Origin of the sequence: Sphingomonas abietis, from assembly GCF_027625475.1 — a bacterium.
Classification (GTDB): domain Bacteria; phylum Pseudomonadota; class Alphaproteobacteria; order Sphingomonadales; family Sphingomonadaceae; genus Solisphingomonas; species Solisphingomonas abietis.
Genome location: NZ_CP115174.1, coordinates 3,442,501 through 3,673,186 on the forward strand (window position 1 = coordinate 3,442,501; position 230,686 = coordinate 3,673,186).

Consider the following 230,686-nt stretch of genomic DNA (forward strand, 5'->3'; position numbering starts at 1 on the left):
ATCCCGCGATCAACCGACGGACGCCGATCGACGCGACGGCGATCGACAGGACAGGAAGGATGGCCATGCGCTTCACCGGCACCGACAGCTATGTCGCGACCGACGACCTCAAGGTGGCGGTCAACGCCGCCGTCGCGCTCCGCCGGCCGTTGCTGGTCAAGGGCGAACCGGGGACCGGCAAGACCGTGCTCGCCCACGAGATCGCCGCCGCCGCCAACGCCCCGCTGATCGAATGGCACGTCAAATCCACCACCAAGGCCCATCAGGGGCTCTATGAATATGATGCGGTGGCGCGGCTGCGCGACGGCCAGCTTGGCGATCCGCGCGTCCACGACATCGCCCATTATATCCGCAAGGGAAAGCTGTGGGAGGCGTTCACCGCCCCCACCCTGCCGGTGCTGCTGATCGACGAGATCGACAAGGCCGACATCGAATTCCCCAACGATCTCCTCCAGGAGCTCGATCGGATGAGTTTCGACGTCTACGAGACCGGCGAGACGGTGGCCGCCAGGGAGCGGCCGATCGTCGTCATCACCTCCAACAACGAGAAGGAGCTGCCCGACGCCTTCCTGCGCCGCTGCTTCTTCCACTATATCCGCTTCCCCGATCGCGCGACGATGCAGGCGATCGTCGACGTCCACTTCCCCGCGATCGAGAAGCGCCTGGTCGCCCGCGCGCTCGACATCTTCTACGAGGTGCGCGAGGTGCCGGGGCTCAAGAAGAAGCCCTCGACCAGCGAGCTGATCGACTGGCTGAAGCTGCTGCTCCACGAGGACATGCCGCTGGAGGTGCTCGCCGGCAAGGATGTCCGCCAGGCGATCCCGCCGCTCCACGGCGCGCTGCTCAAGAACGAAGCCGACGTGATGCTGTTCGAGCGGCTGGCCTTCCTGTCGCGGCGGCCGGGCGGATGAGACCGCACATCGCGAGGCGGCGCGGAGCGGCGGCGGATCGATCGTGCCGGTCGGCAGTGCCGGCCATGATCCGCGCTTCCGCTGCCGGCTGCTTGCACGCCATCCGATCCGCCCTTCGCCGCGCCGGATGACGGCAGCCTGATCCTGCCGCTTCGGCCCGTTGCGCTCGCGAGTTTGGAGGGGATGCCGGAGTGACTGGGTCACTAACGGGGGGCGGTAGAAGCCTGCCACTCTTCGGTCGTCATCCACAGACCTGACCCGGGATCCAGAGCTGTCATCACTACACCCGAGGCTCTGGATCCTGACTTTCGTCAGGATGACGGGGATTAGTGGGAAGCGGTACGGCTGCTTTTCAAGGTTGTTTAGTAGCGGCGCCGTCAAGTCTAAAATCGACCCTTGCGGTCTGTACCGTTTGAACCGCCTCACCTGCAACGGTTGCAGCTGTTGTCGGTTTCCATTGAGATTTTAGCTGTTCACACGCAAGTTGAGTAATATCGGCTGGAGCTGAAGAGTTTTTGGCTTGGCACTCGCCAATCACGCCTGATGCATCTACGGTGATAATCAGGTCAATTGGATCAGGCAGCTTTGCCGCTCGTACAAAAAGCGTGAGATCAACGTTCGAAGGCGGTGGATACAATTTCATCAATCGATCCATTGCGACACTGTCCGCCGCCACCATCCAAGATGCCCAACTACGAAAAAGCCCATATGCGGGCTGCCCATTGCTCCCAATCGCAGGCGTAAAGCGAACACGACGCATTGCAAGCGAGCAGGAGAGATCGTTCAGGTCACGGAAGGCCGATGGCGCAATAACGTCGCATTTCTCAGATTTGCCATCTGGATCGATCAGAATCGAAAAACCGACATAACCGAATTCATTTTTCTGAAGCGCTGACGGTGGATAGTCATCCGACGTAAACCAAGCGCCATGCCCCCTTGTTCCCACTGGCTGCATAGCAGTTAGCATCGCGAGCAAAGTAAACAAGACATGTCCCCCGTTTGCGATGATGATATCGCTTGGGGGAAATGTCCGCAACTGGGGCGGGAGCAGTCATTCCATTTTTCCCGTCATCCCGGACCTGATCCGGGATCCCGCTTCTTGCGTGTCCACCCAAAATCCAAGGAGCTGGACCCCGGATCAGGTCCGGGGTGACGAGATAGGGCGAAGGGGCGCCTTCCGGGGCGACAGCGGTCATGTAGGATTTGCAGGCACAGCTCTCCCGCAAAGTCAGGACAGGGGAAGGTCACGGCCGGCGCGTCCTGCGCCAATGGCACCCGGTGCTGGACGGCTTGGGGTACGCCAAGTGCGGTTGGTAACCAGAACAGCCGCGTCCAGACTTGTATTTGCGGACCTGAAGCTCCTGCCCACGGTTGGCATGGCAGGATGTCACGACGGTCCACGGGTTACGTTCTTTCGCGAAGCTTCGGCTTGATACCGGATGACTCCGCGCCGGCCGCCCGATCGACACGGCGGCCACGGCCACCCGATCGGTTCCCATCCTCCGCCCCCTTGCGCTTCGGGTTGGAAGGACGTCATATAGATAACCTAAATGGTTATTAATGTCAAGGGTGCAATGCTGCGGTGGGCAAGCGCCGGCTCCCCCCTTCCCTCCAGAAAGCGCTACGGGCGGCATCGCTTTTCCTCGCCATGCTCGCGCGCGCCTTGATCGGCGGTGCGTCGGTCTCCGCCACGCCGCTGAATCGACATCATTTCCCACATGTCCTATCCTCCTTCGGCGGCCGGTCGCGTGCCGCGATCATCGGGGCGCCCGCTGGATGTTCCTCTCCTTTCTCGACGAGCTGCGCCGCGCCGGCATCCCGGCCAGCCCCAAGGAGCATCTGACGCTGCTCGAGGCGCTCGATGCCGAGGTGATCCACCCCAATCCGGAAGAATTTTATTATCTCGCCCGCGCCATCTACGTGAAGGACGAGGGGCTGATCGATCGCTTCGACCAGGTGTTCGCCAAGGTCTTCAAGGGCGTGCTCGGCGAGACGACGCCGCAGGGCGAGATCCCCGAGGAATGGCTGAAGGCGATCGGCGAGAAGTTCCTCACCCCCGAGGAGATGGCGGCAATCCGGTCGCTCGGCTCGTGGGACGAGATCATGGCGACGCTCAGGCAGCGGCTCGAGGAGCAGCAGGGGCGCCACCAGGGCGGCAGCAAGTGGATCGGCACCGGCGGCACCTCGCCGTTCGGTCATGGCGGCTATAATCCGGAAGGCGTGCGGATCGGCGGGACGGGCCAGCACCAGCGCGCGATCAAGGTGTGGGAGAAGCGCGAGTTCCGCAATCTCGACAATTCGATCGAACTCGGCACGCGCAACATCAAGCTGGCGTTGCGCCGCCTGCGCCGCTTCGCCCGCAACGGCGCCGCCGAGGAGCTGGATATCGACGCCACCGTCTCGGCCACCGCGCGCAAGGGCTATCTCGACATCGCGATGCGGCCCGAGCGGCGCAACGCGGTCAAGCTGCTGCTCTTCCTCGATGTCGGCGGATCGATGGACCCGTTCGTCCGGCTCTGCGAGGAGCTGTTCTCGGCCGCCACCGCCGAGTTCAAGCATCTGGAGTTCTTCTATTTCCACAATTGCGTCTACGAGGGCGTGTGGAAGGATAACCGCCGCCGCTTCCAGCAGCGCACGCCGACCTGGGACGTGCTCCACAAGTTCGGCAGCGACTATAAGCTGCTGTTCGTCGGCGATGCGCAGATGAGCCCCTATGAGATCAGCCATCCCGGAGGATCGGTGGAGCATGACAATCCCGAGGCCGGCGCGCTCTGGCTGCAACGGATGACCGGCATCTATGCGTCCGCGGCCTGGCTCAATCCGGTGTCGCAGGCACAATGGGGCTATTCGCCATCGACCGCGATGATCCGCCAGCTGATGGCGGATCGCATGTACCCGCTGACGCTGGCCGGGCTGGACGAGGCGGCGCGCGCCCTCGCCCGCAAGCGCTGACCCTCCGAGACGCCCGACGACAGCATATGGTTGACGGCGGGTGGTTGACGGCGGGGGTCTTCTCCCGCCATCGGGCGGCGGGACCAAGACAGGTGGGAGTAAGTGATGCGAAATCGGCGACAGACGGGGCGCATCCTGCTCGCAAGCCTGGTCGGCACGTCGGTGGAATTCTACGACTTCTATATCTATGCGACCGCGGCGAGCCTGGTGTTCGGGCCGCTCTTCTTCCCGAAGAGCTCGGATTCGGCGCAATTGCTGTCGTCCTACGCCACCTTCGGCCTCGCCTTCCTCGCCCGGCCGCTCGGCGGCGCGCTGTTCGGGCATTTCGGCGATCGCATCGGCCGCAAGTCGACCCTCGTCGCCTCGCTGCTGCTGATGGGGCTGTCGACCGCCGCGATCGCCTTCCTGCCGACCTATGCGATGGTCGGCTGGCTCGCCCCGGCCCTGCTGTGCCTGCTGCGCGTCGGCCAGGGCATCGGGCTCGGCGGCGAATGGAGCGGCGCGGCGCTGCTCGCGGTGGAGAATGCGCCGCCGGGCTGGCGGGCGCGCTACGGCATGGCGCCGCAGCTCGGCGCGCCGGTCGGCTTCCTCGCCGCCAACGGCTTCTTCCTGCTGCTCGGCACGCTGCTGACCCCGGACCAGTTCCGCGACTGGGGCTGGCGCATCCCGTTCCTGGCCAGCGCGCTGCTCGTCGGGCTCGGCCTGTGGGTGCGGCTCAAGCTGACCGAGACCGCCGCCTTCTCCGCCGCGATGGAGGCCGCCCCGCCGCCGCGCGTGCCGATCGCGGCGGTGCTGCGCGGCCATCTCGGCCGGGTCGTCGCCGGCACGCTCGGCGTCGTCGCCTGCTTCGCGGTCTATTATATCGCGACCGCCTTCGCGCTCGGCTACGGCACCCAGACGCTCGGCTATCCGCGCCAGTCCTTCCTCCAGATCCAGCTGGTCGCGATCCTGTTCATGGCGGTCGGGATCGTGCTGGCCGGCTGGCTGTCGGACAAACTCGATCCGCGGCGCGTGCTGATCGGGGGATGCCTGGGCGCGATCGTCACCGGCCTGCTGCTGTCGCCGCTGCTCGGCAGCGGATCGCTGGGCGCCGCCTTCGGCTTCCTGGCGCTGGCGCTGCTGACGATGGGCTTCGTCTATGGGCCGCTCGGCGCCTGGCTGCCCGGCCTGTTCCCGCCGCATGTCCGCTACACCGGCACCTCGCTCGCCTTCAACATCGGCGGGATCATCGGCGGCGGCCTGACCCCGGCGCTCGCCCAGATGATGGCGGACCATGCCGGGCTGCGCGCGGTCGGCCTCTATGTGGCGGGTGCCGCCCTCGTCAGCATCGCCGGCCTGCTCGCCGCCGGCCGGGGCGAGCCCGACGCTCCGGTCATGGCCGCCCCCGAAATCTGAGAGATCGCGTCAGGCCCCGCTCGCCATGCGCCATCACCGGCCGCGCTATTTCTGCGCGGGAATGTCGCGCACCGAGAAGGATTTGATCTTGGTGCCGAAGACGCAGCGGAACGAGCGGCGGACCTGATCCTTCTCGGTCGTGCCCCAGACGATGATCTGGCTCGGGGTGCGCTGCTGGGTGTCGATGACATGCACCGCGCCGTAATTCTGCGCGCGCGCCGCGCAGGCGCTGGTCGCGAAGGGGGCAGCATGTTCGTTGTTCTCCGGCGTGCCGACCGCCACCTTGACCGCAGTATCGGCGACGCCGGCTGCCATCATCGGCAGGCATCCCGCGAGCGACACGGCGCTGCCGGTCACCATCAACGCGCTCCATCCCCGCATCATGCCTTCAGCCCCACCCCGCGACCGGCCATGTCTGGGCGGGAGCGATGCACCGCGTCAAGCAAAGCCTGAATTCCGCCCGGCGCGCCGACGTCGCCATCATTCACCTTCTGGATCAGTGCGCCGGCGCATGACGGGAATCGATCTTGGCAGCCTGGAGACCGACTATGCGCCCCTTCCTCCTCGCAGCAATGCTGCTGCTCGCGCCGGCGACCGCCGAGGCGCAATCGACCGCGAGCACCGCACCCGCCGCACCTCAGTCATCGGCCGACAGCAGCTACGGGCCGCCCGCCCCGGTTGCCGCGCCCCCTCCCTCGCGCCCGGAGGCCCTGAACGCCGGGTCGACACAGACAAAGACAGCCCATGCCGAGTCGAGGCCGGCCCGCCATCGGCGCCGCGGTGCCTATCTCGGCATGGACGGCGGCGTATCGGGATAGGGCGATCGGGAGCGGCCCCGACGGGATGGCGCAGGCCCGCGGTGCCGCGCCCGGCGGCGATGGCAAATGGCTGTGATGAAAGTGGCTGCAAGGAACGCGGCGGCGGGGTCGGCGATCGCGCCGGTCACCCCGTCCTGCGGGTCTGGATCATGCAGCTAAGGAAAATGGTGGAGCCGAGGGGGATCGTATCCCCTTCAGAAATGGCATGATTTGCATCAATTTTTCTTCCAATAACTTACTGTTATTGCTATACTAAAGTAAAGGCCGTAGTTTATTCGCGTTTACTGATGTTTACCGACATCCACACATATCCGCGCAGAAATTAGGCCCCAAATTAGGCCCCAATTTCGCCCGTCGGGCGCGCTGGATAAGGTGATTGAAGCGATGAGCCGGACGATCCAGAAACTGAACCCTCGGAAGCTCGATGGGCTGAGCGAGCCCGGCTGGCATGGCGATGGCGAAGGGCTGTGGCTTCGGATTAAGCCGAACGGATCCAAGAGTTGGAAATTCGTTTGGGTACGGGATGGCAAGCGCAGGGAAATGGGCCTTGGCTCCTATCGAGCGTACACACTCGCAGAAGCGCGCGAGATGGCGGTAGCAGCCCGCAACCTCCTCAAGGAGGGGCAAGACCCGCTCGAATTTCGGAAGGCCGTCCACGAGCTTGAGGAGAAGGAACGGGCCGAGAGCGTCGAGAAAACCAAACCGACCGCCGTCGCGCCAACCTTCCTCACCTACGCGAAAGAATATATCGCTGCGCATGAGGAAGGCTGGTCCAACGAGAAGCACATTTGGCAGTGGACGAACTCGCTTACCAAGCATGCCAAAGCGATCCTGACCAAGCGCGTCGACATGATTACGCCGGACGATCTGGTCGCGATCCTCAAGCCGATCTGGGTGAAAATCCCAGATACTGCCGGGCGCGTGCGCGGCCGCATCGAGAACATCCTCGATGCGGCAAAAGCGCAGGGCCACATCAAGAGCCCCTGGGAAAACCCGGCGCGCTGGAAAGGCAATCTGGTCCACCGGCTTCCTAAGCGAAAACGGCTGGCGACGGGCCATTATTCGGCGGTGCCCTACGAGGCGATGCCAGACTTCTTTCAAGCTGTCAGGCATCGACCTGCGCCAGCCGCGCGCGCACTGGAACTCACCGTGCTTTGCGCGACCCGCACCAGCGAGACTCTGAAGGCGCGTTGGCGCGAGATCGATCTGAAACGCGGGACTTGGACCATTCCAGCCGAACGAATGAAAATGCGTGTCGAGCACAGCATCCCGCTCTCGGTCACCGCGGTCGAGCTGCTCAAGATGATCGCGCAGGGCCGCAGCCCAAAGCCGGACGATTTCGTTTTCCCCGGCCAGAAGGTCGGAAAGCCGCTCTCCCAGATGTCGATGACGATGGTGATGCGGCGGATGGATCTTGGTCATTACACCGTTCACGGTATGCGCAGCGCGTTTCGCGACTACATGGGCGACATGACAGGCCACGCGGAGAACATCATCGAACACGCCCTCGCACATCAGGTCGGCGACTCCACAGCTCGGGCGTATCGGCGGAAGAACGCCTTCGACAAGCGGAGGCTCGTGATGGCTGACTGGGCCGAATTCCTGATTGGTACGGTGGTCGAGTTCAATCTCGATGGTGAGGTTCAGGCTGAAGCCGCATGACCCGCTTCGCTCTACGCGCGCACACCTCACCGCCTCTCACTTCGGGCGGAAGGTGGCATGCCGGGAGACGAAGGCTTCGAGACTTCGCGTCGTGATAAGCACCGCATCGCCGAGCTTGATCGTTTCCAACTCGCCGCCGTTGATCAGATGATACACCTTTGACCGACCGATACCGAGCATCTGCGCCGCGACGGGAATTCTGACGCAGAGAGGCTGGATCACCGGCCTTGAAACGATAGGCCCGTCATCTGCCGAGCTTGTCGGCATGACCTTCGGCTCGGGAGGATTCGGCGGTTTGCGCGGCGGCGCGCGACGGCGAAGAAGCATGTTGAGACCACGGTCGTCGTTACCGCCATCACCGTCAGCCTTATCGACCATTGGACGCCTTCGGCGCAAACGCCGAACCTCCAAAGCGCCGCGTCAGCTTGCCTACAACCAGTGAGATGTAACGTCTCTGCCGCCAATCCGTCGGACTATGATATACGCCGATGGCCCGCCAATAATCTCCAGTGGTCTTGAGCGCGCTCAGAAATATCCACCGGGCCGCCTGCACATTGAAGCAAGGATCACTGATCAGCCACAGGCGGACGTCTCCAGGAGATCGACCGATCATGCCGGCGAGCTTCGGCACCCAGAAGCTGTTCACCTGAAGCGGCCCGAGATCGTATGTGCCGTTGCTATTTGGGACTGCGGCGCCCACCCAGCCCGCTTCCTGATCGCGAAGCGCCCAAAGGGTCTTCTCAAGCCATCCTCGACCTCTTGAAGCTTGTCGAATGCAGACAGCCACGCGCCCTTCGTCATTGAGAGAAGACTGTGGGGCTCCTTCTGCTGGGCTGCTGACGATGATTGCAGCCATACCGATCAAGGCAGCCACGGGCAGGCGCGAACTAGCGATCATGACCACCTCCGGGTTCCTGGCCAGGCACCTGCGCAAGTTCATGCACGGACTGAGACGAGGGTGCTGGGCCCTGCTCTGGGTTCCGACCCGTTGAAGAAGCCTCGTCGCTTCGGACGCGGTCGAGCAACGTCGATATCCACCGATCCAGCGACCGGGCTGCTGACTGCGCCCGATTGGCGAGGAAGGCTCCGAGGCTGTCGTGCTCGGGTCTGGCCCGCCTCTCCTCCTCCGCCCGGAGTCGCGCTTTCCGTTCCTCGCGATCGACCCGCTGTTGATCGCGAAGCTTGTCCCATCGCTCACCATGCAGGGCAGACCTCCCCTTCACGCTGTCACGTTCAACGCGCCCCAGCCCCTCCAGGGATGAGGTCTTTTCTCCGGACCTTTGCTGAAGCCGCTGCACGAGGCGTCCGCGGTCCTCGGTCCAAAGCCGCGCGCCAAAGCGCGCGCGGGTGATGGCGGTGTAATAGTTCTGACCGGTTACCAGAGGCGAGTTCACCGGGGCCAGGACGTAAACCCGATCGTAGGTCTTCGATTGGGCCGAGTAGACCGTCTCGCCGTAGCCATGATCCCAAGTCTTGTATTTCCCGAGATCAACCTCCTGCACCCTGTCGCCGCGATCCCAGCGAATGGTCGCGGTCAAGCCCTCGATCCGCTCGACGGTGCCGCGCTCGGCATTCTTCAGGCCGAGTTCGCGGTTCACCAACCGCCATTGAATGCGATCCTCTGCGGCGAGATCGCGCTTCTCCTCGCGGAAAACATTGATCTGGGACGCGCGCCCCAGCCGGGGATCCCACCCGATGGTCCGGCCGTGCTCGTCGACGAGGTTCACGACCTGTCGGCCCCGGCTGTCCCGGCCGACGCCGAGCACCCTGTATTCCGCGTCCCGGGCGATCCCGAGACCGGCATTGTCCCGCGAGAAAGTCACGACCTGCCCACGGGAATAGAAGCGGGCGAAGTGCTTCTCCTGATCGGTCATGCCGGAAGGGGCGAGGATCGACAGACGCGCGTCCTCCGCTGCGATCGCCCCCTCCGTCTTCAGCGCCTCGCGGACCTTCGTGTTGACGATCAGGCGGGTCGCGTTTTCCAGGACCAGAATGTTGGTCTTGGCGCGGTCCTCCGGCTTGAGGCGGGTCCAGTCGCCGACCAGAAGCTCGGCGAGCCTCTCGCTGTTCTCACCCGCAGTGACCTTGTCGAGCGCGCCAATTGAACCATCATAGTTTTGGAGCCGGGCCAGCCGCACCGCCTGCGCGATCCGGTCTGTCTCCTGACGGATCTGCTCTCGGAGTTCGGCCTTCGGCATCCCGAGTCGCATCATCAGCCAGAAGGGTTTGCCCTGTTCGATCGCACCCGTCTGCCGGGTGTCACCCAGAAGGATCAGCCGCGCGCCCGTGGCGCGACTGATCTCCAGCAGCCGCATCGCCTGGCGGTTGCCGAGCTGGCCGGCTTCGTCGACCACGAGGACATGGCTGTCGTCGAGCTTCGCGCCTCCGGAGGCCAGAAGGCTGGCGACCGTGCGGGACTCGATACCTGCCTTGATGCCGAGTTCGGATGCGGCCGACGACGTCGGCGCGAGCGCGATCAACGACGCGCTATCCCCTACCGCCTCTCGCAGCGCCCCGACGATCGTCGACTTGCCGGCACCCGCGACGCCGTGGACCGCCACGACACGATCCGAGGACAATCCGAGATGCAACAGTGCCGTCCGCTGATCCGGGGTCAGTGTGTGAGCGACGCCGGCGTCACGCAACGTCTCGACCGTCGCAAGCTGCTTGGCGTCGTCGATCGCGAGCGCGAGATGGTCCGACAAGGCCATCTCGAGGCGGGCGGTACGCCGGGTCGTTCGGCCACGAGTGTGGGTTTCGTCGCCGGTACGATGCCGCGTCTCCAGAAGCTTGGCCCGCTCGTGATGCTCCTCGATATGCGGCCTGACGTCGGACAGCCGGACCTCCCCGACATGGGAGGCGAGCGCAACGCGCATCAACTGGCCGAGATTGTTGACCGCCTCCTTCCCTTCCGATTGGCGGAGACCGAACAGCATCGCCCGTGCCGAGACGGCGGATGGCACCTCGATCTGGCGCTCGCCTGTCTGTTCGGCCTCCGCCCTGGTGGCATGCACTGCCTCGGCATGCTGGCCGAGCCGGCTTTCCCACCGCCCGTGGAGTTCCTCGAGCGACACCTTCTCCTTGGCGCCGCGCGTTTCGTAGAACGAGATCCGGCGGGCGGCCTGCCCCGTCAGCCCATGCTCTCTGGCATGAGCCTCGATCTGTTCGGCGCGCTGGGACATCTCCTGGATGAGAGGCTTCGGCACGCCCCGTATTTCGAACAAGCCCTTGCGGGGATCGAAGTCGATGTCATAGCCTCGCTCGCGGAGCAGGTGGGCAAGCTCGCTCCGGTACACCTGCCCGGCGACCATCTGCTCGGCGTACATCGCACGGGTCTCCAGGCTGACGAAGCCGGCGCCCTCCCGCTCGTTGCTGATGTTCATCACGACGACATGGGTATGTAGGTGCGGGTCGAGCTCGCGCGACGCATGCTCCGTGAAGCGCGCGAAGATGAGCCGGCCGGTCGTCTTTTCGGTCACCTCGCCATCGACGCGGTGCCGCATCAGCGCGTGCTCTTCGAGGTACGAGAGCGCCACGCCGACCGCCTTCTCATGCGCCTCGGCGATTCGATCATCGCCGGCAACCAGCGCCACGATCGACACCGATTTGGGTGCGTTGACGGCGAAGTCCCATCCCGGATGATGCTGAATCTCGCCACTAGCCCGGCGGCGGCCGAGCTGCTGATCGCCGACACGGCCTTCCAGAAGATCCCTGAAGACGGCCGGATCGACCTTGCCTTCAAGGCCGAGCTCGGCGGCAATCTTCCCGCCCCATTCGGAGTGCTCGTCGGTGCCCTTCGTGTAATAGTCGCCAACCGTAAAGTAGCGAGCGATGTTGGCTGCGGAGCCCTTGAGGCGGCGCGGGTGGATCATGCCGGCCTCGCAGTGTTGCGGTCACCGTCTTGGCGACCATGCTGGCGTAACCGGAACCCGGCAGCCTTTCCGAACAGCTCGAGCGGCGGCGTCTCCGACGCTGGCGGATCGCTCCTGTTTGGCGCCGGTGACGCAGGCGGATCCGGCTCGGGACGGGGTGCCGAAGCTTGAGGCTGTTCTACTCCGGCGATTTCCAGCGGCAGCTCATCAACATCGACCTGAGGCTTTATCCGCTTGGCACGACTCGGAGCTGTTCTGGTCCGTTTCGGCGGCTGATCGGCCTCTGGATCGGGTGCCAGGATCTGCCCAACGGGCGTGAGCCGGATAGGGAGTGCGGGTCGTTCCTCGAAAGCGTCTGCGATGGATGCGACCTTGTTGTAGCTATCCTCGAATCGGACCACCGGCAGGCTGCGCCCGAACCGGAGGAAGCCCATGAGGTTCGGGAGGTTGGTCACCTCGGTGTGCATGACCAGCGGTCGGGTGACCTGCATGCGCGAGAGGTTCACGCCGTCGCGCATATCGTTCACGCCGTAGGACATGCCCTCATTGGCTTCGACCTGCTCCACCTGCCCCAGGTTCTCACTGACGTGCTTGGCGGTGGGGGTATCGTTGGCGCGCAGCGCCACCCAGGTTGAGCAATAGCCGGTGATCGCAGCGGCATCCTGGATGCCATAGGTCGCCTCGAGCTGGGGATAGCTCTGGAAGCCGAGAATGCCGCATCCACCATACTTCCGGGCGCGGGCCAGGAAGTCGGATAGCGACGGCAACTTCTGGAGCGTCGGCAGCTCGTCGATGACGCAGTAGAGACGGCGGTTGCGATCGGGCGCCATGCTCATAATCGCGCTGATGGCGATGTCGAGCCACACCGTGATCAGTGGACGAAGCGACGGAAGCTGATCCGCCTTCACGGTGATGAACAGCCAGCTGTCGTCCTTCTCGTTCCCGACCCAGTCGCGGATCGACAGGCCGTCCACCGTGTCGTCTAAGTACGAGAAGCTACGCATCACCGAGGCGAGCTCGGCCTGGATGCCGGCGCTGGTTCGCTCGCCCTCGGTGGAGATGAACGCCGCTGCGTCGGTGCCGGCGGCGAAGGCGGCAAGGTCTTTCAACTTTGAGCGCAGGAGAGTGTCGAGCAGGATCGAAATGAGCGTCCGCTCCTGCCGCGCGAGCTTGCGCATGACCGCGACCAGGGTGCCGCGCGCGGCCTTCGCCCAGAACGGATCGCCGGCTTTGTCCGGGATCGTCGACTCCGCGATCTGGTCGTAATGGTAGTCGCGTGGCACATCGACCCATGGCGACCAAGAGTCGGCGCGCGCGTCGAGCGGGTTCAGCAGCACGTCGATGCCGGGCCGGTAAAACTTCTCGACGAAGGTGCCGGCGGTATCATAGACGATGGCGCGCCGCTTCCGCTTGCGGATGCCGTCGAGCATCTTGACGATGATGTTGGTCTTGCCCGTGCCGGGAGCGCCGCAGATTAAAATGTGCTCAGGCTCGAACGCATCGGGCACGTTCACACCGCCGATCGAGCAGGAGCCCTTGGCGCTCCGCCACAGCGCACGCCGGACCTGCCGGACCGTGCCGAACCGAGCACCGCGGAGGAACTGGTTCGAGCCGAGACCACGCCCGGTCCGGGTGAAATAGAACCATGCCCAGAGCAGCATCGCGAGCGCGAACGCCCCGGCGATCGCGGCGCCGTGGAGCATGTAGGTCTCAAACGAAGCGAGCGTCTTGTGGGCGACGCCCGAGCCGATGAGGTCCTTCGGCGAGGTCCAATATTGGTGACCCGCGGGCGTCTTGAACAGGATCGGCGTCGCGTTGCCCGGAATCGTATCGCCCATCGAATAGGCCTGGGCGATCTTGAGCATGACGAAGCGTTCGTATGCCGACGACTGCTCGAGCGCGTACCAGATCGTGCCACCGATCCAGATCACGAACGCGGCAAGGCAGGTCTGGTAGAAGACCTGCGTCGTCATGCGGACGTTGTGGACGATGGCTTGGCCACCGCGCGTCCAGGAGCCCAGCGTATCGTGCCGGAAGATGCTCATGCGCGGTTCTGCTCGGGATCAAGCAGCCCCCTTTCACGGAGCAGACGGCGCGCTTCGCCGAGCCCCTTCTGCAGGGTGTCCGGCGAACGCTCCCCAACCGATGTCGCCAGGATTGCGAAGGCTTGGATGACGGTCGCGTGGAGCTCATCAAAGCGAGCGTGATAGCCCGAAGGATCACTGCCTTCGAAGCGATCGAGGATGTCGCGACAATAGGTCGCGGCGCCAAGCCCAGAGCTGCGTGCCTGAACCAGAAGGCGCGCATAGAGGTCGTCGTCTATGCGGATAGTGATGCGTGCCAAGCGGCGGACTCCTTGTCCGACACGCCAGGAACGTGGTGAAGCGAGGCTTCTATAGCGAAAATACTGCGCGATCTCAAGATTTTATCGAAACCGCCACTGGCAGCCAGGAAGTGCCAAGCGAGATCAGCCGGTTAGCTCTAGGTCGTCGATCAGGTGGCAGCCGCCGGCAGCCGATCAGTGCCGAAGCGGCCGCCACGCTGTGCCGGCTGAAAGCCGCAGAAATCCGGGAGATTCGCACCCGCAGCACCCGTGCGTACGGTGCATTACATCGCCCTCGGGCGTGCGTCCTCCCTGCCGCAGCGCGCCCGGCGCTGCGCCCGCATCCCGACCGGTGCGGGTCTCCCCGGCTGGGGGAGCCGTGCCTTGGCAGTTCGTGGTTCCGGCGTGGTGTTGAGCATTGCGTCGGGCAAGTCCCTCATGGATAGTGTCGGGCGGCGGGCTGACCTCCTTTCACACGAAGGAGTCGAGAATGCCCAAGATGACGGATCGCGAGCGGCTGGCGAAGATTGAGGCCGACCAAGAGGTGCTTGCGAACGAGGCCGAGACGGTGCGCCGATCGCTGCGCGCGCATTATGGGACAATCGTTGCCGACCTCCCGGCGGAGCGGTTGAGCGAGCGGGATTTCCGCGATGTGCTGATGCAGGCGGTGCGGGTTGGCGGTCCTGCTGCCATTACCGCGCTGAAGGCGTTGCCCGGCCAGTCGGACAGCCAAGGGTCGGGAAGTGGCTCGCCCGCCCGCGAAGCCCCTGCCCGCCGAAAGCCTGTCCAGGCTGTTGCCGGTGACGGTGGGCAATCGGTGACGCAGCCATAGCGGAAAGGGGAGCGACGTTGGCGGGCCGCAGGCTCGCCAAAAGGAGCGGCGCGGGGGAAACCGATCGGGTTTCCCCCGCTCGTGCCAAAGGCACGACAAGGGGCCGGGCGCTGTTCCCCGTCCCGGTCCCCAGTCTCAAAGTATCGCGCCCCCGATCAGGCGGCGATGTAACTGCGTTTCCGCTTCACCGGCACGTCCGCGCTCTGGTCCGCCTTCATGAAAACATGGGTGGGGACGCGGTGGCCGTGCTGCGGGTTGAACAGGTCGTAAAGCCCGGCTTGGATGCCTGAGCCTTCGCAGATGATGGCTTCCACCGGCATCAGGTCGGCGATCTGGCGATTGCGCTTGAAGGCTTTTCCGTCGCCGCGTCCATAGAGGCCGAAGCCAATGCAGGGGACGCCACGCTGCGATGCCCAGCTTGCCGCCGATGCGTCGAAGCCCAGTCGCTGGCCGGTCGTGACAAGCACCAAGTTGGGGATGCGGGCCTTGATCTGGTCGAGCCGGTTCCAAAGGATTTGCCAGTCGTGCCATTCCGAAGGGCCGGAGACGACGACGATCGGGCCTTTGGGGTCGTAGCGTTCCTGTCTCCGCTCGTAGCGTGCGCGCAGGAAGTCGAGTGCCGAAATCTGGCTGGCGCTCGTCACCTGCGATGCCCGCGAACCGCGCGCCGGGGACCACGGCTTACCGGTATAGGTGCGATACATAAGCCCGGCATAATCGCGCATGGCTTCCACGGCTGCCCGCTGTTCGGCGGTCGACTGGCATTCAAGCTGGGTGTCCTCCAGTTCCTTCGTGAACACCTCGCCCGGCTCCAGCCGCCGCGCCATGTCGCGGATGCGGTCGGCCAGATCGTCCTCGCGCCGCTCCAGCTTGCCCGCCACGAAATGGAAGCTGTTGACGAACCCCCATGCGATTTCAGGCGCAAGTGGTTCCATTCGCGTATCGTTGAACAGGTCGAAGATAGAGGCGACGACGCCAGCGCATTCGGCCTGCGCCGCGATCGGTTCCGGCATCAGATGTTCGGCGGGCTCGTCGTGCGGTTCGGCGATGCTCAAGGGGATAGGATCGCCGAACGACGCTTCAAAGGGGGTGGTGGCGGTGAGTTCTGCATAGAGTTCCGGCAGGTCGGCAAAGCTGCTAACGCTGCCCGAAGCCGTTGGCTTGGTCATGGGATGCGTCCTTATGTCGGGGTGACGGTTCAGGGCCGGAGAAGCGTTGCACCGCCTCCCCGGCCCGCCTTGGCCCGGCTCTAGAAGGGCACTTCGTCGTCAAGGCTGCGGGTGTTGCCGCCGGTATATTCGCCGCCCGGCCCGGCGGTGCTGCCACCCGAGAAGCCGCCCGAGCGCCCGCCGCCGCCCGAACGCTGGCCGCGTCCGCCATAGTTCATGGGCTGGGCGTCGCGCTCGCGTTCGCGCCGCCACTGGACGTCGAAGCCGTTCGTCTCGTCCCCGAAAAGGGCGATGGGGAGCGGTTCGCGAAAGCTCGGATCGTCGATCATGCCGGACAGGAACACCTCGGCATTGCGCTGCATCTTGCGTTCCCAGACGACACCGATCTGAATGTCATCGCCCGCTTGGCTGGTCTCGTAAATCTCATAGACGGGGGCGGCGTCCGACTGCCGATCCTCGACGCGGCGCATGATGAGATAGGGAAAGCGCATGGTGCGGGTCGCGATCTTGCCGATAATGTCGCCCGCGCGCTCGTCAAATTTGAAAGTGCCGATCTTCATGACTTGGTCCTTTCTTCCGGTTCTGCGGCCCGGAACCTTTCCCGGCCGCATCTGGACCCTACCCCCTCCCCTCATTTGCTTCCATCTTATTGATTTCTTGACAGATTTTCATCGCACTTGGTGAGCCCGAGCACTTCTGCGCCGCGGAGCGGCACACGAACACAAAGACGCACCGGCCGCGCGAGCGGACGGTTCCGCTTCAAAGGAAAAGGGAGCGTGGGCCAGCCCGATCGTCATCGCACCCGGAGCCGCCCTCGCAGGTCCGAAGGCGCAGGGCCGGGGCGGGGCTGCAACAGGCACGGGAGCCTAGCGGAGCTTGCTGAAATGGGGTCGGCGCTTCTTCAGAATCAGACAAACTCGCCGACCCCATTTCAGCTAGCGCAGCTTGGCGACGCAACTCGTTGCAGCCCCGCCCCGGCTCTGCAACGCGCGGATCCTGCGAGGCGGCGAAGGGGGCGATGACGATCGCCTGGCTCCACGATCCACATCGCGCGGCACGCGCGATTCCTTAGGCGAAGCCTGCCTGCGACGACCGTGCCGCGGGCATGACGCCGGTTGCAGAAGCGCACCGTCCGGTCCCGCCACCACGCCTGCGGAAGGGATCGTCACTGCGCAGCAGCCAAGACCCGCAGGGGCTTGGTCGGAGCGAAGCGGAGATAGAGCCCGGTGCCCGCTTGCGGGCATCCGCCCACCGAAGCTGCGACCCACCGATGTTCCTTTCCGATGGTCATCGACCGGCGTACCGTTGACCGACAGGCACGCCGAACGCTGAGGATCAAGGATCGGGCGCCCGCATCCACGCCTCTTCGAACACGGCGTCACTCGTATAAGTCAGCGGGCCGCCCGCGCGGATCGCAGCGGAAAGATCTGCCTGGGATACCGCGCCAAGAGATTTGGACCCAACTCCTTGGAGGAGCCGCAACAGATAGGCTTTCTTGCCGATGTCGGTCGCGAAATCGATCACTGGCTCCGGCCAGATGCATTCACGCGCCGCGTGGATTGCGGCCTCCGCAGGATACACACGTCGGCCCAATTTAGGGTCGTCAGGGTCAGGAACGACATAGCTTGGACGCGACAGCAGCCAGTCGCCAGCCTGACCATCTCTGAGCGCGCCCTCGGTGATACCGGGACCGCCGGACGCTCCATATCGGGTCATGACCCTGTCGAACGTGCGGACTTCACCATCGGCAAAATGGACGTTGAAGCGTCGATCGGCTCGTGCCTCCACCTTATCGATACGGCCCTGACGATAATCGACAGCCTGGAAGCTCTCCAGGAGGCACATCATCCAGACGTTGAAGGGAGAGAGCGCCCGCGCGTACGGGGTCGGCGTCTCCCCGTTCATCGTTATGCGAACGCCGGGCCGGGCCCTCGCATGCAGTTCTTCGGATTCAGGTGGCAGCACGAAATCCTGCATCATTTCGTGAACGCGCAAGCTGATCCACGCGTCGATCAACGGCTGGACGTCCGATCTGGCGCGAAGCTGGTCCGCCATCGGCATTGCTTGGGCGAACGTCTCGCGCTCCTCCCAGCTCAGGCTGTCGTGCGATCGCCCGGGGAAGGCCGCATCGAGATAGGGCGCAAGGGCGGCCTTCAATGCTTCAAGGATCGGGCGAGCGTGGGGTGCCGAATCGATAAGCTGCCGGCCCATCGGATGGTGATGCTCGTAACCGGAGCGACCGCACCACCAGGCGATCTCCGAGATGACCGGGCTCTCGAAATGTTCTGGTTCGTAGCTTTTCAGGACCTCGTCGAGCCGCGCCCCTTCGAGCTTCTGATCGAGCAGCAGCCCCAATTCATCATATGCGGGCCAGAGCTTTTCCACGTCTTCATGGCGGAAGCCGGAGATGGCGTAATGCAGGCCCTCGATCACGCCGCTGTCCCCGCACCCCGAGATGAGGATTTCGGCGGGAGGCGTCAGATGGTCGTAGATCAGGCGGTGGCCCGACTCCCAGTAGCTGTGGTCCACCAGATTGTGGGGGTTCTGCTCCTCGCCGAAGCCGGTCGCATCGATCAGCAGATCGACGCCGATCGGAAACATAACCAGTTTCCTGAAATCGGGTTTGATCTCCAGGCGCTCTCCCACCGTGTCGATGTCCTCACGGCGAATTTCGCACCGGTCGATCACGAAGATCGGCAGCGCGCGCGCGTAGCTCTCGAACTCATGCAGCCATTGCGAGGCGACGTCGCTCGCCCTGCCCTTTTTCCAAGGGAAGATCGGAGACCGGAAGGTCGGCTCGCTGAAATCGGGATCGAAACCGCTCCCGAGGTCTCGGGAATTGAGGAGCGGCGACAGGTGTCGATTGCCCTTGTCGCGAAAGCGCGGAAGGAGCCGATCCTCTTTTTCGAAGATGTAGACGATAGCTTTGCTGGTGAGCGCGAGCGACACCGCTAGCATGAGACCGGAGAATGATCCGCCGACGACGGCGACCACGTCACCGGCGCCGACGCGCTTCCGCCAGTTGAGCGCCCAAGCGAGGTTCACGCACCGATTCTGCTGGTGGACGATCGAGATATTTTGCTTCGCGAAACCCGTCGCGGAGAAGATCCGCGCGTCTGTCTCGGATACGGCTTCCGCGAGCATCCGATCAGCAAGTTCATCGAGCGCTGAGACGTCGTCGGGGCCGGGCGGCGGCGGGGGTGTTTTGACCATGCAGTCTTCTAGCCAGAAAGGACTAGACCAAGAAACAGAAGCGGCACAGCAACGACGGGGATTTTTGATAGTTGCCAGTCCGCGCTGCGGTCGCCGTGAACACAGCCCGGCAGCGCAGGCGACGCGGTTCGGGTGAATCCGGCAGAGATTGGCGTGGCGGCCGGCGCGGACATCCGCGATACTCCCGGCAGTGCTGTGGCGGGGGTGAGAATGACTGACGATTCAGGGGAAATGTCCGCGCGGGAAGCCGCCGAGGATTATCGTCGTCAGCGGCAACGTAGCGACCACGGGCAAGACGAATTTGGTGCTGAGGTCCGCGCCGCATTCGAGACGTGGCGCGCGACCGGGCGTGGCCAGATAGCCGAGATGGCCCGAGCATATGCACCGTCGGACCAGGATGCCGATGCCTTGGCGGACGCCGTATTGGCCGATGCGACGACGGAAGGCCTGTCCGAGATCGACGAACCATTCGGCCACCGGATCATCAGCGGCCTTGTCGAGCGCGTGCGCGCGATCTGTGCGGACGGCGGCATCCCTGTTCGGGAGGGCGTGGTCGTCGGCGTTTCGCCCACCACGGGCCTCCATGCATATCAGAACGAGGTCATGCTGACGGATGTCAGCATCATCGACTTCGCGCTGCCGTTCGTGATGTTCTGCAACCAGTTCGCGATATTGCTGGCGCGAACGCTGCCGCACGTGGTGACAGATGACCAGGTGGTCGTGAGTTTCGACCCCGAGCAGTTGAGCCAGTCGCTCGAGGACAATCCCGAGCGCTTTCAGGAGTGGGGCCTGTTCTTGGCGAAATACGCCATAGAGGGATGGCCGCTTGATCTTCCGCGCATCGACATCGACGCGGAGCGGCTCCGCACGCGGCTCCAGATTCTCTTCGCGATGGAGTTCTTCGCGGTGGCACACGAATATGGCCACCACGTCCTCATGCACGGCGTGACCACCTCGTCTGACGATCACGGCGACCCGCTCGCCATGGAGCATGACGCCGACGGGTTCGCGAGGATGGTATCGATGGTGGCGGGCACGAATGCGGATCCGGCCAATCCCTTCGCTGCGTCAGGCAGCGGCGCCGTCCTGATGCTGGGCGCCCTCGATCTGGTTCGCAGAACCACGCATGTGCTGACCACCGGCAACACGCAGTTCCCGGCCCGTGAAACCCACCCGCCAACGGCTGAACGGATCAAACATGTGGGGACGTTCGACAGGTTCGTGCCGGATGACGTCCGTCCGCAATTCGCAGGCATGCGGCGAGATCTCGAGGCTGTCGTCGAAGCTGTCTGGGCAGCGTTGGAATCCATGTTTCTCGGCATGCATCACGAAGGCGGCGTGAAGCTCCCCGCCGCCCAAAAAGGCCCGCTGGATTGGATGTCGCTCTGCTAGATCGGCGAAGTGGCGGATAATCCACACACCCAGCGCCGCGCAGATCGATCATCGGCGGCGTCCATTCCGCGCCAAAATGTTACACCTGCCTGGAGATAGCCGATGGCGAAAGCCGCCCCCCTGCCCGACCTGACCGTGAACGAGCAGGAGCTGATGGGTACCTATTCCGAGTTCATGCCGATCGTGATGGACATGCTCCAGAGCTTCCACCCTGAGACGCCCATCACCGGCGACGATCTCTACAGCTTCTTCGGCCTGTGCGTCGGCGCGCTCATCGACAATGACAGCCACATCAAGACCCCGCGCGACATCCGGCTGGGCGCCGAGACCTCGGCGGTTCATGCGATCGGCTGGGCGAAGCGGTTCCGGGAAATGCGCGGCGACGACGGTCCGTCTTTCCTCGCCTACGTCATGGAGGAAGCGGGAAAGGCCCCCCTTCCGCACGTCCATGGCCCCGACTGCAAGCACGAGCACTGAGCCCGCGATGACTGACTGGAAAGCCGCGATCGACGATGCCTGGGAAGCTCTCGAGCTCGAAGATGCCGAGGTAGCGGCAGCACTGGTCCGCACGGTCTTGGCAAAGCAGCCAGACGCTATCGATGCCTATGTCGTGCTCGCGCAGACGCGAGCCGTGCCCGCCGAAGCGATCGCACTCCTCACCGAGGCGGTTCGGGTCGGCGACCGAACTGGAAAAACGCGCGACGACGGGACGTACGACCCGGACGCCTTCTACGACCGTAGCGCCCATGTTCGGGCATTGAACAACCTCGCCCGGTTGCTCTGGGCCGATGGCCGTCCGCACCAGCGCATCCAGGCGCTGCGCCACGCCCGCCGCGCGCTCCGGCTGGATTCCTACGACCGGGCGGGCACCCGCCTGCTGCTGATGGCTTGGGAGGCGTCGTCTGGAAACTGGCCCGCAGCGCGGCGCCTCGTGATGCGATGCCGCAGCGAGTTTCGAACCGACATACGCTACTGGCTCGCGCTCCATGCGTTTCGGGATCGTTCGGAGGATGCCGATGCCCTGCTTCAGCGCGCCATCGCGACCAATCCGCAGGTCGTCCCGGCGCTCCAGGGACGGTTGCGGGCGCTCCACCTGCCCGAGCATTCCTACGCGAGCGGGTCTCCCGAGGAGGCCACGCTCTATGCCGCTGAGGCACGAGACGGATGGAAAGCCACGCGCGGCGCCCTGGCTTGGCTCACAAAGACCCAAGGCTGACAGTCCCTGCTCTCCGCCGCTATTCGAGATGCGGCAGGATGGCCTTGAACCGCTTGGAGAAATCAAACTTCCCATATTGGCCAAGCTGCTCGACCGCCTCGCGGATCGCCTTCGGGATTTGTTTGATCACCGTGATCTCGCCCGTCTTGTCGATCAGATATCCGAAGGTTCGGTGGACCATGCGATCGTCGGGCTTTTTTCGATCGTCGCGGCGGTGCATCCGCGCCTGAAGGAAACCCGCCAGGACGAGGTCGGTCTTTTTCAGCAGATCTATGAGAAAGGCGCTATCCGCTCGCAGCCAGTCCCCGCCGCCGCTGCGCTCGTCAGATCGATATTCCGGGCCACCCCAGGCTTCTGCGACAAAGGCAAGGCGCGTCCCGTCGAGCCAGCGCCGGCCGGCATCATCCGCCTGAGTGAGCCCATGCTTTTCTCGCAACCATGCCCCGGGCGAGGACCGTCCCTGCGCACTCCAGGAGCCAAATGGATCGTATCGATCGAGTGACCTGTCCGAGTGGTCGCGGGTGTTGATCCAGCATTGGACCGAGGCGGCGTGACCGGGGAAGTCGTGACGGTTATCGCCAAAATCATCCGGGGTCGGCAGGCCGCGATGAAACGGCTCGACGAGCATGCCGGCCAGTAGAGCAGCCTTGGCAATCCTTACCGGCGCCAGCAGACTGCTCGCCTGCATGGTGTGGCCGTCAGAGCTTTCCCAATGCCCCGCGACGACGAGACCACGGTTCCCAATCTGCCCATTTGAAATCCCGACCAAAGGGCTCAACAGGCGTTCGTCCTCGACATCATAGACCGCGGCGCGTTCGGCATCCGGCATGGGAATGGAGCGGCCGATGTCGAGAGGCGTGAGGTCGGTCCATTCTGCGAGCCAAGCATGGTCACTGCGCGACGGCCCGATCGATCTGAGAAAACCGCCCCAATCGTCGTCGCGATACTCGCTGCGGCTGACGGGGCGCGTTGCGAGCATTTCGCCTGCGGCGATATGGAGCGCGTGCAAGGCGAGGTATCCGCCATATCGCTCCTTTTCGGGTGGATAGCCGCCCGACCAGGTACTCGACCGGTCATCTTCATAATGCGGCCTCGGGCAGGATGACATGCTACGGATCGCGGGGTCGTGCTCACGCACGATCTCGAGGATGCGCCGGCGGATTTTCCAGGGTTCCTCGCGAAACAGTCTTGCCACCGGCGCGACCTGATACTTCTGGAAGTCATAGTCGAAGTGAGAATAGTCGTCGGGATCGCGCTCGCCTTCCGGCGGCATGTCATGCGAGTCGAAGTAGAAGCGCTTTCCCTTGAAGGGCGGGAATGGCGAGCGATTTGCTTTGTGGATCGCCCGCTCTTCGCGGGCACGTTCCGCCTTCGAGACCGCCTGAAGCGTGTGGCGCAGCGCGTTGAGGGCCGCCTCGCGGATTGCGGGGTGCGGAAAGTCGGCGCTGAGCGCCACTCCCTTCAGAAACGCTCGGTGCTTCGCCACCTGATCTGGGTAATCGCGTGCGATCCGTCCCAGACCGAGCAACAGCCACAGCTTGGAATTCAGGACGAAGAGAGGAAGCCCAGGTTCGGAACAGGCGCCGCCATCACCGTCAAATCTGGCCACGACGGCATCGATCACATCGAACCGGTCGAACCGCGCCAGCTCATACAATGCGTGCGTCGCTCGCCACCGCATGGCTGCATGGGGATGCCCAAGCCGCATCCAGAGCAGGGCGGCAACGCTCTCCGCCTCGCCCGACGACCCGTTGTAGGCGTCGCGCCAGGGGCCATCGCCGATCTCGTCTGGGATCGTGTCAGCGACACGGTTGAGAACATGTTCAAGGCCCGCGCCAAGGGCCTCCTGGCTGACCGCCGGGGCTACCTCCGCGGACAGCGAAAGCCAGTCCTCGCCCGAGAAATCGACTGCATCCGGCCCTAGCCGCTTGACGACCAGCGCTGCGATTTCACCGCGATCGAGACCGAACAGCGCAGTGATCCGGCGCCAGGATCGGACCACTTCCCAGCCCGTGCCGGCAAGCTCGTTGGCGTGATGCGAGATGAGATCACGTCCGACCGCCGGCGACAGCTCCGCGATCGCCGGCGACTGCCCCGACCAGTCGGAAAGAACCGGCTCAAGCGCTACGAGCTTATCGGCAAGATCCGCCCCCGCGACAGACGCGACGACCTTCAGCAAGGCCACCCGATCTCTTGGACGATCGGCACGGGAGACCAGGGCCTCTAGGACACGCCGGGGCCAGTGATATCCCTTGCCATCCGCATCGAGGATTGCCGCATTGATCGCATCAAGATCGTGGAGCGCGACTTCTGGTGGCTCCGCGTCCTCCGGCCGACGGCTACGCACGGGCGGTGCATCATCAGCCCCCGGCTCTGCTCGCAGCCCCTCAAGGCGGACACGCATGGCGCTGTCGGCTGGAAGATACTGGCAGGCCAGACGACGCAAGCCGGCCACGACGCGGGAATCCGCCAGAAGGGCGCTCTCGCAGTCGATTTCGCGCAGCAGGATTTCGAACAGGCGCTCGTGATGGCGAGGCGCCAGACCGGGAAGGATCGCTGCTGCCAGCTTGTCGAGCCGCGCGCCCTTGGTCTTCTTGTTGGGGGCAAGGCAGATGAGCGCTGCGGCAATATCCGCAGAGAGCTTCCCGGAGCTGGTGAGCGAGCGGATGATTGGCGCGAGTGTGAACGAGAGGGCTGCCGTATCACGATCATCGAGACGGGACGCGGTAGCGAACATGCCGAGGCCGAGGACGCCGTGCAGCGCCTCCGACCATTCGAACCAGGGGTAACGATCTGCATCGGAGAACTGCAATTCGAAGATGCGCGGAAGCGTGTGTGAAGCTTTCCGGGAGAGCGGCGGACCATGAAAATGCGGCGCCAGTTGAAGCAGCGAATTTGCCCGCTCGAAATCGTCGGCACCGAGGGCTTCGGCAAGATCGAGGCCACGCCTGAAATATACCGCCGCGTCCTCCGGAGACGTCCGCCAGACCGCGCGTGCGAGGCGCCCATATTCGTTGAGACGCGCCGAGGTCTCCGTCAGCTTCAAGATGACGCCCTCCGTCCGGCCGGCCAGCGTCATGACGGCGCGGTGGAGATCGGGATTTCGCGACAGACGCTCGATCGACCAGATCAGCGGATCGATCGGCATATCGCGCGCATCGCCGAGCAATGTCGCAAGGCGCAGGGCCGACGTCGCGTCGAATGCCTCGACAACGGTCCCGGTGAGCAACAGCGAAAGACCAGCGAGCCGTGCAATGAACATTGCTCCGTCCCGAAAGGGATATTGGCCGGCCGTGGCGACATCTTTTTCGAGGACATCCAGCCATTCGCCGATAACCGCCCCGCGCTCAGCGGGTGGTGCCGCAATCAACGCACGCACGCGGTCGGCATAGGCCAGTGCAGGTCTGACCCTGTGTTTCAGCAGGCGCTTCTCGCGCTCGTAACGGTCTCGTTGGTTCGAGCTGTAGCTGAGCGTCTTAGTCGATTTCGCCCGCCCGGCTGGTGCGCGGCGCGTCCTACCCTCGAGACGCTGAATAAGCTCGCGCTCGAAGACGGCAGGCCCCTTTGCGCGCAAACTCTTCGGCACCAGCTGGAACAGCTCGGAGGGGGCAATGTCGATGAGGGCGGTCTGACGGCGTCTCAGAGCTGCCTCAAGGCCTGCAGCCACGACTGCATGGACCGGTGCCATCTCGTTGGCGCGATACTCCTCGAATGCAAAGACCGTATTGGTCCGCGCCTCAAGAGACGCGGCGATCGCGAGAGCTTCGGCTCGGCAACCAAGGTCGAAGGCGCGCAGACCAGCGACCAACAAAGCCTCCAGCGGCAAAATATAATGCCCAGTGCTCGGCGCTGATGCCAGGCGGCGGACAAGAGAGCGGTCACGGGTCCGATCGCCGTCAGACTGCATGAGCGCGGCAGCAAAGGCACCGCGGATCGCGACCGGACAGCGCGACAGTTTGCGTCGGGCGAGCGCCATATCTGGGCCGTCCCGCCCGCCGGCAGCATGTCGATCGCCTAGCTCCAGCGCTTGGCGGACTACGTCATAGGCAAAAGCATCGCCGTTGGCCGCGAGCCAGGAGAAGATTCGGCGGTCGTCGCCGATCAGCAATTCGACATAGCTGAACCCGGACCGATCCAGGTCCAATCCCCGACCGTCGATGTCTTCCTCGCGATGGGTCGCGCGATGACGATGCCAGTCGATCGCGCGTGTCGCGTGACGGTCTGCCTCGTCGAACTCCCCGGCAAAGGCATAGGCAACGGCAAGGGCGGAATGTCGTCCGCCTGGCCAGCCGCTTCTGGTCGCGAAGAGCCGGCGTTGGGCCTCCTGATCACCCGATATCGCGACAAGATCGGGATGTTCGTACAGGAACCGATCGGCGCGTTCGTGACCCGATGCCACGAGGGAGGCTTCCAGAGAAAGCTTGAAGAGATCGTCGGTTCGGCCAGCCCCGGCGCCAGCCTGCAGCGCGGCTGTGATCCGGGCGAGACGAATCTCCTGCTTCCCGATCTCGCTGGATCCGGCCGGAAGGTCAGGATCGAAGGCGAGCGCTACGAGTTCGTCCACCTGCCCTGTCGAAGTCAGCACCTGCGGTAGGGCACGCGCGGCGTAATCCGAGAGTGATTGTCGAGCAGACAGCCGCGAGATCACGAGCCCGCGCGCGATCGGATCCTCGTCGGACATCTTGCGGATCAGCGTCTCTGTCGGCTCGTCGCGAAACATCAGTCCGTAGCGCGTTCGCTCCAGCAATGGCGCGAGGTCCGTCGCGAAGCTCTCGACATCGCCGACGGTCAGACCCTGCGCCGCTGCCAGTTCTTCCAAAGGGACAGGTGGCGGGAGCATCGCAAGGCCGGCGAGAAGAGCCGCTACCTCGGCCTGCGTCGCACCGCGCCGAACCGCCTCGCGCCGCGCGTCCGCGATACGCTCGCGCAGGATCGATTCGAGAATGTCTCCTGGGTCCCCGACCTTCGGCGCTTGCAAATCATAAGGCCGCCCGGCTGCCAGAAAGGCCGCGAGGCAACGGGGATTACGACCGGATCGTGTCGTCAGCGCCGCGATATCGGCAGATGTGGCCGAGGGATCGTGGGCCAGGATCAGCGCCCGCGTTTCCGCCGGGGTAAAGAGCGGGACGGGAAAGTCCTCCGTCTCGATATCCTTGCGCGTAAGCTCGAGGCGGCTGGTCCGACATGACGCTATCGCGCGGACACCGTCGATCGGAACGACGCTGAGACTTTTGAGGAGCAGATAGGCAAACGAGTTTGCGCCGGTATCGCGCGCTGCGATCGCTGCATGGTCGATAGCGTCGAGGACGAGGGCCACGCCTGCGTTGGGGTCGGTCTGACGTACTGCGGTAACCGCATCCTGGAGGCGAAGCCGGAACCCGCGAAGGAGCGCCTCCTCCTGAGACGATGGAAGCAGGAGGTCGCACAGGCCGCGCGCGGCAAGCATGTTCGCAAGGTGGACGATCGTGCGGCTTGCCAAGTGGCGTGGATGTGCCGGCTCACGCCATCTGCCGGCGCCGAAGCCGTCGAAGAGCACGACGGCATGCGTGTCGCTCAGCCGCTCAGCCAGCGCCTGCATCAGCACCGTCTTGCCGAAGCCGCCCTCGGCATGAAGAATGAGGGGCAGCGTCGAGGCTGTTGCCTTGCCGACGAGTTCGGCCAACACCGGGCGATCAATGATCGCCCCGACCTCGGGAAACGCATCGGCTGTGGGATAGAGATCGTCTTCGTGATCGATATCGAGTTCACCGAGGACGGTGACGCGCTCGATCATATTATCGTGCTGGCCGGCGGACCCCGCCTTTTCGCGCACGAGATGTTCGAGACCGCGCAATCGAATGCGGGTCTGCGGGTCGCCTGGCGCGCTCCAATTGGCGATCTCCCGGCGCAATCCCCGACGTGCTTCCTTGAGACTGCCCAGTCGACCGAGGGCAACGAAGCGCTGGAAAAAGCCGCAGGCATCGACGCCCGCCTCCGCGAGGGTTTCCTGCAGTTGCGTGGCCTGCGAGCCGGCGTCTCCGGTGACGACCCCGCCGGACGCCAACGCAGCAAGGGCAACGGTCAGGTTCGCGTGAATGGGCCGATTGGTCGCGAACTCATAATGCGCACGCCTGGCGACCTCTTCGCCGAAGCCCTCGATTCGCTCGGCCTCGCCCTTTGCGAATTTGGCGATGGTTGCCCGCAGATCGCTGGCGCGCACTGCCGTGTCGGCGCTGGCGATCGAATATTTGAACTGGACGATTTCGATCCGGTCGGCTTCCGCGACCGTGGATCCGCCATAATAGCGCACCAGGTCCGCGACCTCTGTTGCGGTCTGACTGTGCGCGTCTTCATCCTCGCGACTGAAGCCTTCTATCGCAATGGCAACGAGATTGGTGTCGGGTGGCAATAGCGCGAGGGCACTTCGCGCAGCCCATGCTTCATGGAATTGATGGCCATCTCGGGACGCCCGAACGGTGTCGATCCGAGGAGCGCCGCGCGCGCCGGAGCCCGTCCGTTCCGTCCGATCCTGCAAACCTTACCTCACTGCCCCGTTCTGACGCCCGACGATATCAATCCGGACTCGGCCGTTCAATCTTTGTTCTCAGCCGAAGCCCTGCTTCTTCTTTTGAGTCTCGAAGCCGCTCCCCCGCGTGACCCAATCTCTAGGCGATACGCCGCTCACGAGGCACATCCGTTCATGCCGCGCCTGCAGCGGCCTGCTCCGCCGATCGGGCGGCGAAATGGGCTTCCATGTCGATCAGCGGCCTGCCGACCACGACGAGATGTGGCGGGGAACCGAGTTCGGCCCAGAACTGCATGAAGACAACGATCAGACCACCGGCATCGCCCAGCTCGGGCGGTGTCTGCCCCAGAGTGATCTTGAAGCTATGACCCGACGGGCCTTCGAGGCTGGCGACCCCCGGCATGTCGCCGACGAAGCGGCCGACCTCGTCGGACCGGTTGAGAATAATGTCCGTCAGGAACGGCTCGAAGGCATCGACCCCCAGTTCGGCGGCAGCATATGCGTGGGCGGTCTTGGCCAATGAGCGGACATAGTCGAGGCGGTTTACAGGTGGCAGAACAATGGCCGCGCCCGCGACATCTTCCTCTTTGGCAACCTTGTGCAAAATGGGGTCCGCGCGCGAGGACTCGATGAACCGCCAGGAGACCCCCTCGGCGTTGGCCGGATCGCTCTTCTCGCCAAGGATCGCAGGCGGCGGCGATTGCCACAGGTTGAGGATAAGCGGACCATCGACGATCGGAATCTCGCGCGAGCCCAGGTCGCGCCCGACTGTGCCGTCGGGTCTGATCTCGACCAACGGAAGCCGGATAACTTTCGGCCGATCCTTCTTCTTGCGGGTCGGGGCCTCCACCATCGCGCGGAACACGCCAAGCTGGTGCCGGAGGACGCGCTGCTCATAGGGCTGGATGGTCTTCTGGCAATCGTCGCAACTGGCGCCTTCGAGGATCGTCGCGTTCTTTCCGATCGCAAACGGGATGACGTGTTCCTCGGTCAGCGGCACATCGGCCGCACCGCAATAGATGCACTTTCCCGGAGACGGCAGACGGCGCGCCGGGCTCTCATCGACATCATATTCGAGCAGGATCATCAGCTACCTTGATCTGGCGGGCGGAGCATATCGACAAGTGGCGCGCCTTACAGAAGCATGCACCACGCGACGCTTTCCGTGTCGACCCAACACGCGTCGAAGGTAAAATGCGCTCGGAAGTACATCTAACGATGTTTGCCCCGTGCCCATGCACGGTTAAGGAGCGCGGTTCATTCCAACAAGAGGTATCAGAATGAACAACGCCGATATTGCCGAGACGCTGGCGACCGATCACGGCCTGACCAAGGCCGATGCGAAGAAGGTCGTCGACGCCGTGTTCGCGGCAATCGCCGACGCCGCCGCCAAGGGCGAAGAGGTTTCCCTGAACGGCTTCGGCAAGTTCAAGGTCAAGGACCAGCCCGAGCGCGCCGGCCGCAATCCCGCCACGGGCGAGGCGATCACGATCGCGGCCTCCAAGAAACTTGGCTTCACTCCCGCCAAGGCGGTCAAGGACCGCATCAACGCCTGACACGAAAAGCCGCCGGTGATTGCCGCAAGGGGATCGCCGGTGGTGCCAATCCCGACGTTCGCCGGTTCCCTGGCGGCCCTCGCCTCCCCATATCACGGGCAGACAGGAGTGCGGCCATGGCAAGGATTTTCATCACCGGCAGTTCGACCGGCCTCGGGCTCGCCGCCGCGCTGTCCTTGTTGACGGATGGCCATGAGGTGATCCTGCACGCCCGCAATCCCGAGCGCGCAAGCGCTCTGCGACGCGAAGGTACCACCGCCACCGCGATCGTGACGGGCGACCTGAGCCTCCTCGCCGATGCCCGGTCCATTGCCGAGCAGGTCAACGCGCTCGGCCGGGTCGACGCCGTCATCCACAACGCCGGCCTCTATGGCGAGACTGGCAAGGGGCGTACCACCGAGGGCCATAGCGTGATGACGGCGGTCAACATCCTCGCGCCCTATGTCCTGACGGCGCTGATCGAGCGCCCAAAGCGGCTGGTCTATATGAGCAGCGGCCTCCACCGCGGCGGCAGCCCCGCGCTCGACGACATCGACTGGACGAAGCGCCGCTGGCAGCCGGGACAAGCCTATGGCGACACCAAGCTCCAGATCGTGGCGCTGGCGTTCGCGGTGGCACGGGCGTGGCCCGACACCTTCAGCAACGCGGTCGATCCAGGCTGGGTGCGCACCCGCATGGGCGGTTCCTCGGCGCCGGTCGACATAGCCACGGGCCAGGCAACGCAGAGCTGGCTCGCTTCCAGCGAAGACGCTGCGGCGCGCACCAGCGGAGGTTATTGGCACGCCATGCGCCGCGAGGCGCCGGCTGCGCCTGCCTCCGACACGGTCTATCAGGACCGCCTCCTCGCGGAACTGGCTCGGCTGACCGGTGTCTATCTCGGCGACTGAACACGCGAGCTGCGTTACTGCGTCCCCCACCGTACGTGATTGGCAATGGCGCGCCAGTCATTAGATTGAGGCCATGCAGTTCAAGGCGCGCAATCTACGACCGATCGCCGAGATGGTGGTGGGGAATAACGACCACAAATGGTTCCACTATCGGAGCAGCTTCTTCATCACGCGTTTCTTTGAGGAATGCGAGCTGGAGTTCGCGCACGACGGCTCTTCGCGCGTGCCGTGGACCGAGGGGGTGCTGGCCGAACTTTTGAACGATCCGCAGCCAGCCGCCAACCAATTGCCGGAGCGGTTCGCGACCGTGCTGCGCACCCTCATGGACAAGCGCGAGGCTCAGGACGGCGATAACGACCGGGCACTGGCGCTCGCGGCGCTCAACGTGCCGCTGGGGCGCGAAGGCTATGAGGGCTATTATGGCGAGGACGGGCTGTTCTACGTCCGCCACGTCGAGACCCGGACGGTATCGTCGCCGGTCAATCTCTATCGCCCGCTCACCCCGGCTGAGGCCGAGAAGCGCGATCTTCTGATCGCCTATCTCGACCACTGTTCGGAGGACGAGCTGATCGAGGAGGTGCTGCTGCCGATGTTCCGGCACCTGGGCTATCAGCGCATCACAAGCGTCGGCCACAAGGACAAAGCGCTCGAATACGGCAAGGACGTCTGGATGCGGTACAAGCTGCCGACCGAGCACGTCATCTATTTCGGGATCCAAGCCAAGAAGGGGAAGCTCGATTCAGCCGGCGCAAGCAAGGGCACGAACGCCAATGTGTCGGAGATCTATCAGCAGGTGCTGATGATGCTTGGACATGAGGTGTTCGACAGCGACACCAACAAGAAGGCGCTGGTCGATCACGCCTTCATCCTCGCCGGCGGGGAGATCACCAAGGCCGCACGCAACTGGCTTGGCGGCAAGCTCGATGCATCGCAGCGCAGCCAGATCATGTTCATGGACCGCGATCACATCCTGAACCTCTACACCGCGCACCGGTTCGAGCTGCCGGCCAAGGCGCAGCCGCCAAAGGTGTCGGCGTGGAACGAGATTGACGAAGACGTGCCCTTCTAGACCAGCCGCTTGCGACGGGCGTCAATGCACAGCGGTCAGAAGGTCGGCGACGCTTTCGGCGAATCCCTGGGCGAGTACCGCTTCCTCACGCGAGAGCGTGATCTCGCGGGCCATGCTCTGGTCCAGTAGGTCCTTCAGTCGGGCTGCCAGCGCGCGGGCGGCATCCCGGATCATCGCCTCGTCCATGTCGCGATCCGATCATCTGGTGATGGTCGCAGATTAGCCGATTCGCGCATGCGAACCCAGAGGCGATGATCCGATACTGCGTTCGCGTCAGCCCGCGCTGTCGACCCCGTCGATGATATAGAAGCGGTAATGCCCACCGCGCAGCCGATGCTGGCGCGCATCCTGATAGCCAGGGCTCTCATACCAGTCGCGCGCCGCGGCTGCGTCTGGGAACTGGAGGATCACCGCACCCTTGGCGGGGGCGCCTTCGAGGGTTTCGATCGGGCCATAATAGGCCAGCGGCGTCGCGGTGCGGCCTTCGAGGCTCGCGCCGGCTTTCTCGCTATAGGTCTGGAGCTCGGCGGGGTCGGTCACCTGATCCTGGATTGCGACGAGATAGGCAGTCATGCGGGAGTTCTCCTCGATGGCAGGCATGGTCTGCCACATATCGGAACGGAGGCGCCGCGATGCGAGGGCGATGCGGCGCCTTGATGGCACGAACTGCGGCGCGTGGCGCTGCGTCAGGCGGGAACGGCGTCGAAGAACAGATAGACCGCCGCGATCCGTCCATCGCGCGCCACAACGATGTCGGTGCCGGCATATTCCGGTGCCCCACCCGGCGGACCCGAGACCCACTGGACACGCCCGGCATCCTCGCCGAGCACTTCGGGCTCGCGCAGCACGGTATAGACATAGTCCGGATGGGTGGCGCGGATCGCGCCAGCGATTCGGTCGATGGCGTCCCACCCGCGCTGGACGCCGTTTGGCTCGTGAAAGGCCGCGTCTTCGTGAAAGATATCCTCGACGGCGGCGCGCCGGCGAGAGGGGGCCCCCTCGCCGAACACGTCGTGGAGGTTGCGCAGCAGCAGATTGGCGATGCTGGTCATGGCAAAAGTCTCCAGTTCAGAAATGGACGGCGATCAGATCTGCGCCTGGCCGCCATCGACGAACAGTTCGATGCCGTTGACATAGGAGGCATCGTCCGAGGCGAGAAACATCACTGCCTTGGCGATCTCCTCGGGCTGGCCGATCCTGCCCGCCGGGATCAGGCCCACCAGATAGTCCTTGGTGCTTGCGGCCTGATCGCCGCCGCCGAACAGCTCGTTGAGGCCGGCGGTCTCGGTGAGCCCGGGGCTCACTGCATTGACGCGGATATGACGGTCCTTGAGGTCGAGGATCCAGCTGCGCGCGAAGTTGCGCACGGCAGCCTTGGTCGCCGAGTAGACGCTGAACGCGCCAGTGCCCTTGATGCTGGTAGTCGAGGCGGTCAGGATGATCGAGGCCCCGTCGCGCAGGAGCGGCAGCGCCTTCTGTACGGTGAAGACCACGCCCTTCACATTGCTGTCGAACGTCTGCTGGAAATGCTCCTCGGTGATCGCACCGAGAGGCGCCAGTTCGCCGCCGCCGGCATTGGCAAACAGCACGTCGATCTGGGCGTGGCGCTGCTGGACCGCGTCGTAGAGCCGATCGATATCGGCGAGCACCGCCATATCGCCACGCACGCCGGTCACGTTGCCACCGATCGCCTTCACCGCCGCATCGAGCGCGTCCTGTCGGCGGCCGGTAATGAACACGGAGGCGCCGGCCTCCACGAAAGCCTTGGCGGTCGCGAGGCCGATGCCGCTCGTGCCGCCGGTCACCACCACAACCTTGTTGTCGAAACGCTGGGTCATTGTCTGTCTCCTTGTTCGGCCGGCGGATCGCCCGCCGTCGAAAAAAGAGATGCCCGTAGAACGTTCGTGCCAGTAGCCGGCAAATGTGGCACTCAGCGTTCCGCAGGAGGAACGATGGCGCGCACCGATCTCAATGACTACGTCTATTTCGCGGAAGTCGTCGCGCATGGCGGCTTCGCCGCCGCCGGCCGGGCACTGCGAGAACCCAAGTCGAAACTGAGCCGCCGCATCGCCGGGCTCGAAGCGATGCTGGGCGTGCGGCTCATCGAGCGATCGAGCCGGCGGTTCCGGGTCACCGAGATCGGCCAGACCTTCTACGAGCGGTGCCGGGCGATGATTGCCGAGGCCGAACAGGCGGCCGCCCTGGTCGCAGAGGCGCAGGCCGAGCCGCACGGCAGGGTCCGGTTCGCGTGCCCGACCGGGCTTGTCGAGGTGGTCAACGCCACCCTCCCCGCCTTTCTCGCGCGCTATCCCAGGGTGCGGCTTCAACTGATCGCGATCGACCGCGCGGTCGATCTGATCGAAGAGCGGATCGATCTGGCGCTTAGGGTCCGCACCGCGCTGACGAGCGACGCTGCACTGACGATGCGCACGCTCGGGCGATCGGCGCGAATTCTTGTCGCGTCTCCGCAGATGGCGAACCGAATCGGCGGCACGATCGCGAACCTCGCGCACCATCCGACGCTCGGAACCAGCGACGATATCGGTGAGATCGAATGGTGGCTCGAGCAGGAAGACGGCACGACCCATCGCCTTCGGCATGAGCCGCGCATGACCTGCGGCGACTTCGCGGCGGTACGTCAGGCGGCGATCGCCGACCTCGGCATCGCACTGCTTCCCGATCACGTGTGTGCCGACGCGCTGAGAAGTGGTCAGCTCGTCCGTCTGCTACCCGATTGGCGGGCGCAGCCAGGCATCGTCCATCTGGTGTTCACGACGAGGCGCGGCCTGCCGCCGGCGGTCCGCGCGCTCATCGATCACCTTGCCGCGTATTTCCCGAAGGAGGTGAAGGTCGCTAGCGCCGGTTCATCCAAACCGGGGGAATGAGGATCAGCGCTACCGCAGAGCGGGCGATATGATGCTATCGGCCGGGCAAAGACGAAGGGAATGATATGGAAGTCGTGATGGTGCAGCACCCGGTCGGCCAAGGCGGGATGACCAGCGGCGAACTTCGCTACAACGGCCAGACGCTGCGCTGGGTCTATGATTGCGGGTCCAACCAAACCGGGGAGCTGACCCGTGAAGTCGTCCGTGTTGCCGCAGGCGGCGAGATCGACCTCCTGTTCCTCTCGCATCTCGACAGCGACCATGTGCGCGGTGTCGACCAGCTTCTGCTGGCGACCAAGGTCCGCCAGGTGGTGCTCCCCTATCTCGACGAGACGGCGGTACTGGTCGCTATCGCCCGTGACGCGGCGCGCGGTACGCTGACGGGCACGTTCCTCGAAGCCACGACCGATCCGGCTGCCTGGTTCGGCAGCCGCGGCGTCGAGACGGTGACCTTCGTCAATGGCGCAGATGACGACGGCGAAGGCGGCGGTGGACCTATCCTGCCAGGCGAGCCCCGCGGCGGCGGTGAGGGTCGGGTTTTCGCCAAATGGTCGCGCGATCCGGTTCCGCTCGATGCACGCACGACAGCGGATCAGGATCAAACCGCGCAGTCTGAAAACGCACGTGCAAATCTGGGTCAGGTCCAGCCGGGCGCTGCGCTGATGATGGCAATGCCGGGCGGCTCCCTGAACTGGGTGCTGATTCCTTATGTCCATGTCCCGTCGGCAAAGCGGCTGCGTGCATTCGATCAGGCGCTGGAGGCGGAGTTCGGTAAGCCGCTCGACAAGAAGGCGATCGCGCAATCAGGCAAGGATCGGACGGTCCGGGACAAGCTCCGTGACTGCTACGACGCACTGTGGGGCGACCACAATCTGATCTCCATGACGCTCTATGCGGGACCGTGGACGCCAGAAAATTTCCACGTCTCGATAGGCCGGGTTACGCCGAACCACAGCTGGTTCGAAGGAGCGGAACCGGGCGGCTGGATCCTGACCGGCGACGCGCATCTCGATCAACTGCGACGGCGTCAGCGCTTCCTGCATTTCTATCGCGACCAGCTCCCGCTGACGAACATCTACATGGTGCCGCACCATGGCTCGATCCATAATCACAGCGACGAAGTGCTCGAGGCGATGCCCAATTTGCGTCTCGGCTTCGCCGCTGCCGGCGCGAACATCTATGACCATCCTCATGATGCTGTGCGCGATGCGGTCAGCGCGCAGCCGACAGCCGGCTTCCTCCAGGTCAGCGAATCGCTCGCCACGCGCCTAGTCATGGATCTGGTCGACTGAACCGCACCGCGTCAAAAGGACGTCGCGACCCCCAATCGCAGGGTGCGCGGGCGGAGCGGCGTGCTCTGGTGCCCAGTGGCGAGCGTGAACGGCGTGCCGAGCGCGAACAGGTTGCCGCGCGCGTCGAGCAAATTGGTGGCGTCGAGCGTGACGGTGGCGCGCCGGATCGTAAGCGAGGCCGACGCTGCCAGCGTGCCGTAATCGCCTTGCGGCAGGGATAGCTCGGGGCCGATGCCGAGCATGGACGGCCCGACGATCTTGCCGCGAACGCCGAGACCAATTTCGGACTGCGCCGCGATGCGGTGGCGATATTCGACCGCCATCACGGCACCGTAACGCGCGACATTCGGAAGCGGCCCCATCAGCGGACCTTCGACTGAGGGGCCGACCGTGGTCAGCTTGCTCCAGCTCCGAAAGCCGCTCGCGGTGAGGTCGATCCCGGGAAACGGCGTTGCGCCGACATCGAAGCTCAGGCTCTGCACCCGGCCATACCCGATATTGGCGACATGCGGGATGGCGAGCCCATCGAGCGAATCAGCCTGAATGTCGCGCCACCGGCTTGCGGCCGCAGTCGCCGAGAGATGGAACTTCGCGCGGCCGAGATCGCGGGCGCGGAACCCAAGCTCGACAGTGCGTATCGTGTCGGGATCGAAGGCTTCGGCCACCCCGTTCACGGTGAGGCCTCCAGGTCGATAGCCGCCCGCATAACGCGCGAAGACCGTGATCTTGCGCGCCGCCTCCCAGGAGATGCCGACCATCGGCGTCGCGAGCCACTGGTAGCGCCGCGCCGCCTTCGGCCCTGCCGTTCCGACGACGGGCTTGGCCAGCGTTCCGCTCGCGGCACCATCAGCGGCGATATAGGAGACGCGTCCGCCACCGGTCACGATGATGCCTGAGGTGGGATGCAGTGCCAGTTCGCCGAATGCGGTCGCCTCGGTCATGCCGAGCCGAACCTCGCCGAGGCTCGCAAGCGCGTCGGGCGCCCCAAGCGCCCGGCGCTCGGTCGAGCGCGCATGGAGCACGGCGATGCCCGCGAGCCAGTCCAGCCGGTCGCCGGCCTTCCCGTTCAGCCGCGTCTCGTTGGAGACCATGCTGATGCGGTCACGCTGCTCGTAGAGCAGGATGTCGTTGTCGGGCTGGGTCGCATCGAAGGCTTGGCCGAGCCGCTGCGCCACATAGCCGGTGGTCGACCTTAGCGTTGCGCCTCCCACCCTTCCCTCGATCGCGAGATCGACGGCGCGGTAGCTGTGAAAGGACGGCTGCGCGACGGCGCTTGCCCGCACCAATGATCCCAGATCTTCATCGGCATATTGCGAGTCGCGGTTGCGGACGTCCTGCGCGATGCCGCCGAGCGTGGCCGTCCATCCACTGCCGAAGCCGACACGAAGCGCCGCGCGGCCGCCGGCGACGCGGCTGCGGTTCACGTCCTTCAGGCCCCGGCCGATGTCGTCGATATAGCCGCCATCCTGCTCGCCATAGCCCACCACACGGAGCGCCACGCGCGGTGCGAGCGGCAAGTTCAGGACCATACCGCCATCGGCGCCGGGTTGACCGTGAGCGCTTATCGATCCGCCGGCCCAGACGTCGCCATGCGTCGCGCCCGGATCGGGAGACCGTGGAACCGCGCGCAGGATTCCGCCGAGCGAGCCCGCGCCGTAGAGCGTGCCCTGTGGTCCTTCGAGAATCTCGACCCGGTCGACATCGTAGAGCCGCAGATCGGGGTCCGGCGACGCATAGGTCAGCCGCAGGTCGCCCAGATACTGGCCGACCAGCGCCGGGCTGGTGCCGTTGAAGCTGCTGTCGGCGATCCCGCGCAGGAACAGCTTGTTCCGGCCCGGCCCGAGTCGGGTCGAGAGCAGGTTCGCCTGAATCTCCGCGACTGCGAGCGTACCGCGCTCGCGCCCCGGATGGTCGAGCGCGGTCCCGTCGATGATCGTCACACTGCCGGGATAGTCCTGCAGCGGCGTGTCGAGCTTGCTGCCGGTGACGACGATATCCTGTGCCGGCTCCACCGGAACCGGCCGACGCCTGGGGGGTGAAGGCGGCACGTGCCTGGCCTCCCGCAGGATTCGCCAGCTCGCTGGCCCCGTTCGCACCAGACGCAGGTCCGTTCGCGCGAGCGCCAGGCGCAGCGCCTGGTCGACCGCGCCATCGATCCGAAGCGCCGAAATCGGCGTCCGCAGCAGCGCCGGATCGTCCGTGCCGATGCTGGCGCCGGACTGCGCCGCGATTTCGTTGATCGCTTGTGAAAGCGGGCCTGGACGCAGGTCGAGATGGACGGTCGTACGTGTCTGTGCCGACGCGCTGCTGATCGAGAATACGCTGGCGGCGATCAGCGAGCCGCAGGCGCCTTGGGCAAGACTGTAGGGATAGCGTGCGTTCAGCGGCGGCCACCCTGTCGTGAGACGAGCAGCCACCCAGCGCCGTCCTTCTGGGCTGAGACGGCGAGCACCTCTTCCAATCGCGCGATGACGGTCTCGGGCGGCCCCGCGACGTTGAGCGAGCCTGCGAACCGGCGATGTTCGAGCGCCGGTGCCAGTCGGATCGCGAGGCCCGTTCGCCGACGCACATCGGCGATGATGCGGTCGAGCGTCGCATCGTCATAGATGAGCTGGCCAGTTTGCCAGCCCGTCACCGTGCTCGGCGCCACCGCTTGCGGCGCGGAAGGGGCTTCGTTAGCCGCGACGACCGTCCGCTCGCCGGCGCGGACGGGAACCTTGGCGCCGCCGGACGCGACCTCGACCGAGCCTTCGGCGACGGCGACCGTGATGCCCTGCTCGTCGCGCAGAACGTCGAAGCGCGTGCCGATGTCGCGCACCACGGCGTCACCGACGCGAACCGCGAAAGGCCGCTCGGCATCATGCACCACATCGAAGCTCGCCTCGCCGCGCGCCAGCACAACCTCGCGCGGCGAACCCGCAGGCGCCCGGAGCGCGCTGTCGCCGTTGAGCGTGACCGTCACACCGTCGAGCACGACGACGCGGACCTCGCCCGGCCGCGTGGCGATCTCCTGCATGGCGGGCGTGTGCGTCCCCTGCCCCAACCAGACGGTGAGCCCGACGGCCGCGACCAGACTGGCCGCTATGCCGGCCGGCCACCAGCGCGGCGACGCCCGGTCTTGCCGGCGGACCAGCGGCTCGGGATTGTCGGCGACGAGGGTCAGGCGCTCGCGCGGCGCGGCACTGACTGCGGACGCGGCTTCCTCCACGGCGATCGTCGCACGATCAAAGAGCACCGGATGGTCAGGATCGGCCGCGAGCCAGGCCTTGAGCGCCGGCCAGTCCGTGAAGGTCGGATCATCGGCCAGGATCGCCCAGTCGAGCGCCTGGAGATCGGCGGATTTGCGCGAGTCGGTCATAGGCGGCACGTCCATGCGCCCCTGACGCCGCCGAAGCGTTCAAGCCTCATTGCGTTCGTCTTTCAGGCCGGAGATCGCCGCGTAGCTTCTGCGCAGATCCTTTTCCACGGTGCTGAGGCTGACGCCCATCTCGGCGGCGATCCTGCGCTGCTCGATGCCGTCGACGCGGTAGCGGGTGAAGATCCGGGTCGCGCGCGAGCCGACCGATGCGAGCGCCTCCTCGACGCGGCGGAGCTGCTCGGCGGCAAGGAGACGGCGTTCGGCGATCGGTGTCTCGGCTCCTTCGAACTGTCCGCTTGCGAGGCTCCAGGCCTGTTCGCGATCGCGCGAACGCGACGCGCCCCGACGCGTATCGAGAACCAGGCGGTGCGCCGCGCGATAGAGATAGGCGAGCGGCTGGTCGACGGACGCATCGACCTGCTGGATCTTGATCCACAATTCCTGGACGAGATCGTCGGCATTATCGCTGCCACACCGCAAGGCGATGAAACGGGCGAGCGCTGCACGGTGGACCATGAAGGTCTCGATCAGCACTGAGTTCGCTTCGGTCACCTTCTGCTCGTGAACGCCTGTCTGCCCGCGCACAGGCTCAACAACGCCTGGAGCAGCGGACCAGAGACGATGGACAGACCATCGTCAAGGTCATGGCGGCCCGCCCTGCTCCCGTCCTTGCGCTCATGCGGCCGTGGCGAGCCCGTAGAGCGGCCGAACTTCGGGGGCGAAGGTGATTGTACTGCGCATCTCGGGCGTGTCCGGCCCGATCGACATGGGACAGGCGACGCCCGGTATGACCGCCACGTCGAACAATTCGGTGATGTGTCCATCGAGCCGGACCCACTCGACCAGATCGCCGCTCGCAAGATTGACGATGAGCACGCCGCACCAGGGCTCGGCGTCACGCGACTGGAGTTCGGCATCGAGCGAGAGGTGCTTGAACGTGCCGTCGCGCGGCTTGGATACCGTGACGATGGCATCGCCGTTGTGGATCGACATGCCGCGCAGGAAGCCTGGGCAGAAAGCGATGTCGCGCTTCTCGCCGGTCTTGGGATCGACCTCGATGATCTGGCCGCGTCCGCTGTCGAGCGCATAGAGCCGACCACCCATGACGCGCGGCGAATGCGGCATCGAGAGCTGGTCGGTGACGATCCTGCCGGTTGCGACCTCGATGATGACGCCGCCCTGATGCCGACGCTCGCGCCAGCCGGTGACGACATCGGACCGGCTGACGGCGGTCACGAACGCCGGCCGGCCGCCGGCCATCGCCATGCCGTTCAGGTGGCAGCGGTCTTCCGGCGCAAGCTTGGAGATGAAAGGCGGCTTCCAGATCGGGCGAAAGCTGTCGGTCAGATCGAGCGTGCAAAGGCAACTATATTTGGTGTTGACGAAGATCACACGCCCCTCGGCATCGATGCCCACCTCATGCACATCGACATCGCCGGTGGTCTGGGCGTTGCGCGGCACCAGGACCGCATCGAAGACCTCGTTGCCGACTTCGCCGGGCTTGAGCATGTTTTCGAGCCGCCAGACCTGGGAGAGAGCGCCGAGATAGAGCCGCGATCCTGACCAGGAGAGGCCCATCGCCCGGTTGAAATTCTGCTGGTTGAACGAGACGGTCCCGTTGGGGTGGCGCCCGACCAGGAAGAGCTGGCCGGTCTGGTAGGACGAGAAAGCGAGGCTGGTGCGGTTGGCGGCGAGCCAGGCGTTGAAGCCGCGCGAGACGGTGATCTGCGAGGTGCCGGGTGCGGGCGCTGGCGGTTCCGCGCCGGGCGCGGTCGCAGCGCCGCGTTGCGGTGGCGCCGGCGTCTCCGCCTGTCCCGCTGATCCCTTGGTCGATGCCGCGTTCGATTTCGCCATGCCTGCCCCGAATGCGGCGCACGAAGGGCTACCCCCGCGCGCCTGAGAATGGATTTTCTCGTTAAGACGCCGCCGACGTAGCGCAGCCTTGCAAAAAAACGCAGCGCACCGAAAATTTCTTAAACCCCGGCTTTTGCACGGAAAAAGTTGCACTCTCGTTACGGGTGACGATCGATCCCGGCGTCACAGGCAGCATCTGGCGCCGAAATGCGGCGTCACCTCAGCCGGAGATGCCTTGCGATGACACCTGCCGACACTTTCGCGACCCATATGCGCGCCGAACCGGTCGGGCGAGCAGCAGCCCAGCGGCTGCGGCTCGGCGCCAGTATGGGCGCACTCGCGGCTTTGCTGTGTGCGGCCCCGACGTTTGCGCAGACGAGCCAGGCGTGTGGCGCTCCCGTCGATGGCGTCGTCACCTGCGCGCCGGATGCCGGCAACTTCCCCGATGGGATCAGCTACGAGGTTGCCGCCCCTGCCCCGCAGGACCTCACCGTCGTCGTGCCGGCGGAGACTGTGATCACGCCGACCAGCGATGACCGAGCCGGGATCAGCGTCACCAGCAGTGGCGGTGCGATCACCGTGTCGGCGGCGGACTCGTCGATCCAGGCTAGCGGCGTCGGCGGACGCGGCATCGACACCCGGACCGCAGGCGGTAATGTCTCGATCGACGCAGGCTCGGTCTATACCAGCGGCTACCGCGCGGACGGCATCGCCGCCGATGCCGGCATGGGCGGCGACATCCATATCTCAGCCCAGACGGTCACCACCGCCGGCGAGGCCTCGACCGGCGTTCGCGCCAACACGGCTGTGGGCAATATCGATATTCATACCGGCGGCGTGGTGACTTCGGGTCTCGGCTCTGACGGAATCTATGCCGCGACCACCGCCGGCGATACAACCATCGACACGACCTATGCCTATGCCTTTGGCGGCTCCGGGCGTGGCATTGTTGCCTATTCCTCGGGCACGACCACCGTGCGCGCAGAAACGGTCGGCACCCAGGGTGGCGGCATGGGCACCGAGGCCGACGCAACCGGCATCACCGCTGTCGGTACGGCGGTCAATGTGGAGGTCACCGGGTCTGTCCGGACCACTGGGGACTATGCCGCCGGAGTGATCGCGCGGACCAATCACGTCTATAGCGATCCGACGATCGTCCCCAGCATCTCGGTGACGGCTGATACGGTCGCGACCAACGGCCTCTATTCTGACGGCATCGACGCGCTCAATTATGCCGATGGCGGAGCGACGAAGGTGACCGCAGGCACGGTGAGCACCCATGGCGACATGTCTCACGGCATCTACGCGGGCGGCCAAAGCGACGTCTTGGTCGATGCAGGCGCGGTATCGACGACCGGTACCGGTTCGCAAGCCATCCGTGCGGTTTCGTTCGGTGGCAATATCATCGTCGATGCCGGGTCGGTTTCGACCAGCGGAGCAGGCTCCCACGGCATCTACGCGATCAACTATGGCGAAGGCGCCGTCACCGTGAATGCCGGGTCCGTGAAAACGCGGCGCGATTATTCGATCGGCATCGGCGCGCTTTCGCTCGGCGATGTCAAAGTGGATGCCGGCAAGGTCGAAACGAGTGGCTTCGGCAGCCAGGGCATCGTCGCCTATAGCGTGTTCGGCACGGTCGACGTGAACGCAGGTTCCGTCTCGACCACCGGCGGCAATGCGACCGGGATCGGCGGCTATGCGTTCGCTGCGGGCAAGGCGGTCCATCTGACCGGTGGTTCGGTCGACACACGCGGCGACTATGCGGTGGGCATGCTGGCGTTAGCGGCAAACGGCACTGCCATCGTCGATGCGACCGGCACGATCTCGACCTCGGGCGCGCACAGCGAGGGCATTGCGGCCTCGGGCATCTCGCTCGACGGCGGCGATGCCGTGATCATCAAGGCGGGCTCGGTCAGCACGACGGGCGGCGGCGCGCGGGGCATTTCTGCGCAAGGGTCGTCGGGCAACGTCACCATTGAGGTCGACAGTGTGAAGACCAGCGGGGGTCTCGGCGGCGGCCGCCATTCCACCTGGGCCGAGGGGATCCTCGCCAGCTCTTATGACGGTCTGCTCTCCATCAAGGCCGGGTCAGTCGATACGACCGGGAACGGTGCGGTCGGCATCGACACAACCGTAAGCCACGGCGAGCAGGTCATCGACGTCGACAGCGTCACGACCACGGGCGGCCATGCACCGGGCGTCTTCACGGCGGCCGAAGAGGGCAAGACCACAATCCGCGCCGGATCAATCACGACGACGGGTGACTATTCTCAAGGTATTCTCGCCCAGTCCTTCTTGCGCGATCCCTATACCCAGACCGACCGCAGCATCACGATTTCGGCCGGAGCCATCGCCACCAGCGGCGCAAGCTCGGACGGCATCTACGCGTTTGGCGCCGACAATGTGTCGATCGATGCCGGGACGATCACCACCAGCGGTGCCAATGCGGTCGGCGTCTACGCGGTCGGCGTGTACGGCGATGTCGGGATCAAGGTGGACAGTGTGAGCACGGCGGGCGACTATGCCCCGGCGGTCTTCGCGCTTGCGCCTTATGGAAACGTCTCGGTCGAGGCGGGCTCGGTTTCGACGAGCGGCCAGATGTCGGACGGCATCCGCGCGGGCGGTCTCAACGCTGCCGTCAAGGCCGGCTCGGTCGATGTGAGCGGCTATGGATCGCGCGCCATCGATGTGCTGGCAGCCAACGGCGCTGCAAACGTCGAAGCAGGCACGATCACGGGTTCGGGCACGAACAATATCGGCGTGCTCCTGACCGGGATCGGTGGCGCGTCGACGGTCAAGGTCGATACGATCAAGCTCTCCGGCTATGGCAGCACGGGCATCGTTGCTTTCACCGAGGGCGGTGGCAGTGTGGACGTGAGCGCCGGCAAGATTGAGGTCGGGCAAGCGGGAGCAGCGATCAGCGCCGGCGCCTATGGTGGCAACGCCACCGTCACGGTCGGGTCTGTCGTATCGGGTGGCTCGGGCATTTCAGCGACGGCTGGAAACGGTGACGTCACGGTGACGTCCGGCGCGATCTCGACGACCGGCAGCTTCGGCAAGGGCATCTACACGAATGCTAACGGCGGTCAGTCGACCATAACCCTGTCGGGTAACCTCACAACGACCGGCGAGAAGGGTTTTGGTATCCAGGCGACGACAGTCGGCGGCGACAATCTCATCGATAACCAGAAGATCATCTCGACCGCGGGCACCTATGCCTATGGTATTATCGGCAACTCACTCGTCGGCAACGTCCGTATCAATGGCGGTACGGTCACGACGTCGGGCTATCATGCCAGCGCGATCAACGCGACGGCGGTCGGGCCTTACAGCACCGTGACGGTGGTGGCCGACAAAGTTACGACCAGCGGCGCCAAGGCGGACGGCATTTTCGCCCAGTCACCGCTCGACGTCTCGATCCCGTTCCGGGTCCACCTCTCGGCAAACGCGGTGCCCTTGGCGCCGGCCGACGGCACGCCCGATCACACGGTTTCGGTGACGAGCGGCACCGTCAAGGTGACGGGCGCCGGCTCGGTGGGCATCCGGGTGCGCGCGGCGGGTGACGCGCATATCGATGCGACCAACACCAGCGCGGCTGACGGCAATGCGATCCTGGCAAGCGCTTACGGCACGACCGCGATCACGATCCGGGGCGTCACGAGTTCGCAAGGCGACGCGATCTCGGCCAAGGGCGACAATGTCACGATCGATGTCGGCAGCGCGGGCACGATCACCGGCGGCGGCGACGCGATCGTCGCGAGCGCGGTCGGATCCTATGTTCCGCCGCCCACCCAAGGCGGTGGCGGTGGTGATGGCGGCGGCGGCGGGATCGGCGTTCGCACACAGGCCGTTGCGGCGGACACCGTCCCCACCGTACGGATCACCAATGCCGGCACGATCACGGGCGGCAGCGGCTATGCGATCCGGGTCGCCTCCGGTGCGGCGAACGTCTCCAACAGCGGCACGATCGCCGGGCGCATCCTGTTTGGCGCAGGCGACGACGTCCTGACCAACAGCGGCACGTTCGCGGCAAGCGGCAACAGCGACTTCGGCGATGGAAACGACCGGTTCGTGAATTCGGGCACGCTGAGGATCCTGCCCGGGACCACGACTGCCGGCACGGTCTCGTTCCTCAATCTGGAGCGGTTCGAGAACACCGGCACGATCGATCTCGCGAACGGCCATGCCGGCGACACGTTCGTCCTGAGCGGCAATTATGTGGGCTCGCAAAATGCCCGGCTGCTGCTCGAGATGGGTAACGGCACCACGGATCACTTCACCGTGACAGGCGCCGCGACGGGATCGACGAAAATCTCACTCGTCGATCTCGGCAACGCGAATGCCGTACTGACGGGCAATGCGCCGATTTCGCTGGTCAAGGTCGGTGCTGGCTCCTCCTCCGATGCCTTCAGCCTTGCGACGCAGGACTTCGGTTTCGTCCATTATGGACTGACCTTCGACGCAGCGAACGGGCGCTTCATGCTGGCCTCGTCGGCCGGCGCGCCGGTGTTCCGCTATGCCAAGCTCAACGAGACGGTGGCGAACGTCACCAACGCCAATGGCGATGCGCTGACAGCGCACCTGCAGAGCCTTCGCGACAGCGGTGCCGGATCGAAGGCGCTGTGGGGTGATTTCGGCGGCCGTACCGATCGGGTCCGGGCGACGCGCGGTGGCTTCGATACTGGCTATCGGCAGAACAACACCGGCGGACGCCTCGGCTATGACTTCAGCGCGGGCACGGACAAGCGGCCCGGCTTTGGTCTGACGGCGGGCTATGACAGCGCGACGGTAAGCTTTTCGAGTTCCGCATCGCGCGTGTCGATCGATAGCTTCGATGTGGGTGGCTATGGCGGCTATCGCAGCGGTGCCTTCTTCCTGAACGGGCTCGCTAGCGTCGCCTTCCACAGCCTCAAGGCGACAGATCGAGAGCTCGCGATCAGCGACACCTTCTCCGGACATACGGTCGGAGCCCAACTCGAGGCGGGCGGCCGGTTCACGATAACGCGCTTCTTCCTGGAGCCGTCGGCGAAGCTCGCCTGGTCGCACACCAATCTTGGCGATCTGAAGGCGCTCAACCAGACGGTCGCATTCGAAAATGCGACCAGTCTGAGGGGCACATTCGGCGCGCGTTTCGGCGGCAAGCTCGGCGGCGGCGATGGCCCAGGCGTCACCTTCTATGGCGGGGTGCATTATGTCCACGAGTTCGCCGGCACGAAGGGTGCGATCCTCTTCAGCGGCGGCGCGAGCGAGGAGGTCGGAAATGACCGGATCGGCGATCAGGTCCGCGGCAGCATCGGCCTGAACCTCGTCACCAAATCGGCGCTCTCGGGGTTCGTCGAGGCGAACGGTTCGACCGGCGACGGGCGCAGCGGCGGCGGTGGCCGCGTCGGCATCCGCCTCGGTTTCTGATCCACCCAGGCGGGAGCGGCGAACCGTCGCTCCCGCCTGCCCATTGCCTATCGATCAATCGTCGTGCGACTTTCGATAGTTACGCACACAATTCCGATTATGACATTTGTGCGTCGGGCCAGCGAATATATTGAGAGTGGTTCGAGTTCAGACTCCAAGTAATCGTGCTCCCATGCTAATCTCCATTTGAAGCAATGCTTGCTCCGGGGGGATCATGCGGACGCGTAAGAAGAACGGCGACTTGACCGTGAACGCCGTGGCCGGCGCCTATGTGGTGCTGCTCGGCTGGACTATCTCCGATAGCAAACGCGCTGGCCTCAGGGGGTTCGCGGTCAGGCGCACCGATCCGACCGAGCAGGAAAGCTACTGGATGAAGGGCACCAAGACCTTCAAGGCGGTCGAGCCCTATCCGGCGCCCGGTGAGCAGTTTTCGAGCTTGCTCCACCCCTTCCAGTCGTTTCAATGGGCCGACTATTCGGCAAAGCCCGACCGGCCCTACAGCTACGAGATCGTGCCGATGTATGGCGAGCCGGGCGCGCTGACCAAGGGCGCGTCGGTGACGGTCGAGGTCCATACCGAAGGGGCGACCGGCGCCGACCATAGCGTGTTCTTCAATCGCGGCTCGCCCGCGACCCAGGAATATGCGCGGCGTTTCCAGAACAAGAAGCCGTCCGTAGCTGGTCCCGGCGCCTATCAATGGCTTTCGCGCGGTCTGCTCGAAAGCATCCTGGGCTTCATCGCGCGCGCCGAGGGGCCAGGCTGGAGCCTGAAGGGCGCCTTCTACGAATTCCAGTGGAAGGCGGTGCTCGACGCGCTTGGCGCGGCACATGGGCGGGGCGCCGACGTCAGCATCGTGTTCGACGCGATCCCGAAGGAGGGTGGTCCCAAGGATGCGAACGTCACCGCAATCAATGCATCGCACATCGGCGCGATCACGATCCCGCGCACCCACGGGACGCTCATGCACAACAAGTTCCTGGTGCTGAGCGACGAGAACGGGCCGGCGGCTCTGTTGTTCGGATCGACCAACCTCACCGAGAACGGCATCTTCGGCCACGCCAATTGCGTCCACATCATCGAGGGCAAGGATCCGGCCGAGGATTACCTTACCTATTTCGAGGCGCTGACCGGCGACCCGCTGACGACGCGCGCAAGCACCTACAAGGCCGACAATGTCGTGCGATCGCCGGCACCCAAGGTGCTGAGCGAACACGCCCTCGCCCCGGTCTTCTCGCCCCGCCCCGATCTCCATGCGCTCGAATGGTATGCCGACATGGCGGGCAAGGCCGACAAGGGCCTGTTCATGACCTTCGCCTTCGGCATGCACAAACTCTTCGCGGACATCTATGCGCGCACTGACGGTCAGCTGCGCATGGCGCTGATGGAGAAGGAGTGGAACGGCGCCAACAAGGAGCCGCAGATCGCCAAGATCCGCGCGCTTCAGGCGCTGCCCAATGTCGTCATCGCGGTCGGTAATCACATCCCGCTGACCGGCTTCGACCAGTGGCTGGGCGAACTCGACCGGGTGACGAGCAAGGTCAATGTCCACTGGGTTCATACCAAGTTCGCGCTGATCGATCCGCTGTCGGACGATCCAATCGTGATCACCGGCTCGGCCAATTTCAGCGAGGCGAGCACCGACACCAATGACGAGAATATGGTGGTGATCCGCGGCAGCACGCGGGTTGCCGATATCTATGTCGGCGAGTTCTTCCGCCTGCACTCGCACTACGCCTTCCGTCAGGCGGTCGGCATCTTCATGGAGAAGCACCCCGGCGCCTCTCCCGAGGATTTTGAGGTCCGCTTCCTCATCGATGACCGCGACTGGACGCAGGACTATTACACGCCCGGCGACCGCAACGCCCGGACCGCGCGGCGCCTCTATTTCTCGCAGTCATGAACGCGACGCCGGCGACAGAAAGCACGCAGCCAGCGGCCGCGAAGCCCGAGCGCAAGCACGACGATCTCAAAGCCGAATATCTGCTGATCCAGGGGCAATATGAGGCATTCGACCAGCGCGCGCTCGGCATGAAAGCGCTGGCGACGCCGCTGCTCGGCGCCGGGCTCGCGGCGGGCACCAAGGAAGGAAGCCCCGCGATCTTGTGGGCAACCATCCTGGTCGCAGTGTCCTTGTGGCTCCTCGAAGGCATATGGAAAGGCTTCCAGAAAAACCTGGCTGGACGGATCGAGGCTTTGGAGGCGTGGTACCGGGGCGAAGGCGAAGATGATCTCGCGCCGTTCCAGATCTACAGCTGGTGGAATGCGGTGCCCTGGAAAGACCGCTTCTGGTACGTGACGACACGGCTCATAGCGCCGTTCATCGCCCTGCCCTACGCAGCAGTGATCGTCGTCTGCTTCATAGGCCTGTTCGCCAACCTGTACGTGCCGAAATAGCCGAGGCGAATGGAGCCCAACGGCAGCGCTCCAAGCCCCCGCACGCTTGACATATCGTTCACTTTACGTTCCAAAGAGCGCGAGGTGTTCCATGACCATCGGCCGCTATCTCCAGGGCTATGATGCCAACCTGCCGCTCAACGACGCGGCGGTCGACCCCGAGGTACCGTTCGTCCGTCGCCGCCTCGCCAGTCTCGCCGCGGGCGAAGGTCTCGACGGCGGCTACTACGAGGCGCAGGAGCTGGCCGAGGCCTTTCTCGACGCGGCGCGCGAGGCCAATGCCGGGATCGTCGACGACGACAGCCCTGCGTGTGTGCGCCTGCGTGACCTCCTCTCGCGCGACCTCGACTATCAGCGCGAGCTGTTCGACGAGGTCTGCGAACTGCCGCTCGCGGACGCCGCCGCGCATCTCACGTGGTTGACCGGTCTCATGCGGACGCGCGCCGATATGGCGGTGACGGCCGATCAGGCGAAGCGGAGCTGAGGCGCCTCAGGCCGTGCCCTCATAGGGCGCGGTCAGTCGGATCTTACGGACCTCGGTCGGATCGAGCGTGGCCAGCATCTTCTGCTCGGCGGCGACCACCTCGTTGAACGCACCATAGACGTCGATCGTATATCTCCGGTTGGAAGACGCCGGCAGCAGCGGCACGAGACGGCGCCGCTGCCGGGCTCGGATCAGCGCGCGACGGCGCGGCGGGTCAGATCGGGGATGCGCGCATTGTCATAGACGCTGCTCACCGACCGCTCGAGTGCGTCGCGCTGGGCGCGGTACCAGTCGGTCGCCTCGATGACATAGGTCTCGGTGGCATAATGCTCGTCGCCGCTCAGGAATTCGACGTCGACGGTGAAGGTCGCAAAGGCGATCTGGGAAGTGGCGTGCATCGGGCTGTCCTTTCGATATGAAAAGAGCGGCTCCGACCGGGATCGGAACCGCCTGCGCTGGGGTTGATGATGGGTGGATCGGCCCTGGGCGGGCGTCAGTTCGCCTTGGCGAGGAGCTTGCGCGCCTTGCCCTCGATCTCGAGGCGGGTGTCCTGATTGGACTTGGCGCGGGCGTGCGCCGTGATACCCTGGACGAAGTCGAACAGGCTGGCGGGCGGATGGCCCTCCTCGGCGAGCACCGACTGGATGATCTTCGCCGTGTCGCCCTTCGAGAAACCGCTCTTGCGCAGGAAGGCCTCGCGATCTTCTTCGGTGCGCGCGACGATCCTGCTGCGCGCGGTCTTGATGCCGTCAATGAAGGTCGCAGCAGAGGAGTCCGCGAAGGTTGCGAGGGCGGGTGCTGCCTCGTGCGCGAAGCGGTTGGCAGCGAATTTGGAATGCCGGATCGAGATCTCCTCGAAATTCTCGACGCCCCAGAGATTACGGTTCATGCAGACGGCGCGCAGGTAGAAGGTCGCGATGCCCAGCGACTTCGATCCCACCTCCGAATTCCAGCAGTAGAAGCCGCGGAAAAAGAGGTCGGGGTCGCCGTTGGGGAGTTTGCCCGCCTCGATCGGATGGGTGTCATCGACGAGGAAGATGAAGACGTCGCGATCAGAGACGTAAAGCGTCGTCGTGTCGGTGGTGACATCGACATAGGGGTTATAGTGCATCGAGCGCCAGTCGAGCACGCCCGGCACTTTCCAGCGCGTGTCGCTCACCCCGTTTCCGGCGATGCGCATGACGGCGGCGACCAGTTCGTGGTCCCAGATGCGGCCATAATCCGGCCCGGTCACGGCGCGCAGTTCCGTTCGTCCCTCGCTCGTCCGCAAGAGCTTCACCTGCTCGCCCCGGTGGTGAAGCAAGCCGTGCTGGAGATTGATGCCGGCAAGCGCCGCCGGGAGGGTGCGCAGGTAGGAGGCAGGAGCGCCGACTAGGCTGGAGAGCTGGCCGAACGACCAGTTGGTGGGGCTGAGCGGCTCGGCCTCGCCCGGTACGATCAGGCTCAGGCGCTCGGCACTGTTCATGCTCGCCTCGACCCGCACCTGGTTGCTCTCGACGATGCGAGTGCGCGCATCCTGAGCCCGCGCGCGCACGCTGTCGTAAAGCGCGTCGAGCGAAAGGAACTTCTCATCGTCGGGGCGCGAGAACCATTCGGACGAGACGCGGCCGATATTGCGGCCCCGCGAGATGTCGACGCGGTACGCGCCCTGGACGGGCGGACGCGACTGCGCCTGGGGAATGTCGATCTGTCGGGCAAGAGTGGCCATCGGAGGTCTCCTTGGATCGCACAGCCCGAACATCCGGACCGGCCACCCCTTCCCCACCCACTCCCCTCCAGGGGGCAGGCGGCGGGCGGCGGTGATCACTCGAGGAGCGGCAGGCCGGGCTGGCGCGGACGATGCGCGGCACCGCAGCGACCAAGCCGACAGGCCCCGTATTTGCCGAGCGCATCGGCAAGCAGATCGCGCTCGGCATGGAGTTCAACGAAAGGGCGCCATGGCCGCTCGGTCGCCTGCTCCCGACGCCCACGCCCGCGCCGCAGGTCGGACAGGCGACCTCCAGCACGGGATCACGCGGCCAGGTCCGATCGCATCCGTCGCGGTTGCAGCGCGCCGTGCCCTTGACGATGTGTGCCACGGCTCAGGCTGCCTGGGCTTGTGGGAGCCAGCGGTAGAGAAGATGCGCCTGCGGCTCATGTTCGGAGCCGATCGAGATCCGCACCATCGTGCCGTCGCAGGCGAAATCGGCGGCGCGCGGGAAGTCCATATAGGTACGCCCGTCGAAGATGAGATCCTTGGAGCGCACCGCCGTCACGGTGCGGGTCGTGCCGACCGCCCGGTGCCAGGCGGGCGCCGCGACCAGCTCCATCTGGTCCCCGACCTTCAGGCGCTTGCGGAAGGCCGCAAGCGGCACGCGCGCTTCGACGGGATTGGCCGGGCCGGTGCGACGCGCGAGCGCGGACCAATAGGCCCGGCCGATCGTCACCTCGGCGTAGAAGGAGCAGGAGTGGAAGTCCTGCAGCAGGTTGGAGCGGGTGAAGCCAAACCGTTCGACCTGATCGCGGATGGTGACGATGAAGGTGTTCTGCGCGTCCCTGCCGGTCAGATCCTCCGGTGTATCGAGGATCTCGGCGGTCACCTTTCGCCCACCAGCGAACTTCAGCGTGCGGATCGAGAAGCTCGTCTCCGGGAAGGTCGCGCGCAGATGCTGCTCGATCCGGTGGGCGAGCTGGTCGAGCGGCTCGCCCGGGCGATAGGCATCGCCGGCATAATGGAAGTTGCCCCGCTCATCATGCGAGGTCTGGCTATACAGGCGCACGGAGGCGCCCGGCGCGGAGGCGTCGGTCATCGTAATATCCTTTGGGTGGGGCCGCGCGGGCGGCGGACCGGGTGGTGCGCCTAGCGGCGGCGCATCAGAGGGACGTGGAGAGCGTCAGCGATCGTCGGCTGCTTGCCCGTCATTCTGGCGGCGACCTGCAATCCAGCCATGATAGCCGAGGCGGGTATCGCCGTTTGCGACTTCATACTGCCAGTCGGCGACCGGATGATCGGGATCCTCATCCCAGACCGAAGTCGTATCATTTGCGACTTCATGCGCTGGATTGATTAGAGCATCGATCGCGTCGGCGGTCGTGCCCGAGCGGATACGGTCGGCAAAGACAACGCACCAGCCACCGCCGAAGCCGTCGAGCCGGGCCTGGTTGCAGCTATATCCCCATTCGAAGGTGACCGGGGCTGCCGCGAGCGACGTCTTGCAACAACGCTGGATCAGCGCGGCGATCGCATCGAACTGGAAATCGCGCCGCCCGGAAATGGTCACACGTCGAGAGCGTAGCGCCTCGGGACAATCGGCGACGCTGATGTCCGCACCGAATTCCGGAAAGCGCGGATCGTCGAAGAGTTCGAGGAACCCGCTCTTCCAGTCGCCCTCGATCGTGGCTGGAAAGACGGCGCCGAATGCTTCGCTGCGGGGAGCGGGATCGAAGCCGACGAAGAGATCGGTCGCGACCTGCCGTGCCTCTGCGAGGAGCGCGGCTTCATCGTTCGAGCAATCGAAAGCGAAGCAGGTCTGGACGAAATAGTCAGCCATGATCCGCCTCCTTGCCGGTCGCTGCTTCCGGGCGGGGAAGCCGAAAGAGCGGCGGCGGCGTGTAGCTGGCTTCTTCGAACCAGGCTTCTACTGCCTCGACGGTGCCGAGGCCCCGGAACGTCTCGCGATCGAGCACGACTTGGGCGCTTTCCGAGAGCTCATAGTGCCGCGGTTCGCCGTCTCCGGTGAAGACTTTGCTCTCGCAACCATAGATGCCCGATACACTGCCGGACGAACGGACAAACGGGATCCGGTTGCGGATGCAGAAGTCTTCGACATGCTCCGCTCTGCCGCCGGTCGCCTCGGCGATATAGGCTTTGAGCACTTCCCCGTCTTTGAGGTCTTCCCCGTCGATCGGTGCATCGTCGAAATGGGTGCGCGCATTGTCGAGCGCGAGCATTTGTAACAGCTCAGGGATGATCGCGACCGGTATCTGACCGCCGATCGAGAGGACTGCGGGAGATCGTTCCGCCATTGTTGGGCTCCTTGTTGAACCGCACGGCCAAATCACCGCGCTGAACAATGCCCACCCCCTTCCCTCCTTTGACTTCGCCCTATTGAGAGTGCAGTCATCGGTATCCCGCACATCAGGCTTTGTGCGGGCGTGTTTCCCAGTGATGAGAGGTGCTGCATGGCCGACAACGAACAGCCGAACGTCATGTCTTTGACGGTGACCCTGCTCAGCGCCTATTTTGCCAACAACACGGTTCCGAGCAGCGAACTTCCCACACTGGTCGACGGGACGCGCAAGGCGTTGCTCGGCGACCTGACAGCACCGGCCCCAGAACCCGCCGCCGTCGAAGCGCCGGCGGAACCAGCAGCCCAGGAAGCGCCTGTCGTCGAAGCGGCGCCTGCAGCTCCGCCACCGCCCGAATATGTGCCGGCCGTCTCGATCGAGGAGAGTATCGCTTCGCCCGATCATCTTATCAGTCTGGTCGACGGCAAGCCCTACAAGACGCTGAAGCGGCATCTTGCGACCCACGGCCTAACGCCGGCGGATTATCGCGCGCGCTATGGTCTCGCCAAAGACTATCCGATGACCGCCGCAAGCTATTCGGAAGCGCGCCGTGCCGTCGCCAAAGCCCTCGGCCTAGGCAGCCGGCGTACGGCGACAGCAGAAGCCGCGCCGGCCACAGATCCGGCACCCGCTCCTGAGCTCGAGACGGCGGCCGTCGAGGACAAGCCAGTAAAGGCTAAGGCCGCGCCGAAAGCGCGCGGCGCTGCCAAGGCAAAGCCTGCCGCGCCCGCCAAGAAGCCGGCTGCAAAGGCTGCCAAGAAGCCGCGGACGCCCAAGGCTGCGCCGGCCACGGCCGAAGCGCCGGCCACGGCCGAAGCGCCGGCACCGGCAGTCGAGGCGGCTCCGGCGCCCAAGCGCCGCCGCGCGAAAGCCAACGGCGCGGCCACCGAGACGTCCGCTGAGGTCACGCCCGAATCCTGATGCCGTGACGTGATAGCGGCGCGTTGCGGGCGCGCTGCCGGGTCAAGGCGGAACGGTCGGCATCATTGCGCGAGATTGTCATCGCGGTCGGCCAGACAGCACATGTTCGTTTTCAATCATGGATCACTTGCCGGCCATGCGCGCCCAGCCCTTCACCCGCCCGACCCTGCTGGCAGCCGTCGAACTCCTTGAACGGCACAACCAGGCCGCATTCGACCAGATGACGCTGCGCCTCGGCCTTGAGGAGGAGGTCAGCGAAGGGTCGGGTATCAGCGTCGCAAAGAAGGTCGGACAGGTCGGGAGGATCCTGGTCAAGAGATCAGGCGACGTTCTCCAGACGGTCGAGGGCAGCATGACGCTGGCGGAGGCTGTGGTCCGCGAGGCGGTGCTGCTCGTTAACATTCGCTTCGAGAATCCGAAGCAAACCGCGTTTCTCCGAGGGCTCGCACGCGATGGCTATGTCGTAGAGATCGACGACGACGGGAGAACGCCGCGACTTCGCGCCGCTCTGCCGGAGGAGATCGATCTGCCGGCGAGCGACAACGAGGTCCACGAACTGCTCAAGCAATATCAGTTCGTGACGCCCAAGGGACATCTCGACCAGGCGATCGAGGCGCACACGCGGGGCGACTGGGCGGCCTGCAATGCCCAGCTTCGGACCTTCCTCGAAAGCCTGTTCGACGAACTGGCGCATCGCATCGCTCCGGCTGAGGCTTCGGCGTTGCCAAGTTCGGAGAACCGTCGGGCGCTCTTGGCCAGCAAGTGCTTCCTTGCGATCGACCGCAATGAGTGGACGCAGGACGGGAAGAATTACATCAACGGCCTCTTCAAGATGCTCTATACGGACGGTTCGCATCCGGGCCTGTCCGACGAGGATCACGCGACCTTCCGCCTGCACATCGTGCTGGTAACCGCGCGAACTTTCCTGCGCCGCTTTCACAACGGCAGCTAGGCCGGCAGCGGCGGGAGAGAGGCATGAAGCTCGAATTTCACTGCTGGAAATGCGCCAAGGGCACTCCCGGCCGCCGGGTGACCGCTCCGTTTAACGACAGCAGCGTCTACCGGTTCGAATGCGCGCAGGGCCATGTTTATGAGATCGTACTCGCCCAGTTACGGTTCGAGGTTTTGGCCGAAACCGGCATGCAGGCGCTGGTCGATGGCTATTACCGGGATGCGGTCGCATCCTTCGCCGCCGCGCTGGAGCGCGTCTATCAACTCTATTGCGAGATCGTCGCGTTGAGCAGAGACATCGACGAGACTGTATTCAAATCGACCTGGAAGCTCGTCGCCAGTCAATCCGAGCGCCAACTCGGCATGTTCATCGGCCTGTACATGCTCGAGAATGGTGACGTGCCACCTCAGCTGCCGAAGAAGTTCGTCGAGTTCCGCAACAAGGTCATTCACCAGGGACTATTCCCCGCTGAGAATGACGCGGTGGATTTCGGCCAAGCCGTGGTCAATCTCGTCCAGCCGCTACTCAACAGCATGATGCCGCGCTACACGCAGGAGATCGAGGCATTCATGATCCGCCATTTCGAAAATGCGGAAGGCGCCGGACGGTCAGACCGAAACAAGCATCGCGTCTTCTTCGATTTCATCCTGCAGTTCGACACCGAAGCCGACGATTGGGACCCGGCGCCGGCCGACCTGAGCGCGGAACTCGTCGCACGCAGGTCGCGGGAGATCGCCGACTAGAACTCCAAACGGCCACTATGAGACCTTGCGCCTCATGATGGCGTCGAGCACCTCGTCGGCGCGGTCGAGCGGCACGAAGAGCCTAGTGCGATACTGGATCACCTCGCTGAATGCCCCGAGAGCTTTCAGATGCTCGCGATCCTCGGGCCGGTAGTCCCGGATTTCGAGGCGGCGCGTGCCGTTGACCAGCGCGCTCGTGAGCTTCGCCCCGTCCAGACCGGGGATTGCGATCTGCGACCCCGATTGCGCAGACCCGCGCAGCTCCGCCGGGGTCAGTTCGATCGAGCCATCGAGCCCGAATGCGCTTTCCAGTTCGACGACGCCGGCAGGCGGGATGATCCGGCCGAGCACCGAGAAGCCTTCGCCATCGTCGATCCGCCAGACGCGGACATCGTCTTCGGGAAGCTTGTGCCACACCGGCAGCAGGAGGCCGGTCGCGACATTGACGATTTCGGTATCGACCTGAGCCTCGGCTTCCGCCGTCTCGACTTCCCACCGTGCCTGGAAAGCGTCGCGATCGATTTCCTTCCAGAGGCTCGCCCACATCGCAATCTCCTGCATGCGGGTGGCGCCAGTCGGCCGCACGAGCTGGCACATCGGTACAATCCGTCCTTCCTCGTCGGTGATCGACCAGGACGGCACCTTGAGCGCGATCCGCTTCGAGCGGCTATTGTACAGGTAGGAGATCTCGCGCGTCCCCTCCCAGATCTGCATCAGGCGCTTCCAACTGGTGACACGGGGCTTGAGATGGAGCTCCAGTCGCAGCAGCCGGGTTTCGGCGCCCGTCACCGGATCAGCGCGAAGCGTTCGCTCCGACAAGGCGATCACCGTCTCGGCCCGGATGGTCTCGACGCCGACATCAAGTGTGCCGGCCTCTCTCGCTGCGTCCACGCGAGCCTGGATGAGGCCCATATACTCGTCGAAGATCGCGTTCTGGGTGGCGATACGAAGCGCCAGGATTCGGTTGAGCCAGCGCTGGATCGGCGGGAGCTTGTCGAGCAGCACGCCATTGTCGTCGGTCAGCTTGAGCCCGGTCATGCCAACGAAGGCGTCTAGCTTCACGCTGGCGAGCTTGCCGCCGTGGAGCAGGTGATACCACTGCGTCAGGGCCTCTCGCGCATAATCGCTTTCGAGGTTGTCGGCGGGATTGAAGAGGTTCTGCCCACCCGTCTGGCGCTGTCCCCGGGTAAGCGCGCCGAGACTGTCGAGGCGGCGCGCGATGGTCGAGATGAACCGGCGCTCGCCTTTGCAATCGGTCGTGACCGGTCGAAAGACGGGCGGCACGCTCTGGTTGGTACGGTGGGTGCGCCCCAGGCCCTGGATCGCGACGTCGGCGCGCCAGCCCGGTTCGAGCAGGAAGTGGATGCGCCGCTTGGCCGCGGTGCCCGAGTTCAGGTCGGCATGGTAGGAACGCCCCGTGCCGCCGGCGTCGCTGAAGACCAGGATTGGCTTTCGCCCGTCCATGAACGCCTGGGTCTCGCTAAGATTGGCACGACCGCCGCGACGTTCGAGCTTCTGGTTGCCATCGGCGCCGATGACGATGCGGCGCGAGCGGCCGGTCACTTCTGCAACCTGGTCGGTGCCGAAATGCGCAAGTAGCGCGTCGAGCGCGGCCGGGACCGGCGGCATCGCACATAGGTCCTCGATCAGCGCATCGCGCGCTGCGATCGCTTCCTGGCATTGAACGAGCTGGCCGTCTGCATCGCGCATCGGCTCGGAGCGAAGCGAGCCGTCCGAGCTTGCGAACACCTGCATCTGCTGGGTCGGGAACGCCGTCTTGATATAGTCGATCATCGTCGCGCGCGGCGACAGCTCGAGATCGAGATTCGCGCGTTCTTCGGCCGAGAGTTCGGCCAGCCGGCGGTCGAGAATGGCTTCGGCGGTGCTGACGAGCTGGACGACGGCGACATTGCCACCGGCGATTTCGGTTTCGATCGCCTCGAATACGCTCGGCATCTTCATCGAGATGAGCAGCGCGGACCAGAAGCGCTGCTTGGAGCTTTCGAACCGGCTGAGCGCGGAGCCCTTGGCCATCGCGTTGAGCGTCTGGCCCGAGGCGCGATCGACGATATTAGCGGCCTTGAGCGCCGCATCGAGATTGCGATGGATTATGGCCCAGGCATCGGCATAGGCGTCGTATATCTCGATCTGACCAGGCGTGAGCTTGTGTTCGAGCGGATCATATTCGACGCCCGCGAAGCTGAGCGCGCGCGCCGTATAGAGGCCCATCGCCTTGGTATCGCGCGCGACGATCTCCATCGCCGCGATCCCGCCTTCTTCCATCGCGCCGAGAAAGGCGTCGCGGTCGCGAAAGGCGGTGCCCAGCCCCCACAAACCCAGACGCGCGGCGTAGCTCAGATTCTCCGGTTTGGTGGCGCCGGTGGCCGACACATAGATGACGCGGGCACGAGGCAGCGCGATCTGCAGGCGGACGCCGGCAAGCCCCTGCTCCGACCCTTTGGCCGCGCCATAGTCGGTCTCGGTGCCGGCAGCGTTGCCGAGCGCATGGGACTCGTCGAGCAGGATGACGCCCTCGAAATCGGGGCCAGCCCAGTCGAGGATTTGCTGGAGGCGAGAGGCGCGGTCGTGACGCTGCGACCGGAGCGTTGCATAGGTCAGGAACAGGATGCCGCTGTCCATCGCGATCGCGTCGCCCAGCGGGAACGCATCGAGCGGCTGGACGTCGATCGGAAGACCGCCGAGCGCGCTCCAGTCGCGGCGGGCATCTTCGAGAAGTGCTGCGCTGCGCGAGATCCAGATGGCGCGGCGGCGACCGCGATTCCAGTTGTCGAGGATGATGCCGGCGCCTTCCCGGCCTTTCCCGACCCCGGTGCCGTCGGCGATGAAGTAGCCGGTGCGATAGGTCGCACCCTCGGGATCGGGTTGAAGCTGGTCGCCAGCCTGGTTGGGCGAAAAGGTGCCCGGTAGATCACGTTCGCACGCTTCGCCTGCATGAATGATCGTCTCGAGCTGCGCGTCGGACAGGGCCGCGAAGGCATGCGCCTGCAGCAGGGGCTGGTAGTCCGGCGCCGGCGGCAGCACGGAGGCCATGGCGAGCGATTCGACGAGCTGGTCGGGATGCGGGCGCGCGCCCTCGATTGCGATGCGAGCCGGACGCCAGGGTGCGTAATGGCCGACAGGATCGCCCGATGCGCGCGGCGTATCACGGACGGCGTAGACCAGCGGCTTGGGGCGCGTGTCCGCTGCAACCCGCACAGGCGCCGCCAGGGTGCGCCGGGCAAGCCCTCCGAACAGCGATGCAGGCGACGGCGAGATCGAGCGCCTTGGCCGCAACGGCACAATGGCCGGCGACGGCGGTCCCGCATCCGGAGGCGAGAGGCGCTGTGGGAGCATGGCGACGATGCCGGCCGCTTCGTCGATCGTAGCGGCGGTGTGGCGCTCGGTCTGGCCGGCCCAGCCCTTGTCGAAGACGAGAAGGCGGACCGCGATGCTGGTGCCATGCTTTGCATATGGGTTGCCGAGTATGGTGATCTCGACGCGCGGCGGCACGGTCTCGGCGACCATCGCATACCCGCTCGCGGCCGTGCCGTCGGACGCGAAATTTGGCGGCATGATTGCCACGCAGCGGCCGCCCGGTGCTAGCCGCACCAATGCTGCGCGGAGATGGCGGGCGCCTGCGAAGCGGTCCCTGCCACGCCCTTCGCTGTGGCTGAAGGGCGGGTTGATCAGCACGACATTGGGCACCACGCCGGTGGGCAGGAGGTCGTGAATGAACTCGCCGTCGTGGTCGGACACCATGACGTCCAGTAGCTGGGCGAGCAGCGTGGCACGGTCCGGATCCCGCTCGTTGAGCAGCAAGCTGGCGCCGGCCCGGACCGCATGGACGGCGAGCATGCCCGTGCCGGCCGAGGGTTCGAGCACCGTATCGTCCGATGACATCCGGGCGGCCTGACCGACGAGCCATGCAAGCGCGATCGGCGTGCTGAACTGCTGGAACGCGACCTGATGCTCGCTCCTGAACGTCTGGGTCGGAAGCGTGCCTTCGAGCCATTTGAGCGTCGCGAAGGCGTCCTCGCCCGAGAGGTCGAGGCCACCGGCCATCGGCGCGCGACGCAGCATCAGCACCTGGGCGGCTTCGAGCGCGTCATAGGCGTCGCGCAGGGTCCAGGCGCCGGTCGCGTCGGTGACGCCGAACGCCTCCTCCATCGCGCGGGTGAGATCCTGGCGTCGGATCGTGGCGCCGCGGTCGAGGCGCGATGCAAGGCAGGTAGCGACGCCGAGGAGCTTGGTGGCCTTGCCGTTCGCCGGCGGCACGACAGCAGCGAGAAGCGGGAGGGACATATGCGGTCTCCAGATAAGGTTCGGACCATCCTGATCCGCCCACTCCCACCCCCTTCCCTGTCGGGCAGGCGCGAGCCGCGGAGAAGAAAAAGGGGCCGCAGCGCGAGACTGCGACCCCAGATGGTCAATTGGTGGTGGTCAGGCGGCTTCGGCGAGCGCGTCGGGCTCCTCGTCACCCGAGGCGACATCGACGGCCGCCAGCTCGACCTGCGCCGCAACACCATCGACCCCGTCGTCGTTGGCGGCGCCGGACTCCTCGTCGATGCGCGTGGTGAAACGCATCACGTCGGGCAGCCAACCAAGGGCGGCCTCGCGGAGTTCGGCCTCGATCGGCACCTGGCCGGAGTAGATCTTCTCGGCCGACACCGCGAGATCGTGTTTCTTGGACGCGCTGTAGCGGCTGGCAAGCTCGGCGCCCCCCAAACCTTCGAGATGCGCCAGGATGGCCCCCTTGGAGATGCGGTCGAAATAGTTGTTCGCCGTGGGGCGCCACCAATCCGCCACGTCGATCGCGAGCTTCAGCCCGAGATGGTCGAGGAAGGTGCTGCCGGTCTTGCCCGCGGGCACCGCATTGAGCGTGCGCGCCACGGTCCAGCCCAGCCAGGCCGCACGCGCCTCCTGCGAGAGTGCGCAGAAAGCGTCGTAGCGCGCATTGACCTCAGCGAGCCCCGTCCAGCTCCGATCGAGCCCTTCACCCAGTTTCGCCCATTCGTCCGCTGCAAGCGTGCCGCTCTCATAGCCAGTGAGTGGGGAATAAGGCGCGTCGGCCCGCAACTCGGTCGCAAGGTCGAAGCTCCCATATTTCCGGGTCGCCCGATCGGCCATCCAGAAGGTCGCGAGATCGAGCGCGAAGGTCGGATCGCTGGCGATATGCGCGCGCAGCAATTCGGCCTTCATCTCGGCAAGCTCGTGCGAGAGGCGCTGGCTATAGGCCGGCTTCTCCGGCGCGGCCTCGGCCGCGGCCTCGATGGCCTCGTCATCGTCGCCATCACCGTCTTCGTCCTCGTCCGGCTCGTCGGTCGGCGCGACATAGAGCTGCTCGTGGACGCGCGGCTGGCCATCGTCGCCGATGACCAGATAGGCGAGCGCGCTGGCACGCTGTTCGTCGTTCAGGACCAGGTCGCGGTCGTTGATCGACCGGTATTCAGCCTCGAGCGCCTCGCCCCGGGCGCGAACCTCGTCCGTCTCCTCGCCGTCGAGCGCCTCGATCTCGGCGTTGTGCGCCTCGATCTCGGCTTCGAGTTCCTCGAGCCGTGCTTCCTCTTCGTCCGAGAGCGGCGGCCGATCCGCCTTGACCGGCTGTAGGTCCCAGGTGTCGTTGTAGCTGACGAACGTCTTCGGTAGCACCCGGACCTCCTGGAAGCCGTCCCGCTCGCGGATCGCTTCGGCAGCGGCAGCAAGCTTCTCTGCGGCCAGGCTGTCCAGCAGGCCTCCGTCGATCCAGCGTTCGGTCGACTGGTCGGTGAACAGGTCGCCATGAAAGCGCCCGCCCGCCGCGATATAGGCGTCGCGGCCGACGAGCAGCGCCTTGGGATCGCCGCCGACATAGGTGCCCTGGGCGAGATGCCGCCGGATCTCGTCGGCGTTGGTGCGCTGGTAGGAGCCTCGCAGCAGTTCGAAAACCTCGGCCTGGCGTTCGCGGTCGCTGCTGCCGCTGGCATAGGCGGTCGCGACGGTGAGCGAGATCTCGCCATTGCGCAGCGCGTCGAAGACGTTCTCGGCGAGATCGGCGAGGGCGAGCCGGCTGGCCGAGGCGTTCGGCCAGGGTTATCGCCGCGCCCGCAAATATCGCGGCTCGTTCGGCATCGTCCTGCAGTCGATGAACGACCTGACGCTTTTCGGCGGCACTGGCCAGGTGATCCTCGAAAACGCCGCGACCCGCTTCCTGCTGCAGGGCTCGACCTATGACCGCGCGGTCGACAACAAGATTCTCGACTATTCGGGGTTCGTGCTCGACCTCCTGAAGTCGGTCCGCAATTCCAAGCCGCATTATAGCGAGGTCTTCATAGACTCGCCCCTGGGTCTGGGCATCGCGCGCCTCGTCGTCGATCCCTTCAGCTACTGGATCAATACCTCGGCACCGGACGAGGTCGCGGCGTTCGAAGCGCTGATGCGCCAAGGCTTGTCGCCGCTCGAGGCGGTCTGCCGGCTCGCCGGCGTCGACCCGGCCGAGGTTGCCGGCGGTGACGCGCGATGACCCGCGGCCAGACAAAGGCGCATCCCGATCAACTCCAGCTCGGCTGGTCGGACGAAGATGCCCGAATCGAGAGCCTGGTCGAAGAACGCCTGGCGGCGCGCTTCGAGGCCGAAAGCTTCATCTGGCGCTTCCGGCTTGTGGCGATCGAGACGGTGATGATGGGCATGCTCGTGCTGGTCGCCGGCCTTCTCCTGAAGCAGCCGACGTTGATGGTGCTGCGCGCGACCTTGCTCGTCGCGGCCTCCTGCTTTGCGACCGGGCTGCTGCTGCTTTCGCTCTCGGCTGGAACGGCGAAGCTGCTCTCGCGCCTCAAGGCATGGAGGCGGCGGTGAACGGGCTCGTCTCCTCGAACCCTTCGCAGCATTCGGTGCGGCTGGCGCTGGGCGGCTCTCTGCTGCTCCTCATCCAGAGCGTGCTGCTGATGATGGGTCCCGGCCTCGACGGCAACGCCCGCGCGCTTCTCTGGGTGCTCACCCCGATCGCGGCCATGGCGCTCCTCGCGGCCCTGATCGGACTGCCCGACCCGGTGCCTGGTGACTGGAGGCAGCGTCATGGTCGCTAAACTTCGCTGGCCCCCGATGCCGATGACCGGCTGTGCAGTCCTTCTCGCGGGCACGGCCTCCATCGCGCTGGCGCAGACCGGCGCGCCTGCAACCGTGAGCGCCGCCGGCAGCGGGCCCGGCCGCGCCACCATCGGCCGGACCTACCCGATTGCCGAACCCGATGCGCTGAGCGAGATCGAGGCCAAGGTCGCGACCCTGCCCAAGGACATGAGCGCCAATTACGGTCCACGCAGCAAATGGAGCGCGCTTAAGGCGGCGGCGCTCCCGTCGGCCTCGGCCGACCGGACGCGAACCGTCGTCCCCTTCTACACCCTCGATTTCGACCTGAAGCTTCCCGACGGCCGCGTGCTGTATCCCAAGGGCTTCACCTTCAATCCACTGACCTATGTGAAGCTGCCGCAGCGGATCGTCGTCGTGCATCCACGCGATCTTGCCTGGGCGCTGCGCACCGCGCGCCAGAGCGATTTCATCCTGCTGGCAGCGCTCGGTGCCGACAATGGCGATGCGATCGAGGCGAGCGAGAAGACGGGCCGCGCGATTTACATCCTGGAGGAGCGCGTGAAGGAGCGCCTCGGCATCCAGGCGGCGCCCGTGATCGTCGCCCAGTCGGGCACCAGCCTCGTGCTCACCGAATATGGCCCGAAGAGCCGCGCTGCGGTGCCGGGAGGTCCGCGATGATGCGCCGGCTCCCGATATTCCTGATCGGTCTCCTCATCGGTCTCGCCGCAACCATCGCGTGGCCGAGCCAGGCGCATGCCTCCAAATGCGAGAGCAGCGTGTTCAATCCGATCACCAAGGTGCGCTGGACCTGTATCTTCCCGATCACGGTCGGCGGCATTCGGGTCGGAAGCTACGATAAGCTCGACAAGGCGCTCGATGCCCAATCGGCATCGAAGCCGCTGTGCGCCTGCCGCAAGGGCGTGCAGTTCTGGTTCGGCGTGAAGGTCTCCTACTGGTCGCCCAATCGGATGATCGACGTGGTGACCGAGCCCGGCTGCATGATGGCGCTGGGCGCCGATCTTATGCCGACCGGCGGTAAGCTCCAGGGCAGCCAGTCGAGCCAGGCCGACGGCACCAACACGCGCAAGATGTTCGCGCAGATGCACTACTACATCTCGCCGGTCTGGGCGATGCTCGACATGTTCACCGACCTGCCCTGCATGGAAAATGACGGGTTCGACGTCGCGATGATCACCGAGGTGCTGCCGACCTGGCAGTCGGCGACGCTCGGCAGCATCATCCAGCCCGAGGCCATTCTGTTTGGCAATCCGGCGGCGGGCCTTGCGTGTATGGGCGACAGCGCTGCGGCCGCGGCCGGCAAGGTCATCGATCCCTTGTTCTGGTGCATGGGAAGCTGGGGCGCGACCTATCCGGTCGCCGGCGACATCCATTTCGACGACAGCGTCGAAGCCTGGGCCGGACTTGCCGCACGCGGCACTTTCATGATGGGCCGGCTCGGCGCGCTCACGATCAGTTCGTCGGACGGCTGCTCGTTCCTCCCCCAGCCGATCTGGACCAAGAGCCGCTACAAGCTCCAGCTGATGGAGCCCGTGAAGGGCGGCAAGTGCGTCAATATCGGTCGGCCAGGCTCGCTCTGGTCGTCCGCCAAGCATGCCCCGGGCAAGGACAATGCCCAGTTCATGCTCTTCGAAAAGGTCATCTGCTGCGCCGGGATCGCGGTCCCATGAGCAGATGGCTTCCCCCATGTTCCGTTGCTGCCCCCGGTCCTGTTCGGAGGTCCGCCCGCCAAGGCCTGAACGGCCGCTGGTGGCAGCGCGGGACAGGAGCGGCGTCGGGGCCTGCCCCCGGCTCCGGCGTCGCTCCACTCATGGTCAGCGCGGCTGCGACCCTCCCGCGATTGTTCCGGCATTTGCCCCACTGCCGAGCGATCGTAGCAGCCGCGCTGGCCACCACGGCATTCACCGCAGCAGCGCTGCCGGCCCAGGCCCAGACGATGGAGGAGCGCGCACGCAGCGCCGCTGAGGCGTCCCGCGCCAAGACGAGCGACAGCGACTCGATCCAGCAGAATTATCTGAGCCCGGGGCTCTCGGGCCAGCCAGTGCGGACCGTCGACAACAGCAGGACTTTCACGCCCAACATCGCGTGTCAGAAGACCGCGACCATGCTCGAGGTGCTCGTACAGCCCTCGGGCACCGGCGACCTTGGGACGGTGCGCGTGTCGCGCGATACCGACCTCGACGGCTCGGTGGACAGCACATCGAACCTGCCCGTGCCTGTTTCGGGGATCTGCGCCAACGGCGTCGTGTCTTGCACGCCGGGCACCTGGGATCAGTGCGCCTATTTCCGGTGGGACGTCGACACTGCGCGCAACCTGAAACTCGTCCAGACCGACATGCCGAAGCTCGCCGGCTGCTACTGCATCAACAACAGCTGCGGCTCGAACCTCGCCTGGGGCAACATGCCCTCGGTGCTGCGCGATCTAGGCGGCGGAATGATTGGTGCGCTCACCACCGCCGATCCGCGCTACGGGGTCGTACAGGCGGTGGTCGACGGCCCGGCGATCCGCTATGTCGGCGCGCAGTCGACAGCCTGCACCTCCAACCCCGCGCTCCCGCAGACCCAGTACCGCGCCAAACCGACGGCGATCGCCGCGGACGCTTATGCCAGCTCGACGGCAAACCCCGTCTTCCAGGCGCTCAAGGGCTCGGCGATCGGCACCGGGACCGCGCTCCAGTACCGGCAATGTACGGTTGAGCGGCAGGTCGTCGTCACCAAGGCCGGTGTGGATGACGTCCTGTCGCGCGTGTCAGGCGGCTATTCGACGGTTCGGAACGGCAATTCGGTCGACTGGCTGATGGGGTCGCCCAGCGACAACACGCTCGTCGGCGGCAACTGCAGCCTGTTCGATTACAAGATGGTGCTGCGGGTCGGCGATCCCTCGCGCATCGTCGACGCGCGGCTTACCAACATCTTCTTCGACGACTGGATTCAGGTTCGCATCGACGGCAAGCTCGTGCTCTCGGACCCGGCCTCCTGGACATCGAACGGGTATCCACCGGGGGCGTGCGAACGCAAGCAAACCTGGTACGCCTTCCCCAATCTCGACCTGAAGCCCTATCTCACGCCCGGCGATCACGAGATCGCGGTGCGCGTGGCGGTTGGTGATCATGGCGAGGTGTTCGCGCAGATCCACGCCGAGATCGACGATAGCTGCAAGGCGTTCGAGCAGGTGGTCGATCAATGCGGCACGGCGGAAGGCGATCCGCAATGTCGTCTCGACAGCGAGCTCGTCGATGGCGTTCAGACCTGGATCGGCGGCGCACAGACGGGCCTCAGGCCCCTAACCCAGACGCGGATCATGGGCTCGTCGACCTGCCCGGTCGAACTCACCCGCGACTTCTTCCTCAAGAGCCGCACCTATCGGTGCAAGGTGGACACGATGCCCCAGCCCGACACCAGTCGCGGGACCTATATCATCGACCATTCGACCGAGACGATCCTCGCGGATCGCGCCCGTCAGGCCGACGGCAGCTTCTCGACCAGCACCCGTCCCTTCGCCCTGCCCGATCGCGGCTCGGTCCCGGCCTGCGAGGCGATCTGCAAGACGCGCGCGCCGAAGAGGAACACCGAGGCCGCGGTGAGCGGCGTGGTGGGCGCCAAGCAGAACAACCCGACCGGTAACGACACCTTCTACCACGCCTGCGACAGCGCGAACCAATGTCCGGCCGGGCCCGGCGAGGAGATCGTATCGGCCTGTGGGTGTCTCGACGATTTCCCCGAGGCGGTCGTGATGATGCAGACCGTGCGGCTCGCCGGCGCGGATCTCGTCTGCACGGGCAGCGTACAATGATGGGCACGAGCCTCCTGGCACCCCGGCCGCTGAAGCTCGCGTTCGCTGCGACGTTGATGATCGGCGTGGCGCTTCCGGCCGCGGCCCAGGTCGCGACGGCGCCGAAAGCGACCGCCAGAATCCCGCTCGAACCCATCGAGCCAATCGAGCCGACCGACCCCCAGCCCGAACCCGATCCGGGTCCGGGTCCAGGCCCGTTCCCCGATCCCGGCCAGTATATGTGCGCGGCCGATCTCAACAATAACGGCGATGCGGCCGATGAAGGCGAGACCGCTTATTGCGCGGCGACCACGGATGGCGGGCATCTCTGCCCTCTGCAGGAGGTGGCCTGCGTCGCGGATGCGACCGGCCAGTATAGCTGTCCGGTCGGCACCCAGTTTGCGTGTCAGACCAAGGTCGCCGGCGGACCGCCGAGCTGCTCGCCGAACCAATGTGCGAACCTTGCAACGACGCCGATCATCACCGAGCCGCCGATCGAGGATCCTGGCACTTCGCCCGATGGGTCGGTCGATGCGGACGGAAACTGCCTCGGTACGATCGAGATCTTTTCCGGTCGCGGGATGCGCTGCCGGCCGCCCGGCCTCAACACCACTCTCGCCAATTGCTGCAAGGACAAGGGCAAGATCGTCAAGGACGGCATGGGGTCGTCGATCGGGTCGCTCGGCACCAAGATCGCGGTGGTGAAAGGCGTGTTCCAAGGCATGAGTGCTGCCTTCACGGCGCTGCGCGCCGGCGCCACCGCCGGCCAGGCGGCGAATGCCGGCGCCAATGCGCTCATCATCGGCCTCGACCCGACCTCGATCGCGATCAGCCTCGCGATCAATTTCATGATCGAGTTCCTGTTCTCCGGCTGTGACCAGCAGGACATGGAGACGGCGATGCTGCGCTCCTCGGGCATGTGCCACGAGCTCGGCAGCTATTGCACGTCGAGCTTTCTCGGCATCTGCCTGCAGAAGGCGCGCGGCCATTGCTGCTTCAACACCAAGCTCGGTCGCATCATCCAGGAGCAGGGACGTCCCCAGCTCACGGCGTTCAACGGCAACCTGTGGGGCACGGCCAAGAAGCCGATGTGCCGAGGCTTTACGCCCGAGGAGTTCCAGGCGCTCGATTTCAGCAAGATGGATCTCTCGGAATATTATGCGGACATCGAGAGCCGCGCTCAGACCGACATCCAAGTCGACATGAAAGACCGGGTCGATGCTTATCTCAATGCCGTCAAGAACTAGCGCTGCGCTCGCATTCCTGCTGCTGGCCGGCAGCGCCGCGCTCGCGCAGGATACGGCCAAAAGCCGAATGCAGGCCGAAGGCGACGCCTCCCTTGCCCGCGTGAAGCGCGCGGTTACGAAGACGCAGGACCAGGCAGAAAGAGCGCGCGATCCTCGTATCCCGGTCGACGGCAATGAGGCTTCGAAGCGCCAGGCCTTTGAAGGCCTCCGGCACCGGGCGCCACGACCTGACATGGAGGCCCGGGCGCGCGCAGCCGCAAAAGCGGGTGAGGCGAGCCTTGCGGCCGAGCGGGAGGCTCAGGCCAAGCGGTTGCGTCAGGCATTCGGGCTCGAGCCGCTCGAAACCGAGGCGCTGGCGCGCGGCGCGGCGCCGACACGGGCCATGGGCTTCGTGCCGTTGCTGTTCGTGTCCTCCTCGATGCCGATCGCGACATTGCTGGAAGAATATGGGCGGCTCGGCGGCCGCGACGAGGTGCGTGATGCTCAGGCTCTTCTGGCTGCTCGTTAGCGCGCTGCGTGCGCTTTGGTGGGCGCTCCGTCGCCTGCCGGCGGAGCTGGCCGTCGCGCTCGGCGCGGGCAGTGTCGACTCCCCGCCCCGGCCCCACCGGGTATGGATCGCGATCGGCGTCAGCTTGCCGACGGCCCTTCTCGCCGCGTGGTTCGTGCCTCAGGTCACGTTGGTGATGAGCCCGTCGATCGAGGCCTGGGCGGTGCGCAAGGATCCCGGACCGATCGCGCGCGGCGACTATGTCATGTACACGCTCTTCCACCCGATCGCCGGCCCCAAGCCCGTCAATGTCACCAAGCACGCGCTGTGCATGCCCGGCGACCGGCTCACTTGGCGCGAGATGCCTTCGCTATCCGGCCCCAAGGTCCGCGACACGCAATTCTTCTGCAATGGGACGCTGCTCGGGACGGCCCTGCCCTTCACGCGGGACGGGCGCCATCTCACCCACGAAATGTGGACCGGCGTCATCCCGGCCGGCCAGATGTATATCGGCTCACATCACCCGCAGGGGTTCGATAGCCGCTATTTTGGGCTGGTTCGGCTGGACAGGCTCACCAGGATGGAGCGCATTCTTTAGGCGGATGTGATCCAGGCCTGACAGCACCCTTCAGGGCACGCAATCATTGCCTGTATTGCTCCAGCCGGTCGCTTCGCACACCCAGCTTTTCCCCTGAACGCAGACTTCCTGACCACCATAATATATGCGACCGCGATAGAGGCACTTGATCTGAGTGTCGGCGAGATCTTCCGCAGTTAGGGCGTTCGGAACCGTATTAGGATCCGCCTCATTGATGCGTGGCTTCCGAGCCATTCCTTCCTCCCAAGAGAATCAGGGCAAGACTTGCACGGGAACGGTGCCGGGCTTGTCAGCAGCCTCCTTCTGGAGGTTGATGAGCTGCTCGATGAGCGCGACGACCCCCATGTTTCGCTCAAGATTGTTGTCCTGGGAAATCGCGTATCGGGTTCTCAGAAGCGACGTCGCGACTACAGCCCGGTCACTGACAGCGCCTAGCGAGAACAGCGGCGCTCCAGACACTGGCACCGGTTTCGAACTCCTGAGGTACTGGCCGACGTAGCGGATCACGCCCTCGGTAGATCTGAATGTCACCCGAGGTGCTACTTTGAAGACGAGGTCGTTCCCCTTGCTGTCGGCACCGAGCATTTCGCCGTTGCCGAGGTAAATTGCGTTGGGCTGAGCGTTAGGATCGGAGTTAGCCTTCGCCGCAGCTTTGAGGCCCTTTACGCAGCTGTCGTCAGCTTCGAACCGCACAGCGACCTTGGACGAGGCCGGCCGGACGAGATACGCCTTGGAATCGTCTGCCGGGTCCGCCGTGATCGAGCCTTCGACGTCGAGCTTATCTCCGTCCAAGAGCGCAAGGTCGCTGATCGACAACGGGTTCGGCTGCCCTGGCTTTCCCAACAGTCGAGACACCGGTGCGAGTTTTGCGGCAGCCTTGTCCTTCTTGCCGGTCGCCAGCTTGTAGCATTTGACCTGCTCCTCAAATGCTGCGCTATTCGGGAAGGTATTGTCGAAAGACATCGGCTTGGGAGGCGTGTTTGCGTCCTCGTAGTATTGCACGAGATCTCCCTTTTCGCCGTAGCCATCGACCTTTTCGGTCAACGCGAACTCGATCCTGACGACGAGCAAATGGAGCGCGACACCTCCATCAAGACCTTGGTCCAGAAAGTTGGCGACGGTATCGGCTGGGATCGGGCTCAATATGCCCTGGTAGAATTTCTGCGTGTCGAAGACCGCCACGTCAAAGCTGGGACCGGTGCTGAGCGTGCCTCCCACCGAAGGCGTGAACGTGTCGCCGCCAGTCACCGCCGTGTCTTTGATGGTCTGCGTCAGGGCGCCAGCAGCAGTCTGATTGTCCACTTCATGCGTGCTGGTTTTGTCTTTCAGCGCTGAATTGAAGCCCGCGCTCGCGCCAACCGTTATCGACCCCGAAAGCCGACTCGCCGCCGTATAGTGCAGCGGCATGCCGACCTTGGCTCGCGCGATGTTCAGAAGCACCAGTTCGTCGGCCATGGTCGCGACAGCAGTATTATATTCGACGGCCATCCGATGAACGCGATTAGGGAAAGCGCATCCGCTCAGCACACTCACCATGCCGATTACCGCAAGATATCGCTTCATCGAGATCCCCCAACCCCGTGCGACCCGATCATAGCACATTTCAAATCAATCTATAGATGATTCCTCCAGTCTGGCGATTTTTAGTAAGTCGAGACTTTTGCCTCATCTACCATGCATTTAGTCGAAAAGCCGGCTCCAGAGTCCGCGCTGCCGTCCTGAAAGACGAAATTTTGCACAAACGGCACTGAAGTGCCCGCTGCCTTGAAGCGACCGCAACGGAACAGCACCGTCCGCGCATGGTACAACGATTGCGATCCCATATGGCGACTGGCGGGTCTTTTGGCCCCAGCGCCCTCATATCCCTCGCGCTGTTCGCTGCGCCGGCAACGGCCCAGTCCGCGCCCGATCGCAGTGGCGCCGACAAGCACGGCTATTGGTGGTATCAGTCGCCGCCTCCCCCGGCGAGCAAGCAGGACGATGCCGACGCGCTGGAGAAGCCTGCGATCCCGCCGATGGCGGAACTCGCAACCTGGACACCACCCAAAATCCGCAAGCTGATAGAACAGCAGCGCGATTATGCGGCAACCGTTCTGACCGTCGATGCGGTCGCCGATTTCTGGCGACTGCAGGACTTCGCACGACGCAAGGCACGCGCCTTCGCAGGCGTCACCCAGATCGCCATGCTCCAGCACCCGGAGCTGAACTCGAAGTCGGCCAATCCGATGGTCGGTGATGCCCGTTCCGAGATGACCGCCGAGAAGGACGCCATCCGGCGCTCCTACCTGCGATCCCAGGCGGGCGAGTTTGCACTCGTGATGTTTGGTCGGGCGACCTGCGGATATTGCCGCGTCCAGTGGCCCATCATCCAACGCTTCCAGGAGGAGATGGGCTGGCAGGTGACGCTGGTCGACCTCGATCGCCGCCCCGACGTCGCCCAGCGCTTCGGCGTCGAGATCACGCCCACGACAATGGTGATCCGGCGCGCGAGCCAGCAGCGTATGGTCATCGCCTCAGGCGTAGAGGCGTATCCGAACCTCTCGCAGATGGCCTATCAGGCAGTCCGGCTGCTGCGCGGCGATATTCGACCCGAGCAGTTCATGACCGGCCCCGGTGAGGATGCCGGCTTCTTCGACGCGCTCGGCAACGGTCCGGTCTCCGCGACCGATCCGCAAGTGCTCGGCGGCGATCTCGTCGTCGCCAATGCGGAGCGCCGGCCATGACTCGCTTCGTCTTTCTGCTCGGCATCCCCGGCCTCGTGATCGCGACGGGGACCTGCGCGACCGCGCAGACCATCACGCGCGAACAGGCAATGCGGGCGGCAATCCACCCCGTGCCCGATCAGGCGACGATGCAGGCCTGGCTCTCTCGCGTACCCGTCACGCGCGAGTTTCCCGATGATTTCGCCGCCACCCTCACCGGCCAGGGGCCGGCCTTCGTCATCGAGATGTCGACCGCAGCGCGCTGCATCCCCTGCGGCGACCTATGGACAAAGCTGACAACGCTCGCCCGGCGCTACGGCTGGAGGGTCCAGACGATCAATCCCAACGAGGCGATGATACGCTCGGGCAGGCTGGGCTTGCCCTGGGTCGGCCATCCCGTCGCCTGGGTGCGCCCGATCGCCGACGAGAACCGTGTGGTGCCGGTGGCGATCGGCACCGACCACGGCCCCAACCTCGCGCGCAACCTCTACCTCGCGGCCAAGATGCTGACCGGCGTACGGCCGGCCGTCGGCGTGCGCGCCATGTCGAAATTCACCGGCATCGTCGAGATGCCCACCGCAACCAGGGAGCGGCGCTGAGCATGGCGGGCTCGGCGCCGTCCCTCCCCTTCTATTCCCATTGGAGTCCGTCATGCTCTGCTTCCTCGCCCGCGTCGCCGGGTTGCTCGCGGCCGCCCTCTTCGCCTCGCTGTTGACGGCAGCGCCGGCCTCCGCCCAGAGCTGGGCGGAGAGCTGGTTCGACAATGTCACTTATACGTCGCCTGGCAGCTTCGAGGATCAGACGCGCGGCTATCTGACCGCAGGCGGGATGTCGGGGCGGGTCGACGTCCATAACGACTATCTGATGTCGGTGAGCTTGCCCAAGGTGAAGGCGGGCTGCGGTGGCATCGACATGTTCCTTGGCGGCATGTCGTTCCTCGATCCCGACTATCTGGTCCAGAAGCTTGAAAGCATCCTGCAGGCCGCCCCTGCGGTCGCGTTCCAGTATCTGCTCGAAACGCTTGACGAGAAGATGGGGAACATCATCTCGAAGATGGAGGCGGCGACCAACTTTCTGAATTCGATTCAGGTCAACGACTGCCGTCTCGCGAACCGTATGGTCCAGATCGCCAAGGGCGACGACAATATGAGCGGCATCATCGAGGAGATGACCGGCTACCGCTCGGTCAAGCAGGGCTTCGCCAAAAAAGCTATCAGCAGAGCCGCGAGAAGATTGAGGCGAACAACAACAACCCGACCGAAGACCTGAAGGACTCACTCGCGAACTGCCCGGCCGAGGTGACCGAGATCTTCCGATCCGGCTCGCTGCTCTCCCATGCCGCATCACGCGTCGGTGCCGGCGACTGGGCGGCCGTGATGCGCGCCCGGGTGGGCGACGTCTACATGCGCTGGGATCCGACCGACAAGGTGCCGTTGTTCACGGCGATCCCGCAATGCCCTGGGCAGGACACCGAGAGCGCACAGGATTTCCTGACCGGGCGCGTCCAGAAGCGGTCGCTCAGCATCCCACCGACCGCGACCGACTGCGCGCAGGATGGTACCGGCAAAGGCGCCCTCATCCTCGCCCGCGACCGGATGGAATCGATCGCGACCAAGATCCGAACCCGCGCGGCGCTGAGCCCCGAGGAGAAGCAGTTCGTGGCGAACGTGCGCACCCTCCCCGTCTATCGCATGCTGGAATGGGGCGTCCGCCAGGGCGTGGTCGACTCGGTGATCGCCGATACCGACGAGCTGGTGGCGCTCACCCTTGCCTACCAGATGCTCAACGATCTCACGCGCACCATCGATTATACGGTGACCAACGCGGAGCGCGGCACCACCACCGCAGGCGCCGCCGACGTCAACAATACCAACGTCTGCCAGACCAAGATCCTCTCCAAGGGGATCGAGCAACTCCGCGACCTGCGCGATGAGGTGCTCCGGCAGCGCGCGCAGATGCGCCAGAGCTATATGGCGGCGTTGTCGGCGGCCAATCTGTCCGCGAGCTATTCGGGTCTGATCCGGGCGCGCGACCGTGACGCCAGGGATGCCGCCGGCGCTGCCGCGGCGCGTAACCAGTGAGCGCAAGGATCGCCATGCGCCGCCTGACCAAGCTCCTCACCGGTGCGATCCTCGCCTTCGCCACCTCCCCGGCCTGGGCGGTGGAGGCCAGCTTCCACACCTATGACGGCTTCGCCGAAACCGTGGACGCTTTCCGGCTCGTGTCGATGATCTTCGCCGATCCGCGATACGAGACGCTGGTGCTGATCGTCGCGACCGTCGGCATCGGGCTCGGTGCGATCATCGCCAGCGTGCGGGGTACCGGCATGGGCCTGGTAGCCTTCGGCTTCCAGATGCTGATCGGCATAGGCCTGTTCGTCGGTCTGATCGCGACGACCGGCACGGTCCATGTCTATGACCGCGTCCGCAATGCCTATCAGCCGGTCGGCGGCGTACCCAATCTGCTGGTGCTGGTGGCGGGCGCCACCAACATGATCGAACGCGCGCTCGTCGAGACAATCGACGACAACACGCTCGACCCCAATGCCAAGATCGAATTCGGCGCGGGCGGGCACAGCTTCGACCTGTTCCTGAACGCGGTCTCCCCGCGCGGACCGATGACCGACACCTTCCTTGATGCGACGATCAAGGACTATGTCCGCCAATGCTATCCGGTCGCGCGCGTCTCGGCCGCATACGGCGTCGATGACGACAAGCTGTTCCGCAGCACGACCGATCTGCCCGCAGCCTTCGCTGCCATGGCCGGTCCCTCGACCTTCTCGACGGTCTATACCGATGCCGACAAGGGCGGCACGACGATGAGCTGCTCGGACGCCTGGGCTTATATCTCGGACCGGCTTTCCGACCCCAATCTCTTTGACGCCTATACCCGGCAGATCTGCGCGAGGACCGGCTTCGACGTGGACAATGCGCAGCAACTGACGCGCTGCCGATCACAGCTCGGCGACATGGGCGACATGATGCTAAAGCGCCCCCTCACCGCTCAGGCGTTGATGACGCACATCCTTTTGGGGAACGCCGTGGGCGACGTGCTGTTCGAGGACTCGCCTGCCAGCGCTGCGCGAGTGATGGCGAACCGTGCGGTGATGTCGAGTGGTCTCGCGTCCATGTCGGTCGCGAACGAATGGATGCCGACTATCCGGGCGACGGTGTTCGGGATCATGCTCTTCATGGTCCCAATCGCGCTGCTGTTCATCCTCACGCCGATCAACATGCGTGTCGCGAGCTTCGCGTTCGGCCTGTTCGTTTTTGTCGCCCTGTGGGGCGTGATTGACGCCGGCATCTACCAACTGACCCTCGGTCGCGCGATGGCGACGCTCGAGGAGATGCGCTCCAACGCGCTCGCTGCGAACGCCTGGCTGCTGGCGCCGTCCGCTGCAATGAAGGCGCTGGCGGTGTTCGGGTCGTTTCGTACCGCTGCCGCCGGCCTTGCGGGCGCCTTCGTGTTCACGGTCTTCCGCTTCAGCGGTAATGTCTTCACCTCCTTCACCTCCGGGTCGCTCAGCGTCGCTGGTCAGGCGTCGTCGGCGGCGGCACCGATGGCGACCCCCGAGGGACAGGCGTCCGCGTTGGAGGCGCAAGCTTCCGCGTTCGGCACCCGGACCCGGGCGGCGGCAACGTCGAGCTTCGGCGACTTCGGCGAGCGCTCGACCTTCGGCGCCAACCGCGCTTTTGGCGAGGCCAACCGCATCCTCGGCGACAGCCCAGGCGCAGCAGGCAGTACACCCTTCGCCCTCGGCGGAATCGAGGGTTCGCGACAGCTGGGCAGCCTTGCACCAGCGCTTGCTGGCAAGGACATCTCGGACCCGGACGTTTCACGAGCGGTCAGGGCCAATGCGACAACCACGGCGATCCAGCAATTTGCCGAAAAAGACGCGCTGCGGGCGCTCGGCAACACCTATTTCGGCGATGGAGAGGCCGGTGAGCGCAGCTTCGCCGCGTTCACCCAAAACCTCGTCCAGTGGAAGGCCTTCGGCGATCAGCGCGCCTACGGGATGATGATGCAGGCTGCGACCCGCAATTTTGAGCGCGCAGGCTATTCACCCGAGGACGCGAGCTTGAAAGCGTCGGGCGTGATCGCCGACGCCCAGTCGGACCCGACCTTCGCGAAGCTCATCGCAAACGCTTACGATCAGGAGCAGATGCTCACCAACGATCTCACCAGCGCGCAGGTCCAGGCGGGTGCAATGGCGGGCCGGCGCGATTTTTCGGGCGGCAACGTGGCAGAAATAGAGCGGTCGAACGTCGCTGCCGAGCAAGCGTGGCGCACCGGATCGAACACCGGCCAGCGGGATGCCTCCGAAATGCTCGGCCTGCCTCTCGCCGAGACGTCGCGCCGGATCTCCTTCATCAGTGCGCTCTCGGGCGAGGCACGCAGCACGGCGATTTCCCAGCTCGCCAAGTCGACCGGTCGATCGGAAGCCCAGGTCGAGCACGCTCTTGAGCGGTACAACGCCGCTGTTTCGGTCGGGACCGCCGACGGTGCGACGGCCGAGGCCGGCCGTGAAGGCACGAGCGTTTATGGCCGCACCCGCGACGCCGCCGGTTATGATTTCGCCGAACGTTCCGGCAAGCTCGACGCTCAAAAGGAGGTTGGGCTCGACGGCACACGTTCTGCGGCACGGATCGGCGAGCAGCGCAAACAGTCCGACGATTTCGGATTCGCAGAGGGCGCCGCCGCCGCCGGCGTCTCGACGCGGGAGGCGGCGCGGCTCGACAGCTTCATCCAGGCGCTCACTCGCACATCGGGCAACCAGATCGACATGGAGGAAGGTGGCGCTACCGGCGCGGCCGATCGCGCGCGCAACGACCGGCTCACCAGCATCGTCGATAAGGAGCGGCTAACTCGGATTCAGGGACTGCTCGCCGACCGCGGCATCAAGATGAGCAAACGCCAGATCGCCATGGACCAGAATGGCGATTTCAGCCTCAATCTCACGCCTGATGCTGCCGCCGGCATGTGGCGCGCGGGCCTCATCAACCAGAGCCAGCTGGGCGCGATCGCCAACGGCGGGCGGGCGAGGTTCAGCCTTGCAGACAATGACCTGCTCGTCTCCAGCAGCACCGATTTCAGCCGCACGGCGCGCTCCGACACCAGCACCCGGTTCGAGGCTGGCAAGCAGGCCGGGCCGGATACCATCGAGCATTTCCTCGGAGGGGGGAAGGAAGGCCAGGTCGAGCTCAGCAACTGGCTGCGCGGTGGATTCGAAATGGATCGCAAGGGTCAATGGCGCCTGAAGCCCCAAGTGGCTGATACGCTTCAGCGCGACGTTCAGGCAGTCATGGCGCAGACCGGTTGGACGCGTTCCCTGGACCGCAGCGCAGACAAGCAAACCACGATGGGCACGTCGTGGCATATCGGAGGCACTTTAAGTGCTGGCGGTGGTGCATCCGGATCCGACGGCAAGGGGGCAGCTTCGGGTATCAAGGCTTCGACCCAAGGAGAGGCACAAGCTAGTGTCGACAGCAACGAAACCGGCAGCACACGATCGGTCGCTTCTGGGTCGATGGATATTGTGAACTACGATGTCCGAACTGCTATCGCCGAAGCAGAGCGAGCCGCGGGGAGGTCGAACGCACCTGAACGAGCGTTTGGAGAAGAACTATCTCGGCGAATTCTTGGGCCCGACGGTCTGCGAAACAAATATCTGGCTGAATCCGCATCTGGTCGATCGACCTGGGATTGGGCAGCTCCAATTACTTCAATCGAACAGAAGTCCGTGCTTTCGACTGGTAGATTCCGCTCTGATCGAGATCAGAGTTCGGACGATGGCGATCCGACCTTCAGGAACCGCAAGGATTAGCGCTTCTTACTTCGTTTGACCGCTTCATCCATCGCACGGCTCCCAATCCACATAGGTCCCGAGCGAGGGTCAAATTGGTCAACACTCCAATTCGGCCCGCCCTCGCACCGCCGAATGTGCTCGCCAGAACTATAATCCACGCCGCGCTGGAGATGAGCGAACCACCGCCCACCGAGCACGACCAACGCCGTCATCGGGAGAAACACGAGGTTTAAGATCATCGAGTATCCGCTCTCGGCAAACGGATCTAGAAAGGTCGGCCGCGTGGGATCGCCCATCGCTAGCCAGTAAGCCGGAATCGATGCCCACCAGACTTTCGCTATCAGAGGTCGCCATAGGAAATCGACGAGCTTAGGAGCCGGTGATGCATCCGGCGTTTCGACAGGCTCATTGGTTCTAAGTTTTTGCATGACCGTTCTCGGTTCGTACCATAACAGAACCAAACTACGAGATCGAAGTCTTTTTTCCCGCAAAGTTTGCGGAGCTTGATGCGGCGCGACAGCAAGCGACTTGCTCACACGCGCCGTTCGCACTATAGCTGACCAGCTAGTCAGGTGGAGGCCAACATGGCGATTGCTGTGCGCAAAGGCGGCCGTGAAACGGCCTCCCACGGAGGCACATGGAAGCTTGAAGACGCAAAGGCGCGCTTCAGCGAACTCGTGCGCCTGGCCGAGAGCGAAGGACCGCAGCGGGTAACGGTGCGAGGGCGCGAAGCAGTCGTGGTCATGAGCGTAGCCGAGTTGAATAGGCTCCTCCCAGAAGCACAGGAGCGGCCGGGTTTGGTTTCCTTTCTAGAGGGTCTCGGCCTCGACGGTCTGCCGATCGAACGCGAAATCGACCGTGGCCGGAACGTTGCCTTGTGAATGGATGGCTGCTCGATACCCACGTCATTTCCGCGCTTGCGAGCCCGAACGGCGCTCCGAGCGTCAAGGCGTGGGCGGCTAATCAGCCGGAGTACCGCATGTATCTGAGCGTTCTCACGCTGGCGGAATATGAAAAGGGCATCCACAATCTGGAGCCGGACCATCCCGATCGCTCTCGCTACATGGCGGTCAGAGACGCTCTCATCGACCGATTCAGCGATCGCATCCTCTCAGTCGACGATGCGATCATATATCGATGGGGCGCAATCTCGGGCGACGTGAAACGGCAGACGCGACAAGCACCGCCAGTCATCGACACGATGCTGGCTGCGACCTCCATCGAGCACGACCTGTTCCTTGTCACGCGGAACGTGAAGGACACGCAGCATAGCGGTGCAGCCATATTCAACCCATGGGAAGATGATCCCGAGCGCTTCCCCCTCACCTGATTGACCGAAAACAGCATGAAGACCGATCTCGACCACCTCCCAGCTAACAAGCGGCGCGAGCTCGAGCGTGTCGTCCAGATCCTGTTCGAGGAGTTCAACGACGCCAAGGGCAACCCTACCGGCGAGAAGAAGCTGGGCCGCATCCTCAAGGTGATCCTCTACGGGTCCTACGCCCGGGGCGGCTGGGTCGATGAACCACATACCTCGAAGGGGTACCAATCGGACTTCGACCTGCTGGTGATCGTAAATCAGAAGGAACTCACCGATCGCGTCGCATACTGGGCGCGCGCGGAAGCGCGGCTCATTCAAGAGTTGTCGATTACGCACGCCCTTCGTACGCCAGTGAATTTTATCGTTCATTCGCTACAAGAGGTGAATGACGGCCTCGCTCACGGACGATACTTCTTTATCGATGTCGCGCGCGACGGCATTGCGCTGTATCAAACCGACGACAGCGAGCTACTTCAGCCCAAGCCAAAGACTCCTGTGCAAGCGCTATCCTTGGCGCAAGAATACTATGACGAATGGTTTCCGAGTGCAGGTGAGTTTTTCGAGAATTATGCTTTCAATCTAGAAAAAGGGCGATTGAAGAATGCTGCCTTTCAGCTTCATCAAGCCGCAGAACGTCTCTACCACTGCGTTCTTCTGACGGTCAGCTTCTACACGCCTCACGTCCATAATCTCGCTTTCCTTCGTACCCAAGCGGAACGCTTGGATGGAAGGCTCAGGACGGCTTGGCCGATGGATACCCGCTCCGACCGCGCCCGCTTCGAGAAGCTCAAAGACGCCTACGTGAAAGCTCGCTTTTCAAAGCACTACCGGATCACGGCAGAAGAGCTGACCTGGCTGGGTCAGCAAGTCGAGGAGCTCGGGCGGCTCGTGGATAACATTTGCAGAGCCCGCATCGCCGCGCTTTCAGAGGAGGTTACCGCGAAAGCGGACTGACGCAGCACGTCACCGTCGAGGTTTATTTATCGACGAGACGAATGCACATGCTCGAGAGCGCGGCTGCAAAATGCGTCTCGACCGACGATGAATCCATGCCGAGCCGAAAGCCGATTTCCCGATAGGATAGGCCATCCGTGCTTGCCAAAATGAAGGTCGCTCGCTCTATCACCGGCAGTTCCTCTAACGCAGAGAGGTACGATGTCCGATCGATCGATCCCATCCACATTCGCGGGCTCCGTCTCTGCAAAGGCAGGAGACTTTCCCTAAATTTCGGCGCCAATGCGAAATCTTTCTCCGCAATTATTGCGGGATCTCCGCAAGAGTTTGGCATCGATGGGGAACGCGTCGGATTGGCGCGCTAGTTTTGACGACTGCCCGCACACGGGCGCGGGCAGTCGATTGTTCAGTTCCCGGCAGGCAGCGGCGCCGCCGGATCCACGAGACCCGCTGCCCGCAGTTCGCTCCAGAAGTTGGTCGGAACGCTCTCTTCCAAGGCCGCGCGATCCTCCACGATACGCCCCGGCCGGCTAGCGCCAGGGATCACCGCCGCCACTGACGGGTTGGCAAGCGAGAACTGCAGGCCGGCCGCCTTCATGCTCACACCGTGACGATCGGCGATGGCTTTGATCCGTGCGACCTTGTCGAGAATCTCCGGCGTCGCCGGCGCATATTCGAAGTTCGGCCCGCCGACGAGCGCACCTGAACTATACGGACCGCCCACCACGATGCCGGCACCGCTCGCGGCTGCCATCGGCATCACGCGCTGAAGCGCGCTGCTGTGATCGAGCAGCGTGTAGCGGCCCGCCAAAAGGAAAGCGTCCGGGCGCGGTTCGTCTAGGCCCAGGACCAGTTCAATCGGCTCGACCTTGTTCACGCCAAGGCCCCAGGCCTTGATCGTGCCCTCGTCGCGCAGTCGGTCCAGCGCCCGGAATGCACCGGTGCGAGCCTCTTCGAATTTCGCCAGCCACTCGTCGCCCCAGAAATCTTGGGCGAGGTCATGGACGAACGCGATCTCGATATGATCAGTGCGAAGCCGCTCGAGGCTTCCCTCGATCGAGCGCAGCGTCGCGTCATAGCTGTAGTCGTTGACGATCCGATTGGCGCGGCCATGGGCGAACACACCGGCCTTCTCGCCCTGCTCGCGCGCGCTGACGTCTTCGAGCTCGTCAAGGATGACACGACCGACCTTGCTGCTGATCACATATTCGTCGCGCGGCTTGCCGGCCAGCGCCTCACCCATGCGCAACTCCGCAAGCCCTGCCCCGTAGAACGGCGCGTTGTCGAAATAGCGGATGCCGTCGTTCCACGCAGCCTGAACCGTCGCCAGCGCTTCGTCCTCGGGGATGTCGCGAAACATGTTGCCGAGCGGCGCGGCGCCGAAGCCGAGTTTGCCGGGGAGAATGTCTTTGAGTGCCATATTCATTCCTCAGGATCTGATACACCAGCTGCCGGCCCCGCCGAAACGCCTTCCGGCTGACCACACTGGGGTCGCTCCATCAGATGCGTCGTCCCTTCTCGCTTGATAACCGCGCCGCAACGATCAAGAGTTCGGAACTCAATTCCCGAATGATGGAGCGAGCGTGGATAATCGGGCGAGCGAGATGCGGGTTTTCACCCGCATCGTCGAAACAGGCAGCTTCTCGGAAGCTGGCCGCCGCTTACACATGACGGCATCAGCAGTGGGGAAGATGGTGGGGCGGATCGAGACACGGCTCGGCGTGCGGCTGATCGAGCGCTCAACGCGGCGACTTTCCCTCACGGACGCCGGCCAGCTCTATCATGACCGGTGCTTCGAGATTCTGCAAGAGATGGACGACCTCGACAACGTCATTGCCAGCGGCGGAGCCGAGATTTCCGGCACAATCCGCATCAGCGCCTCCGTCGGATACGGCATCTACGAGCTTGAACCGTTGCTCCCGGAATTCTGGGCACAGCACCCCAAGGTCACGATCGACCTCTCGCTGTCGGACGAGGTCGTCGATCTCTACCTTGAGCGCACCGATCTGGCGTTCCGGGTCGGCACCCTCTCCGTATCCAACCTCGTGGCGACCAAACTTGGGCGCTCCCCCCGCATTATCGTTGGCTCCCCGGACTACCTCGCTCGACATGGAGTCCCGCGTACCATAGCGGAATTAGACGCGCATAATTGTCTGGGCTTCAACTTCCGCCGGTCGGTCGCGAGTTGGCCGCTCGAGGAGAATGGCAGGGCCATCGACCGAGCTGTCAGCGGCAATTTCCTCGCGAATAGTGGTGAAGGCGTGCGCCGCATGGCGGTACACGGCGTCGGCCTCGCGCGGATCGGTCAGTTCCATGCCGCTGAGGACATCAAGGCCGGGAGATTGGTACGCGTGCTCGAAGGGGCCGCTCCACGGCAGTTCGAAGAGGTGTTCGCCGTTCATACCGGCGGGCCCTCTATGTCCCCGCGCCTGCGCACCTTTCTCGACTTCGTCACACCGAGGCTGCGGGCAAGCCTGGCCTGCGACTGAGTGCATCCCGCAGCGTCAAACCCGCCCGGGCGGCGCATTCCTCAGTCGCCATCATCGCCGAACTCGATTCGGCGCAAGGCGACCGATCGATCGGCGCGACGACGCTCCATAGCGAGTTGATTATCCGCAGCCTTCACGAAGGTCGCAGCGAATGCCCGGACAGCTTCGCTTTCATCGGTTTCCCATTCGGCGACGAGCGCCCGCCGCGCTTCCTGGGCCTCGACACTGCCATAATCGCCTACAAGCACGCCGCTGGAGTCGATGACAATGTCGACGATCCGAAGCAGTTCATCGTCGGGGGGAAGAATGCCCACAATCGCACGCAGCAGCGGATGCAAGAATGTCTGCCCCTCATAGGCGCGGAGCACCGAGAGCACGAACTCAATGCCATCACGGCTTTCTTCAATATGGTTGAGGAGGAGCGGATAAAGCGGATGTTCCAGATTCGGGAAAAGCTCAGCGATCAACCGTCCGCCCCGGAACTCCGACAGGCTGCGATTACGATCGAACCATGCCCGGGCAGCGGCGACAATCTCCACGGGCGCTGCGGCAAGCGGGTCTTTCAGATAGTAAAGACCATGCGGCAGATTCTCATAGCTGACCTCGAACCCATCGTGCTCATGTTGGAATCGTTGGCCGATGAAGTCGATGACCGCTTGTATGTTTTCCTCGGCAAGAACCGCGAGCATGGCCTCGCCATTGCTGCCAAGTCTGGGAAGATCGAGAAGCAACCCAAGCAACGCTTCCGTCTGGGCAGTCGAGAGCCCTCGCAGCAGACTCACCTGGTTCCAATTGAACATGCCACCGGCCCAGCCAAACAGTTTGCGCGCTGAAAGCACCCGAACCGCAGGCAAAAAGACTTCGTCGAACATGGGCTCGTTATGTTTGGCGGACTGGCGCGCTGCCGCTATCGCGACGTTGTGCAGGACAAGCTCCTCGCCGCTGGCAAGTCCTTTGCCGGTGATGGCCAAGAGCAGGTCGAGGCGAAATGCCGCTGCGAATTGGAGATAATATGCAATCGACGACAGGTGACGATCTTCGCTAACCCATGTCTCGATGAGCGGGTCGATCGCGGCACCTTGGCCTGCCTCCGACAGGTCGTGGAGCATCCCCGGCAACCAGGTCGCAAGGCGATCGCTTAGCTTCGGCACCCAGTCCAGCAGGATTTCCGGATTAGCATGCGCCAGCTTTTTGATGAACTCCTGCAGCCCAAAGAAGAAGGCGCCATCGTTGCTCTCGGTCACAACAAAACGCTCGAGGCGCGCCAGCCATTCGTCGGCGGTCTTCGCAGTCACGCTCGCGACCATCTCCTCGATGGCGGACGATCGATCCTTCGTCGACGCCTCGTAATCGAAGCCCGGCTTCTCCCACATGCTGCGGGTCACGCTGTCGTGTCCGACCAGCATTCGATACCGATCGAAATCGAGGTCGCCTTCGAGCGCAGCCCGGCAGGCGGCAAACGCCTCTAGCAAGCGCGCATGGGCCGCGGCCAATTGCGCGTTATCGGCCATTCCGGGCGGAAGCACATGATAGGCGTAGAACTTGCGATGGAGCTCTGTTTCGAGCTGCCGGCGCGCCTCCAAGCCGAAGCCTGGAATCATCTTGGTAAAGAACCCGAAAACGTGCGTCAGGTCATTCATGATGACCTCGCCGAGCAGGTCGGAGTAGCCGGAGTTGTTCGGCGTGTTGCCGGCTGCAAGCATGGCGTGGCGCACGTCTTTGCGGGCAGCATCATCGTCGAGCAGTACGTGCAGACGCTCGAGCTCGTGGAGGGCCTGTCTGCGGACAGCCTTGAGGTCGTCGGTGACCGAGACCGATCCGGAGTGCAGAAGCATGGCATCTGCCTTCCAGCTCGTGCCGGTCACCGTGCTAGACAATGCTTCCCGAAGCATGATCGTGACACTCGGAGCCCGCGCAAGGAATTCGGCGTCGTCCAGTGCCGCAATTTTGTCGACCAGAAGCCTCTGGAGCCCCGGTCCGACCTGCTTCCAGGCGCGCAAATCGTGCTGGGCAAACCGTCGGATGAGATCGTCGATAGGCTTGCGCTCATCGTCGGTTACTGCCGCGCTCCGCATCGCGATTAGCGCGTCGAACATACGCTCGGGCGCTGCGTAAAGGAGATACCCGCTCTCCAGGATGCGACAGATCTTCGCGATGATGGCCTGACTCTTCGTGCCCGGATATTCGTGGCCGTAGGCCTTGTGCGGAATATCGAGCATCCGAGGTGCCCGGATCACCGCATTCGAGAGGACCTCAATGATCTCGGGCGCGGCAGCGATGTAATCATCATAGTTTGGAAGCACGTAGTTCGAGAACCGTTCGACGGCATCATCGAGCGCATTTCGGTCAGCGCAGCCTGCGATCACGCCGAGCGCATCGCTGTCGAACATTTCTATCCCGTCACGAAGTTGGGCGTAATCGCTAGCGATTTTGTCGAAGGCGTAGCCCGCAGGCTGCAGGAATTCCTGCATGACCTTGCGTAATCGCTTGCGCATCCCCTCTATCTTCGCCGCGCCGAACCCTACGTCCGACATCGGCTTGTAGATAGTATCGTGGGCCATCTCGGCCCAGGCATGGTCGAGGATCGTCTGTACCTGGATTTCGCAGCGCAGTCCGGCAAAGCGACGATATTCAGACAGAGCGCATCGGGCCTCGCTGAGCGTTACCACCCAATTTTCGGAAATGAAGAACTCCGCGCCCTCTTCCTTATTGTCGGGATAGTGGATCTTCGAGCGTTCGTAATCGATCGTGAAATTCTCGCGTAAGATGCCGCTCTGCCCGAAGCGATAGACGTCGCCATTGGTGTAGAAGATGAGTCGGCACCCAGAGACATCCTTCGCGAAATCCGCGATCTGAGCATTGTTCGCGGCACCCGCCTTGGTCAGCTTTACCCGAAGCGATGCTGGCTCCTTCGCTCGGCGCTGGATGTTCTGCAACCGCAGCCCGCTATGCTCGGCGATTGAGGCTTGGAGGATCGCTGCCACCGCCTCGGCAAATTCGGAGTAGAGCGTGCGGCCACCATTCTCATATTCGTCGAGGGTCATCTGCTTCTCCAAAGGGCCGCAGGCGACCTCATCTTAGCCCCTCGCAACGTCGCCTTCGCAGGTGCAGCATAACGACGCCTTTCAGGCATCCTCTCCTAACACTTCAAGGCCGCCCCCGTGCGGCCATTTTTTTGATCACACAGGATAGCGCTCACGAGGATTTGCAATCAGTGACCCGCTGCGCTGCGCAATGACGGTAATTGAAGCAGCCATTCTTCCGCAGCGGAAGCATCCACGAATACGCCGATCCGATCGTCGCTACTGGGCTGAAAAATTCTTATGGCTTGGATGCGATTGACGCCACCGGGGATCACGAACGCAATCCGTCGGGCACCGCTCGAGCGGATGTCCACAGCGATGCTCTCGAAATTGGTGGCGACGTCGCTGGCGAGCGGGAGCCCGGCGGAATTGTCGATAAGAATGTCGAAGGCGGCTCCCGTCCGTGTCACCTCGGCGATGCCGCCACAAATGGCTGTGTGGAAGCGGCGCGGTTCCTCCAATTCGAGGAAGCCGCTCCGCTCTACAAGCAGGCGACCTTGTCGATTAACGAACCGAACCGAAAACATCTCGCTACCTTATCATTGGAAGCTTGTGCCGCGCTTAACCGACGCGCCCGGAGATCGCGAAGTGCGCTGACCGATTACATGCAGGCATAAGTCCTCTAGAGATCTCCCAGAAGTTATCTTGCGATATCGGGGAGAAGCGCACTGCGCCCCTCCCCCATCAGCTCATTTCAGCAGATCGAAGCGATCCGCATTCATGACCTTGGTCCAGGCAGCAACGAAGTCGGTCACGAACTTCCCGCCCGCATCGGCACCGGCATAGACCTCGCAGACCGCCCGGAGTTGCGAATTCGATCCGAAGACGAGATCGACGCGCGAGGCGGTCCAGCGCTCGGCGCCGGTTACCCGGTCGGTGCCGACGAAGGTCTCGGTGTTGCCCTCGGCAGCCGCCTTCCAGCCGATCGCCATGTCGAGCAGGTTGACGAGGAAGTCGTTGGTGAGCTGGCCTGCGCGATCGGTGAGGACGCCACGCGTCGAGCCACCATGATTGACGCCCAGGACCCGCAACCCCGCGACCAGCACCGTCATCTCGGGCACGCTGAGGCCGAGCAACTGGGCCCGGTCGATCAGCAGCTCTTCGGTCGTGACGTCAAACGGCGTCTCCAGATAGTTGCGGAAGCCGTCAGCGCGCGGTTCGAGAAAGGCGAAGCTATCTGCATCGGTCTCCTCCTGCAGCGCATCGGTGCGGCCCGCGAGAAACGGCACCTCGACCTGCAGGCCGGCGGCCTCGGCGGCGCGCTCGATACCGACCGATCCCGCGAGCACGATCAGGTCGGCGACCGACACCTTCTTGCCGTCCTTCGAGCTGGAGTCGAAGTCGGCCTTAAGCTTTTCGAGGATGGCCAGAACCCGATCGAGCTGCTCTGGCTGGTTGACCGCCCAGGTCCGCTGCGGCGCAAGCCGGATCCGCGCGCCGTTGGCGCCGCCGCGACGATCGGAACCCCGATAGGTCGACGCCGACGCCCAGGCGGTTCCGACCAGCTCCGCGACCGATAGCCCCGAGTTGATGATCGCCTCCTTGAGGCAGGCGATGTCATCGGCGGCGATCGCCGCATAGTCGGCGGCTGGGATCGAGTCCTGCCAGATCAGATCCTCGGCGGGCACATCCGGGCCGAGATAGCGCGCCTTGGGGCCCATGTCGCGATGCGTGAGCTTGAACCAGGCACGGGCGAAAGCGTCCGCGAAGTGCGCGGGATCGGCGCGGTAGCGATCGAGGATCGCCCGGTAAGCCGGGTCAACTTTCAGCGCCATGTCGGCGGTGGTCATCATCGTCGGGACCATGGTGCCCGGCGTGTGCGCCTTGGGCGCCAGCGTCTCGGCCGGATTTCCGACGGGCTGCCACTGATGGGCACCGGCCGGGCTGCGGACCAGTTCGTAGTTGTGGTCGAGCAGCATCTCGAAATAGGTCATATCCCATGTCGTCGGCGTGGGTGTCCACGAGCCCTCGATGCCCGAGGTGATGGCATCGTCGCCCATGCCGGTGCCGTTGGTCGAAATCCAACCGAGCCCCATTTGCGCGATGTCCGCGCCTTCCGGCGCGAGGCCGACGGTCGCGGCGTCGCCGCCGCCGTGCGACTTGCCGAAGGTATGGCCGCCGGCGGTCAGCGCCACGGTCTCCTCGTCATTCATGCCCATCCGGCCGAAGGTCTCGCGGATGTCGCGCGCCGAGCCAACCGGGTCGGGCACGCTCCCCGGACCTTCCGGGTTCACATAGATCAGGCCCATCTGGATGGCAGCGAGCGGCTTTTCGAGTGAGCGACCGTCGGTCTCGTCGATGCGGGTGAGGTTTTCCGGGTTGCCGACCCAGTTCGCTTCCTCACCCCAGAAGACGTCTAGGTTAGGCTCGTACACGTCTTCGCGACCGCCACCGAAGCCGAAGATCGGACCGCCCATCGACTCGATCGCGACGTTGCCGGTCAGGATGAGAAGGTCGGCCCAGCTGAGGCTCGCGCCATATTTCTGCTTGATCGGCCAGAGCAGGCGGCGCGCCTTGTCGAGATTGCCGTTGTCGGGCCAAGAGTTCAGCGGCGCGAAGCGCTGCGAGCCCGAGGACGAACCGCCGCGCCCGTCGCCGCTGCGATAGCTGCCCGCCGAGTGCCAGGCCATGCGGATGAAGAACGGCCCGTAATGCCCATAGTCGGCCGGCCACCAGGGCTGGCTGTCGGTCATCAAGGCGCGCAGGTCGGCCTTGACCGCCTGATAGTCGAGGGCTGTGAACGCGGCGCGATAATCGAAGTCTACAGGATACGGACTCGGCGACACGCCGTGTTGGCTGAGGATCGTCAGCGGCAGCGCCTTGGGCCACCAGTCGCGGTTGGTTCGCCCCAGAAGAGAACGCATCGTTCGCGGCGCTTTCGGCGCGCCGCCCATCGGGCATTTGGTGGTCACTGCATCCATGTCTGATCTCCGTCGCTTCGACAAAGAGCCTGACGTCGGCGACCCATGAAGGATTGTAGGATCTTCACACGAAAGCACATGCGAACAGTGTCGTGTCACATGGCCAACCTGGACTTTGCCGAGGAAAATTCGCGGACCAGGGCCGCTATCGCCGCACGCATGCGACCACCCTTTCGGGTTGCTCGTCCGTGCCCCTTCCACGTGTTAATGCCGTTCTCTCGTCCGTACCGAATGACTTCAGAGATTCATGTTTTCCGCTTTTCGCCTCTTGATCCTGATTCTGATCTCAACGCTGAGCTTCGCGGCTCTGGCGCAGGACAGCGACGAGACGGCCGAACAGTTCACTCACACGAGCTGGACCAGCAAGGACGGCGTTCCCGGCATGGTCCAGGCGCTCGCGCAGACACCTGACGGTTTCCTCTGGCTTGGCACCTACGAAGGGCTGTTCCGCTTCGACGGCGCGAGCTTTGATCACATTCCCGTCGCCAAGGATCACCCGCCGGGCTCGATCCCCGTCAGTGCGCTGCTGGTCACGCGCGCCGGGCAGCTCTGGGTAGGCTATGCCGGAGGCGCCGGCGTTGAGGTAATGCGACGCGGTCGGCTCGAGCGTGCGGGCATGCCCGGTGCGCCTGGTGAGGTCACCATGATTGTCGAAGACAAGGATGGTGCGATCTGGGTTGTCGGCGGCCGCGGACGAAAAGCGCTCAAGCGCTTCGCCGATGGCAAGTGGAAGAGCATCAATGAACGCTGGGGCGTTCCCGAAGACGAGGCTGTTTCGGCTGTCCTCGCGGCGCGCGACGGAACCGTCTGGCTCGCGACCCAGACCCAGGTTTTCTTCCTTCGCCACGGATCGACGCGCTTCGAAGCTACCGGTCTCATGATCTCGAACGGCGCTGGCCTCGCGCAGGATCGCACCGGCCGCATCTGGCTCTCGGATGCGCAAGGCACCAAAGCCCTCCCCGACTTCCTCGCCGGTGCGAAGGCGCCGCTCAGCGTCCCCGCCAAAGGAACCGATCGGACCGCGCGCCGGATAAGCCTGTTGTTCGACCGGCATGGCGATCTCTGGGGATCGACTTACACAGACGGCGTCTTCCGCATCGACCGGCCAGGCGGCGCTTATGCCGGCCCGCCCTCTTACTTCCGAAGCCCAGATGGCCTCAGTTCGAACGAGGCGGTGGCGCTTCTGGAAGATCGCGAGGGCAGCATCTGGGTGGCAACCGAGATGGGTCTCGACCAGTTCCGGCGATCCAATATCGAGCGCATCCCTCTGCTGACCAGCGGTTCGGCGGAAGGCTTCATGCTCGCAGCCGACGACCGCGGCGACATGTACCTGACCAACGGCTCCCGCCTGTGGCGATCCGTGCCGAACGGGGATCCTAAATTTCTCCTGGACCTCCATGACGACATCCAGGCGCTCTGTCGCGTACGTGGCGGCATCTGGGTCGCCCAGAAGGGCAAAGCCTCCAAGATCGAGGACGGTCGCATCACCGCGACGGTCTCCTGGCCCGATGGAAAGTCAGTCTCGAGCTGCGGTGAGGACCGCGATGGAAAGCTCTGGTTCGCACGCCCGGCAGGGAACATGCTCTACCGGGAAGGCGCAGGCTGGCGTCAGGCCAATCTTCCGTCACGCCGCACGCCGCTCGACATCTTCTTCGACTGGCGCGGCGCAATCGTCGGGTCGCTCAGCCGGAAATCCGTGATCGTCCTTGATGGCCCACGCACGATCAACCTGCCCGAGTCCAGCCTCGGCGTGGCAGGGCTCACCACCGTGTTCGGAAATGCCAAAGGGCTGCTTATCGGCGGCGGCACCGGGCTCGCCCGCTGGGACGGGCATCGCATCCAGCGTATTTCGATCGCCGATCAACCGTGGCTGCGTGGCGTGCGCGGCATCGTTCAAAATGAGACAGGCGACACTTGGCTGATCACCAACAAGGGCATCGCGCGCCTCACCACGACCGATCTTGATCGGGCGTTCGATAATCCCGCGGCGCCGATCCCCCACGACATCTTCGACGAACAAGACGGCTTCACCAGCCGTACGCAAAATTCGCAGGGCCTGCAGGTCGCGATCGGCGGCGACGATCGGCTGTGGTTCCTGACCCGTCAGGGCGTGCTGCGCATCGACCCGAGCCGCCTCGAGCGCAATCGGATCGCCCCATCCCTCGCGATCAGGTCAGTTGCTGCGGACGGAAAGCTCTACCCCTTTTCGGACGAGATTCGCCTCCCCGCAGGTGCGCGGAACATCTCGATCCAGTATACCGCGCTTAGCCTCGCGATCCCAAGCCGCGTGCGCTTCCGCTATCGTCTTCAAGGCTTCGACGGAGCCTGGATCGACCCGGGCCAGCGTCGGCAAGCCTTTTACACCAACCTCGCGCCGGGCACCTATACGTTCGACGTGATCGCGGCGAACAACGACGGGGTCTGGAACCAGAAGGGTCTCTCCTTCCGCATCACTATTCCGCCGACCTTTGTTCAGTCGCGGGCGTTCATCGCGCTCTGCATCGCGATCGCCCTGCTGTCGCTCTGGCTGCTCTACAGGCTGCGCCTGCACACCATCGCACAGCGCCTGCGGGTCCGGCTGAGCGAGCGGCTCGCCGAGCGCGAGCGGGTCGCGCGGGAGGTGCATGATACGCTCCTGCAAAGCATTCAGGCCCTCATCCTCAAATTTCAGCTCGCGGTGGACGAGATCCCCGCCGAGCTTCCCGTCCACGGCACGCTGGAGAGCACGATCGATCTCGCCGAGGAGGTCCTTGCACAAGGCCGGGGACGGGTTCGCGATCTTCGGATCACCGAGAGCGGCGACGATCTTGAACGGATGATCAACGACATCGTCCAGCGCCTTGTCTTCCCATCGGGAACGTCGGTCCGGATCACGACGGTGGGTGAGCCAGCGTCCCTCAATCTGATCGCCGCTGACGAAATTGCGCGGATCGCCAACGAGGCGATCTTCAACATCTGGCGCCATGCCCAAGCGACTCAGGTGGGAGTCCGCATTGCCTTCTCCCAGACCAAGCTAACCGTCAGCTTCAAGGATGACGGCGTCGGCATTCCGGAAGAGATCCTGAAGGCCGGCTACCGCGCCGGCCACTATGGCCTTCGCGGAATGCGCGAGCGGGCCGGGCGCCTGGACGCTGAACTCAGTCTATCCTCGTCAATTGGTACAGGGACGGAACTAACGCTCACCATTCCCGCAAAGGTGGCGTATGCTCGGCCACCGAGGCGCTTGTTCCTATTCAGAGGGCGTCAGGGGGAAAGCGTTGATTGAGCCGAGGCCCGTCGTTGAAGCGCCCATCCGGGTGTTAGTGGTGGATGACCATCCGCTTCTTCGCGAGGGTTTGACAGCGACGCTGCGCAAGCAGCCGGACCTAGAGGTGGTGGGAGAAGCGGTCGACGGCGTAGCGGCAGTCGAGCAGTTCAACACGCTCTCCCCCGACGTCACGCTGATGGACATCCAGATGCCGCAAATGGGCGGCATCGAAGCGATCGAGAGGATTCGGGAACTCGATCCGACCGCCGCCATCGTCGTGCTCACAACCTACCCCGGCGACAGTCAGGCCATGCGGGCGCTGAAGGCCGGCGCGTCCGGCTATCTCCTCAAGAGCTGCATTCGCAAGGATCTGCTCCAGACGATCCGGGCGGTTCATGCCGGTGAGCGCGCCATTTCGGCCGAGGTCGCGCAAGCGATCGCGATGCACGCGATGGAAGAGCGGCTGAGCGAGCGCGAGGCAAGCATCCTCAGGCTCATCGCGGAAGGGCACCCGAACAAGCAGATCGCCTGGCAGCTCAATCTCGCTCAGGACACCATCAAGGGCCATCTGAAGAACATTTTCGCCAAGCTCGACGTGACCGACCGCACCCATGCCGTCGTGGTGGCAGTTCGCAGAGGGTTCATCGACCTTTGATGAGCCGGGATCTGGCTTCCGCCCCGCAGTCCATCAGAAGCCGTGATCTTCCCAGTCGCTGAAGTCGGCTTGGATGGGGTGCGTGACGTAGCGGATGCCCTCAACACGCATCCGCCATACGTCACTGTCGCCGAGCCGAAGCGCGGGGCCTGGATCGGGGACCGCCGCGACCGGTTCCCATAACCCTGCGAGCCAGTTGTCATCATCACCAGGATTTTGGGCCTGTGCGTTCTCAGCCTCGGCAGGCGGTGGCTCGAAACTGATCATGTCGCGGTCGAGCCTATCGTCTTCGTCGGCATCATCGTCGGTGCGGGCCTGGCGGTGATGAAAATAGCGTATCGCGCGCGCGCTCTCATCGTCAGCTCCCTCGACGGAAGCGGCTTGCGGGAAGAGCACCACGTTGTTCGCGGAGTCGGTAATTTGCGCCGATCCGAACACAATACCGTCCAAACCGGGGTTGGGGCGCGACCAGAGATATTCGCCGATGACCTGAGTGGGCAGATAGTCGAGCGTTTCGCGGCCGGGAATGACCGCGCGCCTTATCTCGGCATGGAAGCCCCGCATGAACGCCGAATAGGCCATGCGCTCGCTATAGTGCGGGTGAAAATAGCTGAGCGGCTCGGGGTCGGCCTCAAGCAAGGTGAGGTCGAGCACCCGCAAGGGGCGCAAGATCTCGAACCGGCCGACGATCGCATAGCCACCGACCGGGGTGCGCAATTCGGCGACACAGGTGTCGCGGTCGAACGAGCCGTAGAACACGCTGATCCCAGCCGCGTTCATGCGCCCTGAGCCCGCGATCCCGGGCGGCGGCGCACCGAGTTGGCGGCGACGTTGTCGATAGATCTTTTCCTGCTCAGCACGGTCGTTGGCGGGCCGGGCGCGAAAGATGTGTGTTTGGCCCGTGTTCGGCCCGATCGTCCGGACCGCGCCTCCTGGCGGCCATTCTTCGCGCAAAATTGGACCAAATATCTCGTCGAGGACGTGCGCGCTTAGATCGAGGAAGAAACGGCGTTGATGTTTCAGTTCATCGCAGAAGCTCTGCCACCCACGCCCGAACCAATCGTCCTCGGAATCGAGGATCGCATAGCAGTCTGATGTGTCGTCATAGAAATCAAAGCCGCCGTCATTGACCTCGACACGGTAATGGTCTGCGAGCACGGATACGAGGTCACGACCAATCTCGTCGGTGTCCGCCTCGAGGATTTCGGTCATGATGTTGCTGGGAAGATCTCCGTCGGGCGCCCAGTCAGGGTTACCGTCGCGCATCACGAAGCCGGCCTCCGCCTCGCCGACGATGTTCTGGAACACCGGATCCACCCTGCGTGCGAGATCCTCGACACGGATGGCCGCTCGGCGTGAGCCACAATAGCTACACGTCCGGCGCGGTTGCTCCGCCTTTATTTCGGCGCTGACGAGGTCCTCGCCAATGCACTGCCAACATACATTCTTGGTCACGCCTGGGTCGACGCACTGGAGCTGAGCATATCGGCATTCTCCTCGCGAGGGTCCTGGGTGGCAAGAAAAACTGTCACAAATTGAGGGTTGATAGTGCCCTCGCGTACAGGCCAATCTCCGTGCGAAGGCCCGGTCGTCCTGACCAAGGGCCAACAGCCATCCGAGTCGCCGCGTTCTCCGGGGGGAGCAGTTGCTTGACGTCTTTTGGTTTCACGTTTCTGTCGCGGAAGGCCCTTGGGCAAGCAGAGCAGATGATGTTCGGCAACAATGCCGGAGTCCGCGATGAGGTCGGTTTCCTGATCGTCCACCAGCGTTATGCAGACCACCTCTTCCCAGGCACCTCGGTCCTGCACACACGGCTCCGTTACACGCTCCTCATCCCATGGATCTATCAGACCTTGCGGGCAAAGCGTCCGGTTCCAAAGGACTTCGCCCAAGCCTTCGTCGATCTAGAACATGCACTGACCGGCCGCCTCCAATTCAAGGACGGCGAAGGCGAGCCTGACGGCGTGATCGGCGGCGAGGTGTATCCTCGCGCCATCAGCCAGCCGCCCGCCTACGTCTATTGGACGGCGCTCGCAAAATGGGGGCTGATCGCCACGCGTCCCGATGGCCGCCCTTGGAGCCGCCCTGACATGGCCAGGCTGCTTTCGGCCGGCAGCAAACGGACGACGCACGATGACGACGGCAAGCCCCTGGAGACGAGTGCCTGGCCGATTACGGACTTGATCCCGGCGCCAATCGAATGGGACGATGGCGGCAAGCTGACATTGGAACTCTCTGGCCGAGAACGACAGTTCCTGGCGCGCAAGCTTCGCGCCGTGCGCTCGCCGCGCGATCCCAGCGAACCCTCCCTGCTGTCGAAGCTCGTCGGGCGCCCGCTGGACGAAGCCGTGCATTGCTGGAGCGCAGAGATCCTCGAGCTGGCGGGCAAAGATGCTGCTCGGTTGAGGCGGGCTGGACAAGCAGCAGCGCTCTCGGCCGTCGGCCGAGCTACCTACGCGGCTCTCGTCGAGGATTTGAAGGAGACGCGCGACAAGCGTCCCCAGGACAATCTGCATCGCTCCGCGCTCGGAGAGGTCGTCGACGAATGGGGCGCGGACGCCGCCGCGCTCGACTTCGACCAATTCCTCGATGATGTTGGCCACCTCCCCGCCCCTGTCGAAGCGGTTCTTCGCGAGACGTTGGCCTGGGTGCGCTCCAAAGCGAAGAGCCCGGCCTCGTTGCTCGGGGCCTACGAGCGGGCGGAGTATAGTCGCAAGAGCGACCGCGCGCGGCTGGCCAATAATCAATTTGGTGTCGATCGCCGCATGGAGTGGCAGGCGGGGAAGCATGGTTCCGCGGAACCGCTCCACTACCGCTGGGGAAACGTGAAGCGCCTTCTCCGGGATCTCGAGGGCGTCGCATGAAAGAGCGCCCACCCGCATGGCCGGGCCAGCCCTATCTCGACGAGCTTCGTCCAAAATCAGGCGAAAGCGTCCGTCTCGCGCTGTTCGCGACCTACTCGGTCGACCTTTCGGCGATCGCAGCGACGCTGCTCGCCCTTATTGGCCGCAATAACGAGAAAGGATCGGGCGCCGCGATCGACTTCGCGGAGGCGATAGACCAATTGCGCGACCGGGTCCGGATCATCATCCAGCGCGGGCGGATCGCGCGGCCGGTCGCACTCCCGAAGGTCGCAGGCATCCTCGATCAGTTCGTAGTCGAGCAGACTCATGATGAGCGGACCCGCAGCTGGCATCCCAAGATCGCGCTCGTCGCCTATGACGGTCCGAAAGGTCCTGCCGGCTGGAAGCTCTGGATCGGCAGCCGCAATCTCACCCGCTCCCAGGATCTCGAGGTGGGCGTGCTTCTCGAAGGTCATGCCAAGCGCGGTAAAGGTCGAGCGCGCCTTCAGGGCATCGGTTCGCTCGGCGTCAGCCTAGCCAATACGGCGCGACGGGGGGATGCCGTCGATATCGGCGAGACATTGGAGACCATTTGGTGGGATGCGCCGGACGGCTTCAAACTGTCCGCGCTGCTCGACGGGCTTGAGGAAGGCGTAGCACTCGACGCCCATCCGCCGGCGGGCAAGATCGACGGGCTGACGATCGTCAGCCCGTTTCTATCAGCGGATTTCCTGAAAATGGCGAGCCGCTGGGGAGCGGCGGATGAGCGGACGCTCGTCTCGTCGATGCCGGCGCTGGTAGACATGGCGAACCGGTCCGGTGCGCCGCTGGCCGGCTTCTCGCGCATCCTAGCGTATGCCGCGCCGGATGAGATGATCGAAGAGAAGGAGGCGGCAGTGCCCGATCAGTCAGCGGCGCAAGACGATGACACCGAGCCGCAGGCGCTGGCGCTCCACGCGAAGCTGGTGGTTTTTCACCAAGGCAATAAGTCGATCGTACGGATCGGCAGTGCCAATGCCACCCACCGTGCCTGGGGCGGCCAGAATTCCGAAGTGATGCTCGAACTCGAAGCCAGCGAGGCGTTCAATCCGGGCCTCGGCTTTCTGATCGGAAAGGCGACGCCGGTCACAATCGACGAGCTGATGCAGGCGCAACCGGTCGCCATCAGCGAGCGCGATGCGCTTGAGGAATCGCGTAAGGCGCTGATGGCATCCTGGGATCCGATCCTGCGGCGCAACGGTGATCACTTCGTGCTTGATGCTCAAACACCGCCGCAGCTCGCTGACCCGTGTCACCGACTGTCTGCGGGCCATGCCAATGGCGATCTTCTTCCCTGGCCGCAGACCGGGCTTCGGCTCGACCTTGGCGAAATCCCGTTGTCGGTCCAATCCGCGTTCATCCAGGTCCGCCTATCCCTTGCGGAGACCTCTGTGCGGTGGATGCAGCGGGTGCCTGTCGACCCCCCACTCGACGCGAAGCGCGACCTTGCGGCGCTGGCGAGCCATATGGGCCTTCGCGCCTTCCACGACTGGATGCGCGCAATGCTCGGCGGAGAGACCGTGCCGATCGGCGATGTCGCCTGGGATGAGGACGTGGGAGGGACGTCGAATGGACGCGAAGCGCTGGGCTACGCCCGGTTGACGCTCGAGGACATTCTCGCGGCATGGGCGCGCGACGACAAAGCATTCGCGCGGGCCGATAAACACTTCGCGCCCTATGTCGATGCGTTGCTTGCCCATGACGGGGCTCTCACCGCTGACGAAAAGCAAAGCCTGAAAGAACTTGCGCAGATCTGGGCGATGGCCCGGACGCAGCTTGCATCATGAGCGCTCTTCCCAAGCCCTTTCAGCAAGCGACGGTCGCGGCCGCGACAGCGGCGCTGACCGGCGCAAATCCGCTCCGACGCTTTCTCGTGGCGGACGAGGTCGGCCTTGGCAAAACCGTCGTCGCTCGCGACACGCTCGCGGCGCTCGCTCGCAAGGCACGTAAGTTCACGGTCTACTATATCTCGAGTGGCCATAAGGTCGCCGATCAGAACAAGGTCGAGCTGCTGCGATCCCTGGACGAGGATGCTGCCAAGAAGGCGCTTTCACAGGTCGATCGCGTAGGCCTCATACCGTTTGAAAAGAGGCGTGAGGGCAAGCTTCGGCTGTACGCTTTCACCCCTCAAACCTCCTTCTCCGGCACGAAGCGTCTCTACGGCGGCAAGGCGGTCGAGCGTGCCTTCATCAAGATGCTGCTGGACGAACTCTATCCCGGCCTGACGAGGGCGTTCTCTCCGGAGTTCATCGAGCACGGGGCTACGTCGGGCTGGGCCGGCGCGGTCGCTGAAGCCAGGGAGAATTTCGCGCACGCATCTGCAGCGTTCAAAGCGGCATATGGCCGAGCGCTGCGGCAGGAATTCGGGAAAGCCGCACGCGACGCAATCTTGCAGGCTGCGAACGATTCCAAGATCGCTGACGGGCACACGATCGGGCGGATGCGCAAGGCGCTGGCTCAGGCGTCGCTCGACGCAGCGACACCTGACCTTGTCATCCTCGATGAATTCCAATGCTACCGCGAATTGCTCGACGCGGGTGCAGACAATCCACTCGCCCGCCAGTTGCTCGAAGGGAAGGACGGCGCTTCTCCGCCCCCCATCCTGCTGCTTTCGGCGACGCCATATCGCTTCTACGCGGAACGATGGGAAACCGGCGCGGGGACTGCCCCCCATGTCGAGCTGTTCGACCTCATCGCATTCCTCGGAGGTGCCGATGTCCGTTCCAAAGCGGAAGCGCATTTTCGCCGCTTCGGCGACCTGCTGCATGTGATCGGGCGCCTCCCCGTCGACGGCCGTCAGCCTGCGATCGACGAGGCCCAGGGCATAAAGCAACAGCTGGAAGTTCTCCTCACGCCGCTGATGTCGCGGACCGAGCGCCCTGCGGCGCGTGAAACCACTGAACCTCCGCCCAAGCCCGTGCGGATCGAACCGCACGACCTGGACATCTATCGCCACTTCGCAGCGGCGGTGCCGAAGAATCTGAGAACCACCGCCATCGCATATTGGCTGTCGGTACCCTTGCCGGCCCAGGCACTGGGTGATCGTTATCAGATCACCCGCGGCCGGGAATTTCCTGCGACGCGCAGCGTCCCGCGCCTCGGTGTCAGCACCTGGTTCAAACCGCCCAAGGATGCCTGGGGCAGCGCCAAGCTGCGGGCGCTGGCCGATATCGTATCGACCGAAGCGCTCGCTCTGCCGTGGATGCGCCCTTCGCTTCCATGGTGGGATCCCGCCGGCCCCTGGGCGAGAATAGCGGAACCGCAGAAGATCCTGCTCTTCAGCCGATTCAAGGCAACGCCCCAAAGCGTAGCAGCGCTGGTGAGCCTCGAGGTCGAGCGAAGCTTGGTCGGCAAGAGCACCCTGCCCTACAAGAACGCCTGGAAGAAGCGTCACCTCAATCCCAAACCCAATCAGGGTCCGACGCTCGCACTGTTTCACCCAAGCCCGTTCCTGATCCGCGCCGTCGATCCGCTCGATGTGCGCGACGGGGCTTCGATCAGGCAGGTTCGGGCCCGCGCGAGGCAGCAGATCATCCGGTCGCTTCCATCTTCCATCGTCCCCGAGGCTCCCAATAAGCGCGATGCTCGTCGTCGGAAGCCGGCCTGGGCCGTGCTCGCTGCGATCGAACGCGCGCAACGGCAGCCTCATGCGCGCGAATTTGCCATGGTACAGAAGGACTGGAGATGGGTCGCGCCCAAGGAAGCGGCGCTCCAATCCCTCCTCACCCTTCGCGACGAGGCGGAGCCGATTACCTGGATCAGCAAGTGGGAACTCGATGCGCTGGTCGACATGGCGCTCGGCGCTCCGGGTAACGTCGCCGGCCGCGCGCTCTACCGCCATTTGCCGGAACTCTTCGATTATAGCGGCCGGCATTATCGCAAGCTGGCGCGCTTCTGCTGGACGAAGCTGCGCACCTACCTCGATCGTCCGGTCTTCTGGGCGGTGCTGCCGGGAGGCGACGCCACCGCGAAATATCAGCGCGCCTGCATCGAAGGCTGCCTCGAGGCGGTACTCGACGAGCATTTCTGGCTGCGCAAATCCAAGGTCGGGAGCACGGGCCTCATCGACGATCTTTCCGGAGCGCTGTCAGCCAACGTGGGTACGTTTGGCTTCAAAGGGCCGGCCACGAAGGACAAGGTTCGGATCCGCTGCCATGCCGCGGTGCCGTTCGGCGGCACCGAAAGCGAGACACAGCGTCAGGATCAAGGTGACGACAAACTGTCGCCTGCGCGCTCGGAAGAGATCCGCAGCGCCTTCAACACGCCCTTCTGGCCCTATGTCCTTGCAACCACCTCGGTCGGACAGGAGGGGCTCGATTTCCACAGCTGGTGCGATCAATTGGGCCATTGGGATCTTTGTTCGAGTCCGGTCGATCTGGAACAGCGCGAGGGCCGAGTGCAGCGCTTCGGTGGTCTCACCGTCCGACGCCCGCTGGCCGCCAAGCTCGGAGAAGGCGCCTTGGCGCAAGCACGGCGTGATCTGACCTCCCCCTGGGACGCGATCGCAGCAAGTGCCAATCTAGCGTTCAAGGACGACGAAACCGGCCTCACGCCCTGGTGGACCTTGCCCGGCGCTGAGCTCAAGCGTCACCTGTTCGCTCTCCCGCAAAGCCGTGACATCGACCGATTTGCCAGGCTGAAGACCCAACGCCTGCTCTACCGGGTGGCGCTTGGGCAGCCCGACCAGGAGGATCTGGTCGAACTTCTGACGGACAACGATCCCGAAGCGGTCCGGCTGCTGCAAGGCTTGAGCCTGAACCTTTCGGCCTTTGCGCATCGCAAGCCTACCAGCCAACCGACCTGACGGACGCCAGCCTCTTACCCGCTCGCGCTGGACCTTGCCTTCAGGAAATATCGCAACTCGGCCTCCGGAGACGCCACATAGCGTGAGCCCCAGGCATCGCGGGCCCGCCGCGATAATTCCTCGAGCTCGTCGGTACGGGACGCGGTCCCGTTATAGGGCCAGGGCTGCTGGCTTCGTCCCGCTTCGATCAGGAAGTTTGTCGTCCGCCGAAGGCTGCGACCATCGACGCGCTTGTTCCAGAGCCTGACGCCCACGCATCGTCCGAGATCGGCGACGTCATAGGCGGCCTGAAGCGCGAAGATCGAATAGTGGAACGGCTGCTCGCGGCTGAGCTCTTTCGGAAGCCCTCCCCAGCGCGTGAACTGCGCAAGCATCCGGCGCTTCGGGAAGGCGGCCGCGATCCGCCTCGCACGGTCCGGTTGGCGCGCGAACAGAGCGAATTGCATGACCTGGGCATCGTACCAGAGCGCGTGGTTGTTATCCTTCGCGCCTTCGCGCTTGCCGCGCGGGCTGGTCTGCAGCCAATCGACATAGGCGCCGAACCAGCGTTCGAGATCGGCCTGCATGCCGGCATCGATCTCGCCCGATGGCCCGAGAAGACCGATCGCCTCGACCACAGGCATCAGCCGTGTGGTCTCGATGATGCCTTCCGGCCGCCCGTTGGCTCGACCAAGGACCGCCTGTCCGAACTCGACATTGGGCTTCATCCGGGTTTCCGGATCGACGAACCAGGTCCTCAGCAGCGACGCGGCGTGCCGCGCATACCGGCTGTCCTCGGAGAAGTAATAGGCCAGCGCCAGCGTCTCGACATCGGCGCTCATCCGCGAAAGCGAGGAGAGGTCATAGTCCGCCGTCGCCCGCTCAGGGTTCACGCTGCCGTCCTTGCGAACATAGGGCCTGCCACCGGGCACAGCGGGATTTGGCCACCAGTAAGGCGCGATGCTCATATAGTCGTGGAGGTCGCCTGAAGGCGGCACACTGCCCTTCTCCACTACGCTTGGCGGCGGACGATCGAGTGCGGCATCCGCGCGCGCAAGCAGTCCGCGATAGGCGGTGCCGGCATCGCCATCGCGGAAAGCCGCCTCCTTCATTCGAGCCATCGCCTCTGGCCTGAGCAGGAAGGTTCGACGGTCGCCGAAGCCGCCAGCATAGCCCTGAGCGGCTTCGCATACGGCTGCCCCTGACGCGTGCGCGAGCGGCGCCCCCGACACCAGCAGCAGAAAAGAAGCAGCGAAGCCTGTGCCGGCTCGCCTAGAAGCGAAACTGCACGCCGGCATAATATTGCGGTCCGCTGTCGCTAACCTCCGCGATGCTATCGCTGCCTCCTTTGACAAAGACATCCTTAGTCCCGGTCACATTCATTGCCTGCAGCTTCAGCCGCACATTTTGTGAGAGCTGATATTGCGCGGATAGGTTCAGATAGCCCGCGCCCTGAACGCTGCGGTTCGTACCACCATTCGGCTTCGGATAGGCCGAACGGTACCGGTAGTTGGCACGCAGCGATAGCCCTGCCCGCTCCCAATAAACGGTGCCGCTTGCGACATAGCGCGAGAGGCCAGGAAGATTAGCGGGATCGAGATAGGCGGCAAGCGCCGAGGTGTCGGGATATTGAAAATTCGCCTCGGCAATGTTGAGCGATCCGATCACGCCAAGTCCACTCAGTAGGCCGGGCGCCCAGGTCAGCGCGTGCGAGCCCGACAGCTCTATCCCGTAGAGGTGCCGCAGCTCCTGATCGTTGGCGGGCGCGATCAGATTGACCGAATAATCACGCAGCCCCGCCGAGCGGCCATCGACGATCGTGTTCACGCTGATCACGGTCGGGATCGGGGCCACGCCGGAAATGACGGTGCCGCGCAGCCATTTTCCGTAGATCGCAGCGGAGAACACCGTGTCGCGCGCCAGATAGAATTCGAGGCTCGCATCCGCGTTCCACCCGCGCAGCGGCTTCAGCGACGGATTGCCGCTGGTCGCGTTGAACGTCACGCTGTCCGCACCGCCCGGCCCAGCGGTCGGATTGAGGTTGATCCCTGCGCCGAAGGACTCGATTCCAGTCCTTGCAAGCGCGCGGTAGAGCGCGAGCCGCAACTTCGTCTTGAATGAGAGATCGAGCGCGATGTTCGCGCTAGGCAGCCAGTAGCGATAGGAGCCGCCCAGATGCTCCGTCGCGATCGAGCCCGTCGGATCAGCCGAGACGGTATAATTGTCGGCAGCGCTGTCGATGGTGACGACGAACGGCAGCCGGTAGCCGATCGAGGAGATCGAGGTCTGCACGTAGCGGACCCCGATATTGCCGCTGAACGGTGTCGAGCCGACCGAACCGGCGAAGTTCGCCATCGCATAGAAGGCCGTGATCCGTTCACGCACATTAATGTCGCTTGGGTCGCGGCGATCGCTGGGGAACGGCAACGCCGTGTCGCTGCCGGCGAAAGACCTGAAGAGGCAGGCATCGTCGAACGTCGCCCAACTCATGAGCGTGCCGGTCGAGGGGAAAAAGCTCGAGGACGGGAATGACGTCCGGCAGGCCAGATTGGCGCCGTTGATGATGTCGGCGACCGATTTGCCGCCGGATGGGACGAGCGTGTTGAGATCGTTATTGGCGTTCTGCGCCAGCGTGCGATGCTGCTCCGAATAGCGGCCGCCGATCTTGATCGACGTCACGAAACCATCGAGCGCATATTCGACGTCGAGCCTGCCGGCATAGATATCGTCATGGCGGTCGGTCACGAGCCGGTTGCGCGCATAAACGGCGGTCGCTGCCGTGTTGTCGAAATTGGCGGGATCGGTCACGTCGAAAGTGTTGAACGTGACCGCCGGCACGAGCGGGCTGTTTCGATAGTCGAGCGTGTATCCGACGCGGGTGTTCGAGCGCATCCGGGTCTGCCGCTGGCTCTCGGTGCGATGCGACTGCGACAGGCTTGCGTCGCCCTCGATCGTCCAGCGGCCGGGCGTCCAGCGAACGGTGGTCCCGACGCCGAGATAGGTCTCGTCCCGCTCTCGCAGTTCGAGCTGATCCTCAAGGAAGGAATTGCCCGAAAAGGCGATCAATGCACCCTTCGACCACCCATTGGTGCCGTCGCCGATGAGAATGGGCGAGATGCCCCGCAACCCTTCGGTGATCTGGAGGACGTTCCGGTTCTCGGTGGAATTGCGGCGGGAATATTGCGCGTCGACATCGATATCGAGGTTCGCGGCCGGCTTCCATTCGAGCGTGCCGAAGGCGGCGTTCCGCAGTTCGTGCGTCTGTTGCTCGCGGAAACTCCGCGATTGCGTGGCGTAATAGGTCTGGCCGACCTTCTCTCCCACCCCAGCTCGCGGCACTGTCGCGTTGGCGCAGTTAGTACCGGCGCCCGCAGCCGCGAGCTGCGGCGGTGTTCCGCTCACCAACGTCCCGTTGGAGGCCGCCGTGGTGCAGGGCACGAAGTTCGCGTTGCCGTTGTAATAGTCTTCGGGTGCCGCACTGTCCTGCCGTCGGAGACCGATCGAGATGCCGATATCACCAAGCCCGGTATGGAATTGGTCGAGATAGGTGATGTCCGCCCGGTAGCCGAGGCCATTGCGCCCGCGGATTGCCGCGTCCTTCGGGAAGTAGGAACCGAGGATCTCGCCGGTCAGGCGGGAGCCCTTGGCCTCAAGCGGCCGCGCGGTGCGCAGGTCGATGACGCCGCCGATGCCGCCTTCGAGGAAATCAGCCCGCTGCGTCTTGTAGACCATGACCCCGCTGATCAGCTCCGACGGGAACTGCTGGAAGCTCACTGACCGATCGATGCCCGCTGCCGAGGCCTCTCGGCCGTTGATCGTCATGAAATTAAGCGTCGGCCCAAGGCCCCGGACCGTTGGATCGTTGGCATTGCCCTTGAAGCGATCGCCGGTCACGCCGGGGATGCGCTCCAGCGTGTCCGCCACGGAATTGTCGGGCAGTGCGCCGATCTCGTCATCAACAATGCCATCGGCGATCACGGTCGCCCGCCGCTTGACCTCGATCGAGCTGCGCTGCTCTTGCCGCGCGCCGGTGACCACGATGTCATCGGAGGAGTTCGTTTGATTCTCGGTGCGTGTCGATTGGTCGAGCGCCTGCGCCTTCGCAGGGTCGGTTACCAGACTAGCGAAGAGCAGACAGCACAGGCTGCAAGAACGAAGTGGCGCGGCAGCGACCACTGGAATCCTTCCCCCAAAACACGTTCTACCCCTGTAACGGGTTTAGCGCGAATGGGGTGTGCTGGCAGCACCCTTTCGGGGGGTAGCCAAATATTGTCTCTGACACGCCACGTACGACGCCCAAAACCTTGGTTTGGGGCGGATCCTACCAACGGTTGGTCGAAGGCGACCAGGTGTTGGAATGGTGAATCCTGGTGTCTTCCTGCATTGCTCAGGGACGGACCCTGGGGAATCGCATGCAACACTATTCGACAGCGGCAAGAGATCAGACCCGATCAAGGTTCCGCTTCGCTTCGGGAAATCAGGCTATGCCCAGTAGCAATGTCATTGCTCTGCAGGACCAGATCGCGACCCTCGAGAGCGCTTTGCACCGCAAGGCCGTCGATATGGCGACCGCCGGCCACGACCTGCGTCAGCCCCTGCAGATCATGCTGGGCGCGATCGAGAAGATGGCGCCCGATTGCCGGGAGGAGCAGGCTCGTTTCTGGCTATCGGCAGCACGCGATGCGGGTCTCAGGCTCACTAAGGGGCTGACCGAACTAGCGCTGGCGGCAGAGACGCGCACCACTACCATCGAACTGCGCGACCTATCACTAGCGGCGATCTTCGATCGCCTTGAAGCCGATTGGGCGCCGCTCGCCTGGGAAAAAGGGCTTCGCTTGAGCTTCGTGAGGCCGAATTGCTTAGTTCAGAGCAACGCGACAATGCTCCTGACGATCCTGTCCAACCTCATCGGCAATGCGATTAAGCACACTGCCGCGGGCGGCGTGGTGGTCGGATGCCGTAGGATCGGCTCTTCCTACGCCATCGATGTCACTGACACCGGGCCGGGAACTGAAAAGGACACTCAGGAACGGATGTTCGACGCCTTTCATCAGGGTGACGCGTCGCGCGAGGGTTTGGGTCTTGGCCTCTGGCTCGTCGCCCAATCGTGCCGCACGCTGGGCCATCGCGTCGAGGCGAAGTCGCGCACGGGCTGGGGATCGCGCTTCCGTCTGATCATGAGCGGACCACACCTTAGCCGCTTCGAGTGAGTCCAATTTCAAGGCTGCTCTACGCATCCACGGTCACTACATGAGACAGCAATTGGGACGAAGCCGCCGTTCCCGCTGGGCGCTCTAACGTCCGGTCCTCCTAGAACCCGACTTTCGCCATCGTGGCCTTTCGCCTTCTGAATGAGAAAGTTGTCGTCGCGATCGATGTGTCGCGTGTGGTGCCCGTATAAAAGAAGCGACAAGCGGCACGCGCGAAGACTTGGGTCAAGAAGGCGGCTCTTCCGAGAAAGCGAAACGCAGGATAGAAGCGCTACTGCCTACCGGACCTCCACACGAGCAATCCAGTCAACGCCGACCCGAGCCTGTGCGACCTCGATGCCGGCCAGCGTGGCTTTGATTACGCGGAAACCGTCGGTTTGCTCAGTCGCGATGAAACCTTCCTTTTCCAGCCGATCGAGCAACACGCTCAGGTCGCGATGGGAGGGGCCAAGGCCAATGGTCCCTAACCAGTGATAGTATAGCTGGTCATTGCCCACCCCATGCTTTTCCAAGCCTACGAGAATTTCGCGGGCCTGCAGGGACTCGCGAATGGCGACGAAAGGATCGGTCTGGTTCGATTGTTTGGTCATAGGGCCTAGAAAAAGTAGAAAACGGAGGTGCCGCGGCAGATGACGTCGGCTAATCCGCTTTGGCCATAACATTCGATGTTACTTGATATAAGCGGACTTTCTCCTGCCGCATCGGTCGCTCTGGGCGATGGTCCTCGGCCCAGGCCTCAACCAGAACGTCTTCGCCGTTCTGCCAAAACACCCCGTTCCAGCGTCGCTGCGGACCTGCATTCTCCTTGGCGTCGGGCCACGCACCGCGCTCTCCGATGCCCACCCAAAGAGGCGTTACGCCTCGTGCCTCCAGCACTGCTTCGAGCGCGCCACGCCGCACGAGGCAAAAGGAGTTACGGTCGCCCGTACTCGATACGATGATCTGCTGGCCATCGGCGGCAACCCACACTCCTGGAAGGTTGGGATCAGCCTGGATGTTGAGTTCTGTCAATAACCAAGGGCTTGGGACATGCATGGAAAGGCCTGAGGGCAGCGTCGCATCGAGATGATGCTCCCAGCGATATTGTCGGCAAAACCGTAGATAGCGGGCTTCAGCCGATTGGATCCCGTCCGAATCAACCCATTCTGCATCGGGCCAGGTGCTGCGCACGCCTGCTTCATAGACATAGGGACCATCGGTCAGGTCGCCCCACATCATCCAGTCGTGGTGGAAGTCGGCCCAGGCGCGGCTCATCTGCCGGGCGAACCGCACTTCCTGCCCGGCTTCGATGCCGACCATCATCAGGAAGTGGAAGTCGTTTAGTCTGAACGGCGCGCCGCCCATGCGATCGACGCCCGGATGGCGCGTCTTGCTGTCCGTATACCGGTAAAGGGTGAGCCAGTCGCCGTCCGACACATCACCGCACAGTCCCAGCGACAGCCTTTCACGCGGGATTTCGTTGTCGATTACCCAGGAAGGCATATCTTCCGTCGCGACCTTGTCGATCGTGATGTGTGGAACGGCCGGGATCGATGTTGGGGCGTAGCCGGTATCTTCATCTTCGATCGGTCGCACGGTGGGTTCGATGTCACGCAGAAACGGCAGGTTGGTCGGCACATCGTATGCGCGGGCTTCGAGCGGTCCCCATTCCGGTGCGAGCCAGACATTGTCCGCCAGTCGCGCGAGCAGTTCGTGGAACGCGATCCACTGATACTTCTTCCCGATCCGCTCGATCCGGGCATGGGGCGCAGTATCGCTCCCGGCGCCATAGTCGCGTGGAAACCGTTTGCTCGACCAGCCGAGCCTGATGGCCCGGCGGGCGATCCAGAGTCGCGCCTGCTGATGATCGACGAGCGGAAGCTCCTTGCCGATGCCGGACCAGCCTTTCCGGCCCTTGAGGTGCGGGAGGACATCTTCGTCATAGGCCCGTGTCGCTCGGACGCCGAGCAACTGGCGTAGATGACGATCGGCGTGCGCAAATGTCTCACTCTTATCGCCGCCGCCATTCTGTCCGGAGCGCGGCGCGGTAAGCTCGACGAGTTCGAGGAGAATCTCCTTCATCTCGTCCCCGGCGATCCACCTCGCCTTGAATGCTTCAAAGGCTTCCGACAGGCGCATCGGCCTTGGCCGCGACAGCGGAATGCTGGTGAACTCACGAATCCGCGACTTGATGACCTTCTCGCCGAAATCGCCAGCGAAGCCGAAGCATGAATCCGCGATGTGGCGGTCGCCAACGGCCTCGGCTTCCGCTTCCACCTTCGCCTTGTCCAACCCGAAGCGCGGCGCTCTGCTGCCATAGGGAGGACGGCATCTGGCGATATCGCACCCTTCCGGAAGCACATTCCTGTCGAGCGCCAGTTCGATCACCAGGCGGCCATAATCGCGGCCGAGTACGTGCAAGGGAATGGACGCTCCGGAAAAGACATGCCGCCAGATCGCGTCAGCGGCGATTGCCACACGGTCCGCCTGGGGATCGCGCAGGCATGCGCCGGCCACGGCGGCCAGTACGCGTTCCACGACATAGGGATCATCGACCCCGGCGAAGCGCTCGACGAACGGCGCCGCGGCACCCGGATGGCGCATCAGGATTTCGGTGGCCGCTTTCGTGGCACGATCCCGAAGCGTCCTATTCGACGAGGTCAGAATCCATCCCAACGTCGACAGCGCCAGCCGCACCGTCTGGTTGTTCGCGGTGTCCGGCCCTTGACCCAGACCCCAGCTGGCAAGCCGATAGGCGGTGCCGCGCTGGTCGATCTCGCCGTTCACCCGCTGCGTCCAGAAGGCATCCCGTTCGGGCAGGGGGCGTCGCACGAGGTTCCGATGCAGCATGTCACCGTTCCAGGGATGCCCCTCGACCGCCGAAAGTTCGATCAGAAGGTCCAATGGGGTTGCTTGCCAGCTCAGCCGATTCAACAACTCGACCGTGCGGTCGCTGAAAGAACCGTGCTGGCGCCAGCGCACGCTCTCGACGAACGCCGCCTGGATTGAAGTGCGCCCCCACCATCGCTCCACGCCGCCGGGAAGGTGATCGACAATTTCGGTCCGCCACTCATCGGCGAATACGACACCGAGGGCGTCGAAGACGCCGCGCCACTCGTCCTCGATACCCCAGCGACCGAGCATGAAAGCGAACGAAGCGTCCTCTTCGAAGGGCGCCCCAGGCTCGCGCATGCCTTGCGTCAGGCTCTTGGCGACGAGTTGGTCCTGGATGCGCTGGAACGCGAAGCGCAGGACATCCTCCTGCACGTCGAGCGGGTCGGCCTCGGCCTCCTCGTCATAGGGCGTTGGATCGTATCGCAGCAGTCCGCGCAGGTGCAGCAGGTCCAGCCAGCCCATGCCATTGGGGGTCTGATAGCTCGCAAAGGCTGCGTCCAGGAGGCATGCCGCCGCTCGGCGCTCGATATAGTCGACGCGGCCGTCCGCCATGGCGCCGGCGATGTCGAGCAGCCCCCTGGTCAGTGGAGCGACAAGCTCCGCGCTACCGTCATATATCGTCCCCAGCGTTGTAGCGGCGGCGTCGAGGTAGAATCGAAGCATCTCGCGCGATCCGCGCAGTCCCAATGGGAACTGGGTCTTGCCCTGTTGCTGGAGCGCGACGCAGGTAGTGCGCAGGAACAGCGGATTGATGAATTCGGGGGGGAGCCAAGGGGACGCCGGCCGCGTGATACCCCGCCGGTCCATATAGACCACGGCGCCCCGTTCGCGTTCCTCTTCCGTCTCGAAACCCGCGATGACGATCTCGGCCGCATGCTGCCTTGACGAGGCGGTGAACACGCGCTCGGAATATACGTCCCGGCAGGAGACGCAGAGCGCAAGACGGGGGTTCGCCCGAACCTGCGCCGCAAAGCCTGCGAGACGATTGCGCCAATACTGCGCCCCACCGCCCTCGTTGAGCGCGTCGATACAGATGAGCGCGCGCGTTCCACGGGCCGCGGCTGCGGCGCCCAAAGCGCCGAGCAGTTTCTCGGTCGTCATCCCCGGCAGCTCCAGCCGCCTCGCAATTTCGACGCCGGGCTCGTCGCCATGCCGGAAGTCGGTGCCGAGCAGCATGATCGCCGGTTCGCCGGCGTCGAGGGCGACGCCTACTTCCCGCGCCATGAGATGGGACTTGCCGCTTCCCGCCTCGCCCTCGACGATCGCAAACCGGGACTGGTCCGCTTCCTGGAAGGTGCCCTCGAGCCGATCTCGCAAATCGATCAGCGCCTCGTCCATCTGGTCGAGGCGCTCCCGTAGCCTACGCAGACCGAAGCTGTCACGATCTGGCCTGTCTTCATCGTAGAGTATGGGGCCAGCCTGCCCAATGGCGTCGATCGCGGCCTCGCACGCATCCAGCCAGTCTTGCAGGGGAAAGGCCTCTTCGCCTTGCAGTGGCTGCCCGGCAATCGTCTCGAGGCGATGCATCGCCAGCGCGAGGGCGGTGTACCATGGCGCGTCCGGCGTTCCCTCGCCGGGATCATCGGGCAGAAGCTCCGCCAGTGCTGCAAGCGGCTGCCGGTAGCCACCGCGCCAATCGGCGCTGCCGCGCAGCGCCTGGAACAGCTGGCTTGCGCCGACATCGACATGGTCCTCGGGATGATAGCGTTCGTCGAGCGCGGCAACGGTCCGCTCAAATTGCTCGCGAAACCATGTTTCCGACAGCTCCCGCTCGCCGAACCAATATTCGCGCAAACCTGCTGCACGCGGGTCGGCGAGCATGCGCTCGATCTGGCTGCCGCCCAGGAAGTCGACCGTGAACGGCCTATCTCCGGCAGCTTCCTTCCAGCCCGGGAGCCGCTGATTCCATTTCTGGCGCGCCGAAGTGCCGCGCTGATGCCTGACATCGGTCAGGTCGCACGGCATGCCGACAGTGATGCGCGTCATCGCTGCGTGCGTGGAGATCGCAGTCAGGATCGACCCGTTGAGGGCCGTCCAGTTTATATCGCCCGCTTCCTCGTGGAATTTCGCCTGGTAGCCCTCTTCGGTGCCGTCCTCCAGCACCCAATAGGCCTCGACGCCGCCGTCACCGCCCGCGCCTTCGATGGGCCGGAACTCGGTCGCACGCGCCGGTGGGATTACCTCCGCAAGATGTCGCAGCAGGCGCTCGAACGAGCCCCTTTGGCCGTCCACACTCCCACGCAGCTGTCTGAAGCTGAGCATTCCTGTCCTCGGTGATCCTCAGGTCACATCTACTCGATCATAAAAGGAACATTGCTAGAACATTCTTTCTAGGGCGTCTATATGCAGTCCGGCGGCCTCGGGCCCGTTCTTTGCCGTTCCGGTTTTGAATGCAAAAATGGATTAAGCTGCCGTTCGTTTGCGCTGCAGCAGACGGCAGCAGCCGCCAAAGAGCCCGACATTCTCGGTCTAGAAACCGCTTCCCGAACCCCGTCCCTGTGGGATAACCGTCTTCCTGAACGCCAACGGAGGCGAACCCCAGGATGTCAGTTTAGTAATGCTTGATCAGATGTTTACAGCGGATAACTTCCGCCGCATCTATGACGCCGAGAACCGCAAAGGTCTCGATCTGGCGAGCCGTTACTTCCCGACGCTCGAACCGCTCACATTGGCTGTCCGCGACAAGGTGCAGGACATCCGTGACCACCGCGCCAATCAGGCGACCATGGCGGCAGATGTTTTCGAGGCAACCTTACTCGACCTGAAAAAGAAACTTGCAGACGCGAAGGCGGAAAAATCGGCAGCCGTCGATACGCTGATGGACGAGATCAGCCACAAGGTACTCAAACCCTCCTTCAAAATCGATCTTTCTAAAAAGGACGGTCCGAACGGAAAGCCGGTTTTCTGCATCGATGCCGAGCCCGAAACCTTCTTCATCATTAAGCAGCTCCAGCACAACATCAACCGCATCTACGGGGTCAAGCAAGCGAACCGGCACGACCTTGTCTGTCAGGTTCGCGATATCCTCGGGGGCACATTTCCATTTGAGTTGATTCGAACCGATATCTCGTCATTTTACGAGAGCATTGACAGGAAAAAGCTGCTCGAAAAGCTGGACAGCGACCAGCTTCTAAGCTCGACTTCGAAGAAGTACATCAAGCAAATCCTTGTTTCCTATGGCGCGAAATCCGGCACCGCCGTCGGTGTTCCGCGCGGAGTAGGCATCAGTGCCTACCTCGCCGAATTTTACCTGCGCCCGGTAGATAGCGACATCCGGGCAATCCCCGGCCTGGTTCTCTATTGCCGCTTCGTCGATGATATCGTGGCCGTCTTCGCGCGGCCCCCGGCTGGCAACAGCCTCGGCTCCTATAAGGACCGGATCATCGACATCTTGGGCCAGCACGCGCTGGCGAATAATGCGGCGAAGACAGATGAGTTCGTCTTCCCGGACCCGAACCCACAGACGTTCGAATATCTCGGTTACAAATTCAGCATTACCGCCGGAAAGTGCGAGATCGGTCCCAGCACTGCGAAGGTAGAAAAATATCGCACGCGCATGAGGGCGGCGTTCGAGGAGTATTGGTTAGAGCGCTCGCTGCGCACGCGGCGCGCCTACCGCGAACTTATCTGGCGAATCAAATTCCTGACCGGCAACACGCGGCTGTCGAACAGCAAGTCGCGGGCCGCCACCGGCATCTACTACAACAACTCGATCGCAACCGATCTGACCAGCTTCGGCCAGCTTGACCAAGAGCTGAAGGCGCTGATCGCGACCTTGCACAGCAGCAGCCTGCAAAAGCAGTTGAAAAAGCTCAAATTCACCACCGGCTTCGAACAGCGCCGCTATCATCATTTTAGCGCGCGGGAATTGCAAACGATAGTGAGGGCCTGGAAACATGCCTAAGCGCCGTGTCTCCCTCACGCACCGGAAACAACGCTCGATCCTCACGGACATGCTGCCGTTCGAGGTGCCCCCAACGTTCTCCAACCGGGGCTATTATCGCTTCCTGCGCGATAACAGCGTCGAGATTGAGAAAGGCCAATTGCGCTGGGTTTGCGAGACCGACGCGCTTGACCGCACGATGCAGCTTCTGTTCGGCATCAAAGCCGGAACGCCCATCACCGCTGAGGCCGTGACCGAATGGGGCAAGGAGAAGACCAGACGGTCGGTGCCCTACAACAAGTGCGAAATGGCGACGATACCGTTCAATTTCAGGGTCGCGCACAATCTGGACGGTCGCACCTTGAGCGTCGTCCATCCGCGCAATCAGGTAGCGGTCGCGAGCTTCTACGCCAACCATAGCGCGCTAATCATCTACCACACGTCGCTTAGCGAATTTTCGATCCGCCGCCCGGTGTCAGTATCCCGTTATGCCTATTTCAAGGACAAGTTGCATGAAGAGCGGCTGGATTCCGTGGCGGGGCTGGAAGAGGAGAATCGCGAGTACGAGCAGCTCGGCTCCTATTTCGTCTACCGGAAATACCGGAACATTCACCGCTTCTTCGAGTCCTACAAATATCATCGCAGCGAGAAAAAGTACGACGCGATGGTGCAGATCGACGTCAGCAAGTGTTTCGACAGCATCTACACCCATTCGCTGCCCTGGGCCGTGCTGGGCAAGGACCAGACAAAATTCAAGCTGGAGGATTCCAAGCGCACTTTCGGAGGGCGCTTTGACGCGCTCATGCAGAATCTGAATCACAAAGAGACCAATGGCATCGTCATCGGTCCCGAATTTTCGCGGATTTTTGCCGAGATCATTTTGCAGTCGGTCGATGCCGAGCTGCTGCGGCAGTTGGCGAAGGCCAATCTGCGCCACAAGGTGGATTACGAAATCTTCCGCTACGTCGATGACTTCTTCATTTTCTACAATGAGGAGTCCACGCAGCTCAAAGTTTTCGAGACGCTTCAGGAGATCCTCAAGGGCAAGAAGCTCAGCATCAACACCGCTAAAATCAAGCATTACAATAAGCCGATCATCACCGAAATCACGATTGCCAAGGAGCGGGTTTCCGCGCTTCTTAACGACGAGATCAACCCGGCCTGCGAGCAAGAGCCGCTGGCCGACCCCGCCAAGCCGCCACAGAAGAAGCTGGTCTGCGGCATCAATGCGAACCGTCTGATCATCCGCTACAAGGCTGCGATCAAGGAAGCCGGCGTCACATACTCCGACCTGCTGAATTACACGTTCGCGATCATCGAGAACAAAATCGAAAAGCTCTCGAAGGCGTACGTTGAGAGCGAAAAAACGGACCGGGACCGCAAGTGTCTGTCCAATGCACTGCTGGCGATCATGGAGTTTGCGTTTTTCGCCTATTCCGCGAGCCCAAAGGTCAATCATACCATCCGCATCTGCCGGATGATCGCGGCTTCGGTGGACTTCGTCCACGCACAGCGACTACATTACGAGAATAAGCATCTTCTGTTTAAGTATGTCCACGACAATGTGATGCAGCAACTCGAAAAGAATACGATGAGCGAGCATCGCGAGGTGGAAAGCCTCTACCTGTTGATTTCGCTCTCGCAGATCGGACGGGAATACTGGCTACCGGTCTCCGTTCTGCTGCGGCATTTTCTGATCCAGGAGGAAGAGAAGACCGGAAATTACATCCGCCCCACCGGTTTCATGAACCATTTTTCGATAACGATCCTGCTGTCTTATATCAAACACAAGGTCAGGTACGCGAAGCTGAAAGCCTTCATCGAAGCGGAAATCCTAGCCAAGCTCCATTATATGAAGGCGCATTGTCCCGACGACGCCGAGACGCTGATCATGCTGCTCGACCTCATCGTTTGCCCCTACATCAGCAGCCCTACCAAAGACGCCATCGGCGCGATTTTCGGGCTGGACGCCGCCGGCCTGGCTGCCGTTCAGGCGACCAACGACCATTGGTTCACCGCTTGGGGCGACAAGTTCAACCTCGGTAAAGAGCTGGACGCCAAGCGCAGCCGTGAGGTATATTAATTCCGGCGCTCCGCTCTACCCTTAATGGCTGTTGGCAGCTCACACACAAGCGCCCACCTATCCCCTGTATCAATCGGGGGTCGGGTAATGGGACGGTCGGAGCGGGCCGTTTCCTGCCCCATCATCATCGACCACTGTCGAAAGCGTCCGCGCCGCTGGCGACCGGTCGTTGCAACATCTTGCGCGGGATGACTGTGCCCCCATTCGCGCCGAGCGAACGGCTGCTTCTTGCAGAAGCTGCCGTTCAAAGCTTGATAGGCGAACGACACATTCTGGTCGAAAGCGGTCTCCGGATAAGTGCGGATCAAGCCAGCCTTGAGCGTAGTTGATGCAGGGTTTCGACAAACCCTGCGGAGGCTTGATCAAAGCGTTCGGCTCCAACATCGAAAAACCATTCGCGCACTGACGGAAGATGGGTCTGCCCGCATCCTTCCAGTGCAATCTTTAGGTCGATCGCACGCATCAGGGCGCCGAGCATCCGATTGGCTGCGCCAGACGTCTGTTCACCGGTGAGGCCGCTGTCGAGCATGCTCGGCGCGAAGGCTACGCGCGCGGCGCCCTTGAGGTTCGCCATAGTATAGGCGATCGCAACCGCGCCTCCGACTACCTCGGTCGACCAGACATCGGGATCGCCCAAGCCGATCACCAGAACCGCCCCGGCATTTATTACAGGGGGCGCTCGATCGATCAGCAGCGTTTCGCCTCGCGTCGCCTGAAAGAGTCCGGCTGTTCGGACCGAAAGCAGCCGGCCGCCCAAAGCCGCGTCGAGATGCGCCAGACCTCCAGTCGGCAGGGCGCCGCGCGCCTCACGCGCGAACATGCACGCGCAGGAGAGATCCACGGCCGCGGCCACACCGTCCCAGGCGGCGACGTGGATGTCGACGCCCGCATATGTCCCGACTAATCGGCGCTCGGTCATTGAACGCTTCGCTCCACCGTCATCATTCCGCGTATGCGCGCCGCGCCGGAAGCGAAAGGCGGATGCGCGTTCCCTTCCCCGGCGCATCCCCAATCTCGATCTTCGACCCCATTCGCGCGCTGCGTTCGCGCATGCCGACCAGCCCGTAATGCCCCTCGCGGCCGCCGCTGACCTTCACCTCAGCGGGCAACCCCAAGCCGTCGTCGGTTACTGTGACGACGAGGCGGCGCCCGCCATAGTCGATCGAGATCTTGAGCGCGGTCGCCTTGGCGTGTCGCACCGCATTGGCGAGAGCCTCGGAGGCGATTTGTGCGATATCGTCGGCAATCGGCGGCGAGAGCCTGCGCGCCGTCCCCGAAACCTCGATGTCCCACGTCATCGGCGGAAAGACGATCATCGACGCATCGTCGCTCAGGCGTTCGCGCAGATCGACCGGCCCGCTGTCGTTGCGCAGATCCCGGACCCGCTCGCGCCCGTCGGCGAGAACATCGTCGGCACGTTCGAGCGCCGTCACCAGATTGTCGCGCGCCTTGTGCTGATCGGGAAGCAGCTCGGCGACCGCCTGGAACCGAAGCACGAGGCCGTGGAACCCTTGAAGAAGCGTATCGTGGAGTTCTCGCGCGATCCTTTCGCGCTCTGCGTGCCGGTCCTGGAGGCGTTGCCGGGCGGTCGCCGAGACCACTGTCCAGCGCCACCGCACCAGCGCGACAACGCCGGCAAGCACGACGAACGCTAGCAGCGCCTTGAACCACCAGGTCTGCCAGAAGAAGGGCGCAATCGTGAACGACATCGTGGCACCGGTCTGGTTCCAGACGCCGTCCGCATTGGCCGCGATGACGGCAAAACGGTAGGTGCCAGGCGCCAACTCGGTATAGCTTGCCTCTCTGCGCGTGCCGGCATCGACCCAATCCGCATCGACGCCGGAAAGGCGATAGCGATATCGGTTCTGGAGCGCATTGGTGAGGCTCAGTGCCGCAAATCCGAGCCGTACCTGCGTCGTCCCTGCAGGAAGCGACACATCGGCGCCGGCATAGCTGTGCCCCCGCGCTTCAAGGGCTGTGATCGAGACGGGTGGAGGCAGCGTGTCGGGACGCAATCGGCTGGGATCGACGCGGACCAGACCGGCATTGGTCGAGAACCACAATCGTCCGCGCCCGTCGAGCTTGGCATCGGCGGCGGTGAAGACGTTGGGTCGCCCAAGAATGCCTTCGCTACCGCCGATCCTTTGCGCGGCGATCGGACCGCCCGGACGGACGAAAGCGGCATCGAGATCGCTCGCGCGCACGCGAAAGATGCCCTCTGCCGCGATGATCCAGACATAGCCGCCCTGGACAAGAATGCCGTTGGTGTTCGCGAGCCAGGGATAGGTTGCGGCGCTGAGCGTCGAGAAGCGTTTGCCGTCGAATCGGATCAGTCCGGCCTCCCCACCCAGATACCAATAGGGGCCGAGATGCTCCATCAGCTTGACCGGGCCGATCTTGATCTGCGCTGGCGCGAGCAGCAGATGCTCACCCGCCGCATCGAGGAGCGAAAGGCCGTTCTTGGCCTGGTAAGCGAGGAGACGGCCACCGCCCGCATCCGCGATGAAGCTGCGAACCGGCCACTGCGTCTGCTTCTGCCAATTGCCACCGTCGAAGCGCGCGATGCCCAACCCCGCCGTGGCTTCCCAGATCTTGCCCTGGGCGTCGATCACGCAACTGGCTGATGCGCGCCGCTCCTTGGCGAAGGCTTGGCGCAACACGTCCTGCTTGCCGTGCTGGTCACGATAGGTGCCGTTATCGGTCAGCACCCAGACGAGATCGTTCGGGCCGGTGCAGATGCCGCCGATCGTGTAGGGGATCTTAAGGGCGCGCGCGACGCCCGCGCCGACCCCATAGGCATCGACGTCGGTGCCGACATAGATCGCGCCATTGCCCGACCGGCTCGACGTGATGCCGGTCAGTAGGCGCCCGGGGATCGGCTCGATGAAGATCGCCGAGCGAACGAAGCGGTCAAGCCCGTCATAGCCGCCGGCCCAGATATTGCCTTCGCGATCTCGGAAAAGCGTCTGGGCATTGACGTCGGGGGACAGGTTGCGGGTCTTCTCATCGCCACGCTCCAGCACCCGGATCAGGCCGCCATTCTCGCCCGCGACCCATATCATCCCGTCATCGTCGACGAGCAGGCCATGCTGTCCGCCGCGCGTTCCACCAGCGATATCATGCGTCTCGATCCGATCGACCATCTTGGTGCCGATCACTTCCCTGAGACTCCAGCCGTTCACCAGCCACAGCTTGCCGCCAGAGCCTTCGGCAAAAGCTGGAGCCTGATCGAAATCTATAGGAACGGGGATGGCAGGGCCGCGCCCATGAGGATATTTGAACAGCGAGAAGAAGTGCGCTGTCCAGAGCGTCCCGTCGCGTGCCAGATAGAGCCCCAGCAGCGGATCGGTGCTTCCATCGGCCGCGAGGACGCTCCAGCGGCCATGCTCGAATTTGTAGACCTGGGTACCGCTCGCGTCGCTGACGCCGATCCATATTTCGCCGTTCGGGCCTAAGAGGATCCGAGTCACATTCCCGCGTAGCCTCGGCACGTTGACCTTGGTCAGCCGGCCACCTGCGTAGCGCGCGACGCCGCCTGAGCGATATCCCACCCACACGCTACCGTCGGGCGCGGCCGCCACCGTATTGACCTGTTGTGACCGGCTGGGATCAAACGCATCAGGGTTCACCTGGACGAAAGTGATGCCGTCAAATCGGAACAACCCTCGCGACGAACCCAGCCAGAGATACCCGTCGGGCGTTTGCGTGATGGCACGTATGTTAGGCGGTGCTGCGTCGGCGGCCGACCAGTGCGTCCGGTAATATCCCGGCACGCCTTGTACGCCCGCAGCACACGGGAAGGCGAGTGCAGCGACCAGCGTGAGCCATAGCCAGCACCTTACGGCAGTGGTGGTCGACCTGAACCGCGATGCCGCTAAACACACCAGAACCCCTGCCCCCACCCGGCCATTCGTCCGAAATCTATCACGCGCGGCGCGCGCCGCCACACGCACCGCCGCGCGTGACTATCAGGCAGGCACGACCGTGGACGCAACCGCTTCGAGAATGACGTCGGCGACCTGCTCGGGCATCGACAGCAGGCTGAGGTGGCCGGCCTTCAGTTCGACCGTCTTTGCCTTCATGGCAGCGGCCAGCTCGCGCTCAAGATCGACGCTGACGATGCGATCCTCGCTCGACACGATGTAGAAGGTCGGGCGATTCTCCCAGGCGGCCTCGGTGATTTTGTCGCCGAAGGTGCTGGCCGCGAGCGGCGGCTGGAGCACCGCCAGCGTCCGCGCTTCGATCTCGGGCAGATCCTGGGCGACGTCCGAGATCCAGCCCTCGACGTTGAGCTTGAGGAAGCCCGCGCCGTCGTTGCTGATATGGCTGAGCGCGGGAGGCGACGGATGGCGGCCGACCTGTTCGCCGACCGTTTCACCGGCCTTGGGCGCGAAGGCGGCGACGAATACCATCGACTTCACCTTGGGGTCGTTGCCGGCCTCGGTAATGACGGCGCCGCCCCAGCTATGGCCGACCAGCACGATCGGGCCGTCAATGGCGTCGATCGCGCGCTTGGTCGCCGCGACGTCGTCGGCGAGCGATGTGGTCGGGTTCTGCACAGCGACCACCGGGATGTTCTCGGCAAGCAAGATCGGAATGACGCGCTGCCAGCTCGAACCGTCGGCCCAGGCGCCATGGACGAGAACGACGGTGGGTGCTGCGGGTGATTGGCCAGTCATGATCTGCTGCTCCGAAATATTGTGGTCTCTCGGCCAAGCTACCGGCAGCGGTCTCGCCGCTCTTGTCGGAACGGGTGATGGTTTGCCGATCCGTGCGCCACTCGAGCACAATTCAGCGCGCTGATACGCTCGCCTGCACATCCGAAGACGCCAGCGAGGCGCCCAGCCTGCGGCCGAGATCGACGATCGAATGGCCGACCCGAAGGCGTTCGCGCTCATAGCAGGGAAGCGCATGCTCGACGGGCGTCCGATCGAGCAGCGCCTGCAGCGCCATCGCATCGCCGGCAGCCTTTGCCACACCCATGGCCGTATGGGGCCGTGCCACGAATGCGGCGTCCCCTAGCAGCACTATACGGCCATCGACCATCTGCGGGGTCTCAAGGTCGAAGATCGCCTGGACGAACGGCTCGCGCTCGGCCGCCACGACTGCCGCAAAAGCGGGCGGGAGAAGCGCCTTGGCATCAGCAACCAGCTGGTCTCGGCGCGCATCCGAAACGGCGCCTCGTGGGAGCGAGAAAGGATGTGTCCGACCCGTCTCGTCAGTGAGGCAAGCCGCGAGATCGTCGACGCGTCGATACCAGACGCAATTGTAGCGACGTCGCCCTGGTGCCGTCTCACCGAACGGGCCGGGCACCAGATAGCCAAGCACCTGTCCCCCTTCCATGTGATAGAAGGCGAATTGCTCGGAGAGTGTCGCCGCCGCGATGTCCGGCAATTGACCCTCGGGAAGCAGGAACCGCCAGGCGAGGTACCCCGCATATCGCGGCTGGACGCCGCTGCCGTGGAACATCGACTGGCGCACTCGCGACCCGATCCCGTCAGCGCCGATCACCAGGTCGGCCTCGACGCATTCGCCGTCCGACAGTTCGAGCCAGGCGAGGCCACGCGTCGTGCCGGCGCCTGTGACCGCCTGATCGAGCCGGTAATGGGCGTCCGGCACTTGCGAGCGCACCGCCTCGTAGAGCGCGTCCCAGGATATCTGCGTCTGCGGGTGGGGATCGCGGTGTGCGATCGCGCCCGACCGATCGAGCGTGATCCGTGAACGGGCGGTCACTCCTGTCACGCCCACGTCGGATCGCCCAAGCAGGCGCAGCAGCTTGAAGACGTCATCCTGCGCAACGAGGCCGGCGCCCCGGCCCGAAAGCCCGGTCGCCGATCTCTCGTACACGGTCACGTCATGTCCGTTCTTGGCGAGCAGCGCCGCCGCGAACAGTCCGCCGACGGATCCTCCGGCGATCGCGACCTGCATCGTCTCAGCGCCGACGCAGCAGGCTGTAGGCCTGCATCGCCACCGCGAGCAGCGAAAGGACCACGCCGAGGATCGAGACGGATTGCCATCCGCCCATCCCCCAGACGGCGGTCGCCGCCGCCGAGCCGCCGGCGCCCCCCAGGAACATCGATCCCATGAAGATCGTGTTGAGCCGCGCACGGGCTTCGGGACGAAGTGCATAGACGACATGCTGGTTGGAGACGAGCGCGCTCTGGACCGCAAAATCGAGCACTATCACGCCTACGACCAGGCCCGGCAGCGTGAGCCAGAGGCCGAAGATTGCCCAGGAGACCAACGTCAGGACCGCGCCGAGCGCGATGACGCCGTGCGGACCGCGCTTGTCGGCAAACCGCCCAGCGATCGGCGCCGCCAGGATGCCGACCGCCCCGACCACGCCAAACAGGCCCGCGACATCAGCGCCGAGGCCGAAGCGCGGCTCCTGCAGATGCAGTGCGAGGATGGTCCAGAAGGCCGTGAACGCGCCGAACAGCAGAGCCTGCGTCACCGCAGCGATCCGCAGCTCGGCGAACTCAGCCCAGAGATGGCGGAGCGAGACGAGCAGGTTGCCATAGTGCATCCGGCTGTCGGGGCGGCTTTGCGGGAGCGAGACCAGCATCAGGACACCAGCGCCGAGCGCCATAGGCACGCCGAGCCAGAACATCTCGCGCCATCCGGCATGGGTCGCGACGAACCCCGCCAGTGTCCGGCTCAGCAGAATGCCGCACAACACGCCCGACATGACGGTCCCGACGGTCGCGCCGCGCTTTTCGGGCGAAGACAGATGGGCTGCAAAAGGCACGATCTGCTGCGCAACGGTTGCCGACACGCCGAGCAGGAGCGACGCGAGCAGGATCAGCCAGACATTGGGCGCCAGTGCCGCCGCCACAAGCGCCACAGCGAGGACCGCGAATTGGATCACGATCAGCCGCTTGCGCTCGACGAGATCGCCGAGAGGCACCAGCAGGAACAGGCCTGCGGCATAGCCGAATTGGGTGAAGGTCGGGATCAAACCCGTGGCGTTTCCCGGCAGGTCGCGCTCCATCACGCCCAGCATCGGCTGGTTGTAATAGATATTGGCGACGGCGACGCCGGCGGCAACCGCCATCGCGAACTTGAGCGCCCAGCTGATCTCGGCGGGCTTCGCCGCGCGGGCGCGGTGTTTCGTTTGGATCAAGGTGGTCATGCCTCAGCTCCCTCGGCGAGCCGCTCGGGTTCATAGGTTGGATAGTCGATGTAGCCGCGCTCGTTTCCACCGTAGAAACTGGAGCGGTCGTAGCGGTTCAACGGCAGATCCTCGGCCAGCCGGCGCGGCAGATCGGGATTGGCGATGAACAGGCGTCCGAACGCGATCGCGTCCGCGTGGCCGTCGCGCAACGCCGCGCGCGCCGTCTCGCCCACATAGCCGCCGGCCGAGATGATCGTTCCGCCGAATGCGCGCTTGAGGAGCAAGCCAGCATCGGGCGCGTCGGCGTCGATCGCGTTCACATCGCTATTCTGATCGGCGCGGGGCTCGACGACGTGAATATAGGCCAGGCCGCGCTTGCCGAGTTCGGTGCCCACATGCGCATAGAGACTTCCCGGGTCGCTGTCCGCCATGCCGTTGAAATTGCCCCAGGGCGACAGGCGCACGCCGACATTGCCCGGTGCCCATGCGTCGACGGCGGCATCGACCACTTCGAGCAGAAACCGCGCACGATTTGCGATAGGCCCGCCATAGTCATCCGTCCGAAGATTGCTCGTGTCCTGAAGAAACTGGTCGACCAGATAGCCATTGGCCGCGTGGATCTCGACACCGTCGAAGCCGGCGGTCCGCGCATTCACAACCGCCTGCCGGAATGTCGCGACGATCGTGTCGATCTCCTGCTGCGAAAGCGCCTTAGGGATGACGAGTTCGGCAGACGCACCCGCCGCGTCGATATGAGTGAGCCCCTCGGGCAGCACCGCGGAGGGAGCGACCGGCACGGCGCCGCCCGGCTGCATCGTCGGATGCGAGATGCGGCCGGTGTGCCAGATCTGGAGCACTATCTTTCCGCCCTTGTCGTGGACGGCATCGGTGATCGCGTGCCATCCGGCGATCTGCTCGTCGCTATAGACGCCCGGCACGCCGGGATAGCCCCGCGCCTGCTCGCAGATGTCGGTCGCCTCGGTGATGATGAGGCCGCCCTGACTGGCGCGCTGGTCGTAGTAGAGCGTGTTCATGGGCTGCGGCACGTCGCCCGGCTGGCGCGAGCGCATCCGCGTGAGCGGCGCCATGACGGCGCGATGCCCGAGCGCAATGTTGCCGATGGTCAGTGGTTCGAAAAGCAGATCAGCGGTAGGTTCGTTCGACATGGAAAATCTCCCTGCGGTTGATGCCGCCCGAAGTAGATTGTCTCCCGATCTGGTATTAGATGGGCGAATTGATCGTCTTGTATATTCGGAACAGATATAATGGATCTGATGGACGTCACCGTGTTCGTCGAGGCTGTCCGGGCACACAGCCTAGCCAGTGCCTCCCGGCGGCTTGGGATTGCGCCCATGGCAGCCTCACGGCGGCTGGCAGCGCTCGAAGCCGAACTTGAAACCCGCCTCGTCCATCGCACCACGCGCGCTTTGTCATTGACACCCGAAGGCGCATCCTTCCTGCCTCATGCCCAGGCCATGCTTGAAGACGAGATGGAGGCTCGCGCTTCGATCCGTCCGTCGAAGGCTGGAGCATCTGGCCTCCTGCGCGTGACGACCTCGGTCCCCTTCGGTCTCAAGGTCGTAGCGCCGTTCGTACCGACGTTTCTGGAGGCGAACCCGGAGGCGCAGGTCGATTTGCTTCTCGCCGATGGCATCGTCGATATCGTGGAACAAGGCATCGACCTCGCCATTCGCATCGCGCATCTGCGTGACAGCAATCTGATCGCGCGAAGGCTCGCGCCCAATCCCCGGGGCCTGTACGTCTCGCCCAAATATCTGGTGGCTCGGGCGGCTCCGAAAACGATCGCCGAACTGACGGACCACGAGTGCCTGACAACCACCGGCAGCCAGTTTTGGACATTCGTGACGTCTGAGCGCAAGCAACAGCGGCGACGGGTTAAGGGCCGCTTCTCGTCGAGTTCTCCCGAAGCGTTGCGGGAAGCATGCCTCGGGGGATCCGGCATCGCGATGCTGTCGGGTTGGAGCACCAAAGACGATATCGCTGCGGGCCGATTGGTCGAGGTGATACTCGAAGACGGCGCTGCCGATCCCCTCGACATCTGGGCAGTCCATCCGACGACGCGCCTCGTGCCGGCCAAGACGCGCCTCTTCATCGCGGCTCTGGAAGCACATCTCGCCCATAGGTGACAGGCAAGGCGAAACATTCATCCGGTAACACCGATCGCAGCCTTCAGCTTTTCAGAAGTAAGCGGCATGTCGCGCAGGCGAATACCGGTCGCGTCGGCGATTGCGTTGGCAAGCGCGGCCGAGGTAGGGCCCTGTGAAGTTTCTCCGGCGCCCAAGAACGGCATTCCGGGTCGTGACATGATATGAACCTCCACCTCGTCAGGAACATCCGCGAACCGGCCGATCGGATAAGTCCCCCAATCGAAGCTTGTTCGCTTGCTTTCGTCGTAGGTGAGCTCCTCGAACATCGCCCAGCTCAGTGATTGGATGATCCCGCCCTCGACCTGGTTCTTTAAACCATCGGGATTGGCTGGCTGGCCGGCATCGACCGCAGCGACGACACGGCGCACTCTGACAGCGCCGGTCTCACGCTCAACTTCGATTTCCATCGCAAGCGCACAGTAGGCGCCAATGTTCTTGTATCGGGCAAAGGCCATGCCGCAGCCCCGTCGGCCATCGCCCTTGGGTCTTTTGCTCCAGCCGAATTTCTCGGCTGCGTGAATAATGACGGCGCGCGCGCGCGCGTCTTCCATGTGCGTCAGCCGAAATGCCAATGGATCTTCCCGGATCGACCGCGCGAGATCGTCTAGGGTACTCTCGATCGTGAAAATATTGAGGTGCGCTCCCAGAGATCGCAAAGCCGAGACGCGAACCGGCATCTCGGACACGAAATGGTAGCGTACGTCCATGTTCCTGAAGCTGTAGAGCGGATTGGCATTCCGGTCGCCGTCGCCCTCCGGCATCGGTATCGGCTTGGGGACTTGAGGCGCGAAACCGGGCACGATTTGCTGCGCTACCGCGTAGCCACCTGCCTTTACTGGCCGCATGTTGTGCGAATTGCTCCAGACCTCATAATTCCAATAGGCGATCCTGCGATCAGCCCCCACCGCAGCATCGACCTTGGTGACCATGCCGCATCCACAGGGTTCCCAGCCGAACTCCTGTTCCCGCATCCATTGCAGCCGGATGGGACGTCCCGGCAACGAGACGGCGAGCAGGCCCGCCTCGCCCGTCACGTCATCCGCACCGTTCTGGCCATAACAACCAGACCCTGGGGAATGAATCACCCTGACCTTTTCAGGAGGCAGCCCGACCAACTCCGCTGTCGCGCGGTGCATGTCGAACACACCCTGACTATGAGACCAGATCGTGAGCACGCCGTCCTTGAAGAGCGCTACCGCGCAAGATGGACCAATCGAGCCATGCACATACCAGGGGCGGCTGAAGACCCCCTGTGAGCGATGCACAGCCGGAGGCGCCTGGTCGCGCGTGTTCAACACCTGTATCTCGCGGTGGGCAAGCTTCTGAAGACGGCGGGGACCGTCATCGACAGGAAGATGCGGAAGAGTTCGCACATAATCAGAAGCTTGCGCCGCTCGCATAGCGCACACGGCCTGCCATTCGCCTTCGGCTACCACGGCAGCAAAATCCCCATTCTGGTAGATGCTCACGACGCCAGGCATCTGGCGTGCTTCGTCGAGCTTGGGGCTAACCAACCGCGTTCCGTAGCTCGGCCCACGGATTACGCGTGCGTGGAGCATTCCTGGAAGACGCATATCTTGGACATAGGCCTCTTCACCGATGAGCTTGGCAGGAATATCAACTCGGGGAAGATTGCGCCCCATGGTTCGATATCTGGCGGGATCTCGGCGCGGGGCATTGGGGACGGCCTCGACATGCAATGAAATCCCGCTCGCAAGCGCCGCGTAACTCATCTGCCGTCCGCCAGCCGCTATCACATGACCCAGGCCATCGGTGTTGACTTGTTCGACTGGGATATCCCAAGCCTTTGCCGCCGACCGTTCCAGCAGCATCCTGACGTTGGCGCCGGCATTCGCCAGCGCCGCGCCACCATCCTGCATCGAGTGGCTCCCTGCGGTCAGTCCCTCATCCGGCGTGAGGTCGGTATCTGCAGTGATGAATGTGACCTTGCCGGGTGGGAGGTCGAGCTCTTCGGAGACGACTTGCAGCAGCGCCGTTCTGATCCCCTGCCCCAGTTCTACCTTGCCGGAAAAGACGGTCGCTTGACCATCCGGACCGATATGAATCCACGAGTCCAGTTCGGGCGTTGATTTGAGATTCCCCGGAAGGTCAGGTCGTTTGACTGCCGAGGCCGCGCCCCCTTCCCCGCCGCCCGCCAACTGGCCGAGCGCTCTGGCTCCGAATGAGAATGACACGAGAAGGCCGCTTCCGGCCAAAATATCCCGACGAGTCAAGGCTGGAACGCTCATGCGATGCTCCGATGGGATGTGCCGGACGCGCGCTTTATCGCCCGGATGATCCGCATGTGCGTTCCGCATCGACAAAGATTTGGCTGCATGTGGCGTCGAATTTGCTCGTCATCAGGCCGCGGGACTTTATCTAGCAGCGCTTGGGCGCGCATGATCATGCCTGCGATGCAATATCCACATTGAGCCGCCTGCTCGGCCAGGAAGGCTCGTTGAAGCGCATTCATATCTCCATGGGGGGCAAGACCTTCGACGGTCTTGATCTCTCGCCCTTCGACCGCCGCCACTGGCGTGATGCAAGAGAAGGTCGCCTTCCCGTCAATGTGAACGGTGCAGGCGCCACATTGGCCGAGCCCACAACCGTATTTCGCACCATTGAGGCCAAGATCGCCCCGCAGAACATAGAGCAACGGCGTTTCGGGGCTGGCTTGGACGCGGTGCTGCGCACCATTAACCGAGATGACTATGCTCATGGCTTGGCGCCTTCCTTCCGCAATTTTGCGATCTTTGGGGCGAGATCTGGCCACGGCGCCCGGTCCGTAAACCGCGCGCGCGCGTAGCCGAGAACTTGCCCGATCTGGTCGTCGTTCAATCCGCTGGCAAAGGAGGGCATCATCGGTCCCCGCCGCGCCACAGGGGGCTGAATTCCACCCAAAACGGCCTGCACGGCGCTTGTTGGATCATCGTCTCGCAGACTCGAGGCGAGGCCGAGCCCCGGCCTTCCCTGGGCAAGCATTGGGGCGCCGCGCGCGTGGCATCCGACGCACGCTCCGGCAAAGAGCTGGTTGCCCTTAGGGAAAAGCTTCGCCGCACGCTCCGGTTGGTCGACTGCCTGAACGGTAAGCGGCCCTCCAGCGTTGCCCATCAAGGACGCGACATAGACCGCAATCGCGCGAATATCGGCGGGAGGAGCTTGGGAAAGGCTCTCGACCACCGGCCCCATTGGTCCAGCCGCCGCACTATGTTCAGGCGATATGCCCGTCCGCAGATACTGCTCAAGAGCAGCAACCGTCCAGCGGCGCGCCGCAGGGTTGCTTGCGTCGAGCGCCGGCGCACGCCACCCCTCTGCCAATCCGCCTGCATAGGCGCGCCCGCGAACCTCTCCACCGGCAAGATTGCGCGGACTGTGGCAGCCACCACAATGTCCAAGCCCTTCTACGAGATAGGCACCCCGATTCCACTCTGGCGACTTCGCCGCCTCAGTGGCAGTCGGACCTTCGTGAAGGAAAAGCAGTTTCCAGCCAGCGAGTAGCGGACGAAACCCAAGGGGAAATATCAATCGGTTCGCCGGAGCCGTTTGGCGGACCGGACGGCGGGTCATGAAGAAAGCATAGAGCGCGGTGAGATCATCATCACTGACGTGCGTGAAATGTTCATACGGCAGCGCTGGGTACAGGTGCTCCCCGCTTCGACTCACCCCTTCCTTCATCGCCCGTCGAAATGCGTCTTCCGACCAGCGCCCTATGCCAGTCTCCGGATCGGGGGTGATGTTGTTCGAGAACAGGGTTCCAAATGGTGTCTCAAGGGGGCGTGCCCCGGCGAACACCCGGCCGCCATCGGAAGTATGACAAACTGCGCAGTCCCCAAGACGAGCGAGCACTGCGCCCTTTACAACCAGAGCCCGGGGGAAACTCGCTGGCGCTGGCGGCGCGACCTCCGGAATTTCCGGCCGCCAAGCGAGCGCCAGAGCGAGTAGAATCGCGGCGACAGCCGCCACGATCCCCGGAACTACTATCCGCCTCCATTTTGTCGACAGGCGCATCACCATCCTCACACTTCACCGGCACAGGTGCCCGGTCATCCTCGCTTTCCGCTTCCGTGAAATGTTGCATCTGGTCAGCGTGCAGGCTTGGACAGAACGTGCACATTCGGTCGGGCGAACGGTCCGATCTGCACGGATCCGACAATAAGCGAGCGCCGCGATCTGAAAGGGTTGCTTTATGCCAGGTCGGAACCAGCCTTTCCTCAAGCGATCGCCCCTTCTCGCGACAGCAGCCGTCGGGACGATATTGTGCGCCACGACGCCTGCACGCGCGCAAGACACCGACGTCAAAGCGCTTGCCGAACTCGTGCGCCAGCAGTCGCAGGAGATCGCCGACCTCAAAAGGCGCCTCGCTGCCCTTGAAGATGCGAAGCCGATGGCGTCCGCCGCAAATGCTGCGCCGACCATCGTCGCGACGACGTCGCCTGCCGAGGCCGTCCCAGGCATGGGCGCGGCGCCCGTGTTCAAGGCGGCGGGCGGCCAGGTCACCTTCCACCCGCGCGGTCGCATTCTGCTCGACTTCTCGGCGACGAGTGGCTCGAATGTCGCGGCCCGCAACTATGCCGCGACCGGGGCCAGAGCGATCCGTATCGGTGCCGACGGCACGGTCGGAGATCATTTTGCCTATCTGATGGAAGCCGATCTCTCAGGAGCCAACGCCCAGGTCCTGAACGCCTATGTGGCGTGGCGTTTCGATACGACCGGCAAGGTCCGCAAGGAACTTCGCGTCGGCAACCTCTTTGCCGATCGCGGCGTGGAAGGCGCGACCGCGGTCGACGCCGTCCCGTTCATGCAGCGCAATCTGGTGGCCGACGCCGTTCTGCCACGCGCCGGCTTTTACGGCGTAGGTGTGCAGAGCCGTATCTCGGGAGACGATTGGCACGCCACGCTCTCGGTCACCGGCGATCCGCTCGACGCCAATTCCTCGATGCGCGACAGCTGGACGGTCTCGGCCCGCGCGCATTGGGACGGCATCGGCGACGCGGATCGCTTCGTCCACCTCGGCGCATGGGGCTTTGCCGAGCGACTTGACCCGGGCGTCGACAGCCTGTCGCGCAGCCTCGACATCGGAGGCCGGCTGAACACGGCGCTCCGCATTCCGTCCGGCCCCCTTCTCGGCGCGCGCTCGTCCGAGGGCTTCGGCGGTGAACTTGGCGCGATCGCCGGCCCCTTCTGGGTGATGGGCGAGGCCGGCGAGCGTCGTTTCCAGATGCGCGACGGCAGCGATCCCGACGTTACCGCATGGAGCATCGGCGGTGGCTACACGATCTTCGGCGGCCGTGCGCCATATGATCGTCGATCGGGGAGCTTCATCCGCCCGCCGATCGCCAGGTCGGTACTGGCCGGCGGCGCCGGCGCGCTCGAGCTCGTCGGCCGGTACGAGAGGCTCGATTATGATCGCCTGATCGCCGCCGGCAGCGGCCGGGAAATCACGATCGGCGCCAACTGGTACCTCACCCAATACCTCAGACTGATGGGCAATCTCGTTTTCTGGCACATCGACGTGCCAGGCGCTCGCCCAGACGACGGCCATACCGGCACGATGCGCATGGAGCTCGTGTTCTGACCCCCTCGAACCGAAAACAGTGGAGCATAAGACGATGAGGCTTGGACGCGTTGGACCTAAGGGTCAGGAAACCCCGGTGCTGATCGATAGCGCGGGCAAGCCCCGCGATCTCAGCGGTATCACCAGCGATCTGACGGCGGAGGCGCTTGCCGAGGGCCTCCTCGATCGGCTGCGCGTCCTCGATCCCGAAAGCCTCCCGACTCTCGACCTGCCGGACGGTCGCTACGGTCCGTGCGTCGCCAATGTCGGAAAGATCATCTGCGTCGGCCTGAACTATACGGACCACGCAGCCGAGGTCGGCTTGCCGCTCCCGGCCGAGCCCACGATTTTCATGAAGGGCTGTCGCCCGACGGGCGCAAACGATCCGGTCCGTCTCCCGCGGGACGCCGCCAAGGGCGACTGGGAGGTCGAACTCGGCATCGTGATCGGCAAGGGCGGAATGTATGTCAGCGAAGACGCCGCCGATGAGCATATCGCGGGCTATTGCCTGTTCAACGACCTGACCGAGCGCTCCTTCCAGATGGAGCACGGCGGCCAGTGGACGAAGGGCAAGAGCTTCCCCGGCTTCGCGCTCATGGGGCCCTGGCTCGTCACGCGCGATGAACTTGGCGATCCGCAGGCGCTGGGTATCTGGCTCGAGGTCAACGGCCATCGCTACCAGGACGGCACCACGAGCAATCTCGTGTTCGGCGTGCGCCAGATCGTCAGCTACCTCTCGCAATTCTATGCCCTCGAACCGGGCGACCTGATCGTCACCGGTACTCCGGCGGGCGTTGGCCTCGGCCACAAGCCCCCGGTCTTCCTCAAGCCGGGCGATACGATCCGGCTCGGTATCGATGGCCTCGGTGAACAGGAGCAGCAGGTCTTCGCCTGGGAGGGGTGACAGCAAAAAGCCGGGGCACTGCCCCGGCTTCGTCCGATCCAGCGGGCAGAGCGCGGCTGGCGCCCTGCCCGTTCTCGTATCAGGCGGTCCGCCAGTTGCGGCGCCATGCGAGCGGCGTCTCGTTGAGGACGCGGCGGAACAGGCGGGTGAGATGCGCTTGGTCGGTGAGACCGCACGCGCAGGCGATCTGGCTGAGCGTGTCGTTGGTATCGAGCATCAGGCGCTGGGCTCGCCGAATGCGCTGGCTGACGATGAACCCGTGCGGGGTCTCGCCCGTGCTGGCCTTGAATGCCCGGCAGAAGTGGCCCGGGCTCAGTTCCGCGACAATCGCCAGATCCTCAATCAGGATGGTGCCGTCGAGCTCTTCCTCGACATAGGCGCGCACCCGCTTGAGCTGCCAGGGCGCTAGGCCTCCCTTCGTGAATTTCGTCGGCTCCGGCACCGACTGCGGCTCGACGATGTCGCGATCGATGACGATCGCATCGGCGCTGCCGAGGAGCGTCGAAACCTCATCGAGGCAGCGGCGCGTGAAGCCGGGATCGACCTCAATCGAACGCCGCGCCTGCCCGAGCAGTTCGAGGAGATAGGGCGGCAGCGAATGCCCTGCGGTAGCGGGCTTCTCGATGGCGTTCAGCAGCATAGCGTGATCCCCAGCCGTGGATGATGGGATCACTATCGAGAGGATTAACCGCGAAATGAATCCAACAGGGGTTGCGTCCACATCCAATCATGGGCCTGTCCACCCCAACCGAAAGTTAGGGGTGCGCCGACAGGCACGGCGGGACAGCCTCAGATTTCGATGATTCCCCGCTTGGCGGCGATGGTCACGGCATGGGTCCGGTCAGCAGCGCCAAGCTTGGAGTATATGACTTTCATGTAGCCCTTGACCGTATCTTCAGAGAGACCAAGTCTGGCGCCGATCTGCTTGTTGGAGTTGCCGGCAGCCGCAAGCGTCAACACTTCCGATTCACGCCCCGACAGGACATCCTCGGCCAAGTGGAGAGCAATGCCCGTCGCGATCTCTGAAGTGAGATGCTTTCCGCCACTGTGGACGGACCGAATCGTGTCGAGCAACTCTTTGCGCATGCTGCTCTTGAGCAAATATCCAACGGCGCCGGCTCGCAGCGCACGCATTGCCTGGGCGTCGCCCGAATAGGTTGTCAGAACGATGATGCGAGACGTGGGATAGACCTTGCGCAGCGTCTCGATCGCGGCAACGCCGCCCATGCCCGGCATCTGCAGGTCCATCAGGACGATGTCTGGATGGTGCTTCTGATAGAGTTCGATTGCCTGCTCGCCAGTTTCGGCTTCCGCCACGATCTCGAGATCACCCTGGGTTTCGATGACCGCACAAACCCCTTCCCGAAGCAAGGGGTGGTCGTCGACTACCATGATGCGGATCTGATCTGACTTGGCCATCCAAACGAGCTTTCCACCGCCCGACTCAAAAGGGCGGATTTCTAATGTTCCCAAACAGTGGCGAAGGCTATGCGAAATTGCTCCGCCAGTCCCGCCGCTTCCACACTCGACGCGAGGAAGGTCCACCGCTCGAGCTTGCCTGGCTGGACTGCGACGACGTCGGTGACGCCGCGCAGAATGGCCCTTGTGCTGGCGGCCGCGTCAAAGCGCGCGCTGCCTGTTTCGAGGCGCGCAGGCGCGAATACGACATGCGCGCCGCCGAGCCGCGACGCCTGATTGGCTGCGGCTCGGACCGCCCGCCGAGTGTGCGACGCGACGCTTCTGCCGGTTGGACCGAGCCCAAGCAGCATGACGCTTTTGGGGACGATCGGTGGCGGCGGCGATGTCAGAAACAGGGTCTCGCCCCATCGGCTGGTGAAGATGCCGTCCGACCGAAGGCGCACGATAGCCCCCTGCATAGCCCGGTTCAGTCCGTCCACCGCAGCGACAAGCTCCGAGCCGATCGGCTTGCGTGAGCAGATTCCGACGATGGCGAGGTCTGCCTCGGTGGTCGAGAGATCACCGACGACGATGTCGATATCAACGTCGCCACATCGCCCAATCGGAAAGATCGAACCGGCCGCTGTCTGTCGGTCATCCGACATTCGCGTACCCCGCTGCACCGCCGTTCCCGATCAACGCTCGTCTCCTTCAGGCGATGGCTCTCACACGGTGAAGAATACGCCATGGATCGCCGGTGCGCGTCTTGGACGGACGTGACCCGTTCGCTTCAAAGCCGGAGATTTTTGCTTTCGGTCCCTCGCTGGGACGCTAGTTTCGGGAATGGACCTGTGTCGTGGCCCGAGCGAAGCCACGACCGCAGCAGGAGAAGCACTTATGTGGCAATGCACCCATGCAAATGCGGAGACCATTCGCTCCGTGACCCCAAGCGCGAAGGGCTGCGAGGAGTGTCTGAAGCAGGACGACTGGTGGGTGCATCTGCGGCTGTGCCGTGAATGCGGCCACGTCGGCTGTTGCGACGATTCCCCCAATCGCCATGCCCGCGCCCATCATCAGGCCACGGGTCACCCGATTATCGAAGGGTACGACCCACCCGAGGGATGGGGCTGGTGCTTCATCGACGATGTAGAGGTCGATCTTCCGGATCAGACACCACAGATCGGGCCGATTCCGCGCTTCTTCTGAGCGAACAAACGAAACCTCCCCTCACCCGCCGAGCGACAAAAACACCAGGGCCGCGATCCATTGGGATCGCGACCCTGGGCTCTTGCGGAGAAGGGCAGCGGTTGGGGGTGCGGGCTGCCCTACAGGCGGGGGCGAGTCGTCTCAGCTCCGCAGGAACGCCAGCAGATCGGCGTTGTACCGATCCTTGTGCGTGAAGGTCAGCGCGTGCGGCGCGCCCTCGTAGACGAGGAATTGCGAGTGCGGGATCAGCTTGTGCGCGGCCGCGGCCGTCGGCGCGATCGGCACCACCTGATCAGCGTCGCCGTGGACGATCAGCGTCGGCATCGTGAAGGCCGCCATGTCGGGCCGGAAATCGCTCTCGGAGAAGGCACCGACGCAGTCATATGTGCCCTTGATGCCGCCCTGCAGCGCAATCTGAAGGGTTTGCTTGAACACGCCATCCGAGACGGCGCCGGGGTTCTTGTTGGTGCCGTAGAAGAGCGCGTTGAAGTCGTCGAGAAACTGCGGACGGTCGGCGAGCAGGCCAGCGCGGATGCCGTCGAAGATCTCCGGCGGGGCACCTTCGGGATTGTCGTCTGCCTTGATGAAATAGGGGGTCACCGCCGACGTCAGACAGGCCTTGGCGACACGCGCGCCGTTGTACTTCGAGATGTAGCGCGCGACGTCTCCGCCGCCCATCGAGAAACCCACCAGCGTCACGTCCTCGACGTCGGCCGTCTCGAGGATCAGCGCGATGTCGTCCGCGAAGGTGTCATAGTCGTAGCCGTCCCAAGGCTGGCTCGACCGACCAAAACCGCGGCGGTCATGGCCAAGCACGCGGAAGCCGTTCATGCCGAAGAACATCATCTGCTGTTCCCACATGTCGGCGCTGAGCGGCCAGCCGTGGCTGAAAAAGATCGCCGGACCGGTGCCCCAGTCCTTGTAATAGATTTGCGCACCGTCCTTGGCAGTTACGTAGGGCATTGTTAAGGTCTCCGCCGGTCGCGGACAGCGCGACCTTCCACCGATCTATTAGGGCCACGCTCCCCCGGGAGATTGTATGGACGGCACTGAATTTGCGCGAACCGAACCTCAAGACATGAGCATGACGTCAGCCTCTGAGCCGAGCGCGATGGTCGTCATCGTGGACGACGATCCACTGGTCCGCTCCTCGCTGGACAGCCTGTTCCGTTCGGTCGGGTACGCCACCCGCCTTTATGGGAGCGGCCGAGAAGCGCTCTCCGACGACTTCTCTGATACGGTGACCTGTGTTGTCACCGACGTTCGCATGCCCGAGATTGGCGGCTTTGAGTTTCAGACAGCACTGAGTTCGCGCAGCGCCGAGATCCCGGTCATCTTCATGACGGGTCACGGCGATATCCCGATGAGTGTCCGGGCGATGAAGGCTGGCGCGGTCGACTTTTTGAGCAAGCCGTTCCGTGACCAGGACATGCTCGATGCTGTAGGTGCGGCAATGGAGCGTGCGCGCCAGCACCGTGAGACAAATCGGGGAAACGTCGAGGCGAAAACGCTCTACGAGACGCTGACGCCCCGAGAACGCGAAGTCATGGATGGCGTCGTGCGAGGCCTTCTCAACAAGCAGGTCGCCGGCGAACTTGGGATCGCGGAAATGACGGTAAAGCTGCATCGCCTGAGCCTGATGCGCAAGATGGGAGTGAAGACGGTTCCGGATCTGCTGCGCCTCTCCGATCTCATTAAGTCAGCGTAACTACCGCTGATCCTAAACCTTCGTTGGGGGTCGCCAACTTTGGCGCAATCAACTACCCCTTGTCACATGTCTATCATCTTTCCGGAGGAGCCGCCCTTTGGGCAACCGCCTTATCGCCGTTGTTGACGACGATCCGCTAGTCCGCTCGGCTACGACTAGCCTGCTCCGGTCCTTTGGGTACGATTGCTGCGCCTTCAGTTCGGCCGAAGAATTCCTGCAGGACGAAGAGTGCGATTATGCGTGTGTCGTGAGCGACATCCAGATGTCCGGCATGTCCGGCGTCGAGTTGGCGCATCTCCTCCATAAGCAGGCACCCCCGCCGCCGGTGATCTTGATCACCGCCTATCCCGAAGCCCGAGCCGCGCACGCCAAGAGTTCGGGTGTGGTGCTGGACCTGCTTGAGAAGCCGCTAGACGGCGACGCTCTCCTGGGCGCCGTCCGAGCGGCGATCGGCGATCCCGACGTCGAGGTCGACGCTTAGCGGCAGCATCACCTCGACCACGGCGCCGCCCTCTTCGGAATTGCGACGGGTGATCGCCCCCTCGTGGCGATCAACCGCCATCTTTGCGATCGAGAGGCCAAGCCCCATTCCGTTGCGCTTGGTCGTGTAGAAGCTTCCGAAGACGTTACCGCTCTCCGAAACGTCCCAGCCCGGGCCGGAGTCCGTCACGGCGATATACGCCTGATCGCCTTTGCGATCGAGGGTCAGCGTCACGATCCTGCGCTCCGGAGGCGTGTTGACCATCGCCTGGATCGCATTGGTGATGAGGTTGATGAGGACCTGCTTCAGGAGGATGCGATCGCCTCTCACGGTCAGCGTGTCGTCGGTCTCGGGAAGGATGATCAGGCGGGCACCATGCTCGGCCGCCTCACGCCGCATCAGCGCCACCGTCGTCGCAATTAGCCCATCGAGCTCGATATCGCACAGTTCGATGCGCGCCTGGCCGACCAGCGCTCGCACGCGCTGCATGACGGTGCGCGCGTGCTGAACTCCCATCGTCAGACCGGCCAATGCCTCCTTCGCCTCCATGAGGTTTGGCGGGTTTCGGCTCAGCCATCGGTTTGCCGCATCCGCATAGCTTTGGATCGCCGACATCGGCTGATTGAGTTCGTGGGCGATCGAGGCGGACATCGCAGCGACGGCACTCGTTCGCTGCGACTCCGCAAGCTCCTCCCTCGTCCGCAAGATCTGGGTTTCGAGCGCGCGCCGGTGTGAGACGTCGAGGATCGAGCCGGGCACGCGATCGAGCGAAGCATCCGGCCCAAGTCCGAATGCAACGATGATCTGACGCGCCTCTCCGTTCAGCGGCATGACGATAGCCTCTGTCTGAAAAAGCGCGCGCCGCTCGTCGATCGCTACAATGCATTCCGCGAAACTGTCGTCGGTTTCGGGCAGGAAGCCGCTCAGATGGCTGAAGAAGTCGTCCTTGTTGGTCACGCCCATCATGGTCAGCGCGGTGGCGTTCACGTCCGTGATCCGCACCGACCGTCGCATCTCGATCACGAACTCCGGGTGTTCGGCGACATAGCGGCGAATATCCGTTACGCCGCCATCGCGCAGACGCTGGAGTGCCGCGACAATAGGCGTGAAGTCATGCTCCCAGATCGCGATCGCCAAGGTGTCGAAAACGATCCGATATCGGCGGTCGCTTCGCTCGACCGACGACTTGGCTGAGTGATTGCGGAGCAAAAGGATTGTCGCGACCAAAAGCACGGTGAGGCCGATGCCGAGATGCGCGAGCGCAAGCGGCGGCGCGCCATAGCTCCTGAAGATCGAATACCCCAGCACGGCCAGCGCAGCGCAGACCGCAGACCAGACCAGGATGGACGTTCGCCGGTGCGGCCCACCGGCACTCGTACCGATTAGAAGGACCAGGACATACAGGCTTGCGACTGCAAGATCATCGCGTGTGAACGCGTCCAGACTGAAGATCGCAGCAGCCAGCCCAGCAGCGAAAATCCAGACGCCCGGCAGCCGTCCGGCGGCTGAGGGAGACGGGGCTTCTCCGCGCATGCGCCCGGATGGGCCTCGAAGGATCGCCTGCGAAAACATGAGTCCATTTTAGAGCTTTCTGGCACGCGAGCAGCCCCCCATAGCGTCGTCGCACACCACCCGATCGGGGGTGTTGCAAATGCCACAATACTGAATTCTCTTGAGTTTCAGCCGCGCCCGAAAAACTCGACTTTAACTCCGGCTTAGGCGTCAGCTTCGTTCGGAACAGGGATGCCGAATCCATTGAGGGTCATCGATACGAAGCAATAATGGCCCACCAGGTAGATCAGTTCGTTGGTGCCCGCCTGCCCGAACCGGGAGATCGCGAGCGCGTAGAGCGGGTCAGGTAATACCCCTCCGCGCAGGAGCGCCTTGGCGACATCATGGGCAACTGCCTCGTCGTCATCGAGATCGTCGGGCCGTTCACCGGCTGCCAGTGCGGCGAGACGCCGCTCCGACATGCCGTGCATGCTCGCAGCGACGGCGCCGTGGGCATAGGTCTCGTAGGCCGCGGCGAAATGGGCACCGGTCACGAGGATCGCGATCTGCCGTGGCCCGTCCGGTATCCGCCGAGCCTTTGTCATCGCCTGGGTAACGGTCCAGAAGGCTTGCCCAAGCTCCGGATCGTGCAGCCACGCATTCCACGGGCCAAGCATCGCTCCATCGGCCCGCGCCGTGACAAATGCGTTGTACTTGGCGGCCACACCCGCCCTCATCGCTTCGAACAGTGGGACTTGGTCGGCACTGAGATCGGCCGGGGTAATGGGAGGAAGGCGCATCGGGAAGTCCTTTCTCGCAGACGATAGGCTCCGCGGCAGCAGACCGAAATCGCATGTCTGCCGATTGCATCGCCCCCGTCCAACTCATGGCCAGAACTTACAAATCTCCTTCGATTCTCCGCTGCCAAGGCCACCAGGACCATGACCGATAGGCAATCCTTGCCGGCACCCGAACATGGACCAAGGTTCCTTTTTCCCGGCTGCTTTCGATCTTGAAGGTAGCCCCGAGGGCCTCTGCGCGCTCGCGCATACCTTGCAGCCCGAAATGCCCACCGCGACCTCCATTGGTGAGGATTGCGTGATCAATGCCGTCGCCATCGTCGCGGACAATGACATCGAGGGCACGGCGACCATGTCCGATTTCGACGCTCACCTGCCGCGCTCTGGCGTGTTGTCGCGCGTTGGACAGCGCTTCGCTGACAATAGCGACCAATTCGTCGATCACGGGACCGCAGATCGGACGCGGGGAGCCCGCAACGCGTACCACCACCTCCTCAAATCCCAGCGCTTCGATGTGCTTCTCAAGCTCTCCTGGCGCTGATGCTCGCAAGTCGCGCACGCGCTCGCGGCTCTGGACGATGACATCGTCTCCGCGCTCAAGCGTCTTCTCGATCATGCCGCGCGCGCGTGAGTCGGCGGGGATCACCTCCGCGACCGCCTGGAAGCGCATCATCAAGCCCTGAAGCCCTTGGAGAAGCGTGTCGTGCAACTCACGGGCAATCCGTTCCCGCTCCTCGACGCGCGCCTCGACGCGCGCACGGATCCCCCTCGCTATGCTCCGGGTCCGCCACCTGACCAGTGCTACGAGGGAGAGGATGATCAAGAGTGCGAGAAGCGCCGCGAACCACCAGGTCTGATAAAAATGCGGGGAGATCGAGAACTCGACCGAGGCGCCATCCTTGTTCCAGACACCGTCGCCATTCGAGGCAATCACCTGAAACCGGTAGTGACCTGGAGACAAGTTGGCATAGTCGGCCTGCCGCCTACCGTTTGCATCGACCCAATCCTTATCGAAACCGATCAGTCGGTAGCGGAACCTGTTCGCTGCGGGATCGGTAAAGCTCAGCGCGGTAAATTCGATCGCAATTCGCAATGTGCCGGCCGGCAGGTTGGGCGATGGCCCGCCCAGTGGCACAGCGCGATCGTCGGCAAGGAGCGACCGAACTGCGACCGGCGGTGCAAGCACGTTCCGGTCGAGCCGCGTTGGGTCGACCCAGGCAAGCCCGCGGTTTGTCGCGAACCACACGCGTCCCGAAGCATCTTCGGCGACATCCGACATGTTGTAAGCATCTGAACGCGCCTGCAGACCAAGATCGCGGCCGAAGATGAAAGCGGGTAGTTTTCGCGCCGGGTTGTCGAACGCCGCATTGAGATCAGCAGTGCTAATTTTTGCGATCCCCTGCGCGGTAATGATCCAGGTGCTCTTGTCGGGGCGAGGCAGGATGCCGCCAACGTTGACGAGGAACGGATGACGGCTGTCGTCGATGGTTTGAAACCGATGACCATCATATCTGGCGATGCCGTGTTCACCTCCGATGAGAAGTCCTCCCGGAATCGCGGTCACCGTCTTGATGAAACCGACAGGAATGTTCCGCCCTTGCCATAGCGTTGACAACCGGCCGCCACGGAAGCGACGCAGGCCTTCCAGCGCGCGGTAGAAAATCAGATCTCCGGGGCCAAGGGATCGGATCATCATCGGATGGGCACCGCCGGTAATAGGGCCAGAAGCCGGTGCTACTTTGCCGCCGCTGAGCACATAGAGATCGCGGGCCCCGACTACCCAGTCGCCATTCCCCATAGACGCGCAAGCAGGAGCGATACTCTTCGACGTTGGGTCGAAGATGGTGCGGGAAACGCTGCCATCCAATCCTACAACGTAAAGTCCGAACGTCGTCGACATCAGGACGCGGCCACGCTCGTCGCCGCAGATTGTACCGGTAATACCGTCGAACGAGAACACCTGTCTCGCATGAGTCGAGGCCCCGGAAATTCGATAGAGTCCGGTGACCGTTCCGACAGACAGCGCCTTTGAGGCCGGGTCGCGGACGAAGCCGGTCATCAGAGGCGGAACCGTCGCGTCAATGTGGACCGCCACCGCAGATAAGCGGTCCAGTCCACCAGCGCTTCCCACCCAGATATTTCCTTCGCGATCCTCGAAGATGGAACTCGCGATCGGGCCGAGGATTCCAGGAAAAACCTCGACACCGGCTTCGGAAATATTCGCCTCAGCCGACCGTTTGAGAGCCGACGCGGTGACCCTGACCAGGCCCTTCTCGCTCGCAGTGATCCATAAAGATCCGTCCCGATCGAGAAGCACCTTGCGACCGATCACGGTTCCGCGAGCTGAAGGAATCATGATCTTGTGACCACTTCCATCGAGCCGGCGAAGGCCATCATCGTCGAGAATCCAAGCATTACCGTCGGAATCGCGCGAGAGAGCCGACTGCTGGCCGGCTTGCGCCGGCAGCTTGGAATAGGTTTTCGTTCGCGGGTCGATACTCAGGACCGTGTGGAAGAGTGACAACACAATCCTGCCGTTCGGTTCGGTCAGGATGTCGTGCGGCGCTTGCTGTGGCGCCGCCGTCTCAAGGTTGAGCCAATGCGAGCGTCCGTCCTTGAAGTACCGAAGCCGCTTTGTGGTCGCGCCCGGCGTCATCGCCCAAATCGCGCCGTCCGTCCCTTCCGCGAACAGTTGGGCCGTCCCGCGCGGCGTCCCATCGTTCACACTGTGGAGCTTTCCGTTTCGATAGACGGCAAACCCTCCATAGTCGTAGCCGACCCAGAGATCGCCATTTCGGGCGGCAAGAAGCGCGGTTACCTGGAGTGAGCGCGCCGGATCTCGGTCGACAGGCTGGATCAGCTCGAACATGATTCCATCGAACCGATAGAGGCCGGTCGCTGTACCGAGCCAGATGAAGCCGTCGGCGGTCTGGGCGATAGCGAGGATATTCGCGGGAGCGCCATCGGCGATCGACCACTTGGCGTGACGCAATTCGGAGATGGGCTGTGCTGGATCGAGCGCCCGCGCGGGTCCTCCGCAGCAGATGAGCAAGCTGACCGCGAACAGGGCAGCCACGCCATAACGCCATCCAAAGGTCCTGAACGGAAATGGTCGAGACTGGTCCACAGGGCATCCTATCGCAGCTTCGCGAGAGGTCACGGGGTTTTGGTCGGCGAAAGCGGCTCGCGTTGGCTTTTACTCACACTAACCGATCCGCTCGAGATACCCGTGGATCGCCTGGATTACGACGGAGCCCTCCCCAACCCCGGATGCGACCCGTTTGACCGACCCTGCTCGGACGTCGCCCACCGCGTAGATGCCCGCCGTCGCCGTCTCGTACGGCGATCCCAGCGGCTGTCCCTCTGCGTCACGCCCAGTGAGGACGAAGCCATTGTCGTCGAGCGCCAAGCAGTCGCGGAGCCAGTCCGTGTTGGGCTCGGCCCCGATCATCACGAAGAGCGCTCCGCACGGAATGCGGGTCGTCTCGCCGGTGCGGATATTGCGCCACTCAACCTCTTGCAGACCGGCGTCGCCCGCAACTGCCGAAACCTCGCTGTAGGTATGAAGCGTGATCCGGGGCGAGAGATCGATCCGCTGAACCAGATAGTCGGACATGGTCGCGGCGAGCCCGTCCTTGCGAACAAGGATGTGGACGTGCCCGACATGCCGCGACAGGAAGACTGCCGCCTGTCCCGCGGAATTTCCGCCACCAACGACGACCACATTGCGGCCTTCGCACAGCTTCGCCTCCATCGCAGTCGCGGCATATTGGATGCCGGCGCCCTCATAAGTCTCGTAACCAGGGACATCGAGCCGCCGGTACCGCGCACCGGTGGCGACAACGACGGAGGACGACCGCACCTTCTGACCGTCCTCAAGTTCGAGCACGAACGGGTGCTTCGAACAGTCGAGCGAACTCACCATCCGCGATACCGCGATCCTGGCGCCGAACTTCTGCGCCTGGACCTGCGCACGTCCGGCTAGCGCCTGGCCGGAAATCCCCGTCGGGAAGCCGAGATAATTCTCGATGCGGCTGCTCGTCCCGGCCTGTCCACCCGGCGCCAGCGCCTCGATCACGACAGTCTTCAGACCCTCGGATGCCGCATAGGTGGCGGCCGCGAGCCCGGCCGGTCCAGCTCCGACGACCGCCACATCCCAGACATCGTCATCGGCAAAGCGGTCCGTGAGCCCCAGGCGATCGGCGAACTCCACGGTCGATGGATTGCGCAGAATGCTCCGGTCGGGCGTGATGACGGCCGGCAGATCCGCCAGCTCAAGCCCCAGCTCCTGTAGGAGGTCAATCGCGAGCGGGTCGGCGACCGTGTCGATGAGCTTCAGCGGGTACCCGTTGCGCGTCGCGAAGCGCTCGAGACGCAATGTGTCAGCGTTCGCCGCCGGGCCGATCAGCGTGATGCCGGCTTCGCCGTGATGGAGGAAGCCCATGCGGCGCAGGATGAAGGCGCGCATGATGATCTCGGCGATATCGGGCTCGCCCGAAAGCAGCCGCCGGAAGCTCTTCGCGGGCACGCGGATCACCCGTGCGGCGGTCAGCGCGCGGGCAGAAACGAGCAGCGCCCGCGCACTTACATGGTCGAGTTCGCCGCTGAACTGGCCATGTCGGTGGACGGTCAGAAGCCGCTCTTCGTCCTCGGCATTTCCGGCAAAGAAGATACCGACCTCACCTGTGATGATCAGGAAGAAATCCGCGTCGCGTTCGCCGCGCGCGAACAGGGTCGTGCCGGCGGCGAGCTTCTCTTCCGTGCCATAATGTGCGGTGCGCTCGATCATATCGGCCGAGAAGACCGGATAGATCTGCGCAGCCCGCGCATAGGGATCGTCACCCTCGACCATCGCGATCAACCCGCCCTCCCGGTCCATCCCTGGAGGAATTCGAGGAGGAGCGCATTGACTGCCTCGGGCCGTTCCTCGTGCGGTAGGTGACCACAGCGATCGATCGGCACGGCGCGCAAATTCTCGGCCATCTCGCTCCAGACCTTGGGCATGTCGAACATCTCGCCGACCGCACCAAAGTTCGCGCCCCACAGCGCGAGCGTCGGGCACGCGATCTTGACGTCGGCGTCCTCAAGGTCCTGGGCCACGTCCTCGGCATTGGCGCGGTAGTCGGCCATCGCGCCGCGCACGGCTCCCGGTGCACGATAGGCGCGGACATAGGTGTCGAACGCCTCGCCGCTGATCGCGGCCGGGTCGTACGCCCAGTCGGAGAAGAACCAGCGCAACCACTGCTCCTCCTTGCCGGAGATCAGCGTCTCGGGGAGGTCGGGGATCAGATGGAAGAGGAAGAACCAATAGGCTTTGGCGATGCGCGCATCGAGGTCGCGGGCGACGATCCGGGTCGGAACATTGTCCATCACCACCAGCCGGTCGACCCGATCGGGATAGTCCTTGGCAAAGCGGGTCGCGACGCGCGCGCCCCGGTCGTGTCCGACCAGCGCGATCTTGTTGATCCCGAGCTTGTCGAGCAGGGCTGCGAGATCGCGCGCCATGTTCCGCTTGTCGTAGCCCGACGCTGGCTTTTCGGTTTCGCCATAACCTCGCAGATCGGGGACGATCAGCCGGTAGAGTTCGCCCAGCACCGGGATCTGGTGGCGCCACGCGAAGTTCGTCTCGGGAAAGCCGTGCAGCAGCACGACCGGGGCGCCCTCGCCGGCGTCGATGAAATTCTGACGGATGCCGTTGGCGCGGATGGTATGGTTCTCCAGGCGGATCATGGCTGCGTCCTGTTGAGGGTGTAATTGAGGGGAACCCATTCGAAGCGATCAGCACCGGTGCGCCGAATGTGGCCGACACCCGGGAAGGAGATGTGGGCGCCTGCGACGAGCCACTTTTCCGAAGCAGCTTGCGCTATCAGCTTTTCTCGCGCCGCAACGGCCATCGGCACGTTCCAGTCGTAGCGGATCGCCACATTGGGATCGGGAAACTGGACTGGCGCCATATGCACCGTGTCGCCCCAGAACAGCAGGCTCTGACCGCCGTCCTGCAGCAGGTAGACGGTGTGGCCCGGGGTGTGGCCCGGAGCCGCTATCGGCGTCAGACCCGGCACCAGCGCCGCGCCTTCGTCGAAGAGCTTTACCCGTCCGCTCTGCTGATAAGGCAACACGACCTTCTGCACGGCCGGGAAGAAGGGCTTGAGCAGATCGTTGACCGTCGCCTGATTGCGATTGTCGAGCCAGAAGTCCGCTTCCTTGCGCGGGATGTGGATGATGGCCTTGGAGAAAACGGGTTGCCCGTCGAGCACCAGTCCGCCGGCATGGTCCTCGTGCAGGTGCGTGATGAACACGTCGTCGACCTGATCCGGCGTGTAGCCGGCCGCCGCTATCGCCCGCTTCAGACCACCGCCGTCCTTGCCGTAGAGATTGCCGGCGCCTGTATCGATAAGGACGAGCCGGCCATCCATGTTGACGAGAAAGGCGTTGATCATCCCTTCGTAGCGAAGCGGCAGGAAATCGTCCTTCAAGGTCGCGGCGACCTGGTCCTCCGTAGCGCCGACCGCCACCTTGTCCGACGGAAAGGGGTGCGTCCCGTCGAGCAGCGCCGTCACCTCGAAGCGACCGACGAAGAACCTGAAATAGCCCGGCGCCTGCCCGCCGACCTGGGCGGTCGAAGGCGCAGCAGAGGGAAGTGTCTGCTGAGCCATCGCGTGTGAGGCAAGGGCAAGCGCCAGGGGCGCCGCTGCGAAGAGGATCAGGGACCTCATTTGCGTGCGGCGACCGAAGCGACCGCGTCCTCGATCACGGCGGCGACCTCCTTGGGGTGCGACAGCAGCGAGACGTGGCTCGACTGCAGGACGGTGGTCTTCGCCTTCATCTGCGCGGCGAGATCACGCTCCATCTGTGGCGAGATCACGCGGTCATTCGCCGAGACGATGTACCAAGAGGGCACGGTGCGCCACGCCGGCGCGGTGACCTTGTCGCCGAACGTGCTCGCGGCAAGCGGCCCCTGGGTCACGAAGAGCGTGCGCGCTTCCTCGCGCGGCAGATCGGCCGCGAAATTGTCGATCATCCCCTGCTCGGTCTGACGCAAGAAGCCCTTGCCGTCGTCCCATACGGTGCCGAGCGCGGGCGGCTTGGGATAGGCACCGACGAGATCGCCGCCGGTCTGCCCTTCCTTGTTGGCAAAGGCCGCCACATAGACCAGCGCCTTCACTTTCGGGTCGGTGCCCGCCTCGGTGATGACTGTCCCCGCCCAGCTATGGCCGACCAGCACGACCGGACCATTGACGTCGGCGAGGACGCGCTTGGTGGCCGCCACATCATCGGCGAGCGAGGTCAGCGGATTCTGCACGCCGAGCACGCGAATGCCCTTGGCCTGCAGCAGCGGGATGACCTTCGCCCAGCTCGAGCCATCGGCCCAGGCACCGTGAACGAGGACGACGGTCGGCGCGCCGGTCTCGGCGGGCGCGTTGGTCGGCGCCGTCTGAGCGACCGAGGCCGAGCCGAGGAGTGCGAGCGGTGTGGTGGCGAGCGCGAAAGCGACGAGCGAGCGGGTGAGTTTCATGCGAGTTTCCTGTGATTTGCTTCTGAGCTTGGATGGCACCCGCCAGGTCAGCGCGATTGTCGAAACCGCGGAAGATTTGGATGGTGCGGTCATGGAAAATGACCCGGCGCCGGGGCGGGCGCCGGGTCAGGCATGCTCAACCCTTGATGAAGGAGAGGATGTCGGGGTTGAGAACGTCGCCGTTGATCGTCAGCATGCCATGCGAAAGGCCCGGATAGATCTTCAGCTTGTTGTTCGGCAGCAGCTTCGCCTGGAGGAGCGAGGCGTCCTTGTAGGGGACGATCTGGTCATCATCGCCCTGCAGGACGAGCGTTGGCACCTTGATCGCCTTCAAGTCCTCGGTCTGGTCGGTTTCCGAGAAAGCCTTGATGCATTCGTAGTGCGCCTGCGCACCGCCCATCATGCCCTGACGCCACCAATTCTGGCGTACGCCCTCGATCACCGACTTGCCCGGGCGGTTGAAGCCGTAGAACGGGATCGGAACCTGCCAGTAGAAGTCGGCGCGGTTCGCGGCGAGCTGCGCGCGGAAGCCATCGAAGACCGAGCGCGGCAGGCCGCCGGGGTTGAACGCCGTCTGAACCATGATCGGGGGAACCGAGGCTACGAGCACGGCCTTGGCGACCTTACCGGCGCCGTAGCGCGCGACATAGCGCGCGACTTCGCCGCCGCCGGTCGAGTGTCCGATATGGATCGCATCCTGGAGGCCGAGCTTCTTCACCACGGCATCGACGTCGGCCGCATAGGTGTCCATGTCGTTGCCCTTCGCGGTCTGCGTCGAGCGACCATGGCCGCGCCGGTCCATTGCGATCACGCGATAGCCCTGCGACAGGAAGTAGAGCATCTGCCCATCCCAGTCGTCGGCGCTGAGCGGCCAGCCGTGATGGAAGAAGATCGGCTGCCCGCGACCCCAGTCCTTGTAGTAGAGACGCGTTCCGTCCGCCGCCGTTGCATAGCCATCGCCGGCCGGGCCGGACGTCGGCGCCGCCGCGGGCGCGGCCTGCGCAACGTCCGACATCGTCGCGGTGAGTGCCGCGGCGCCGACGGTCAGGCCGGCCCCGGCAAGAATTCCACGACGGGTGAAATCCCCGCCCTGACCGTCCGAACCGTCATGTTCACGCATTGTCGTCTCCTTTTCGTGTTCGGAGACGATCTGCCGCCTTGCGGGGTCGCGCGATTGTCGAAGCGGGTGACGATTGGCACGAAACGAACGCGAAGCAGCGGGTGCCGACCTGCCGTCGTTCAATAAGGCGGCGCGACCGCCTCGTGCTGGCGGCGGGCGGCATCGGCCCACCAGCTGAGTTCCTCGGCCAAGCGATCGAAGCTGTGGTCGAGCGAGGCGCCGGCGGTCCGATCGGCTCGGCATTCTCGTCTAGCGCTGCGGTGACGGGACCGACCGCGAGCGTGCTCGGAATCACCACCATGCCCATCTCGGCCAATGTCGGGTGCCACGCAATTCGGCGCGGGCTCCGGCGAACCGTCCGGCGGAATAGGTGGCGAGCGCGGCCGGCCGCCAAAACCATTCTTCGAGGAAATGGTCGGTGAGGTTCTTGAGGCCAGGCTGGACGCCCCAATTATACTCGCCCGCCACGAACAGAAATGCGTCGGCCGCAATGATCTTGTCCGCCAGCACGCGCATTGCTTCAGGCGCTGTATCGCCAGGATATTCCTTGTACATCCGGTCGAGGATCGGCAGCCCGACCGCCTTGGCGTCGATCAGTTCGGTCTCGACACCGCGCGCCGTGAACTTGCGGACGCAGTAATCGGCCAGTCGGATTCCAGCGCGGTCCGATCGGTATGAGCCATAGAGGACGAGCAGCTTACGCATCGGCCGCGCTCCTCAATCGAACGTGTTCGAGGCCGGCGGATCGCTCGCGGGGAAGCTCTCTTCTTCCGCCTCGTCGATGTGCGCGTCGTCGTCGCGCTCGGTCTCTTCGTCGTCGGGTGGCATCAGCATGGTCGACTCCTCTGCGAGCGGACCAGCCTGGTCCTTTCGAGATTGCCAGTCTTGCACAGGACGAACGCGACCTGCACGAAAAGACCGGACAGTTACCTGCCCGGTCTGATCGATTGGACGATGTCAGTCTTCAGCGACGGGCGTCGAGGCTCCAGGCGCCGCCGCCCAGCGCGATCACGTTGAGCAGACCACCAGCGATCGCGACGTTCTTAAAGAAATGGATGAACTGGTTCTGGTCACCCAGCGCCGAGTGGAAGGCGAGCGCTGTTGCGATCGAGAACACGGCGAGGATGCTCGCAACCAGCCGGGTGCGATAGCCGAGAATCAGCGCAACGCCGCCGACCAATTCGACGAGGAGCGCGATCGCGAGACCGACCTGCGGAAGTGGCAGGCCAGCGGACTGGATGTAGCCAATCGTCGCAGCCGGAGCAGCGACCTTGGAAAGGCCGCTCAGGATGAAGATCGCGGCGATGCCGATGCGACCGATAAGCGGAAGCGCGGCGGCAGAGCTCGCCGCCGTAGTCGAAGCATTGTAGGGAACGGTTGCCATTGAAAGTCTCCAATCGAAGGCGAACCATTGCTCGCCAGTGACGGCACAAATGGCGACATGTTCGACGTCACAACAGTGGAACAAAGTCCTCCGAACTGTTCGACGAAGTGGAAAAGCTGCCACGCGATGAGCCCCTGAAACGGACGGCGAATGCAACATAGGCGTCCAATCATCGTCGGCTTCCTTCCGATAATATCTCCGCCAGCCACCCAACGTTCGAAAACGTCGAACAAGTTCGGGGACTTTATCCACCTGTTTCGAGACGCCTCGATCGTGATGGTGGAGCCACCAGCAGGAGGACATCATGACCAGCAGTGCAACGCCCGATCTGAGCCAGAATGAATGGGCGGCCGTCGCCGTCGCGCTGAAGGATGCGAACGATTGCGGATGTGCGACCGAGCCTTTGCCGAGCGAGGCAGGCATCGTCCACCGCGCCTTCGGCGCGCTGTTCGGCGCTCGCGGCCGCACGCCGCTTGCCGATCCCCGTCTCGAAGCGATCCGTCGCTTCGTCTGCGCGAGCTACCGCAAGCGCCAGCCCGCGAACGAGTTCGCCAAGCCGCTCGAGGAGCACGGCTTCAACAGCGCGCAGATCGAAGCAATGGGTCGCCTGGCGCGCTGAGCGCGAGGGCGTTCACGCGAGGATCGAACAAAAGCCGGCAAGGCCAGCCAAGCGTCGCGACGTTTGGCTAGGCACTATTGAGCGAAGATTGCGAGGCAGACGCCTCGCCCAGCTTGATGGACCCAGCCGATGAACGCACCTGTAATCACCCCCTCGAAGGCTGCATCTGGCGCCCTGCTGCGCCGCCTGAGCGACATCGTCGGGTCGCGCTTCCTCCTGACCGGCGAGCGCGAGACCCGGCGCTTCAGGACAGGGTTCCGCTTCGGCTCGGGTGATGCGCTCGCGGTCGTCCAGCCCGGCAGCCTCGTCGAACTCTGGAGGGTCGCCAAGGCGTGCGCCGAGGCCGGCGTCATCGTCATCATGCAGGCTGCAAACACTGGCATCACGGGCGGCTCGACCCCCGACGGCAATGATTATGATCGCGACATCGTGATCGTGAGCACCACACGGCTCCACGGCATTCAGCTTATCCGTGGCGGCGCGCAGGTAATCTGCATGCCGGGCTCGCGCCTGTTCGAGCTTGAAGAGATCGTCGCGGCTGTCGGTCGCGAACCCCATTCCCGCATCGGCTCGTCCTGCATTGGCGCATCGATCGTCGGCGGGATCTGCAACAATTCCGGCGGCGCTCTCATTCACCGTGGCCCGGCTTATACCGAGATGGCGCTGTACGCCCGCATCACCGGGGATGGCGCGATCGAGCTGATCAATCATCTCGGCGTCGACCTCGGCTATGATCCCGAGGCGATGCTGGCTCTGCTCGATGCAGGCTCGCTCGACGATGCGCGGATCGTCGATGATCCCTCGCGGGTCTGCTCCGATCACAGCTATCAGGATCACGTGCGCCAGGTCGACGCCGACACCCCTGCCCGCTTCAATAACGATCCCCGGCACCTCCACGAAGCAGCCGGCAGCGGCGGCCACGTGGTCGTCTTCGCGGTGCGGCTGGATACTTTCCCGCTCGAGGACGGCGTGACCGATTTCTACATCGGCTCGAACGATCCGGCCGAGCTGACGGCGATACGCCGCACGATCCTGAGCGACTTCGCCTCGCTCCCGGTACAGGGCGAATATATCCACCGCTCCGCGTTTCGCCTAACCGAGCGCTACGGGAAGGACACCTTCCTCGCGATCCGCTACCTCGGCGCCAAGACATTGCCCAAGCTCTTCGCCCTGAAGGGCCGGGTCGACGCCTTCTTCGGCCGCATCTCCTGGGCACCCAGAGACATCTCGGAAAAGGTGATGCAAGCCGCCGTCGCCTGGCTTCCCAACCATCTGCCCGAGCGAATGCGCGACTTTGACCGACGCTACGAGCATCACCTGATCCTGCGCATGGCGGGCGAAGGGGTAGAAGATGCGCGCAAGCTGCTGAAGAGCGTGTTCCCCACCGGCAGCGGCGACTTCTTCGAATGCACGAAGGATGAGGGCGAAAAAGCCTTTCTGCACCGGTTCGCGGTCGCCGGCGCCTCGATCCGCTACCGCGCGCTCCATCGCGAGATCGTCGACGACTTCGTCGCGCTCGACGTCGCGCTGCGCCGGAACGACGATGACTGGGATGAAAAGCTACCGCCGGAACTCGCCGATCGGATCACCGGGGTGAGCTATTGCGGTCACTTCTTCTGCCACGTTTTCCACCGGGACTATTTTCTGAGGAAAGGCGAGAATCCGGTCGCCTTCGAGCATGACATGCTCGTCTATCTCGACACGCGCGGCGCTGAATATCCAGCCGAACATAATGTCGGGCACCTGTATCCGGCCAAGCCGCCGCTCCAGAAGCATTACCGCGACCTGGATCCGACCAACAGCCTGAACCCAGGCATCGGCCGAACCTCGAAACTGGCGAACTGGCAATGAGCAGGATCTGGCTGATTACCGGCGTCAGCAAAGGGCTCGGCCGCGCCGTCGCCCAGGCGGCCCTCGAGGCGGGCGATATCGTCGTGGGGTCTCTCCGCCAAAGAAGCGAATGCGACGATTTCGAAGCAATCGCGCCCGGACGCGCCCATGCCCGTCTGCACGACGTGACCGAGCTCGGCGCCGCCGCTCCGTTGATCGAAAGCGTCGAGCGGGATGTTGGGCCGATCGATGTCCTGGTCAACAATGCGGGCTACGGTCACGAGGGCCTGTTCGAGGAGTCGTCGATCGACGACATGCGCCGGCAGTTCGAGGTCAACGTCTTCGGCGTCGCAGCGGTGACGAAAGCGGTTCTGCCGTTCATGCGCGCGCGCCGCGCCGGCCGCATCGTGAACATCACGTCGATGGCCGGCCTCGTCTCTTTTCCCGGACTCAGCCTCTACCACGCCAGCAAATATGCGCTCGAAGGCCTGTCGGAGAGCGTCGCCAAAGAAGTGCGTGGTTTCGGCATCTATGTGACCGCAGTCGAACCAGGCACTTTCCGCACGGAATGGGCGGGTGGCTCAATGATGCGCTCGCCGCGCGCCATCTCGGATTATGACGCCTTCTTCGATCCTCAGCGCGCGCGACGTGCAGCGAATAGCGGCCACCAGATCGGCAATCCCGCGCAGCTCGGCGCAGCGATCCTGAAGCTAATCGCTGCCGAGAACCCGCCGCTCCACCTATTGCTGGGTTCGGACGCTCGGCAGCTCGTTGGCGAGAAACTCGCACAAATGCAGGCTGAGTTCGATGCATGGGAAAGCGTGACGCTCTCGACCGACTTCCCCGCCTGACAGAAGGCCCACGCCCGTTCATCGACTGATTTGCTGGACGGGTCCGCTTTGCTGCCGCCGCCACTCGGCGGGCCCTGCCCCGGTTTGTCTGCGGAACATCTGGCCGAAATGCGAGGGCGATTGAAATCCGACCGCGAGTGCGATCTCGATCACCGACATCCGCGTGTGCGCCAGATACTCCTTCGCTCGCCCGATGCGCAGCGTCTGCAGGCGCGACAGGATGGTTTCGCCCGAAATCTCTACGAACAACCTGGTGAGGTGGCGGCGCGAGATACGGAAATGGTCGGCCAGCACGTCGAGGTCCAGCGGTCGATCGAGATTGCCGTCGAGAAAGGCATGGATCTCGCGTACCAGGGCGGCCCCGTGAGCCTGTGTCGTCGAACGGCGCAACCTCGGCCGGCTCGCCGAAATTGCCAGACATTCGAATGCCAGCAGAGCATCGAGACGGCGAACCCGCTCCACGTCCAGGCTCGTCTCAGCGCCGATGGTCATTTCGTGCCGCGCCGCCATCAGATGCCCAAGCGTCGCCGAAGCGGTCCAGGCCCCCATCGGCGCCTCCTCGAGAAGCTGGGCGCGCTGTTTTCCGTTTCGGGCCACCGCGGCAACGGTATCGCTATGGAGGTAGATCGCGACGTGGCTCTGCGTCTCGGTGACGGAGATGCTGCTGTGCAGAGTGCCGGGAGGGACGATGAGGAACTGCCGGCCAACCAGTGCGGTCGCCCATCCCGCACGCTCATCGCGTACCTCGATCAGACCGCGGTCCGGGATCATCACCATATAGTCGTCGTGCCGGTGCGCTGGCATCCGGTATCCGCTTGTCGAATTCTGCGCGCTGCGGGTGACCTGCATCCCGAACCCCTCGTGCCATCATGGCCACGGTGAGGATGGTTCGTCATCTGCCGGGTTCCGTCAATCCCGATCGCGCCCTTTTCTCGGCAGGTTCGCTCAATCGTGAAGCGCGCGGGCGACCGCTGCGAAGAAGGCGAAGTCATTGAGCTGCAGCCGCGCTTCGGAGGTCGGCTTCGATCGCGCGCTCAGAGCAACCACCACCAGATGCTCGCGCGGGTTCACATAGATATACTGGCCGAAGATCCCGATCGCGCAGAAGGCGTCCTTGTTGATCGGGTCCGACTGGTCCGGGATCCACCACATATAGCCATAATCGACCTGCTTCCCCCCGATCTGGTGGGGAGCGCCGGCTTGGGAGAACCAGTCATCGGGGACGATCCGCCTGCCAGCGACCATGCCCCCGCTCGCCGCGACCAACCCGAACCGGCCATAATCGCGAAGGGTGGCAGCAAGGCCGCCGCCGGCCAGCGTCATGCCGCCCGTGCTCTCGGTCCACCAGCTCGCGTCGCGTTTCATTCCCGCCGGCTTCCAGATCTTCTCCGCGAGATAGGTCGAAAGCGGCTTCTTGGTGGCGGCTTCGACCACCGCGCCAAGCACATAGGTCTCGCCCGTGCTGTAATTCCAAACCGAACCGGGCGCGCCCGCCTTCGGCAGCGCGCGCATGAAATCGACGGCGGTCCCCGGTCGGAAGAGCATCTGCTGAGCAAGCAGCTTGCGACGGTCGGACGACGGATCCGTATAGGTTTCGTCCCACCGCACACCCGAGCCATCATCAGCACGTCGCGGATCGACACCCCTTCGTACCCGCCGCCGCGAAACGCCGGCACGTACTGCGTGATCGGATCATCGATGCTTTTCACATAACCATCTCGGACGGCCGCGCCCATCAAAGTCGATGTGATCGATTTCGCCATGGAGAAGCTCGACCAGCGCGTCGCCGGGCCGGTGCCGAGCTCATAATCCTCCAACACCGTACGGCCGTCCTTGAGCACGAGCAGGCCCGCGATGCGGTTGGTGGCGAGATAGTCGTGCAGGTCGAAGGTCCGGCCATGATCGATGAAGTGAATCGGTGGCAAGCTCCGGTCTGACGCCGCGAGCGCGGCAGGATGGCCGCTCGCCTTCACTTCGCCGTGCGGAAAGAGCGTCTCGACATGCGACAGGGTCGAGACGGCCAGATCGGGGTTCATCGCCCCGTCGAAGAGCTGCGGGAGGGACGCGATGCGGGGGGCATCCGTCGCGGCGATCAGCATCGTCGCTCCAAGCAGCGGCGCGATCAGGCGGGTCATGCGGGTGGTCATCGGAAGCCCTCCGAGTGTCGGCATTGATCCAGGCATTTCTCCGCGATCTTGAACGCAGCCCGCGTCCACACCGCGACTTGGGGCTGGCGATCATTCAACGGAAAATGCACATCGAGGTTACGATCTGTGAGCGACTGCCGCGCTCTCGATCGGGACTCTCCTCGCGCGGAATCGAGCCATGGGCACTTAACCGAGTCCCGATCCCGATCGAATTTTGGCACGACGACGACAGACAGCGATGGGTGGATCGACAGATAAGAACCGGCGAGAACCCGCACCGCCTGTCGAGGAGCGAAACGTTGTGAAAGCCATCCCGGAAATCCATGTCGTCAGCGTGTTTGGGGCAGGCCCTGCCGGTGGCAACCCGGCCCCGATCATTCTTGATGCCGACGCTCTGCCGGATAGCGAGATGCAGGCGATCACGCGCCAGTACGGTCACGAGGCCGGCTTCGTCTTGCAGGCGCAAGAGGGAAGCGGATGCGATCTCGCGTTGCGCTTCTGGGTGCCCAACCACGAGGTGGCGATGTGCGGCCATGCGACCGTTGGCGCGGTGTGGCTCCTCGACGCCCTGGGAAGGCTCCCGACATCTTCCCTCTCGATCTCCACGGCAAGCGGCATCGTCCGGGCGACCGTGACGCATGAAGGTTCGGCTGATCGCATCGTCCGCGTCTCCCAACCGGTCGGGGAGGTCCAGGAGATCGCCAACCCTGAATTCCTCGCGGAGGTTGGGTCGGTGCTTGGGTTGCAGGCGACTGACCTTGCATCCTTCCCGGTTCAGAACGCCCGCACGAGCCGCGTGAAGACGCTCATTCCAATGGCCGATGAAGGCGTGCTCGATCGCCTCGCACCCGATTTTGCCCGCATGGAAGCGCTGTGCGATCGGGTCAATTCGACAGGGATGTACCCCTATGCCGTCGTCAATCCGACGCTCCAGGTCTTCGCTGCGCGGCAGTTCCCCCGATCATCCGGCTATCCAGAAGACGCCGCGACCGGGATTGCGGCTGCAGCCCTAGCCTTCGGTCTCCTTGCCAACGGGCTCGTCGAGGCCTCCGACCGAGACATCGTCATCCGGCAGGGCTGGGCGATGGGGCGGCCCTCCGAGATCCGGGTCAACTTTGAGATGAAGGATGGAGCGGTCTCGGCCTGCTGGATCGGCGGCAAGGTGACGCTGTCCGATCTCGCACCGGATCACGCTCATGATCGCTAAGCACCTCGCCGCCCTTGGATGGGCGCTGCCTGACCCTCCAGAGCCGCGCGGCCTTTATTCGCCCATCCAGCAGCATGCCGGCCTCGTCTATGTCAGCGGGCAGCTGTCCAGATCCGCGGAAGGGATCATCCAGGGACCGGCCACGCCCGAGACTGATCCGACGACATATGCCGCCGCGGGCAAGGCCTGTCTCGCGCGTGCTCTGGCAGCGGTCCAGCAAAGCATCGATCTCGATTGTCTCGAGAGGCCTATCTTCCTGCGCGGCTATGTGTTCGCCTCAGCCAGCTTCACGCGCCATTCGGCGGTGCTGGACCACGTATCCGGGCCACTCGCGCAGCTTTTTCCGGGCCTGCCGCCGCCTGCCCGCTCGGCGATCGGTGTCGCCAGTCTGCCCGACGGCGGACTCCTCGAGATCGAAGTGATCTTCGCCCTGCGCACCTAGGCCCTGAGCACTCGTGCTATGCTGTCCGCAAGAGGTAGGTGTGGCTGCCCTTCAGGACGAGGTCACCATCCTGATTATGCACCGTAACATCGGTCTTCACTTCGCCGCGATCGCCCATCGGCGTGAGCGAGACGATTTCGAGCGCGGAATAGAGGGTGTCCCCTGCATGCACTTCCTTGACGAACTTCGCCGAGAGTTCCGTAAACGCGATGAAGATCGATCCGAAATTGTGCGGAAGGAGCGTCGCGCCAGGGGCGGTAAAGGCGAGAACCTGAAGACCATGAACGACCGGAGCGGAATGGCCGAACCGCTTGGCGTATCCGACATCATAGTGAATTGGATGATTGTCGCAGGACACGGTCTGGAATGCCGAGGCGTGGGCGTCGGTGAGCGTCCGGCTCGGAGCGCGGAAGATCTCGCCGACCTTGAGCTCTGCGAAAAGGCGTTCCGGCACCACGTGCCAATCGGTGGGATCGAACGCGAAGGTCATCTCAGATTCCTTGTGTTTGGGGGGGGTATTTCCAGGCCCCTCGCGGCCACCATGTCTCGGCAACCGATTGGGCGAGCCCGCGCGCTCAGGCGGGGTGGATCATATCCCGGGCGTAATCGAGCCCGATCCCGTAGCCACCACCGTGATCGACCACGATACTGCGTGCAGCCTCATAGGTGTCGTGTCGGGTCCAATCGCGCTGCAGCTCCAGCAGAAATTGGAGCCAAGAGGTTAGCACGGCGCCGGCCTGCTCCATCCGGCGCAGCGCGGCGCTGTGGCTTTCCGGGGTCAGGCCCCCACAGGCGTCGGCGACCACCCGAACGGCATAGCCCTCGGCCAGGGCCGAGAGCACCGGAAAGCTGACACAGGCCTCGGTCAGCAGACCGGCAACGACGATGGTCTTTCGTCCCGTGGCGACCAACGCGCCGCGCGCCGCCTCATCCTCCCAGACATTCATGTTCCGGCGCTCGATAGGCGTAAGGTCCGGCAACACCGCGCGCAATGGCGGCATGAGCGGACCGCTATAGACCTTGGACGCCGAGGTGCTGACGATCACCGGGACGTCGAAGGCGCGCGCCGTGCGGGCGAGCGCGATCGCATTGCTGCGCAGCTGCTGGCGGTCACCCGAACCGGTGGCGAAGGCCAATCCAGCCTGTTCGTCGACCAGGAGCACCACACAGTCGTCAGGAGTCAGAAGGTCAGTCGCGGTCATGGGCAGCTCTCTCTCGGTTCGAGGCCAAGCTACCCATCGCGCGCCTCCCCATCTTGTCGATTAGCCCGGTTTCTTGGACGGGCCAGACCTCCCCGCATTGCCCAAATCTTCCGAACGCCGGGCACCGTGATGCGATCATGACGCGATGGTCCGATTAGTATCGATCCTGTCCAAGCCGGGCGGGCGCTATCAGGGCTATGCGTCGTCCGGCTTTCAGCACGAACGGTCGAGATCCACAGCGAGGGAGATCGAGACCGTCGTTTGCGTGAGCCAGAGCGTTACCGCCCGATCGTTCGTGGAGAATCCAGCTAATGTCGAAACAGACCATCGCAGATCTCGTCGCAACCACGCTTGCCGATGCAGGCGTCGAGCGGATCTGGGGCGTTACCGGCGACAGCCTCAACGGGTTGAACGAGAGCCTCAGGCGCCTCGGCTCGATCCGCTGGATGATGACGCGCCACGAAGAGGTCGCGGCGTTCGCAGCCGGCGCAGAGGCGGGGCTCACCGGCAAGCTCGCGGTCTGCGCGGGCTCGTGCGGTCCGGGCAATCTCCATCTCATCAACGGCCTGTTCGACTGCCATCGCAACCATGTGCCGGTCCTCGCGATCGCAGCGCATATCCCCTCGTCGGAGATCGGCCTTGGCTATTTCCAGGAAACGCATCCCCAAGAGCTGTTTCGCGAGTGCAGCCATTTCGTCGAACTGGTGAGCAACCCAAAACAGATGCCCGAGGTTCTCCACCGCGCGATGCGCGCGGCGATCGGCAAGCAGGGCGTCGCCGTCGTCGTCATCCCCGGCGACATCGCCCTTGCCGAGGCGCCCGCCGGTGCATCCGCCACCTTCCCGGCACTCCAACCACCGCGCCTTCTTCCCAACGAAGCGGACATCGACCAGCTCGTCGAGTTGCTGGCCGGCTCCGAGGCGGTCGCCCTGCTCTGCGGCAGCGGCTGCGCTGGCGCGCATGACGAGGTCGTGGCGCTGGCGGATCGGCTCGGGGCGCCGGTCGTCCATGCATTGCGTGGCAAGGAACATGTCGAATGGGACAATCCCTTCGACGTCGGCATGACCGGGCTCATCGGCTTCTCGTCGGGCTATCAGGTCATGGAGAATTGCGACACGCTGCTGATGCTCGGCACTGACTTCCCCTATCGCAACTTCTACCCGAAGGACGCGAAGATCATCCAGGTCGACCGCGACCCGTCCCAGCTCGGCAAGCGTGCCGCGCTCACCCTCGGGATCGTCGGCGACGTGCGCGAGACGATTGGCGCGCTCCTGCCACGCCTCGAGCGGCGCGACGATCGTACCTTCCTGACGCGTGCTCTCGACCATTATGCCGACGCCAGGAAGGGTCTCGACGACCTCGCCACGGCTGACAAGCCGGGGCGTCCCGTCCATCCGCAATATATCGCGAAGCTGGTCAGCGATCTCGCGTCCGACGATGCGGTCATCACCGCCGATGTCGGTACGCCGACTGTCTGGGCGGCGCGCTATCTCAAGATGACGGGCAAGCGGCGCCTGCTCTTCTCTGCCAACCATGGCTCGATGGCGAACGCCCTGCCCCAGGCCCTCGGTGCGCAGGCCGCCTTCCCTGACCGGCAGGTGATCTCGCTCTCGGGCGACGGCGGATTCGCGATGTCGATGGGCGACTTCCTGAGCCTCGCGCAGCTCAACCTGCCGGTGAAGATCGTGCTGTTCGACAACGGGCTGCTCGGGTTCGTCGCAATGGAGCAGAAGGCCGGCGGCTATCTCGACGTCAACGTTCAGCTCCAGAACCCGGACTTTGCCGCCATGGCGAATGCGTGCGGCGTGCTGGGTATACGGGTCGACGAATCAGATCAGGTCGAGCCGGCACTCACGAAGGCCTTCGCCCATGACGGCCCCGCACTGGTCGATATCCGCACCGCGTCGCAGGAACTCGCCATGCCGCCGGCGATCAAGCTCGAACAGGCGAAGGGCTTCAGCCTCTACATGCTCAAGGCGATCATGAGCGGTCGAGGTGATGAAATCATCGAACTCGCGCGGACCAATTTGCGCCTCTGAGATACCGCCGCCGGCGCGCGCGAGGGTCTGACAAAAACCACCACCGAACGCATCACGTTCGTCCAAGACCCATCCGCCCCGGTCGATCAAAACACCCTCGAAACAACGGAAAGACCAACGCGGCGCCGGCAACCACCCGGCGCCGCGAAGGTGAAACCCTTGCCTTCAATGAACGGGAGATCCGCATGTCCATCACCGCCACCCCCACGCCCGGCAAGACGCTCATCTCGCCGACCGACCACACCCTCATCCTCATCGATTTCCAGTCGCAGATGTCGTTTGCGACCAAGTCGATCGACGCGACATTGCTGCGCAATAACGCGGCGCTGATTTCGCACGCCGCCAAGATCTTCAACGTGCCGACGATCCTGACCACCGTCGCTGAAAAGTCCTTCTCGGGCCCGATGTTCTCCGAGATCACCGACGTGTTCCCGGGCCAGAAGCTGTTCGACCGCACGTCGATGAACACCTGGGAAGACGCGCCGGTGATCGAGGAGGTCAACCGCATCGGCAAGACCCGTGTCGTGCTCGCTGGCCTGTGGACCGGCGTCTGCATCGTCGGCCCGACGGCGTCGGCAATCGATCAGGGCTTCGAGGTCTATTTCATCGCCGACGCCTGTGGCGACGTGTCGGACGAGGCCCATGAGCGCGCCTGCCAGCGCATGATCCAGCTCGGCGCGATCCCGATGACCTCGCTCCAGTACATGCTCGAGCTGCAGCGCGACTGGGGCCGCACCGAAACTTACGACGTGGTCACCGGCACCGCGAAGAAGCTGGGCGGCGCCTATGGCCTCGGCATCACCTACGCCAAGACCATGTTTGGCGCGTCGGAAGGCGGGCACTGAGGCCATGCGACCGTACCTTATCTCGCTCGCCGCAGGCGTGCTTGTCGGCGTGATCTACGCCCTGATCAAGGTACGGTCGCCGGCACCGCCGACGATCGCCCTGGTCGGACTTGCAGGCATCCTGATCGGTGAACAGGCCGTCCCGCTCATCAAGAGCTTCTGGGCGAGCAAGGACAAGGCGGCGGAGATCCACGCCGCCTGCACCAATCACGTCTTCGGCAAGCTGCCCGCCAATACCGATACGGACGCGGCGGCGTGACGCTCAGCAGGCGCGACACTCTTCTCGGCGGCGCGGCGATCACGCTCGCGCCGCTTCTCTCCGGAAATGTGAAAGCGGCCATGACCACCACCGACCTGATCCTCGTCAACGCCAAGGTGACGACCCTCGATCGCGAAAACCCCGAGGCCGAAGCCGTCGCGATCCGCGATGGCAAGTTCCTCGCGGTGGGCAGCGAGAAGGACGCGCGCGCCGCCGCCGCCCCGAATGCGATCGTGATCGATGCCAGGCACCGACGCCTGATCCCCGGCCTGATCGATAGCCACATGCACATCATCCGTGGCGGTCTGAACTACAACATGGAGCTGCGCTGGGACGGCGTGCCGAGCCTCGCCGAAGCGATGGCGATGCTCAAGCGTCAGGTCGACAACACCCCGGCGCCGCAATGGGTACGCGTCGTCGGCGGCTTCACTGAGCATCAGTTCGCTGAGAAGCGTCTGCCGACCATCGCCGAACTCAATGCGGTCGCGCCCGACACGCCGGTCTTCATCCTCCATCTTTACGATCGCGCGCTGCTCAACGCCGCCGCGCTACGCGTTGTCGGCTATACGAAGGACACGCCCAACCCGCCCGGCGGCGAGATCGTCCGCGATGCGGCCGGCAACCCCACCGGGCTGCTGCTCGCCCAGCCGAACGCCACGATCCTCTATTCGACCCTGGCCAAGGGACCGAAGCTTCCGCCGGAATATCAGATCAATTCCACGCGCCACTTCATGCGCGAGATGAACGGTCTCGGCGTCACCGGCGTGATCGATGCGGGCGGCGGCTTCCAGAATTATCCCGACGATTATCAGATCATCGAGAAGCTTCACCGCGACGATCAGCTTACGCTGCGGATCAGCTACAACCTCTTTACGCAGAAGCCGAAGGAAGAGCTGGCCGATTTTTCGGGCTGGGTGAAGCAAGTCAGCCCCGGCCAGGGCGACGACACCTATCGCCACAATGGTGCGGGCGAGATGCTGGTCTATTCGGCGGCCGACTTCGAGGATTTCCGCGTCGAGCGCCCCGACATGCCGCCGAGCATGGAAGGCGATCTGGAGCCCGTCATCCGCCTGCTCGCCGAGCATCGCTGGCCGTGGCGCCTTCACGCCACCTATGATGAAACGATCGGCCGCGCGCTCGATGTTTACGAGAAGGTCAATCGCGACATCCCGCTCACCGGCATCCACTGGTTCTTCGACCATGCCGAGACGATCAGCGACCGCAACATCGACCGCATCGCGGCCCTCGGAGGTGGCATCGCGGTCCAGCACCGCATGGCTTATCAGGGCGAATATTTCGTCGAGCGCTACGGCGCCCGCGCGGCGGAGCGCACGCCCCCGATCGCCAAGATGCTCGCCGCCGGCCTGCCGGTCGGTGCGGGCACCGATGCGACGCGCGTCGCATCCTACAATCCCTGGGTCTCGCTGAACTGGCTCGTCACGGGCAAGACTGTCGGCGGCCTTGGTCTCTACCCCGGCGCCAACCGGGTGAGCCGTGAAAAGGCGCTCCGGATGTGGACGCACGAGAACACCTGGTTCTCGAACGAGATCGGCAAGAAAGGGCAAATCAAGGTCGGGCAGCTCGCCGATCTCGCATTGCTCTCCGGCGACTATTTCAGCGTTCCCGAAAGCGATATCCCACACCTGCGCTCCGTGCTGACGGTGCTGGGAGGCAGGGTCGTTTACGGCGAAGGCGACTTCGCGCCGCTTGCGCCCGAGTTGCCAAAACCGATGCCCGACTGGTCGCCGGTCGCGACCTTCGGGGGCTACCATCGCACGCCCGAAGCCAGCGCCAAGCTCGCAAGCGCTTGTGGCTGCGCCAGCGCCTGCCAGGTTCACGGCCATGACCATGCGGCCGCCCTCGGTCGGTCTGTCCCCACGCGCGATGTCCAGACCTTCTGGGGCGCGTTGGGGTGCGGCTGCTGGGCGGTTTAAGACGATCGGAGATACCAAGATGAAGCGTTCAGCCCTGCTAATCGCCGCAGCCCTGCTCGGTGCTGCTCCCATCGCTCCCACCGCCGCCCGCGAGGCTGCGCCATCGGCTGACTATGCGGTCGGCGCGCAATACGACACGACCCACGTCTATGTGGCGCCTGAGGATTTCGACAAGTTCGTCGCGAGCCTCGTCGCGACCTTCGGTGGCACCACTTCGAAACAAGGTGTCTTCCAGGTCACCCCCACCGCGAGCCAGACCATGTCGCAGCTCGTGCTGACGCCGGTCGGCTCGCTTTCGGTGTTCGGCTTCAAGACGCCTATCCCCTACCCGTTCGGCGCCGAGCGCACGGGCTACCTTGTCACCGACATGGACGCTGCAACGACGTCGGCGGTGAAGAATGGCGCTGCGCGTCTGCTGATGACCTTCCCGGATCCGATCGGCCGTGACGTCGTCGTCCAGTGGCCGGGCGGCGTGAACATGCAGCTCTACTGGCACACGACCAAGCCCAACTATCCCGCGCTCGTCCACGTGCCCGAGAACCGCGTCTATCTCACCCCCGATGTCGCCGATGCCTTCATCAGGCACTGGACGGCCTTCGCGCACGCCAAGGTCACCCGCGACGTGCCTGGCGCCGCCGGTGCCGAGATCGGTCAGCCGGGCAAGACCTATCGCCGGATCGAGCTCAGCTCGGGCTACGGCAAGATGCTCGTGATCGTCTCGGACGGGCAGCTTCCGTGGCCCTATGGGCGCGATATGACTGGTTACGAGGTCGACGATCTGACGGCGACCCTTGCCAAGGCGCAGGCCGCCGGCGTCGAGACGCTCGTCCCCGCACACAGCGAAGGCGGTCGATCGTCGGCGCTGGTGCGCTTCCCCGGCGGCTACGTCGCCGAAATCCACAGCAACGCCGGCTGACATGCTCCGTCCCCTCGATCCCTCGCAGGAGCCCCGGTTCGTCGATGCCATCCTTGAATGGCGGCCAACCTGGTTCCTCGCCCGCCTAGCGCTCGTCGGTGCCTACCTGCTTGGCGGGGTGGTCAAGGCGAGCGATTGGAACGCGGCGGTGGCGGAGCAGGCGCATTTCGGCATGCACCCGCCCGCCCTCTGGGCCGCGCTCACCATAGCCGTCGAGTTCATCGGGCCGATCCTCATTCTCTGGGGCAGGTTGGTATGGCTCGGCGCGGGCATGCTTGGCGTGTTCACGCTCCTAGCGGCGGTCACGGCCAACGCCTTTTGGGCCATGCCGGCGGGGCAGGATCGCTTCATGGCGACCAACGCCTTTTTCGAGCATATCGGGCTGATCGGCGGGTTCGTGCTTGCGGCATTGGTTGCCGAGCTCGAGCGCCGGCGTGCGTAAGCTCGCCCTTGTCAGCCTTGTCCTCGCCACCCCCGCTTTCGCGCAGGACCGGGAGCCTTGGCAGCCGCCCACGCTGACCACCACTCGCTATGACGAGGACTGGTCGACGATGGCAGATCCGGCCGATCGCCCGGGCCGGTGGAGCGACAATCTCAAATATATCCCGATAGCCGATGATGCCTATGCGACCGTCGCGGCAGAGCTTCGGGTCCGCAACGAGAGCTATCGCAACAACCTGTGGGGAGGCGCGGCGGCACCCAACGATGGCTATCAGTGGGTGCGTTTCGTACCGAGCGTCGACCTCCACGTCGGACGTGTCCGAGCCTTCATCCAGCCGATCGCCGCCTACGCAATTGGCGTTGCCCCATCACCGAGCCCGATAGACCAGACACGGGTCGACATGTTGCAGGCGTTCACGGACGTTCGCATCGGCGAAGCCGGTACGAACTCCCCCGATGGTTACGGCGTTACGCTCCGAGCCGGCCGCCAAATGATCAGCCTGGGCACCGAGCGGCTGGTGGGAACCCGCTACGGACCGAACACGCCTCTCGCGTTCGACGGGTTCAGGGCGCTTGCTTCGCTCGATGGTGCGACGCTGAGCGTGTTCGCTGTTCGCCCAGTCCAGCCCGGACCGTCGAGCTTCGACGACCGCCGCTCTCGGACCAAGATGTTATGGGGCGTCTATCTGACCCGGCACGGGCTCGATCTCTACTATCTGGGCTTTCACAACGATCAGGCCCGCTTCGGCGGTGTCGTCGGGGATGAGGTGCGGCATAGTGTTGGCGCGCGCGTCTTCGGGAGCAAGAATGGCTGGCACTGGAATGCCGAGGGCATCTACCAGTTCGGCCACTTCACCGATCAGACCATTTCTGCCTGGACCATGGGAACCGAGTTCGGTCACAAGTTTCCGACCGCTCCCGGCGCCCCCGATGCGACATTGCGCTTCAACATTGTAAGCGGAGATCGTCACGCCGGGGACAAGAGCCTCAACACGTTCAATGCGATGTTTCCGAAGGGCAAGTATTTCGGCGAGCTGTCGCCGATCGGCCCGTACAACATCGTTTCGCTGAACCCGAGGGTTGCCTTCACTGTCGCGAAGAACGTGTCGGCGAGCCTGGCGGGCATGGCCTATTGGCGCTTCTCCAAGGCCGACGGGATCTACGATATTCCGGGCAATCTCATTCGCGCCCCGGGGAGTGCTAACTCGCGATTCATTGGCAAAGAGGTCGAGGGCACGCTCGCGTGGCAGGCGACACCCGACCTTGAACTTTCGACATCTCTCTCGCTGTTCAGTTCGGGCAGCTTCATCCGCCAGACCGGCCCTTCACGCACCATCGGGATGCTGGGCCTCGAGGCCAATTTCCGGTTCTGAAGGAGCAATCATGCCCACCCAGTCTCCCTCCCCGTCTCCGCTCCCGGCTCTGCTCCTGTTGCTCTCAGCGATCACCGGGCTCGTCGATGCCGCGAGCATTCTGGGCCTAGGCAAGGTCTTCACGGCCAACATGACCGGCAACGTCGTCTTCCTCGGCTTTGCAGCCGCAGGCACGCCCGGCTTCAAATGGTCCGCTTATGTCGTGGCCATACTGGCCTTCATGGCGGGAGCTCTGGTCGCCGGCCGCCTTGCACGCGGGCACATCGGTCGGCCGATGAGCGCCTGGTTGATGCGTGCATCCCTCCTCGAGACCGCGCTGCTGTGGATCGCGGCCGCAATCGCGATCGGCCTTGAGATTTCAGAGCTTGGCGATGCGCGAACCTTCGCGATCATCGCCTTAACCGGCGTGGCGATGGGCTTTCGCAATGCGACGATCAGGCAACTGAAGGTGCCCGACCTCACCACGACCGTGTTGACCCTGACCATCACTGGCCTCGCGGCAGACTCGTCAGCCGCCGGTGGCAGCAATCCGAACTGGCCACGCCGCGTCGCCGCCGTTGTCTCGATCTTCGTCGGAGCCGCGATCGGTGCATGGTTGGTGCATTTCTACGGTCTTGCCTCCGCACTCGCCGCCGCGGGCCTGGTGGGTCTGGCCGGGACGATCGCATGGGGTCGGCACCCGACCGCCGCCACGCCCGTCGTTGGCTAGTCCCCCTTTCGGGTGGAATTGTTCGACCCGATGGGGGCAGGCCCTTCGGATGCTCAGCGGCTAGGATGAAGTGACTCGCGGGTGGAGAATTTCGAATGCCGATGCTGGAGGTCAGAGACGGGACCCGTCTGTATTACAAGGACTGGGGCAGCGGCACGCCGGTGGTCTTCGCGCATGGGTGGCCGCTCAACAGCGACATGTGGGAAAATCAGATGATGTTCCTGGCGTCGCAGGGCTACCGCGTCATAGCCCACGACCGGCGCGGCTTCGGCCGCTCCGATCAGCCGTGGGACGGATACGACCACAACACCTTCGCCGACGATCTCTCCGAGCTGATCGCCCATCTCGACCTGCGTGACGTCACGCTGATCGGTTATGCCATGGGTGGCGGTGAGGTGACTCGCTATGTCGGGCGGCACGGCTCGGAGCGCATCTCGCGTGTCATTCTGATCGGCTCGACAACCCCGAAGCTCGGCCAGAGCGAAGACTATCCGCACGGCGTTCCCGAGGTCGTTTTCGACAACGTCCGCTCGGGCCTGCTTGCGGATCGCTCGGAATTCCTGCGCGGATTCGCGCGTCTGTTCTTCGCGACCGGCCAGGAGGGCAGCGATGTCTCCGAAGGAAGCCTTGCCCATATCCACCATATGGCGCTTCAGGGATCGCTGAAGGCGGGGCATGACGCGGTGACGGCCTGCGCCACAACCGACTATCGCGACGATATCGAGCGCTTCGACGTGCCGGTGCTGGTCATCCACGGCGAGCACGACGCGTTCGTGCCGTTCAACGCGACGGCGCGCCAGGCGGCGGAGCTGTTTCCGGATGCGACGCTAAAGGTTTACGAGGGCGCCCCGCACGGGATCCTCTTCACGCACAAAGACAGGCTGAACCAGGACATCCTGGAGTTCATTGCCGCCTGACAGGATCGTGACCGATATCGCAGACTATCCGGCTCCCATGATCGAGGCGATGGAGCTCGCTCTCGGGCGTCTGGACGTGCGCGAGGGTCATGCCGTCATTGCGAAGCTTGCAGAGCCTGGTCTCTCAGGTGCCCGTCGCGAAAACCTGCAGCGCCAGTTGCTGACCACGGTCAAATTGGTGATGGGCAACCCGCGCGCGCTGGGGATCCTCGGGGTTGAGCCCCAGGCGCTTCCGGTGGCCTTGTCGGGTATCTGGCCGTTCGCACAGGCCGATCAACTACGCTGTGCGATCGAGGACACCCTCGGGACAGCTGGAAAGTTTCGAACGACGCTGAACCTGCAGGCACCCGACGGTCGGGCGATCCATGCGACGTTCGTGGCCTGGACGGAAGCTGACGGTCGCGACGCAATTTCGTTCGGCCTCCTCGACATCACCGAGCAGATTTGCGTGCAGGATTCGCTGCTCCGCCTTCAGGCCGAGATGGCTCATTCGGACCGGCTGTCCACCCTCGGGGTGATGACCGCAACGATTGCGCACGAAGTTCGCCAGCCTCTCGCGGCAATGATGACATCCGCGGAGGCCGGACTCCGGTGGCTCCATAAGACGCCGCCGGAACTCCGTCAGGTCGAAGACTGTCTCGAGACGATCGTGCTCGGTGCAACGAAAGCCAACGAAACCGTCGCAAAGCTCCGCGCGATGGCCTCGAACCGCGGTCAGGCGCGGGAGGTCTGCGACGTCAAAGTTCTGATCGAGGAGACGGCCGGGTTCCTGCGGCAGGAGCTGGCAAGCCGCCATGCGACATTGTCGCTCGACATTGCAGCCGACCTGCCGACCGTGATTGCCGACGGTGTTCAGGTGCGCCAGGTCCTGACCAATCTGATGGTCAATGCCGCGCAGGCCATGGCCGACGCGCAGTGCTGGAGCCGGGCGCTCAAGGTCCGCGCACGCGGTGACGAGACGTTCGTCATCATCGAGGTTGAGGACAGCGGTCCTGGTATCGCGTCGGCCGATCGGGAGAGATTGTTCGACGGCTTCTTCACGACCAAGGCGACGGGCCTCGGCCTGGGATTGCGGATCTGCCGCGCGATCATCGTCGATCATGGTGGGACGCTAGACCACCTATCCAAGGCGAGCGCGGGCTCGATCTTCCGCTTCACGCTGCCTATTCAGGACATCGTCGACGGGACCCATCAGGAGACTTGAGCATGGCCAAAGCGACGGCCCATATCGGTGCGACGGGCTATCAGGTCGAGATCGCCGCCGGCGGGCATGCGATCGTCGCGGACGAACCTGCCAGCCGAGGGGGCACTGGTGCAGGCCCGGCGCCCTACGATTTGCTGCTGGCGGCGCTCGGCGCCTGCACGGCAATCACGCTGCGCATGTATGCCGATCGCCACGACTGGCCGATCACCTCGCTCGATGTTGACCTGCGGATTGTTGCCTCAGCTGAAGGCAACCGCATCGCCCGCGTGCTGCACATCTCCGGCCCGGATGACGCGGCCAAGGCGAGAATGGCCGAGATCGCGGAGCGCACGCCCGTCACCCTCACGATCAAGAGCGGAATGGCGATCGACACCTCCCTTGCCGGAGTCGGCGCATGAACGACGGGTCGCGCTGGGTTGACGGCGCCATCGCAAGGAATACCGGAGACGGGAAGTTTCAGGCCAGCATTAGAACGGCAGGCATCGAGATCCTCGCCGATGAGCCGCTCTCGGTCGGCGGCAACGGCTCTGGCCCCAGCCCGTATCAAATGCTGGCGGCGGCCTTGGCCGCATGCACTACGATGACCGTGAAGCTCTATGCCGAGCGCAAAGGCTGGCCTGTCACGCATGTCGAGACGAGCGTCGAGCACTCTCGACAGAACGATCTTGACCCGGCGGACTGTTTCACGCGTCGCATCGAGATCGAAGGTGAGATCGACACGCTTCAGAAGGCGCGCTTGATGGAGATCGCGGACCACTGCCCGGTCCATCGCACATTGACCGGAGGAGCGCGGGTGGAGACTTTGTCGGCGGATGCACCTTCACGGCCGATGTCAGCATCGGATCACGCGGTCGATATGGAAGCGTTGATTTCTGTCGGCCGTGGCTCGTTTGACTTTACCGAATGACCCGGGCTGGAGACCCTGGGTTTGTCGGTAACAACGCTGGCGGCGATATGATGGAGAACGATCCGACGAGCGGCGAGGACGATACCGACGAATACTTCGTCATTCCTGAGGAGGCGGTGCAATACCTCCCGGCCGAGTGGCGCGATCAGATCCAGGCGATGGCGGCCGACGGGCGGGCCGTCCTCAAATCCGTCGACCGCGAGCTTTCGCAGCTTTCCCGCCTGTCATTTGCCTCGATCACGTTGGTGACGCTCAAGCACATCAAGCGGCGCCTGACGGATTATCGGTTCGCGCCGACTATGGATTCGATCCTCGAAAACGAGATGCTCACCGGTGCCTTTGCCGTGACCTATGTCCGATTGCAGGAAGGTGGTGCAGGCAGCGGGTTTTCACGTGGCGCACTCCCGGAACATCTACGCCCATTCCATGACGAAATTGTCGAACTGCGAAACAAGCGGTTCGCTCACAATGCAGGCCACCACACGGTGCATGAAGCGATGGAGATCGGGTTCGCCGAGCAGAGGTTCGAAGTTCACCTCGGCGCCGAGCTCCGCATTCAAATCGGCGGAGCTCCGGAGTGGCAGGAACTCGTGGATTTCGTCGACGGACTCATCGCCGACAGGATGGATAAGGTGATGGCCAAACTTGCGGAGAAGACCGGTCTAGAATGGACGCTGCCGAAAGGGCCGCCGCCTGAGGATATGCGACAACTGAATTAGTTCTCTGCGCTCTCAGGGATGTCGAAGAGATGCCGATACTGCCGCGGCTGCGACCGCAGATACTGGTCTGGAGCGTGGACATGCGCGCCGAGATGCGCGGCCGCGTGCCACGGCCAGCGCGCATCGTAAAGGATCGTGCGAGCGATCGCGATAAGGTCGGCGTCACCGGTGCCGACGATGGTCTCCGCCTGGTCGAAATCGGTGATCAGCCCGACAGCGACCACGGGCATCGAGACCTCCCGCTTGATCGCTCGCGCGAGCGGCACCTGATATCCTGGCCCTACCGGGATATTCTGCCGATGATCCAAACCGCCGCTGGAGACGTGGATCGCTGAGCACCCGCGTTTTTCGAGCTCACGCGCGAATTCGACGGCCTGATCGATGGTCCATCCACCTTCCACCCAGTCCGTGCCTGAAATCCGCATCGAGACAGGCCGCTCGGCCGGAAAAGCGGCTCGGACGATCTCGAACAGTTCGAGCGGAAACCGCATCCGGTTTTCGAGCGAGCCGCCATACGCGTCGTCGCGCCGGTTCGAGAGCGGCGAAAGAAATTGATGGATCAGATAGCCGTGCCCCCCGTGAAGCTGCACCAGATCCAGTCCGAGTTCGCCGGCGCGTTTGGCAGCCGCGCCGAAAGCCTCGCGAATGCGTGCAAGACCAGCCTCGTCGAGCGCCATGGGAGCGTGACTATGCGCGCCGAAGGGAATGGCGGAGGGAGCGACCGTCTGCCAACCATTCGCCATGTCCGGTGAAATCTGGTGGCCGCCCTCCCAGGGCCTTGCGACGGACGCCTTGCGTCCTGCGTGGGCGAGCTGGACGCCGATTGGCATGTCGGACCACTTGCGGACGCTTTGAAGAACCGCGGCCATCGCAGCCTGCGTTTCAGCATCCCACAGACCGACATCGGCGTAGCTAATTCGCCCCTCAGGCAGGACGGCGGTCGCTTCGATGGTCAGCAACCCTGCGCCTGAAAGAGCTAGATGGCCGAGATGGATGAGGTGCCAATCGTTCATCCGCCCATCGGTCGCCGAATATTGGCACATCGGTGCAATAACGATGCGGTTCGGAAGGGTCAGATCGCCGATCGTCAGCGGCTCGAACAGCTTCGGGTGGCTCATGGTCGAGGCTTCCTATCAACCTTTTCATCAGGATACGGCGCACGACGGCTCACGGCCACCCAACCGATGGTTGGGGTGCGTCTCACGCCTTCGATCGATTCAACGCCCTGACGATCCGCCGGTCGGGCACCAGCCAGAGCAGGATGACGACGATATAGAGGACGAGCGCGAACCAGCGGCTCACATAAGCCAGCGGGACAGCGACAACGTAAAGCGCGATGCTACCCACTCCCTTCCAGTCGCTTCCGATCGCCTGCGCGACGGGCGAGTCCGGCCCGTTGCAGGCGATGATCGACCGCTCGGTCAGCGCGTATCCGACCGACGCCAGACCGAGGACGATTCCGTAGGCGGCGGTCGCGCCGGGTGCAAAGCCGCTGTCGTCGAGCCAGCGAATGACGAACGGCACGAGACTCAGCCAGAACAGCAGGAAGAGGTTCGCCCAAAGCACGCGGCCGTCGATCCGTTCCGTTGCGTGCAGCATGTGGTGATGGTTGTTCCAATAGAGGCCCACGTTCACGAAGCTCAGCAGATAGGCTAGCAGGACGGGCGCGCTCGACGCGAGATCGCGCAGGTCGCCGCCTTGCGGCACCCTCAACTCGAGCACCATGATCGTGATGATGATCGCGACGACGCCATCGGTGAAGGCCTCGAGCCGGCCCGTGTTCATGCCGCGCACCCTCATAGGTCTGCCGCTCCGGCGAGATCGACATCCCCTCTCGCCCGCTCGACGAGTTCGTTCAGCAGCCAGGTCGCGGCCGGCCCCGGAGGCCGATCTCGGCGCCAGATCCCGGCGAACCGATACATCCCGCCGGGATCATCCGGCATGATGAGGCGCTTGAGCGTGCCGGCGATAAGGTCGCTCTCGATCAGGGGCAGCGGCATGTTTCCCCAGCCGATACCCTCGCGGAGCAACTGATGCTTGGCCCCGAGATCGGCGAGCCTCCACGTGCGGGGACTGAGAACCGCGAAGTCGCGGCCATCGGTCAGCGGCGAGCGATCGGTGAGGACGAGCTGGACGTGGTCCCGCCCTGCCCCGGACGGAATCTTCTCATAGCATGCGAGCGGGTGATCCGGCGCGGCGACGGGCACCATGGGGACGCTTCCGGCCGCTACAGACGCGATGCCGTCGATTCCGACCGCGAGCGGTCCGGACAGGCCAATGACAGCGCGCCCATCAAGCACATGCGCTGCCACCGCGCCTAGCGCTTCGACGTGCAGCCGCAGGGTCACGGTCGGATAGGTTGCGGCGAAGGCGCGAAGGACTTCGCCCAGCCGCCGCGCCGGCAGCATGACATCGACCGCGAAATTCACTTCGGCCTCAAGGCCATCCATCAGCCCTTTGACCTTGGCCTTCAGCCCATCAATGCCGCTCGCGACGGTGCGCGCTTCGGCAAGCACCGCCCTCCCCGCCTCCGTGAGCTTCGGCCGCCGCGTGCCTTCGCGCTCGAACAGGATCACGCCGAGCTGCGCTTCGAGGTTGGCGATGCCGTAGCTGATTACCGAAACCGCACGGTTGAGGCGGCGACCTGCAGACGCGAAGCTGCCTTCGTCCACGACTGCGAGGAAGATGCGCAATTGATCGAAAGTCGGAGTGCCGGGGTCGCTCATTTCAACTTGCTCGAACGTTTTCTGATATCTTATCCGGCTGATGCGATAAGCAGCGCTCGCCTACATCGTCTTCATCGGCCGACACAGTAGTCGGCCAGGGAGACGACCCATGATCGAACTTCGGCCTTTCAATAGCCTCGGTGGCGCGAACCATGGCTGGCTCGACGCCAAGCACCATTTCTCCTTCGCCAATTACTACGATCCCCAGCGCACCAACTGGGGCAGCCTGCGCGTCTGGAACGACGACACGATCGCCCCCCAGAGCGGCTTTCCGCCGCATCCGCATCGGGACATGGAGATCATCACCTATGTGCGCGAAGGCGCGATCACCCATCAGGACAATCTCGGTAATCTCGGTCGCACGGAGGCTGGCGACGTCCAGGTGATGTCGGCCGGCACCGGGATTGCCCATGCCGAGTATAACAAGGAGGACACCACCACCAAGATCTTCCAGATCTGGATTCAGCCGACCCAGACCGGGGAGAAGCCCAGCTGGGGCGCCCGGCCCTTCCCGAAGGGCGATCGCTCGGGTCAGTTCGTGGTGCTCGCCTCCGGCTTTGCCAACGACAACGACGCCTTGCCGATCCGCACCGACGCCCGCGTCGTCGGCGCCACGCTCAAGGCTGGCGAGACCGCTGAGTATCACTTCGACGAGGATCGGTTCGGGTACCTCGTTCCGGCGACCGGCTCGGTCGAGATTGACGGACTGCGCGTCAATGCACGCGACGGCGCGGCAATCCGGGATCAGTCCGTGATCCGCGTCACGGCTGTCGAGGACAGCGAACTGGTGCTGGTCGACGCCGCCGCCTGATCGCCACGATAAAGCGCAACTTGGGACCGGGCCCATGGGCTCGGTCCCTTTGCGTATCACCGATGCAGGCTGTCCGTTTCGCAATGGCCTTCCTCGTCACCACGCCTTTCGGAAGCGATAGTGAAGCCTTGGTGGCATCGTAGGAATCCCAACGAAGGTTTGGGCTGCGATCACACCTCTCGCTCAACAGAATGCAGAGATCCCCAAACCTCGGTTGTGCAGCCCCCGAACCTTCGTTGGGCTGCAAGCCCAAATCCTGCCCCGCTACCATCTCGCTGAACCCGGCCATCGTGCCGCCAGCACCCGGCCGCGCCGGAAGAAGGGAATAAGAGATGGACCATGTGATCGACCGCCCGAGCGGTATGACGGACCTCCCCGAAGAGGCCACTCGCGACATCGGTGCGGCGCTGCGCGCGCTGCTTGCAGACGTGTTCGCGCTCTACGTGAAGACCAAGAACTTCCATTGGCACATGAGCGGCGCGCACTTCCGCGATTATCATCTCCTCCTCGACGAACAGAGCAGCCAGATCTTCGCTATGACCGATCCGATCGCCGAACGCTCGCGCAAGATCGGCGGCGCTGCCATCACGTCGATTGGCGACATCGCCCGCCTGCAGCGCATCGCTGACAATGACGCCAAATATGTCGATCCGCTGGACATGCTGGCTGAGCTTCGCGACGATAACGTGCAGGTGATTTCGGCGATGCGCAGCGTCCACGCCGTCTGCGACGAGTATCACGACGTCGCGACAGCGAGTCTTCTCGAAAACTGGATCGACGAGAGCGAGCGCCGAGCGTGGTTCCTGCATCAGTCGTTCCATCGTCCGGGACGCTGAATGCCGCCGGCGCATGGCGCGCCGAACAGGATGACGGGGGACTTCGAGAGACCACGGCGGGGCAGCACGGAGAATGATCGCAATGACCACGCAGCTCACCAGCCACCTTGAGGCCCCCGCTCCCCGCTCCCTAGAGCCGGGAGCAACGCTCGCGCTGATCGAGCGATATTGCTTCGATCGCGGCCACGAGGTTCCCCGACTCCAACTCACAGAGTTCGGTGGCAATGTCTCGTTGAGCGCAGTCGCGCCCGACGGATGCCACTTCTCTTTCTCGATCGAATGATCGCAGGATTGCGGATCGATCGTTGTTCGCTGCTGAATAGCTCGGACAAGGCTGGCATTGGCTGAGGTTAGGTGCTCCGCGCCAAACTCGGTGCCTACCGAGCGGTTTTCGCGTTCCGGATCTGCCGGACGATGCCGTTGTAGGCGGCGTGCAGTCCCTGGCTGCGGCCGATCTCATGCTCGGAGCCGGCGGCATCCCAGAAGGCGATGAGCCATTCATCGGGGCAGCGGCTGCGCAAGACCCACAGCGCCAGCGCCACGCCGCGTGTTTGCACCTTGGCTTTTTGTCCGGCCGCTTCCCGCAGGACGTCGAGCGCGCGTTCAATCGTGCCGGTGGCCCGCGCTCCGGCCTCAGTGGAAGTCATGGCTGCGGATACGCACCAGTTCTTCCTGCTCCTGCGCGCTGCCGAAGGGCGGCGAGGCGAGCGTGCGGCCACGCGGAAAAGCCGGGTCACGCGGGTCCGGCCCGCCGCCATGCGATGCACCATCGCCGCGCCCGGGTGTGACGGCAAAATCCATCCGGCCGATCGATCGCAGCATGGGATCATGGTCGATGATGCGGTCGCAGATGATGTGGATGACCTCCCCTTCCTTCTGGAGGCGACCGCGCATGGCTATCATGGATGCGGACATGATCTGGCGACGATAGACCTCGAACTTGTCAGGCCAGAGAATGCCTTGAGCCACGCCGGTTTCGTCCTCGATCGTCACGAAAAGGACGCCCTTGGCGGAGCCAGGGCGCTGGCGCACCAAAATGACCCCGGCGACCTCGACGTTGCGCCCATCCCGGATCGTGGCGAGATCTGCGCAGCGTACGATACGCATGGCGTCCAGCTCGGACCGCAGGAATTGGAGCGGATGGCCGCGCAGTGAAAGCTGGAGCGCGCGATAATCCTCGACGACCTCGCGGCCCGCCGTCATCGCGCGGAGCGCCACGTCGGGTTCGAGCCCTTCGGGCGAGAAGCCGCCCGCGCGCGCATCGGCGGCAGCGAATAATGGCAGGGGCGCGTCGCCGAGCCCTTTCACCTTCCATAACCCCTGACGGCGATTCTCGGCGATGCAGTGAAAGGCGTCGGCCTCAGTGAGCCGCTCGATCGCGGCGCGTGGTACGCCCGCGCGACGCCAGACCTCTTCGACGCTGTCATAGGGTGTCGGCCCGCGCGCCGCGACGATGGCAGCGCCATGGACATTGGCAAGGCCCCGCGCCTGACGGAAGCCGAGCCGTACGGCCATATGGCGACCGCGCGCGTGCTCCAGCGTGCAGTCCCAATGGCTATGGTTGACCGAGACGGGGCGGATTTCGACGCCGTGATTGCGGGCGTCGCGGACGATCTGGGCGGGCGCGTAGAAGCCCATTGGCTGCGCGTTGAGGAGCGCCGCGCAAAAGACGTCGGGATGATGGTATTTCATCCAGCACGACGCATAGGCGATCTTGGCGAAAGAAGCGGCATGGCTCTCGGGGAAGCCGTAAGAGCCGAAACCCTCGATCTGCTTGAAGGTGCGTTCGGCGAAGTCCTTGGGATAGCCGCGCGCAACCATGCCGCCGACCAGCTTGTCGTAGAAGTGGCTGACTCCGCCGGTTAGCTTGAACGTCGCCATGGCGCGGCGCAGTTGGTCGGCCTCGACGGCGGTGAAGCCGGCGCCGACAATCGCCACCTTCATCGCCTGCTCCTGAAAGAGCGGCACGCCGAGCGTCTTTTCCAAAACGGCGCGCAGCTCGGGCCGGGGATATTCGGGTTTCTCCTTGCCCTCGCGGCGACGAAGATACGGATGCACCATATCGCCCTGGATCGGCCCAGGCCGCACGATCGCCACCTCGATGACGAGATCATAGAACTCCTTGGGCTTCATGCGCGGGAGCATCGACATCTGCGCCCGGCTCTCGATCTGGAAGGTGCCGAGCGTATCGGCGCGCTGGATCATGCCATAGACGTCGGGGTCGTCGTCCTGCAGGTCCGCCATGCTGACGCGGATGCCCTTGTCTTGCTCCAGCAGGGTGAAGGCGCGGTTCATGCAGCCGAGCATTCCCAGGCCGAGCACGTCGACCTTCATGAATTTCAGCGCGTCGATATCATCTTTATCCCACTCGATAATCTGGCGGTCTTCCATGCGCGCCGGCTCGATCGGCACGAGATCGTCGAGTCGGTCCTGAGTGAGCACAAATCCGCCAGGATGCTGGGAAAGATGGCGCGGCGTGCCGATAAGCTGGCGAGCCAGTTCCAGCGTCAGCTTCAGCCGGTGATCCTCGGCATTGAGGTTGAGGCTTTCGATCTGCTCCTGCGGGATGCCGTCCATCGACCAGCCCCAGACGAGGCCAGTCAGCATCTTGGTGAGATCGCGCGGCAGACCAAGCGCCTTGCCAACTTCGGCGACGGCACCGCGCGTGCGGTAGCGTGTGACGACGGCGGTCAGCGCCGAGCGGTCACGCCCGTATGTATTGTAAATCCACTGAATGATCTCCTCGCGTCGCTCATGCTCGAAATCGACATCGATATCGGGTGGCTCGCGGCGCTCGCCCGATACGAACCGCTCGAACAGCAGCTCGTGCTGGATCGGATCGATCGAGGTGATGCCCAGCAGATAGCAGACGCAGCTATTGGCAGCCGATCCGCGCCCCTGGCAGAGGATGCCACGCCGACGGCTCTCGGCGACGATCGCGTTGACCGTCAGGAAATAGGGCGCGTAGCCAAGCTGGTCGATCAGACCCAGCTCATGGTCGATCTGCTCGCGATAACGGGCGGGAATGCCATCAGGGAATTTGGCGGCGGCTGCATCCTCAGTGAGCGCGGCGAGCGCCTGTTGCGCGGTCCGCCCCGCCATGACCTGCTCATAAGGATATTGGTATTGGATCTCGCCAAGGTCGAAGGTGCATTGGCGCGCGATGTCGGCGCTCGCCTGGATCGCGTCGGGAAAGTCGCGGAAGCGCCGCTCCATCTCATCGGGTGATTTCAGGTTGCGGTCCATGAAGCGCTCGCGGCGGAAGCCCAGCGCATCGATGGTGCATTTCTCGCGGATCGCGCTGACCACGTCCTGAAGCGGTCGCCGCTCGGCGCTGTGATAGAGAATATCGCCGGTCGCGACGCTGCGCACGCCGGCACCCCGCGCGGTCGCGTCGAGCCGGTGCAGTCGTTCGGCGTCGTCGGGCCGCCGGCGCAGTGCAAGTGCGCAATAGCCGCGTTGGCCAAACACGCCGCGCAGCTCGCGCAGATCGGCGATCGTCCGATCGTCAGGCATGTCGGGTACGAGGATCGCGACCATGTCATCGGCATGGGCCGCGACATCGCTCCATTCGAGGATGCACTTGCCCTTGCCGCCGCGCGCCTTGCCGATCGATAGCATCCGGGTGAGGCGCGACCAGGCGGTGCGGGTTCGCGGGTAGAGCAGCAATGTGCGGCCGTCGGTCAGGTCCAGCCGGGAGCCCGGAATCATCCGCACGCCCGTCGTCTTCTGGCCATCCCAGCCGCGCACGACACCGGCGACCGTATTCCAGTCGGCGAGGCCCATCGCCTCATGACCGAGCAGAGCGGCGGCGGCGAAGAGCTCCTCGGGCGACGACGCGCCGCGCAGAAACGAAAAGTGGCTTGCGACCTGAAGTTCGACGTAGGTCGCCATCAACCGAACATCCCGTGCATGTACCAGCTGAGGTCGCCAGTCGGAGCATCGACGCCGTCGCCGCGCCGGAACAGCCAGAAGCGCTGGCCGCCCTCCGCCTCAACGCGGAAATAGTCGCGCACAGCCCACATCTCCTGCGCGTTCCGCCACCATTCGCCGTGAATGCGCTCGGGGCCGTCACCGGCGACGACGCGAAAATCCTGCCGGCGCCAGGTGAAGCGACGAGGCGGATGGTCGGGCAGCAGCGCGACGACATTGGACAGCGGCTCGGGGCGCCTGAGGAGCCGCGCCGGCCGCTTCCATCCCGGCCAGCCCGAGGGCGTGGCAAGTGGCGGCAGGCGGCGCATCGCGCGTTCGGGCACGTCGCTCTCTTGGGACGATACGCGAAACAGCGCTGACCCGCCGGCGCGGCTGCTGAGTTGGTCGACCAGCGGCGCGAGGTCGCGCGTCTTGCGCGAAGTTTCGAGCAGCGCGCCTGCGGCCTCGGCGCCGAGCGGCTCGGACAAGGGCACGGCGAGGTGCATCGCCTCAATGCCGAGGCCGGGATCGAGCCCCTCCATCCGGAGTCCGAACATGCGCTTGAGATGCCGGGCGTCGCGCGTCGCGCGAGAGGCGCCGACAGCGAGGCGCTGCGCCTCTCCATCGACGCGATCGGCAGTGAGCTGCACGGCACGCGCGCCAAGGCCGCGGGTTTGCAACAGTGCGACGAGGTCATCGACAAGATCGTCGATGACCTGCGCGATGCTCTCCGGCGTGCCGATCGGCTCAAGCAGGCGGCGGGTCACGCGCGGCGCATCGATGGGCACCACCGGAATGATTGGTTCGGCGAGGCTGCCGCGCGCCTGATCAAGGCGATCGACGCTGCGCATGCCGAGACGCCGTGCGAGCGGTCCACGGGGCATCGGATAGAGGTCAGCGATGCGCTCGAGCCCGAACCGCGCGGCCGCAATCAGCGCGTCGGAATCGAGGCGGAGCGCGGCGAGCGGCAGATCGGCAATCGCCTGTGCCTCCTGACCAGGGTCGAGCAACGTAATGGTGTCGCTTCCGAACCGGGCAAGCGCATGGGCGGCACCCGGCGTACCGGCGATCGCGATGCGCGCGGTCAGGCCGAGCCGTTTCAGGAAGGCGAGCAGGCGCCGGCAGAAGCGCGCCTCGCCGCCGAACAGATGAGTGGTGCCAGTGAGATCGAACCACAATCCGTCCGGGCCGGTCACGCTGGCGGACGGCGTCCATTGCCGGGCGGCGTGCAAAGCAAGGCGGTCGAGCAGCGCGCGATCGGCATCGGGCTCGGCATCCCGGACATCGAGATCGGCGACTAGCGCGCGAGCATGGGCGGCCGCCATTCCGGGCCGCAACCCGAGGTTGAAGGCCGCGGGACAGGCAGCGGTGATGATGTCGCGCTGGCCCGTCCGGATGATGAGCACGGTCGGGCGGCCCCATAAGGTGGCCCAGCCCGGCGGGGCGGCAACGGGCGGAGCACCGCCGTCGTCGGGCCGCATCGCCCGGAACGGATGTTCGGCATGCTCGCTGCGCCGCCCCATCTCGCGCATGGTCGGGCGCTGATGGGCGGGAAGCGCATCGATCTCGATCTGGGATGGTCGGCGTCCAACGGTCTCGTCGCGTGCCCACCGCGCGCCGGGACGCCATCCCCCTCCGCGCGGAACCGAACAGGCGCCAGGATCATCGTCGATCGGCGGCGCGAACCGTGGCGCGACCGCGTAGCCGGCGTCAGGCGGCTTGGCTGAGCGCTCGTTCCGTCGCAGCCGCTCGATCGGCAGTTGCGGCAGGAAGAGCGAGGCGACCCGTGGCATCGCACGCCTCCAGTTCGAGGGAAAAGGGATTGCCGCTGCGCTGACGGACCAACTCGACAAGCCAGCGCGGTCGGCCGACGCCAGCCCAAGGTAGCCGCTCCGATGGCACGCACCCGATTCGCCACCGCGTCATCGCAGCTGACGGCACGGCGAGCGGGCAACGCCCGCGCACTCGGTGGCGGCGGTAGAGAAGCATCGGTGTCTGACCATCGGCCGCTGCGAGCTGCAATCGCCGCGTCGCGGTCATGTCGGCGGCCTTCACCTCCGCGATCACGCACGCCAGCGAGCCGTCCCGCAAGGCATCCTCGGCCATAGCCAGCACCTCGATGTCCTTGCGACCTTGGCCGTAGAGAATCTTGTCGGGCCCGAGGCCGACCTGTTCGATGCCAGGCGCGTAGAGATCGAAAGCGGTGACGGCCCAGAGCATCGTATGGCCGGGCTGCTCGGCAAAGCGAGCGGCGATGCCGGCGAGAAACAGGGTGGCGGCTGCGTCATCGCTCAGCGTCTCGGACGCGGCCGCGATTTCGTGAAGGCCAGCGGTGTCGAGACCGCGATCGGCAAGCCGGCTATCGAGTGCGGGCAGCGCGAACGCCAGCGCCGGCCCCCGCAACGCGGTGGCCAGTGCCACTTGCGCGCGGAGCGCAGAAAGCTGTTCGGCGCGAGGCCGTTCGTTCAAGGCAGGCGGTGTCAGCACAGATCATCATCGACTCGTTCGTTCTATATATGTTCCGTTGAGTCGGAAGATTCGTCAAGGTCGCGAATCGCTTTGCTAGCGGGCCAACTCCGTTCGGATCGCTACCGAGTGCGGCAGGCATCCCTGCATCAAAGCATCGTCGCCTCGGGCATCGGGGGGAAAATTCGGGTTACCGGGAGACTGCCCTTGGGGAGAACGCCGAGTATCTCTTCAGCGGGAACCGACGGATCGAGCCAGTCCGCCCACTGAGCACGGTTCAGCGGAATGATTTGTCGGGAGTGGTAGGGCGCAACGTCCTCGCCCGGCTCCATCGTCAGCATCGTGAAGGCCTCGCCAACCTCGGGATGGGAACGCCAGATACCGGCGATGCAGAACCACCGATGGTTCTTGAGGGTGAACAAGTATTTGGTCTTGCGCTTCTGGCCAGGCTGTATGGGTTCCCCAAACTCATAGAAGCCGTCGGCCAAGATAAGGCAGCGATGCGAGGTGAACCCGCGGCCTTCTGACCGGAAGTTATAGACCGGCTTTCGGTTATTGCCTGGCCAGCTCCATCGTCGGTTCACCAGTTCACCGACACCTCGCCTGCCTTCTACGCCGCGGACGATCGGGGCCGTGTCCGTCATTTTGATGTCGGCGCGGGGCTCGACGTTGGGAATGCCTTCCGGCGTCTCTATGTTGATTTCGAGGTCATCGAAATCCTCCATGATCGAGGCGATCTCCACCTCTAGACGATAGTCATTGCACATGAGGTGGTCTGCCTTCCAACATCTTGCGACTCGCTTTCGTTCACATTATGTTCTTATCCGTGAGCGCAACCGCAACCCCTTTCGACACGAACGCTCCCGATGGGAGTGTGCGACCGATCATACGATACAAGCCCGATGAACCGGGCAAGAAAGAGATAGTAGGCGCGCGCTGGGGATCGAACCCACGCTTTTCGGCTGGAATCGAGTATCGGTTCGTCCGGTCGGAAGGAAAGACTTTTCCCGCCTATCGCTGCCTTATGCCAGCGTCCGAGTTTCACATGACCGTTGGCGATCGCCGTTACAGGGTAACGCTGGAAGACGGGAATTTCTTCTATCTCGCCGGGGTTTGGGAGCCGGCAATGGCGGGATGGCCGCTGGCTTTCCGGATCATCACGGTCGCCGCCAATCCGGAGGTCGCGCGTTATCAGGAGCGCCATGGCGCGATCATTCATCGTCGTCAGGTTATGAGCTGGCTCGACGCGACGGTGCCGGAAGGCGATCTGCTGGTGACGCCGCCGGCGCATCTGTTCCTCGTCGAGGAGATCGACGGCGCGCCCGTCCAGAAGGTATTGGCGCTCTGAAATGAACGCGGGAACGGATATCGTAGCGGCATTGGTAGAGCTTCCGGCACCCACCCAGGCCGATCGGGCAGCTGCGCTCGCGCGCTGGCGGACGGAGCACGAAGTGGCCGACACGGATGATTCAGCCTTGACCGAAGCGGCGCGCCTGACGCGGGTGTTCGTCACCGAGTGCGGCCCAGCGTTCGACCCAGTGGCTTTCGGCGAAATGGTCGAGTTCATCGAAGAACTGCCCTTTTAGCACCGTGCTGGACCTATTCAACGCGCCGCTGCTGCCGGGCTTGGCATCGTTTCCTGAGATCGTGAGTGATGACGAGGAACGTGGGCTGATCTCGGCGATCGACGCGATCGAGCTATCGCCGTTTCGGTTCCAGGGCTGGACCGGCAAACGAGTGACGGCATCATTCGGGTGGAATTACGATTTCGACACGCATCGGGTCGACCGTGCGGCCCCGATCCCGCCCTGGTTGCAGCCGGTTCGTGAACGCCTCGCGAGATGTGCAGGGTTAGACCCGCGCGAGCTAATTCAGGCGCTGATGATCCGCTACGATAAAGGCGCTGGTATAAACTGGCACCGTGATCGCCCGATCTATGAGCATGTCGTTGGGCTCTCGCTTGGAGCGCCGGCAGACATGCGATTCAGGCGCCAGCGCCCGGACGGCAAATATGATCGGGTGTCGCTCCCGCTTGCTCCTCGGGCCGCCTATCACATGTCAGGGGAAGCCCGGCACGAATGGCAGCACAGCATAAACGAGATGGATCGCACACGCTGGTCGATCACTTTCCGCTCACCATCATCGCTTTGGCCGCGAGACTAAAATCAGAAGGCAGCAATTGGGACGAAGCCGACGGTCCGAATCTTTCCGCCAAACGGCGGTTTCCGACAGGAGTCGACGTTCGCGCACTGAGCCATTGAAGATCCATCCGCCTGCTTGCTGTTAACGGCATGACCCAGAAGCAGTCGTCGAGAGTCCACCGCCCGCCCCAACTCTGGACACTCATCAGTCGGTGTTACACCCGCATATAAGCGCAGACGACTGGCCTCGCGGATCTGAAACATCGACATCGATCAGGTTGTCCCCGCTTCAGCCATGCGCTGCTCGAGTTCGTTGAGGAATGGCGAGCGGCCGCGGTACATTCGCCCGCGCGGGGTATCGACGAACCCCGAATAAAGCATGTGAACCTCGTCGCGCGCGCGCGTCAGACCGACGTAGAAAAGTCGCCGGCTTTCCCGCAGCTTGGTAGGCGACTCGTTCAGCCACGGCAAACTGCCGAGATCGAGACCAACCATGATCACCACGTCGTACTCGCATCCCTTCGCCGAGTGCAGGGTGAGCAGATTCAGGTGTAGCGGCGAGCCGTCGCGGCCTCCCAAGCTAGCCATGTCTAACTCGGCCAGCGCGCCCCCTACTGCCAGCGCCTCCGTCATGCGGTCGACCTGCTCGCGTTGATCGGCGAGGCCCGGCTCCGTAGCCATCAGCGCGTCTAACAAGCCGGCACGCATCGCTGCCACGAACCCGCGGGCGGGCGCCTCGTCATCTCTCAACGACCAGAGCAAGGCGGTCAGGCGCCGAGCCTCTTCCCGCGCCTGCTGGTCGCGGACGCGCGTGCGCCGGAAGCCATGCCAACGGTCAAGAAGCCCGCGCAGCTGCGGTCGGGCCTCGCGCCAGCCACCCGCGCACCAGGCAGCGCAATCCTCGATCCAGCTGGTGAGCGCGACCTTGCGATAAGGCGCGGCGGTGTCAATGCGCACATAATCGTAGCCGGCGGCGGTCGCGGCATCGGCCACGATGTTACCCGCGCGAAAGTCCTTGTAGAGGACGGCGATGTCGCCGAGGCTCCGCCCCGGCTTCGAGGCGAGCGCGACGGGAATGATCTCCGCGACAGCGTGCGCGGCTTGTCCTTCGAGACCGCCATCGCAAGGCACGAAGGCAATCACCGCCTGTCGCGCCTGATCGCTTGCCTGGTAGCCGCGCGTTTCGCCGAGCGCCATCTCAGAGGCGCTGACGATCCGCGCGGCCGAACGATAGTTGAGCTGAAGCTGCACGCGCTCGACGTCGCCTCGTTCGGCCAGGTCCGTGAGCAATCCGCCATCGGCGCCGGTGAATCCGTATATCGATTGGTCCGGGTCGCCGACTGCGAAGAGCCGCACATCACCTTCAAACGCAAGCCGACGTACGATCCGGTCGAGAGCGACACCGAGATCCTGATATTCGTCTACGGCGAGTACGGGAAACTTGGCCTGCACCAATGGCAAGACCCAGTCATGCTCGGCGATCAACTGCTGACCGAAGACGATCAGGTCGTCGAAGTCGATTAGACCGGTGCGGCGCAGCTCCGCCTCGTAGGCCACCGTCCACGCCGCGAGTTCTGCCTCGGCCTCCCAATCGTCGGCGGTGCGGTCGAGCACCGAGCGACGGTGTCGTCCGAGATCGATTGACTTCCAAGGGTGATTGACGCCGAATAGCCGGTCTCCCGAGCGCTTGAAAAGCGCCTCGCTCTGGCGCTGCGTCGCCATCGTGAGCGGGAACGGCAGCGGCAGGTCGGCGAGCCGGCCATAGGGCATGAGCAGATGACGCAGGCAGAAGCCGTGGACCGTGCCGATGAAGAGATTGGACGCTTCGCGCAGCCCGAGCCCCTCCAACCGGCGGGTCAACTCGCGCGCGCACTCCTGACTGTAGGTGATGCAAGCGGCTCCGCGCGGGGCTCGAACGTCTTCCGCCAGGATGCGCGCGAGCTTCAGGACGAGCGTCTTCGTCTTGCCGCTCCCCGGGCCGGCGAGCACGACGCAGTGGCCGGTCGAGTCGTAAGCCGCGAGTTGGCCGGGATTGCCGGCGAGATCGGCCGCTTGGCCGAGATAGGCTGCGCTGATGCTACGCGACGGCATCGCGGATGTGCTCCAGCGCACGGCGGATATAGTCAGGACAGGCGGCGGCAGTGACTCGAGGAGCTAAGGCCTGAGCGAAGCGGCCCTTGCCGATCCGCTCGATGTAGCCGAGCAGCCGATCGGGCTCCAGCGTGGCCGGATCATCGATCCAACCTTGGATCCGAGTTCTCGCCGCCTGAACAAGCGAAAGCTCGCGTAGGATCACCCGCTGCATCCGCTGTGCGAGCCCGCCTCGCCACAGTTCGAGCTCGAGCGTGTCGCCGTTGACGAAGTACCCGAACGGCTCAGCGTGCTCGATCACTTCGTCGGCGCCCATCGCCTCGAAGTCGACGTCCTCGTCGACAATTTCGAGGACGCTGATCAGGCGCCGTCGGACAAACGGTGGATGCGGCCCGTTCGGATCGCGGTCGGTTATGATGACGTGCGGGATAGAGAGACCCCGCGATCCCAGCAGCTTGACATAGGGGGTGAAGTTGGTGCCGGCCACCGAGCAGACCGTGATGCCCAGCATGTCGAGCGGCATGTCGAGCGCCTCTGCGAAAGCCGGGACGAGGAAGCGCTCCGCGTCGCCTTCAACGAGGATGACGCCGCGAGCGAAAAAGATTTCGCCGCGGCTCACGTCAATGTAGCGTTGCAGATCGCCTTCATCGCGCGTGGTAAGCGGTGCGGCGGCGGTGGACACTCCGACCGTGGCTCCCGCTGTGGGGTCATGACGCAGCAGGACTACGGAGCGGATCGGAGTCACGCTGGCGATGTGCGGTGAATGGGTCGTGAGGATCGTCGTGAGCGGCGGCTCATCCTCGTCGCCGTCCGTCCCCTCAAGGAAGTAGCGGTAGACCAGGCGCTGGACGTGCGGGTGGAGATGCGCCTCGGGCTCCTCGATGGCGAAGAAGGTGTGGTCTCGCTCACCGTCAGCGACCAAGCGGTCGAGTTCGAGGCTCTTCAGCGCGAGAAAGACCAAATTGGCGGTGCCGAGGCTCGCGTCCGCGATGCCGCGAGTAGTATTGTCGATAAGAAGGCGCAGGCTCCGCAAGAGCGCATCCAGCCGCGTCGGTGCCAGTCCAAGCGTGACAGGTGTCGCGTGCTGCGCGCCGGCGATCGCGATCAGGCGGTCGCTAATTCGGGTAGCCGTTGCGACCACCTCGGCCCGCCCGACAAGCTCCGTCTGGGCGGCGTTCACCTGTTCCTGTATTTCGGACCGCGCCTCCTCGTCCAACGAGGTGGCCAGTTCCTCGATCAACGGCCGCAGCGGCGAGTGGCGCCAGTTCGACAGATCCTTCTCGGCGTCGCGAAGTGCGACTTGAACATCGAGCGGCAGCATACGGCGTAGCGACGCGCCGATCACCATGTCAGGGTCGTCGCCGCCGAAGATCACGTACTCGTAATCGGCGAGACCCTCGGGATCACCTTCGAGCCCAGCCTTCGGCTGAAAACGGTAGGTCAGCCGGGCAAGCATCGGCGGACCGGGATCGACAATGCAATCATTGAGATGCGCCATCAGGCGCGGATCGTCGGTGAAGTCGGTAAGCTCGACCGATACTTCCACGGTGGCGCCGAGCTTCTCTTCCCCGAGGCCGTCCCAGAACTGATCCAAGCCGAGTTGGCGATCCCGCTCCGACAAGGCAGGATCGAGGATGAGTTGGATCGCTCGCAGGAAGTTGCTCTTACCCACCTTATTCTCGCCAACCACGACGATGCTCTCGCCGGTCTGGACGTCGAGGTTCGAGAAGTTGGCGAAGTTGACGATGCGAACCCTTGATATTCTCACGTTCAGCGTTCCCGTTTCTGTCTGATCGCGCGGTCGGTCGCGGTTTCGCCGACGCTAGCATCATCTTCACGATAAGCGGAGCCGCCACGCACCTCGCTTGCGAGTGGCTGAACATCGCCAGTCCGATCAAGCGGGTCGGAAACAAGCGTGCTCGATATGATCAGCTGAGCCGACGACAGCCCGCAGAGAGGCGCCCCAGGAGGCGGCATTTAGGCTCATCGCGCCGTCATACGAGCCTCGTCGGAGCGCGGTGGCAGACTGCTCGGGCGCCGCACGAAGACGACGTCGATGATGCGGGTGTCGTGCCGCCTGAGCGCATCGCGCAGGCTGTCCCATCGCTCGGGCTGGGAGCTGTCAGCATCGTCATAAATATAGGCGACCATGCGGCTCCACTCCTCCGGCCGCTCGAAATATCGAACGCAGTCTTCGCGAATTTCGGTTTCGATCTTGGCCGCCTCGGCCCAGTTGCGCACGACCTTCGCCTCGATGACGAGCTTCAGGTCGCGAATGCCGAAGTCGATGCGCGGCTGCACTAGGCCGGTCGACGCTGTGTAGCGCTCGTCGCAGAGCGACGCCCCGAAGCGGGGATAGAGGATTGCGTACAGGAAGGCCTGAACATGCGCCTCGCGGTCGATGAGCCAGCGCGCGCCCCGCCGTCGTGCGCCGTCCTCCTCCCAAGGCCAGCGCTTGAGCGCCCCTTGCGTCGCGCGCAGGATTGTTACGACCTCGTCGACCGTGGGGACAAGCGATACCGCCGCCTCCCCCGAGAGCACAGCAAGTCCCACCGACCAGGCGGCGGCGCGCTCGAGCTCGCCTGCGACCGGTGCGGTCCGGCGCAGGAGCTCGGTCATCGTCGCGATGCGCTGGTCGTCGGACGGTACCGGCGAGAGGGTCGCGGCAAGCGGCCAGACCCGGCGGAGAGCAAGTTCGAGCGCCTGCGCATCGGCGTCGCCACCTGGAGCGGCCGCCTTGAGGCGCCCGCGCCCGTCCATCAAGTCTGCAGCGAGCAGCCGAGCGCGGCCGGTCCAGTGGGGTGGCCCGGACCAGGCGTCCGCGTAGGCTGCAAGCCAGGTCCGCGCGTCCCGCGCGTCAGCGACATCGCCGATTCTGTGGAGGCCGTCGGCGATGCCGAGAAGCGCAATGTCGTCGGCCAGGATCTGGCCGGTTACGGCGCCGGGCCGTCCACGCAGGCGGGCAATCTCGCCAAGGAAAGCCGCAGCATACCTGGCGGCCGTCGCATCGTCGCTGAAGGCAAGGACGTAGCCGGCATGCGCGATCGCCGGGACGCCGCCGTAGCGCGCCGCCTCGAGGGCGTCCGCGATCGACGCGGCGGGAAGCGTCCAGTCGGTCGCGACGTCGCCGGCCCGATGCAGCCGGCCAGCAAAGCCGAGCGCCGAGGGCGCGGCGTCCTGCGCCGAAAACGCGATCGTGCGGCGAAGCTCCTCTAGGCGATCCGCCAGCAAGGCTTGCGGAGTCACAGGAACCACATTGAACCGCGCAGTCGCTCGGATGCCAACACGGCGCTGTTCCACCCCGGTACCGGCTTAAGGTTTGCGAGCGAGGCCGCGATCAACCGCGAATAGAGAATCGTGATCGGCTCGTGCGACGGGAAGAAGCTCCGCCACGAGAGGTAGGAGAAATGGAAGATCTGCCGGGCGAGATAGGTGATGTCCGTGAAGTCGGAATCCGGGTGGAGGTCGATCAGAAGTGGCACGGGAAGGCCCTGCTGATCCGTCTTCACCTCGTCGACCCCGATAAGCTGCAGCAGGGCGGCTCGTGGCCCGAGCTGGAGACATCGCCCGCGCGTGGGCGCGCCGGCGCCCTTCAGGCGACGGTCACCCCGCCCCGCCCAATAATCCTTGCCGCGCTGGGACGGGTCGAACTGCAGATATTCGTGGTGCTGCGAGATGTTGACGAAGGCGAACTTCACCGCGTGTTGATCAGCGATCAGCTCGCGGACCACCGCCTTCACCGCATCGATCTCGGTGTTCTTCAGCGGCTTGAAGACATGGAAGACTAGACGGACGGTCTCGCCGGGCTGCCAATTATTCTGCTCGCGGACATAGGCGATGCTGCTGCGCAACCGCTCGATCAACGCGTCGGCATATTGGTCGAACTCGACTTCCCTGGTCTGACCCCAAACCAGATAACGGCCATCGCCCTGAAAGACTGTGGTCAGGCCGACATAGCGATCGCGGACGCCGAACCGGCCCTCGCGTGTCTCGGCATAGCCGAGCCCGATGACCAGCTCATGCGTCGCCGGCCCGCGCATGGACATGACGAAGGGCAGCCCGTCGAGCTTTGCATAGGCCTGTAGCGCCAAGCCATTTAGCGTATAAGCGAGTCCGGCCTCGTCGTTTTCAATGGTCTCGAGACGGACGCCCTGGACGGGTACGCCGGCGGTCATGAACCGCGCTTTCGAGATTAAGTAGGGATTGCTTGGCGCTGGCAGGTCGCGATGGGCCTGTCGGGTCTGGACGAGCGCAAGGTCGGGGGCCGCCGGCAGGCGTCCCAGCAGTCGCTGGATGGCTTTCTCATACGCATCGACCGACGAATCCGCCGCCGCTTCGAACTCGAATTGCACGCGGGCGAGACGGAATTTTCCCACGAGTCCACCCTGGAAGGGATTGACCTTGGGGTTGGGGCGCCCGCTGACGATCTCGCGCCAGACGTCATCCGGAAAGCCATCGCGTAGCGCGCGCGCCAGCTCGTCGGCACTGCCTTCCTTACCCTTTTCGCAGATCACGGCGACCAACGGGGCGTTACGAGCATGCTGCATATATTTGTACGGACCGAAGGTCTTAACGCCAATATCGGGCGACCGGTTTGTCTGGCTACCCTGCGCGCCGAACAGGAATGTCGGGCGCGATGTCTCGATCGTGTCGGGAAAGAGCGGGTCGCCGGCACCGAGCAGCGTTCCGACATGGATTATGAGCCCATCGGGCAGATGCAGGTCCTTGGCGAATTTGTCGCGGACGCCTTCAAGGGTCCGCCGAATATGATCGAGCTTCTGGGCGCCAGACCAATATTCCCGGCGCCGCTTGGCCAAGCCGGTCAAGATGCGGTGGGCCGCGCGGTCATATTGGTGGTGCACGAGGGCTTCGAGATATTCCTGGCGCGGCTCAAGAAGCACATGCTTAGCCGCGACGCTATCGTCGCCGCTGGGATCAGCCAGCCGGAGGATCCCGCTCTCGACCCCGATGACGCGACCTAGCGTTTCTAGGCGTGGTCGCATACCATCCTCGATCGGCGCATGGCGGCAGACCCACCGCCCTATCAGGTCGAAGCGCGCATCGATCAGTGCGTCACCGGCGATCGCGAGCTCGTTGGATGTGTCGACGTCAAGGAGAAGCGCGAGGAAGGCTGGGGCGGCGGCGCCCCGCGTCTGGAGGACGCGGGTATCGAAGCTGTGGCGCACGAGCACATCGAGACCCTCGACGGGCTCGAGATTACGCTCTCGGATCGCGGCCGACAGCAAGGCCGCCTTGCGATTGCCCCAGCATTGCAGCGGGCGCACGGGGCGGAGGATGGTGCGGGTGGCGCGCAGCCATTCGAGGAGCAGATGCTGGACGACCTTGCCCAGCAGGAGAAGATGCTCGTCGACCCGCGCGACCTGTGTTTCGCCGAGTGGCACGACGTCGGGCACTACAGCGACGTTCCAAATCATCCCGTCGCGAACATCGAAGCGAAAGACATGGCTTGCGCGATGCCGTTCGCGCAGCGCGCGATAGGTCTCCTCGTCGGCGTAAGGCTGACGACCTGCGCGGAAGCAATCGTCCGAGAAGCTCAGCGGCGCGATATTGAGACACGGTCCGGGCGATGGCGAGTTGCTGATGGCGGCTTCGGCACTCCTTGACGATGATTCTCTGCTCACCCATCACTCCCGGTTGTCTATCCATCGAGCCGCCACTCTAGTGCGGTCGCCGACGCAAAGTAATGCCGAGCGTCACGTCACCGCGCCATCGCCGATTTTCAGATATCGGAGTCCTATCTTGGAGAAGCGGGTGGGCCGCAAAGTCCGGCCGAGGTCATGCGTTCTTCCTCATCATCATCGTCCGCCTCGAGATGGACGAACGGACGATTCCCGGATCCGCAAGTTTCCGCTTGAGCGTGTTAAGAGAGGGCGCTTGCCGGCCGGCGGCTCCTGTCAGAACCGGACGTTCGCGCCACCACAGAGGAACGGCGATACCTGGTCGATATCGGCCATGGGCGCCCGCGTGAACAAACGTCGCCTTACCTCGGCTCGCCGCTCCACACCGGCCATTCCGGTCTCCCCCGTCTCGGCCGCTACAATCTGATCGGACGACGACCTCAAGCATGGATTGAGGGCAGCGGCACAATGGCACATCTCAACAAAAGCGCGGTGACGTTGCCGGAAAAAGGCTGCCGTGCGCCTATCCGACGCCGGCTAGCGAATCGCTCGCTATGGGGTGAGCTAAGCGCCTTCAAGCGAGCGCAGCCTCAAAAAAATTTTCGAAAAAGAATTAGGCCCCAAATTAGGCCCCACCCGAAAACGACCAAATTATCGTTTAAAATCAAGGCGGAATGGTGGAGCCGTGGGGGATCGAACCCCAGACCTTCGCAATGCCATCGCGACGCTCTCCCAGCTGAGCTACGGCCCCACATTTTCGTCCGATCCGGCTGGGTTCCGGCCTCGGCAGAGGCGCCTGTTAGGGCAGGTTTCCGGCCCTTGCAAGCGCCTTATCCGAGGCCTCCACATTTTTTTGCGGAAGGCCCCGGAAAGGCATTCGGACGATCTTACTGATCGTCCTCGTCGTCATGCTTGGCGACGCCGAGATCGTCGTCACCGCCGATATCGGTATCGTCGTCGGCCGGCTCTTCGTCCTCGCCGATGTCCAGATCCTCGGCGAGATCCGAATCTTCCTCTTCCTTCTTCTCCTTGACGGGCTTGGGCGCGTCGAAGGGAAGCGGCTGCTTCGACTTGAGCACGGGCTCCGGCTCCCACTGGATGCCGCAGGCGATGCAGGTCACCGGGTCTTCCTTGCCCAGATCATAGAAGCGGGTGCCGCATTTCGGGCAGGTCCGCTTGGTGCCCCATTCAGGCTTCACCATGTCTCGTCCACATCCAATCGGTTGAAGAAGGTCACCCCGGCGGAAATCCACCACGGGCGTCAAGCCGCGCGCCTTGCCATAGCGGGGGGCCGCTGTCAAAAGCCCGCGCTCATGAGCCACGCACCCGCCCAACCGCTCCGCCTCTCCGCCCACCGTCCGCTCACGGGCCGCGTCACCGTGCCCGGCGACAAGTCGATCTCGCATCGTGCGCTGATGCTGTCCGCGCTGGCGGTCGGCGAAAGCCGGGTCGAGGGGCTGCTGGAGGGCGAGGACGTGCTCGCCACCGCCGCCGCGATGCGGGCGATGGGCGCCACGATCGCGCGGAGCGAGGATGGCCGCTGGACGATCCACGGCGTCGGCGTCGGCGGGCTGCTCCAGCCGCAGGCGGCGCTCGACATGGGCAATTCGGGCACCTCGACCCGGCTGCTGATGGGCCTCGTCGCCAGCCATGCGGTGATCGCCACCTTCACCGGCGACGCCTCGCTCTCCAAACGCCCGATGGGCCGGGTGATCGAGCCGCTATCCAAGATGGGCGCCGCGTTCACCGCCAGCCCCGGTGCCAAGAACAGCCAGACCCTGCCGCTGATGGTGCGCGGGCTCGTGCCCGCCGTGCCGATCGAATATCGCCTGCCGGTCGCCTCCGCCCAGGTGAAATCGGCGGTGCTGCTGGCCGGGCTCAACACGCCGGGCATCACCCGCGTGATCGAGCCGGTGCCGACCCGCGACCATAGCGAGCGGATGCTGCGCGGCTTCGGCGCCGAGCTGACCGTCGAAGAGGCCGGCGGCGAACGCATCATATCGATTACCGGCGAGGCCGAACTCAAGCCGCAGCACATCGTCGTGCCGGGCGATCCCTCGTCGGCCGGCTTCCCGGTGGTGGCGGCGCTGATCGTGCCGGGATCGGACATCGTGGTCGAGAATGTCGGCCTCAACCCGACCCGCGCCGGCCTCTATCAGGTGCTCCGTGCGATGGGCGCCGACATCACTTTCGAGAAGGAGCGTCTCGTCGGCGGCGAGCCGGTGGCGGACCTGCGGGTGAAGGCCTCGACGCTGTCCGGGATCGAGCCCGATCCGTCGGTGGTGCCCAGCATGGTGGACGAGTTCCCGATCCTGTTCGTGGCGTGCGCGCTGGCGCAGGGTCGTTCGGTCCTGCGCGGGCTGGAGGAGCTGCGGGTCAAGGAGAGCGACCGGATCGCGGTGATGGCCGAGGGCCTGCGCGCGATCGGCGCCGCCGTCGAGGAAGTCGAAGACGGGCTGATCATCGACGGCACCGGCGGCGAGCGGCTGGCCGGCGGCGCCACCGTCGCCACCCATCTCGATCACCGCATCGCGATGAGCTTCGCGGTCGCCTCGCTCGCCTGCCGCGCGCCGGTGACGGTGGACGATCGCGCCCCGATCGCGACCAGCTTCCCGATCTTCATCCCGATGATGGAAGGCCTCGGCGCCGAACACAGCGAAGGAGCGACGGCATGATCATCGCGGTCGACGGCCCCGCCGCATCGGGCAAGGGTACCATCGCCAAGGCGCTCGCCCGCCATTACGGCCTGCCCCATCTCGACACCGGCCTGCTCTATCGCGCGGTCGGCATGGCGGTCCTGCGCAGCGGCGGCGATCCCGCCGACGAGGGCGACGCCTTCCAGGCCTGCGCCTTCGACGATGGCCTGCTCGACGACAGCGTGCTCAAGAGCGAGGCCGCCGGCCGTGCCGCCTCGATCGTCTCCGCCCATCCCTCGGTGCGCGCCGCGCTGCTCGAGCGCCAGCGCGATTTCGCCCGCCAGCCGGGCGGCGCCGTGCTCGACGGGCGCGACATCGGTACGGTGATCGCCCCCGAGGCGCAGGCCAAGCTGTTCGTCACCGCCACGCCGGCGGTGCGCGCGCAGCGGCGATTCGACGAGCTGGTCCGGATGGGCCTCGCCGTCACCTACGCGCATGTGCTGGGCGACATCCAGGCCCGCGACGAGCGCGATTCGGGGCGCGGCATCGCCCCGCTGAAGCAGGCGGACGATGCGGTTCTGCTCGATACCAGCGATCTCGGCGTCGCGGCTGCGGTGGCCGCCGCGATCGTCCTGGTGGAGCGGACCCGCTAGGCCCAAGGCCACTTTTCATAAGAACGGTATGCTCCTAGCCTCCCCCAAAAGGATAGGAGAGAGAGATGCCGCTACGTATCGCGGAGCGTGCGCCCGAGGCGCACGACTTCCCCCTGACGATCGGGCATCTGCTCGACGCCGCGCTGATCAGTTCCGGCGATCAGGAAATCGTCTACCGGGATCAGTCGCGCTACACCTATCGCGCATTCCGGGGGCGGCTCGGCCGCCTCGCCTCGCTGCTCGCCGGTCTCGGCGCCGAGCAGGGCATGACGATCGCGATGATGGACTGGGACAGCCATCGCTATCTGGAGGCCTATTTCGCCGTGCCGATGATGGGCGCGGTGTTGCAGACGGTGAACGTCCGCCTCTCGCCCCAGCAGGTCGCCTATACGCTGAATCATGCGGGGGCCGAGATCCTCGTCGTCCACCATGATTTCTTCCCGCTGGTCGACGCGATCCTGCCGATGCTGCCGAAGGTGAAGGCGGTGGTGGCGATCATGGACGGCAGCGATGGTGCCCTCCCCGCTTATGCCAAAGGCGAATATGAGGCGCTGTCCGCCGCCGCGTCGCCCGATTTCCCGTTTGTGGATTTCGACGAGAACGCCGTCGCCACCACCTTCTACACGACCGGCACCACCGGAGACCCCAAGGGCGTCTGCTTCACCCACCGCCAGCTGGTGCTCCACACGCTGGCCGCCAACGCGCCGTTCGGGGTCACGCGGGCGCGCGGGCTGGGCGTCGACGACGTCTATATGCCGCTGACCCCGATGTTCCACGTCCATGCCTGGGGCATCCCCTATGTGGCGACGATGCTCGGCATCAAGCAGGTCTATCCCGGCCGCTACGAGCCCAAGATGATCTGCGACCTCCACCAGGCCGAGGGCGTCACCTTCTCGCATTGCGTGCCGACGATCGTGCAGATGGTGATCGCCGTCGCCGACCAGACCGGCGCGAAGCTCGACGGCTGGCACATGATCATCGGCGGATCGGCGCTGACCCAGGCGCTGTGGCGCGAGGGCCGCCAGCGCAGGCTCAGCCTGATCGCGGGCTATGGCATGTCCGAGACCGCGCCGATGATCGCGATCTGCCACGATCGGCCCGGTGCCGACGGCAGCGAGGAGGCCGAGATGGCGGCGCTGACCATGGCCGGCGTGCCGGTGCCCCTGGTCTCCGCCCGGATCGTCGACGCGGACATGAACCCGCTTCCCCATGACGGGCAGGCGCGCGGCGAACTGGTGCTGCGCGCGCCGTGGCTGACGCCTTGCTACACCGGCAATCCCGAGGCCTCCGAACAGCTCTGGCGGGGCGGCTGGATGCACACCCAGGATGTCGCCAGCATCGACGCGCAGGGCTATATCCAGATCCGCGATCGGCTGAAGGACGTGATCAAGACCGGCGGCGAATGGATCGATTCGCTCACGCTGGAGGATCTCATCGCCGGCACGCCCTGCGTCGCCGAGGTCGCGGTGATCGGCGTCGCCGATGCGCGCTGGGGCGAGCGGCCGATCGCGGTGATCGCGCCCGCCGCCGGGATCGTGCCGACGCTGGAGGCGATCAACGCGCCGCTCGCCGCCGCCGTCGCGCGCGGCGAGATCAGCCGCTATGCGCTGCTCGACCGGATCGAGCTGGTCGACACCCTGCCCAAGACCAGCGTCGGCAAGATCGACAAGAAGGCGTTGCGGGCGCGGTTCGCCCAGCAACCGGCGACCATGCCGACGGGCAAGATGCTGAGCGCGGCGGTGTAAAAGCCGGGCGCCGCTTTACGCAGCGGTGCCCGCCTCGCATATCCACCGAATGTCGGGCGGTCGGCCGTCCTGACGACATGGGAACCCACAAGGAAAAGGATATCGTGCAAGTCCCGGAAACCAGCGCGCGGGTGGCGGCCTTCTGCCAACGCTTCGGCATGGCGGTGCCGATCTGCGAGGCGCCGATGGCCGGTGCGGCCCCGGTCGGACGGGCGATCGCGGTTGCGCGCCACGGCGGCATGGGCGCTTATGGCGCGGTGCTGTCCACGCCCGATGCGATCACCGACTGGGCCGAGGCCTTCCGCGCGCCGGACGCCGGCCCGTTCCAGATCAATCTGTGGGTGCCCGACCCGCTCCCCGTGCGCGATGCCGGCCACGAAGCCGCGATGCGCGCCTTTCTCGGCCAGTGGGGCCCGCAGGTGGCCGCCGATGCCGGCGATGCGACGCCGCCGGATTTCTCCGCCCAATGCGCGGCCGTCCTCGCCGCCCAGCCCACCGCCGTCTCGTCGATCATGGGCCTTTTTCCGGCCGCTTTCGTCGCCAGACTCAAGGCCGCCGGCATCGCCTGGTTCGCCACCGCGACCACCCTGGGCGAAGCCCTTGCGGCGGAGGAGGCCGGCGCCGATGCGGTGATCGCCCAGGGTGTCGAAGCAGGCGGCCACCGCGGCACCTTCGATCCGATCGCGGCGCGGACCACCGGCATCGGGCTGATGGCGCTCATCCCCGCGCTGGCCGATCGGCTGGCGATCCCGATCATCGCGGCCGGCGGCATCGCCGATGGGCGCGGCATCGCCGCGGCGCTGACGCTCGGCGCCAGTGCGGTGCAGATCGGCACCGCCCTGCTCCGCGCCGAGGAAAGCGACACCCCGGCGGCGTGGGCCGATGCGCTGGCCGATGCCGCGCCCGAGGACACCCATATCACCCGCGCGTTCAGCGGCCGCCCCGGTCGATCGCTGGCGACTCGCTTCGTCCGCGCCGACATGCCCGATCCCGCCCCCTATCCGGTGCAACGCGGGCTGACCGCCCCGATGCGCGCGGACGCGGTGAGACGCGGTGATCTGGCTGCCATGCAGGCATGGGCCGGCCAATCCGCGGCGCTGGCCGAACAGGCGCCCGTCGCCACGCTCATCGCCCGCTGGTGGAGCGACGCGCGCGCATTGATGCCCTGATCCGTCCGCCTGATCCGTCTGGCGGATCCGTCTGGCGGATCCGCCAGACGGATCGCCGTCTGCCGATCGGATCGGTGGCCGCCGCTCGGGGTGCCGACAAGTTGCGGTCGATATTGTGCGCCGACCCGATGGAACCGATGGCCCGACGGAACCGATGGCCTGCCCCCGAGTCTCACCCTTCGATCGGTGCAGCAGGATATGTCAGCATGAGCCACGCCAGCCTTTTCGCGCATTCCCGACTGCATCTTCGCCCCGATCCCTCCCGCACCGTCATCCGCCCCTTCTCGCCCGAATATCCCGATGCGTTTCGCGACGAGGCGCATCCGCGCGTGCGCAACATCGTCGAGCATGTGCTGGCGCTCGACGAGCGGACGCTGGACCGCATGTATGATCGGATGGTGAAGTCCCTCGCCGATCGCCATCGCGATCTCGAAGGCATCGTCCAGCGACGCTATGAGCAGATCGCGCAAAGGCTGCCGATCTGCGCGCAGGCCTCCGACAAGGGCCGGCTCGTCATCGGTGCCTATTTCAGCGAGGAATATAGCTTCGAAGCGGCGGCGCTGTTCAATCCCAGCATCGTGCCCCACCCCGAACAGGATGAGGAAGACGGCGACACGGGCGGCACGATCCGCTTCCTGATGTCGCTGCGCGGGATCGGCGAGGGCCATATCTCGTCGGTCACCTTCCGCACCGGCCGCTGGTCGGAAGCGTCCGGCTTCGTGATGGACGATGCGAGCGGCAACGCGGTGTCCCCCCGGATCGAGAAGGTGAGCGACGACGGATCGACCTCGATCATCTGCGAGGGCAGCGAGAATGTCTCCGAGACGGTGCTGTTCCCGGTCACCGACAGCCAGCGCCAGGGCATCGAGGATCTGCGCCTGTGCCGCTTCGTGGAGGAGGACGGCACCGTCGAATATTACGGCACCTACACCGCGTTCGACGGCCGCGATGCGCGATCCGAGCTGCTCCACGGCACCGGCTTCAAGAGCTTCGACATGCGCCCGCTCACCGGATCGGCGGCGGCGGCCAAGGGCATGGCCCTGTTCCCGCGCCGGATCGGCGGCCAATATGTGATGCTCGGCCGGCAGGACAATGAGAGCATCTGGCTGCTCCGCTCCGACGATCTCTATCACTGGGATGGCGGCGCCAAGCTGATCAGCCCGCAATATCCGTGGGAATTCGCCCAGATGGGCAATTGCGGATCGCCGATCGAGATCGCGGAGGGCTGGCTGGTGCTGACCCATGGCGTCGGCATGGTGCGCAATTACTGCATGGGCGCGGCGCTGCTCGACCGGGACGATCCCTCCAAGGTGCTGAAGCGCACCCCGGAGCCGATCCTGAAACCGAGCGCCAGGGAGCGCGACGGCTATGTACCGAACGTCGTCTATAGCTGCGGCTCGATCGTCCATGGCCGCACGCTGCTGATGCCCTATGGCGTCGCCGACAATTTCGCGAGCTTCGCCAGCTGCGCGATCGACGATCTGCTGGCGCGGATGGAATAGCCGCCGATCGCCCCCGCCGCGCCCTGCCGCACGAAGGGACTCGGCGGATCGGCATCCTCCGCTATGGTGGCGCCGATGATGCCGACGACGATCGATTCCGCCCGCGCCCTGCTGCGCGCCCACCGGCTGGCCGAGGCCGAGGCCGCCGCCCGCCGGCTGATCGCCGAGGATCCCGGCTCGGTCGATGCGCGCGAAATCCTGGTGCTGGCGGCGCTGGCGCGGCAGGATCACGCCGCCGCCGAAGCCGGGCTGCGCGAGATCCTCGCGCTCGCGCCCGATGCCGGATGGGCGCGGGACGATCTGGCGCGCCTCCTGCTCGATAGCGGCCGACCGGCCGAGGCCGAGATCGAGGTCCGCGCCGCGATCGCCGTCGATCCCGGCCATGCCGATGCCCACGCCATGCTCGGCGCCTTCCTGTCCGGTCGCGAGCGGCTGGTCGAGGGCGCCTGGCATCTGCGCCGCGCGATCGCCCTCGCCGGGCGCCATCCGCAGATATTGGCCAATCTCGCCCGCAACCTGATGCGGCAGGGCGCGCTCGACGAGGCCTCGGCAATGGCGGCGGAGGCGCTGCGCGCGGCGCCCGACCTGCTCGCCGCCGCCGTGCTGGTCGTCGAGATCGCCGAGCAGGGCGGCGATCTGGATGCGGCGCACCGCGCGCTCGATCATGCCACCCGGCTGGCGGCGCGCGCAGGACGCGACACGCTGCTGCTGCGCGCCACCCTGTTGTCGCAAGGCCCGCAATGGCAGGAGGCGCTGGCGCTGCTCGATGCCCTGCCCGCGATGAGCGGCGCCGCCCGGCTGCTGCGCGGCCGGCTGCGCGATCGGGCCGGGCGCCATGGCGAGGCCTGGGCCGATGTCGTGGCGGGCAAGGCCGCGCTCGCGGCGGCGGCCGGCCGACGATACGACAAGGCGGCGGTCGAGGCGCATTTCGCCCGGCTGGCGGCGATCACGATGCCCGATGCCCCCCGCCCGGCCCACCGCGAAGGCCCGCAGCCGCTGTTCATCCTCGGCATGCCGCGATCGGGCACGACGATGGCCGAGCAGCTGCTCTCCAGCCACGGCCGCATCCGCGCCGGGGGAGAATTGCCCTTCACCGCCGAACTGGAGGATGTCGCCGGCCGCCTGACGGGATCGCCCTTCCCGCAGGGTTTCGGGCAGCTATCGGCGGCCGACCATCATCATCTCCCGGCGCTGTTCCGCGATGTCTATCTCGGCCGGGCCGAAGCCTATGGGTTGCGCCAGCCGGGTGCGGACTTCTTCACCGACAAGATGCCGCTCAACGAGATCGTCCTGCCGCTGATCCGCGTCGCCTTCCCGGAGGCGCCGCTGGTGGCGGTGCGGCGCCATCCGCTCGACACGCTCGTCTCGATCATGATGCACGACATGACCCATGGCCAGGATTGCGGCTACCGGATCGAGGATGCGGCGCACCAGCTCGCCGCCGTCTCGGCGCTGACCGAGACCTATCGGAACCGGCTGGGCATCGCCCCGCATGTCTTCTGCTACGAGCGGTTCGTCGCCGATCAGCCGGGCGAGACCGATCGGCTGATGGCGCATGTCGGGCTGGCGGCCGAGCCGGCGCAGGCGCGCTTCCACGAGAATCGGCGCCACGCCCCGACGCCGAGCTACGCGCAGGTCCGCGAGCCGTTGCATGCCCGCTCGATCGGGCGATGGAAAAACTACGAGGAGCAGCTCGCCCCGATCCTGCCGATCGTCGACGCCGCCATGCAGCGCGGCGGCTACCGGGCCTAGATCTTCAGATACCAGCCGCGCCGGTCCATCGCCGCGATCGGCCACCAGACCAGCGCCGTGAACAGCAGCACCGGCGCCAGCGCCGCGATCCGCGTGCCGACCATGGGCGCCAGCTGGTGGAACGGCCATTGCAGCGCATCCGAGGTCAGGATGAAGGCGGTGACCTCGTGCAGCGTGTAGGCGGCGATGGCGTTGCGCCCGAACGGGCCGAGCAGGCCGCCCTTGCGGACCGGCGCGTCGCCACGGTCGTAGAGCATGTGGAGCGCCGCCAGCACCAGCAGCGCGATCCCCGACGACACCAGCACGAACGGGCTGGTCCACAGATTCTTGGCGATCGGGAACAGCCAGCCCCAGCCGATGCCGACCAGGATCGACGCCGCTCCTGCCAGCGCCATCAGCCGCGCCGCCGCGCGCGGCGCCAGGCCGCGACGAAGGAAATCGCCGATCAGCGTGCCGATCAGCGCCTCGGCGATGGTCGGCAGCGTGCTGAGCAGCCCTTCCGGGTCATAGCCTTGCGGGCCGAGCACGAAGCGGGCGCCGCCCAGCACGGCGCGATCGAACCAGGAGACGAAATTATGGCCCGGCACCCAGAGGTCGGTCGGCAGGCCGTCCGGCGAAGGCAGCAGGCAGAGCGGCCAATAGGCCAGCAACAGCCCGGCGGCGAGCGCCGCCCGCGCCCGCCAGCCGGTGCGCGGATAGACCAGCGCGACCACCGCATAGGCGATCCCGATCCGCTGGAGCACGCCGGGCAGGCGGAGATGATAGGTCTCGTTGTCGTACAACCAGAACATGTTCGAGAGGAACAGCCCGAGCAGCACCAGCCGCCCGGCACGCACCAGGATGCGGCTCGTCTCCGGCAGGCCGCGCGACGAAATCGCGATCGACACGCCGACCATCAGGATGAAGGCCGGGAAGATGCTGTCCGCGATGGTGAAGCCCGCCCATTCGGCGTGGAGCAGCAGCGGGAACACCGGCCCGTCGCGGCGCGAGACGCCCGCGGTGCTGTTGACGATGATCATGCCGAGCACGGTCAGCCCGCGCAGCAGGTCGAGCGAGGCGAGGCGACGCCCGGCGCGGTCGTGCGGGTGGCGCGGCCCGGTCGCGGTCGGTGCGCGGCTCATGCGGCGAGCGCCCGGCCGAGCGGTTCGGCCTCGTCGGTCAGGAGATGGACCACGCCATCGCCCGGCACCACCGCGGCGCGCAGGCCGAGCGCGCGCAACATGTCCTGCTGCATGAGGGAGGGATCGGCCAGATGGAGCATCAGCCGGCTCGGATTGGCCGCCACCGACAGGATGTTGCCCCTCCCACCCAGCGCCGCGATCCACGGCGCGGCGTCCGCCACCGGCAGATCGACGCTCGGCACCACCGCGACCGATACGGCGACAACCGCCGATCCCGTCATCCGCCGCATCTCGTCCGCCACCATGTCGGCGATCGGCCCCAGCACGACCTGCAGGGCCTCCGCCGAGGGGCGCACGAAGCCCTTGGCGCCGAGCGACCGCAGCCGTGCCTCGTCCACCTTCGCCTGGTCGCGGATCACCAGCCGCAGCCGCGTCGTGCAGGCATCGATCGAGGCGAGGTTGCCGGCGCCGCCGAGCGCCACCACGAAGGCGGCGCCGCGCTCGACCGGGGCGCCCTCGCCGTCGTCACCGGCGGCCGGCGCGATTTCGGGCTCGCGGCCCGGCGTCTTGATGTCGAAGCGCGTGATCGCCCAGCGGAACACGCCATAATAAAGCGCGAAATAGACCAGCCCGACCGGCACCAGCAGCAGCGGCCGCGTCGCCTTGGAGAAGTTCAGCGCATAATCGAGCAGGCCCGCCGAGAAGGTGAAGCCGAGCTTCACGCCGAGCAGGTCCATCACCACCATCGCAAGGCCGGTCATCAGCGTGTGCAGGCCGTAGAGCACGGGCGCCAGGAACATGAAGCTGAACTCGATCGGCTCGGTCACGCCGGTCAGGAAGGCGGTGAGCGCCATCGACAGCAGCATGCCGCCGACCGCCTTGCGGCGTTCCGGCAGCGCGGCGCGATACATGGCGAGGCAGGCGGCGGGCAGGCCGAACATCATCACCGGGAAGAAGCCGGTCATGAACGCGCCCGCGCTCGGATCGCCGGCGAAGAAGCGGTTGAGATCGCCGGTGCTGCCATGGAAATCACCGACGATGAACCAGGCGACGTTGTTGAGGATATGGTGCAGCCCGGTGACGATCAGCAGCCGGTTGAGCACGCCATAGAGGAACAGCCCGAACACGCCCGAATGGATGATGCCGCCGCTCAGCGCATCCATGCCGGTGGCGATCGCCGAATAGGCGAAGCCGATCACCGCGGCGAGCCCGAGCCCGGCGACGCCGGACACGATCGGCACGAAGCGCCGGCCGCCGAAGAAGGACAGATAATCGGGCAGGCGGATGCCCGACCAGCGATTATAGGCGCTGCCGGCGATGATCCCCGAGAGGATGCCGATCGGCACCGATATCTTGTCGATCGCCTTGGTGCGGAAGGCATCGGTGGCGAGCGCCAGCGCGTCGGCGGGCAGCCCCGCGCCGGTGCCCGGCGGCACGGTCAGCAAAGTCGCCGCGCCATGCGTCGCGACCAGGAAGCAGACGATGCCGGCGAGCCCCGCCGCGCCATTGCCGTCGCGCGCGAAGCCGACCGCGATGCCGACTGCGAAGAGCAGGCCGAGATTGTCGAACACCGCCGAGCCCGCCGCCGCGACGAACGGGATGTCGAGCAGATCGGGCTGGCCGAGGCGGAGCAGCAGCCCCGCGATCGGCAGCACCGCGATCGGCAGCATCAGCGCGCGGCCGAGCGGCTGGAGCGCCTGGACCGATATCTTCATGCGCCGATGTCCTCGATATAGGTTCGCGCCAGGGCCCGCACCGCCGCGGCGCCGTCGGCGGCCAGCGCCGCCTGCGCCAGATCGCGCGCGCTGGCCAGGCTGGTGCGGCGCACCCGCGCCTTGGTCTCGGCGACGGCCGAGGGCGGCACCGACAATTCGGTGATGCCGAGCCCGATCAGGATCGGCACCGCCAGCGGATCGGCGGCCATGCCGCCGCACACCCCGGTCCAGCGATCGCGCGTCGCGCCGCCCGCGACCGTCGCCGCGATCAGCCGCAGCACCGCCGGGTGCAGCGCGTCGAGCCGCGCCGCCACCGCCGGATTGCCGCGGTCCATCGCCAGCGCATATTGGCTGAGATCGTTGCTGCCGATCGAGAAGAAGTCGGCGTCCACCGCCAGCGCATCGGCGAGCATCGCGGCGGCAGGCGTCTCGACCATGATGCCGAGCGCCGGCGGCGCGTCCGCGATCGCCGCCAGCATCGCGCGGACGCGGCGAACCTCGGCGGGCTCGATCACCATCGGCAGCATGATCTTCACGTCGCCGGTCACGCGGGCGAGCGCGCGCAGCTGCGTCTCCAGCAGGGCGGGCCGGGCCAGCCCGAGGCGCAGGCCGCGCAGGCCGAGCGCCGGATTCTCCTCGGGCGGCATCGGCCAATAGGGGGCCGGCTTGTCGGCGCCGATGTCGAGCGTGCGGACGATCAGCGGGCGGCCGCCCAGCGCATCGGCGATCGCCTGATAGGTGGCGACCTGCTCCTCCTCGTCGGGCGGCGACGGGCGATCGAGGAACAGGAATTCGGTGCGCAGCAGGCCGCAGCCTTCCGCCCCTGCCTGCGCGGCGGCGCGCGCCTCCTCCAGCGAACCGAGATTGGCGAAGATCTCGATCCGGGCGCCGTCGCGGGTCGCCGCCGGGTCATGGGCGCGCGCGACGGCTTCGGCGCGGAAGGCGGCGGCACGGTCGGCGGCGATGCGGCTCGTCGCGAGGGTATCGGCCGGCGGATCGATAGTCAGCGTCGCGGTGCCGGCATCGAGCAGCAGCATCGTGCCGTCCGCGATCCGCGCGACATCGGCGCCGAGCGCCGCCAGCATCGGCCAGCCGAGCCCGGCGGCGATGATCGCGACATGCGAGGTCGGCCCGCCGCCGCCCGTGGCGATGCCGGCCAGCCCGCTGTCCGCCAGTGCCATCAGTTGCGACGGCAGCAATTCGTCCGCGACGAGGATCGCACCGGCCGGCGGCGCGACGGTGGCGGGGGTTCCGGTCAGCACCGTCAGCACCCGCGCCTCGAGATCGCGCAGGTCGTCGATCCGCTCGGCGAAGCGCGCGTCGCCGGTGCCGCCCAGCAGGCCGACGAAATGGCCGACCGCCTGCCGCCATGCGAAGCCGGCGCTCTGCCCGGCGGCGATCCCCCGGGCGGCGCTGGTCAGCAGTTCGGGATCGTCGAGAAAGGCGCGATGCGCCTCGGCGATCGATGCCAAGGCGCCCTCTTCGGGCAGCGTATCGGCCCGCAGGATGTGGAGCGCCTCGGCCAGCGCCTCGCGCTCCTGCTCGATCCCGCGCCCCCGCTCGGCGACATCGAAGCGCACGCGAACCGGCGTCCAGGCCGGCCCCGCCGCCATGCCTGGTGCTGCCGCGACCCCGTGGAGGCGATCCGGCAGCGGCGCCGCGACCGTCTCGGTCTCCGGGGCGGCGGCGACCGGCGCGATCGCCAGCCCTTCGCCCATGCCGCTCTCGATCAGCGCCGCGATCGCCGCCACCGCGGGTTCGGCATCCTCGCCCTGGCCGTGCAGTTGCAAGGGCGCGCCATGGGGCAGCGCCAGCGCCAGCATCGCCACCGGGCTGAGCGCCGATGCCGTCCGCCCGTCCGCCGCGACGATGGTGACGCGGGCGGCGAAATCGCGCGCACGCTCCGCCACCCGGGCCGCCGGCCGCGCATGCAGGCCATGGCGCAGCGGCAGGACGAGCGCGCGCTCTGCGACAGGCCCGTCCGTGATCGCCTGAACCGCAGCGTCGCGGCGCACCAGCCCGAACAGCGGCTCGCCGATCGCGATCATCCGATCGAGCCCGGCGGGCACAATCGCAAAGGCCTCGCCATTGGTGAGGACGATCGGCGTGATCAGGCTCTTCGCCCGCCGCCCGACCGCATCGAGATCGAAGGAGAGCAGCCGGTCGCCGGCCGCCACCCGGTCCCCTTCGGCGACATGCGCCACGAAGCCCTCGCCGCCGAGCGCCACCGTCTCCAGCCCGACATGGATCAGCAGCACCGCGCCCGCATCGCTCTCGATCGTCACCGCATGGCGCGCCGGATGGAGCGTGACGATCCGCCCGGCGACCGGCGCGCGCACGATGCCCTCGATCGGATCGATCGCCACGCCGTCGCCGAGCATGCGTTCGGCGAACACCGGATCGGGCACCGCATCGAGGCTGGTCAGCCAGCCGGCCAGCGGGCTCGCGATCGGCCCGGCGATCGGAACGCTCATCGGTTCAGGATCAATCGGTCGAGCAGCCACAGCGGGTCCGGTGTCCTTTGGGTGAAGGTCATGCAGAGATCGTGGGTGCCCTGCACTGCGGCGGCGAGCGGGGCGGACAGGCTGGTCACCCCGGTCGAGGCGGTGGCCGGCGCGAGCGGGATGACGGCGATGCGCGGGCCGTCGCAGCTGTCCTGCCGGATCTCCAGTTCGCCGGCAGGCGTCGCCGGCGGGCGGAAGGTGACGCTGGCGATGTCGGCGCCGAGCGCAAAGTTGAACGGCACGCTGCCGACATCGGCGCCGATCGAGCGCACCCCGTCGAGCGTCGCCTTGGGCCAGATCCAGCAGGTCTGCATCATATCGCCCCAGAGGATGCGATGGACGCCGTCGGTCGGGCCATCGTCCTGCACCCGCACCGGCAGCTTGTTGGAGCAGAGCTGCATGGCGGTGGCGGCGCGGGTGAAGGGGCTGGCGGCATCGAAGCGCCAGCGGCGCACTTCGCCGAGCGGCGCACCGTCGAGAAAGCTCTGCGCGGCAATCCGGTTGGCGCCGGTGAAGGCGATCGGCGCAGTGTAGAGCGGCGAGCGGACGGTCGGCGCGCTGCCGTCGGTGGTGACGTGGAGATCGCCCATTTCGGCGGGCTGGGACAGGGTGATGGTGCCGCCGTCGAGCTTCGCCTCGGGCTCCAGCGGGGTCCGGTCATAGCCCCAGCCGAGCGCCTGCCAGCGCGCCAGTTCGGGCCGCAACCGATGGGTGAAGCCGGTCCAGTCGCGCGGGACCGGCGGCGACCAGCCCAGCTCCGCCAGGATCGCCGCGCGCGGCCAGATCATGCGATCGACGAAATCGGTGGTGCGCAGATGCTCGGTCCACAGATTGACCTGAAGCCCCAGGATATGGCGCCGCTCCTCGGCGCTCAGCGAGGCGGGCGCGCTGTCGAAATCATAGAGCTTGTGCCAGCCCTCGATATCGCCGCGCCCCGGCGGCTCGTCGGCGGAATCGCTCTGCCGGTTGTCGAGATAGAGCATCGGTGCCGGCGCCAGCACGGTATCATGGCCGAGATGCGCAGCCTTGAGCGCGCCGTCCATGCCGCGCCACGACATCACCGTCGCATCGGCCGGCACGCCGCCCGCGAGGATCTCGTCCCAGCCGATCAGGCGGCGGCCATGCTTCTGGAGATAGTCGCCGATCCGCGCCGTGAACCAGCCCTGCAAGGCCTCTTCGTCCTTGAGGCCGAGCGCCTTGATCTGCGCCTGGATCTGCGGATTGGCCTTCCATTGATCCTTGGGCGGCTCGTCGCCGCCGACATGGATATATTGGCCGGGGAACAGCGCCATCACCTCGTCCAGCACATGATCGAGGAAGGTGAAGGTCGTGTCGGTCGGGTTCAGCAGATTGGGCAGCACGCCCCAGTCCGCGCTCGGCGCGGTCGGCGGCGTCGGCGTGGAGGCGAGTTCGGGATAGGCGGCGACCATCGCGGTGGCGTGGCCCGGCATCTCGATCTCGGGGACGATGGTGATGTGGCGGGCGGCGGCATAGGCGACGATCCCGCGGATCTCGTCCTTGGTGTAGAAGCCGCCATAGCGCACGGGCTTTCCCGTCTTGGGATCGCGCCCTTCCGCGCCGGCGGGCACGCGCCACGCGCCGATTTCGATCAGGCGCGGATAGCGATCGATCGGGACGCGCCAGCCCTGATCGTCGGTCAGGTGCCAGTGGAAGACGTTGAGCTTCTCGCTCGCCATCCGGTCGAGCAACTGCTCGATATAGGCCGGCGGCTGGAAGTGGCGGACGCTGTCCAGCATCATGCCGCGCCAGGCGAAGGCCGGCTTGTCGGCGATGGTGACGGCGGCGATGCGGCCATCCCTGGCCGAAGCCGCCAGCTGGAACAGGGTCTCGGCGCCGTAGAACAGCCCGGCATCGCCGCTGGCGCGGATGGTGATGGCAGCGGGCGTCACCTCGAGCCGATAGGCCTCGCCGCCGTCGATCGACGGATCGCGCAGGAAACGGATGGTGCCGGCGGACCCGGCGGCGATCTTCGGCCCGCCCGATCGGGCGAGCAGATCGGTGAAGCGCGCCGCCGCCGCCTTCTCCCCCGCATCCGCCGCCACGATCGACGCGCCGTGCAGGGCGAAGCGGCCCTCCCCCGCCACCACCGATGCGGGCATCGGCAGCAGCGGGAGCGACACGGTGAGCGGGGCGGTGAGCGGGGCGGCCGCCGCGCTGGCCGCCGAACCTGCGAAGAGGGCGGTCAACGCAGTGGTGACACGCAAGATTACACGCATTCCGGGCCTCTCCTGTGTCGCCGGTCGATCCTGCCTCAGAAATTCACCCGGGCTCCCGCATACACGGTGCGGCCATTATTATAGTAGGCCCGGGGCACATTCTTGTCGCCGACGAAGTAGTAAAGCTTGGAATTGGTGATGTTCTGCGCGTCGAACGACAGGTCGATATGCGGCATCACATGGACCAGCAGCGATCCGTCGAGCTGGCCATAGCCATCCTGCCACATCGGCGTGGAGCGATCGACGCCCGAGCGGAATTTCGAGCGATAGCTGTAGGCGACCCGCAGCGAGAGCAGCTTGTTCTCGAAATAGCCGGTGAGATTGTAGGTCTGCTTGCTGTTGCCGTCGATCGCGCGGTTGCCGCCGTCGATCGGCAGGAGCGCCGACTTGTCCTTCTTGGCATCCGAATAGGTGTAGTTGGCGATGACCCCGAAGCCCCATTTGATCGGCTGCTGCCAGCTGACCTCGACGCCCTTGTTGGTGCCGCCGCCGCCGTTGACCGGCGCGGTCACGTTGAAATTGGCGCCGAGCGGGTGCTGCTGGGTGACGTAGAAGATCGTCGTGCTGTTCGAGGTGATGTAGTTCTGGATATCGAGCGCGAACAGGCCGATCGAGAACAAGGCCTGCGGCGCATAATACCATTCGGCATCGAGATTATACTGCCAGGCGCGATAGGGCTTGAGATGCGGGTTGCCGCCGGCGGTGCCGCTCAGCCCCAGATCGTCGAGGCTGAACGCGCCGGCCAGTTGGGCATAGCCGGGCCGCGACATCACCTTCGCCACCGCGCCGCGCACCAGCATCTTGCTGGTGACATTGTAGGTCAGGTTGGCGCTCGGCAGCACGTCCCAATATTTGCTGCCGTCATCGACCTCGCCGAACTTGCCGAACTGGTTGACGATCGTGATGTCCGGCGCATTCTGCGAATATTGCACGGTGGACAGATCGGTGTGGATCGCGCGGACGCCGACATTGCCGCGCCAGTCGCGATCATTGCCGACCTTGGCCATCGCATAGACCGCGGCATCCTTCTCCTGCACCGAGAAGCTCTGCGGCGGGTAGAAAGCGAACTGCCGGCCGCCATTGGTCGCCAGTTCGGCCAGCACCTTGTCGCGATCGGCGAGCGGATAGGGCGCGGCACCGGCAATGCCGTCGGAATAGTCGCCCGGCGTCATCTGGCCGGAATAGACCGAGCCGAGCGTGCAGGTGCCCGACGTCGCGCAGGTGGTGTTGCCGGCCCAGCTATAGGCCGTGTAATCCAGCGAGCGCTTGTGATCGGTGTAGCGGCCGCCGACCTTGATCGATTTCAGCCAGCCATTGTTGATCGCATATTCCGCATCGAGCTTGGCGTAGAATTCCTTGTCCGGCGAGATGATCTTGCCGCCCCAGCTATAGCTGTAATAATTGTCGAGATAGGCGGCGGACCCGGTGTCGGTGGGCAGATCGGGGAAGCTCAGATCGGCATGCTTGCCGTCGAAGGCATAGCTCATGCCGGTGTGCCAGTAGGTCTCCCACGCCTCGGTGTCGGTGGTGGCGCCCTTGCCCTTGGTATAGCCGATATCGCCTTCCAGCGTCAGCGCGTCGGTCGGCCGCCACTTGGTATCGAGATCGGCATTCCAGGTGGAGGAATAAGCGGTGCGGAAGATATCGTCCTGCACCTTGCCGTTCACCGGCGTGCCGTCGGCGGTGGTGCCGCCCCACGAGGCGGAGGTGAGGTAGGTGTTGCCGTCCTTGGCCTTGTAGGTGGTGTAGTCGCCCAGCGTGTAGCCCGGCGTGCCCGGCGTCGAATTGGCGCCGATCACGTTCGACACCCATGCCATGCTGTTCACATTGACGTTGTTGGCGTCCATCCGGGTGTAGAGGCCGGTGAGGTTCACCTCCAGCCGGTCGCTCGGCTTCCACTGGGCGGCGAAATTGCCGCCCTTGCGGATGCGCTGCTGGGTGAAATAGGCGTTGCCGATCAGCGTCGGATAATCGACCGTCTGGCCGGTGCCGTTGAAGTTGGAAGCGGCGGCATACCCGAGGAATTCCTGGCCATCGCGGCGGAAATCGCGCTTTTCGTAGAAGCCGGAGACCAGCACGCCGAACGTGCCGGTCTCGTTCTTCCAGCTGGCGACGCCCGAGAATTGCGGCTGCCAGCCGCCGGCGAGATCATTGTGGACGCCCTGCCCGGTCAGGCTGATCGTGCCCGACTTCATGTCGAGCGGGCGGCGGGTGTGGACGTTGATCGTGCCGCCGACGCCGCCTTCGGGCAGGTCGGCCTCGGACGATTTATAGACCTCCAGGCTGCCGACGATTTCGGACGGCAGCATCGAGAAGTTGAAGCTGCGCCCGCCATTCTGCTGGTCGAGCACGAACCAGTCGCCGGTGGCGATGCCATGGCCGTCGAGCAAAGTGAGGTTGAGGTTGGGATCGGTGCCGCGGATCGAGACCGACTGGTTCTCGCCGAAGCCACCGGCATTGGCCGAGCCGGTGACGACGTTGACGCCGGTGAGGCGGCCGAGCGAGTCGGCGACGTTCTTGTCCGGGAACTTGCCGATGTCCTGCGCGGTGATGACCTCGGACACCATGTCCGACTTGCGCTTCTGATCGAGCGAGGCCTGGATCGAGGCGCGGATGCCGGTGACGATGATCTCGTCGCTCTTCGCCGGGCTCGGCTGGCTCGTATCGGACGGTGCCACATCCTGCGCCACCGCCGGCATCGCCGTTGCGAGGGCGGCCAGGCTGGCCGAAATCGTCCACAGCGTCTTGCTTGCTCCCACCATGTCCCGTTTCCCCTTTTTAAGGGCGGAGACCAGTCCAATATAAGACCACGCCTCGGCGCCCTACCCCGTGCCCGCGCTAGAATTGGCTTCTGCTCCGGGCCTCTGACGCAATAAGGGCGCGATCGTCATCGGATTGCAATACCAAAAATGACTCCAATCGAATCTTTTCGGTCTTTCGGTATTGTATTGGTATCTATCGTCGTGCATGACGACGCCCATCCAAGGAGAGGATATGTTCGTAGAGCGGGTGGGAATGCTGAAGGAGGGCGACAGCGCGCCGCTGTACCTTCGCTTGCAGCGCGTGCTCCGGGACGCGATCGAGCGGCAGGTGCTGCAGCCCGACGAGGCGCTGCCGCCGGAGCGCGATCTGGCCGAGGCCTATAATGTCTCGCGCGTCACCGTCCGCAAGGCGCTGGACGGGCTGGTCGATGCGCGGCTGCTGACGCGGCGGCAGGGGGCGGGCACCTTCGTCGCCACAAGGGTCGAGAAGAATTTCGCGACCATCTCCTCCTTCACCGAGGATATGGAGAGCCGGGGCCGGCGCCCGTCGAGCGCCTGGCTGTCGCGCTCCGAAGGCGTGGTCAGTCCCGAGGAGGCGATGGCGCTCGGGCTCAGCCCCGGCAGCGCGGTCTATCGCTTCTCGCGCATCCGCTATGCCGACGACATCTCGATGGCGCTGGAATATACCACCGTCCCGGCCGCCTCGCTGCCGTCGCTCGATACCGTCGACACCTCGCTCTATGCGGCGCTCGGCACGGCGCGCCCGGTGCGCGTGCTCCAGCGCCTGCGCGCGGTGCTGTTCACCGCCGAGCAGGCCGCGCTGCTCCACATCGCCGAGCGCGCCGCAGGGCTGCTGATCGAGCGCCGGGGCTTCGCCGCGGACGGGCGCACGGTGGAGTTCACCCAATCCTATTATCGCGGCGATTCCTATGATTTCGTGGCCGAGCTTCAGGCCGCGCCACAATGAACCGAACCGGAGTATCGACTTGACCGAGCCTGCCGCGCCGCGCGCCGACGCCACCCTGATGTTCCACGAGGCGAGCGAGGCCGGCGCGGTCGTCCGGCGTCAGGTCGCCCGCAATCGCCCGGCGATGCAGGCGCTGGGCGAACGGCTGCGGGCGCTGCGCCCCGTCGCCGTCGCCACGCTCGCCCGCGGCAGTTCGGACAATGCCACCACCTTCGGCCGTTACCTGATCGAGACCCATGCCGGTGTCCTCACCGGATCGGCGGCGCCTTCGATCACGTCGGTCTACGATGCCGCGCCACAGATGGCGGGCACGGTGATGATTGCCATCTCCCAATCCGGCCGCAGCCCCGATCTGGTCGCGGCAGCCGAAGCCGCGAAGGCGCGCGGCGCGCTGCTGGTCGCGCTGGTCAATGACGAGACATCGCCGCTGTTCGCCGCCGCCGATGTCGCCATTCCGCTCTGCGCAGGGCCGGAACGCAGCGTCGCGGCGACCAAATCCTTCGTCGCGTCGCTCTCCGCCCTGCTCCACCTGATCGCCGCATGGACCGAGGCGCCGGCGCTGGCCGCCGCGCTGGCGGCGCTGCCCGATACGCTCGATCGGGCCTGGGCGCTCGACTGGTCGCCGGCGCTGCCGGTGCTGGCCGAGGCGCACAGCGTCTATGTCGTCGGCCGCGGCCATGGCTATGGCATCGCGCAGGAGGCCGCGCTCAAGATCAAGGAGACCTGCGGGCTCCATGCCGAGTCGTTCAGCGCCGCCGAGGTCCGCCACGGGCCGATGGCGCTGGTGGAGAATGGCTTCCCGGTGCTGCTGCTCGGCCAGCAGGACGAGTCGCTGGACAGCGTCGTGGCGCTCGCCACCGAATTCGGCGCGCGTGACGCCGCACTGATGACGGCCGGGCTGCCGGCCGGCACGCAGGGCCTCGCTTTGCCCGCGATCGAGGCCGATCCGGTGATCCAGCCGATCCTGCTGATCGAGAGTTTCTACAGGCTCGCCAATGCGCTATCGATCGCGCGCGGCCGCGATCCGGATCGCCCTCCCCATCTCGCCAAGGTGACCGAAACGCTGTGATGGAGACCGCGCTCGTCAATGCCCGCGTGCTGCTGCCCCAGGGGCTGCGCGAGGGGCTGTCCGTCACCATCGCCGACGGGCAGATTCGCTCCGTCTCGTCCGAACCGCCGGCCGGTGCCGCGATCGTCGATGGCGGCGGCGCCATGCTGCTGCCGGGCTTCATCGATACGCAGGTGAATGGCGGCGGCGGCGTGCTGTTCAACGACGCGCCGACCGTCGAGACGATCGCCACCATCGCCCAGGCCCATCGCCGCTTCGGCACGACCGGGCTGCTGCCGACCCTGATCAGCGACGATCTCGCGGTCGTCGCCGCCGCGATCCGTGCGGTCGACGAGGCGATCGAGGCCGGCGTGCCGGGCATCCTCGGCATCCATATCGAGGGGCCATTCCTCAGTGTCGCGCGGCGCGGCATCCACGATGCCGGCCGCCTGCGCCGCATCGACCAGGACGCCATCGCGCTGCTCGGCTCGGCCAGGCATGGCCGGACGCTGGTGACGCTGGCGCCCGAATGCGTCGAACCCGGCGACGTCTCCGCACTGGTCGCGGCCGGCGTGATCGTCGCGGCGGGGCATAGCGAGGCCGATTACGACACGGTCCGCCACGCGATCGGCGAGGGGCTGAGCGGCTTCACCCATTTGTTCAACGCGATGTCGCCGCTGGCCAACCGCGCGCCGGGGATGACCGGCGCGGCGTTGGAGGACGACCGCACCACCGCCGGCCTGATCGTGGACGGCCATCACGTCCATCCGGCGGTGATCCGCATCGCGCTCAAGGCCAAGGGCCATGAGCGGCTGATGCTCGTCACCGATGCGATGGCGCTGACCGGCGTGGACGACGATCATTTCCTCCTCCAGGGCCGCAAGATCATGCGCGACGGCGATCGGCTGGTCGATGCGAAGGGCACGCTGGCCGGATCGACGCTGACGATGACCGCCGCCGTTTCCAACATGATCGCCCAGACCGGCATCGATCTGCGCCGCGCGGTGGCGATGGCGTCGGCCACCCCGGCCGTCTTCCTCGGCATCGCCGATCGCACCGGCGCGATCGCCCCGGGCTTGTCGGCGGACCTCATATTGGTGGACGATGACTGGCAGGTGAAACGGAGCTGGATCGCGGGGCGCGAAGCGGCCTGACAGCCGGCGCGAAGCCAGTTGCGGGGCCAGTTGCGGGGTCGAGTTGCAGGAGACATCATGCGCGCCATTCGAGAGATAGAGGGCGTCGACCGGGATCGCTTCGCGCGCGAGATCCTGCCCTCCGGTCGTCCGGCGGTGCTGCGCGGGCTGGCCGCCGAGTGGCCGGCGGTGCGCGCCGCCGCCCGGCCCGGCGGCGTCGCGGGCTATCTCGCAGCGTTCGGGGCGGGCTCGGCCTGCGAGATGATCGTCGGCCCGCCCGCGATCGAGGGTCGGCTCTTCTACGACGCCGACATGACCGGCCTCAACTTCACGCGCGAGCCGGGCTCACTCGGCCAGTTATTGAGCCGCCTCGCCGACGCCGCCCTTGCCTCCGCGCCGCCCACGCTCGCGGTGCAATCGCTGGACGCGCGCGCGTCGCTGCCCGGTTTCGCCGAGGAAAACGGGATCGACCTGATCGATCCGGCCATCGGCCCGCGCCTGTGGATCGGCAATCGCGTGGTCGTCGCCACCCATCAGGACATGATGGAGAATATCGCGGTGGTGGTCGCCGGTCGCCGCCGCTTCACCCTGTTCCCGCCCGAACAGGCCGGCAACCTCGCCATCGGCCCGCTCGAATTCACGCCGGCCGGCACCCCCGTCAGCCTGGTCGATGCCGAGGCACCCGACCTCGCCCGCTTCCCGCGCTTCGCCGCCGCGCTGGCGCAGGCCGAGACCGCCGAGCTGGCGCCGGGCGACGCGATCTTCATCCCCTATATGTGGTGGCATCATGTCCGCTCGCTGGACGCCTTCAACCTGCTCGCCAACTATTGGTGGAGCACCACGCCCCCGGCCCAGCCCGGCCTCGCCCCGATCGACGCGCTGGTCCATGCCCGGCTGGCGATCGGCGACCTGCCCGAACGGCAGCGGGCGGCGTGGCGGGCGATGTTCGAACTGGCGGTGTTCGACGGCGACTGCGCACACATCCCGCCCGCCCGCCGGGGCATTCGAGGCGCGATGACGGAGGCGGCCAAGGCCCGGCTGCGGCGCCAATTGGGCCAGTTGATGGCCCGCTGAGGCAGCGGACGGAAAATCTCGAACGAAAGGATCGGCTTTTCCGCCCTTGCACGAGGGGAGCATCCGCCCCAAGTGGGCGCCATGCTCATCGAGACCGAAACGACGCCCAACCCGTCGACGCTCAAATTCCTCCCCGGCCAGGCCGTGATGGAGTCAGGCACCCGCGATTTCGCGTCGCCGGAAGAGGCCGAGGCCTCGCCGCTGGCGGAGGCCCTGTTCTCGCTGGGCGACGTCGAAGGCGTGTTCTTCGGGCGCGAATTCGTCTCGGTCACCGCCGCGCCGGGATCGGACTGGCGCGATCTCAAGCCGCAGGTGCTGGGCGTGCTGCTCGATCATTATGCCGGCGGCGCGCCGCTGTTCCGCGAGACCGCCGGTAACGGCATCGCGGTCGATGGCGACGACGGCGCGTTCGAGGCCGATCCCGAGGATGCCGACATCGTCGACCAGATCAAGGATCTGATCGACACCCGCGTCCGCCCGGCAGTGGCCAAGGACGGCGGCGACATCGTCTATCGCGGTTTCCAGAAGGGCACCGTCTATCTGGCGATGCATGGCGCCTGCTCGGGCTGCCCCTCCTCCACGGCGACGCTGAAGCAGGGCATCGAGCAGCTTCTGAAGCATTATGTGCCGGAAGTGACCGACGTCCGCGCGATCTGAGCCTGCCCAAGCCCACGCGATCTGATTTCCATGACAGGAGCCCCCATGACGCTCGATGATGCCGGCCTCGATCTGATCTTCCGCAAGGCGCGCAGCTATAATGGCTATACCGATGCGCCGGTCAGCACCGCCGATCTGGAAGCGATCTGGGAGTTGATGAAGTGCGGCCCGACCGCCGCCAACACCGAGCCGGCCCGTATCGTCTGGTGTACGACCCCCGAGTCGAAGGAAAAGCTGGCCCTGGTCGCGTCGCCCGCCAACGCCGACAAGATCCGCAACGCGCCGGCCACCGCGATCGTCGGCATGGACATGGAATTCTACGAGAAGCTGCCGAAGCTCTTCCCGCATGTCGATGCCCGGCCCTGGTTCGTCGGCAACGCCGCGATGATCGAGTCGAGCGCCTTCCGCAATTCCACCCTGCAGGGCGCCTATCTGATTGTCGCCGCGCGCGCGCTCGGCTTCGATGTCGGCCCGATGTCGGGTTTCGACAATGCCGCCGTGGACGCCGCCTTCTTCGCGGGCACCCCGGTGCGCTCGAACTTCATCTGCACGCTCGGCCATGGCGAGCCGGCGACCGTCTTCGAGCGATTGCCGCGACTTGACTTCGAGGAAGCCAACTCCATCGTCTGAACCGATGATCCTGACGATCGATACGGCAACGGCGGCCTGCTCGGTCGCGCTGATCGGCGGCGACGGCCTGCACTCGGCGGCCCGTGCCGTGGTCGGGCGCGGCCACGCCGAACGGCTGGTGCCGATGGTGCAGGATTTGCTGGCGGATGCGGGTGGCGTGACGCCCGGGGCGATCCTGGTCGATTGCGGGCCGGGCAGCTTCACCGGCGTCCGCGTCGGGCTGGCCGCCGCGATCGGCATGGGCATGGGCTGGGGCGTGCCGGTGTCGGGCTGCTCGTCCACCGCGCTGATCGCCGTCGCCCGCTTCGCCGCCGATCCGGCGCTGGCGGCCATCGCCGTCGCGCTGACCGGTGGCCATGGCGAGTTGTTCGTCCAGCAATTCACCGCGCATCCCTTCGCGGCGACCTGCGATCTCGTCTCGCTGCCGCCGGCCGAGGCCGCGCTGTTCGCGTCCGAGCCGATCGTCGCCGGATCGGGTGCCGAGGCGCTGGTCGCCGCGCGCGGGCATGGCGAGGCGATCGATATCCTGCCGGACGCCGCCGATGCGGCGCTGCTGCCCGCCGATTTCCGCAGCTTCGAGCCCAAGCCGATCTACGGACGTCCACCCGACGCGAAGCCGAAGGCGGCATGAGCAGCCTGCCCTCCACCCGTCTCGATCTCGTCGTCGGCAGCACCGCCGATCTCGATGAGGTGATGGTGACGATGCAGGCGGCGTTCGATCCCAGCTTCGGCGAGGCATGGACCCGCAGCCAATGCTCCGGCATCCTCAGCCTGGCCGGCGTGTGGCTGCTGATCGCCCGTCATGACGGCGCCGCGGCCGGCTTCGCCCTCTCCCGTTCGGTGGCCGACGAGGCGGAGCTGCTGCTGCTCGCGGTGCCGCCGGCACAGCGCCGCCTGGGAGTCGCCAGCGCGATGCTGGAGGCCGTCGGAACCGAGGCGCGCGCGCGGGGCGCCCGGCGAATCCATCTGGAGATGCGCGACGGCAATCCCGCAATACATCTCTACAACGGCGCAGGTTTCCGCGAAGTCGGCAGGAGAGGACATTATTATCGCGGCAAGGACGGAACGCCTTTCGATGCGATCACATTGGCTTGTCCATTAGTGCCGCCAAGTCCCCTCTGAGTCGGCGAGGAAGCGCCTTGCGCTGACCGCGATCATCCGACAGAGCCGAGACGGTTCATCCCCCGGGGGCCAGTGTATAGCGCCCCTTTAGTATAAGGTGCATTGCCATGTCCGAGGTCATCGACCTGAACGAGACCCTGATCACGCTGACCGCCGACATCGTTTCGGCCCATGTCAGCAACAACAGCGTTTCGGTCAATGACGTGCCGGGTCTCATCCAGAATGTTCACGGCGCGCTGGCCCAGCTTGGCGGCGCGGCGCCGGAACCGGAAGTGAAGCAGGAGCCGGCCGTTTCGGTGCGCGCCTCGATCAAGCCCGATTATATCGTCTGCCTGGAGGACGGGAAGAAGCTGAAGATGCTCAAGCGGCATCTCGCCACCCATTACCAGCTGACCCCGGAACAGTATCGCGCCAAGTGGAACCTGCCGGCCGACTATCCGATGGTCGCCCCCAACTATGCCGAGCAGCGCCGCAGCCTGGCCAAGAAGATCGGCCTCGGCACCCGCAGCCGCAAGTAATCGCCCGAACGGGAAGTGCGAGCGTTTCGCGCTTCCCGTCCCGCGTTTCAGCCCCTACATCTCCGCCCATGCGCAAGATTGATCTTGAGGCGCTGTGCGCCGAGAAGGGCCTCCGTATCACCGAGCAGCGGCGCGTCATCGCCCGCGTGCTCTCCGAGGCCGAAGACCATCCCGATGTCGAGGAGGTGCATGTCCGCTCCTCGGCGATCGATCCCGGCATCTCGATCGCCACGGTGTACCGCACCGTGCGTCTGTTCGAGGAAGCCGGCATCCTCGAACGCCATGATTTCGGCGATGGCCGCTCGCGCTACGAAGCCGCGCCCGAAACCCATCATGACCATCTGATCGACGTCGAGAGCGGCCGCGTCATCGAATTCGTCGACGAAGAGGTCGAGCTGCTCCAGAAGCGCATCGCCGAGAAGCTGGGATACCGCCTCGTCGATCACCGCATGGAGCTGTACGGCGTTCCGTTGAACCGCAAGGACTGACGGCAAGCCATGCGTGCCCGGGGCCGGCTGGCGCTGATCGTGGCGCTGCTGGCCATCCATCTGCCATTGCACGGGCTGTGGCGGCTGTTCGGCCGGCGCTCGCCCTGGCCGCGCCGCTTCCTCGGCCGCACCGCCTGGGCGGCGGGCGTCGATGTCCGCATCGTCGGGCACCCGCTGACCCGCGACGTGCTGTTCGTCGCCAATCATCTCAGCTGGCTCGACATCCTGATCATCGCCGGCGCCACCGGCGCGCGCTTCATCGCCAAGGACGAGGTGCGCGGCTGGCCGGCGATCGGGTGGCTCGCCGGGCTCAACGACACGGTCTATGTCGCGCGCGCCGAGCGCGGGCAGGTGCATGAACAGGCCGACCGGGTGCGATCCGCGCTGGCCGAGCATATCCCCGTCACCCTCTTCCCCGAAGGCCGGACGGGCCATGGCGAGACCCTCGAACCGTTCCGCGCCTCGCTGCTGGCCGCGCTGCTGCCGCCGATGCCGGGCGTGAAGCTTCAGCCGATCGTGCTGGATTATGGTGCCGAGGCGCGGCTGATCGCCTGGCCCGACGAGAATGCGACCGGGTTCGAGGCGATGCGGATCATGGCGCTGCCCGGCCGCCGCAAGGTGGTGCTGCGCTGCCTCGCCCCGATCGATCCGGTGGCGCTGCCCGATCGCAAGGCGCTCGCCGCCACCGCCCGCGCCGAAATGTGCGCGGCGCTTGGCGAGTCCGCCCCACAGGCTGTATAGGCGCCCGCCATGTCCTCGCGCCCCGCTCCCAAGACCTTCGCGGTCAAGTCCTTCGGCTGCCAGATGAACGTCTATGACGGCGAACGCATGGCCGAACTGCTCGCCGCGCAGGGCATGAGCGCGGCCGGCGACGGCGAGGCCGCCGATCTGGTCGTGCTCAACACCTGCCACATCCGTGAACGGGCGGCCGAGAAGGTCTATTCGGATATCGGCCGGATCGTGAAGGGCGCACGCGAGCAAGGCCGCGACAAGCCGCTGATCGCGGTCGCCGGCTGCGTCGCCCAGGCCGAGGGCGCCGAGATCCCGGTGCGGGCCAAGGCGGTGGACATCGTCGTCGGCCCGCAGGCCTATCACAACCTGCCCGCGCTGGTGGCGGACGCCGCCGCCGGCCGCACCGCGCTCGATACCGACATGCCGGCGATCATGAAGTTCGGCAGCCTGCCCGCGCGCCGCAAGGTCGGCCCGTCGGCCTTCCTCACCGTGCAGGAAGGCTGCGACAAATTCTGCACCTATTGCGTCGTGCCCTATACGCGCGGCGCCGAGGTGTCGCGGCCGTGGGGCGAGGTGGTCGACGAGGCGAAGGCGCTGGTCGATGCCGGCGCGCGCGAGATCACGCTGCTCGGCCAGAACGTCAACGCCTGGACCGGCGAGGACGACAAGGGCCACATGCAGGGCCTCGACGGGCTGATCCGGCTGCTCGACCGGCTGCCGGGGCTGGAGCGCATCCGCTACATGACCAGCCACCCCAACGACATGACCCAGGCGCTGATCGACGCGCATGGCGACGTCGAGGCGCTGATGCCGTTCCTCCATCTGCCGGTGCAGGCCGGATCGGATCGCATCCTGAAGGCGATGAACCGCAGCCACAGCGCCGATTCCTATCTGCGCATCCTCGATCGCGTCCGTGCCGTGCGGCCGGACATCGCGCTGTCGGGGGATTTCATCGTCGGCTTCCCCGGCGAGACCGAGGCGGATTTCCAGGCGACGCTCGATCTGGTCGGCAAGGTCGGCCACGCGCAGGCGTTCAGCTTCAAATATTCGCCCCGCCCCGGCACGCCGGCCGCGACGATGGCCGACCAGGTCGATCCACTGGCGATGGACGAGCGGCTCCAGCGCCTGCAAGCCCTGATCAACGACCAGCAGCACGCCTTCAACCGCGCCACGCTCGGTGCGCTCACCCATGTGCTGATCGATCGCAAGGGCAAGCTGCCGGGCCAGATGCTGGGCAAGTCCCCCTGGCTGCAATCGGTCCATCTCCAGACCGACGCGCCGATCGGCACGATGGTCGATGTCGAGATCGTCAGCGCCGGCCCCAACAGCATCGGCGCGGTGGAGCGGATTCCGGCAGCGGCGTGACCCGACTCTGAAGATGATGTATCGTCGCCGTCTTCCGACCGTCAGGGAGATGGACATGCGCCGACTCGTGCTCTTGGCCCCGCTGTTGATCGCCGCCGCACCCCCGCAGGATAACGCCGACATCGGCAAAGGCTGCATCAGCAACCGGCCACAACCGGCGGCCGGCAATGGCCCGACATCGCTCCACCGGCTCGACACGCTGCCACCGGCGAACCTGATTCTCGCCGTCGTGCGATCGGTCGATGGATGTCAGAAGCCGGTGATCACCCGCTACGGGATCGGCGGGAACCCGGCCGCGCTCGGCGGATAAGCCCTCAGGCGGCGGCTTCGAGCTGGCCGACCAGCGCGGCGAAGCGCGCGTCGAGCTGCTCGGCATGGGCGCGCACCGACAGGCCGATCTGGCGGGTCGATCCCGCGGTCTCGGCGACATGGTCGAGCGCTGCCGAGATCGCACCGATCGCCTCGTCCGAATTGCGGGCATTCTCGGCGATCCCGCTCGAGCTGCGCTGGATCGCGTCGACCGCCTCGCTCTGCTGGTGCGCCGTTGCGGCGGCGCCGGCCACGGCCGCGACCAGCGCCGCCATGATCCCGTCGACCGCATCGACCAGCGCCACCGTCTCGCGCGCGGCCGAGGCGACGCCGTCGACCCGGCCCTTGATCGCCGAGGTGGTGTGGCCGGCCTGCTGGGCCAGCCCCTTCACCTCGCCCGCCACCACCGCGAAGCCCTTGCCCGCGTCGCCGGCGCGCGCCGCCTCGATCGTGGCGTTGAGCGCGAGCAGGTTGGTCTGGTCGCTGATCTGGCCGATCAGGTTCGCCGCCTCGCGGATCAGGTCGACATTGCGGATGAGGTTGCCGTTGGTGCCGCGCGCCCGCGCCGATTGCTGGCTGGCGTCGGCCGCCGCGAGATGGGCCCGTTCGGAGGCCGAACCGATTTCCGCGATCGAGGCGGAGAGTTCGTGCAGCGTCTCGAAGATCGCCTGCGAGGCCAGGCTGGCATCGTGCGAGCGATCGCGGATCGCCCCGGCCTGCTGCTGCTGGTGGGCGATGATCGACAGGGTGGTGTCGGCGCTGCGCTCCAGCGCGCTCGCCGAATGGATCAGTTCGCCGACCACGCTGGCCAGCGAGCGCTTGAGCTCTTCGGCGATCCGGCGCTGGCTGTCGCGCAGCTGGGCCTCGTGGCTCGCCCGGTCCTCGATCTCGCGCCGGGCGAGATGATCGGCCCGCTGGCGCGCATCCTCGGCCTCGGCCAGCGCGCGCTCGGTGCGCCGGGCATTATCCTCCGCGCGGATCGTCTCGGTGCGGGCGCTGGCGATGCTCTCCTCCAGCTTGGTGCGGGAGCGCAACAGCAGGCGCAGCATCCAGAAAGAGGTGAACAGGAAGGCGGCGCCGACTCCGAGCAACACCGGCAGGATGCCGCGCAGGGCATCGCCGCCGGCGGTCGAGAGCGGCCAGGCCAGCGTGCCCATCGCCACCCCGTTCACATCCCTGACCAGCAGGCTGCTGGCGCCGTCGCCGCCCGCCTCGCTCCAGCCGAGGCTGCGCAGGCCGAAGGCGTCCTGCCACGCCGCCAGCACATTGGCATCCAGCGGACGGACGAACACGATGTAGCGCAGCGGCCCGATCGGATGCGGCCGGAGCAATGGCAGGATCGGCATCGCCGACAGCACCGCCGGACGGCCCTCGTAGCGGATCGAAAAGGCGAGCCCGGTCTTCATCCGCCGGGCCTGGTCCTGCGTGTGCGGGAGCCGCGCCGTCAGCGCGGCCACGCCTTCGGCGCCGATCGCGGAGGCCAGCGGGGTCGCCACGCCCTTCGCATTCGGCCGGCACGACCACAGCATCCTGCCCTGATCGTCGATGATGTAGCTGTACATCGGGTAGGACAGGTTGCTGCGCGCCCATTCCACATCGAGATTGCCATAGAGATGATCGACGGCATCGTCCCAATGCGCGGTCGAGAAGGTCGAATCGGCGAGCGTCCGGGCTTCGCGCTTGAGCGCGCCGGATACCAGCGCGTGCATCGTCGCGGCATCGTTGCGGTTGGCGCGATCGACCAGCGACATCACCACCAGGGCGGCGCCGACGAAGGCCAGCAGGATCAGCGTCAGCAACGGTGCCAGTGCGCCCACCTCGCGCTTGTCGCGATCCAGCCCGAATCCGCTCAAGATGTCATGCAATCGACGCAAGGCCACTCCTCCCTACCGTCTCGGTATCGCAAAATGGTTAGAAGGCGATTAAGCAGAGGCGAGGCAAACTGTGGCCGCCCTGCATCGTGGCGCGCGCTTTGCATCCCGTGGTCTGCACGATGCCGCTCGAACCATCTAGCTTTTGTCCTCGTCACGGCCCACCTTCTGCCGGAACTCGAATCTCGAAAGGATCGAATGAGCCGCAAGCCCGTACCCGCGCAGGCCGGTGACAAGGCCCGCATCGAAGTGGTGTTCGACAAGCCCCAGCTGCTCGGCCGACTGTTCGGCGAATATGACCAGAATCTGATCGCGATCGAGAGCCGGCTCGGCGTCTACATCTCGGCCCGCGGCAACAAGCTGGTGATCGAGGGCTTCGCCGACCAGATCGCCCGCGCCCGCGACGTGCTCACCGGGCTCTACAACCGCATCGTCCAGGGCCAGGAGATCGACAGCGGCGCGGTGGAAGCCGTGATCGCGATGTCGAACGAGCCGGTGCTCGACGGCATCATCCGCCAGGATGTCAGCCAGCCGCCGGCGGTGATGATCCGCACCCGCAAGAAGACGATCGTGCCGCGATCGGCCACCCAGATCCGCTACATGGAGGCGCTGGCGCGTGACGAGATCGTGTTCGCGCTCGGGCCGGCGGGCACCGGCAAGACCTATGTCGCGGTGGCCCAGGCGGTGCAGATGCTGATGGCGGGCCAGGTCGACCGGCTGATCCTGTCGCGCCCCGCGGTCGAGGCCGGCGAGCGGCTCGGCTTCCTGCCCGGCGACATGAAGGAGAAGGTCGATCCCTATCTCCGCCCGCTCTACGACGCGCTCTACGACATGCTGCCGGCCGAGCAGGTCGAGCGGCGGATCACGTCGGGCGAGATCGAGATCGCGCCGATCGCCTTCATGCGCGGCCGCACGCTGTCCGACGCCTTCATCATCCTCGACGAGGCGCAGAACACCACGCCGGCGCAGATGAAGATGTTCCTCACCCGTTTCGGCATGAACAGCCGGATGGTGGTGTGCGGCGATCCCCGCCAGATCGATCTGCCCGAGATCGGCAAATCGGGCCTCGCCGACGCGGTCGCCAAGCTGGAGGGCATCCCCGGCATGGCGATGATCCGCTTCGGCGCCGCCGACGTCGTCCGCCACCCGCTGGTCGGCAAGATCGTGCAGGCCTATGAAGGGCCGGATGATGCGTGACGCGCTGCGGGCGCTTGGTTTTACCCTATACGCAATGATGTGGTGTGGTTCAGCCGTGATCCTCTGGCTTATGTGGCTATTTAGGCATGGCTTTGCAGGGATCGATGGTGGGCCACTCACTCCGGCAGGCTTCGAACTCGTCGTTTGCTGCTCCGTCATCGTAGTGGCACCGATCATGATTTTAGTCTTTCGGTCGATAAGATATCGCTTCTACGGGACCACTGATGCTGCAAGTTGAAACCGATGCCGAGGGCTGGCCCGAATCCGAGCGCTGGCAGGCGATCGCCGACAAGGCGGTGCGCGCCGCGATCGCGCATTCGCCCGACGCGCGCTTCCTGACCGAGCCGGTGCTGGTCGAGGTCTCGGTCAAGTTCACCTCCGACGAGGAGGTCCACACCCTCAACCGCGACTATCGCCAGAAGGACAAGCCGACCAACGTGCTCTCCTTCCCGATGGTGCAGGAGGATCTGCTCGACGCGATCGACCAGAATAGCGACGATGGCGAGGTGCTGCTCGGCGACATCGTGCTCGCCCACGGCGTCTGCGTGCGCGAGGCGGCGGAGAAGGGCGTCAGCGTCGAGGCGCACGCCACCCATCTCGTCGTCCACGGCACCTTCCATCTGCTCGGCTACGACCACATGACCGACGCCGATGCCGAGGAGATGGAGCAGGCCGAGCGCGACGCGCTGGCCAGCCTCGGGATCGAGGATCCCTACGCGATCGAGGATTGAGGCGCCCGCAAATCCGGCCGGGTGACGGAAACCTGCTCGACGCGCGCCGTCCCCGCCCCTAAACTCACGATCGCAACATCAGGGGTCCATCACCACCACCATGCCCGACGATTCCAGTAGAAGCCCCGCCGGCAACGGCGGGAATTTGTGGTCCGGCCTGCGCCATCTGATCTTCGGCGACGGCAACGAACCCACCCTCCGCGATCAGATCGAGGAGGCGATCGAGGAGCATGAGGGCGATGCCCCCAATGCGCTCGATCTTTCGCCGGTCGAGCGGCTGATGCTCCGCAACCTGCTGGAATTCGGCGAGCGGCGCGTCCGCGACGTCGCCGTGCCGCGCGGCGACATCATCGCGATCGACGAGGAGGCGAGCTTCGAGGATCTAGTCAAGCTGTTCGCCGAGGCCGGCCATTCGCGCCTGCCGGTCTATCGCGAGACGCTGGATACCGTCACCGGCATGATCCACGTCAAGGACGTGTTCGCGATCCTCGCCGGCACCGCGCCGAAGCCGGAGAGCATCTCCGCGCTGATCCGCGAGCCGCGCTACGTGCCGGAAGCGATGGGGGTGATCGAGCTGCTCGCCGAAATGCGCGCGACCCAGACCCATCTCGCCATCGTCATCGACGAATTTTCAGGCACCGAGGGCCTCGTCACGATCGAGGATCTGGTCGAGGAGATCGTCGGCGACATCGAGGACGAGCATGATGAGGCGCCGACCCAGCTGCTGATTCCGCTCGATGACGGCGCCTGGGACGCGGATGCGCGCGCCGAGCTGGAGGACGTCGCCGAGACGATCGATCCGCTGCTGGGCGAGACCGACGAGCCGATCGACACGCTCGGCGGCCTGGCGGCGTGGATCGCGGATCGCATCCCGCAGGTCGGCGACATGCTCCATCACGACAGCGGCTGGACGCTCGAGGTGACCGACGGCGATCACCGCCGGGTCACGAGGCTGCGGCTGCACCCGCCCGTCCCCGCGCCGGCGTCGGAGGAATAGGACGGCCGTCATTCGGTGTTCCGTCCGCACTGAGCGTGTCAAAGCCTCCCCGCACGCTGTGCCTAGGGCACGCACTTCGACAAGCTCAGTGCGAACGGGTTTGGATTTCGCACGACCCAGCAGGCCGTTCGTCCTGAGCCCGTCGAAGGACGTGCCCCAGGCGCAACGTGCGTGGCACGTCCCCTTTGACAGGCGCAGGGCGAATGGCAGGACGTCGCGACGCCCTCTCCGTTCGTGCCGAGCGCAGTCGCGGTACGGCGGGCGGTGCGCGTGAGGCGGTCCCCTTATGCGCGCCGGAGGCACAGACCAGAAAATGGCTCCAATTGCCGGCACATTCGTTACACTGACGGTGCGGCGACAGACCGCATGATCAGGAGAGCCAATATGAAGCGCCGCCTCGTCTCCCTCGCCTCCGTCGTCGCCTTTGCCCCGCTCGCCTTCGTCCTCACCGGCTGCGGCGACAAGGCGACGCAGAACCTCGCCGCCGGCGAAGGCCCGCACCCCGATCTGGTGCCGGAGGTCCACAAGCTCCTCCCCACCGTGAACATCGCCAAGATCATCGGCTGGCAAGGCAACCAGACGCCGACCCCAGCCACCGGGCTGGCCGTCGCCGCCTTCGCCCGCGGCCTCGATCATCCGCGCTGGCTGCTGGTGCTGCCCAATGGCGACGTGCTGGTCGCCGAAACCAACGCCCCGCCCAAGCCCGACGACAGCCAGGGCATCAAGGGCATCTTCGAGAAGCTGGCGCTCAAGCGGGCCGGCGGCGCCTCGCCGAGCCCGAACCGCATCACCCTGCTGCGCGACACCGACGGCGACGGCGTGGCCGACCAGCGCACCACCTTGATCAGCGGGCTGAACTCGCCGTTCGGCATGGCGCTGGTGGGCGACACGCTCTACGTCGCCGACACCGATGCGCTGCTCGCCTTTCCCTACAAGGCGGGCGAAACCACCATCGCCGACAAGCCGCGCAAGGTGACCGACCTGCCGGGCGGCCCGATCAACCATCACTGGACCAAGAACGTCATCGCCTCGCCGGACGGATCGAAGCTGTACGTCACCATCGGCTCCAACTCGAACGTCGACGATCGCGGCATCGCCGCCGAGAAGGATCGCGCGATGATCTGGGAGGTCGATCCCAAGACCGGCGCCCACACCGTCTATGCGGCCGGCATCCGCAATCCCAACGGCATGGGCTGGGCGTCCGACGGCAAGCTCTGGACGGTCGCCAACGAACGCGACGAGCTCGGCTCCGATCTGGTGCCCGATTACCTGACTTCGGTGCAGCCGGGCGGCTTCTACGGCTGGCCGTGGCGCTATTGGGGCAGCCATGTCGACAAGCGGGTGAAGGACCCCGCCCCCGCTTATGTCGACGATACGCTGACCCCCGATTATGCGCTCGGCGCGCATACCGCCTCGCTCGGCCTCGTTTTCTCCAGCGGCCAGCACGTCTCCCCGGCTTTCGCCGACGGCGTGTTCGTCGGCCAGCATGGATCGTGGAACCGCAACCCGGCGTCCGGCTATCGCGTGATCTTCGTGCCCTTCGCCCATGGCAAGCCGACCGGCGCCAAGCCGATCGACGTGCTGACCGGTTTTCTCGCCCCGGACGGCCAGGAAACGCATGGCCGGCCGGTCGGCGTCGCGATCGACAAGGGTGGCGCGCTGCTGGTGGCGGACGATGGCGGCAACACCGTCTGGCGGGTCACCGGCGCGCCGATGCCGGCACCGATCCGCACCGCCATGCGTTGAGGCGGAATAGGCTTGCGCGGGAATGAACGCGCGCCTCAGCGCCGGTTCAGCCGGGCAGGCCTAGAAGGCATGTCACTGAGATCAACCAAGAGGTGCGTGATGCGTATCGTTCCTGTTGCCCTTGCCGCCGCCGCCGTGCTTGCCGGTGGCGCGATCGCCGCCGCCCCGGCGTCTGCCCGCACGTTCGTGTCCGTCGGCATCGGCGGCCCGGCTTATTATGGCGGCTATTATCCGGGTTATGCGCCCGCCTATTATCCCGGCTATTATGCCCCGCCGGTCGTCTATGGCGGCTATTATGGCGGTGGCTGGGGTCGCCCTTATTATGGCGGCTGGCATCACGGCTATTATGGCCGCGGCTATGGCTGGCATGGCGGCTATCATGGTGGCTGGCACCACCGCTGATCGGCCAAAAGCCGTTCATGACGAGAAGAGCCGGGCAGCTATGCCCGGCTTTTTCTTTGTCCAGCACCATCTGGATTTCCGATTTATGAACGAAGACATCAGCATGGGTTCAGTCGGCAAAGACTAGACATGATTCGTCATGCAAAAGAAGGAGAGTTTTTCATGCGCACGGGTCTGATCATTTTCGCCGCGGCGGCCGCACTCGGCGCCGCCGCGATCGGCGCCGCACCGGCTTCGGCGCAATATTATCATGGCGGCGATCGCTATCATCATGGCGGCGGCTGGCACCATGACCGCTGGGATCACCACCGCGACTGGCGCCGCGACCATTGGCGCCACGACCGCGCCCGTGATTGGCATCATCGTCGGGATCATGGCTATCACGGCCGCGGCTACGACCGCTATTGAGGCCTTGCCGGGCCGAACCGGGGGTCGGGCGGAAACGCCCGGCCCTTTTTTGGTGCCCCGGGCCTAAACCGTCGCGAACAGCCTGGCCGGATCCTGGAAGGCCTTGAACTCCAGCGCGTTGCCGGACGGATCGCGGAAGAACATCGTCGCCTGTTCGCCCGGCTGCCCGACGAAGCGGATATGGGGAGCGATGCCGAACACCGTTCCGGCCGCCTCCAGCCGCGCCGCCAGCGCGTGCCATTCCTCCCAACCCAGCACCACGCCGAAATGCGGCACCGGCACGTCATGGCCATCGACCGGATTATGGCCCTCCTGCCGATCGGACAGATCGAGATGCGCCACGATCTGGTGGCCGTAGAGGTCGAAATCGATCCACGACTCGGCGCTCCGCCCCTCCGCGCAGCCAAGCGTGCCGCCATAGAAAGAGCGGGCGGCAGCGAGATCGTGGACGGGAAAGGCGAGATGGAAGGGGCGCAGACTCATAAGGTCAAGATTACGCTAACCGTCACGATCGCGGAAGAAGGCCGTAAGTTACGGATTCTCAACGATATACGAAAGTCGAAACGGAAATATTCACCATATCCGGCAAGGTCCGGGTAATCGAAACGGCGCATTTCTCAGCCTGTCGGCGACCATCGGGGGGAGTCGACCGGGGAATGTGTGACATGGCGAAGATCAACAAATGGGTCGCGGGCCTCGTGCTCGCGGCGACGGGGGCGGCGGTGCCCGCCCAGGCAGCACCGCATTGCTGGGCGCAGAAGGAAAGCACCGCGGCGCAGGTCCGCGACATGCAGACGATGCTGATGGTCGCGGCGTTGCGCTGCCGCGCCGCGCATATCGACATCTCGGCGGACTATGACGGCTTCGTGATCGCGCAGAAGGATGCGCTGGCGGCCGCCAATCTCGTCATCAAGCGGCATTTCGCCGACGAGGGCGGCAACCAGGCCGATTATGACCGCTTCGCCACCAGCCTGGCCAATAATTTCGGCGACGACGCCACCACCGAGCAGACCTGCGCCGAAGCGGCGGCACTGGCGCATGAAGGATCGGCCGCCGCGCCGGCCCAGCTGGAGCAGGTCGCCCTGGTCCGCGTGTTTCCTGCCGCCCTGCCCGGCGGCAGCTGCGACGCCCCGGCCACGCCGCTGACCCTGGCCGCCCTGGCACCGGCCAAGCCCGAGCCACTCGTCCAGCCGCTCGCCCAACCGCTGCCGCCGATCGTGGCGCTGGCCGCACCCCAGCAGACGGCGGCGGTGACGCTGCCCGCCGACGTGGTCGCGGCGCTGACCGTGCTGGCCCATTATCGCGCCTCCGATGCCGCACCGGCGGCGGTCGCGACCCAGACCGCGGCGCTGGCCAGCGCGCGCTGATCCTGCCGCCCGGCCGGTCGCGGACATGACAGCTCCGTGACCGGCTGGCCTTCCGGCGTCTGACGCGCTAGCGGGCGGGCATGGCACCGTTTGCAATCGCGCTCCTGCTCGGCATCCTCTCCGCCTTCGGCTTCGCGCCGTTCGGATTATGGCCGCTGACGCTCCTCGGTTTCGGCGTGCTCTATCTGCCACTGGCGCGGGCGCAGACGCGCTGGCAGGCGGCGCTGATCGGCGGCTGTTTCGGCCTCGGCCAGTTCGTGCTGGGGCTCGACTGGATCGCCAAGGCCTTCACCTATCAGGCCAATATGCCGGCCTGGCTCGGCTGGGTCGCGGTGGTGCTGCTGTCGGTCTACCTCGCCGTCTATCCGGCGCTGGCGGCGCTGGCGGCATGGTGGGGCACGCGGCGCATCGGCGGTGGCGGCGCGACCATGGCGCTGCTGTTCGGCGCGAGCTGGGCGGTCTGCGAATGGCTGCGCGGCACGATGTTCACGGGGTTTCCGTGGAATCCGGTCGCGGTCACGATGATCGATCTGCCCCTCGGCGGCGCCGCGCGCTTCGTCGGCACCTATGCCCTGTCCGGGCTGGTGGTGACGTCGGCGGGTTTCATCCTGATCCTCGCCACCCGCCCCAAGGAAGCGCTGACCCGCCGCACGATCGCCGCGCAGGAGAATATCCCGGCGGTGATCGGCATCGCCCTGCTGGTCGGCGTCTATCTGGTGCCGGCGCTGCTCCAGCGTTTCTCCCCGCCCGCGCGGCCGCCGATGCCGAAGGGGCCGGTGGTCCACATCGTCCAGCCGGATATCGGCCAGGGCGAGCGCTGGTCGCCGCAGCTCGCCGCGCAGCATCTCGCCACCGAGCAGGCGCTGTCCGGCTCCCCCGACGACAAGCCGCGCCTGATCCTCTGGCCCGAATCCGGGATCGAGGCCAATGTGCTGGAAGACCCCGTCGCCCGCCAGCAGGTCGCCGCGATGCTCGGCCCCAAGGACGTCCTGCTCGGCGGCGGCGAATCGCCGATCCGCGACAAGAAGGGCGACGAGGTCGAGGCCGGCAATTCGATCTTCGCGATCGGCTATGGAGGCCAGTTGATCGCCCGCTACGACAAGGCGCATCTGGTGCCATGGGGCGAATATCTGCCGATGCGCCCGCTGATGAGCGCGATCGGCCTCTCCCGTCTGGTGCCCGGCGCGATCGATTTCCGCCCCGGCCCCGGCCCCGCCACGGTCGATGTGCCGGGCTTCGGCCGGGTCGGGATGCAGCTGTGCTACGAGATGGTCTTCTCCGGCCATGTCGTCAACGAGGCCTATCGGCCGGACTTCATCTTCAACCCGTCCAACGACGCCTGGTTCGGCCGCTCCGGCCCGCCGCAGCACCTCGCCCAGGCCCGGCTGCGCGCGATCGAGGAGGGCCTGCCGATCGCCCGTGCGACCCCCAACGGCATCTCCGCGCTGATCGATGCGGACGGCCGCATCCTCCATTCGATCGGTGCCAACCAGAGCGGCATGATCGAACTGCCGCTGCCCGCCGCCCGCGCGCCGACATTGTTCTCCCACCTCGGCAACATGGCGGTTTTGCTGATAGCCCTTCTTCTGGGTGGGCTGGCATTTGCCGCTAGGCGATATAAGGAAAGCTTTATATAAAGCTTTCCGCATTTCCCTTCTTCTGCCCCAAAGGATCATCCGAGCCGATGCGCAGCGATTATCTCTTCACGTCCGAGTCCGTCTCCGAAGGCCATCCCGACAAGGTTGCCGACCAGATCTCCGATGCGGTCGTTGATCTGTTTCTTTCCAAGGATCCGGAGGCGCGAGTCGCCTGCGAGACGATGACCACCACCAACAAGGTGGTGCTGGCCGGCGAGATCCGCTGCAAGGGCGTGTTCGAGAACGGCCATTGGGCCGAAGGCGCGCTCGAGGAGATCGAGGCCGCGGCCCGCGCCACCGTCAAGCGGATCGGCTATGAGCAGTCCGGCTTCCACTGGCAGACCTTCGAGTTCGAGAACAACCTCCACGCCCAGTCCGCGCACATCGCGCAGGGCGTCGACGAGAGCGGCAACAAGGACGAAGGCGCCGGCGATCAGGGCATCATGTTCGGTTACGCGACCGACGAGACGCCCGACTACATGCCGGCCACCCTCTATTATTCGCACCGCATCCTGGAAAAGATGGCGGAGGATCGCCACGCCAAGGCGGTGTCGTTCCTCGAGCCCGACGCCAAGAGCCAGGTGACGCTGCAATATGAAGGCGGCGTGCCGGTGCGCGCCACCGCGCTGGTCGTCTCGACCCAGCACGCGCCCGGCTATTTCTACGACGGCAACGAAGGCTCGCCCGAGCTCTACAAGGAGCTGCGCGATTACGTCGTCGGCGTGATGACCGACGTGCTGCCGGATGGCTTCATCACCGGCGAGACCAAGATCTACGTCAACCCGACCGGCCGCTTCGAGATCGGCGGGCCGGACGGCGACGCCGGCCTCACCGGCCGCAAGATCATCGTCGACACCTATGGTGGGGCCAGCCCGCATGGCGGCGGTGCGTTCAGCGGCAAGGATCCGACCAAGGTGGACCGTTCGGCCGCCTATATCGCGCGCTACCTCGCCAAGAATGTGGTCGCGGCCGGGCTCGCCAAGCGCTGCACGATCCAGCTGTCCTACGCGATCGGCATCGCCGAGCCGCTGTCCATCTATGTCGACACCCATGGCACCGGCACGGTGGACGAGGCCAAAATCGAGGCGCTGCTGCCCCAGCTGGTGCGCCTGACGCCCAAGGGCATCCGCACCCATCTCGGCCTCAACAAGCCGATCTATCAGGCATCGGCCGCCTATGGCCATTTCGGCCGCAAGGCCGATGGCGATTTCTTCAGCTGGGAAAAGACCGATCTGGTCGATCAGTTGAAGGCCGCGCTCTGATCTAATCCGTTTCGGGCCGGACCAGCGGTTGGTCCGGCCCGAAACATTCTTCGATGAACTTGATCGCGGTTAGCGACCGGATTTCGGTTCGGCGCTAGACGAGGGCTGTCGTCTCCGGGGGGAGCGACCAAAGCCGGCCGTCGATGGGATGCTCCATCCACGCGTCCGGCGATGGAGCCCGCTGATGCATTATCGCCTCTACGCCCTGAACCCGAACAGCGGGAAGATCATGCAGGGCTCCGATCTCGCCGCCGAAAGCGACGCCGATGCGATCGCCGCGGGGCACAGCGCCCACCCATCGAGCCCGTTCGAGATCTGGTGCCGGCAACGCTGCGTCTTCACCAGCATGAACCGTGCGGGTTCCGCCAAGGGCTGAGTCGCCCGGCACCCTGTCCCAGCCGATAACGTCGCCCTGCCCATGGCCGCCCTTGCCCATGGTGGACAGGCGAAGCCGAAGGATCGGTCGCGCGTGCCGGGTGCTGGCGGTGCTACCGCCCGCCCCGCCCGCCGCGAAGCCGGCGAACGGGGACAGGCGCGCGGCGGTCGCGCTCAATGCACGAAGCGGGCGACCACATCCTTGTAGCTGCGGCTAACCTTCACCTGGGCGCCGCTTTCCAGCACCAGGAAGCATTCGCCGTTGGTGTGCGGCTTCACCTGCCGGACCAGATCGAGATTGACGATGGTCGAGCGGTGGACGCGCTGGAAGCGGCGCGGATCGAGGCGCTTCTCCAGGAACTTCATCGTCTCGCGCAGGATCAGCGTGTTGTCGCCGGTGTAGATGCACATGTAATCGCCGGCGGCATCGATGCGCTCGATCGAGTCGACGTCGACGCGGAAGATCTGGCCGCGATCCTTGATGTTGATCAGCTTCTCGTAACGATTGGAGGCAGGCCCATCGGCGGCGCCGACTTCGCCGATCGCCTCGGCGGCTTCCGGGGCGTGTTCGACCAGCGCCTCCTTCAACCGCTCATTCTCCTCCACGCTCTTGCGCTCGGACAGGCGCAGGCGGACGCG

The 230,686-nt window shown here is 64.8% G+C and carries 190 protein-coding genes, 1 tRNA gene and 4 pseudogenes (1 of these 195 cut by a window edge); 107 read left to right on the plus strand and 88 right to left on the minus strand.

The window, feature by feature from the left end; genetic code table 11:
- The first annotated feature begins 65 nt into the window (after window positions 1–65).
- Window positions 66–911: an AAA family ATPase gene (locus PBT88_RS16250; RefSeq protein WP_270079294.1), complete on the plus strand. Its 846-nt coding sequence runs from the start codon at window positions 66–68 to the stop codon at window positions 909–911.
- A gap of 352 nt (window positions 912–1,263) precedes the next feature.
- Here PBT88_RS16250 and PBT88_RS16255 read toward each other — a convergent pair whose 3' ends face one another.
- Complete coding sequence (locus PBT88_RS16255) at window positions 1,264–1,866, minus strand: energy transducer TonB (RefSeq protein WP_270076352.1); 603 nt, start codon at window positions 1,864–1,866, stop codon at window positions 1,264–1,266.
- Window positions 1,867–2,687: 821 nt separating this feature from the next.
- Between PBT88_RS16255 and PBT88_RS16260 the strand changes: the two genes are divergently transcribed.
- A complete protein-coding gene (locus tag PBT88_RS16260; protein ID WP_270076353.1) occupies window positions 2,688–3,863 on the plus strand; it encodes a vWA domain-containing protein in 1,176 nt (391 codons plus the stop codon).
- Window positions 3,864–3,968: 105 nt separating this feature from the next.
- On the plus strand, window positions 3,969–5,258 hold the full coding sequence (locus PBT88_RS16265) for an MFS transporter (protein ID WP_270076354.1): 1,290 nt from the start codon (window positions 3,969–3,971) through the stop codon (window positions 5,256–5,258).
- 45 nt (window positions 5,259–5,303) lie between these two features.
- Here PBT88_RS16265 and PBT88_RS16270 read toward each other — a convergent pair whose 3' ends face one another.
- A complete protein-coding gene (locus PBT88_RS16270) occupies window positions 5,304–5,618 on the minus strand; it encodes a hypothetical protein (RefSeq protein WP_270076355.1) in 315 nt (104 codons plus the stop codon).
- A gap of 842 nt (window positions 5,619–6,460) precedes the next feature.
- Here PBT88_RS16270 and PBT88_RS16275 point away from each other — a divergent pair.
- A complete protein-coding gene (locus PBT88_RS16275) occupies window positions 6,461–7,738 on the plus strand; it encodes a tyrosine-type recombinase/integrase (protein ID WP_270076356.1) in 1,278 nt (425 codons plus the stop codon).
- A 36-nt stretch (window positions 7,739–7,774) separates the two neighbouring features.
- Here the strand turns inward: PBT88_RS16275 and PBT88_RS16280 are convergent, their stop codons facing one another.
- From PBT88_RS16280 to PBT88_RS16300, 5 genes are read right to left on the minus strand one after another with little or no spacing between them, the layout of a single operon-like run.
- Window positions 7,775–8,116: a helix-turn-helix domain-containing protein gene (locus tag PBT88_RS16280; protein ID WP_270076357.1), complete on the minus strand. Its 342-nt coding sequence runs from the start codon at window positions 8,114–8,116 to the stop codon at window positions 7,775–7,777.
- The gene (locus PBT88_RS16285) at window positions 8,106–8,636 is read right to left on the minus strand and encodes a lytic transglycosylase domain-containing protein (protein ID WP_270076358.1); all 531 of its coding nucleotides are present in this window, start codon (window positions 8,634–8,636) and stop codon (window positions 8,106–8,108) included. Before PBT88_RS16285 ends, PBT88_RS16280 begins: the two co-directional genes overlap by 11 nt.
- Window positions 8,626–11,610, minus strand: a complete 2,985-nt coding sequence (gene mobF, locus PBT88_RS16290) for a MobF family relaxase (protein ID WP_270076359.1) — start codon at window positions 11,608–11,610, stop codon at window positions 8,626–8,628. Before mobF ends, PBT88_RS16285 begins: the two co-directional genes overlap by 11 nt.
- Window positions 11,607–13,655: a type IV secretion system DNA-binding domain-containing protein gene (locus tag PBT88_RS16295; RefSeq protein WP_270076360.1), complete on the minus strand. Its 2,049-nt coding sequence runs from the start codon at window positions 13,653–13,655 to the stop codon at window positions 11,607–11,609. The genes mobF and PBT88_RS16295 overlap by 4 nt, the downstream gene beginning before the upstream one ends.
- Entirely contained in the window at window positions 13,652–13,954 is a 303-nt protein-coding gene (locus PBT88_RS16300) for a hypothetical protein (protein ID WP_270076361.1), read from the minus strand. The genes PBT88_RS16295 and PBT88_RS16300 overlap by 4 nt, the downstream gene beginning before the upstream one ends.
- Window positions 13,955–14,423: 469 nt before the next feature.
- On the opposite strand from PBT88_RS16300, the gene PBT88_RS16305 reads away from it, so the two are divergent.
- Window positions 14,424–14,765 carry a hypothetical protein gene (locus PBT88_RS16305; protein ID WP_270076362.1) on the plus strand — a complete coding sequence of 114 codons (342 nt, stop codon included), beginning with the start codon at window positions 14,424–14,426 and terminating at the stop codon, window positions 14,763–14,765.
- Window positions 14,766–14,920: 155 nt separating this feature from the next.
- On the opposite strand, the gene PBT88_RS16310 is transcribed toward PBT88_RS16305, so the two are convergent.
- From PBT88_RS16310 to PBT88_RS16320, 3 genes are all read right to left on the minus strand, one after another.
- The gene (locus PBT88_RS16310; protein ID WP_270076363.1) at window positions 14,921–15,934 is read right to left on the minus strand and encodes a DUF2493 domain-containing protein; all 1,014 of its coding nucleotides are present in this window, start codon (window positions 15,932–15,934) and stop codon (window positions 14,921–14,923) included.
- Window positions 15,935–16,014: 80 nt separating this feature from the next.
- Window positions 16,015–16,494 (minus strand): DUF736 domain-containing protein, encoded by a 480-nt coding sequence (locus PBT88_RS16315; RefSeq protein WP_270076364.1) that lies wholly within the window; start codon window positions 16,492–16,494, stop codon window positions 16,015–16,017.
- Between the two features lie 775 nt (window positions 16,495–17,269).
- The gene (locus PBT88_RS16320; protein ID WP_270076365.1) at window positions 17,270–19,147 is read right to left on the minus strand and encodes a hypothetical protein; all 1,878 of its coding nucleotides are present in this window, start codon (window positions 19,145–19,147) and stop codon (window positions 17,270–17,272) included.
- A 210-nt stretch (window positions 19,148–19,357) separates the two neighbouring features.
- Here PBT88_RS16320 and PBT88_RS16325 point away from each other — a divergent pair, with 210 nt between their 5' ends.
- The 3 genes from PBT88_RS16325 (at window position 19,358) to PBT88_RS16335 (ending at window position 21,755) form a co-directional block, all read left to right on the plus strand.
- The gene (locus PBT88_RS16325) at window positions 19,358–20,539 is read left to right on the plus strand and encodes a hypothetical protein (RefSeq protein ID WP_270076366.1); all 1,182 of its coding nucleotides are present in this window, start codon (window positions 19,358–19,360) and stop codon (window positions 20,537–20,539) included.
- A gap of 102 nt (window positions 20,540–20,641) precedes the next feature.
- Entirely contained in the window at window positions 20,642–21,016 is a 375-nt protein-coding gene (locus PBT88_RS16330) for a hypothetical protein (RefSeq protein ID WP_270076367.1), read from the plus strand.
- Between the two features lie 7 nt (window positions 21,017–21,023).
- Complete coding sequence (locus tag PBT88_RS16335; protein WP_270076368.1) at window positions 21,024–21,755, plus strand: tetratricopeptide repeat protein; 732 nt, start codon at window positions 21,024–21,026, stop codon at window positions 21,753–21,755.
- Between the two features lie 19 nt (window positions 21,756–21,774).
- Here PBT88_RS16335 and PBT88_RS16340 read toward each other — a convergent pair whose 3' ends face one another.
- Window positions 21,775–28,143 carry an ATP-binding protein gene (locus PBT88_RS16340; RefSeq protein WP_270076369.1) on the minus strand — a complete coding sequence of 2,123 codons (6,369 nt, stop codon included), beginning with the start codon at window positions 28,141–28,143 and terminating at the stop codon, window positions 21,775–21,777.
- 289 nt (window positions 28,144–28,432) lie between these two features.
- Window positions 28,433–29,347 carry a hypothetical protein gene (locus PBT88_RS16345; protein WP_270076370.1) on the minus strand — a complete coding sequence of 305 codons (915 nt, stop codon included), beginning with the start codon at window positions 29,345–29,347 and terminating at the stop codon, window positions 28,433–28,435.
- Between the two features lie 193 nt (window positions 29,348–29,540).
- Here PBT88_RS16345 and PBT88_RS16350 point away from each other — a divergent pair, with 193 nt between their 5' ends.
- The 3 genes from PBT88_RS16350 (at window position 29,541) to PBT88_RS16360 (ending at window position 31,772) form a co-directional block, all read left to right on the plus strand.
- A complete protein-coding gene (locus PBT88_RS16350; protein WP_270076371.1) occupies window positions 29,541–29,816 on the plus strand; it encodes an HU family DNA-binding protein in 276 nt (91 codons plus the stop codon).
- A gap of 116 nt (window positions 29,817–29,932) precedes the next feature.
- The gene (locus PBT88_RS16355) at window positions 29,933–30,703 is read left to right on the plus strand and encodes an SDR family NAD(P)-dependent oxidoreductase (RefSeq protein WP_270076372.1); all 771 of its coding nucleotides are present in this window, start codon (window positions 29,933–29,935) and stop codon (window positions 30,701–30,703) included.
- A gap of 73 nt (window positions 30,704–30,776) precedes the next feature.
- Window positions 30,777–31,772: a hypothetical protein gene (locus PBT88_RS16360; RefSeq protein ID WP_270076373.1), complete on the plus strand. Its 996-nt coding sequence runs from the start codon at window positions 30,777–30,779 to the stop codon at window positions 31,770–31,772.
- Between the two features lie 21 nt (window positions 31,773–31,793).
- Here the strand turns inward: PBT88_RS16360 and PBT88_RS16365 are convergent, their stop codons facing one another.
- The 4 genes from PBT88_RS16365 to PBT88_RS16380 form a co-directional block, all read right to left on the minus strand.
- Window positions 31,794–31,958 carry a hypothetical protein gene (locus PBT88_RS16365; protein WP_270076374.1) on the minus strand — a complete coding sequence of 55 codons (165 nt, stop codon included), beginning with the start codon at window positions 31,956–31,958 and terminating at the stop codon, window positions 31,794–31,796.
- Between the two features lie 87 nt (window positions 31,959–32,045).
- Window positions 32,046–32,345, minus strand: coding sequence for a DUF1330 domain-containing protein (locus PBT88_RS16370; RefSeq protein ID WP_270076375.1), 300 nt, complete (start codon window positions 32,343–32,345; stop codon window positions 32,046–32,048).
- Between the two features lie 113 nt (window positions 32,346–32,458).
- The gene (locus PBT88_RS16375; RefSeq protein WP_270076376.1) at window positions 32,459–32,824 is read right to left on the minus strand and encodes a nuclear transport factor 2 family protein; all 366 of its coding nucleotides are present in this window, start codon (window positions 32,822–32,824) and stop codon (window positions 32,459–32,461) included.
- Between the two features lie 33 nt (window positions 32,825–32,857).
- Complete coding sequence (locus PBT88_RS16380; RefSeq protein ID WP_270076377.1) at window positions 32,858–33,610, minus strand: SDR family NAD(P)-dependent oxidoreductase; 753 nt, start codon at window positions 33,608–33,610, stop codon at window positions 32,858–32,860.
- Window positions 33,611–33,724: 114 nt separating this feature from the next.
- Between PBT88_RS16380 and PBT88_RS16385 the strand changes: the two genes are divergently transcribed.
- Together PBT88_RS16385 and PBT88_RS16390 are read left to right on the plus strand one after the other, a co-directional pair.
- Window positions 33,725–34,657, plus strand: coding sequence for a LysR family transcriptional regulator (locus tag PBT88_RS16385; RefSeq protein WP_270076378.1), 933 nt, complete (start codon window positions 33,725–33,727; stop codon window positions 34,655–34,657).
- A gap of 65 nt (window positions 34,658–34,722) precedes the next feature.
- On the plus strand, window positions 34,723–35,949 hold the full coding sequence (locus PBT88_RS16390; protein WP_270076379.1) for an MBL fold metallo-hydrolase: 1,227 nt from the start codon (window positions 34,723–34,725) through the stop codon (window positions 35,947–35,949).
- Window positions 35,950–35,960: 11 nt separating this feature from the next.
- On the opposite strand, the gene PBT88_RS16395 is transcribed toward PBT88_RS16390, so the two are convergent.
- The 4 genes from PBT88_RS16395 to PBT88_RS16410 form a co-directional block, all read right to left on the minus strand.
- Complete coding sequence (locus tag PBT88_RS16395; RefSeq protein ID WP_270076380.1) at window positions 35,961–38,366, minus strand: TonB-dependent receptor; 2,406 nt, start codon at window positions 38,364–38,366, stop codon at window positions 35,961–35,963.
- Window positions 38,330–39,307, minus strand: coding sequence for a FecR family protein (locus PBT88_RS16400; protein ID WP_270076381.1), 978 nt, complete (start codon window positions 39,305–39,307; stop codon window positions 38,330–38,332). The genes PBT88_RS16395 and PBT88_RS16400 overlap by 37 nt, the downstream gene beginning before the upstream one ends.
- A gap of 39 nt (window positions 39,308–39,346) precedes the next feature.
- On the minus strand, window positions 39,347–39,892 hold the full coding sequence (locus PBT88_RS16405) for an RNA polymerase sigma factor (protein ID WP_270076382.1): 546 nt from the start codon (window positions 39,890–39,892) through the stop codon (window positions 39,347–39,349).
- Between the two features lie 90 nt (window positions 39,893–39,982).
- Window positions 39,983–41,161, minus strand: coding sequence for a TIGR03032 family protein (locus tag PBT88_RS16410; protein WP_270076383.1), 1,179 nt, complete (start codon window positions 41,159–41,161; stop codon window positions 39,983–39,985).
- A gap of 240 nt (window positions 41,162–41,401) precedes the next feature.
- Between PBT88_RS16410 and PBT88_RS16415 the strand changes: the two genes are divergently transcribed.
- The 4 genes from PBT88_RS16415 to PBT88_RS16430 all read left to right on the plus strand — a co-directional run bounded on the left by PBT88_RS16415 (window position 41,402) and on the right by PBT88_RS16430 (window position 49,448).
- Window positions 41,402–46,570, plus strand: coding sequence for a beta strand repeat-containing protein (locus tag PBT88_RS16415; RefSeq protein ID WP_270076384.1), 5,169 nt, complete (start codon window positions 41,402–41,404; stop codon window positions 46,568–46,570).
- A gap of 214 nt (window positions 46,571–46,784) precedes the next feature.
- Window positions 46,785–48,470, plus strand: coding sequence for a phospholipase D-like domain-containing protein (locus PBT88_RS16420; protein ID WP_270076385.1), 1,686 nt, complete (start codon window positions 46,785–46,787; stop codon window positions 48,468–48,470).
- Window positions 48,467–48,964 carry a hypothetical protein gene (locus tag PBT88_RS16425; protein ID WP_270076386.1) on the plus strand — a complete coding sequence of 166 codons (498 nt, stop codon included), beginning with the start codon at window positions 48,467–48,469 and terminating at the stop codon, window positions 48,962–48,964. The genes PBT88_RS16420 and PBT88_RS16425 overlap by 4 nt, the downstream gene beginning before the upstream one ends.
- A gap of 91 nt (window positions 48,965–49,055) precedes the next feature.
- A complete protein-coding gene (locus PBT88_RS16430; RefSeq protein ID WP_270076387.1) occupies window positions 49,056–49,448 on the plus strand; it encodes a hypothetical protein in 393 nt (130 codons plus the stop codon).
- A 6-nt stretch (window positions 49,449–49,454) separates the two neighbouring features.
- Here the strand turns inward: PBT88_RS16430 and PBT88_RS16435 are convergent, their stop codons facing one another.
- The 6 genes from PBT88_RS16435 to PBT88_RS16460 all read right to left on the minus strand — a co-directional run bounded on the left by PBT88_RS16435 (window position 49,455) and on the right by PBT88_RS16460 (window position 53,378).
- Window positions 49,455–49,613, minus strand: coding sequence for a hypothetical protein (locus PBT88_RS16435; RefSeq protein ID WP_270076388.1), 159 nt, complete (start codon window positions 49,611–49,613; stop codon window positions 49,455–49,457).
- A 26-nt stretch (window positions 49,614–49,639) separates the two neighbouring features.
- Window positions 49,640–49,846 (minus strand): hypothetical protein, encoded by a 207-nt coding sequence (locus PBT88_RS16440; RefSeq protein WP_270076389.1) that lies wholly within the window; start codon window positions 49,844–49,846, stop codon window positions 49,640–49,642.
- Window positions 49,847–49,941: 95 nt separating this feature from the next.
- Window positions 49,942–51,156, minus strand: coding sequence for a DUF932 domain-containing protein (locus PBT88_RS16445; RefSeq protein WP_270076390.1), 1,215 nt, complete (start codon window positions 51,154–51,156; stop codon window positions 49,942–49,944).
- Window positions 51,157–51,529: 373 nt separating this feature from the next.
- Entirely contained in the window at window positions 51,530–52,237 is a 708-nt protein-coding gene (locus PBT88_RS16450; protein ID WP_270076391.1) for a hypothetical protein, read from the minus strand.
- Window positions 52,238–52,321: 84 nt separating this feature from the next.
- Window positions 52,322–52,978, minus strand: a complete 657-nt coding sequence (locus tag PBT88_RS16455; protein ID WP_270076392.1) for a hypothetical protein — start codon at window positions 52,976–52,978, stop codon at window positions 52,322–52,324.
- Entirely contained in the window at window positions 52,971–53,378 is a 408-nt protein-coding gene (locus tag PBT88_RS16460) for a hypothetical protein (protein ID WP_270076393.1), read from the minus strand. The genes PBT88_RS16455 and PBT88_RS16460 overlap by 8 nt, the downstream gene beginning before the upstream one ends.
- Before the next feature lie 231 nt (window positions 53,379–53,609).
- On the opposite strand from PBT88_RS16460, the gene PBT88_RS16465 reads away from it, so the two are divergent.
- From PBT88_RS16465 to PBT88_RS16475, 3 genes are all read left to right on the plus strand, one after another.
- Window positions 53,610–54,416, plus strand: coding sequence for a MucR family transcriptional regulator (locus PBT88_RS16465; RefSeq protein WP_270076394.1), 807 nt, complete (start codon window positions 53,610–53,612; stop codon window positions 54,414–54,416).
- Window positions 54,417–54,552: 136 nt separating this feature from the next.
- A complete protein-coding gene (locus tag PBT88_RS16470; protein ID WP_270076395.1) occupies window positions 54,553–55,368 on the plus strand; it encodes a hypothetical protein in 816 nt (271 codons plus the stop codon).
- 23 nt (window positions 55,369–55,391) lie between these two features.
- On the plus strand, window positions 55,392–56,111 hold the full coding sequence (locus PBT88_RS16475) for a hypothetical protein (RefSeq protein ID WP_270076396.1): 720 nt from the start codon (window positions 55,392–55,394) through the stop codon (window positions 56,109–56,111).
- A gap of 15 nt (window positions 56,112–56,126) precedes the next feature.
- Here PBT88_RS16475 and PBT88_RS16480 read toward each other — a convergent pair whose 3' ends face one another.
- Window positions 56,127–60,413 carry a strawberry notch-like NTP hydrolase domain-containing protein gene (locus tag PBT88_RS16480; protein ID WP_270076397.1) on the minus strand — a complete coding sequence of 1,429 codons (4,287 nt, stop codon included), beginning with the start codon at window positions 60,411–60,413 and terminating at the stop codon, window positions 56,127–56,129.
- Window positions 60,414–60,551: 138 nt separating this feature from the next.
- Window positions 60,552–61,760: a hypothetical protein gene (locus tag PBT88_RS16485; RefSeq protein ID WP_270076398.1), complete on the minus strand. Its 1,209-nt coding sequence runs from the start codon at window positions 61,758–61,760 to the stop codon at window positions 60,552–60,554.
- A gap of 391 nt (window positions 61,761–62,151) precedes the next feature.
- Here PBT88_RS16485 and PBT88_RS16490 point away from each other — a divergent pair.
- The 9 genes and pseudogenes from PBT88_RS16490 to PBT88_RS16530 form a co-directional block, all read left to right on the plus strand.
- A pseudogene (locus tag PBT88_RS16490) lies at window positions 62,152–62,610 on the plus strand (TraC family protein); the annotation flags it as partial.
- Window positions 62,607–62,942: a hypothetical protein gene (locus PBT88_RS16495; RefSeq protein ID WP_270076399.1), complete on the plus strand. Its 336-nt coding sequence runs from the start codon at window positions 62,607–62,609 to the stop codon at window positions 62,940–62,942. The pseudogene PBT88_RS16490 and the gene PBT88_RS16495, both read left to right, overlap by 4 nt.
- Window positions 62,939–63,172, plus strand: a complete 234-nt coding sequence (locus tag PBT88_RS16500) for a hypothetical protein (protein ID WP_270076400.1) — start codon at window positions 62,939–62,941, stop codon at window positions 63,170–63,172. The genes PBT88_RS16495 and PBT88_RS16500 overlap by 4 nt, the downstream gene beginning before the upstream one ends.
- 22 nt (window positions 63,173–63,194) lie before the next feature.
- Window positions 63,195–63,851: a conjugal transfer protein TraW gene (locus PBT88_RS16505; RefSeq protein WP_270076401.1), complete on the plus strand. Its 657-nt coding sequence runs from the start codon at window positions 63,195–63,197 to the stop codon at window positions 63,849–63,851.
- Window positions 63,848–64,861, plus strand: coding sequence for a TraU family protein (locus PBT88_RS16510; protein WP_270076402.1), 1,014 nt, complete (start codon window positions 63,848–63,850; stop codon window positions 64,859–64,861). Before PBT88_RS16505 ends, PBT88_RS16510 begins: the two co-directional genes overlap by 4 nt.
- A 266-nt stretch (window positions 64,862–65,127) precedes the next feature.
- The gene (locus PBT88_RS16515; RefSeq protein ID WP_270079295.1) at window positions 65,128–66,984 is read left to right on the plus strand and encodes a hypothetical protein; all 1,857 of its coding nucleotides are present in this window, start codon (window positions 65,128–65,130) and stop codon (window positions 66,982–66,984) included.
- On the plus strand, window positions 66,984–68,210 hold the full coding sequence (gene traN / locus PBT88_RS16520; protein ID WP_270076403.1) for a conjugal transfer protein TraN: 1,227 nt from the start codon (window positions 66,984–66,986) through the stop codon (window positions 68,208–68,210). Before PBT88_RS16515 ends, traN begins: the two co-directional genes overlap by 1 nt.
- The gene (locus PBT88_RS16525; RefSeq protein WP_270076404.1) at window positions 68,194–68,718 is read left to right on the plus strand and encodes a hypothetical protein; all 525 of its coding nucleotides are present in this window, start codon (window positions 68,194–68,196) and stop codon (window positions 68,716–68,718) included. Before traN ends, PBT88_RS16525 begins: the two co-directional genes overlap by 17 nt.
- Window positions 68,690–69,295, plus strand: a complete 606-nt coding sequence (locus PBT88_RS16530; RefSeq protein WP_270076405.1) for a S26 family signal peptidase — start codon at window positions 68,690–68,692, stop codon at window positions 69,293–69,295. The genes PBT88_RS16525 and PBT88_RS16530 overlap by 29 nt, the downstream gene beginning before the upstream one ends.
- A gap of 252 nt (window positions 69,296–69,547) precedes the next feature.
- Here the strand turns inward: PBT88_RS16530 and PBT88_RS16535 are convergent, their stop codons facing one another.
- Entirely contained in the window at window positions 69,548–70,858 is a 1,311-nt protein-coding gene (locus PBT88_RS16535) for a hypothetical protein (protein ID WP_270076406.1), read from the minus strand.
- Window positions 70,859–71,118: 260 nt separating this feature from the next.
- On the opposite strand from PBT88_RS16535, the gene PBT88_RS16540 reads away from it, so the two are divergent.
- The 7 genes and pseudogenes from PBT88_RS16540 (at window position 71,119) to PBT88_RS16570 (ending at window position 80,078) form a co-directional block, all read left to right on the plus strand.
- The gene (locus PBT88_RS16540) at window positions 71,119–72,018 is read left to right on the plus strand and encodes a conjugal transfer protein TraF (RefSeq protein ID WP_270076407.1); all 900 of its coding nucleotides are present in this window, start codon (window positions 71,119–71,121) and stop codon (window positions 72,016–72,018) included.
- Entirely contained in the window at window positions 72,015–72,596 is a 582-nt protein-coding gene (locus tag PBT88_RS16545; RefSeq protein WP_270076408.1) for a hypothetical protein, read from the plus strand. The genes PBT88_RS16540 and PBT88_RS16545 overlap by 4 nt, the downstream gene beginning before the upstream one ends.
- A gap of 52 nt (window positions 72,597–72,648) precedes the next feature.
- Window positions 72,649–74,078, plus strand: a pseudogene (locus PBT88_RS16550) (conjugal transfer protein TraH).
- A gap of 14 nt (window positions 74,079–74,092) precedes the next feature.
- The gene (locus PBT88_RS16555) at window positions 74,093–77,821 is read left to right on the plus strand and encodes a conjugal transfer protein TraG N-terminal domain-containing protein (protein ID WP_270076409.1); all 3,729 of its coding nucleotides are present in this window, start codon (window positions 74,093–74,095) and stop codon (window positions 77,819–77,821) included.
- Between the two features lie 566 nt (window positions 77,822–78,387).
- Window positions 78,388–78,684 carry a type II toxin-antitoxin system prevent-host-death family antitoxin gene (locus tag PBT88_RS16560; protein WP_270076410.1) on the plus strand — a complete coding sequence of 99 codons (297 nt, stop codon included), beginning with the start codon at window positions 78,388–78,390 and terminating at the stop codon, window positions 78,682–78,684.
- Window positions 78,681–79,133, plus strand: coding sequence for a type II toxin-antitoxin system VapC family toxin (locus tag PBT88_RS16565; protein WP_270076411.1), 453 nt, complete (start codon window positions 78,681–78,683; stop codon window positions 79,131–79,133). The genes PBT88_RS16560 and PBT88_RS16565 overlap by 4 nt, the downstream gene beginning before the upstream one ends.
- A 15-nt stretch (window positions 79,134–79,148) precedes the next feature.
- Window positions 79,149–80,078, plus strand: coding sequence for a HEPN domain-containing protein (locus PBT88_RS16570; protein ID WP_270076412.1), 930 nt, complete (start codon window positions 79,149–79,151; stop codon window positions 80,076–80,078).
- A 22-nt stretch (window positions 80,079–80,100) separates the two neighbouring features.
- On the opposite strand, the gene PBT88_RS21245 is transcribed toward PBT88_RS16570, so the two are convergent.
- Both PBT88_RS21245 and PBT88_RS16575 read right to left on the minus strand, forming a co-directional pair.
- The gene (locus PBT88_RS21245; RefSeq protein WP_407696471.1) at window positions 80,101–80,412 is read right to left on the minus strand and encodes a sigma factor-like helix-turn-helix DNA-binding protein; all 312 of its coding nucleotides are present in this window, start codon (window positions 80,410–80,412) and stop codon (window positions 80,101–80,103) included.
- A 72-nt stretch (window positions 80,413–80,484) separates the two neighbouring features.
- Window positions 80,485–81,498 carry an aldo/keto reductase gene (locus PBT88_RS16575; protein ID WP_270076413.1) on the minus strand — a complete coding sequence of 338 codons (1,014 nt, stop codon included), beginning with the start codon at window positions 81,496–81,498 and terminating at the stop codon, window positions 80,485–80,487.
- Window positions 81,499–81,682: 184 nt separating this feature from the next.
- On the opposite strand from PBT88_RS16575, the gene PBT88_RS16580 reads away from it, so the two are divergent.
- Window positions 81,683–82,567 (plus strand): LysR family transcriptional regulator, encoded by an 885-nt coding sequence (locus tag PBT88_RS16580; protein ID WP_270076414.1) that lies wholly within the window; start codon window positions 81,683–81,685, stop codon window positions 82,565–82,567.
- 41 nt (window positions 82,568–82,608) lie between these two features.
- On the opposite strand, the gene PBT88_RS16585 is transcribed toward PBT88_RS16580, so the two are convergent.
- On the minus strand, window positions 82,609–85,611 hold the full coding sequence (locus PBT88_RS16585) for a RelA/SpoT domain-containing protein (protein WP_270076415.1): 3,003 nt from the start codon (window positions 85,609–85,611) through the stop codon (window positions 82,609–82,611).
- 200 nt (window positions 85,612–85,811) lie between these two features.
- On the opposite strand from PBT88_RS16585, the gene PBT88_RS16590 reads away from it, so the two are divergent.
- On the plus strand, window positions 85,812–86,267 hold the full coding sequence (locus tag PBT88_RS16590; RefSeq protein ID WP_270076416.1) for a hypothetical protein: 456 nt from the start codon (window positions 85,812–85,814) through the stop codon (window positions 86,265–86,267).
- Between the two features lie 72 nt (window positions 86,268–86,339).
- Here the strand turns inward: PBT88_RS16590 and katG are convergent, their stop codons facing one another.
- Window positions 86,340–88,571 carry a catalase/peroxidase HPI gene (gene katG, locus PBT88_RS16595; RefSeq protein ID WP_270076417.1) on the minus strand — a complete coding sequence of 744 codons (2,232 nt, stop codon included), beginning with the start codon at window positions 88,569–88,571 and terminating at the stop codon, window positions 86,340–86,342.
- Between the two features lie 268 nt (window positions 88,572–88,839).
- On the opposite strand from katG, the gene PBT88_RS16600 reads away from it, so the two are divergent.
- Both PBT88_RS16600 and PBT88_RS16605 read left to right on the plus strand, forming a co-directional pair.
- Window positions 88,840–91,836: a sensor histidine kinase gene (locus tag PBT88_RS16600; protein WP_270076418.1), complete on the plus strand. Its 2,997-nt coding sequence runs from the start codon at window positions 88,840–88,842 to the stop codon at window positions 91,834–91,836.
- Window positions 91,829–92,473, plus strand: coding sequence for a response regulator (locus PBT88_RS16605; RefSeq protein WP_270076419.1), 645 nt, complete (start codon window positions 91,829–91,831; stop codon window positions 92,471–92,473). Before PBT88_RS16600 ends, PBT88_RS16605 begins: the two co-directional genes overlap by 8 nt.
- A gap of 33 nt (window positions 92,474–92,506) precedes the next feature.
- On the opposite strand, the gene PBT88_RS16610 is transcribed toward PBT88_RS16605, so the two are convergent.
- On the minus strand, window positions 92,507–93,928 hold the full coding sequence (locus PBT88_RS16610; protein ID WP_270076420.1) for an RES domain-containing protein: 1,422 nt from the start codon (window positions 93,926–93,928) through the stop codon (window positions 92,507–92,509).
- 194 nt (window positions 93,929–94,122) lie between these two features.
- On the opposite strand from PBT88_RS16610, the gene PBT88_RS16615 reads away from it, so the two are divergent.
- Genes PBT88_RS16615 through PBT88_RS16625 form a run of 3 tightly spaced genes read left to right on the plus strand, consistent with a single transcriptional unit; the run spans window position 94,123 to window position 100,159 of the window.
- The gene (locus tag PBT88_RS16615; protein ID WP_270076421.1) at window positions 94,123–95,337 is read left to right on the plus strand and encodes a DUF6361 family protein; all 1,215 of its coding nucleotides are present in this window, start codon (window positions 94,123–94,125) and stop codon (window positions 95,335–95,337) included.
- Window positions 95,334–97,142, plus strand: coding sequence for a phospholipase D family protein (locus tag PBT88_RS16620; protein WP_270076422.1), 1,809 nt, complete (start codon window positions 95,334–95,336; stop codon window positions 97,140–97,142). Before PBT88_RS16615 ends, PBT88_RS16620 begins: the two co-directional genes overlap by 4 nt.
- A complete protein-coding gene (locus PBT88_RS16625; RefSeq protein WP_270076423.1) occupies window positions 97,139–100,159 on the plus strand; it encodes a DEAD/DEAH box helicase family protein in 3,021 nt (1,006 codons plus the stop codon). The genes PBT88_RS16620 and PBT88_RS16625 overlap by 4 nt, the downstream gene beginning before the upstream one ends.
- Before the next feature lie 14 nt (window positions 100,160–100,173).
- On the opposite strand, the gene PBT88_RS16630 is transcribed toward PBT88_RS16625, so the two are convergent.
- Complete coding sequence (locus PBT88_RS16630; protein ID WP_270076424.1) at window positions 100,174–101,250, minus strand: alginate lyase family protein; 1,077 nt, start codon at window positions 101,248–101,250, stop codon at window positions 100,174–100,176.
- A 160-nt stretch (window positions 101,251–101,410) separates the two neighbouring features.
- Window positions 101,411–104,176 (minus strand): TonB-dependent receptor, encoded by a 2,766-nt coding sequence (locus PBT88_RS16635; RefSeq protein WP_270076425.1) that lies wholly within the window; start codon window positions 104,174–104,176, stop codon window positions 101,411–101,413.
- Between the two features lie 446 nt (window positions 104,177–104,622).
- Between PBT88_RS16635 and PBT88_RS16640 the strand changes: the two genes are divergently transcribed.
- Entirely contained in the window at window positions 104,623–105,348 is a 726-nt protein-coding gene (locus PBT88_RS16640) for a sensor histidine kinase (protein ID WP_270076426.1), read from the plus strand.
- A gap of 278 nt (window positions 105,349–105,626) precedes the next feature.
- Here PBT88_RS16640 and PBT88_RS16645 read toward each other — a convergent pair whose 3' ends face one another.
- The gene (locus tag PBT88_RS16645) at window positions 105,627–105,938 is read right to left on the minus strand and encodes a hypothetical protein (protein ID WP_270076427.1); all 312 of its coding nucleotides are present in this window, start codon (window positions 105,936–105,938) and stop codon (window positions 105,627–105,629) included.
- 49 nt (window positions 105,939–105,987) lie between these two features.
- Window positions 105,988–110,484, minus strand: a complete 4,497-nt coding sequence (locus tag PBT88_RS16650) for a hypothetical protein (RefSeq protein WP_270076428.1) — start codon at window positions 110,482–110,484, stop codon at window positions 105,988–105,990.
- 295 nt (window positions 110,485–110,779) lie between these two features.
- On the opposite strand from PBT88_RS16650, the gene drt3a reads away from it, so the two are divergent.
- Window positions 110,780–112,126 (plus strand): antiviral reverse transcriptase Drt3a, encoded by a 1,347-nt coding sequence (gene drt3a, locus PBT88_RS16655; RefSeq protein ID WP_270076429.1) that lies wholly within the window; start codon window positions 110,780–110,782, stop codon window positions 112,124–112,126.
- 49 nt (window positions 112,127–112,175) lie between these two features.
- Window positions 112,176–114,188: an antiviral reverse transcriptase Drt3b gene (gene drt3b / locus PBT88_RS16660; RefSeq protein ID WP_270076430.1), complete on the plus strand. Its 2,013-nt coding sequence runs from the start codon at window positions 112,176–112,178 to the stop codon at window positions 114,186–114,188.
- 304 nt (window positions 114,189–114,492) lie between these two features.
- On the opposite strand, the gene PBT88_RS16665 is transcribed toward drt3b, so the two are convergent.
- From PBT88_RS16665 to PBT88_RS16690, 6 genes are all read right to left on the minus strand, one after another.
- Window positions 114,493–115,107, minus strand: a complete 615-nt coding sequence (locus tag PBT88_RS16665) for a M17 family peptidase N-terminal domain-containing protein (RefSeq protein WP_270076431.1) — start codon at window positions 115,105–115,107, stop codon at window positions 114,493–114,495.
- 22 nt (window positions 115,108–115,129) lie between these two features.
- Window positions 115,130–118,141, minus strand: coding sequence for a sensor histidine kinase (locus tag PBT88_RS16670; RefSeq protein WP_270076432.1), 3,012 nt, complete (start codon window positions 118,139–118,141; stop codon window positions 115,130–115,132).
- Between the two features lie 15 nt (window positions 118,142–118,156).
- On the minus strand, window positions 118,157–118,867 hold the full coding sequence (locus PBT88_RS16675; RefSeq protein ID WP_270076433.1) for an alpha/beta fold hydrolase: 711 nt from the start codon (window positions 118,865–118,867) through the stop codon (window positions 118,157–118,159).
- A 112-nt stretch (window positions 118,868–118,979) separates the two neighbouring features.
- Window positions 118,980–120,116: an FAD binding domain-containing protein gene (locus PBT88_RS16680; protein WP_270076434.1), complete on the minus strand. Its 1,137-nt coding sequence runs from the start codon at window positions 120,114–120,116 to the stop codon at window positions 118,980–118,982.
- Between the two features lie 4 nt (window positions 120,117–120,120).
- Window positions 120,121–121,320, minus strand: a complete 1,200-nt coding sequence (locus tag PBT88_RS16685; RefSeq protein WP_407696472.1) for an MFS transporter — start codon at window positions 121,318–121,320, stop codon at window positions 120,121–120,123.
- Window positions 121,317–122,468, minus strand: coding sequence for an alkene reductase (locus tag PBT88_RS16690; protein ID WP_270076435.1), 1,152 nt, complete (start codon window positions 122,466–122,468; stop codon window positions 121,317–121,319). The genes PBT88_RS16685 and PBT88_RS16690 overlap by 4 nt, the downstream gene beginning before the upstream one ends.
- A gap of 99 nt (window positions 122,469–122,567) precedes the next feature.
- On the opposite strand from PBT88_RS16690, the gene PBT88_RS16695 reads away from it, so the two are divergent.
- Complete coding sequence (locus PBT88_RS16695) at window positions 122,568–123,449, plus strand: LysR family transcriptional regulator (RefSeq protein ID WP_270076436.1); 882 nt, start codon at window positions 122,568–122,570, stop codon at window positions 123,447–123,449.
- A 17-nt stretch (window positions 123,450–123,466) separates the two neighbouring features.
- On the opposite strand, the gene PBT88_RS16700 is transcribed toward PBT88_RS16695, so the two are convergent.
- The 3 genes from PBT88_RS16700 to PBT88_RS16710 are packed head-to-tail and all read right to left on the minus strand — an operon-like array spanning window position 123,467 to window position 127,262.
- Window positions 123,467–125,719 carry a xanthine dehydrogenase family protein molybdopterin-binding subunit gene (locus PBT88_RS16700; protein WP_270076437.1) on the minus strand — a complete coding sequence of 751 codons (2,253 nt, stop codon included), beginning with the start codon at window positions 125,717–125,719 and terminating at the stop codon, window positions 123,467–123,469.
- The gene (locus tag PBT88_RS16705; protein ID WP_270076438.1) at window positions 125,716–126,189 is read right to left on the minus strand and encodes a (2Fe-2S)-binding protein; all 474 of its coding nucleotides are present in this window, start codon (window positions 126,187–126,189) and stop codon (window positions 125,716–125,718) included. The genes PBT88_RS16700 and PBT88_RS16705 overlap by 4 nt, the downstream gene beginning before the upstream one ends.
- Entirely contained in the window at window positions 126,186–127,262 is a 1,077-nt protein-coding gene (locus PBT88_RS16710; RefSeq protein ID WP_270076439.1) for a c-type cytochrome, read from the minus strand. Before PBT88_RS16710 ends, PBT88_RS16705 begins: the two co-directional genes overlap by 4 nt.
- Before the next feature lie 592 nt (window positions 127,263–127,854).
- Here PBT88_RS16710 and PBT88_RS16715 point away from each other — a divergent pair.
- Together PBT88_RS16715 and PBT88_RS16720 are read left to right on the plus strand one after the other, a co-directional pair.
- A complete protein-coding gene (locus tag PBT88_RS16715) occupies window positions 127,855–129,045 on the plus strand; it encodes an OprO/OprP family phosphate-selective porin (protein ID WP_270076440.1) in 1,191 nt (396 codons plus the stop codon).
- Window positions 129,046–129,121: 76 nt separating this feature from the next.
- Window positions 129,122–129,928, plus strand: a complete 807-nt coding sequence (locus tag PBT88_RS16720; protein WP_326521549.1) for a fumarylacetoacetate hydrolase family protein — start codon at window positions 129,122–129,124, stop codon at window positions 129,926–129,928.
- Window positions 129,929–130,007: 79 nt separating this feature from the next.
- Here the strand turns inward: PBT88_RS16720 and PBT88_RS16725 are convergent, their stop codons facing one another.
- From PBT88_RS16725 to PBT88_RS16735, 3 genes are all read right to left on the minus strand, one after another.
- On the minus strand, window positions 130,008–130,568 hold the full coding sequence (locus tag PBT88_RS16725) for a helix-turn-helix domain-containing protein (RefSeq protein ID WP_270076442.1): 561 nt from the start codon (window positions 130,566–130,568) through the stop codon (window positions 130,008–130,010).
- Window positions 130,569–130,717: 149 nt separating this feature from the next.
- Window positions 130,718–131,347 carry a response regulator transcription factor gene (locus PBT88_RS16730; protein ID WP_270076443.1) on the minus strand — a complete coding sequence of 210 codons (630 nt, stop codon included), beginning with the start codon at window positions 131,345–131,347 and terminating at the stop codon, window positions 130,718–130,720.
- Window positions 131,348–131,388: 41 nt separating this feature from the next.
- On the minus strand, window positions 131,389–131,991 hold the full coding sequence (locus PBT88_RS16735) for a M17 family peptidase N-terminal domain-containing protein (RefSeq protein ID WP_270076444.1): 603 nt from the start codon (window positions 131,989–131,991) through the stop codon (window positions 131,389–131,391).
- 232 nt (window positions 131,992–132,223) lie between these two features.
- On the opposite strand from PBT88_RS16735, the gene PBT88_RS16740 reads away from it, so the two are divergent.
- Entirely contained in the window at window positions 132,224–132,532 is a 309-nt protein-coding gene (locus PBT88_RS16740) for a UBP-type zinc finger domain-containing protein (RefSeq protein WP_270076445.1), read from the plus strand.
- A 141-nt stretch (window positions 132,533–132,673) separates the two neighbouring features.
- On the opposite strand, the gene PBT88_RS16745 is transcribed toward PBT88_RS16740, so the two are convergent.
- Window positions 132,674–133,495 carry an alpha/beta fold hydrolase gene (locus tag PBT88_RS16745; RefSeq protein WP_270076446.1) on the minus strand — a complete coding sequence of 274 codons (822 nt, stop codon included), beginning with the start codon at window positions 133,493–133,495 and terminating at the stop codon, window positions 132,674–132,676.
- 76 nt (window positions 133,496–133,571) lie between these two features.
- Here PBT88_RS16745 and PBT88_RS16750 point away from each other — a divergent pair, with 76 nt between their 5' ends.
- Entirely contained in the window at window positions 133,572–134,240 is a 669-nt protein-coding gene (locus PBT88_RS16750; RefSeq protein WP_270076447.1) for a response regulator transcription factor, read from the plus strand.
- 97 nt (window positions 134,241–134,337) lie between these two features.
- Entirely contained in the window at window positions 134,338–134,721 is a 384-nt protein-coding gene (locus PBT88_RS16755) for a response regulator transcription factor (RefSeq protein WP_270076448.1), read from the plus strand.
- Here PBT88_RS16755 and PBT88_RS16760 read toward each other — a convergent pair.
- The 10 genes and pseudogenes from PBT88_RS16760 to PBT88_RS21080 form a co-directional block, all read right to left on the minus strand.
- Complete coding sequence (locus PBT88_RS16760) at window positions 134,650–136,293, minus strand: ATP-binding protein (protein WP_270076449.1); 1,644 nt, start codon at window positions 136,291–136,293, stop codon at window positions 134,650–134,652. The two genes, PBT88_RS16755 and PBT88_RS16760, sit on opposite strands and share 72 nt — an antisense overlap.
- A 143-nt stretch (window positions 136,294–136,436) precedes the next feature.
- Entirely contained in the window at window positions 136,437–137,012 is a 576-nt protein-coding gene (locus PBT88_RS16765) for a carboxymuconolactone decarboxylase family protein (protein WP_270076450.1), read from the minus strand.
- A gap of 97 nt (window positions 137,013–137,109) precedes the next feature.
- On the minus strand, window positions 137,110–140,088 hold the full coding sequence (locus PBT88_RS16770) for a sensor histidine kinase (RefSeq protein ID WP_270076451.1): 2,979 nt from the start codon (window positions 140,086–140,088) through the stop codon (window positions 137,110–137,112).
- A gap of 129 nt (window positions 140,089–140,217) precedes the next feature.
- Entirely contained in the window at window positions 140,218–141,801 is a 1,584-nt protein-coding gene (locus PBT88_RS16775; protein ID WP_270076452.1) for an FAD-dependent oxidoreductase, read from the minus strand.
- A 68-nt stretch (window positions 141,802–141,869) separates the two neighbouring features.
- Window positions 141,870–142,742, minus strand: a complete 873-nt coding sequence (locus tag PBT88_RS16780) for an alpha/beta fold hydrolase (protein WP_270076453.1) — start codon at window positions 142,740–142,742, stop codon at window positions 141,870–141,872.
- Window positions 142,739–143,728 carry an MBL fold metallo-hydrolase gene (locus PBT88_RS16785; RefSeq protein WP_270076454.1) on the minus strand — a complete coding sequence of 330 codons (990 nt, stop codon included), beginning with the start codon at window positions 143,726–143,728 and terminating at the stop codon, window positions 142,739–142,741. The genes PBT88_RS16780 and PBT88_RS16785 overlap by 4 nt, the downstream gene beginning before the upstream one ends.
- Window positions 143,725–144,528, minus strand: a complete 804-nt coding sequence (locus PBT88_RS16790; RefSeq protein ID WP_270076455.1) for an alpha/beta fold hydrolase — start codon at window positions 144,526–144,528, stop codon at window positions 143,725–143,727. Before PBT88_RS16790 ends, PBT88_RS16785 begins: the two co-directional genes overlap by 4 nt.
- A 136-nt stretch (window positions 144,529–144,664) precedes the next feature.
- A complete protein-coding gene (locus tag PBT88_RS16795) occupies window positions 144,665–145,648 on the minus strand; it encodes an alpha/beta fold hydrolase (protein WP_270076456.1) in 984 nt (327 codons plus the stop codon).
- A gap of 119 nt (window positions 145,649–145,767) precedes the next feature.
- A pseudogene (locus PBT88_RS16800) lies at window positions 145,768–146,353 on the minus strand (NADPH-dependent FMN reductase).
- Window positions 146,354–146,612: 259 nt separating this feature from the next.
- Complete coding sequence (locus tag PBT88_RS21080; RefSeq protein ID WP_326521551.1) at window positions 146,613–147,284, minus strand: DoxX family protein; 672 nt, start codon at window positions 147,282–147,284, stop codon at window positions 146,613–146,615.
- A 52-nt stretch (window positions 147,285–147,336) separates the two neighbouring features.
- On the opposite strand from PBT88_RS21080, the gene PBT88_RS16810 reads away from it, so the two are divergent.
- The 3 genes from PBT88_RS16810 (at window position 147,337) to PBT88_RS16820 (ending at window position 150,332) form a co-directional block, all read left to right on the plus strand.
- Window positions 147,337–147,651, plus strand: a complete 315-nt coding sequence (locus tag PBT88_RS16810; RefSeq protein WP_270076457.1) for a hypothetical protein — start codon at window positions 147,337–147,339, stop codon at window positions 147,649–147,651.
- Between the two features lie 129 nt (window positions 147,652–147,780).
- Entirely contained in the window at window positions 147,781–149,502 is a 1,722-nt protein-coding gene (dld, locus tag PBT88_RS16815) for a D-lactate dehydrogenase (protein WP_270076458.1), read from the plus strand.
- A complete protein-coding gene (locus tag PBT88_RS16820; protein WP_270076459.1) occupies window positions 149,499–150,332 on the plus strand; it encodes an oxidoreductase in 834 nt (277 codons plus the stop codon). The genes dld and PBT88_RS16820 overlap by 4 nt, the downstream gene beginning before the upstream one ends.
- 18 nt (window positions 150,333–150,350) lie before the next feature.
- Here PBT88_RS16820 and PBT88_RS16825 read toward each other — a convergent pair whose 3' ends face one another.
- The 3 genes and pseudogenes from PBT88_RS16825 to PBT88_RS16835 form a co-directional block, all read right to left on the minus strand.
- Window positions 150,351–151,181, minus strand: coding sequence for a helix-turn-helix domain-containing protein (locus PBT88_RS16825; RefSeq protein ID WP_270076460.1), 831 nt, complete (start codon window positions 151,179–151,181; stop codon window positions 150,351–150,353).
- A 96-nt stretch (window positions 151,182–151,277) separates the two neighbouring features.
- A complete protein-coding gene (locus tag PBT88_RS16830) occupies window positions 151,278–151,940 on the minus strand; it encodes a serine hydrolase domain-containing protein (protein ID WP_270076461.1) in 663 nt (220 codons plus the stop codon).
- Window positions 151,941–152,011: 71 nt separating this feature from the next.
- Window positions 152,012–152,515 (minus strand): annotated as a pseudogene (locus tag PBT88_RS16835) (hypothetical protein); the annotation flags it as partial.
- A 202-nt stretch (window positions 152,516–152,717) separates the two neighbouring features.
- Between PBT88_RS16835 and PBT88_RS16840 the strand changes: the two are divergent.
- Together PBT88_RS16840 and PBT88_RS16845 are read left to right on the plus strand one after the other, a co-directional pair.
- Window positions 152,718–153,686 carry a PhzF family phenazine biosynthesis protein gene (locus PBT88_RS16840; protein WP_270076462.1) on the plus strand — a complete coding sequence of 323 codons (969 nt, stop codon included), beginning with the start codon at window positions 152,718–152,720 and terminating at the stop codon, window positions 153,684–153,686.
- Window positions 153,676–154,128 carry a RidA family protein gene (locus tag PBT88_RS16845; protein WP_270076463.1) on the plus strand — a complete coding sequence of 151 codons (453 nt, stop codon included), beginning with the start codon at window positions 153,676–153,678 and terminating at the stop codon, window positions 154,126–154,128. The genes PBT88_RS16840 and PBT88_RS16845 overlap by 11 nt, the downstream gene beginning before the upstream one ends.
- 16 nt (window positions 154,129–154,144) lie before the next feature.
- Here the strand turns inward: PBT88_RS16845 and PBT88_RS16850 are convergent, their stop codons facing one another.
- A complete protein-coding gene (locus tag PBT88_RS16850) occupies window positions 154,145–154,618 on the minus strand; it encodes a MaoC family dehydratase (protein ID WP_270076464.1) in 474 nt (157 codons plus the stop codon).
- 85 nt (window positions 154,619–154,703) lie between these two features.
- Window positions 154,704–155,330 (minus strand): hydrolase, encoded by a 627-nt coding sequence (locus tag PBT88_RS16855; RefSeq protein WP_270076465.1) that lies wholly within the window; start codon window positions 155,328–155,330, stop codon window positions 154,704–154,706.
- A 311-nt stretch (window positions 155,331–155,641) separates the two neighbouring features.
- Here PBT88_RS16855 and poxB point away from each other — a divergent pair, with 311 nt between their 5' ends.
- The 13 genes from poxB to PBT88_RS16920 all read left to right on the plus strand — a co-directional run bounded on the left by poxB (window position 155,642) and on the right by PBT88_RS16920 (window position 167,593).
- Complete coding sequence (poxB, locus tag PBT88_RS16860) at window positions 155,642–157,369, plus strand: ubiquinone-dependent pyruvate dehydrogenase (RefSeq protein WP_270076466.1); 1,728 nt, start codon at window positions 155,642–155,644, stop codon at window positions 157,367–157,369.
- 185 nt (window positions 157,370–157,554) lie between these two features.
- Window positions 157,555–158,214, plus strand: coding sequence for a hydrolase (locus tag PBT88_RS16865; RefSeq protein WP_270076467.1), 660 nt, complete (start codon window positions 157,555–157,557; stop codon window positions 158,212–158,214).
- 4 nt (window positions 158,215–158,218) lie between these two features.
- A complete protein-coding gene (locus tag PBT88_RS16870) occupies window positions 158,219–158,473 on the plus strand; it encodes a XapX domain-containing protein (RefSeq protein ID WP_270076468.1) in 255 nt (84 codons plus the stop codon).
- Window positions 158,474–158,553: 80 nt separating this feature from the next.
- Complete coding sequence (locus tag PBT88_RS16875; RefSeq protein ID WP_270079298.1) at window positions 158,554–160,407, plus strand: amidohydrolase; 1,854 nt, start codon at window positions 158,554–158,556, stop codon at window positions 160,405–160,407.
- A 19-nt stretch (window positions 160,408–160,426) separates the two neighbouring features.
- Window positions 160,427–161,323, plus strand: coding sequence for a VOC family protein (locus PBT88_RS16880; protein ID WP_270076469.1), 897 nt, complete (start codon window positions 160,427–160,429; stop codon window positions 161,321–161,323).
- 1 nt (window position 161,324) lies between these two features.
- Window positions 161,325–161,765 carry a DoxX family protein gene (locus PBT88_RS16885; RefSeq protein ID WP_270076470.1) on the plus strand — a complete coding sequence of 147 codons (441 nt, stop codon included), beginning with the start codon at window positions 161,325–161,327 and terminating at the stop codon, window positions 161,763–161,765.
- Entirely contained in the window at window positions 161,758–163,137 is a 1,380-nt protein-coding gene (locus PBT88_RS16890; protein ID WP_270076471.1) for an alginate export family protein, read from the plus strand. The genes PBT88_RS16885 and PBT88_RS16890 overlap by 8 nt, the downstream gene beginning before the upstream one ends.
- A gap of 10 nt (window positions 163,138–163,147) precedes the next feature.
- Window positions 163,148–163,846, plus strand: coding sequence for a YoaK family protein (locus PBT88_RS16895; protein WP_270076472.1), 699 nt, complete (start codon window positions 163,148–163,150; stop codon window positions 163,844–163,846).
- Window positions 163,847–163,941: 95 nt separating this feature from the next.
- Window positions 163,942–164,763 (plus strand): alpha/beta fold hydrolase, encoded by an 822-nt coding sequence (locus PBT88_RS16900; RefSeq protein ID WP_270076473.1) that lies wholly within the window; start codon window positions 163,942–163,944, stop codon window positions 164,761–164,763.
- 7 nt (window positions 164,764–164,770) lie between these two features.
- Window positions 164,771–165,967 carry a sensor histidine kinase gene (locus PBT88_RS16905; RefSeq protein ID WP_270076474.1) on the plus strand — a complete coding sequence of 399 codons (1,197 nt, stop codon included), beginning with the start codon at window positions 164,771–164,773 and terminating at the stop codon, window positions 165,965–165,967.
- A 2-nt stretch (window positions 165,968–165,969) separates the two neighbouring features.
- Complete coding sequence (locus PBT88_RS16910) at window positions 165,970–166,365, plus strand: OsmC family protein (protein ID WP_270076475.1); 396 nt, start codon at window positions 165,970–165,972, stop codon at window positions 166,363–166,365.
- Complete coding sequence (locus PBT88_RS16915) at window positions 166,362–166,874, plus strand: OsmC family protein (protein WP_270076476.1); 513 nt, start codon at window positions 166,362–166,364, stop codon at window positions 166,872–166,874. Before PBT88_RS16910 ends, PBT88_RS16915 begins: the two co-directional genes overlap by 4 nt.
- A gap of 50 nt (window positions 166,875–166,924) precedes the next feature.
- Window positions 166,925–167,593, plus strand: coding sequence for a hypothetical protein (locus PBT88_RS16920; RefSeq protein WP_270076477.1), 669 nt, complete (start codon window positions 166,925–166,927; stop codon window positions 167,591–167,593).
- Here the strand turns inward: PBT88_RS16920 and PBT88_RS16925 are convergent.
- From PBT88_RS16925 to PBT88_RS16935, 3 genes are all read right to left on the minus strand, one after another.
- A complete protein-coding gene (locus PBT88_RS16925; RefSeq protein ID WP_270076478.1) occupies window positions 167,590–168,711 on the minus strand; it encodes an NADH:flavin oxidoreductase/NADH oxidase in 1,122 nt (373 codons plus the stop codon). The two genes, PBT88_RS16920 and PBT88_RS16925, sit on opposite strands and share 4 nt — an antisense overlap.
- An 82-nt stretch (window positions 168,712–168,793) precedes the next feature.
- Window positions 168,794–169,378 carry a TMEM175 family protein gene (locus PBT88_RS16930; protein ID WP_270076479.1) on the minus strand — a complete coding sequence of 195 codons (585 nt, stop codon included), beginning with the start codon at window positions 169,376–169,378 and terminating at the stop codon, window positions 168,794–168,796.
- 11 nt (window positions 169,379–169,389) lie between these two features.
- Complete coding sequence (locus PBT88_RS16935) at window positions 169,390–170,319, minus strand: LysR family transcriptional regulator (RefSeq protein WP_270076480.1); 930 nt, start codon at window positions 170,317–170,319, stop codon at window positions 169,390–169,392.
- 109 nt (window positions 170,320–170,428) lie between these two features.
- Here PBT88_RS16935 and PBT88_RS16940 point away from each other — a divergent pair, with 109 nt between their 5' ends.
- From PBT88_RS16940 to PBT88_RS16950, 3 genes are all read left to right on the plus strand, one after another.
- Complete coding sequence (locus tag PBT88_RS16940; protein WP_270076481.1) at window positions 170,429–171,130, plus strand: pirin family protein; 702 nt, start codon at window positions 170,429–170,431, stop codon at window positions 171,128–171,130.
- 332 nt (window positions 171,131–171,462) lie between these two features.
- Entirely contained in the window at window positions 171,463–171,966 is a 504-nt protein-coding gene (locus PBT88_RS16945; protein ID WP_270076482.1) for a Dps family protein, read from the plus strand.
- An 82-nt stretch (window positions 171,967–172,048) separates the two neighbouring features.
- Window positions 172,049–172,249 carry a hypothetical protein gene (locus PBT88_RS16950; protein WP_270076483.1) on the plus strand — a complete coding sequence of 67 codons (201 nt, stop codon included), beginning with the start codon at window positions 172,049–172,051 and terminating at the stop codon, window positions 172,247–172,249.
- Between the two features lie 94 nt (window positions 172,250–172,343).
- Here PBT88_RS16950 and PBT88_RS16955 read toward each other — a convergent pair whose 3' ends face one another.
- The 5 genes from PBT88_RS16955 to PBT88_RS16975 all read right to left on the minus strand — a co-directional run bounded on the left by PBT88_RS16955 (window position 172,344) and on the right by PBT88_RS16975 (window position 179,087).
- The gene (locus PBT88_RS16955) at window positions 172,344–172,613 is read right to left on the minus strand and encodes a hypothetical protein (RefSeq protein ID WP_270076484.1); all 270 of its coding nucleotides are present in this window, start codon (window positions 172,611–172,613) and stop codon (window positions 172,344–172,346) included.
- Window positions 172,600–175,860, minus strand: a complete 3,261-nt coding sequence (locus tag PBT88_RS16960; protein ID WP_270076485.1) for an error-prone DNA polymerase — start codon at window positions 175,858–175,860, stop codon at window positions 172,600–172,602. Before PBT88_RS16960 ends, PBT88_RS16955 begins: the two co-directional genes overlap by 14 nt.
- Window positions 175,860–177,671: a DUF6504 family protein gene (locus PBT88_RS16965; protein WP_326521552.1), complete on the minus strand. Its 1,812-nt coding sequence runs from the start codon at window positions 177,669–177,671 to the stop codon at window positions 175,860–175,862. The genes PBT88_RS16960 and PBT88_RS16965 overlap by 1 nt, the downstream gene beginning before the upstream one ends.
- A complete protein-coding gene (locus PBT88_RS16970; protein WP_270076486.1) occupies window positions 177,589–178,281 on the minus strand; it encodes an ImuA family protein in 693 nt (230 codons plus the stop codon). Before PBT88_RS16970 ends, PBT88_RS16965 begins: the two co-directional genes overlap by 83 nt.
- A gap of 212 nt (window positions 178,282–178,493) precedes the next feature.
- Window positions 178,494–179,087, minus strand: a complete 594-nt coding sequence (locus PBT88_RS16975) for an SOS response-associated peptidase (RefSeq protein ID WP_326521553.1) — start codon at window positions 179,085–179,087, stop codon at window positions 178,494–178,496.
- A 302-nt stretch (window positions 179,088–179,389) separates the two neighbouring features.
- On the opposite strand from PBT88_RS16975, the gene PBT88_RS16980 reads away from it, so the two are divergent.
- Genes PBT88_RS16980 through PBT88_RS16990 form a run of 3 tightly spaced genes read left to right on the plus strand, consistent with a single transcriptional unit; the run spans window position 179,390 to window position 180,507 of the window.
- Entirely contained in the window at window positions 179,390–179,692 is a 303-nt protein-coding gene (locus PBT88_RS16980) for an SOS response-associated peptidase family protein (RefSeq protein ID WP_270076488.1), read from the plus strand.
- Window position 179,693: 1 nt separating this feature from the next.
- Window positions 179,694–179,930 carry a hypothetical protein gene (locus PBT88_RS16985; RefSeq protein WP_270076489.1) on the plus strand — a complete coding sequence of 79 codons (237 nt, stop codon included), beginning with the start codon at window positions 179,694–179,696 and terminating at the stop codon, window positions 179,928–179,930.
- A gap of 4 nt (window positions 179,931–179,934) precedes the next feature.
- Entirely contained in the window at window positions 179,935–180,507 is a 573-nt protein-coding gene (locus tag PBT88_RS16990) for an alpha-ketoglutarate-dependent dioxygenase AlkB (RefSeq protein WP_270076490.1), read from the plus strand.
- Window positions 180,508–180,758: 251 nt separating this feature from the next.
- Here the strand turns inward: PBT88_RS16990 and PBT88_RS16995 are convergent, their stop codons facing one another.
- The 4 genes from PBT88_RS16995 to PBT88_RS17010 form a co-directional block, all read right to left on the minus strand.
- Window positions 180,759–182,576 (minus strand): ATP-dependent helicase, encoded by a 1,818-nt coding sequence (locus PBT88_RS16995; RefSeq protein ID WP_270076491.1) that lies wholly within the window; start codon window positions 182,574–182,576, stop codon window positions 180,759–180,761.
- Window positions 182,563–184,344 (minus strand): ATP-dependent nuclease, encoded by a 1,782-nt coding sequence (locus PBT88_RS17000; protein ID WP_270076492.1) that lies wholly within the window; start codon window positions 184,342–184,344, stop codon window positions 182,563–182,565. Before PBT88_RS17000 ends, PBT88_RS16995 begins: the two co-directional genes overlap by 14 nt.
- 215 nt (window positions 184,345–184,559) lie before the next feature.
- Window positions 184,560–185,807 (minus strand): PD-(D/E)XK nuclease domain-containing protein, encoded by a 1,248-nt coding sequence (locus tag PBT88_RS17005; RefSeq protein WP_270076493.1) that lies wholly within the window; start codon window positions 185,805–185,807, stop codon window positions 184,560–184,562.
- A gap of 11 nt (window positions 185,808–185,818) precedes the next feature.
- Window positions 185,819–187,822 carry an argonaute/piwi family protein gene (locus tag PBT88_RS17010; protein ID WP_270076494.1) on the minus strand — a complete coding sequence of 668 codons (2,004 nt, stop codon included), beginning with the start codon at window positions 187,820–187,822 and terminating at the stop codon, window positions 185,819–185,821.
- A gap of 84 nt (window positions 187,823–187,906) precedes the next feature.
- Here PBT88_RS17010 and PBT88_RS17015 point away from each other — a divergent pair, with 84 nt between their 5' ends.
- Window positions 187,907–188,200: a hypothetical protein gene (locus tag PBT88_RS17015; RefSeq protein ID WP_270076495.1), complete on the plus strand. Its 294-nt coding sequence runs from the start codon at window positions 187,907–187,909 to the stop codon at window positions 188,198–188,200.
- 690 nt (window positions 188,201–188,890) lie between these two features.
- On the opposite strand, the gene PBT88_RS17020 is transcribed toward PBT88_RS17015, so the two are convergent.
- Together PBT88_RS17020 and PBT88_RS17025 are read right to left on the minus strand one after the other, a co-directional pair.
- A tRNA-Ala gene (locus PBT88_RS17020) sits at window positions 188,891–188,966 on the minus strand.
- A gap of 136 nt (window positions 188,967–189,102) precedes the next feature.
- Complete coding sequence (locus tag PBT88_RS17025) at window positions 189,103–189,417, minus strand: TIGR02300 family protein (protein WP_270076496.1); 315 nt, start codon at window positions 189,415–189,417, stop codon at window positions 189,103–189,105.
- Between the two features lie 111 nt (window positions 189,418–189,528).
- On the opposite strand from PBT88_RS17025, the gene aroA reads away from it, so the two are divergent.
- From aroA to PBT88_RS17055, 6 genes are all read left to right on the plus strand, one after another.
- Window positions 189,529–190,890 (plus strand): 3-phosphoshikimate 1-carboxyvinyltransferase, encoded by a 1,362-nt coding sequence (gene aroA, locus PBT88_RS17030; RefSeq protein WP_270076497.1) that lies wholly within the window; start codon window positions 189,529–189,531, stop codon window positions 190,888–190,890.
- Entirely contained in the window at window positions 190,887–191,504 is a 618-nt protein-coding gene (locus PBT88_RS17035) for a (d)CMP kinase (RefSeq protein ID WP_270076498.1), read from the plus strand. Before aroA ends, PBT88_RS17035 begins: the two co-directional genes overlap by 4 nt.
- Window positions 191,505–191,569: 65 nt before the next feature.
- Window positions 191,570–193,249: a long-chain-fatty-acid--CoA ligase gene (locus PBT88_RS17040; RefSeq protein WP_270076499.1), complete on the plus strand. Its 1,680-nt coding sequence runs from the start codon at window positions 191,570–191,572 to the stop codon at window positions 193,247–193,249.
- A 104-nt stretch (window positions 193,250–193,353) separates the two neighbouring features.
- A complete protein-coding gene (locus tag PBT88_RS17045) occupies window positions 193,354–194,418 on the plus strand; it encodes an NAD(P)H-dependent flavin oxidoreductase (RefSeq protein WP_270076500.1) in 1,065 nt (354 codons plus the stop codon).
- Window positions 194,419–194,624: 206 nt separating this feature from the next.
- Entirely contained in the window at window positions 194,625–195,920 is a 1,296-nt protein-coding gene (locus PBT88_RS17050) for a glycoside hydrolase family 130 protein (RefSeq protein WP_270076501.1), read from the plus strand.
- Between the two features lie 78 nt (window positions 195,921–195,998).
- Window positions 195,999–197,672: a tetratricopeptide repeat-containing sulfotransferase family protein gene (locus PBT88_RS17055; RefSeq protein ID WP_270076502.1), complete on the plus strand. Its 1,674-nt coding sequence runs from the start codon at window positions 195,999–196,001 to the stop codon at window positions 197,670–197,672.
- On the opposite strand, the gene PBT88_RS17060 is transcribed toward PBT88_RS17055, so the two are convergent.
- From PBT88_RS17060 to PBT88_RS17080, 5 genes are read right to left on the minus strand one after another with little or no spacing between them, the layout of a single operon-like run.
- Complete coding sequence (locus PBT88_RS17060; protein ID WP_270076503.1) at window positions 197,669–198,793, minus strand: acyltransferase family protein; 1,125 nt, start codon at window positions 198,791–198,793, stop codon at window positions 197,669–197,671. The two genes, PBT88_RS17055 and PBT88_RS17060, sit on opposite strands and share 4 nt — an antisense overlap.
- A complete protein-coding gene (gene nagE / locus PBT88_RS17065; RefSeq protein WP_270076504.1) occupies window positions 198,790–200,508 on the minus strand; it encodes an N-acetylglucosamine-specific PTS transporter subunit IIBC in 1,719 nt (572 codons plus the stop codon). The genes PBT88_RS17060 and nagE overlap by 4 nt, the downstream gene beginning before the upstream one ends.
- Window positions 200,505–202,982, minus strand: coding sequence for a phosphoenolpyruvate--protein phosphotransferase (gene ptsP / locus PBT88_RS17070; RefSeq protein WP_270076505.1), 2,478 nt, complete (start codon window positions 202,980–202,982; stop codon window positions 200,505–200,507). Before ptsP ends, nagE begins: the two co-directional genes overlap by 4 nt.
- Window positions 202,979–205,249: a family 20 glycosylhydrolase gene (locus PBT88_RS17075; RefSeq protein ID WP_270076506.1), complete on the minus strand. Its 2,271-nt coding sequence runs from the start codon at window positions 205,247–205,249 to the stop codon at window positions 202,979–202,981. The genes ptsP and PBT88_RS17075 overlap by 4 nt, the downstream gene beginning before the upstream one ends.
- Before the next feature lie 35 nt (window positions 205,250–205,284).
- Window positions 205,285–208,011 (minus strand): TonB-dependent receptor, encoded by a 2,727-nt coding sequence (locus PBT88_RS17080; protein WP_270076507.1) that lies wholly within the window; start codon window positions 208,009–208,011, stop codon window positions 205,285–205,287.
- 205 nt (window positions 208,012–208,216) lie between these two features.
- Between PBT88_RS17080 and PBT88_RS17085 the strand changes: the two genes are divergently transcribed.
- From PBT88_RS17085 to PBT88_RS17145, 13 genes are all read left to right on the plus strand, one after another.
- Window positions 208,217–208,978: a GntR family transcriptional regulator gene (locus tag PBT88_RS17085; RefSeq protein WP_407696473.1), complete on the plus strand. Its 762-nt coding sequence runs from the start codon at window positions 208,217–208,219 to the stop codon at window positions 208,976–208,978.
- A 58-nt stretch (window positions 208,979–209,036) separates the two neighbouring features.
- Complete coding sequence (locus tag PBT88_RS17090; RefSeq protein WP_407696569.1) at window positions 209,037–210,047, plus strand: SIS domain-containing protein; 1,011 nt, start codon at window positions 209,037–209,039, stop codon at window positions 210,045–210,047.
- Window positions 210,047–211,180 (plus strand): N-acetylglucosamine-6-phosphate deacetylase, encoded by a 1,134-nt coding sequence (gene nagA / locus PBT88_RS17095; protein WP_270076509.1) that lies wholly within the window; start codon window positions 210,047–210,049, stop codon window positions 211,178–211,180. Before PBT88_RS17090 ends, nagA begins: the two co-directional genes overlap by 1 nt.
- Before the next feature lie 57 nt (window positions 211,181–211,237).
- Window positions 211,238–212,233, plus strand: coding sequence for a cupin-like domain-containing protein (locus PBT88_RS17100; protein ID WP_270076510.1), 996 nt, complete (start codon window positions 211,238–211,240; stop codon window positions 212,231–212,233).
- An 81-nt stretch (window positions 212,234–212,314) separates the two neighbouring features.
- Window positions 212,315–212,890 (plus strand): NifU family protein, encoded by a 576-nt coding sequence (locus PBT88_RS17105; RefSeq protein ID WP_270076511.1) that lies wholly within the window; start codon window positions 212,315–212,317, stop codon window positions 212,888–212,890.
- A 45-nt stretch (window positions 212,891–212,935) separates the two neighbouring features.
- Window positions 212,936–213,520 (plus strand): malonic semialdehyde reductase, encoded by a 585-nt coding sequence (locus PBT88_RS17110; protein WP_270076512.1) that lies wholly within the window; start codon window positions 212,936–212,938, stop codon window positions 213,518–213,520.
- 4 nt (window positions 213,521–213,524) lie between these two features.
- Window positions 213,525–214,151, plus strand: a complete 627-nt coding sequence (tsaB, locus tag PBT88_RS17115; protein WP_270076513.1) for a tRNA (adenosine(37)-N6)-threonylcarbamoyltransferase complex dimerization subunit type 1 TsaB — start codon at window positions 213,525–213,527, stop codon at window positions 214,149–214,151.
- Window positions 214,148–214,642: a GNAT family N-acetyltransferase gene (locus PBT88_RS17120; RefSeq protein ID WP_270076514.1), complete on the plus strand. Its 495-nt coding sequence runs from the start codon at window positions 214,148–214,150 to the stop codon at window positions 214,640–214,642. The genes tsaB and PBT88_RS17120 overlap by 4 nt, the downstream gene beginning before the upstream one ends.
- Before the next feature lie 107 nt (window positions 214,643–214,749).
- Window positions 214,750–215,160: a MucR family transcriptional regulator gene (locus PBT88_RS17125; protein ID WP_270076515.1), complete on the plus strand. Its 411-nt coding sequence runs from the start codon at window positions 214,750–214,752 to the stop codon at window positions 215,158–215,160.
- A gap of 68 nt (window positions 215,161–215,228) precedes the next feature.
- Window positions 215,229–215,648 carry a Fur family transcriptional regulator gene (locus tag PBT88_RS17130; RefSeq protein WP_270076516.1) on the plus strand — a complete coding sequence of 140 codons (420 nt, stop codon included), beginning with the start codon at window positions 215,229–215,231 and terminating at the stop codon, window positions 215,646–215,648.
- Window positions 215,649–215,657: 9 nt separating this feature from the next.
- The gene (locus PBT88_RS17135) at window positions 215,658–216,389 is read left to right on the plus strand and encodes a lysophospholipid acyltransferase family protein (RefSeq protein WP_270076517.1); all 732 of its coding nucleotides are present in this window, start codon (window positions 215,658–215,660) and stop codon (window positions 216,387–216,389) included.
- A gap of 9 nt (window positions 216,390–216,398) precedes the next feature.
- Window positions 216,399–217,745, plus strand: coding sequence for a tRNA (N6-isopentenyl adenosine(37)-C2)-methylthiotransferase MiaB (miaB, locus tag PBT88_RS17140; RefSeq protein ID WP_270076518.1), 1,347 nt, complete (start codon window positions 216,399–216,401; stop codon window positions 217,743–217,745).
- A gap of 55 nt (window positions 217,746–217,800) precedes the next feature.
- Window positions 217,801–218,055 (plus strand): hypothetical protein, encoded by a 255-nt coding sequence (locus PBT88_RS17145; protein ID WP_270076519.1) that lies wholly within the window; start codon window positions 217,801–217,803, stop codon window positions 218,053–218,055.
- 4 nt (window positions 218,056–218,059) lie between these two features.
- On the opposite strand, the gene PBT88_RS17150 is transcribed toward PBT88_RS17145, so the two are convergent.
- Window positions 218,060–219,907 carry a methyl-accepting chemotaxis protein gene (locus PBT88_RS17150; protein ID WP_270076520.1) on the minus strand — a complete coding sequence of 616 codons (1,848 nt, stop codon included), beginning with the start codon at window positions 219,905–219,907 and terminating at the stop codon, window positions 218,060–218,062.
- A 216-nt stretch (window positions 219,908–220,123) separates the two neighbouring features.
- Here PBT88_RS17150 and PBT88_RS17155 point away from each other — a divergent pair, with 216 nt between their 5' ends.
- The 7 genes from PBT88_RS17155 to PBT88_RS17185 all read left to right on the plus strand — a co-directional run bounded on the left by PBT88_RS17155 (window position 220,124) and on the right by PBT88_RS17185 (window position 225,406).
- Window positions 220,124–221,122 carry a PhoH family protein gene (locus PBT88_RS17155; RefSeq protein WP_270076521.1) on the plus strand — a complete coding sequence of 333 codons (999 nt, stop codon included), beginning with the start codon at window positions 220,124–220,126 and terminating at the stop codon, window positions 221,120–221,122.
- Between the two features lie 224 nt (window positions 221,123–221,346).
- Window positions 221,347–221,853: an rRNA maturation RNase YbeY gene (gene ybeY, locus PBT88_RS17160; RefSeq protein WP_270076522.1), complete on the plus strand. Its 507-nt coding sequence runs from the start codon at window positions 221,347–221,349 to the stop codon at window positions 221,851–221,853.
- A 100-nt stretch (window positions 221,854–221,953) separates the two neighbouring features.
- Window positions 221,954–222,850: a hemolysin family protein gene (locus PBT88_RS17165; RefSeq protein ID WP_270076523.1), complete on the plus strand. Its 897-nt coding sequence runs from the start codon at window positions 221,954–221,956 to the stop codon at window positions 222,848–222,850.
- Window positions 222,851–223,234: 384 nt separating this feature from the next.
- Window positions 223,235–224,596 carry a PQQ-dependent sugar dehydrogenase gene (locus PBT88_RS17170; protein WP_270076524.1) on the plus strand — a complete coding sequence of 454 codons (1,362 nt, stop codon included), beginning with the start codon at window positions 223,235–223,237 and terminating at the stop codon, window positions 224,594–224,596.
- A 99-nt stretch (window positions 224,597–224,695) separates the two neighbouring features.
- Window positions 224,696–224,998 carry a hypothetical protein gene (locus tag PBT88_RS17175; protein ID WP_270076525.1) on the plus strand — a complete coding sequence of 101 codons (303 nt, stop codon included), beginning with the start codon at window positions 224,696–224,698 and terminating at the stop codon, window positions 224,996–224,998.
- Entirely contained in the window at window positions 224,976–225,125 is a 150-nt protein-coding gene (locus tag PBT88_RS17180; RefSeq protein ID WP_270076526.1) for a hypothetical protein, read from the plus strand. Before PBT88_RS17175 ends, PBT88_RS17180 begins: the two co-directional genes overlap by 23 nt.
- Before the next feature lie 35 nt (window positions 225,126–225,160).
- Window positions 225,161–225,406, plus strand: a complete 246-nt coding sequence (locus tag PBT88_RS17185; RefSeq protein WP_270076527.1) for a hypothetical protein — start codon at window positions 225,161–225,163, stop codon at window positions 225,404–225,406.
- A gap of 63 nt (window positions 225,407–225,469) precedes the next feature.
- Here the strand turns inward: PBT88_RS17185 and PBT88_RS17190 are convergent, their stop codons facing one another.
- On the minus strand, window positions 225,470–225,889 hold the full coding sequence (locus PBT88_RS17190; RefSeq protein WP_270076528.1) for a VOC family protein: 420 nt from the start codon (window positions 225,887–225,889) through the stop codon (window positions 225,470–225,472).
- A 182-nt stretch (window positions 225,890–226,071) separates the two neighbouring features.
- Here PBT88_RS17190 and PBT88_RS17195 point away from each other — a divergent pair, with 182 nt between their 5' ends.
- The 4 genes from PBT88_RS17195 to PBT88_RS17210 all read left to right on the plus strand — a co-directional run bounded on the left by PBT88_RS17195 (window position 226,072) and on the right by PBT88_RS17210 (window position 230,048).
- Entirely contained in the window at window positions 226,072–226,773 is a 702-nt protein-coding gene (locus tag PBT88_RS17195; RefSeq protein WP_270076529.1) for a hypothetical protein, read from the plus strand.
- A gap of 80 nt (window positions 226,774–226,853) precedes the next feature.
- Window positions 226,854–228,410: an apolipoprotein N-acyltransferase gene (gene lnt / locus PBT88_RS17200; protein WP_270076530.1), complete on the plus strand. Its 1,557-nt coding sequence runs from the start codon at window positions 226,854–226,856 to the stop codon at window positions 228,408–228,410.
- A 47-nt stretch (window positions 228,411–228,457) separates the two neighbouring features.
- Window positions 228,458–229,672, plus strand: coding sequence for a methionine adenosyltransferase (gene metK / locus PBT88_RS17205; RefSeq protein ID WP_270076531.1), 1,215 nt, complete (start codon window positions 228,458–228,460; stop codon window positions 229,670–229,672).
- Window positions 229,673–229,856: 184 nt separating this feature from the next.
- Window positions 229,857–230,048, plus strand: coding sequence for a hypothetical protein (locus PBT88_RS17210; RefSeq protein ID WP_270076532.1), 192 nt, complete (start codon window positions 229,857–229,859; stop codon window positions 230,046–230,048).
- 173 nt (window positions 230,049–230,221) lie between these two features.
- On the opposite strand, the gene PBT88_RS17215 is transcribed toward PBT88_RS17210, so the two are convergent.
- On the minus strand, window positions 230,222–230,686 hold the 3' portion of the coding sequence (locus tag PBT88_RS17215; protein WP_270076533.1) for a LytR/AlgR family response regulator transcription factor. It continues 342 nt past the right edge of the window; 465 of the gene's 807 nt are visible here — the last part of the coding sequence; its start codon lies off the right edge, out of view — the gene reads right to left on this strand; it ends in the stop codon at window positions 230,222–230,224.

Coding starts and splice junctions, on each gene's coding strand:
- PBT88_RS16295 (WP_270076360.1), bottom strand. CDS start 13,655: ATGAGCATCTTCCGGCACGATACGCTGGGCTCCTGGACGCGCGGTGGC.
- PBT88_RS16640 (WP_270076426.1), top strand. CDS start 104,623: ATGCCCAGTAGCAATGTCATTGCTCTGCAGGACCAGATCGCGACCCTC.
- PBT88_RS16450 (WP_270076391.1), bottom strand. CDS start 52,237: ATGACCGACGCCTCCGCGCCGGGCGCCTCCGTGCGCCTGTATAGCCAG.
- PBT88_RS16985 (WP_270076489.1), top strand. CDS start 179,694: ATGAACGCGGGAACGGATATCGTAGCGGCATTGGTAGAGCTTCCGGCA.
- PBT88_RS17185 (WP_270076527.1), top strand. CDS start 225,161: ATGCGCACGGGTCTGATCATTTTCGCCGCGGCGGCCGCACTCGGCGCC.
- PBT88_RS17155 (WP_270076521.1), top strand. CDS start 220,124: ATGAGCCGCAAGCCCGTACCCGCGCAGGCCGGTGACAAGGCCCGCATC.
- PBT88_RS16850 (WP_270076464.1), bottom strand. CDS start 154,618: ATGACCTTCGCGTTCGATCCCACCGATTGGCACGTGGTGCCGGAACGC.
- PBT88_RS16305 (WP_270076362.1), top strand. CDS start 14,424: ATGCCCAAGATGACGGATCGCGAGCGGCTGGCGAAGATTGAGGCCGAC.
- PBT88_RS16525 (WP_270076404.1), top strand. CDS start 68,194: ATGCCGTCAAGAACTAGCGCTGCGCTCGCATTCCTGCTGCTGGCCGGC.
- PBT88_RS17135 (WP_270076517.1), top strand. CDS start 215,658: ATGCGTGCCCGGGGCCGGCTGGCGCTGATCGTGGCGCTGCTGGCCATC.
- PBT88_RS16685 (WP_407696472.1), bottom strand. CDS start 121,320: ATGACCACCTTGATCCAAACGAAACACCGCGCCCGCGCGGCGAAGCCC.
- PBT88_RS16455 (WP_270076392.1), bottom strand. CDS start 52,978: ATGGCTGACTATTTCGTCCAGACCTGCTTCGCTTTCGATTGCTCGAAC.
- PBT88_RS16460 (WP_270076393.1), bottom strand. CDS start 53,378: ATGCTCGCGCTCGACAATGCGCGCACCCATTTCGACGATGCACCGATC.
- PBT88_RS17170 (WP_270076524.1), top strand. CDS start 223,235: ATGAAGCGCCGCCTCGTCTCCCTCGCCTCCGTCGTCGCCTTTGCCCCG.
- PBT88_RS16260 (WP_270076353.1), top strand. CDS start 2,688: ATGTTCCTCTCCTTTCTCGACGAGCTGCGCCGCGCCGGCATCCCGGCC.
- metK (WP_270076531.1), top strand. CDS start 228,458: ATGCGCAGCGATTATCTCTTCACGTCCGAGTCCGTCTCCGAAGGCCAT.
- PBT88_RS16875 (WP_270079298.1), top strand. CDS start 158,554: ATGACCACCACCGACCTGATCCTCGTCAACGCCAAGGTGACGACCCTC.
- PBT88_RS16385 (WP_270076378.1), top strand. CDS start 33,725: ATGGCGCGCACCGATCTCAATGACTACGTCTATTTCGCGGAAGTCGTC.
- PBT88_RS16885 (WP_270076470.1), top strand. CDS start 161,325: ATGCTCCGTCCCCTCGATCCCTCGCAGGAGCCCCGGTTCGTCGATGCC.
- PBT88_RS16330 (WP_270076367.1), top strand. CDS start 20,642: ATGGCGAAAGCCGCCCCCCTGCCCGACCTGACCGTGAACGAGCAGGAG.
- PBT88_RS17195 (WP_270076529.1), top strand. CDS start 226,072: ATGGCGAAGATCAACAAATGGGTCGCGGGCCTCGTGCTCGCGGCGACG.
- PBT88_RS16585 (WP_270076415.1), bottom strand. CDS start 85,611: ATGACCCTCGACGAATATGAGAATGGTGGCCGCACGCTCTACTCCGAA.
- PBT88_RS17040 (WP_270076499.1), top strand. CDS start 191,570: ATGCCGCTACGTATCGCGGAGCGTGCGCCCGAGGCGCACGACTTCCCC.
- PBT88_RS16700 (WP_270076437.1), bottom strand. CDS start 125,719: ATGAGCGTTCCAGCCTTGACTCGTCGGGATATTTTGGCCGGAAGCGGC.
- PBT88_RS16945 (WP_270076482.1), top strand. CDS start 171,463: ATGGACCATGTGATCGACCGCCCGAGCGGTATGACGGACCTCCCCGAA.
- PBT88_RS16425 (WP_270076386.1), top strand. CDS start 48,467: ATGAACGCGACGCCGGCGACAGAAAGCACGCAGCCAGCGGCCGCGAAG.
- PBT88_RS16625 (WP_270076423.1), top strand. CDS start 97,139: ATGAGCGCTCTTCCCAAGCCCTTTCAGCAAGCGACGGTCGCGGCCGCG.
- PBT88_RS17085 (WP_407696473.1), top strand. CDS start 208,217: ATGACGACGCCCATCCAAGGAGAGGATATGTTCGTAGAGCGGGTGGGA.
- PBT88_RS16580 (WP_270076414.1), top strand. CDS start 81,683: ATGCGGGTTTTCACCCGCATCGTCGAAACAGGCAGCTTCTCGGAAGCT.
- ptsP (WP_270076505.1), bottom strand. CDS start 202,982: ATGAGCGTTCCGATCGCCGGGCCGATCGCGAGCCCGCTGGCCGGCTGG.
- PBT88_RS17175 (WP_270076525.1), top strand. CDS start 224,696: ATGCGTATCGTTCCTGTTGCCCTTGCCGCCGCCGCCGTGCTTGCCGGT.
- PBT88_RS17025 (WP_270076496.1), bottom strand. CDS start 189,417: ATGGTGAAGCCTGAATGGGGCACCAAGCGGACCTGCCCGAAATGCGGC.
- PBT88_RS16365 (WP_270076374.1), bottom strand. CDS start 31,958: ATGGACGAGGCGATGATCCGGGATGCCGCCCGCGCGCTGGCAGCCCGA.
- PBT88_RS16695 (WP_270076436.1), top strand. CDS start 122,568: ATGGATCTGATGGACGTCACCGTGTTCGTCGAGGCTGTCCGGGCACAC.
- PBT88_RS16415 (WP_270076384.1), top strand. CDS start 41,402: ATGACACCTGCCGACACTTTCGCGACCCATATGCGCGCCGAACCGGTC.
- miaB (WP_270076518.1), top strand. CDS start 216,399: ATGTCCTCGCGCCCCGCTCCCAAGACCTTCGCGGTCAAGTCCTTCGGC.
- PBT88_RS16925 (WP_270076478.1), bottom strand. CDS start 168,711: ATGAGCCACCCGAAGCTGTTCGAGCCGCTGACGATCGGCGATCTGACC.
- PBT88_RS17190 (WP_270076528.1), bottom strand. CDS start 225,889: ATGAGTCTGCGCCCCTTCCATCTCGCCTTTCCCGTCCACGATCTCGCT.
- PBT88_RS16510 (WP_270076402.1), top strand. CDS start 63,848: ATGATGCGCCGGCTCCCGATATTCCTGATCGGTCTCCTCATCGGTCTC.
- PBT88_RS16475 (WP_270076396.1), top strand. CDS start 55,392: ATGAAGCTCGAATTTCACTGCTGGAAATGCGCCAAGGGCACTCCCGGC.
- PBT88_RS16465 (WP_270076394.1), top strand. CDS start 53,610: ATGGCCGACAACGAACAGCCGAACGTCATGTCTTTGACGGTGACCCTG.
- PBT88_RS16440 (WP_270076389.1), bottom strand. CDS start 49,846: ATGCACGCCACTTCCCAGATCGCCTTTGCGACCTTCACCGTCGACGTC.
- PBT88_RS16515 (WP_270079295.1), top strand. CDS start 65,128: ATGGAGGAGCGCGCACGCAGCGCCGCTGAGGCGTCCCGCGCCAAGACG.
- dld (WP_270076458.1), top strand. CDS start 147,781: ATGAACGCACCTGTAATCACCCCCTCGAAGGCTGCATCTGGCGCCCTG.
- PBT88_RS16630 (WP_270076424.1), bottom strand. CDS start 101,250: ATGAAGGAGGCGGCTTTCCGCGATGGCGATGCCGGCACCGCCTATCGC.
- PBT88_RS17075 (WP_270076506.1), bottom strand. CDS start 205,249: ATGCGTGTAATCTTGCGTGTCACCACTGCGTTGACCGCCCTCTTCGCA.
- PBT88_RS16250 (WP_270079294.1), top strand. CDS start 66: ATGCGCTTCACCGGCACCGACAGCTATGTCGCGACCGACGACCTCAAG.
- PBT88_RS16920 (WP_270076477.1), top strand. CDS start 166,925: ATGGAGAACGATCCGACGAGCGGCGAGGACGATACCGACGAATACTTC.
- PBT88_RS17210 (WP_270076532.1), top strand. CDS start 229,857: ATGCATTATCGCCTCTACGCCCTGAACCCGAACAGCGGGAAGATCATG.
- PBT88_RS16390 (WP_270076379.1), top strand. CDS start 34,723: ATGGAAGTCGTGATGGTGCAGCACCCGGTCGGCCAAGGCGGGATGACC.
- PBT88_RS16345 (WP_270076370.1), bottom strand. CDS start 29,347: ATGATCCTGCTCGAATATGATGTCGATGAGAGCCCGGCGCGCCGTCTG.
- PBT88_RS16335 (WP_270076368.1), top strand. CDS start 21,024: ATGACTGACTGGAAAGCCGCGATCGACGATGCCTGGGAAGCTCTCGAG.
- PBT88_RS17110 (WP_270076512.1), top strand. CDS start 212,936: ATGACGCTCGATGATGCCGGCCTCGATCTGATCTTCCGCAAGGCGCGC.
- PBT88_RS16375 (WP_270076376.1), bottom strand. CDS start 32,824: ATGACCAGCATCGCCAATCTGCTGCTGCGCAACCTCCACGACGTGTTC.
- PBT88_RS16255 (WP_270076352.1), bottom strand. CDS start 1,866: ATGCAGCCAGTGGGAACAAGGGGGCATGGCGCTTGGTTTACGTCGGAT.
- PBT88_RS16735 (WP_270076444.1), bottom strand. CDS start 131,991: ATGTCGGATGACCGACAGACAGCGGCCGGTTCGATCTTTCCGATTGGG.
- PBT88_RS16360 (WP_270076373.1), top strand. CDS start 30,777: ATGCAGTTCAAGGCGCGCAATCTACGACCGATCGCCGAGATGGTGGTG.
- PBT88_RS17100 (WP_270076510.1), top strand. CDS start 211,238: ATGCGCGCCATTCGAGAGATAGAGGGCGTCGACCGGGATCGCTTCGCG.
- PBT88_RS16535 (WP_270076406.1), bottom strand. CDS start 70,858: ATGAAGCGATATCTTGCGGTAATCGGCATGGTGAGTGTGCTGAGCGGA.
- PBT88_RS16545 (WP_270076408.1), top strand. CDS start 72,015: ATGACTCGCTTCGTCTTTCTGCTCGGCATCCCCGGCCTCGTGATCGCG.
- PBT88_RS16270 (WP_270076355.1), bottom strand. CDS start 5,618: ATGGTGACCGGCAGCGCCGTGTCGCTCGCGGGATGCCTGCCGATGATG.
- PBT88_RS16620 (WP_270076422.1), top strand. CDS start 95,334: ATGAAAGAGCGCCCACCCGCATGGCCGGGCCAGCCCTATCTCGACGAG.
- PBT88_RS16740 (WP_270076445.1), top strand. CDS start 132,224: ATGTGGCAATGCACCCATGCAAATGCGGAGACCATTCGCTCCGTGACC.
- nagA (WP_270076509.1), top strand. CDS start 210,047: ATGGAGACCGCGCTCGTCAATGCCCGCGTGCTGCTGCCCCAGGGGCTG.
- PBT88_RS16445 (WP_270076390.1), bottom strand. CDS start 51,156: ATGGCCACTCTTGCCCGACAGATCGACATTCCCCAGGCGCAGTCGCGT.
- PBT88_RS16350 (WP_270076371.1), top strand. CDS start 29,541: ATGAACAACGCCGATATTGCCGAGACGCTGGCGACCGATCACGGCCTG.
- PBT88_RS16845 (WP_270076463.1), top strand. CDS start 153,676: ATGATCGCTAAGCACCTCGCCGCCCTTGGATGGGCGCTGCCTGACCCT.
- PBT88_RS17180 (WP_270076526.1), top strand. CDS start 224,976: ATGGTGGCTGGCACCACCGCTGATCGGCCAAAAGCCGTTCATGACGAG.
- PBT88_RS16690 (WP_270076435.1), bottom strand. CDS start 122,468: ATGTCGAACGAACCTACCGCTGATCTGCTTTTCGAACCACTGACCATC.
- PBT88_RS16855 (WP_270076465.1), bottom strand. CDS start 155,330: ATGACCGCGACTGACCTTCTGACTCCTGACGACTGTGTGGTGCTCCTG.
- PBT88_RS16795 (WP_270076456.1), bottom strand. CDS start 145,648: ATGCGTGAACATGACGGTTCGGACGGTCAGGGCGGGGATTTCACCCGT.
- PBT88_RS16790 (WP_270076455.1), bottom strand. CDS start 144,528: ATGAAACTCACCCGCTCGCTCGTCGCTTTCGCGCTCGCCACCACACCG.
- PBT88_RS16665 (WP_270076431.1), bottom strand. CDS start 115,107: ATGACCGAGCGCCGATTAGTCGGGACATATGCGGGCGTCGACATCCAC.
- PBT88_RS16355 (WP_270076372.1), top strand. CDS start 29,933: ATGGCAAGGATTTTCATCACCGGCAGTTCGACCGGCCTCGGGCTCGCC.
- PBT88_RS16715 (WP_270076440.1), top strand. CDS start 127,855: ATGGCGTCCGCCGCAAATGCTGCGCCGACCATCGTCGCGACGACGTCG.
- ybeY (WP_270076522.1), top strand. CDS start 221,347: ATGCTGCAAGTTGAAACCGATGCCGAGGGCTGGCCCGAATCCGAGCGC.
- PBT88_RS16965 (WP_326521552.1), bottom strand. CDS start 177,671: ATGCCACGGGTCGCCTCGCTCTTCCTGCCGCAACTGCCGATCGAGCGG.
- PBT88_RS16820 (WP_270076459.1), top strand. CDS start 149,499: ATGAGCAGGATCTGGCTGATTACCGGCGTCAGCAAAGGGCTCGGCCGC.
- PBT88_RS16380 (WP_270076377.1), bottom strand. CDS start 33,610: ATGACCCAGCGTTTCGACAACAAGGTTGTGGTGGTGACCGGCGGCACG.
- PBT88_RS16880 (WP_270076469.1), top strand. CDS start 160,427: ATGAAGCGTTCAGCCCTGCTAATCGCCGCAGCCCTGCTCGGTGCTGCT.
- PBT88_RS16275 (WP_270076356.1), top strand. CDS start 6,461: ATGAGCCGGACGATCCAGAAACTGAACCCTCGGAAGCTCGATGGGCTG.
- PBT88_RS16540 (WP_270076407.1), top strand. CDS start 71,119: ATGGCGACTGGCGGGTCTTTTGGCCCCAGCGCCCTCATATCCCTCGCG.
- PBT88_RS16675 (WP_270076433.1), bottom strand. CDS start 118,867: ATGACTGGCCAATCACCCGCAGCACCCACCGTCGTTCTCGTCCATGGC.
- PBT88_RS16370 (WP_270076375.1), bottom strand. CDS start 32,345: ATGACTGCCTATCTCGTCGCAATCCAGGATCAGGTGACCGACCCCGCC.
- PBT88_RS16325 (WP_270076366.1), top strand. CDS start 19,358: ATGACTGACGATTCAGGGGAAATGTCCGCGCGGGAAGCCGCCGAGGAT.
- PBT88_RS16910 (WP_270076475.1), top strand. CDS start 165,970: ATGGCCAAAGCGACGGCCCATATCGGTGCGACGGGCTATCAGGTCGAG.
- PBT88_RS16940 (WP_270076481.1), top strand. CDS start 170,429: ATGATCGAACTTCGGCCTTTCAATAGCCTCGGTGGCGCGAACCATGGC.
- PBT88_RS16900 (WP_270076473.1), top strand. CDS start 163,942: ATGCCGATGCTGGAGGTCAGAGACGGGACCCGTCTGTATTACAAGGAC.
- PBT88_RS16430 (WP_270076387.1), top strand. CDS start 49,056: ATGACCATCGGCCGCTATCTCCAGGGCTATGATGCCAACCTGCCGCTC.
- PBT88_RS16780 (WP_270076453.1), bottom strand. CDS start 142,742: ATGATCCGCCTGGAGAACCATACCATCCGCGCCAACGGCATCCGTCAG.
- PBT88_RS16560 (WP_270076410.1), top strand. CDS start 78,388: ATGGCGATTGCTGTGCGCAAAGGCGGCCGTGAAACGGCCTCCCACGGA.
- PBT88_RS16480 (WP_270076397.1), bottom strand. CDS start 60,413: ATGTCCCTCCCGCTTCTCGCTGCTGTCGTGCCGCCGGCGAACGGCAAG.
- PBT88_RS17165 (WP_270076523.1), top strand. CDS start 221,954: ATGCCCGACGATTCCAGTAGAAGCCCCGCCGGCAACGGCGGGAATTTG.
- PBT88_RS16935 (WP_270076480.1), bottom strand. CDS start 170,319: ATGAGCGACCCCGGCACTCCGACTTTCGATCAATTGCGCATCTTCCTC.
- PBT88_RS16865 (WP_270076467.1), top strand. CDS start 157,555: ATGTCCATCACCGCCACCCCCACGCCCGGCAAGACGCTCATCTCGCCG.
- PBT88_RS16810 (WP_270076457.1), top strand. CDS start 147,337: ATGACCAGCAGTGCAACGCCCGATCTGAGCCAGAATGAATGGGCGGCC.
- PBT88_RS16320 (WP_270076365.1), bottom strand. CDS start 19,147: ATGGTCAAAACACCCCCGCCGCCGCCCGGCCCCGACGACGTCTCAGCG.
- nagE (WP_270076504.1), bottom strand. CDS start 200,508: ATGAAGATATCGGTCCAGGCGCTCCAGCCGCTCGGCCGCGCGCTGATG.
- PBT88_RS16420 (WP_270076385.1), top strand. CDS start 46,785: ATGCGGACGCGTAAGAAGAACGGCGACTTGACCGTGAACGCCGTGGCC.
- PBT88_RS16555 (WP_270076409.1), top strand. CDS start 74,093: ATGCGCCGCCTGACCAAGCTCCTCACCGGTGCGATCCTCGCCTTCGCC.
- lnt (WP_270076530.1), top strand. CDS start 226,854: ATGGCACCGTTTGCAATCGCGCTCCTGCTCGGCATCCTCTCCGCCTTC.
- PBT88_RS16265 (WP_270076354.1), top strand. CDS start 3,969: ATGCGAAATCGGCGACAGACGGGGCGCATCCTGCTCGCAAGCCTGGTC.
- PBT88_RS16825 (WP_270076460.1), bottom strand. CDS start 151,181: ATGCAGGTCACCCGCAGCGCGCAGAATTCGACAAGCGGATACCGGATG.
- mobF (WP_270076359.1), bottom strand. CDS start 11,610: ATGATCCACCCGCGCCGCCTCAAGGGCTCCGCAGCCAACATCGCTCGC.
- PBT88_RS16745 (WP_270076446.1), bottom strand. CDS start 133,495: ATGCCCTACGTAACTGCCAAGGACGGTGCGCAAATCTATTACAAGGAC.
- PBT88_RS16995 (WP_270076491.1), bottom strand. CDS start 182,576: ATGCCGTCGCGTAGCATCAGCGCAGCCTATCTCGGCCAAGCGGCCGAT.
- tsaB (WP_270076513.1), top strand. CDS start 213,525: ATGATCCTGACGATCGATACGGCAACGGCGGCCTGCTCGGTCGCGCTG.
- aroA (WP_270076497.1), top strand. CDS start 189,529: ATGAGCCACGCACCCGCCCAACCGCTCCGCCTCTCCGCCCACCGTCCG.
- PBT88_RS16895 (WP_270076472.1), top strand. CDS start 163,148: ATGCCCACCCAGTCTCCCTCCCCGTCTCCGCTCCCGGCTCTGCTCCTG.
- PBT88_RS16315 (WP_270076364.1), bottom strand. CDS start 16,494: ATGAAGATCGGCACTTTCAAATTTGACGAGCGCGCGGGCGACATTATC.
- PBT88_RS16400 (WP_270076381.1), bottom strand. CDS start 39,307: ATGACCGACTCGCGCAAATCCGCCGATCTCCAGGCGCTCGACTGGGCG.
- PBT88_RS16650 (WP_270076428.1), bottom strand. CDS start 110,484: ATGCTCAGCTTCAGACAGCTGCGTGGGAGTGTGGACGGCCAAAGGGGC.
- PBT88_RS16785 (WP_270076454.1), bottom strand. CDS start 143,728: ATGAGGTCCCTGATCCTCTTCGCAGCGGCGCCCCTGGCGCTTGCCCTT.
- PBT88_RS16840 (WP_270076462.1), top strand. CDS start 152,718: ATGGGTGGATCGACAGATAAGAACCGGCGAGAACCCGCACCGCCTGTC.
- PBT88_RS16495 (WP_270076399.1), top strand. CDS start 62,607: ATGACCCGCGGCCAGACAAAGGCGCATCCCGATCAACTCCAGCTCGGC.
- PBT88_RS16915 (WP_270076476.1), top strand. CDS start 166,362: ATGAACGACGGGTCGCGCTGGGTTGACGGCGCCATCGCAAGGAATACC.
- drt3a (WP_270076429.1), top strand. CDS start 110,780: ATGCTTGATCAGATGTTTACAGCGGATAACTTCCGCCGCATCTATGAC.
- PBT88_RS17105 (WP_270076511.1), top strand. CDS start 212,315: ATGCTCATCGAGACCGAAACGACGCCCAACCCGTCGACGCTCAAATTC.
- PBT88_RS16575 (WP_270076413.1), bottom strand. CDS start 81,498: ATGGCACTCAAAGACATTCTCCCCGGCAAACTCGGCTTCGGCGCCGCG.
- PBT88_RS16410 (WP_270076383.1), bottom strand. CDS start 41,161: ATGGCGAAATCGAACGCGGCATCGACCAAGGGATCAGCGGGACAGGCG.
- PBT88_RS16955 (WP_270076484.1), bottom strand. CDS start 172,613: ATGACTTCCACTGAGGCCGGAGCGCGGGCCACCGGCACGATTGAACGC.
- PBT88_RS16285 (WP_270076358.1), bottom strand. CDS start 8,636: ATGATCGCTAGTTCGCGCCTGCCCGTGGCTGCCTTGATCGGTATGGCT.
- PBT88_RS17130 (WP_270076516.1), top strand. CDS start 215,229: ATGCGCAAGATTGATCTTGAGGCGCTGTGCGCCGAGAAGGGCCTCCGT.
- PBT88_RS21245 (WP_407696471.1), bottom strand. CDS start 80,412: ATGCCAAACTCTTGCGGAGATCCCGCAATAATTGCGGAGAAAGATTTC.
- PBT88_RS16870 (WP_270076468.1), top strand. CDS start 158,219: ATGCGACCGTACCTTATCTCGCTCGCCGCAGGCGTGCTTGTCGGCGTG.
- PBT88_RS17050 (WP_270076501.1), top strand. CDS start 194,625: ATGAGCCACGCCAGCCTTTTCGCGCATTCCCGACTGCATCTTCGCCCC.
- PBT88_RS17145 (WP_270076519.1), top strand. CDS start 217,801: ATGCGCCGACTCGTGCTCTTGGCCCCGCTGTTGATCGCCGCCGCACCC.
- PBT88_RS17015 (WP_270076495.1), top strand. CDS start 187,907: ATGCTGGACGACCTTGCCCAGCAGGAGAAGATGCTCGTCGACCCGCGC.
- PBT88_RS16760 (WP_270076449.1), bottom strand. CDS start 136,293: ATGTTTTCGCAGGCGATCCTTCGAGGCCCATCCGGGCGCATGCGCGGA.
- PBT88_RS16645 (WP_270076427.1), bottom strand. CDS start 105,938: ATGACCAAACAATCGAACCAGACCGATCCTTTCGTCGCCATTCGCGAG.
- PBT88_RS17055 (WP_270076502.1), top strand. CDS start 195,999: ATGCCGACGACGATCGATTCCGCCCGCGCCCTGCTGCGCGCCCACCGG.
- PBT88_RS17080 (WP_270076507.1), bottom strand. CDS start 208,011: ATGGTGGGAGCAAGCAAGACGCTGTGGACGATTTCGGCCAGCCTGGCC.
- PBT88_RS16505 (WP_270076401.1), top strand. CDS start 63,195: ATGACCGGCTGTGCAGTCCTTCTCGCGGGCACGGCCTCCATCGCGCTG.
- PBT88_RS16705 (WP_270076438.1), bottom strand. CDS start 126,189: ATGAGCATAGTCATCTCGGTTAATGGTGCGCAGCACCGCGTCCAAGCC.
- PBT88_RS17090 (WP_407696569.1), top strand. CDS start 209,037: ATGTTCCACGAGGCGAGCGAGGCCGGCGCGGTCGTCCGGCGTCAGGTC.
- PBT88_RS16470 (WP_270076395.1), top strand. CDS start 54,553: ATGCGCGCCCAGCCCTTCACCCGCCCGACCCTGCTGGCAGCCGTCGAA.
- PBT88_RS16950 (WP_270076483.1), top strand. CDS start 172,049: ATGACCACGCAGCTCACCAGCCACCTTGAGGCCCCCGCTCCCCGCTCC.
- PBT88_RS16960 (WP_270076485.1), bottom strand. CDS start 175,860: ATGGCGACCTACGTCGAACTTCAGGTCGCAAGCCACTTTTCGTTTCTG.
- PBT88_RS16725 (WP_270076442.1), bottom strand. CDS start 130,568: ATGCTGCTGAACGCCATCGAGAAGCCCGCTACCGCAGGGCATTCGCTG.
- PBT88_RS16930 (WP_270076479.1), bottom strand. CDS start 169,378: ATGAACACGGGCCGGCTCGAGGCCTTCACCGATGGCGTCGTCGCGATC.
- PBT88_RS16530 (WP_270076405.1), top strand. CDS start 68,690: ATGCTCAGGCTCTTCTGGCTGCTCGTTAGCGCGCTGCGTGCGCTTTGG.
- PBT88_RS17035 (WP_270076498.1), top strand. CDS start 190,887: ATGATCATCGCGGTCGACGGCCCCGCCGCATCGGGCAAGGGTACCATC.
- PBT88_RS16980 (WP_270076488.1), top strand. CDS start 179,390: ATGACCGTTGGCGATCGCCGTTACAGGGTAACGCTGGAAGACGGGAAT.
- katG (WP_270076417.1), bottom strand. CDS start 88,571: ATGGATGCAGTGACCACCAAATGCCCGATGGGCGGCGCGCCGAAAGCG.
- PBT88_RS16730 (WP_270076443.1), bottom strand. CDS start 131,347: ATGGCCAAGTCAGATCAGATCCGCATCATGGTAGTCGACGACCACCCC.
- poxB (WP_270076466.1), top strand. CDS start 155,642: ATGTCGAAACAGACCATCGCAGATCTCGTCGCAACCACGCTTGCCGAT.
- PBT88_RS16775 (WP_270076452.1), bottom strand. CDS start 141,801: ATGATCGAGCGCACCGCACATTATGGCACGGAAGAGAAGCTCGCCGCC.
- drt3b (WP_270076430.1), top strand. CDS start 112,176: ATGCTGCCGTTCGAGGTGCCCCCAACGTTCTCCAACCGGGGCTATTAT.
- PBT88_RS16750 (WP_270076447.1), top strand. CDS start 133,572: ATGGACGGCACTGAATTTGCGCGAACCGAACCTCAAGACATGAGCATG.
- traN (WP_270076403.1), top strand. CDS start 66,984: ATGGGCACGAGCCTCCTGGCACCCCGGCCGCTGAAGCTCGCGTTCGCT.
- PBT88_RS16280 (WP_270076357.1), bottom strand. CDS start 8,116: ATGGTCGATAAGGCTGACGGTGATGGCGGTAACGACGACCGTGGTCTC.
- PBT88_RS17060 (WP_270076503.1), bottom strand. CDS start 198,793: ATGAGCCGCGCACCGACCGCGACCGGGCCGCGCCACCCGCACGACCGC.
- PBT88_RS16570 (WP_270076412.1), top strand. CDS start 79,149: ATGAAGACCGATCTCGACCACCTCCCAGCTAACAAGCGGCGCGAGCTC.
- PBT88_RS16680 (WP_270076434.1), bottom strand. CDS start 120,116: ATGCAGGTCGCGATCGCCGGAGGATCCGTCGGCGGACTGTTCGCGGCG.
- PBT88_RS16765 (WP_270076450.1), bottom strand. CDS start 137,012: ATGCGCCTTCCTCCCATTACCCCGGCCGATCTCAGTGCCGACCAAGTC.
- PBT88_RS17120 (WP_270076514.1), top strand. CDS start 214,148: ATGAGCAGCCTGCCCTCCACCCGTCTCGATCTCGTCGTCGGCAGCACC.
- PBT88_RS17125 (WP_270076515.1), top strand. CDS start 214,750: ATGTCCGAGGTCATCGACCTGAACGAGACCCTGATCACGCTGACCGCC.
- PBT88_RS16310 (WP_270076363.1), bottom strand. CDS start 15,934: ATGACCAAGCCAACGGCTTCGGGCAGCGTTAGCAGCTTTGCCGACCTG.